The sequence below is a fragment of the Collinsella sp. MSK.8.10 genome, from assembly GCF_019041915.1.
Classification (GTDB): domain Bacteria; phylum Actinomycetota; class Coriobacteriia; order Coriobacteriales; family Coriobacteriaceae; genus Collinsella.
Map to the genome: position 1 here is coordinate 57,672 of NZ_JAHPYF010000002.1, position 230,686 is coordinate 288,357.

Consider the following 230,686-nt stretch of genomic DNA (forward strand, 5'->3'; position numbering starts at 1 on the left):
TTAGGGCGGGCGCTACGACGTCCGCCTTTTTCGGAGCCGGACTGCTTCGGCTCCGCCCATTGCACTCCCCCGATAAACAGGAACGGGCCCGCCGGCAGTCAGTTGCCGGCGGGCCCGTTCCCGAAGTACACCGTTGAATCGCACAGAGGGGAGGAATGCGAATCAAACTCAACAGGGCAGGCTTTTTCATCGCCTATTGCCTGCTCCGTTGCTGAAACCAATATAGTTCACCGTGGTTTACTTTGCAGGATCAATATCCGCCGCCATAGCTTCTCCATAAGTTAGCCCCGGTAAACCTGAAACAGAAAACCACCACAAAGGGGACAGGCACCTTTGTGGTGGTTCTGGCCACGGCAGAGCTGTTAGAGTCCGGCAGGCCAACGACAGACGGCCAGGTCGACGTGCATGTCGTCCTTAAACGCCACACCCTCCCCTAGCAAAAGCTCACGTTGAGCATCGGGACCGCCAAAAGCAAAACCCTCGCATATGCGCCCGTCGGCAAACACCACGCGGTGACAGGGAATCTCGCCGGGGCGCGGATTGCTATGCAGGGCATACCCCACATACCGCGCACTTCGTGGTCGACCGGCAAGCAGCGCCACCTGACCATACGTGGCGACCATCCCCTCGGGGATCTGCTCGACCACCTCGTACACCCGTTCAAAAAAGCCCTCAGACGCCATTGCTCGCTCCCTTCTACCCTGAAAAGCATAAACCACCGCAAAGGGGACAGGCACCTTTGTGGTGGTTTATGGCAGGTCGGTTAGTTGGCGGGCTGGAAGAAGGCTACGGCTACGGCGCCAGGGCCTACGTGGGTACCGATGGTGGCGCCGATGGTGTGAACGGGCAACTCGCCCTCGGTGTGGCCAGCCCAAAGTGCCGCGCTGTCCTCGATATACTTCTTGAGCACCGCATCCGAAAGACCCGTATAGCCGAGCGCCAGCGGCATGGAAAAGTCGATGCCGCCCGCCTTTTCGACCTTTTGGTTCAGCAGGTTGCGGCCGTTCTTGGAACCGCGCGCCTTGCCCAGCTGCACGATCAGACCGTCCTCGACAGCCACCACAGGCTTTACGTTGAGCAGCGTGCCCACGGCGCCGGCCGCAGCAGACAGACGACCGCCGCGCACCAGGTACTCCAGCGTCTCGAGCAGGCCGATGACGACCACGCGGTCACGGACGGCCTCGACGGCCGCCGCGATCTGGGCCGCACTACGGCCCTCGTTCACCAGGCGCAGGGCATACTCGACCAGGACACGCTCGCCCAGAGTGACGTTATTGCTATCCACCACGTACACGTCGCCGCCCGGCGCCTCGGCAAGTGCGGTACGGGCACTCTGATTTGTACCCGAAAGCTTAGCGCCCACGGTAATAATCACGGCCTCGTCGCCGGCCTCACGCGCCTCGGCGATGGCCTGCGAAAACGCGTACGGGTTGACCTGGCCGGTCTTGGGCAGCTCATCGCGCTCCACGAGCATCTCGTAAAAGCGCTGGTGATCGATGTCGATGCCATCCATGTACACATCGGTGCCAAAGGTGACGGACAGCGGCAAAACGGCCAGTGCTGGGTGCTCGGCCGGCGACATATCGCTTGCGGAATCGGTAATAATGCGGACGGACATAGCGAATCCTTTCTTGCGCAGGTCCCGCGCAGGGAATTTTGACAGCAAGGCCCCGGCACGGTATACGCGCTCAAACGGGACTATGCAGTTGTTAATGGGAAGCAAATACCTTGGCGGCCTTAGATCTCGCGCAAGGTATTGAGAATCGTGCGCAGCGACGCGTACATCTGCTCGCGCTGCTCCACGCCCATGGCCTTACCGGTGGTGTCGAGCACTTCGCGAATGATGCGATCGGCCTCGCTCATGCTCTCGCCGCCCAGGGCAGTCAGGCGCACCGGGGCACGGTACTTGACGGCCGCATCACCCGAGTCATCGACCTCGACGTAGCCGCCCTCCTCCAGATGTGCCAGTGTGCGCGAAACGGCGGCTCGGGTAACGCCGGCCATGCGGGCGAGGTCGGCGCCAGTCAGGCCGTCCTTGCTGCGCTCAAGATAGTACAGGCACATGACGTCGGAGCCCTTGAGGCCCAGCCTTGCACCTTCGGACGTCTTGATGCGCTGAATCTCCTTGTAGAGCCCGCTGATCAGTCCGACAAAGTCCTCGAAACGTGTCTCGTCGTTCTGCTGCATGGGAGACGACCGCCTTTCGCTTGCATAATGCTTACGGGTAAACATCTTAGTCGCATAAGGCGACACCCGTACCCAAATACCCCATTTGTTAACCCATCAACATAAAAACCACCACAAAGGGGACAGGCACCTTTGTGGTGGTTTGCGTAGTGGTTTGGACCGAGTTACAGTTCTACGCGCGGGTTATCGCGAGTCACAAGCGTCTTAACAAGAACGTTGGCGCCCAAATAGTGCTCAAGAAGCTCGGCCAAGCGATCGATGGCGGCCTGACAGTCCTCCATGCGCTCGGGCTCAACACATTCAATCGCCAAAAACGCGTCGGCCGAATCGTCGGACAGAGCCGTTCGAACGCCGTCGCGCCAGTTCCAGCAGCGGCACACGGCGCCCGCATCGTCGATGTAGGCCAGCTCGCCGGGCAGCGTCGGGTCATCCGCTTCCTCGCCAAGCGGCAAGAACGCATCGCCACCATCGGTCACCTTCAAGCGAAGATCTCCCTCAATCGCATGCAGGTCCTCGCCGCCAACGGGCAGCGCATAAGTCAACGAAATCGTGTTGTAGATATCCACCGCCGGTGTGATGTGGCCGACCGGCTTGCCTTTGAGCACGCGCTTGAGCAGGTTCTCAACTGAGCAACGCGCGCCCTTCTTGGTCTTGAACAGGCGATACGCCTCGCGCCATGCCTTAACCGGCGCGTTCTCGCTGATAGTGTCGCTGGTCAGATGACGCTCCGCATCGATATTGGCGCGGTCGAGCAACGCCGCAATCGCATCCACGTCCTCTTGAGGAATCTGAGCCGTGGGCTTCATGCCCTCCACGACCACAACACCGACCGCTGCCTGCGGAAACAGCTCCCAGAATGAATCCTCGGCAATAAAGCTCTTCATACGCTCTCCCTTCATTATGCGCGCCCGAGTGAGGGCGCCTAAACAAAAAGCGCCCTCACGACGGCCACCTTCAAAGTCCTACGGTGCCGTCACAAGAACGCTTGCGCTGTCCCCATCCGGAGAAGGGGACGATATGTCAGGCGTATTGTAACCCGAGTCATCCACGCGAGCAAAACCACCACAAAGGCGCCTGTCCCCTTTGTGGTGGATATGGACTCACGGCGAAGCTAGTGGCGAAGTCCCAGCAGGCCGCGGCCGCGATGACGGGCCTCAGCGGGCACCTGGGCGTGCGGGCCGGCGGCCTTGACGGACTCGGGCAGGTGCGAGTACTTCTTCTCGAAGTTCTCCTCGAACATCACGGCCAGGTTGTGCGCTGCCTCGTCGTAGCGAGCGGTGCTCTGCCAGTACTGGCGCGGCACCAGAATGCCGTCGGGCACACCGTGGCACGTGGTGGGAATGTCGACGTTAAAGATATCGTCATGCACGAACTCGCTGTCCTCGATGGTACCGTCGAGGGCACGGGCCACCAGGGCGCGCGTGTAGGCAAGCTCGATGCGATGGCCCACGCCATAACCGCCGCCGATCCAGCCGGTGTTGACCAGATAGACGCGGGTGCGACCGTCGGCGATGCGCTCGCCGAGCATCTTAGCGTAGACCATGGGGTCGAGCGGCATAAACGGCTCGCCAAACAGCGAAGAGAACGTGGGTGTGGGCTCGGTGACGCCGACCTCGGTGCCGGGAATCTTGGCCGTAAAGCCCGTCACAAAGTGATACATGGCGGCGTCGGCCGTCAGGCGCGAGATGGGCGGCAGCACGCCAAAGGCGTCGCAGGTCAAAAACAGCACGACGCTCGGGGTGGTGCCCATGCCCTTGGTCCACGCGTTGGGGATATGCTCGACGGGGTAGGCCACGCGCGTATTGTGCGTGATCGAGACGTCGTCGTAGTTAGGCTTGCGATTCTCATCGAGTACCACGTTTTCACAGATGGCGCCAAAGCGAACGGCGTTGAAGATCTCGGGCTCGTGGAACGCGTCCAGGCCCTCGCACTTGGCGTAGCAGCCGCCCTCGATGTTGAAGATGCCCATGTCGGACCAACCGTGTTCGTCGTCGCCGATCAGCAGGCGCGTGGGGTTGGCCGAAAGCGTAGTCTTGCCGGTGCCGGACAGGCCAAAGAACACGGCGGTCTCATGCGTGACGGGGTCCATACTGGCCGAGCAATGCATGGGCAGCACGTCGTCCTCGACGGGCAGCAGATAGTTCATGACGCTGAAGATGGACTTTTTGATCTCGCCGGAGTAGCCGGTGCCAGCGACCAGAATCACGCGCTCCTGAAAGTTGATGACCACGGCGGCGCTGGAGTTGAGGCCCTTGATGGCGGGATCGCACTGGTAGCCCGGCGCGGCGAGCACGCAGAAGTCCGGCTCACCGGTGCGTGCGATTTCGCGGGCAAGCGGGCGGGCGAGCATCTGCTTAATAAAAAGCGCCTGGCTGGCACGCTCGCAGGCGACAAGCAGGCGACGCGTATGATTGCGGTCGGCACCGGCCATACCGCGGGTGACGAACACATCGCGCTCGTTGAGATAGTCGACGATGCCGGCCTTGATGGCCTCGTAGCTCTCGACAGGCAGCGGGCGGTTGACGGCGCCCCAGGCGATCTTGTCGTGCACGTCGGGCGTGTCGGCGATAAAGCGGTCGTTGGGCGAACGTCCGGTACGCTCCCCCGTCTCGATCACCAGTGCGCCGTTGGAGGCCATGCGGCCTTCGTTGCGGCGGATGGCGTGCTCGACGAGCTCGGCTGCCGGCAGGTCAACCAGCAGGCGGGGCTGGTTCTCGGCAGGGTCTTCGACCAGCGTAATGCCAAAGTTGGATAGAACTTCTGCAGGGGTAACTCCTGGCATGGGGCCTCCTTTAAAAGCGCGACACGTGGACGCGGCGCGCACTTTACTCACGTAAAGCCCGTTGTACCCGATATGCAAAAACGTTTTTGCGGCAACAGCGAAGCGCCCGCTCAACGGTCAAAAATCGCACGCAAGCGGCCTAGTCATTGGGAACGTTCTTAAACGACTAGTCATTGGGGACGCTCTTGAACAGGCAACAGCCAAGGAGTGTTCCATGATGCCTGTACTTAGGGGCGTTCCTAAAGTGCCGACCACTGAATGGCGCCGCCGAAATTATTGAACAACCTGTTCAAAAACACGAGCAAACGCCGTCGAGTCTATACTAGAGCACAGTAATAGAAAGGAATCGTCTTGAGCATCACGCCCCTCGATAGCATCCGCCGCACCATCGCCCGCCGCAACGGCGTCACCGACCCCACCGTATCGGGCGGGGCGCACGGGCAAGGTGGACGCATCGAGAACGGTCTGTTCCCTGCATCGCACACCGCCGAGGAGCTCGCACGAATCCAAGAGCTAAGCCAGCGTAACGCTGGCGGTCCCGACAGCAGCCAGGCCACACGCCGTCGCCGCGAGCGCGATCGCCAGCCCGGCCCCATCCACCGCATGGTCAATGCCTGGTGGAACCGCCTGCTCGGAGCCGTCTACGGCGGCGGCTTCTCCATGCAAGAAGCCGAGTACGAAGATCACGCCACCCGTCGCGACTACCTTTGGAATACTCTGGGCACCGCTGTATGGGGCATGGCGTTTCCGCTGCTCACCATTGTGTCGACACAGCTCGTGGGCGCCGAGGAAGCCGGCAAGTTTTCCATCGCCTTTGTCACCGGCACGCTCATCATGATCGCGTGCAACTACGGCGTGCGCAACTTTCAGGTCTCGGACATCGACGAAAAAACCTCCTTCGCCTCCTACCAGCTCAACCGCTGGCTTTGCGGAGCGCTCGCGCTAGCATGCGGACTGGTATACAGCAGCGCCCGCGGCTATGACGCGCAGATGGCCACGATCGGCCTGGGCGTCTACCTGTATAAGGTGATCGACGGCATCGCCGACGTATACGAGGGCCGCCTGCAGCAGGCCGACAAGCTCTACCTGGCCGGCATGAGCCAAACGCTGCGCTCCGCCGGCGTCATCGCGGTCTTTAGCGTGGCACTGTTCCTCACGCGCAGCATGCCTATCGCGGCCATGGCCATGGGTGTCACCGCCATCGCCTCGCTCGTGCTGGTCACCGCGCCGCTCGCCCTGCTCGAAACCGAAAAATCACGCCGCGTGAGTCTGCGCGAGGCTGGCCACCTGTTTGTCCAGTGCGCCCCGCTCTTTGGTGCGCTGTTCCTGTTCAACCTTATCGAGAGCATGCCCAAGTTCGTGATGGAGGGCACGCTGGCCTACAAGTATCAGCTGTACTTTAATGCCCTGTTCTTTCCGGCGCAGGCCATTTTGTTGAGCATCGGATTTATCTACAAACCGCAGCTCCTGCGTCTGTCGAGCATTTGGGCGAATCCGCGCAAGCGTCGCCGCTTTGACCTAATTATTGTTGCCGTTATGGCACTGATCGTGGTCATTACCGGAGCATGCGCCGCATTTATGGCAGGCCCCGGCATCCCCATCATGAGCTTTATGTACGGCCTTAACTTTGAGCGCTACCGCACGCTGGCGCTGCTAATGGTTGTCGCCGGCGGCGTCACCGCGGCAATCGACTTTATCTACGCCATCATCACGGTGTTGCGCCACGCCGGCGACGTCACCAGGATCTACCTAATCTGCTTCGCCGTAAGCGTGGTGCTGCCGGTGATTCTGATTAAGCTGCTGGGTCTGATGGGCGCTGTGGTGAGCTACCTAGCCATCATGGCCCTACTCCTGGTGCTACTGATTATCGAGTACGCCCACATCCGCCAACGCATCGAACGCGACCGCAACCCATACGGCGCCTAATTCGAATCAATTTGAAGAAAAGAAACGTCGATGTTTTGGCACCGACAGCGAGCAGTCTCGAAGTGCCCCAGGTTGGCGCGAAAGAGGAGCGACGCGTACTTCTGTACGCGAGCGACGGTTTGAGCGACAAGATGGGGTGCTTCGGGGCTGCGCAGCGTCAACGTGACCGCCGTTCGGTAGAACGGCGGAACAAGGTTATTCGCCCGGGTTGATGTTCGCATAGAACTCCGCACCGTCATCCAGACGCAGGATCCCAACGCGGCCGAACTCGGAGCCGGTGGCGGCGGCGCAGTCGATGTCGATGCGATCGGGCACGCCGGCGGTATCCTCGCCGCCCAGGCGCACAATCTGCCCACGGCCGGACTCCTCATCGAGCCCCGCCAGGCCGCCGACCTCGCAATAACGCCCAAGCGACACCGTGGGCGTGTGGCCGCTCACCACGACCGGGCCCTTGCCCTCGGCAGAAAGCAGCCCCGTCGGCGCATCCCAATAACCATGGCGAATCCACAGCAGGTCATCGGACGACTGCACCGCAAGCATCTGCTGCAGTAGCTCGCGATCGGCATCCACCGCTCCCGCACCATCGGCACAATCAACCCCGTGTTCAAGCAAAAACGCCCGCGCCGCCTCGGTTTGGATGCCGGCATGTACCAACAGGTACGGACGCTCGTCAGTCTCGGCCACCGCGTAGAGCGGCAGCGTCGCCATCCAACGCACAAGCTCCTCGTACGCCTCGAATTCCATATCGTTGAGCTGCTGACGGGTGGTCCAACCGCCGTTGATATCCCAGGTCTCGGCATCGAGCGGATCCTGGCCAATGATGGCGTCGAGCATGATCTGCTCGTGATTGCCCTTGAGCACGCGAGCGTTGGGTAGCGAGCGCACGAGCTTAATAACGCCGACCGGATCGGGCCCGCGATCGATCATGTCGCCCAGCAAATACAGCGTATCGTCGGACGCCAGCGAAATCTTGGACAGGGCCTCGTCAAGCGCACGCACGTGCCCGTGAGCATCGGATGTCACATAGATCGCCATGAAACGCCTCTCTTTACATTGGTGCCGAAGCCCGGAGCCGCAACTAAAACTTCAAGTTGAACTTAAACGTTACCCATTGTACTCCGTAGCAATAAAGCTGGAAAGGGTTGCATACCGTCAACGGTCGCCGGCGCACGCCTGCCAACCCGCACCGCTCACGCCACGCCGTCTGACACAGCGCCCCGACCAGCGTCGCACACACCGCAGCCTCGTGTCGAAAATGCGCATGCCAGCAATCCAAGCCCATAAACCCACCATCTTTGGGTACAAATAACCGCAGACAACTGACCGTGCCACGCCAACCACCCAGGAGCGGACACTATCCATGAACCAGATCCTTCTCTTTATCGGCCTCGTCATCATTCTGTGCCTGACCATCAAACCTGTCGGAAAAAAGCTCCCCTTCCCCACCCTGCTCATCTTTATCGTGCTCGGCATGCTGCTGGGCGTCAACGGCCCGGCGCGCATCGACTTTAGCGACTACGCGCTCACCGAAACCGTCTGCGGCACGGCGCTGCTGTTCATCATGTTCTATGGCGGCTTTAACACCAACATCGACCGCGCCAGACCCGTCTCCGTGCCCGCGGTGCTGCTGAGCACACTCGGTGTCGTCATCACCGCTGGCATCACCGGCGTGTTCGCGCACTTTGTACTGGGCTTCGACTGGATCGGCGGCCTGCTGCTGGGATCGGTCGTGGCATCCACCGACGCGGCCAGCGTCTTTAGCGTGCTGCGCGAGCACAACCTTTCGCTGAGAGGCGGCACCGACTCGCTGCTCGAGGTCGAATCGGGCTCCAACGACCCCGTCGCTTACATGCTCACCGCCGTGCTCGCGACCCTCGCGGCGGGCGGCGACGTTAACATCCCCGTGCTGCTGGCCAAGCAAATCATCCTAGGCGTGGGGCTGGGTCTTGCCATTGGCTGGACATCCAGCCGCTTGATCGAACGCGCGCAGGCAACAGCCGAGGGTGCGCAGACCATCTTCTTGTTCGCCGTGGCAATCGTCGCCTACGCGCTGCCGAGCTACCTGGGCGGCAACGGCTTTTTAGCCGTGTACCTTGCCGGCATTGTGCTAGGCGCGAGCGACATCACCGGCAAGGTCGAACTGGCGCACTTCTTCGACACCCTCACCGAGATGGCCGAGATGACCATCTTCTTCTTGCTCGGCCTGCTCGTGACGCCCGCACGCCTGCCGCAAATGCTGCTGCCGGGCCTGGCGCTCATGGCGTTTATGCTCTTTGTGAGCCGCCCCATTGCCGTTGGCATGCTACTGCCGCCCTTTAAGACGACCCCTCGCCAGGTCGCGCTCGTAAGCTGGGCGGGCCTGCGTGGCGCGGCTTCGGTCGTCTTTAGCCTCTTTGCCGTGGTGTCCGGCGTTCCCGGTGGCCACGACCTATTTGACCTGGTGTTTGTGATCGCCGTGTCGAGCATTGTGGTGCAGGGCTCGCTGCTGCCGGCAGTGGCGAAGAAACTCGACATGATCGACGCGGAAGGCGACGTGCGCCGCACCTTTAACGACTACCGCGACGAGGACGGCATGTCGTTTGTCAAGCTCAAGGTGGGTGCGGGCCATCCGTTTGCCGGTCGCTCGCTCGCGGATATTGGCAGCGCGACGGACATGCTGGTGGTCCTGGTGCTGCGCGACGGTGCGCACCCGGTGCTGCCCAACGGCGATACCGTAATTGAAGAAGGCGACCTTCTGGTTATGGCCGCGCCGACGTTTGAAGAGCGTGCCGAGGTTACGCTGCGCGAGGTCACCGTGACACCCCACGGCCGCCTGGCCGGCCAGCGCCTGCGCGATGTGCCGCAGGGCAAGCGCCCCTTTATCGTCGTGATGCTCAAGCGCGAAGGTCAAACGATCATCCCCGACGGCAACACCCTCATATACGCCGGCGACGAAGCCGTCATTGCCACCCTGGCGTCGTAGCCATCCCCACCCATAAGTTGCGGTGAAATAGGGACTGAATAGGCCTTCTAACAGCCTAAACAGCCCCTATTTCACCGCAAGTTATTTAGGGGATGGAGTTGAAGTTCAATCGCGGCTACCAGTCCTCGTCTGCGCCGTAGTCATCGTCCGCGTCATCGTCGACGGCAAAGTCGCGGAGGTCGAGGCCTTCGCGTTCGGCTCGGGCTAGGAGCTCTTGGGGCGACTCGTCCTCGATATCCACTACGTCGAGCATAGCGGCCGAAAAGCCCACGCCCGCCGCACTCCCCGCGCGGTCGCGTAGGCTCTCGCGCAGCTGATCGACATCGACTTCGATTTTCATGGTGAAACCTCCCGCCAAACCAGGCCCTTACTCGTCAGTGCCGAGCGCATCCACGGCAGCGACAAAAGCCTCAACCTGCTTGTCGTCCATCTGCGTGGCCAAACGGCCCACGGGTTCATCGTAGGCGAACTGCACCTTATCGATAAAGCAATCCCAAGCACGCACGTCCACACGCACGGCTGCCTCGCAATACTGGCTGAGCTTTTTGAGTCCATACCAAAACGCATTCACATGGCGCGCAGGGTCCTCATCCAGCACACCATCGTAGCGACGCTCATTGAACTCGCGCATGCGTGCCACGGCAACCTCGAGCGAGTCGCCGCCATCAGTCGAAGCCTCATCCACAAGCTCGGGAATCGCGACCTCACGCCGAACATCATGCCTGGTAGCGCCGTCGTACTCGCCCACCAGCACGTCTTCGTCAAGCCGTGAATCGTAGTCTAAATAGCTCGAGCCCCGGCAAATCCCATGCGGTGAGCCAGAGCCAAACGCACAGAACAACCCGCCGTCGGCAACAACACGACGGTAGGTCTCAAACGACTTCTTAACCTGAGCGAGCAACTCGGAAAGCTCCCCGGCATCGCACGCCGTCTCACACGCAACGCACACAGACTCGGGCAACGATACCGGCTCCACCGTGCTCCCCGTAACGCGGGCGGCACGCTCGGCCCGATACGCCTGAGCCGCCAAGCGCGCTCGCTGCGCAGCGCCGCGCACGTTGGTAAGTTCACGCCCCAACGCCACGTCACTAGCAACATCGCCAGCCAAATCGCCCGTAAACCCGCCAGCGCCCTGCGACCCTGTCGCACTCAGCTCGGACTCAAACGTCGCTGTGATCATACCCGCAAGGTCCGTCGCATCGGCGGCACAACGCAACTGCTCCAGCTGCGTGCACAGCAGATCGGCATCCAGGGGCACGGCATCCACAACGCGCACGTCACTCAGGCGTGCCGCATCCCGCAACACCAAGGCCCCCGCAGCCTCGTACGCCGCACGAACCCTGTCAGCCGTATTCGCACGCAGCTTAACCTCGATAAACGCAAGCGTCTGTTCCAGGCGCGCCAGCAGCTCAGCCTTGTCTTCCATGCGCAAAAAGGCAGCATAGCGCCGCTCCATCTGCAGCGGACCCACAACGCCTGTCTGCTTGCGAGCGCGCGCAAGGGCCGCACCCTCAACACGGCGCACGTACGTATCAACAGCCCGCACGGCAGAGTCGCGCGCAGCGTGCTCGGCAGCCTCGACGCCCCTAAGCACGCCCAGCAGCTCGCGAGAGCGCGCCTTGCGCACCAACTCTCCGCGATCGTACTGCTCAAGCGCCGTCTGACGCCTGGCCACCGACTCAAAGCCAAACAGCTCGTCGAGCAACTCGCCAACGCAACGCTCGTCCGCCATGGCAAGGCCTCCTTACCCGAACACGCCAACACGCTCGCGGGCCCACGCGTACGCAAGCCCGCACGCCCGCACTCCTACAGATCCAGCGCCTTCTTCGCGGCGTCGACGGGATCGCCATCCATGTAGAACACCGGGCTCAAGCCCGAGATAATCTCGGACGAAACACTCTGCAGGCCCGCGATGGCGCTCAGCGGCAAAATCACGCGCTTGGCGCCGGCGTTTTTGGCCACGCGCATAATGTCCTCGAGCCCGCGGATCTCGTCCATAGAGCCCGACATGCGCAAGATTCCTGGAATCGCCAGCGCGGGCATCACCGGGCGGTTGCACGCCGCGGAGCACAGGCCCACAAACTCGGCGAGCGAAACTTCTTCGGACAGGCCCTTGCTCTGCAGGTCGTTGTAGAACAGCAGGTAATCCTTGGAGCCAATGTGCATGCCCGGCGCCACGCGGTTCGCCAGGTTCACAAAGTTGTCGAACGCGGCTTCCAGCGTATCGCGCACCGGCTTGTTAAAGGCAACGCCCTCGTGCTTAAACTTGCACTCGCCGGCAACGGCCTTGTTCTCCAGCTTGTACACGGCAACCTCGCCGCCCTGCGACCTGCCCACGCCAAACACGTGGCCGGACAGCAGCGGCCCGTCGGGAATCAGGGTGTCCTCGCTCTGCTCGGGCACGCGCACCACGTGCACGTCCTGCGGGTTGTCGGCATCCATATAGCCCAGGTTGACGTCGATAAACTCGACGCCCGCCATAATCTTGAGCTGCTCCTTTACGCGGCGACGGCCCTCGATGGCGTAGTCCAGCAGCCAGCGCACGTCGTCCTTATCCATGGCCTCGTCGGGAAACAGCAGCTTGGCCAGGCCGCTAAAGGTCTTGCGCACGGCAATCTCGTCACGCTTGTTAAAGTCGCTGTTAAAGCGGAAGTAACGGTCGATATGGTGCGTAAAGTCCTTGCGGCGCATCTCCTTGCAAAACTCCGACAGGCAGTCGGTGATCAGGCCATAATGCCCGGTCAGCAGGCTCGAGCGCATCTTGGGAATCTCCCAACCCGGCAGGTAATAGTGGATACGGTCGAAGAAAGCCGAATCGTTGTTAAACTCCGGCGGGAACGGATCAAACAGGTGCGTGGTCTTAAGGACATTTTGCACGGTGTCGTTGATGTTGCCCTCAAAGACCATGGAGGCATCGGCGTTAATCTGGTCGCGGCCGCGCGCGTAGCTGCCACTCGCCATGTAGTCCTTCATGATCTGCACGGCGTTGGTGTCCTTAAAGCGCATGCCGGCGACCTCGTCGAACGTCACGCAGTCCCAGTGGCCCACCAAGCCCACGCGATCGGCGCGCATGGAGTTCATGCGGCCGAACAGATTGGCCGTGGTGGTCTGGCCGCCCGAAAGCAAGATGGCGTAGGGCGAGACCTCTTTGTAGATGTGACTCTTACCGGTGCCGCGGGGACCCAGCTCGCACAGGTTGTAGTTGCGCTCGATCAGCGGCACCATGCGCTCGATAAAGTGCAGACGCTCTTTCTCGGAAAGCTCGCTGGGCTCATAGCCAGCCGAACGCAGCAGCATATTGAGCCACTCGTCGCGCGTAAAGTACTGGCGCTCGTCGACCATGGCATCCAGGTCCAGATTGGGCATCTGGATGGGCGTGAGCGACGCCACGCTAAAGGGAGAGTCCTCGGGTCCGCGCTTTTTGCGCTTGGCCTTGGAGCGGCGTGGCGCATCATCGCCAAAGACCTCCATACCAAACTCGTCTTCCTCATCCAGGGGGTGACGATACTCGATGCTCATAATGCACCAAATGCCACCTTGCAGAATTTTGGAATAGTCGCGCACGTACTCAGCCGGCATTACAAACGGCTCGATGGTCAGATTGGCAAACGATGCCACGTAAATGTCTTTATACTCGTCGAGCTTGGCCGTCACCTTGTCGATGATGGTAAAGCGGCCCAGTTCGCGAATCTTGGACTTAATGCGCTCGGACTCGTCGGGGCGCACGTAATTATCGGTGAGGATCCTGCGAATACGGTCCAGGCCCTCTGCCACGGCATCCTCGTCGTCGGTTGAGCAGTACATGCCCAGCAGATACTCCAGCACAAAGGTCGGCACGTTGGCGCCACGCTTCATAAGGGCCGTCAGGTCCTTGCGCACGATCTTGCCGGCAAAGTGCTCGAGCAGCTTGCCGTCCAACCCATCCATGTCGTAGCCGTCGTCCTCGGGAGTCTCGGCCACAGCCTGGTCATAGCCATCGGTCGAGGACTCGTCCTCGGCGGGCGCGGCGGCCTCAACGGACGCGGCGGCCGCCGCCGGCTCCGGGGCAGGCGCAGCAGCCTCAGCCGCCGGCGCCTCCGCAGGCGCCGCAGCCGCCGCAGGCACATCCACATCAATCGAGGGGACTTCCCACAGACCGTCGTCATGGCTATCAAACATAGGGCACACTCCTAAAAACCAAAGTCAGCAACAGGGGCAAACGAAACGGCGATGGTATACGTCTCGCGCCAAACGATCTTGCCCGTCTGCGCATCGCGACAAACCAGCAAATGGGACGAGCCGGACCCAAACGACACGCCCGCCTTAAGCGTAAAGCGAGCCTCGACCACGCGGTCCTGCGGGTTGGGCGAGGTCATGTCCGCATGCACGCGGGCAACGTCGCTCACCTCGTTGCCAGTCTCGTCGGTAAACACCAGCTCGTACTCGCACGGCAACACCTTGCCCGTAGCGGCCTCCTCCTGCAACAACTTAATGCCAAACAGCGAGTTGGTAACGCGACGGCTCTCGCTCAGCACGCGCAGCTGAGCCATTTGCGTGTCGACAAATTCCTTTGAGGAAGCGCTCAGACGACGATACCCGACCACCGGCACCACGAGCTCCTGCAAGCTCACGCCGCCATGCACGTAGCGCTTGGTTCCGCCGGGTCGCTTATAGTGCACGATCCCGCGCGGGGCCAAGCCGACATAGCCGCCGCCCGGCACCACATGGTCCATGTTCATGGCCAAATACGGGCTACCGTCCGCACCGTTGGCGATATCGGCCAAGGCGTCGCCCTGAGCGACCACCGCATGGCGCTTGCCAAACAGCACCGGATCGTCGGGCAGGTCATTCTTGCCCAGGAACAGGCATTCCGGCAGCTCGTTGGCCGTGAACAAAAAGCCATGGTCGGACGTAATCGTCACGCGGGCGCCCGGCGCATCGGTGCACACGCGCTTGGCGATCGAGACCAGCTCGTCCACGCTCTCGGCGCACGCATCGAACACGTCGCTTTCGGTGGCGAGTTTCTCCCCCGTCGCGTCGATCTTGTTGTGATACAGGTACACGATCTCACTGGACTTGAGCAGCTCCTTGCGTTCGGCGGCAGACATGTCCAGATACGCCGCGGCACTCAGGGCACGACCCACAGGCGCGGCCTTCTGCAGCACCGCTTGACGCTCGACCGTAGAGCCCGTGGGCATGCCATCGAGCTGCACGGCGCCCGTTTCCATGTTAAGCGTCATGCCCTGATGCGGCAACAACGCCGGCATGCCCATCTCGGTAATAGAGGGGAACATCGCCTGCATGCTACCCATGCGCACCTCGCCGCCGCGCTCGCGCTCCAAAGCGGCAGCCACATCCTGCGCCACCTCGTAGCGCAGCGCATCGCTAATCAGGACCACCTTGGCCTTGGCACTGCCAGCATACGTGGGCAGCGTCTCCCAATAGAACAGGTCTTGGCGAGCGACGCCCTCAACATAGCCGGCATCGCGCCACTGCGCCTGAGCGGCATTGGCCCAGCATGCGTTGCTCTCGGTCAGATACCAGTTAACGTAGTTGTTCTCGGCCCACTCGACCGCGCGGCGCTCGGGTTCCTCCAGCAGGTCGACACCACGCAGCTTGCAGCGTTCGTCTGCCTGACGCAGTGCGCGATATGCCGCATCCATGCGCCACCAATCTGTGGTATAGGCCTCCCACACCTCGGCCGCCTGGGCAATGTGGAATCCGCCCGCATGGTCGCGCTTAAAGGCTGCCATATCGGCCAGTGCCAAAAGCACCTGGTAGTAGCAGGCGACATCGTCGTACCAGCACAGATCGCGACGGGCCGCGGCAACACGACGGGCCTCGTCAACGCGGTCGGCCCCCTGTGCCAGTGAGGCGAGCAGGTCGCTCAAAATGGCCTCGTCAACGCACGGGAACACATCGAGGCGCAGCAGATCGTCGGTAGACAGAGCGCCAAACACATGGCGCAGGCCGCACGCGTCCTGGACCAGCTCGCAAATCTCGCGCAGGTCATCAGACGCCGCAGCATCGCCCGCCCATTCGCGGACAACCGCGATGCAATACGGCGCGTAGGCAGGCGCAATATGGTTGGAGAGCTTTTGCAGCGCAGAGGCCGGCACCAACGAGGCCGCAGCCGTCAGCAGCACATGGGCGGCAAAATCCTGGAGCGAATCGCGCTCGAACAGCGCGCCCTCAAAGCCGGTGCGCTGACGCACAAAGGCAGCAAGACTGTCGGCGGCCTCAAACTTTTGCGCCAGCTCCGACAGCGCCTCCGGACCATCGTGCAGCAACATGGTCAGGCACGCGCGCACAATAAACGGCATGGTGGCAGCGCTGGGATCGGAGCCACCAAACATGGCAGCCAGCAGGCCCAGCTCAACATCGGCCGCACACGCAGGCGCGGGCATGCACTTGGAAAACTTGGCGACGCGACCCTTGGCGTCAAAGAACGACTTGTGCGCCTGCAGAGCCTTGCGAATATCCCTCGCGTTGGAGGCGCCCAGCTGATCGGCCAGCAGTGACAGATAGTCCGCCGAGAACTGATCGGCGTACAGCTCAACATCGGCCAGCCAATCGCCCTCAAGGCTACCGCGCCCATGTTGGCGATACACCAGCATGTCGCTCGTGGTGTCCTCGCGGGCGATAAGGCGCTTGACCTCAAACATATGCCCGTCGCAAGCCTCCACAAAGCGCACCGGACGCGGCAGGCGCTGCTCTACCGCTTCGCCAAAGCCGCCCTCGGCAAGCTCGGCAAACGTAGCGGCAAACTCGCCCTCCGCGTCGTGCCACACCACCACGCGGCGCTCACGGCAATCGGGCAACGGCTGTTCAAAGCGCGCCGCCAGCTCTTCAATTACATCGAACTTTGCCATCTAACAATCCCACTGTCATACCGGTCAAAACAATTCGCGTAACGCGTAATCACGTGTGCATTATTTTATCTTTGCCAGCACATCCTGGAACTTGGCATAGTTGACCTTAACACCGTCGTCCAGGTCGATCTTGATCATCTGGTCGGCCAGGTGATGCAGCTTTTCCTCGTAGGCAACGGTCTCGGTCAGCTGGTCCTTGAGCTTTTTGATGCGCTTGGTCAGCGCGACCTTCTCGCCGCGCTCGGCCGTGGCCAGCGCATCCTCGGCATCGGCGATCTGCGAGCGATAGCGCTCCTGCTGCTCGTGCACGTAGTCGGTACGAATGCGCGCCAGCAGATCGGGAGTATAGCGGTGCATGTAGACCAGAGCCATAAAGCCGTTCTTTTTGCCCGAGTCGAACAACCAGTAGATGGGGCGTTTCTTGTAGGTCTGGCAGTGGTCCTTAAAGAAGTCCTTCAAAAAGTAGGTGCGGATGACCTCGCGCGAGGTACCCTTGCCGCCGAGCGCCTCGGCAATAAAGGCCAGGTTCTGCTCGAGCGTCTCCTCGCCATACACAGTGCGCACAAAGTCGATAAAGTAGCGCACGATGTCGTCGTCAAAGTACTCGTCGTCGGTGATGGGCAGCACGTTGTCGCCATCGGGCATAAAGGTCACGTGATCGGGATCGGGCATCTTGGCCAGATAGTCAGAGACCGTGGCGCCCTGGTCGGCCAAGACCAGACCGTCCACGTCCAGCGAATAGCGACCAAACATGCAGCCCACGGCATAGCTTATGAGCGAGGTGATCTCGTCGCGCTTGGTGCGCACGTACTTGTTGCCCTTATAGCTCTCGGGGATCTCGTCGGCGGTGTCGAAGATGCGCGCAACCGATACATACTTGTCCTCGACCTCGATGGGCACCTCGCCCTCCATGTTGTAGATCTTGGCAAAGATTCGGTTGAGCTCCTCCTCGTTAGCGCGAAGCTTCTCAAAGCGAGCATTGACCTCGGCCTTGCGAGCCTCGTATTTATCGGCGAGCAACGTTGCCATATCTCTATCCCATCCAATCAGGACCGATTAAAAGCCCAATAAAACTAGCTAAGTCAACATAGACAAGTCTACCCGACAGCAAAGCTAATAGCGCCCCGTGCAGAGCATTCGCAGGCACCATTTTGAGAGTACTTCCACTACAGGCCGACCCCGCTTTGCAGCCAATATGTATTAACTTACTCCACCAGCTCCACCATTTGTTGAGCAACAAGTGCGAGCGGTAGCCATAACGCCACGACCGCAGCAACCGGTTCAAAGCAACACGAACGAGCGCGCCCCCACCATCTCATGCCAAAAGTCTGTCGTTATCCTAAAATCGCAGGCAGATTGACGAACATGTGTTTGGTCATTATAATTTCTACTTGAATAGACTCCTCGTCTCGTGGTATAAAAAGGTTACGTTCCTTTATGGAGGGCAGTCAAGGGCCGGGGGATCCCCCCGGCATTTTTGTTTTTAGGGAGACTGCATCATGAGGGAGCTTTCCGTCTTCGTCGACGAATCCGGCAACTACGGAGGGCAAAGTGCTAAGTACTATCTCGTCACGCTTGTATTTCATGACCAGTCAGCATCAATTGCTGAAATTATCGAGCGTTATAAACACACGCTTAGAACGCGTGGACTTCCCGATATTCCCCTACACATGAACCCCCTGATGCACGGCAACGAATCCTACGGAGCCATGGACACTCGCTTGCGCAATCGGCTTCTGGCGAGCTTTGCAACATTTGCAAACAAATGCCCCGTTACATACATGACGCTCAGTTACCAAAGAAACAAATTTAAAAGCGATGCGGCAATGTTCGCAAGGATGCGTCGCGATTTGATCCTCTTTTTGTTCGACAGGCTTCAGTCTTTTCAAGACTATAGCGTCATCAAGATTTATTACGACGACGGACAAGACGAAGTAACAGCTGTCCTCCATGCGGCATTCGAATACGTCCTTGGGAAACAGGCTGTGGTTTACAAAGAATGTGATCCGAAGCACTTCAGGCTTCAGCAAATTGCTGACTATATTTGCGAAATCGAGCTGGCGGAGATTAAATACGGTAATTCCGAGCAATCAAATACCGAGCAAATCTTTTTTGGAAACTACCGTGATTTCAGAAAGAATCACCTTAGAAAGATTCGGGCGAAACGTCTCGCGTAGACCCGGCGCGCAGCTTCTGGTATAAAGATATCGGTACCCTCGAATAGAGGGACCTCCAAGAGCCGGGGGCTTCCCTCCGGCAAGAGCCGGGGGATGTCCCCCGGCATTTTTTATGCCTGGATCCAATGCAAGCTCGACATAAAAACGGGGGGCATCCCTAGAGATGCCCCCTGCAAAATACAGCCGACTCCTAAACAAGAATCAATCGTCCAATAAATCCATGAACCTTTTGTCGGTAAACACATAGGCAGGGAGGTTGTAAAGCGGGGCGACCCGTTTTACTGAATGGGTCTTGTCGTAGTATTTCTGAACAATAATCGAAGCCGTTGAAACCGAGTCTATTCCGTCGACCGCATCAACCATATCTCGCAGACCAAATTCTTCGCCAACTTCGACTGTTTGTGCAAACTGTTTTGCAAAACGCCGTTTTTTCTGCTGGTATTCAGCCCGCTCTTTGCGATCACGCGCCTGTTTTATGCGCCAATCGGCATCCCAGCAAAACCTATCCATTTTTGGATTATCTGGCACGCTGGCGCAGAACGCTTCAAGCTCAGCCTTGCCTTCTTTCCATGTAGCCTCTTTCTGCTCAAAGTTCGCCTCGGCCTCCTTAAGCGCCAGTTGAGCATCGCCCTCTTGCTGCTGCAACTTATCGACCTCAACTTTGGCAAGCTCACTCGATCCTTCAAAGAGATCGATCCCAATAGACTTGAGGCTGGAATCGACCTTTTCTATGCGCCCGGCAAGATTCGAAAGCTTTTTCTTTACTTGGCGCTTATTGCTAATGTCAAACAGTCCAAACGACTGAAGCTCTTTCTCGCAGCTCGAAACCTCATTATCAAGGTTGTTCCTCTGCTCTGTCAGCTGCTCTCGCTTGCGCTCCAGGTCCCGGAAGTGATCGTATGTCGAGGTTGCCTCGGCCAGAGCCTTAGTAATCGAGTCAAGCTTTCGTTGAAGTTGCGCCTTTTCCGCTTCGGCTTGATCTAATTCGTCCTGGTCAGCGAGGCATCGATCAGCAAGCGCGTAGACCCTATCCCTCGTCTCGTCCTCTGCCCAAGACTTTGGTTGAAACGGTTGAGGCTTCTCGTCCGCGCCCCTGCTCTTTTTGCCGGGAGCATCGCCATCGTTCTCTAGCGCGACGGATGCCGATACCAATTCCGATCCATTACAAGCATCCAGCCGAATCTTCGGGGCAGAGTAGACCATCGTCGTTCCCGGCTTTTCCTGCACACCCACAACGTCCGTCACGTCGTCTACGACCAGCATAGATAGATCGACGTTCTTCGCCGCAACAAACGTCACCTTAAACGAAACGTCTTGCTGGCTACGCAGCCCTTGGCGCATATCCCAAAGCATGCGTGTGACCAAGTTGAAGAACTGGGGGATACCGCGAGCGATTCGCGTGTCATACATTACGCAATACGCATCGGGGGCCGGATTGTCGATTACGAGCGCCTTGTTACAGCCGCAGAAATCAGCCAAGACAAGGCCCGTCAAATCCCCTTCTCGAAGCATAGGGTAAAGCGCCTCGTGGATTGCGCTCCTGGGAACAATAAGGTCCTCATCGGCCTCAACCAGGTTATTCAGAAAGCCATCTACAAAGCAGTTGAGATAATCATTCAGATCATCAAAGCCGCCCCGCGTGGCAAACTCGGTGAGCTCGGGAACCTTTTCGTTATCGACATGCAGACCGGTCGCAGCGTGATGACGACCATCCCAGGTGATCATTCCATCGTCAAAGCAAACGCAATAATCGGACAGAAGGTGGAAAAAAGAAGTCACCAAATCCATCTCAATCAACCTTTCGCTTTAGCTCCAGAAGCTACTTGGCTTCCTTCGGGGCGCTTTCGATGAGTGCTTCGATTCCCTCTATCCCCTCGCCTTGACCGAACACTGCTATCAACTTAGCCCATCAACCTCGCCATTTGTTGAGCAACAAGTGCGAGCGGTAGGTATTGGCTATGACCGTTGGGGATTGAATGCAGCAGGCAGAATAAAGTAACCCGATTGCCTAAAGGGCTGAAACTGTCCATTTTCCGGTACTTCCATCCTGGAACAGAGAGAAACCGTCGACAAATTCCCCGGTTTTTGTAGTCAGCAAATACTCCAATGAGTCGCCATGCGACAATCCGACAGACCTAGCATAATCTTTATACATAAAGCGCTTAGGATGAGCAGCTTTCGGGACCAAAAGAGATTCTTTCGCCCCGGGAGCAATTGTCCAATTAACAGGAACGTTGCAAACAGAAAGAACAATAAACGGATAGGCACCCTTGTTTTCAATTTGCAGAACACTTGCACCATTGGCCGACTCAACAGAAGCCTCAAATCGCGGAAAACACTCCGCCCTAGTTTCCCAGTCCAGCTTTCTCCTTGCTTCTCCAAGTACCTTTCCGCCAATAAAAAGGCCCGCAATAGTTCCCCAAAACTGCAGTACAGAATCTGCGGAAATCCTTGGCTCGACCAGGGGAATCGTATATACAACCTGTAAGACAATCGGAGTGAATAGCATAAACGCTAATACGACAAGTATGTTAGTGAATGTTCCCCTCGCCATCTTTTTCCTATTACTCATGCACCCTGCCCGCCAAACCGCGCCTTTCCGACGCACGCTGCTATCAACTTCTCTTTAAAACGGTCAATTTGCAACAGCTGGACCAAATAGTCAGAAGCAATAGAATCCGCTTGTTTCTCAAGCGGGAGTCTCCTATAAGAAATGGCGTTCTCTTCAGCAAGAACCGTGTATCCACGCTCGCCAATACCATTGTCGGCCTTACTTTGAAATAATTGAGCGGCCCGAGCTTTCGCGTCTTCTCTCGCTCTTGCTTGCCTATTGCGATCCGATTCGCTCATCGTGGACAAATCAGTCGCATGGCCAAACTCATGAAGGCACGAGAATAGTAGGAACAGCATATCATCCGAAATAGAGCGTCTTTGGCGATTGTCACGTATAGACCTTCGAGCGACTTTCAGAATCTGCTCATAATGGCACTTTTTCTGAATCCTATTACCTGGGCCATCTTTCGAAAGCCCATTCTTTTCAGCATCGAGTATCCATGCCAAATTGGCATCGGTGCAATGCACGGTTACTGGATCATCGGTCACAACGAAGTGGTCCCCATCATCTACTTCAGAATCGATTGGAAAAGTCAGCTCGAGCAATTCAGCTAAGCCCCTAGCCAGCTGCAAGCCCGTACATTCATGCAAGAACTGATTACACACAATGACTCCTACAGTAAGGGGTGACGTTTGAAGTCCCAGGAGGTTTCAAGCGAATCCCAATCGGCCTTAGAGGCATCAAGCGAACGCTGAGATAGATCCGAAATGCGTTGTTTATCTACCGCTGCAGGCGCAAGATATGGAACCCTGGCGACATCACCAACTTGGCAGTGCATCGTAGAATTGAATAGCTGCAAGACAAATGAAAATAGGGACGAGTTTGAATACGCAAGAAGCTCTAGCTGATTATCCGAACTAGGGAAATAACAATGCCCCGAAATATCATAAAAGGTATCTTGCGGAGCGAACCTGAAGCTATTTGCACCCGAGGTTAAATCCGTCCACGTGTTCTTTCTTTTCTCGAGAAATGATTCACTCAAGACTCGAGCATGAGGCTGTTGCAGAATCCAGGTGGGATCATTTTTATACAAAAGAAGCCATTCAAGATTTCCGTACCACTTACGATAGTCGCCGCCTTTAAGATACTTAATCCACTTCTTATCACTCCTAGAAGGACGAAAGTCCGATTCGTGCCACAAGCGTAAGTACTTCTCATTTTTAGACGTCTGCATTCCAACTTTGGGATGAGCCACTGAATCGAAGCTGCAGCCATTTTTAAACGCCGCCAACAATCCACTCCCAAGCCAGTAGGCGATGGGGGTGCCGGGGATCTGCTTGAAGGTCTCGGCGTCGCGGCGGTAGAACCATCCGCAGCCGGGGTTGCCGATCGCCTCGAGGACCTTCTGGCGCTTGGCCTCGCTGCCGTTGATGTCGACGAGGCGCACGTAGGCGCCTTCGCATACCGCGCGGCCGTTGTAGACGACGTCGGCCGTGACGTTGACGACCTCGCCGCCGATGGCGTCGAACGCGCGGGGGCCCAGGTGCAGCATGGACAGGATCGACTTGGACCCGATGAGCGCGGAGCGCATCTTCTCGAAGCTGCCCAGGAACATCCAGCTCTGCATGGTGATCATTGCCGCGTAGCCGCGGTCCTTCGCCAGGTTGAACCCGCGCTCGATGAAGCACGCGCACAGGTCGCTCTTGACGTCGGGATAGTTCTTCTTGACCCACTTGGACATGAAGGGGCCGAAACTGGAGCTGCCCATGTAGGGCGGGTTGGCCACCACGCAGTCGTGGCGGCGGGAAAGTACCTCGCAGGTATCGAGGGCGCGCTGGAGCCTCTCCTTGAAGCTGCTGCCGAACAGGCCATCGGCGCCGGTGAGCGCCATCGCCTCGCGGATCGCGGCGAGGTCGCCCTCGCCCGGAGCGAGCAGGGAGCCCACCTCGTCCAGGTGCGCCAGGGCGTCGACGAGGTCTTTCCTCTTGGCAAGGGCGCTCCCCTGCGGGACGTCGCCCTCCCCCAGCGCCACCGGGGCGAGCACGGCGATGTCGGCCTGCACGCCGCGGCCGAAGAAGCGGCGGTCGAGCTCACGGGCGCACATGGCCAGCGCCAGGCGCGCGATCTGGGCGGCGCGGGGGTCAATCTCCATGCCGTGCAGGTTCTTTGACAAGACGAGCTCGGGAATCTCGCGCTCGCGATAGCCGCGCTCCAGGTACATCTTTGACAGCAGCTCGAAGGCGTAGACCAGGATGTGGCCCGAGCCGCAGGCCGGGTCGCACAGGGAGATGTCCTCGGGGCCGTTGATCTTGATAAAGTCCTCATGCTCCGCATCGGGCTCGATGTAGTACTCCATCTCGGCGCGAAGCGGGCTTGCGGGGTTGTTGAGCATCCACAGGCGCCCCAGCGAGTTCTGCACCATGTAGCGCACGATCCAGTCGGGCGTGAACAGCTGGGTGGCCGGGCCTATGGTATCGGGAGTCTCCTTTGCCTTGGAGGCAAAAAAAGCGTCCTTGACCTCAGAGTTGTAGTACTGGTACATCCAGCCCAGGACCTGGACGTTCTTTTCCCAGTCCTCCTCGGGGATGTCGCCCACCATGCGGCCGATGACGCCGTCGGGGTCCATGAGGTTGGCCGGCAGGAGGAGCGCCATGCAGGCGTCCACGGGCTGGAACACGCCGGGCAGGCACCCGGAGAGCTCGGCGCACTGGGCAAGGAACAGATAGCGGAACAGCGGCCCGTCCTCGCCGGCCTGCTTGAGTTCGGCGATGCGCACCGGGTCTGCGCCCTCGATCACCACGTCGAGCGCCTCGTCCACGGCCTGGCTGCCCAGCTCCCAGGAGCCGTCCGCCGCGGGGCGGGTGAACATGCGCACGCGGCTGGGCAGGAAGTCGTGGACCTCCATGTAGCGCACGGCGGCGATGCGGTTGAACCAGGTGTAGGCGGCGCGGTCGCGCAGGTGCTCCAGGCCCTCCTCGGCGCCGGCGCGCAGTAGGGCGTCGCGCCACTCGGTCTCCTCCGGGGACAGGGCGCGCCCGCCCACCGCCGCGGAGCCGACGGGCTCGGCGCCCTCGGCAACGTCATAGAGCCTCATGCGGGCCTCGACGCCGGCGATGAGTTCGTTGCGGGCCCAGATGCAGTAGTTCTTGATGGCGGTATCGTTCATGGCGGTCTCCCCTTCCCCGGTGGTTCTTGGCTAGCTCAGACGAATGGCGTCGTTGCCCTGCAACTCGGCAAGCAGGCGTGCGCGAAGCTGACCAAGGTAGGCGTCGATGTCGCTTTCACTCTCTAGCTTTTTGCGCTCGCCCAGTTCGGCCAGGCGCAGCTTTTTAATCCTGGGCGCGGGCGCAAGCTCGGGCTTCGCGGTCGCCGGGGCATCCTTGTCGTTGTCCTTGATCGTGGTAACAATCTCGCCGGTGGACGTGACCTCCTTGCGGCGGCTCTCGCGCTGCTGGCGGGCCTTCTCCTCCTCGATGGCTGTATCGATCTTTTCGCATGCGCGGTCGCAATACTCAATCAGCTGCTGCTTGAGCGCGGCAAGCTCACTGGCCTTGGTGGCGCCGTGCGCACGGCCTTCGAACGTCTTTGCCATGCGGCCGGCGTCCTCGATGGTGTGCTCGGCCAGTTTGGCATAGCCGTCCTGGCTCTGGGCATACTCGTGCACCTGGGCCATCTGTGCGGTAATGTCGTCCAGCATCTCCTTGCGCTTGGCATCGACCATCTGCTTATGGGCAGCCATGACCGGTTTCATCAGTTCATGGAGCTCGCGGACCTCGCGGTACGGACGCGGGTTCTTAAGAATCTGCTCAATGCGCTTGTTGGCCTCCACCGCCTGGGCGTTAGAGTCCATGTAGAAGCCCTCGTCCTTCATAAGGCCCATAAAGTCAACAGCCTTATCAAAGACGGGCTTTTGGCTCTCAAAGAAGAACGTGACCTGGTCGTAGTCCTCTTTCCAGTCATCCAGATCGTCTTGCGCTTTTACAAAGGCGTTGAACAGCGTCTGGGCGTCGTTCCGGTTATCCAGCAGGCGCGTGGTCAGCTTAATGCCGTCCTCCAGCACCTTTAGGCCCGGATACGGATAGGCCGGGGCCAGGCCCGTAAAGTTGTTGTTCGTGAGCTCCACGCACTCGTTCTTGTAGCCCGTAAGCGTATCGACCACCGTGGCGGTAAGCTCGTCCTCGTTGGAAATGTCACGCTTGGCATCGAAGGTCTCGCGCAGCACTCTGTTGACCTTCTTGATGAGCTCATCGCTCATCTTAATGCGCTCGCGCACCTGGGCCTTGTCGGCATCCTTGCGCAGAAGGGTTACCATACGCAGGTCAGCAGGAGCAACATTGGCGCCGGCAGCCGTAATGGTCGCGCGCTGCGAAACCACCAGCTGAGCCACCACGTTGGCAATGTCGATTTCGCGCCAGCCATAGGGAGCGTTCTGGAACTTGCGCTGCAGGTCGCCCATGGTCGTGTTAAGCGACATACGCGTCTGAAGATGCAAAAAGTCCGCGACCTCCTTCTCGGCGCGGGCGTTCTGGGAGCTCTGGCCGTCGAGCGCCACCTGGTTGGCACCGCGCAGCGTGGCGCGAATGTCCTCATCGGTCTTGGCGGGGTCGGCAATGCAGTCGGCCTTGGTAAAGATGGCATCCGTCAGTTTGGACAAGGCCTGCTCGAACACGTCAGCAGGCTTGGTAGCGCGAATATTGACCATGGAGCCGTTTACGGCCACGCGGGCGTGCAACACGGCCTCTTTCAGCAGCTCCGTCGCCTCGCGCTCGGCGTACGAGGCCTCTTTCATCTTTGCCTGGACAATCTGCTGGGTCGAAGGCTGCAGCTCCTCGGTATTGATGGTCTTGCGGTACTTGCGAATCTTAGCCGCATTCTGCAGGTCATCGAAGTAGTCCACGTCGTCGGCAAGCACCACCAGCGCAATGTTGGCAGACTTAACGGCAAGCTCGGCATCATCGGCACGTGAGAGGTCGTTTGCCACTGTGACCACGTTAAGCTTCATACCGCCTTGAACCACGCCATAGGCCGAATCGTCCACATAGCGATCAAAGGGGAAATCATTTGCTCCCACGCGCAGTTTTTTATCTTTATAGACGCCTTCGAAGATTGTCTTTTTAATACCTTCGATAATCAGGGCCGCATCCACCGACGTATCGTTAATGATGCGCGAGATGCGCTGCTCCTCATCGGTAAGGAAATTGTAGGTATCACCCTGACGTGCCACATAGTTTTCGCGGACCAGGCGGTCGAGCGAATCTTTAACGCAGCTCTTAAGAGCGACCTTGTCCACGTCCATACGATCGACCATAAGGATGGAAATATTCTCGATATTAGACTTGATGTAATCGATATAGCGGATCAAGTACAACAGCTTAAGAATCTTGACGTCTTCGGTCTGAAGGCCAAGACCGTCTTCCGCTGCACGCTCGGCACGCGTCACCGTCTGAATCACACCATGTTCCAAATCCTTGGCGATAGTATCAAAGAAGCGCCAGAAGGGCACCAGCGCGCCTACCTCCTGGGCCTGGATAGCCTGGGCCGATTCCTGGAAGGCCGAGAGCATGGAGCGCTCGCCCGTGGACATGTGCTTAGCCTTGACGCCGTGCTTGCGCACCTCGGTCATAACGTCGGGCATCACCTTAAACTGATAGTTCACAAAGGGATAGCTGTCCGTAAAGTCTTTGCGACTGGAGTAGCCGATCAGGTCGCTACGCGAGCCGTCGAAGGCAAATATATTTTTGAGTACGGCGCTCTGGGCATCGTAGCCCTGCTGGAGCTTTGCCGAGGCGGCATCGTTCTTTTGCAGCACGCGGCGCTGGATAACCTCGTCCACGCTGGAACTGGAGAGCGAAAGACGCGTGTTAAAACGACCTTGAATCGTGGAAAAGTCGCTGCCAACGAACATCGCGTTTCCATCAATGGCTTCCTGGCTGGTCACCATGACCCACACGCGACCGCCGCAGCGATTGCCCAAGCCCTCCACAAGTGTCTGCAGTGACAGCATGAGGTCCTTGCTGACACCAGCATCGGAGCCAATAAACTGACCCACTTCGTCAACCATAAACAATAGACGGAACTCGCCACCGTATTCCGCAGCGCGCTTGTCAACATATTGCTTAACCATGTTAACAAAGGCATCAGAAGCGATAACGTCATCCTCGGAACCATCGAACCAGTGACGTGCGGTCTGTTCGCTCATGCCCAAGACCTCTTGCAGGACTTCGACGATGGCGTCCTCAAAGTAGCTATAGCTCTCGCGGTCCTCGAGCCAGTTACCACGGCCGATGCGCTCGTAGGCAGCGCGGAACTCCTGTGTCTTGCCCTTGCTGTCGATATGTCGCTCTAGACGCGCAAGCTTAAGATCCTCGCCAAAAAAGCCCAGATGCTCAAAGAACACACGCTCAAAGGTGCGCAGCAGAGCCGTGCGTAAGGTATCGCCCTCTTTCCAATGGCCGCCCTTGCTGTCAATGTTAAACAGAATTGCCTCGGTAGGAACGTTGCAGCAGCGGCGCATCTTAGAGGCCACCATGGGATCCGAAATCTTGTCCTCGAAGTAATCGATGGCGGGCTTACCGGCGACCTCATCGTTTTGCAGCAAATACGAGAGCATCTTAAGGAAATGCGATTTACCTGAGCCAAAGAAGCCACTAATCCAAACGCCGATCTTATCGGTGGGCTCGTCAATTGCACGCTCGTAAGAGTCAAAGAAGCGAGAGAAATGGCCCCGCAGTTCGCGCGTCACCACGTACTCGTCGAGCTCTTGGCGAACCGAGTCGTCGCTGGCATCTTGCACCTTAACGACGCCGTTGATGGAACGGTTGATGTCCTTGGAAAACAGGTCTTGGATGATCATCTGTCGCTCCTAAGAAATATCGAACGCGCGGTAATAGTTACTGGCGCTCTCTCTGTTAAACAACTTGAGCTGGTAGCCATCAAAGCTGCCGGGGTACATGACGACGACGGGCACGGTTTCGAAATCGGCAAACATGTCGTTGAGCAGGTTATGCACGCGCAGCAGCGGAAAGACCTCGCCCACGCCCGTGAGCAAGATCACGTCGCCGGGCTGATGTGGCTGGGTATGCTCCAGGAGGTACTGGGCAAAGCTCTTGGAGCTGCAGGGCTTCTGAAGCTCTTTGATCTGGGCCTCCGAGCCGACCTTTGCCTCACGCCGGGGAATCGCACGAAGGATGCGGCGCTGCTCGCAGATGTCGAGCATCACGTCGTACAGGTTAAAGATCTCCAGATTGCACGGCAGCTTGCCAGCCTGGGCGTCTGCCATGAGCTCGTCCACATAGGCGCGGCACTCAAACTCCAGCGAAGGGTCGTAGCAAAACGTGTAGAAGCCGATCTCGTTGCCAATGCCCTTGTTGGCCAAGAAGTCCTGATCTTGCAGACGCTCGCGCAGCACCTCGCGGCGATGGTCAAAGTCCTCATGTATGCGCTCGGCGCGGTTGCGCGGGCGAATGTGCGGCTGGTTTATTGCCATGTCTACATCACCTGCCCGGCGAGAGCGGCCAGAGCGTCCATGTCTCCCAGGTCGCGGATGGCCTGTTCCACGTCGGGGTCGAGCAGCAGGGGCTGGAGCGCGTCGGTGCGCTGCGATGCCTTAAAACCGGCGCTGCGCAGAATCTGACGCAGGGTGCTTTTTATACGGCCCAGCGTGGCATCGGACCATTTGACGGCCTCGGCATGCTCAACCTGAAAACGGGTGAGAAACGCGTTAAGGTCAACGTCGGTAAAGGTGTAGTCGAAGTTGGCCATACGCTCGCCAATCTCCACTTGGATGAACTCGCGGACCATGACGTAGCGGCACATCATGGCAAATAGGTTTGCCTGGGCTGCCTGGTCGGGCATGCCGTTGGCGATGAGGTCCATGATGCGCGTGGCCGCTTGGTCGGCGGTGTCCTTGTCGATGCTGCGGGCAGCGCACTGCGCCTCGTCGAGCGCTACGGCATCGAAGCGGCGCAGGCACACGCGGGCGCGATCGGCCAGCATGCGCTCGGTGGGATACTGAAACAGGTTGTCGTGCTTAACGCGCGCGATGATCTCGTCGTCGCTCACGCCCTCCAGGCGCAATGCTGCGACGATGCGCATCTCGGGCAGTAAAAACTGCTCGCGCGTGAGCACGCCTCCCAGCGATATTTTGTCGGTGTTATCCACAGGACACACTCCAAGGGTTCGGGCCTTTTTATTTGCATCGGGGCGATGCAAACATGCCTTCCAATCATACCGTTTAAGTACCGGGCCGTGGGGGTTGTTGCTGCCTTACTGCCCCAGCTCCTTAAGTGCTTGTATGGACGCGTGGCTGGTCTTGGCGTAGGCAAGGCGCGCGTCGCGGAGCTGGTCGTCGAGCCAATCCACCTGCGCGCTCAATTCCTTAATCTGATTGGAACCGCTCTGATTGGAAAGATCTGGATACTCGCGGCGCAGCACCAGCAGCCGGTTGAGCAGCTTGCCTCGTACTTTGTCCAGCAACTCCATCTTGTCGCGCGCTGCCTTTACCTCCCTTGCGATGCGCTGCTTTTCCTGCTCTTTTGCAGAGGGCTCGGGGACAGGTTCCGATGCAGGCCCTGGCTCAAGCTCGGACTCGGGCTCAATGTCAGGCTCGAGCTCTGGTGCCGTCTCGGACACCTGCTCAGGCGACACCTCGGGGCTAGGTTCAGGCGTCGCTTCGAGCGCGGGCTCGGGCTCCCGTTCAACACCGAGCGCATCCTCGGGTTCGGGCTCCGCGGAAACCGCATCATCCATCTCCAAAAACGCGCATATGCCAGGCTCCGTTGCCGGCCTTGCCTCAAACACCGTGGCAACCGATCCGTCACTCAACATAGTGCTCTGAGAGCAAAGCGACTCGACAAAGCTCGCCATAAACAGGCCGAACCCGGAAATCTGCTGAGCCAGACGTTCGTCGTAGGTAACGCGAATCTCGCCCTCATTGCCTTGACGTACCGAAAGCCAGTCGCCCACACACATGAGCTGCACCAGCGTAATCGGCGTCAAGTCGCCCTCAAACAGCAACTGCAGACGGGGCGAAACAACGTCGCGGGGAACAACCGGCTCGGCATGCTTCTCGAGCTCTTCTAGCGTGGTACCGACGTATTGGCACAGATCGATGTTGCTCGGAACATCATTAAAATGCTCACGCGTATGGCTCAGGAGCCATAAGCTTTTGTCCGCGTTGATACGAACACGCTTAAGAGCGTGCGACGACCCGTCCCAGGTAACATCCGAATGCTCCAAAAACAGCCAGCCATCGCAAAACAGCTCCATGGCAAAGATGGGAAAGGCTTTCTGCATCGTTTACATCTCCTTGCGTTCTTGCGTATCGTCCGCGGCGTCCTGGTCGTTGACCTCGCTCCGCTGCTCTTCGTCATCAAACAGGCCCTTAAACACGAGCTCCAGATCTCGCTCGTCGGTATAGCCGGGTTCCAACGTGCCGCGGTCGATCGAGTCGAGCATGACCTGTTCCTTGTGCTGCAATCGCTCGTAGATATTGCGGTCGAGCGACCAGGGCCCACCGCGGCGTTCGTACACAGCGCGCAGGTAGTGATACTGCGTGTATTGCTCTTGCGGCAGGCCCAAGCGGTGAATGCGATCTTTGGACTGCAGCAGGTGCACCAGGTTGTAGCTGCACTCAAAGTAGACGGCGTCGTGGCACACGCTGTGGAGCGAGACCGACTCTGCCAGCGTATGTGGGTTGGTAACCAACACGCTCGTCTCCCCCGCCTTAAACGAATCGATGACGCGGGCGCGCGCGGGCATGTCGGTGCCACCGCTAATGGCGCGGGCCGTAATGCCACGCTCGTGCAGCTCATGCACCACCTTGCGAATACTGCGCTTAAAGATGCACCACACGATGACCGACTTGCCCTGGGCTACCAGGGACTCGACCAGGTCCAGGCAGGCTACCATCTTGGCTGTGGGCCGGTCATCCACCTGCAGCCCTTCCAGTGCCTTGCCCGCACCCGCCAGCACCTCGCCATCGAACAGGTCGGCATAGTCGCCGGCACTCAGGTCCTCGGCCAGCATACGCGGGTCGGACGAAAGCTGCAGCAGGCGAATAATCATCTCGAACGGCTCGCCCGAAAGCGTACGTAGCACCTTTTGGAACAGCTGCTGCTCCCAACGGTCCACCGGCACATCGACCAAATGGTCCTCGTTGGCCTGAGGAACGCCCAGCTGGTACTTGTTGGTGCGACAAAAGAACGGCGCGATGGACTCGTTGATATGCTCAACGTCGTCCTCGCTCGTCGACCTGAGCGAATTGGCGCTCAAACCAAAGTACCAGCTGTAATCGCGCGGCCATAGACAGTGGAGCAGGTTATATAGGTCCTCAAACGAGTTGGGGATCGGCGTACCGGTGAGCGCGATAAAGTACGGCGCCGCCGCGGCAATCTGCACGGCACTCGCCGCGCGCTTACCGCCCACGCGCTTCACCTTATGCACCTCGTCAAACACCACCAGGGCGCGATCGGCCGCAATGCGAGCGGCCGCCTCCCCCAGCGCGACCGACTCGTAATTGAGCAAAATCATGTCGTAGCGCTTGTAGTCGAACAGCAGGGTGCTGCACTTATCGCGCGTGGAACGACCGCGAAACTCGGGGTCGTGGAAGCACAGCGAGCGCAACGGGCGGTCGGCTCCAAAGCAAGCCGCCCATTCATCACGCCACGAGCCAAAGGCATTCTTAGGCGAAAGTACGATGATGCGGTCGACCAGGTCGCGCTCGCGCAGGTACGCATACGTGCCCAGGACCGAAGCCGTCTTGCCCGAACCGGGAACGGAGAAATTGGCGCTGCGGCCCATGGCGCTCATAAAGAACGCGTCCCACAGCTGGCGATCCTTGAGCGGGCGCTGCATCAGGATATCCTCGGCGCGACAGAACTCATCAAAGCGATCGGCCACCGACGCGTCGTGCGCCTTGATCAGCAGGCCCACGCGCGCCTTCTCACGCAGATAGTCCTCGCGCGCCGTAAGGCCTCGCAACAAGTCGGGGTCAATTTCGCAGTCCACGCCAAAGTTTGCCGCCTGTTGCAGCAGCTCAACAACGCGCCTGGCGCCTGGATCGTCAATCCCCAGAGAAAAGAGCACGTCCGCCTCTCGATAGCTCGGCGCATAGCGGCGCAGCGCCGAAAGCCGAATCTTCCAGACTGGCTCGCGGCGCAGCTGCTCAACCGTCATGTCGAGCGGCACGACGGAAATGCCGTCGCTATACGAGAGGCGGAGTTTCATTTAGGCTTCCTCGCCGCCCATCTTGTACGCAATCTTGTCTTTGATCATATGCACCCTGGCCTCGAGCTTGGCAACCTCGGCAGCGATATTGGCGATCTCATCCGCAGGCAGCAGGCCAAAGGTGGACTCCTCCACCTGATCGAGGTCCTTGATGGCGCGGATAATCGAAAGCGAAGGCGACTTGAGGGCCTTGTTCATCTTGGTGGTGTTCTCGGCCGACTCCATAACCTCACGGAAGGTCGTCGCCAGCTGAACATCGTCGCGAATCTCGGCGATGTCGGTCGAGGTCACGACCTCTTTGTTCTTCAGGCGCTCGGCAACCTCAAAGGCCAGCTCGTTTTCGCGCTCGATAAAGCGGTCCGCATCGGGGCCTTCCAGAATCGGCTTCATCTTGCGGACAAAGCGCACGATGTCGCCCTGCGGTTCGGCAATCATGTTGGCAAAGACGATGTTCTTAACGTCCTCTTCCTGATCGTCGCTCTTGCACTTTTTTAGGACGCCCTGCAGGTCGTTGATAACGCCGGCAACCTTGAGCTCGCGCGCCAGGTGGAACTGGTCCTTGGCGTTGGCAAACTCCAGGAATTCGTTCATATAGCGGGCTTTTACAATCTCCTTCTCGAGCTCCTTGGGCTCAACGCCAATGCACTGGGCGTATTCCTCCTTCGAGAGCAAGTTGGAGCTGATGATGTCGTTGTAGATGCCCACCAGGCGGTCGACCGGGTCGTAGCCAACCTTCTCTTCCTCGCCATGCTGGATCGAAAGCTCCAGCATCTTGATCTTCTTGGAATCGTTACCCAGGCTCTCGGGAAGAATAACAGCCTCAAACCAGCCAAAGCTTGGGTTTTCGGCGGCAAGACGACGCAGGCAGGTAAAGCGACGGTTGCCGTCGACGATCAGGCCGTCGGCCAGCACCACGCCGGGACGCTCTTGCGAACGCAGGGCAATGCTACGCTGCGTCTTTTCGATGGCATCCTTGTTGCTGTCGACGATAAAGCCCTCGATGATGTCATTGCAGGCGGCAACATCCAGCTCGTTAAATGCACTCTCGCCATGCTCGGCCTTGTAGCGGCTAATCCAGGAGGCAATACGGTCGTTCTGCACGTTGTAGCGCAGGAACTCGAGCTTAATGCTGTAAACGGGATACATCTCGGGCTTGCCGTCGATCACAATCTTGTGGTTGGCGCCGGTCGGTTTAATGTTGACGCCGTCGCCGATCATCTCGAGCAGGTTCATGTCTGTTTCCTCCTATTGGTTGTTTTTGATATACAGTTCGCGCAGGTAAGCTGCATTCGCTTCCTTGTTGGGCATAACCATGTCAAGGTCCTCGTTGTAGAACAGGTCTTTGTCCTTGACCGCCCTGTTGATGTCGTAAGCGGTAACGACCACACCGTAATCGTCCTGAAACGCATCGATAAGGTCGTCTACACCAATGGGGCCCCTTTGCTTGGCGACATATTCGACCGCGTCGGCAATGGAGAAACTCCCTTCCTTTCGGCAGAACATGTAGGTGCCGCCAAAGCGGGTGCGCCTAATCTGTTCTTGCGGCAGCCCGTACACAACAATCGAGTCGAAAAACGCATCGTCAAAGCCACACTCCTCTGCCACAGTATCGAGTTTGTGCTCAAAGCCCTGTTTGCGCAGGCTTGCCACTGTAAATGGCACGCCCGGCTCCGTACGACCAAAAACGGCATATGCATATGAGCTTAGGTCTGTACGTCGAATTCCCACCGACTCCTCTAGGTGCTTGAGCGAAATAAATGAACCGTGATTACACTCGATAAAGGTGAAGTTGCGTAGCAGCTGAGCTATTGCCAGCCTAAAGTCCTGGTGGTTAATGACTTCATCGCCAAACCCCGGCGCTCCATAGGCAAAGCTATCGCGCGACATAAGCAGATTTTCAAACGATTTCCGCAGGTCAACGCCCTTTTTAACGATCAGGTCCCTCGAGACCTCCAAGCCCAGGGGCGCGAGCGTCTGATCGTTAATGAGACGACCGGACGTGGAGCCAAACTTAGCAATAAAGCTCGCCCTGACGTACGGCAGCGATACATAGTCTTCGGTCACCATGTCCTTGATGAATTGTTGCTGCTCGGCAGAAAGGTCGACATCGACATACGAGTAGCGATCGTTTCGCAGATATGCGTTCATGTCGCGCAGGTAGTTACTGCGAACCGTCTTCGTGTCTATGCAGTACTTGTCCGCGTAGCGCTGGGCAAACTCCTCGCGCGACAGCTCGGTGCCCGCGTCGCGCAGCACATCGAGCATCTGACGCTTGCGATCCGTCTCGCCCAAGCGTATCACGGGGGGCATAACCGTCCGCAAACCGTGCACCGTATCCGGGCGCACGTACGTGCGGATAATCTCGTAGAGCTCCTCGTCATCACGCACGTCGTATAGGTCGCACAACTCCTTGTTCTCGCGCAGGATAAGACCCGCGCCGCACTCGATATTGCGCCCGGCGGCGAGCGTTAAGACCCGACGCAACTCGGACGTAAGGCGGTTGTCAATCTTGTAGGAGCGTATCTTGTTGCCATGCGCCACCAAAAAACTTCCGGTGCCGCGTAATTCGTTAAGGCACTTGGTGTCTTCGGAAGGCATCACCAACATCTGTTTAAAGCCGCACTTGTTATCATTCAAAAACCGCTGGTACTTGATGCGGATGTCTTTGAGCGTGTGATATTCCTCAACAGCTCCGGTCTCGGCAAAGGCACGCAGCGCGGCGCAGCGAGTGGAGAAGCTGCCCAGCTTTTTACGCGCAATCTGCTCGAGCCGAGAGGCGTTGTCCTTTTCGATGTTTACAGGCGCTCGAGGCGTATCCGCGGCAGGACGGCGGTGCAGCTGCGCTATCCTATCACGCCACTCCTGCGGCAATGTCGGATCATTGGCGGCGCGGCGAAGACTAAACCTGTTCGAGACTTTAATGGCCTTCAGATAGCCAAAGGCCATCGGAGACGCCTGTGTTATCTCGCAAAACGTCTCCACGGTAAGGTCGTAACACGTGTAAAACGAACTAAATTGATCCTCGTCCAATTGCGGACGGCTGCTGATCAGGTCATCACGACGTCGACGCAGAGAACCGAGTCCGGCCGGCTTGCGAGGGTAATCCATAAGGGGCTTGTCGCTAAAGACCCAGCGCAGCAGGTCGGCATCGTCGGCGGGAAGCACCGCCAGCCACGCCTCGATAGACATAGGGCCTTTGCCGGTGAGGTCTTCGATTTTGCTGGTAAAGGGCTTTGCCGGCTGTTGTGGGGCCGGGGCGGAAGTTGGCTCCGGAGCGGCAGGGTCAGGCATCTGGTCTGGCTCGGGCTCGGTCGCAGGCTCGGGCTCGGGTGCGACGGCCGTCTCAGCCTCGGCCTCGGGCTCGGGCGTCGGCGCGATAGCCTGCTCCGCAGGCGCGGTCCCCTCCCCAGCCGGCTCGTCAGCGTTTTCGGCTTCCATGCTCGCAAAGTACGCGCGAACCACATCGCAAACAGACGGCGCAAGGTCCTTATCGACCCTTGCATATTTAAGCGGGATGGTGCCCTGTCCGTATATGCGCTTCATATAAAGGAATGCAGGCTGCGCGGTTTGCGTAAGGCCGTAAAACTCCTCGGCGGTCAGCTTATACACATGGAAGAGCGGACCAAATGTATCGACGTCAAACGTTGGACGACCTTCCATGAGCGCATCGTAACGCACCCCAATATAGCTGGAAGGCCTTCCGATGCTGCCGGCCCATTTAGCCGGATTGTTCTCGATGAGCATATAGCCCATCAGGGTGCGGTCCTGGTATGCAAGGTCAGCGAACCACCTGTTGAACTTTGCAGCATCCGGGTCGATGGCCAGCTTGAGCGCCTGCCCAACCGTAAGGTTCTGAACCTGCGGCCGCTTGAGCTCACCAGAGGATGCCGTCGTGCGAGATTGGGCCTGGGCATCGGGCTGATTGCTCGGTTGGGTCACGCTGGACGGTGCAATAACGGTATCCACAGGATTAGCGTCTGTGCAGACAGAGTCAGTATCGGCCGCATCAATATCTTCCCGATCATGAGGAGCCTCAAAGTTCAGACGCTTGAACGTTATTACGGCCGCATTAAAGGCGGGGTATTCGTTTTTGAACTCATTGAGTGTCAATTTGACAGAATACTTTTCGCTGTAACCCTCCGCAAGCTTACCCGCCAATCTGGTGCAGAAAAGTAGGCGGAAAGAGGGCTCGTTTACGGACAGGCGCTCTTTTCGCAACTCAAGCACTGTTTCGTCGGCAAGGCGGTTTATAGCTATAGCACGTTCAACGGGCGTATTGACCGACGGATACCAACCTCCTATCGCCGCTTGACGGGCAAGCTCCATCTCATACTTGATTCTTGCCAGTTGCAAACTCCCCGCTGGCCAATCTTTCAAAGCAGCGACAATCGAGCGCACTTCGGCGGGAGCGAGGCCCCCCGAGCGCAGCCTAGAAGCGCTATAAGTGAGTAGCTCGGGCAAGTCGTAGATATTAAGGTTCCATTTTAATTTGCGCTGAATTGCCGGAGTAATCGAAAGGTTCCACAGCGAAAGCGGCGCGCCGTCGCGCGTATACACCGTGCTGAGCGTTTCGGTAATCGGTCCTTTGACGTTGGCGAAGGCACGACAATCGCGCTCAATGCTGCGCAAATTACCAAAGACGTCAAACACCAGCCTCGCATTGCCCGATAGTCTGCCGAGCTCCGGCACCTGCGCGCGATACTGCGGAGAAAGCGGCAAAGCATAGGCGGTAAGATGCTTTTCGAAAGCAGTGCGTAAGGCCTCGTCCTCAGTCTTGCCCAACTTGCGCACGAGGTCAAATACATCGTGAATCTCTTGCTTGTTGAGGAAGGCAACCTGGGTCTCGGTATCAAACACACAACGCGGGTCATCCCAACCGCTCAGGTACTTGGGACGCTCGAGCTTTTTAACGGCATCCTCGGAAGGCTCTAGCGCGGATGTGGGCATGGCCTCAAGCTCGGGCTCAGGCTCTTCAACGGACGCGAGTTCGTTTGAAGGCTCGGGTTCACACTCGAGCGCAAGCGCGGGCTGCTCAGGCTCGGCGGCGGGTGCGGGCTCGGCGACCGGTGCAGGCTCGGCGACCGGTTCGGACTCAGCAACGGCCTTCGCGGTCTCAATACTTTCGGAGAAGGAAATGGACAGCTGGTGCGGCTCGGAAGACAGCGTGGGTTCGGGACGTCCGGGCTGGATGGACTCCCCTTGCTCTGCCTGCACTGGCTCTTGCTGCTCAGCCGACTGCTCGGCGGTCGCCACAGGCTCCGTCGGCGGCTCGTATCCCATTAGGGACAGGCCGTCGGCCGGCTTCTTGTCATACGAAACGCCCACGGCAACGGGGATAGGCCAGCTGCGCCCATTAACCTTCAACTGCACAAGGGTCGAATCTGCGCGCAACGAAATGGGGCCGCAAGCCATAGGTGCAGGGGGCTCAGGGGCAGGAGGCTCCGCGAACTCGGGCTGAGCGTCCATCGGCTCCGGCACATCCACATCGACGGATTCAATTTCTGCGACTTCATCCGCTTCGGGCTGAACGTGTTCGGAATCCTCTAGCTCGCCTGTATCCTCGACAACCTCAAGCGCATCGCCTTCGGCAGCCTCAAGCACAGCTTCTTCGGACTCGGTGTCCTCGTCATCAACGAAGGCATTGTCAATTGCTTCAGACTCAGCGGCCTCGCCATCAACAGTAGCATCGTCAACATCTCCGGTATCAACGACTTCAAGCTCGACAGCGTTGGACTCGACGAAATCCGAAGGCACCGGCCCCGCTGCCTCCACGGCCGCATCAGGCGCCATGCTGTACTCGCCGTTGGCATACAAAAGTTCGCCATGTATATAGTTGGGCCAGCGCGCGCTCGTATGAGTCATTAATGGTGCGATACACGCTCGAGCGTACCAACGCTTCGTGAAGCGGAGCATCGGCCTGCGCGACCGCATCTAAAATAAGTGACTCGTAGTACGCGACTACGTCCATCGAATCATTTGCAGCGCTCGTAGCATTTTTATTCATACAGAAACGACCCCCAAGATTCCCCAAACAACCTACTGGCCGTATTGGAAATAAGGAAGAACTATGCCAATGATTACTTGATACGCCACTTGCGCGTGTTTTTGTTTAGCAACATTTTGTTGTGCAACAAATCAACTGTGCATATGCAGATGAGCGGTAGTTTTAATCGGTGAACGGCAGTCACGCACGCTTGAAGGCCCTTTCATTTTCCTTGGCACCAAGGCAATTAAAATGGACCTGTCGCGCGGTCACGCCGCGCGTCATACACGTCTTTCTGCCATCAGATAGGACAAGCAAGGCTGATCGCTCATGTTCTCATTTGGCTTTGCGCTATAATCATCATAAAACTGTACATATGATTCTATGTAAGGAGTTTCATATGCCTGTCGTAAAGCCTATTTCCGATCTGCAACGCAACTTTGGTTCCATAGCAGATAGCTGCCACCAAACCAAAGAGCCCGTCTACCTAACCAAAAACGGGTCGGCATCGCTTGTCGTCATGGATGCCGAGGCCTATGACGAGCAGACGCGCGCACTAACCGCCATTCAGGAGCGCGAAGAACGCATCCAGCGAGCCATCATGCGTGGCTACGACGACTTAGTGAACGGTCGTGTGCGGCCCTGGAAACAGGCCAAGGCAGATGCGGATCGCATCAGGGCAGCTCGCCATGAAATTGGATAACGCAGACGTCGAGTTCTACTCGGAGCTCGACGAACTTGATAAGCCTTTTGATGTTGTCATGACTGACGAGGCACTCTATGCATATGCCGAAATTCCTTCGGAGCGAGTCTACGCCAGAATCGGCAACCTCATCGACTTTCTAGCCGAGCATCCTTATTTTGGCGAAGAATACGACCCCTACTATCAGGCGGCCTTTCCGCCCATTGACTGCAGGGTCTTCTTTTGCGCGCACTACGGCGTGTACTACCACGTGGATGTTGAGCAGCGAAACATCAGCATCCTGGCAATCGAGGACCATCGAAAGAACCCTTTGAGTAGATTCAAACTACTCAAGTAGCCTCCCCCCCCCATGTAACCATCCTATAAATCATAGCGGCACACTCGGGTTTTACCGTGATGCGGTCGCGCCTGGCGCTCCACTGTGCTAAAGTATCCCGAACGTTCAAACGACTACGAGGGAGATTAGAAGATGGCACGTGTGCACAACTTCTCAGCTGGCCCGGCTGCACTGCCCACAAGCGTGCTCGCCGAGATCGCCGACGAGATGATGGACTACCGCGGTTGCGGCATGTCCGTGCTCGAGATGAGCCATCGATCTAGCATGTACCAGCAGATTATCGACGACGCCGAGGCAACCCTGCGCCGCCTGCTGAGCATCCCCGACAACTACCGCGTCCTGTTTTTGCAGGGCGGCGCCACGCTGCAGTTTGCGGGCATCCCCATGAACCTCATGCGCCGCGGCCGCGCCGGCTACGTCGTGACCGGCAACTTTGCCAACAAAGCGTACAAGGAGGCCGCCAAGTACGGCGAGGCCGTGCTGCTCGCGAGCTCCGAGGACACCAACTTCGACCGCATTCCCAACATGGCCGACATCAACGCGCGCATTGCCGCCGAGGCCGCGGGCAACGGGCTCGACTACGTCTACATCTGCCAGAACAACACCATCTTTGGCACCATGTTCCACGAGCTGCCCGAGTGCGGCAACGTGCCACTGGTCGCCGATGTCTCGAGCTGCTTCCTGTCGCAGCCACTCGACGTCGAGCGCTACGGACTCATCTACGCCGGCGCGCAGAAAAACGCCGGCGCTGCGGGCGTGACCGTGGCCATCGTGCGCGACGACCTGATCGCCGACGGCCCGGCCTTTGCGCAGACGCCGCAGTACATGGACCTTAAGACCCAGGCCGCCAAGGGCTCCATGCTCAACACGCCCAACACCTTTGGCATCTACGTGTGCGGCAAGGTGTTCCGTTGGGTTGAGCAGACCGGCGGACTTGCCGCCATGGCCGAGCGCAACTGGGCCAAGGCCAACCTGCTCTACGACCTGCTCGAGCGCAGCGAGCTATTCCATGGCACTGCGCAGGCCGACAGCCGCTCCATCGCCAACGTCACCTTCCGCACCGGCGACGCCGAGTTCGATACGGCCTTTGTCGCAGGCGCGACCGAGCACCAGATTCAAAACGTCAAGGGCCATCGCCTGGTGGGCGGCATGCGCGCCAGCGTCTACAACGCCGTAACCATGGAAGACGTGCAGGCACTGGCCTCGTACATGAAGGACTTCGAAGCACAGCATAGTTTGAGTCCGCGATCTAACTAGTCCGCAACACGCGGGCCGACCAGCCACCTCAGACCACCCTGCTTAGATCAAAACCTGCTAAGGAGTTTTTCCATGCGTAAGATTAAGACCATCGACGACATCACTAAAGACGGCAAAGTCGAGTTTGGCGAGGGCTACGAGTTTGTAAGCACCGCCGAGGAGGCCGACGCCATCCTGATGCGCTCGACCGACCTGCACGGCTACGAGCTGCCCGAGGGCATCCGCGCCATCGCCCGCTGCGGCGCCGGCGTCAACAACATCCCCATCGAGGAGTACGCCAAGAAAGGCGTCGTCGTCTTTAACTCCCCCGGCGCCAACAGCAACGCCGTCAAGGAGCTTGTCCTGGGCATGCTGGTGCTTTCGAGCCGCGGCGTAGTGCAATCGATGAACTGGGTGCGCGACAACGCCGACGATCCCGAAATCCAGGTCGATGCCGAGAAAGCCAAGAAGGCCTTTGTGGGCCGCGAGCTCAAGGGCAAGCGCATCGGCGTCATCGGTCTGGGCAACGTGGGCTCCAAGGTCGCCAACGCCTGCGTCGATCTGGGCATGGATGTCTACGGCTACGATCCGTTCATTTCCGTCGAACACGCGTGGGTGCTGAGCCGCGAAGTGCAGCGTGTGGGCACGCTCGAGGACCTCTGCCGCGGCTGCGACTACCTCACCGTGCACGTGCCCAGCAAGGCCGACACCATCGGCATGATCAGCACCGAGCAGATTAACCTGCTGGCACCCAACGCCGTCCTCATCAACTACGCGCGCGAAACCATCATTGACGAGGACGCCGTCGACGCTGCCCTGCGCGAGGGCAAGCTCAGCTGGTTTAGCTGCGACTTTGCCACGCCCAAGACCGTCAAGATGCCCAATACGTTTATCACCACGCACTCGGGCGCCGGCACCGGCGAGGCCGAGGCCAACTGCGCCGACATGGCCATCAGCGAGCTCAAGGATTACCTGGAGAACGGCAACATCGCGCACAGCGTCAACTACCCCGCCTGCAGCATGGGCAAGGCGCGCGCCGCGAGCCGCATCGCCTGCCTGCACGCCAACGTGCCCAACATGATCGGCCAGATTACGGCAATCCTGGCCAAGGACAACGCCAACGTGCAGCGTATGACCAACGAGTCTGCCGGCGAGAACGCCTACACCATGTTCGACACCGACGAGCACCTGGACAGCAGCACCATCGAGGCGCTCAAGCAGATTCCGTCGATGTATCGCGTGCGCGTGATCAAATAGCGCCGGCGCCAAGCCTGCGAGGCAGTCCATGAAGCCCATTCGGCCCCCGTTTTAACGAAACGGGGGCCGATTTCGTTGCTCCGGCTAGTTTTGAAAATGCTATCCAAAATAAGTTTTTTCGGATAATCGACAGTCCCACCCAAATCACTGAGCACACCTGCCTTGATTAATAGCTTTATCAGGGGCTTTAGTAGGTAAAAATCGATCTCTATATATCACATTCAAGTTGACTGTCGATTTTCCGAAACAACTTGTTTTGGATAGTATTTTTAAAGCCCTTCCAAGGCGAAACTGAAGCCTTTTTCGCGCCCAAAACTCTAGTTCACGCGACCGTTTTCCACCCGCGCGACTACATTTCCGCCCAATTGATAAAAATCTCCTCACGAAGCCGCCGTTCGAGCTCCTGCTGCCGCGGTGTCTTGTCTTTCAGCGGCACATCGAGATAGGACATGATGAGCTCCATCACCACGCGGAAGGCATCGGAGTCGGCCAGCTGACCATAGGTCATCAAAACGACGGGATATCCCATCGCTTGCAGCGCCGTCGTTCGGTCGGAGTCCGAAATCTTGGATTCTATGGATCCATGAATGGCTTTACCTTGGCATTCAACCAGACACTCTCGACTACCGTCCTTATTTGCCAGCAAAATATCGGCATAGCGCCTATCAAGCCCCGAAATCAGGCGGGCGCTGCGCGTCATACGAATTTCAACGTTATTGGTAAGGCGCAGCCCTTCGCCGCCGCGCAGCCTCGAAAGGCCAAACAGCATCGATGCCTGGACCTCGAGCGGCGATGCCACCACCCCCGTAATGCATTTCGCGGCTCGTATGAACGATTTAGCGCCGCGGAGCCCCCGGATCTTATCGACGTACTCTGCAAGCTCAGAGAGCTCGATCAAGGGCGGTCGTTTCCACAAGTCCGTTGGACTCCCCGAGACATCCTTTACGTTTTCCCAGCCCAACCGTGCGCCACCCCACCGGCCCCCATATGCCTGCACAAGTGCCGACTTTACCTGAGGCGCAATCTTGCACACGGCAAAGGTGCCGCACATCTCATACATGCACATAATCAGACGCTCGTTTGAGACCGAGGAAGCCAGGGACAGCAGGGTAAAGAGTGGGGACGCGACATCGAGGCCAAACTCTGTCTGCCGCACGGAATCAAACGGCCTCTCCCCGTTCCAAACATGCCTGACAATGCGATCGCCCTTACGCCCGCAGCCGCCCTGCGCCAACACGTGTAACGGGGTGCCCAGGAAATGCTTGACGAGCGGGTGCTCACAAAGATGCTCCCTGCGCGGATCGTCTACAGAATCGGGCAGGTCCGGCATTATCGCCAAGACCTGTGGAGGTATCCGGTGATACCGAAAGGCAGATATGTCGCACAACATGTCATCCATAAAGGCTACGTACCCACCGCGCCGTTTGTGAACCCGCTCGGACGGCAAACGCGCTGGCTCGGCCTGCGAACGGTAAATACTGCTGCGCGCATGTCACGAATCTCTCGGGAGGCTTACAATCGGTTTGGAAAGCAGACTGATTGTGAGGTTGCATATGGTTGATGAGGACTTTGCCTGGCGGCTTGCGCAGGAGCTTGTGCGGATTGACAGCTCAGACCCGGGCGCGTATGAGGATGAAATTGAGCGGTATATCAAAGCGCTGGTTGAGGAACGGCTGGCACGGTTGAACCACCCGACACTCGATGCCATACGGGTTGAGGAGCTCGAGGTGCTCCCCGGACGCCGCAACCTCATGGTCACCGTGCCCGGTTTGAGCGACGAGCCACGGCTCGTCTACATCTGCCACATGGATACCGTCACCTTGGGCGACGGCTGGGACGCGGACATCGCACCGCTTGGGGCAGTTGTGCGCAACGACAAGCTCTATGGCCGGGGCGCCTGCGACATGAAGGGTGGCCTGGCCTGCGCCATTGCCGCACTGGTCCATACGCTCGAGCGCGTGGCGGCGGATGGCGCGCTGCCCCGCCGCGGCTTTTCGCTCATCTGCTCGGTCGACGAAGAGGACTTTATGCGCGGCTCCGAGGCCGCCATCGATGCCGGATGGGTATGCTCGCGCGAATGGGTGCTGGATACCGAGCCCACCGACAGACAGATTCAGGTAGCGCACAAGGGGCGCACGTGGTTCGAGATTGAAATGGCTGGCGTGACGGCGCATGCGAGCCAGCCCTGGAAGGGCGCGGATGCCGTCGCCGCCATGGCCGAGGTCGTCTGCGCGTTACGCCGCGCGTTCATGGCGCTGCCCGTACACGATGAGCTGGGGCCATCGACCATCACGTTTGGACAGATCGAGGGTGGCTACCGTCCCTATGTCGTGCCCGATCACGCCAAGGTCTGGGTCGATATGCGCCTGACCCCGCCGACCGATACGGCCACCGTGACGCGCATGGTAGAGCAGGCCATCGCCGTCGCCGAGGCCGCGGTCCCCGGCTGCCATGGCAGCTATACCGTGACAGGCGACCGCCCCGCCATCGAGCGCGACCCGAACTCTCCCCTTCTGGCTGCACTCAAGCATGCCGCCGACAGCGTTACGGGCATGGACACGGCCGTCGGCTTCTTTACCGGCTACACCGACACTGCCGTCATTGCCGGCAAGACGGGTAACCGCAACTGCATGAGCTATGGCCCAGGCTCGCTCGCGCTCGCGCACAAGCCCAACGAATATGTGCCCCATGCCGATATCGTTCGCTGCCAAAACGTGCTCATCGCGCTCGCCGACAACACGCTCTGGGGCGCAGATGGCCAAGTTGGGGCATAATAGGCCGCGAACAAACCGACTCGCGCGTTAGGACCGCCCATGAAAGCACTTCCGTTTCCCTGCATCCGCCCGGCTCAGGACCGCGTGCTCGAAGCGCTGCCGCAGATGGGCGGTATCCTGAGCGGCAACGACGCCCTGCGCGGCGCCATTGCTGACGGCCTAATGCTCAAGGATCCAGGCGCGGCGTATTACGTGTACGAATGCTCGGGTGAGCCGGGTCGTGTGACGGGCGTCGTGGCGATTTGCCCGACGAGTGTATTTGCGGGCGGCAAGGGCGATGCCAGCGCTGACGTGGCCGCCGCTGCGCACGCGATCGCCGAACTCAAAGTTCAGCCTCGTCCCGTGTCGCTCGCTTACGAGGCCTCGCCCGTCATGGATATCATCCTGGGTGGCGCCAAAGAGGGTGCGTCGCTCTACGCCGTCACCGACCCCACCGGCATTACGCATCGCGTATGGGAAGTCAAGCGCGAGGACGCTGTTGCCGCCATCCGAGCCATGCTCGACCAGGCACCGGAGCCGACGCCGGCAGACGACCCCGCCTACGCCACCGCTCTGACCGGGGCATCGCAGCTGCTGGCCGATGAGGCCCGCGCCGCCGGAACGTACACCGGCAAAGAGCCGTTCAACTTTACCGTTGCCGCACTGTTCCCCGCCGCGCAGGTCGCCGGCGCCGCGCCGCAGGTTCCGACGGGTTTGCTCACCCACCAGATCGCACGGTTCTAACAGAGTCTAAACGCCCAGCACAAAGACTCGATAGCTCAACAAACAAGGGGCGGGGATGCATACGCATGCATCCCCGCCCCTTTCACATCGAGCAATGGTGTTGGCGATCCACATCGCCATGCCCGCACTACCCGCGCTGCGGGCCTGCTGCCGCCACGAGCGGCTCAAGCCCCAGCTCGCGCGCGTAGTCTTCCTGCGTAAAGATCTCAACCAGTTCAAACGTATCCGTCGCATCATCAAACGCAAAATGCAGTACCGAGCAGTTGCCCGGCACACGGTCGCGCTCGTCTGCCGCCGCGCCCTTCACGTGATCCATAAACTCCTTGATAGCCGAGCCATGGCTTACAGCGAGCACGCACGTATGGTCCGGACGCTGCATAAGCTCGGTCAACGTCGCCACCATGCGCTCGCGCACCTGCATCTGACCCTCGCCGCCAAACTGGCGATAGAAGTCGCGCCACGGGCGCTCGGGCATGAGTATCACGCGCTCGGCCTCAAAGTCGCCAAAGAACCACTCGCGCAGGCCGTCCAGGCGCTCGTACGCCAAGCCCGGCCACAAGTTGGCGATAGTCTGCTCGGTGCGATGAAGTGTCGAGGTATAGGCATGATCGGGCTCAATGCCGCGCGCACGCAAGAACATGCCGGCACGCGCCGCCTGGTCGCATCCCAGCTGCGTAAGTGGCGAGTCACTCCAGCCCTGAATAATGCGCTTGAGGTTAAATATCGTCTGTCCGTGACGGACCAGATACAGGTCCTTATTCATAGGGGGTCCTTTCGTTTGTTACCAACCCAAGAGCGAAAACGCCCCGTCGCAATAGCCAAAATGAAGCACGGCACCGTTGTCGGGTTGCTCTCCCCCGCCAGTCACGCATCTAAGAAACTCCTGACAGGCTGAGCCGTGGGAGACGGCCAGCACGCAGTCGTGCCGGGGCCGAGCCATGATGCGGGACAGTGCCGCGACCATACGTGCGCGAAGCTCACTTTCCGACTCGCCGCCAAAGGCAACCGGATAATCGCCCCAGGGCTGCGCAGGCATCTCGCGATTTGATGTGCCCTCCAACGAACCCAAATGCCACTCGCGCAGTTCATCGACCAGCTCTATGGAACGACCCTCGCCAACGATAAGCTCGGCCGTACACCGCGCCCGCCCCAACGGAGACGAATACACATGGTCAAAGGTCACGCCGCGGTCCCCGAACGTCGCACGCGTCGCCAGCGCTTGCTCGCGCCCGCGCGCCGTAAGTCGCGAATCGTGCCAGCCCTGCAAAATGTTCTTCACATTGAGCTCGGTCTGTCCATGCCGCACCAAATACAAATCGGCCACACACCCTCCCCTCGCACCACCACAAAGGTGACAGGCGCCTTTGTGGTGGTTTTGCCGCCACATCGCGCCGCAACGACGCGCAACTACAGCAGCACGTCGGCAAGCGGACGCTTGGGCACGTGATGCACCTGCGCCTCATCGCGCCAGTAATTGATAGAGCCATCCGGGTTGGAGTCGATCGCGTCGACCACCTGTGTCTCGGATGGCACGCCAAAAGCCATGATCAGCTTGAGCTCGTATCTGTCGTTATCGAGCCCCATGGCATCGATTGCGCGGGGCGTAAAGGCCTTGAACATGCATGCCGCCACCTCGGGCGTGGCGCTGCGAGCGGCAAGCATCATCGTCTGGGCGGCAATGCCGGTGTCGACCTCGGTGATGGGCGCGGCGGGCTTACCCGGAACAGCGCGCTCGGCAAGAATCGCGATGTAGCCGGACGGGCGCTCGCCCTCATCGGGACCAGGCCAATCCTTAAGCGCACCGGCCCACGCGAGCTCATCAAATACGCGCGCGCAGTCCTCTGCACCGCTCACTACATGAAAACGCAGACGCTGAGCATTGGCGCCGCAGGGAGCCAGGTGCGCCAGTTCCGCCAGCTCGAGCAAAAACTCGCGCGGTACGCGCATGGACTCGTCAAATCGGCGGCACGTGCGGGCGCGGCGGACCAGCGCGTCAAACGTGTCCAGGCCAAGCTTTTCGCAACCCTGCCTTGCCATCGACTCGGCGCTCAACGGCACCACGGGAACTGCTTCGTTCATAGGAACCCCCAAATAAAAGGCAATTGTTCTTAGGAGAATCTAACCTAAAACGTAGGCAATTACACTCAACGGCATAATGTTCTACACCTGTTGAATATCCCACATCCAAACGGGAACAAAGGTAACAATTCGGGAAGATGAGGCTCCCATTCGCCCTTCCCGCCCCACACGACGGCGCCCTTGGGCGATACTGGTTGCAAGAGCTACTGCTTACGCTGCACGGAAAGGAGACATCATGGGCATCTTTAAGAACGATGACAAGCAATCGAGCGCGTTTGGATTTGACGAGAAAAGCATGGCAGGCAAGGCCGTCAAGGCCGTGCGCTGGATTTACGCCATCACGGGCGTCTTGGCGCTCGTCGCCGGCATCGCACTGCTGTTTGCGCCCGCCAAGTCCCTCGTCTTCCTGACGACCGTCTTGGGCATCTACTTTGTGATCACGGCCGCGATCAGGCTGTTTACCGCTGTTTTCGAGCCGCTGCTGCCCACCGGCTGGCGCGTTACGAGCATCATCTCCAACCTGCTCATCATTCTGGGCGGCGTCATAATCCTGCGCAACCAGGCCTTCTCGACCGCGACGCTCACCACACTTGTAGTGGTCGTCGCCGGCTTTGGCTGGATCGTCGAGGGCGTCATGTCGATTCTGGAATCCGAGCTTTCCGCCAACCGCGCCCTCGCCATCCTGAGCGGCGCACTCTCCATCATCGCGGGCATGTTCGTGTTTATCTATCCGCTGTGGTCGGCCAAGATGCTCGTCATCTTTAGCGGCGCCGCGCTGCTGGTGTTTGGCGTGACGCTGATTGTTCGCGCTATTCAATTTGGCAAACTGGTGCGCTAGATGCCAAAGACGCTTTTTATTGATGCCGACGCTTGCCCGGTCACGCGCGAGTCGATCGACTGCGCGCGGAGGGCGGGCGTCGCCGTCGTTATCGCCGGCAACAGCACGCAGAACCTGGAACGCCACATTCGCCGCGACGATCCACGCGACGCCGAGCACGCTCGTCGGGGCTTTTGGGTCACGACGCTCGATGTGAGTGTGGGAGCCGATAGCGCCGACTTTGCTATTGTCGAGCGCCTGCAGGCTGGCGACGTGGTCGTGACGCAGGACATAGGCCTGGCGAGCATGGTGCTCGGACGCGATGCCGCCGCCATCGGCGTGCGCGGGCGCGTCTACGATAAGGCGACCATCGACATGCAACTGTTTATTCGCCACGAGGAAAAGAAGGTGCGCCGCGCCGGGGGACGCACCCGCGGTCCGGCAGCCTTCACCAGCGAGGACCGCGCCCGCTTTAAGCGCAACCTCACCGAGCTGTTACGCTAAACAAGGTAGATTTTTGGGCTTAGAGCCCAAAGGCGGAGAGAACGAGGCCCCAGCCGGCACCGATGACGTACATCATGATCAGGAACAGGACGTTTTCGCGGGCGCTGCGGTTGGTGCGGAACAGCACCAGGTAGCCCACGCCGGCGGAAATGAGCGTGCCGGCGAGCATCGGCGCCAGCTGCAGCGCACCTTCGAGGTACAACTGCGTAATAACGACGCTGGCCGAGCAGTTGGGGATCAGACCGACAAGCGCCGAGCCCAGGACGGCGAGTGTCTCATTGCCGCGCAGGAACTGCTCGATTGCGGACTCGCCAAAGGTCTCAAGGACGGCGACCAGAATTAGCGTCACCAGGAAAATGAATACCGACACCTGCACGGTGTGCGAGATTGCGCTGCGGATAATCGACACGACGGGCGCGCCTTCGTGTAAGTGGGAGTGATCGTGGCCGTGGTGGTGTTCATGCTCGCCCCCATGACCGTGATCGTGGCCGTGTCCGTGGTCGGGTTCGCCCTCGTCTTCATCGCAGCCGCAATGGTCGCGCTCACACAGCTCGTGGATGTGATCGGCGCTCACGCCCGCCTCGGCCACCTCGTCAATGATGTCGCCACCGCTGTGGTCATCGTGCGCGCAGTTCACGTGGGCCGGATTGACCGCGGTCCCCAGCACGGTACGGCGGATCGCCGCATGCGCGCGGGCATTACGACGAAGGCCGCGGATAGCCGCATCCACGATAAAGCCCGTGACCAGCGCGATCAGCGCCTTCGAAGCCAAAAGCATCGCCATGGTCTGCACGGGGACTTGCTCGGCGAGCAACAGCGGCAACATCTCGTCGGAGGTCGAGAGGAACACGGCGACCAGCGTGCCCAGCGTCACGACACGGCCGGCGTACAGCGTTGCTGCCATGGCCGAAAAGCCGCACTGCGGCACCATGCCCAGCAGCGAGCCAACCACGGGACCCGCGGCGCCGGCGCGCTTGATAGCGCCGTTGACGCGATCGCCCGCAACGTGCTCAAGGGTTTCAAGAGCCAAATACGTCACCAACAAAAACGGCACCAGCGACAGCGTGTCCTTACCGGCGTCGAGCAGAATATCAATCAGTAAATCCATGACGGATGGAACCTTTCGTGTCTTTCGGCAGCATTGTAAAAGTCCTAGCGGTCAACTAGGGTATTGTAGTTGTCCCGGGCGCGGTGCCAATAGTTGCCCATGGTAAACTATCATCTCGCCACAACTCAGTAACCCCGAGCCGCGCGACGCGGCCCGTCCAAGGAGCAGCATATGAACGTATCGCAAGCACTCGAATACGAGCGCCAGCCGTTTATCCCCATGTTTATCTACGGCGATCACGGCGCCATGGAGTCCGAGCGCCAGAAGGGCGAGGAGGCCCTCAAGGTGCTCGAGACCGAGTACTTTACTGCCGAGGGCGACCCCGGCTTCGACTTTGCCACCGTGCGCGACCTGGCCGACCGCAACCGCGACCTGTGCGACCAGATTGGCGAGGCGCGCCTGCGCAACGTGACGCCCGCGACGCTCTCGCGCGGTCTGTCCGACGCCGACACCTGCGCCGCCATCGGCAAGATGCAAAAGCGCACCGCCGCGTCCGTTATGCGCGAGATCCGCGGTGACCGCGACGCACTCGGCGTGGCCTATGCCCGCAAGCCCATCCAGGGCACGGTGCTCGGCATCGACATCGAGACCACCGGTCGCGCGCCCGAGCGCGGCTACATCATCAACGTGGGCTGGGAGATTATGGATCTCACCAGCGACGCCGTGCCGCATGACGCCGAGGCGCACTACTGCGGCCTGCCCGACATCTACCGCGGCGAGGATGTGCCGCTATCGAACATCCATCACATCACCTGGGACGACATCGACGGCAAAAAGCCGTTCCGCGAGAACAAGGAGCTGCAGAAGCAGCTGCTCAAGCTCATGAAGAAGTACCCGTACATGGCACACAATGCCGCCTTCGAGGACAGCTGGTTCAAAATTCATCTGGACGGTTACGCCGAGGCACGCCGCGCAGGCAAGATCATCGTCATCGACTCGCGCCAGATCTGCCGCAGCCTGGACGCCGACGTGCGCTCGCTCCCCCGCGAGTCCGCGCCCGCTGCGCTCGAGAACTGGGCGCGCCGCCGTGGCACCCTCGCCGCCGACGCCAACGAGCAGCACCTGGGCCTCGACGACACCGACCTCATGCTCCGTACCGTCCAGGCCGAGTTCAACCTCAAGAACCTGTTTGCGAAATAACCGATCCACCTGCGGGAGCGCCCGCCAGGCACAGCACAATCCGTCTGGGCGCACCGGCACGCAGTAAACTAGGGCGCAGCCTTATGACTGCACCCTAGTTTTCATCAAAACGAGCAAATACGCGTGCTTCACACAGTCGACTGGTTGGCCCACCTACATTTTTCGAGTTGTTCGGCCAGCTGAACCACTAGTCAAGGCCCCTCGAACCGCAATCGAGCGCTGTAGTCGCCTTAATTTCGCAACCAAGCCCCATTAATCTACCTGAATCAATTCGAATAAGACGTTGCGATCGCACCATTCATTTAGGATAAGGCCGAATAACTCAAATTATGTTGGTGAGGCATCTGGACGGTCGGCAAAAACGCTTAGAGGCTACGAATTCGCAACTAAAGTTCACCAAAAAAAGCGCAGCTGGCAGAAACCTCCCCAGCCGAAGCTGCTCCCTCGATACGACAGCTCAAAAGTCCACCGTTTGCAGAAGATAAGCTGCGCCCCAATACCGTTGCCCGAAGTTTCGAGCGTATGTGGCGTCTGCTATGCCATCATGCGCGTATGGGAATCGTTCTGTCACATACCACGGCACGCGCTGTATACCAAACAGCCAACTCACTCGCAAGCTACGCGATCGATCCCTTACCTATGGAAAAGATCAGGGTGTCTGCGCCGACCACGTCCGACCTGGAAGCGGCGCGAGCATGGCTCAACAGAAAGAATGTCGATTCTGAAAGCATCCATGTGCTGACGTTTTCCAATAATGCCAAAAGGCACCGTAAGGGCTGCATCTGCCACTGCACGCGCTATACGTTTAATGCAGAAAGCTACCTAGAACTCGAGCCGAACGTCTACATCGTCGATATCAAGCTGTGCGCGTTAGAAGCAACAGCCGACCTCAACCTTACTGAGCTCGTTGAGTATTACTTTGAAATCTGCGGCTTCTACGCGCTTGAAACGTCCGACGAAACTCAATATCGCGAGCGCCCAGCCCTAACCAGCGTTGAAGAGCTCAGAGCCTTCTTTTCAAAGGCATCGGGGTATCGTGGATCCAATAAAGCCCTTAAGGCACTTTCTTATGTACGCGGAGGCTGTCGCTCTCCACTCGAAACGGCGTTTGTCATGATGCTGACAATGCCCAAGTCAATGGGTGGCTTAGCCATACGTGCCATCAAAACGGATTATCCGATCCCAGTCCCCAAAAGATACGCCGCACTAACGCGACGGACGGTTTTCTACCTCGACGCGCTGCTCGAAAATTCGATGACCGATATCGAATACAACGGCTTTTACCACGACGAGCCCGAGCAGCAATCAATTGACGAGGAACGCCGAAACACGCTGCGAAACATGGGATATGCCGTTATCACAGTTAGTCGTCATTCGTTTTTCAAGCAGTCCACTTTTAGACGAGTCATGGAAGCGATTCGCATTCGCGAGAAGATCTGGCCCGGTCGGCTACCGGATAACTTCGCCATCCTGCAAGAAACTCTTCGTCAATTTGTCTTGCGGCGCTACTTCGAATACGGTCGCCGCGTCCTGGAGGCACTCAAAGAAGAAGAGACCACCAAGCGCGAAATTGCAAGCCAATATCCGCAAGCTGATGACCCGAGCATCAACGATGTGCCCGAACCCGATGACATGCAACACGTTGGGGCCCTTGCTGAGGAAATCAATGGGCCTTGGGAATGCGACATGTCCGTAAAAATCGATGAGAACCGCACGGAAGACGACACGATTATTGATCTAATTGAGAATTCGCTCTTCTAAAGGCGGTCTCTGCGGATGTCCACCTACATTTTTCGACTTATTCGGCCATCGATGTGCCTGATTGGCCGCAGCAATGCTCAATATAACTTTAGATAAAACTGATTCTGCAGGAACTCCCGTAGAGAAAGAACTGATTCTCACGGTATTTAACAAGATAAAGTACAAATATGAACAGCTCTAATGCTTCTCGAGGCGGTTTTCTTAGCATGCTGGCCGAACATCTCGAAATATGTTGGCGAGCATTGCGTCGATGCATCTTAACCCACAGAAAATCGCAGAGGCGGCAAACAGTCATCGAAATTATCGCAAATTGTATTGACATGTGAACATGCGCTCATATAATCGGAAGTGAGTTATATGAGCGCATGTTCATATGAAAGGATATTGCAGTGAGCATCCGCGATGATGAAACGAAACCCGACATCGAGGCCACCGAACCCGTGATCTCCACCACCTGCTCGCCCGAGGACCTTCCCGACGAGGAACTTCTCTACGACCTCGCCGACCTGTTCAAGGTCTTCAGCGACACCACGCGCATCAAGATTCTCTATGCCCTCATGGGGCGCGAGCTCTGCGTGGCCGACATCGCCGAGGCGACCGCAACCTCGCAGTCGGCAGTATCGCACCAGCTGCGCACGCTTAAGCAGTCGCACCTGGTCAAGTTCCGCCGCGACGGCCGCAACATCCTCTACTCGCTTGCCGACGATCACGTCTACACCATGCTCAACCAGGGCATGAGCCATATCTGCGAATAGCAACCAACCACGGTACCAGCGCGGCCTGCACCCAAGCCGCAAAAACAAGGAAAGGAACCCGCCATGAAAAAGCAGTTCAAACTCGACGAGATCGACTGCGCCAACTGTGCGCGCGAGCTTCAGGACGAGCTGGCCAAGCTCGAGGGCGTCAAATCCGTGTCCGTCAACTTTATGACCCAGAAGCTGACGCTCGAGGCCGATGACGCCGAGTTCGACGAGGTGCTCAACCGCGTCGTGGAATTCACCGCCGACGCCGAGCCGGACTGCGAGATCATTCTCTAGCCCAGGTTTACGCCAGCCTGCAAGGCCGCGCTTGCCGCGGCCTTTGCTCGCGAAATTATATGAGCGAGTGTTCATACATTCAATTGGGAGGATACGAGTCATGGCCACTGCCGACCCCAAAAAGAAAAAGAAGAAGCGCAAGAAAAAAGAGTCACTCGAGCATAAGCGCAACCGCATCCTGGTAGCGCTGGGTATTTTTGCCGTGGTGTACGCCCTCGATGAGCTCGGCCCACTCGCCGCCGCATTCGGCACCCCGGACGACATCTACGCCAGCTTTGTGCTGTTCCTCGTGCCGTTTTTGATTGCCGGCTACGACGTGCTGCAAAAGGCATTCAATAACATCCGCCGCGGCAAGGCCTTCGACGAGAGTTTCCTTATGGCAGTCGCAACCATCGGCGCGTTTGCCATGGTGCTCTTCCCCGATACCGACCCGCACATGGCCGAAGGCGCCGCCGTCATGCTGTTCTACCAGGTCGGCGAGCTGTTCCAGGCATATGCCGTGGGCAAGAGCCGCAAGTCGATCAGTGCCATGATGGACATCGCGCCCGACTACGCCAACGTCGAGCAAGCCGACGGCACGCTCGAACAGGTCTTTCCCGATGACATCGCCGTCGGCACCTTGATCGTGGTCAAGCCCGGCGAGCGCGTGCCTATCGACGGCGTCATCGTCGAGGGCGAAACCCAGCTCGACACCGCCGCGCTCACGGGCGAGTCAGTCCCCCGCCCCGCCAAGTCCGGCGACGATATCATCAGCGGCTGCATCAACATGACGGGCCTCATCCACGTGCGCACCACCAAGCCCTTTGGCGAGTCCACCGTCGCACGCGTCCTAGAGCTCGTGGAAAATGCCAGCGAAAAGAAGGCGCGCACTGAGAACTTCATCACGCGCTTTGCTCGCGTCTACACCCCCGCTGTCACCGGCGCGGCCGCGGTGCTCGCGCTCGGCGGCGGCCTGGTCACCGGCGCCTGGTCCGATTGGATCCTGCGCGGCCTGACCTTCCTCGTCGTCAGCTGCCCGTGCGCGCTCGTGATCAGTGTACCGTTGAGCTTCTTTGGCGGTATCGGCGGCGCGTCCAAGCTGGGCGTTCTCATCAAGGGTTCTAACTACCTCGAGACGCTCGCTGACGTGGACACTGTCGTCTTTGACAAGACGGGCACCCTCACCAACGGCACGTTCTCGGTCGTGGCGGTACACCCCGAGGCAGGCTATACCGAGCAGTCGTTGCTCGAGGTCGCAGCCCTTGCGGAGTCGTTCTCCGATCACCCCATCGCGCAGTCCGTGCGCGTCGCCTACCAGGGCGAGGTCGACCCCAAGCGCGTGAGCGACTCCGCCAACGACGCGGGCCACGGCGTGACGGCAACCATCGACGGCAAGCATGTCGTCGTCGGCAACGCCAAGATGCTCGCCGCGGCCGGCGCTGAAGCACCCGATTGCGAGGTCGTCGGAACGATTCTGCATGTGCTTGTTGACGGCGTGTACGCCGGCCACATCGTGATTGCAGACACCGTTAAGGCCGATGCCGAGCAGACGATCCGCGATCTGCACGCCGCCGGCGTCAAGCGCACCGTTATGCTCACGGGCGACCGCGAGGAAGCGGCTGCTGCGGTGGCCAAGCAGCTCGGCCTCGACGAGTTCCACGCGCAGCTGCTGCCGGACGACAAGGTCGAGCGCGTTGAAGCGCTGCTCGCGGCCGAAAGCGGCAAGGGCAAGCTCGCCTTTGTCGGCGACGGCATCAACGATGCGCCCGTGCTCACCCGTGCCGATGTGGGCATTGCCATGGGCGCCATGGGCTCCGACGCCGCGATCGAGGCGGCCGACGTCGTGCTGATGGATGACAAGCCGTCCAACATCTCCCGCGCGATCCGCGTGGCGCGCAAGACCATGTCGATTGTTTGGCAGAACATCATCTTTGCGCTGGGCATTAAGTTGCTGATTCTGGTGCTTGCGGCGCTCGGCATCGCCAATATGTGGCTTGCCGTCTTTGGCGACGTGGGTGTGGCGATCATCGCCATCCTGAACGCCATGCGCGCGATGGGTGTCAAGAACCTGTAGCGCCTGTGGTCCCTCCGGCCGGGGCCGGGCTTGGTTTTGAAAACGTCCTCGACCAATGAAGTGCCCCCGTTCTGCTCCTTCGGAGCTACGAACGGGGGCACTTCTGGTCTGCGGAATGTTTTCAAAACCAAGCCCGGCCCCGGCCTGCGGTGACGTTGCTGACGGTTCTTGGGCATCGCTTGCTGGCGGGGTTCCTTGGCTGAGTTAGACTTGGTTGGTAGGGCCTCCTGTCCCGGTCGCTGGTTCGCGCTTTGCGCGAACGGCGCGCTACTGGGGGAACGTTAGTCGGTCATTGTTGGGGCCGATGTGCCGTCCCGGCCCAGCATTGCCCTTAGCTTCTCGAAGCTCTCCTCACTTAGGCAGTGCTCCATGTGGCAGCCCTCTTGCGACGCAACCTCAGCCGAAACGCCTGCATCCTCCAGCAACCCCACGAAAAAGCAGTGGCGCTCCCACATTTGGCGAGCGACCTCCAGACCACGCTCCGTCAGATGCACATCGCGTTTACCCATTGCGACATAGCCGCTGTTCTCCAGCGTCGCCATGGCTTTAGAGACGCTTGCCTTGGTTACGCCCAGGTATTCGGCGACGTCGATTGAGCGCACCGTGCCTTGGCGCTGCGACAGCACGTAGATCGATTCGAGATAGTCTTCTCCGGATTCACGCAGGGCCATGGGCCGCCTTTCGCGATGGCTTCTAGTTAGCCTTTGGATACTTTTGCTTGATTTACTTTACCGCAAAAGTTGCCCATGTCTTACTACATTGTTTGAAAAGTTAACCGTGCTTCACAAAATGCGCGGGGTAAACAAGGCGACACGGCACGAACCGCGCAAGGTGTGTCCCCGACTGCCGGCAGAAAAGGAACGTCCCCAAGTGCCGAATCTGCAGCTACACCAGCCCAAAGTGCTTGGCGGCGTTGTAGATGCCATCGTCGTCTACGGCGGTTGTAACGTAGGTCGCTGCGGCCTTCACGGTCTCCTGCGCGTTGCCCATGGCCACACTTGTACCCACGGCCGAGAACATCGACAGGTCGTTCTCACCGTCGCCAAAGGCAATCGCCTCGCTCGCGTCGATGCCCAGGCGCTCCAGCGTCGCCGCCACGCCCAGGTCCTTGCCGCCGTTGGCCGGAATAATGTCGCAGAACAGATCGCACCAGCGCGTGGTGAGCGAATGCGACACGGCGTCGGTCACGATATGCTCGTCGGCCGGATCCACAAAGGCGCAGAACTGGTAAACCGGCGCATCGAAGGCATGCTCAAACGGCTCCTCGTGGTAGACGATTCCCGCGTTGCTGCCGGCCGTCACCACACGCTCGGACAGGCGGTTCACAAACGAGTTTTCGCCTTGCATGCACAGCGAGTCATAGCGCCCCTGCGCCACCTGGTCCACAATCACCGCGACGTCGTCCGGATCAATCGGACAGCTGCGGTAAACCCCCTCGGCATCAAAGCAGTGCTGGCCCGAGAGCGTAATGTACGCATCCCAGCCCAAGTCGAACAGCCAGTCCGGCATCTGGTAGGTCGGACGGCCCGTGGCGATCACGCACGCAATCCCCCGCTCGTGAAAGCTGCCGAGCACCTGCTGCGCCGAAGCCGGAATCCGATGGGTCTTAAAGCTCAGCAGCGTGCCGTCGATATCGAAAAACGCGGCTTTGATCATCCTCGTCTACTCCTCGCCCTCGAGCTTTTCGCTCGCCTCGAGCCATGCCATCTCCAGCTCGTCCATGGCGGCGTGGGCCTCGTCGATCTTTGCCTGCTGCTCGCCCAGCGCCGTGTAGTTGGTGGGATCGACCTGAGCCATCGCGGCCTCGGCCTCCTCCACGCGAGCGCGCTGCGTCTCCATCTTGCGCTCGAGCGAGCTCACCTCGCGGCGGAGCTTCTGGCGCTCGGCGTTGGAAAGACCGTTGGGCTGCCCACTCGTCTTGGGCTTTTCATCCGCAACCGCTGCGGCGCCGGTGTCGAACGTGCCGGTCTTGGCGCTCGGCACGCCCACGGGCTCGCCCTCGGCCGTAGCGTTGCACAGGCGCAGGTACTGGTCAACGCCGCCGGGCATATGCGTCAGATGACCGTCAAGCAGCGCCCACTGCTGGTCGGTCACGCGCTCCATGAGGAAACGGTCGTGCGTCACCAGAATCAGCGTGCCGGGCCAGCCGTCGAGCAGGTCCTCGACAATCGCCAGCATATCGGTATCCAGGTCGTTGCCCGGCTCGTCCAGGATAAGCACGTTGGGCTCGTCCAGGATCGTCAGCAGCAGCGACAGGCGACGGCGCTGGCCGCCCGAAAGATCGCCGATGCGGCTCCAGAGCTGCTGCGTCGTAAAGCCCAGGCGCTCGCAGAGCTTCTCGGGCGAGGTCTCCTTGCCGTCGATGACGTAGTACTTCTTGTAGTTGCTGAGCACCTCGCGAATCGTGTCGCCCATGTAGGGCTCGAGCTCCTCGAGCTGCTGCGACAGCACGCCAAAGCGCACCGTCTGGCCAATCTTCACGCGGCCGCGTAGGGGCGCGATCTTGCCCTGAATCACGTCGAGTAGCGTCGACTTGCCGGCGCCGTTCTCGCCCAAAAGACCATAGCGGTCGCCCGCACCAATGAGCCAGGTCACATCGGTGAGCACCTGCTTGGGTGCACCATCGGTATCCGCATAGCCGGCATCCACGTCGATGACATCGATAACCTGCTTGCCCAGGCGGCTCACCGCCAGGCGCTTGAGCTCCAGCTCGTCACGCACGGGCGGCACGTCGGCGATGAGCTCGCGGGCGGCCTCCACGCGAAACTTGGGCTTGGTGGAACGGGCTTGGGCGCCACGGCTCAGCCACGCGAGCTCCTTGCGCGCCATGTTGCGACGACGCTCCTCGGTGACGGCGGCCATGCGGTCGCGCTCTACGCGCTGCAGGATGTATGCCGAGTAACCGCCCTCGAAGGGATCGACCTGGCCGTCGTGGACCTCCCACATGCTGGTGCAGACCTCGTCCAAGAACCAGCGGTCGTGCGTGACCACGAGCATGGCGCCCTGGCCGCGCTGCCAGCGGGCCTTTAAGTGACGCGCGAGCCAGTTGATGGTGCGCATGTCCAGGTGGTTGGTGGGCTCGTCGAGCATGAGCACGTCGTAGTCGCCGATCAGCAGGCGCGCGAGGTCCACGCGGCGGCGCTGACCGCCCGAAAGCTCGCCCACCGTGCCCTCCCAGGGCACATCGCTAATGAGGCCGGCAAGGATCTGGCGCGTGCGGGGGCTCGACGCCCACTCGTACTCGGGCGTGTCGCCCACAACGGCATGATGCACGGTATCGGTGTCGACAAGCTGGTCCTTTTGGCCGAGCAATCCGATCGTCGTGCCGCGGCGGTGCGTCACGCGTCCGTCGTCGGGTTCCAGCGTGCCGGCGAGTACACTCAGCAGCGTCGACTTGCCGTCGCCGTTTTTACCGACAATACCAATACGGTCGCCCTCGCCCACGCCGAGCGTTACGCTATCGAAAATATGCTTGGTGGGAAACTCTAGGCTGACGGAATCGCATCCCAAAAGAATCGCCATATGCCCTGCTCCTTCGTAGAAATTCAACGTTGTCCATGATAGCAGCGAGCCCCACCCCAAACCACCACGAAGGAGCCTGTCCCCTTTGTGGTGGTCGTTTCGGTCGCAGAGCAAAAAGGCGGGCCATCTCCCGCAAGAGATGACCCGCCCCTCCAATCAGTCCCGCGGCAACCATGGCCGCCGCGGGCCTCAAGCATGTCCCGGACTAGGAGAACATGCCGGTGAGGTAATCATTCAGCCGCTTATCCTTGGGCCGTTGGAAAATCTCGTCAGTCTCGTCGTACTCGACCATATCGCCCATGTAGAAGAACGCCGTGCGGTTGGACACGCGCGACGCCTGTTCCATGTTGTGCGTCACGATGACGATGGCACGGTCGGCAACGATCGATGACATAAGGTCCTCAATCGCCAGCGTCGAGATGGGGTCGAGCGCCGAGCAGGGCTCGTCAAACAGGATTACGTCGGGGTTGAGCGCCAGCGTGCGCGCGATGCACAGGCGCTGCTGCTGGCCGCCCGAAAGCGCATAGGCGCTCTTGTCGAGCTTGTCCTTGACCTCGTCCCACAGCGCCGCGCCGCGCAGACTTTCCTCGACCATGCGGTCGAGCTCGTCACGGTCGGTGATGCCGTGGCGCTTAGGCGCAAACGTAATGTTGTCGCGAATGGACTTGCGGAACGGGTTGGGCTGTTGGAACACCATGCCAATGGAGCGACGCAGCTCATAGGTGTTCTCGGCCTTGGTGTTCACGTTGCGCCCGCGGTAGTTGATCTCGCCCTCCACGCGGCAGCCGCGAATCTCTCGATTCATGAGGTTGAGACTGCGCAAGAAGGTCGACTTACCGCAGCCCGAAGGCCCAATGAGCGCCGTGATCTCGCCCTTGTGAAAGTCGAGCGACGTATCGTGCAGCGCATGGTGGTCGCCATAGTACACGTTGACGTCCTTGGTGGAGAGCACGACCTCGTCGCTCACGGCCTTGCCGCTCACGTGCACGCGCTTTTCGCTCTCCCCCACACTCGACAAAAAGTCCTGGGTCTCGGACGTGGCCGCTTCGGTTGCGGGCATTGCTTTCATCTCGCTCATTCGGCCGTCATCTTCCTTGCCAGTTGCTTGCCCACGATGCGGGCGACTACGTTAAACAGCAGCACGCAGATCATCAGCAGTGCGGCGGTGCCCCAGACGATCTGCTGTGCCTCGGGGCTGCCCTCGCCGTAAATCTTGTAGATGTGCACGGCGAGCGACTCACCGGGACGGAACACGTTCCAGGCGCAGGTAGGGCTCGACAGGTTAAAGCTCAAGAAGTTCAGACGCACCGGCGAGCTCATGCCCGAGGTAAAGAGCAGCGCCGCGGCCTCGCCAAACACACGGCCGGCCGAAAGCACGATGCCGGTCACGATGGCAGGCATGGCCTCGGGGATCAGGATGTGCAGCGTGGCCTCCCAGCGAGTAAGGCCCATGGCCAGGCACGCATCGCGCTGGGCCTGCGGCACGTCCTCGAGCGCCTGCTGAATCACGCGCACTAGGATGGGGATGTTGAACATAGTGAGCGCGACGGCGCCGGAGATGATGGAGTACTTCCAGCCCAGCTGCACCGAGAACACCAGGAAGCCGAACATGCCGACGACGATGGAGGGCAGCGAAGACAGTGTCTCGATGGCGGTGGAGGCAATGTCGCGGATGGGGCCGTCGGGTGCGTACTCAACCAGGAAGACCGCTCCGCCCAGGCTGATGGGCACCGAGATGACCAGAGTGATCAGCAGCAGATAGAACGAGTCGAACAGTTGGTAGAGCACGCCGCCCTGTGTTCCGTTGGCGCGTGCGGGCTGCGTGAGAAAGCCCGGCTGGAACAGCGTCGAGATGTCCTCGAACAGAATATAGGCCACCATGGAGACGACGATGAGCATGACGATGGCGACGATTGACGTCAACACGCCCGTGGCGATGCGGTCCTGCCTTTGGACGCGCCCGAGTCTCGCCTCGTCGATATGGATGCGCGTGCTAGCCACGAGTCTTCGCCCCCTTGCGGCCGATAAGGTGGATGATCAGGATGAAGATGAGGCTCATGCCCAACAGCAGCAGACCGAGCGCCCACAGGACGTCGTCCTGGGCCGAGCCCTCGGCATAGACCGCCATGGACGTGGTGAGCGTGGTGGTGATGGTCGAGGCAGGCGACAGCAGCGACGTCGGCATGGCCTCGATGCCGCCGATAACCATGCGCACGGCGAGCGTTTCGCCAAAGGCGCGGGTCATGCCCAGGATGATTGCGGTCATGAGTGACGGCATAGCGCTCTTGAGTACCACGTGCCAGATGGTCTGCCAGCGGGTGTAGCCCAGCGCGAGCGAACCCTGGCGGTAGCTATCGGGCACGGCGCGCAGACCATCGACCGAAAGCGTGGTCATGGTCGGCAGGATCATGACGGCCAGCACGATGGCGCCGGGCAAGATGCCCAGACCCGTGCTCACGTGGAAAACGCTCTTCATAAAACCGACGACTACGTGAAAGCCAATCAGGCCAAAAACGACCGAGGGAATGCCGGTCAAAAGCTCAATGAGCGGCTGAAAGACCTTGGAGCCAAACTTAGGCTGGATCTCGACCGCAAAGATGGCAGAGCCGATGGCGATGGGCAGCGCGATGAGCGTGGAGAGCACCATGACCGCAAACGAGGTGACAATCAGGGGCAGGGCGCCGGTGTAGGGCAGGCCGTTTTCGGCTGTGTTGGCCAGGTCCCACTTGGTGCCGGTGAAAAACTCGACGACCGAAACGTCGTCCTTAATAAATGCCGAGAGGCCCTTTTGGGCGACCATAAAGATGAGCGCGGCAACGACAAGCGTCACGAGCGCTACGCACGCACCCGTGACGCCCAGGCCCACGTTCTCAAGGTCGCGCTTCGGCAGCTGTTTTGCCATTGCAAACCTTTCCGGGGGCGATTGCTTATTTAGCAGAGACCTTGCCGCTGGCGTCCTTGACGACCTTCATGGCAGAGACGGGGATAAAGCCCTGCTCCTCGACGAGCTTGCCCTGGACGTCGTCAGAAAGCATGAATTCCAGGAAGGCCTTGGTGGCCTCGTCGGCGTCCTTCGCGCAGTACATGTGCTCGGTAGCCCAGATCTTGAAGGAGTCGTCGGCAACATTTGTGCTCTTGGGCTCCACGCCCTCGACCTTGATGGCGTTGAACTTGGAGTCATCGAAGTGCGAGAAGTCGAGGTAGGAGATGGCGTTGTCGGTGCTGCCCATCTGAGTCTGGACGTCGCCGGACTTGTCGAGCTCGGCGTCGCCCTTAAAGTCGACGGCCTCGTCGCCAAAGACGGCGGCCTCGAAGGTGGCGCGGGTGCCGGAGCCGGCCTTGCGGTTGAGGACGACGATCTTGGCGTCGCCGCCGCCGACCTCCTTCCAGTTGGTGATCTGGCCGGAGAAGATGCCCTTGAGCTGCTCGAGGGACAGGTCGTCGACCGTGACGTTCTTGGAAACGACGGGGCCCATGCCCACGACGGCGACCTCGTGGTCGACAAGGTTCTTGACTTGGTCGGCCTCGAGCTTGGTCTCGGCAAAGACGTCGGAGTTACCGATGGTGACGGTGCCGGCGGCAACGGCGGTCAGGCCCTTGCCCGAACCGTTACCCGAGCCGGAGACGGAGACGTCCGGGTTGGCATCCATGAACTTCTCGGCAGCGGCCTCGACGAGAGCCTGGAACGAAGAGGCGCCGTCGTAGGTCACCTCGCCCGAGACGGACTCGGCAGCAGCAGCGCTGCCCTCAGCAGCGGTGTTGGCGACGTTGGAGCCACCGCAGCCAACGAGGCCGAGGCCGACGATGCTGGCAAGACCACCAGCGAGGCCGAGGAACTGACGACGAGAATAAGCCTGATCGAGCATGATCTTCCTTTCATACATGCAACTCGCGGGCACCCTGCCCGCTTTGCTGTTTGGAAAGATACGACCCCGATCGGGCGACGCCCGCCTTATCTGCGGTTTCTTACGGTCATTTGATAGACCCTTACCGCAAGCGCGGCCCAGCCTTTACAAACGAATAACAATCCCCACCCAAGCATGGCACGCTTTTTACACCAATAAAAACAGAGTTGCGGTGAAATAGTTCCTGCTTGGCCATCAAATGGCCCATTCTAGGAACTATTCCACCGCAACTTAGATTGGGAAAGCGCGTAACCTTAAAGTTCTAATTCATTCAAACGGAGGATTGCCACGATGTAGATCTTGAGCGCTTGCTTGAGTTGCTCTTCGTTGGCGCACTCGTTGGGGCCGTGCATCTGGCCGCCCCATGCGGGCAGCTCCAGGCCGGTCTCCTCGGGGCCAAACGAGACGGCGCGGGCGAAGTTGCGCGCGTACGTGCCGCCGCCCATGGCAAAAGGCTCGGCATGCTTGCCCGTAAACTCGTTATAGGTATCGATAAGCGCCTTCACGGCCGGATCGTCGGCAGACACCGAGAACGGCACCTTTGCACGACCCACACGACACGACACGCCAAAGCGGCCCACGAGCGGCTCGAGCTGCTCGCGGATGGTATCGGCACTGGTGCTATCGGGGAAACGCACGTCGATGACCTGCTCAATGTGGCCATCCACCACGCGGATGACGCCGGGGTTGCACGTGAGCGGGCCAAACGCGGGGCTCGTCGCGTCGATACCCAGGCCGCGGCCATAGGCGTCCGCATGCACAAAGGCCAGAAACTTGACAAACTCGTGCTCGGCAGGCGTCAGCAGGCGCTCGTCGCGCGCACCAAACGCGTCCTCGGCCTCGCGCAGGTACGTCACGATCAGGCCGACGGCGTTGATCGTCCCCTCGGGCATCGAGGCATGGCCACCGATACCGTGCGCAAAAATCTGGGCATGGCCGTTCTCGAGCGCCGTAATCTCCAGGCGGTCGGCGTTCTCAACGGGCGCCGGCAGCTCATCGGCGGCAATCGCAAGCTCACAGATAGACTGCGACGGAATAGCGTTGCTCGCCTCGGCACCGCTCCACGACACAATGCGCCCGCCGTCAATCTTGGAGCTCACGAACGTCGCCCCAAACTGGCCCTTCTCGGCATTGCAGACCGGGAACTCGGCATCGGGCGTAAACAGGAAATCGGGGTCTGCATAGTTCTCCAGATAATGGTGAACGTCGGACATGCCCACTTCCTCATCGCAGCCCAGCAGCGCGCGGAAGGTATAGCGCGGGGTGATGCCGTGCTTGAGCAGATAGGCGCCGGCGTAGAGCGACAGCACAGCCGGACCCTTGTCGTCGATCACGCCGCGACCGAGCAGCCAGCCCTCGCGGCGCTCCATCGCAAACGGATTGGTATTCCAGCCCGGGCCGGCGGGCACCACGTCCACATGGCAGATGGTCGCGAGTTGCTTGTCGCCGCGGCCAGGGATATCGGCAATGCCCACATAGCCCTCGTCGTCGCTCGTCTGGTAGCCGAGCTTTTGCGCAATGCCGAGCGCGCAATCGAGCGCATCACGGACCGGGCGGCCAAACGGCGCGCCGGGCTCCGCATCGGCAGAAACTGCCACGGACGGATAGCTCACCAGCTGCTCGATATCGGCGACGACATCTTCCCAGACCTCGTCGACATACTCAGCGACGCTCTGCTCCACCTGATTCATGGACGACCTCCTTACCAATGAGCGGCGAGCGTGCCCGCCCCTCACATTACGTCATTAGATAGCGAAAAGTTTAGCAAGCTCGGCCACCGAGCGCACCACCGCATCGGCACCCGCGGCCTCGTGCTCCCCCGGCGCCGCCGCGCCCGAATAGATGCCGATGCACGGCACGCCCATCGCGTGCGCGCCCTCCACATCGTTAAAGCGGTCGCCGACCATCACGGCCTCGTCGGCCGTCGCGCCCAGAGCCGCCAGCGCATCGCGGACCGAATCGGCCTTGGTCTCGCGTCCCAGCGGCGGATTCATGCCAACCACGGCTTCGAACTGGCAAAGCCCCAGCTCACGCACCATGTCGATGCACTTCGCCTCCATGCGCGACGTCGCCACGGTCATACGCTTGCCCTGGGCGGCCAACCCATCCAGCAGCTCGGGGATCCCATCGAACACGGGGTACTCTTCCGGCCCCAGCTCATCAAAAAAGGCGCGGTACTCATCGGCCACCACAAGCGACTCCTCGCGGGAAAAGCCATAAAAGTCGTGAAAGCTCTTCCACAGCGGAGGCCCGATCATACGGCGCAAGTCACCCATCTGCGCCTCCGAAAACCCGCGCGCAGCAAGCGTCTTGTGCGTCGAGGTCATCACCGCCCGACCCGTATCGGCCACCGTGCCGTCAAAATCGAACAGCACAATCGGCCGCTCGCATAGCTGTAATGCCGCCATCGATATCCCTCTTCCCCAGTTGGCGATTTCCACACCGACACTTCAAACTGTTGACTATTCAACAATTGAACCTAGTAATGTGGAGCGACTCAACTATACTTGTCGCACTTTGCTCTCAGAAGGCGGCACGCAAGCGCCCCAACGAAAGGTGCAATTATGTCTTTTGCCATCATAACCGACTCCACGTCGGACATCTCCCCCGCCCGTGCTCAAGAGCTCGGCATTTACGTGATTCCGCTGCATGTGATTATCGAGGGCGAGGACCTGCTCGACCAGGTGCAGATTACCGCCGAGGAATACGTCGCGCGCATGGCCGACTCCGAGCAGCTGCCGCACACCTCGCAGCCGAGCGCCGGCGAGTTCAAGGCACTCTTTGACCGCGTACGCGCCGACGGCCACGACAGCGCCATCTTTATCTCACTGTGCAGCGAGTGGTCCGCTTGCTATTCCAATGCATGCCTGGTAGCCGATACCCACGAGCTCGACGTGCGCTGCATCGATTCGCGCACCGGCTCGGGCGCCGAGGGCCTGCTGGTGGAGTACGCGCTCGCCATGCGCGAGGACGGCCGCAGCCTGGACGAGACCGAGGCTCAGATCCGCGCGACGCTGCCCGACGCCCATCTGCTGCTGATTCCGCGCACGCTCGAGAACCTGGTCAAGAACGGCCGCGCGCCCAAGCTCGCCGGCCAGCTGACGCAGATGCTCAACATTCGCCTGGCCGTTTCGCCGGAGTGGCAGTCGGGCGAGATCAAGGCCATCAAGAAGGGCCGCGGCGCCAAGCGCATCGTCGCCAACACCATGGCCGACTGCCTCGCGTTTTTGGCTGAACACCCGGGTTCGAGCGTGCGCGTGCTCACGACCGGTGCCGCCGAAGAGCAGGAGCTCGTCAACCAAGCACTCGCAGGCCAGAACTACGTAGACGCCGGCACCGGCCCCATCGGCTGTACCATCGCCACCCACGTAGGCGTCGACGCCATAGCCATCAGCTACTGCCCCCGCTACCAGCCCATCCACTAGGGGCACCTTTACCACTTGCGGTGGAATAGGGACTGTTTTTGGCTTATCAGCCGCAAATCAATCCCTATTCCACCGCAACTTAGAAGCAGTTCATTTGAGACTGGGCTAAAAAGACTGGTATCAAACGTTTCAGACCAGTCTTTTTAGCCCCGTCCCATGTTAGCTACCCTACATCAGCCCGCTCAGGGCAATGTCGACGGCCTCGTTGAGGTCGTCGGTAATATGCACCAGATCAGGATCGAGCGGGCTGATCATACCGGCGTCCATCACCGGACCGTTGAGCCAGTCGAACAGGCCCTGCCAGTACTCGCTGCCTACCAGCACGAGCGGCATGCGCTTAACCTTGTGCGTTTGCACCAGCGTGAGCACCTCGAACATCTCGTCGAGTGTGCCAAACCCACCGGGAAAAACAATAGCGCCCGAGCTGTATTTGACGAACATGGTCTTGCGCACAAAGAAGTAACGGAAGTCCATACCAAGGTTCACGTATTTGTTGAGCCCCTGCTCGTGCGGCAGCTCAATGCCCAAACCAACTGACTTGCCATTGACGCTCGCCGCCCCCTTATTAGCCGCTTCCATGACACCAGGACCACCGCCGGTGATAACCGCCACGCCGCGCTGGGCAATCTTACGGCCGACTGTGCGCGCCGCCTTGTAGAGCGGATCGGTCTTGGGCGTGCGGGCGCTGCCGAAGATGGTTACTGCGGGTCCGAGCTCGGCAAGCGCGCCGAAGCCATCGACAAACTCGGCCTGAATGCGCAGCACGCGCCACGGATCGGCATGCAACCAGTCGGTCGAATCCTCGGGCGCCAGCAGGTTGGCGTAGGTGTTGTCCTTAGGAATCATGGGGCCGCGCATGACCACGGGACCGCGGCGATATGTCTCGTCGTAGGCAGGCTCGCCCTCGACATTCTCGTTCTTAATCATGGGTACTCCTATCGAGAAAAAACGGGCGGGGTCGACGCCATGCGCCAAACACCCGCCCGAACATCAACTATTCGGTATGGTACCCACGAAGCATAAAGCGCTTGCAAGGCATCGGTCAGCGGTCGCGCACACGGCGTTATCGAACGTGATGACCGGCCGGCGCTCGCCCCTTGCCGTTGCCCGCGCTCTGCAAGCGCCCGTGCCGCTCTTAGTAATCCACCGCCGCAGGGCTGTTCATCCAGTCGCTCACAAACGCGCCGTAGCGGCCCTCGATAATGGCCTGACGGGCACGCTGCATAAGGTTGAGCAGGTAGTAGATGTTGTGCATCGACAGCAGAATACCGCCGAGCATCTCCTTCTGCGTGACCATGTGACGGATGAGCGCGCGGCTGTAGCCGCCCGTGCACACCGGGCAGGTGCAGGTGGGGTCGATGGGGCCGTCGTCGTGCGCAAAGCGCGCGTTGCGGAAGTTAAGGCGACCCTCGCTGGAGAACGCCGTACCCATGCGGCCGGTGCGCGTCGGCAGCACGCAGTCGAACATGTCGATGCCCACGCCAACGCCGCGCACGAGCGTCGTCGGGTTGCCGACGCCCATCAGGTAGCGCGGCTTGTGCTTGGGCATGTACTCGGAAACCAGCGGCGCCAGCGTCTCGAACATGGTCTCGTGGTCCTCGCCCACCGAGTAGCCGCCGATGCCGTAACCGGGGAAGTCGCCGCACTCCTCCAGATGGCGCAGCGAGCGCAGGCGCAGGTCCAGATGCATGCCGCCCTGGACGATGCCAAAGAGTGCCTGGTCATCACGGGTATGAGCCTTGTAGCAGCGCTCGGCCCACATACTCGACAGCTCCACGGCGCGCTCGACATAGGCACGCGTGGCAGGATAGCCGGGGCATTGGTCGAGCTGCATGCAGATGTCGGAGCCGAGCTTCATGGCGATTTCCATGTTGTCCTCGGGCGTCCAGAACACGTGGCGGCCGTCGTAGTCATTGACGATAAAGCGCACGCCCTCGTCGGTGAGCTTGACGGCGTCGTTGTGGCTGAAGACCTGGAAACCGCCCGAGTCGGTGAGGATGGGGCCGTGCCAGTTCATAAACTTGTGCAGTCCGCCCAGCTCGGCGATGGTGTCCTCACCGGGACGCATGGACAGATGATAGGTATTGGCAAGCACGATCTGCGCACCGAGCTGCTTGACGGTCTCGGTGGGGATGCCCTTGACGTTTGCCTTGGTGCCCACGGGCATAAAAATCGGTGTCTCGATGTCACCGTGCGGGGTGTGCAGCACGCCGGCGCGCGCGTGCGTCGTCGGATCCTCGGCGATCAGGTCGAATTTAAAGAGGCTCTGGTCCATAAACTGGAACTCCTTGGTTGCGGTTCATACGCAGACCATTATACGAGCAACCATCGAACCGCACCGACTCGACAGAAACTGGCGCAAAGGGCGGCGTGGCAGGGACACGGCCAATGAGCGTGGATTTTTGGACGCTCGACGCATGAGCGTGGATAATCTCCCACTTTTGCCCAAAACACAGGCCAAAAATGGGAGATTATCCACGCTCATTCGGCAGAGCATCTGTGCGAACTCTTAGACAACCAAGGCAACGCCGATGCTTTGGCAACGACAGCGAAAACCCGCCAGAGCGAGCAAGGTGCCTTGAAACGAGGCGGCATTGACCTTCTGGTCATGCCGCCGAAGTTGAAAGGCAGATTGCCGCTCTGGCGGGTTTGCAGCGTCAACTGGTTACGCGGTTTGGTAAAACCGCGTAACCCCTACGGCCGCTGGCCCATGCCGCCCTCGAGGGTGACAGTCTCGCCGTTCATATACTTAAAGTCGGGGCCGCAGAGCTGAACGACCACGCGGCCGATCTCCTTCTCGACGTCGCCGTAGTGGCCCGCCGGCGGCATGTGGACGTTGGCCTTGAACGCCTCGGGATAGGCATCCTGGAAGTTCTCGAGCGCAGCAGTCCAGGCAAGCGGGCAAACGATGTTGACGTTGATGCCGTCCTTGCCCCACTCGTTGGCGGCGACGCGAGTCAGGCCGCGGATGCCCTCCTTGGCGGCAGCATAGCTGCACTGGCCATAGTTGCCAAACAGGCCGGCGCCCGAAGCAAAGTTGACCACGGAACCCTTGGTCTCCTTCAGGTGCGGATAGGCCTTCTGCATGTACAGGTAGGTGGCATACAAGCCAGAGTAAATGGCCAGGTTGAACTGGTCCATAGTGTGGTCGGCGATGGTCACACCCGAGGCGCTGGCCTGAGCGTTGTTAACGACGGCGTCGATGCGACCGAACTCCTCAATCGCCTTGTCGATAACGTTCTGTACGACGGCCTCGTTGTCCTGGCCGGCGGAGACATCGGCCTGAACAGGAAGAACCTTGACGCCGTACTCAGCCTCGAGAGACTCCTTGGCGGCCTCGAGCTTGGCGACGTTGCGGCCGGTGATGACGAGGTTCGCGCCCTCCTTGGCAAAGGCGATATCGATGCCGTAGCCGATGGAGCCAGCGGAGCCGTCCTTGAGCGTGGCCTTGCCGCCGCCGGTGACGATCACGGTCTTACCAGTGAAAAGTCCCATACAAAGTCCTTTCAAATCGCGACGGGCCCGCCCGTCGACTGCGCGCATCCAACTTCACGCGCCAAAAGCTGAAATGCAACTTTAGCGGGTTCAAGTGAATAGAAAAGGCCTCGGTAGGCGAACGGCATAACGTCTTTCGGCGAAGGGATTGTCAAGTACAAACTGGATAAAGTGGCCGAATTTTTGCTATCGACACGAGCCATCGAACACGTTTTGGAACTTTGCTGCGGCGCGCGGGATGTCGGCGCGAGACTTTATCATAGGGTGACGAACAACGATGAGGAGCACATGCCTATGACAGACGAGCTGGACCCCCAGACTCAACAGCATATTGATGATTCAGCAGACGTCGCCGCAGATACTGACGCTGCGACCTGCAATGATACCGACGTCGACGACGCCACTCTGGATAACGGCGCTGCGACGGAAATCCCTGCGGCCGAAGATGCCGACGAGCAAAACGACGATTCGGCCGCTCAGGACGACGTCCCCGAAAAGGACGCCGCTCCGCAAGCAGCAGGCCCCATCGAGGTGTCTTCGGAAGAAGAGCTCGACGCCGTCATGGACTCCATGATGGATGCCGTCAAAGCGATGAAGGACGCTGTCGCCGATGCCGATGTCGACGCCGAGGAAGAGGAAGCTGCCGAGGCCGCCTCGACGTTTGTGCCCGGCGAGACCCCGGTTGCCGACCAGGGCAGCACCATGCCCTCGTTCCTGCAACTCGAGCACCCCACGATCGGCACCGACGCGGTCGACCCGCACGCAGCGGGCTTTTCCGTGATCGAAGGCGGCACCGGCAATATCGCCGCGCCGCAGACTGCCGATACGAATGCCGCCGAGGCCGCGCACCCGACCACCTCGCATGCCCCCGCCACGAGCCGCGACCTGGGGAGCGCCGTCTCAAACACCGCTAACGCCGTGGGCACTTTTATCGCCCAGGGCGCGTCGGCCATGCGCGAGATGAACGCCGCAAAGAAGGCACTCGCCGATGCCCGCGCCCACCTGTCCGAGCTTGAGCAGCGCATCGCCGACCAGGCAGAGGAGCTCGAGACGCGCCAGGACATCGCAGGCCGCTACGATCAGATCATCGCCGACCAGCGCCAGGCAATCGCCACGGCACAAAAGACCGCTGCGGCAGCTGAAATTAACCGTGATGCCCATGCCGCCAAAGCGACGGAGCTCAAGGGCCAGCTCGAGCAAATGAAAGCAGAGGACGATGCGACCGAACTCCGCCTGAAGGCTGCACTCGACGCCGCGGAAGCCCGCGAGGCGAGTTCACGCGAGACCGGCAACCGCCTGGTTCGTCGACTCGAAGATTCCAAGCGCATCCGCGACAAAGTGAAGGCTGAGCGCGATACCGGTGTCGCCGCCGCACGACAAACTGCCGATGCTACGCGCGCACAGCTCGAGACCTTGCGTCGCGAGTATGCCGAGCTACAGCGCAACCCTTCGGCAAATCCCGCCAATTACACCGTGCGCACCAGCGAGCTGTCTATGCAAATCTCCGACGCTGCCGACGCCCTCCGCAAGGCCGAGGAAGACATTCCGCGCGTGACCGCCGATCTTGAGCATTCACTTGCCGCCGCCGAGCAGGCCGTCGAGCAGGCACAGGCTCCCATCGCCGACGCTAAACGCGCGCACCAGGCCGTAACGGCCGAGGCAGATGCCGCGCGCGACGAGCTGCAGTCCGCAAAAACTGCCGCCGCGACGCGTCAGCGCGAGCTGCGCGAAAAGATCACCGCGCAGGACAAGGCACGCCGCGAGCAAGAGCAGGCCATCGCAAACGCCCGGGCAGATGCCGCGCATGCGCAGTCGATTATCGAGCAGGCGACCGAGGTGCATGACCATCCCGAAATCACCGAATCGCTCGCCGGGTCCTTGGCACGCGACAAGGCCGAGCATACCGAGACCGAGCGCGAAGTTGCCCAACTCGAGGCCGCCGAAGACGACGTGCGCAAGCGTACCCGCGACTCACGCGTCAAATTCACCGGAGCCATCGTCTGCATCATCGCCGCAATCCTGGTGATCATCGCAATCTGGCTGTTTGCGAGCAAGTAAACCAGTTGGCAAAAAACGCCCCAACGCAGTTGCGGTGAGATAGTTCCTGTTTAACCCTCAAAAAGGCCAATTCAAGAACTATCTCACCGCAACTTTTTAACTGGTGCAAAGGGGTCAGGCTACTTTGCACCAACTTGGTGCATATAAACCAGTCCCCATTGCGCCAACAACGTTTGCCCAGATAAAACCTGCCAAAATAAACCTGTCCCTTTTTGGCAGGTTGAACCACGGCAACGCCAATGTTTTGGCGAAGTCAGCGAAAACGCCCCTAAGCGAGCAAGGTGACGTGAAAGAGGAGGGCATTGACCTTCTGGTCATGCCCGACGATTGAACGTCAGATTGCCGCTTAGGGGCGTTTGCAGCGTCGACCGGTTACGGCGTTTGGAAAACGCCGTAACCTACTGAATGAGCATGGCGTCGCCAAAGCTGAAGAAGCGGTAGCGCTCCTCGATGGCGGCGGCGTAGGCATCCATGATCTGGTCGCGGGTGGCCAGCGCGCTCACGAGCATCATGAGCGTAGAGCGCGGCACGTGGAAGTTCGTGATCAGCGCGTCGACCACGTGATAGGTCGAGCCAGGCATGAGGTAGAGCTGCGTCGTCGCGTTCTCGCGCACCACGATGTCGCCGCGGCCGAGCGTGTCGGCGCCGTCCTCGCGGCCTTCAAAATAGCGCGCCGTCACGGCCGGATCGGACACCGGCGCCCCAGCGTCAAACGCGCTCTCGAGCGAGCGTACTGCGGTGGTACCAACGGCGATCACGCGGTGCCCCTCGGCCTTAGCCTTATGCACGGCGTCGACCACCTCCTGCGACACGTGGTAGCGCTCGGTGTGCATGACGTGCTGCGTGGGGTCGTCCTCCTCCACCAGACGGAAGGTATCGATACCCACCTCGAGCTCAACGGCGGCAAACTTCGCGCCCTTGGCCTCGATAGCGGCCATGAGCTCGGGCGTAAAGTGGAGGCCCGCCGTAGGAGCGGCAGCCGAGTGCTCCTCCTTCATGGCGTAGACGGTCTGATACTTCTCGGGATCGCCCTCGTAATCGGTAATGTAGGGCGGCAGCGGCACGTGACCGGCAGCATGGATGGCCTCGTCGAGCGTGCGCGGGTCGCCGTCGGCATTGCAACCGGCCGGCTCAAAACGCACCAGTCGACCGCCGCGGCTATCGGTGACAAAGTCGACGACCTCGGCCGTCAGTACCACGGGAGCCCCCTCGGGCGCATGGGCGCCACCGGCGCGATACTCAATCTGGGCACCGGGCTTCAGACGCTTGCCCGGCTTGACCAGGCACTCCCAAACATGGCCCAGCGGATCAACATCCTCGCGGCGCTTAAGCAGCAGCGTCTCGACCACGCCACCCGAGCCCGTCTTGCGACCGATTAGACGGGCCGGCATCACGCGCGTCTTGTTGATGACGAGCACATCGCCCGGCTCGATATAGTCGATGATGTCGCGGAAGATGCGGTGCTCGACGGTGCCGCCATGCTCCAGCGGCGTTCCTGCCTGGGAGCCCTTGCGATCCACCACCAGCAGGCGGCAGGAGTCACGCGGCTCGGCAGGCGCCTGGGCGATGAGCTCTTCAGGCAGGTTATAGTCAAAATCATCGGTACGCATAGACACGTCGGATACTCCTTATATAGATAAAGTCCGCTCTACATCCTAGCAGGCTGACGTCCCAAAAGAACTACTTTTTGGCAGCTTTGCGCTCGTCGCGGATACGGGCGCGGTCCATGGCCGCCTCGACAGCCGAGAAGCGGCAACCACAGTAGTTCTGCCGATACATGCCAAGCTCGCGCGAACGGCGTGTCGCCTCGGGGTAATACGGGCGAAAATCGCGAATCACCGGGGTGAGCCCATGTGCCGCCGCCAAGCGCTCAAGCACGTCATTGCAGGTATTGAACAGCTGATACGGCGAGACGGCGAGCGTCGTGCCCACAAACTCAAACCCGCGCTCCTGGGCCACGCGGCACGCCTCGGCCAAGCGCAAGGCGTAGCACGCGCGACAGCGACGGGGTCGATCGGCGCCCAGCGGTGCCACACCGGTCTCCCAGCGCTCGCGGTCCTCGCCCGCCTCAATGAGCTCGATGCCGCCGTCGGCACACCACCGGCGCAGCTCGTCCAGGCGGCGCTGCCATTCATCGCGCGGCTGAATATTGGGGTTGGTCCAGCAAATTGTGGGTTCAAACCCCTCCTCGCGCAGCAGGCGGACCGGCTCAAGCGAGCACGGCGCACAGCAGGCGTGCAGCAGCAACGGCTTCATCAGCATCTCCTCCCCTGCAATGATTTTTTAATCCCCGTCCCAGAAAAATCATCCAAAAAGACTACCTTGCGAAAAAGCGCACGCCAAAGGATGTGTCCTCACAGGCGACAATGCGGCGGTCGCGCAGGATGGTCCGCACGTAATACCAGTCGCCCACACAGCCCGACAGGTGCAGACCAGCTGCCAAGTAGCACAGCAGCGGATAACCCGAGCATGCAAACCCCAAGGCAAACGCCGCCGTCAAAACAACCGTCGGCGCCAGGCAAATGAGCATGTACCGCCGGCGCGAATACACAACGCCCTCGGCGCAGGCATAAATCATGCAGGTTTCGAGATTTGCCCCAAAGGTCACATGCGCACCGGCGGGCGCAAACAACTTAAAGAACACACCGTGAACCAGCTCGTGCACGACAAACGACGCCGCAGAGACGACCGCCAAGCCGACTATCCAGCCCAAGACCGCCATCCAGCCGCCCGCGTCGGCCGCATCCAGGTCCGCGGGCCCGCCCAACAGCATAAACACCGGCACCAGGCACACAGCAAATGCGCCAAGCACGACCATCCCCCACACGAAGCAAGCGTGCAGAAAATCCTCGTCCTCAAACGCATGTATGTTGGAAATCTCATTCATAGCATCTTAGGATAGCGCCCCCGTCACGCACCCGCCCGCATGTGCGATAATGTCGAACGATATGCACGAATTGACCACCGCGTCGCCAGGCCTTGCGCCCGGACGCGCTCTCACCATATGCGAAGGAGTCCCATGGCATCCAAATACTCCATGAACGACCGTCCCAGCTGGCCTCGCCGCGCCATCGTTACCGCCGGCGAGCCCTACGGCAACAAGGGCCTTCACTTTGGCCACGTTGGCGGCGTCTTTGTCCCGGCCGACTTCTTCGCCCGCTTCCTGCGCGACCGTCTGGGCCGCGAGAACGTCATCTTCACCTCGGGCACTGACTGCTACGGCTCGCCCATCATGGAGAGCTACCGCAAGCTCAAGGAGAACGAGGACTACGACAAGTCCATTAGCGAGTACGTCGAGTCCAACCACTCCCGCCAGGCCGCGACCCTCAACAACTACAACATCAGCTGCGATATCTACGGCGGCTCAGGCCTTGAACCGGCTGCGCAGATCCACAACGAGGTGACCGCCGAAATTATCGAGCGCCTGCACGAACAGGGCACCATCTCCAAGCGCTCTACCCTGCAGTTCTACGACGCCAAGGCCGGCACGTTCCTCAACGGTCGCCAGGTGATCGGCCGCTGCCCCATCCAGGGCTGCAAGTCCGAGAAGGCGTACGCCGACGAGTGCGACCTAGGTCACCAGTTTGAGCCCGAGGAGCTCATCGCGCCCAAGAGCCAGCTCACCGGCGAGGTGCCCGAGCTGCGCCCGGTCGACAACCTCTACTTCGACCTGCCCGCCTACCTCGACTTTATGAAGACCTACACCGCCAAGCTCGCCCAGAACCCGCAGGTTCGCTCCGTGGTCTCCAAGACTATGGAGGAGTGGCTGCTGCCGGCTCAGCTCTACATCCAGAACAAGTTCCGCGAGGCCTTCGATGCCGTCGAGGACCAGCTGCCCGAGCACACCGTGCTGGAGCCCGAGGGCAACAAGAGCAGCTTTACCGTTACCTTCCCCAGCTGGAAGGAGCGCGACGACGCCCACGCGGTACTCGCCAACGGCGGCGTGCGCTTCCGCAGCGGCAAGGCGCTCGTGCCCTTCCGCATCACCGGCAACATCGACTGGGGCGTTCCGGTGCCCGAGGTCGACGGCGTGAACGACGTCACCTGCTGGTGCTGGCCTGAGAGCCTGTGGGCGCCCATCAGCTACACCCGCACCGTGCTCGCACGCGATGCCAAGGCCGCCGGCGTGACCGAGGGCGTCGCCGCCCAGGATGCCGCCCTCATGGGCGAGCCCGCCGCCGATTCCACGCAGGTCCCCGCGCCCACCTACCAGCACAGCTCGCTCGACTGGCGCGACTGGTGGTGCTCGGATGACGCACAGATCTACCAGTTCATCGGCCAAGACAACATCTACTTCTACTGCATCGCGCAGACCGCCATGTGGGAAGCCCTGGGTTGGGACCTTACGCAGAGCACCGTCAGCGCCTGCTATCACCTGCTCTACATGGGCAAAAAGGCGAGCTCGTCCTCGCAGACGCCTCCCCCGCCGGCAGACGACCTGCTCAACCACTACACCTGCGAGCAGATGCGTGCGCACTGGCTGTCGCTCGGCCTGTCCGAGAAGCCGGTGAGCTTTAGCCCCAAGGCATACGACACCCGCGTGACCGGCAAGGACAAGGACGGCAACGAGGTGCGTGCCTGCGACGACAAGCGCGTCATCGATCCGGCCCTTAAGGAGAGCGCCCTTTTGACCGGCGTGTTCAACCGCCTGGCCCGCAGCTGCTTCTACGGCGTCGCCGTCAAGGAGGGCGACGAGAGCCCCCATCGCAACGGTTGCATTCCGGCCGGCGCCGCCTCCGCCACTGTGGTCGAAGCCGCCGAGCAGGCAGCTCTCGCCTTTGAGCAGGCCATGTACAAGTTCGAGACGCACCGCGCGCTCGCCGTGTGCGACGACTACCTGCGCGCCGCCAACAAGCGCTGGAGCGATGCCTCCAAGGCCGCCAACAAGCTCGAGGGCAAGCCGGCCAATGCAGCGATGACGCAGGCCCTCGTCGACGCCTTTACCGAGCTGCGTGTGGCGACCGTGCTCATGCACGGCATCGTCCCGGCCGGCTGCGAGCTCATCTGCGAGTACTTCGACGTCGACCCGGTCGCCTTCTTTAGCTGGGACAACATCTTCGCCTCCACGGACGAGTTTGTTGAGAGCCTGGGCGAGAAGCCTGGCGAGCACCGCGTAAAGCCGCTGCCCCCGCGCTTCGACTTCTTCAGCAAACACGAGAGCCAGTACTAAAGCACGCCAGTAGCGGCGTGCCCGGAAAGTAATCAATTTGGGACGGGAAGGAAAGACGGATGTCCAAGCCGCGTCGTCGTAAGCAGAAAAAGCAGGTTAAGCCCGAGCTCAAGCTTAGGCAGTTTGCCGCCACCGAGCTTTCCGACCAGCTTGCCGCCCAACACTCCGCCGCCGACCTGCCGCGCTTTATGGTCGACACGGTCGCCGGTGCCTATGCCCCCACCGATGCTCAGCTCATGACCGAGGGCTTTGGCGCCGCGGCGACACGCCCAGTCACACTGCGCGCCAACACCCTCAAGGCGACCGCCGAAGACATCGCCGCCGCACTCGACGAGGCCGGTATCGCGCACCGCGCCGTCGCATGGTACCAGGATGCCTTCATCCTGCCCGAGGCCCAGGTTTCCGATCTATGGGACCTCGACATCTACCGCGACGGCAAGATCTATCTGCAGAGCCTGTCATCCATGATGCCGCCGTTGGTCCTGGACGCCCAGGCAGGCGAGGACATCCTGGACATGTGCGCGGCCCCCGGTGGCAAGACGACGCAGATCGCCGCCCTCACCCAGGGCCAGGCACACCTCACGGCCTGCGAGATGAGCATTCCCCGCGCCGAAAAGCTCGAAGCCAACCTCCACCGCCAAGGCGCAAAAAACGTGCCCGTCATGTGCATCGACGCACGCGAGCTCGACGAGTTCTTCCGCTTTGACCGTATCCTGCTCGACGCCCCCTGCACCGGCACGGGCACCGTCATCAGCGGCAACGAGAAGAGTCTGCGCGGCCTAACCGAGCAGTTGCTCGGCAAGTGCGCCCGCTCGCAGCGAGCACTTCTGGACCGCGCCATGGGGGCCCTCAAACCGGGCGGCACGCTCGTCTATTCGACTTGTTCGATTATGCCGCAGGAAAACGAGGACGCCCTGCAAGAGGCCCTCGACAAGCACATGGACTGCGAGCTTATCCCCCTCGACGGCACGCCGAGCGAAAGTGAAACGCGCCGTGCTCAGGAAGCTTGCGAAGAGCCGCGCGTCGAGAGCAACGCCCTCACCGAGGCCATCGCCGCCGGCCATGTCTCGTCCGTCGCCAACGGAATGCCCGGCACGCTGACCATTCCGCCCAGCCGCGACTTTGAGGGCTTCTACATCGCCCTGATCCGAAAACGCAGCTAGCGCACGGATTCAAAACTCAACAAACTATCTCCGCGCGCGCTTGTCCTGCTGGTCACGGTGCTGCTTAAGTGCCTCGCGCTCCTTGCGCTCGGCTCTTTTGCCCTTAATGGCCGTGACCACCAAGTAGATGACCGCGGCGGCTACGATTGCGCCCACACACAGGCCAATCGAGCCCAACATTGCTGTTAATTCCATTCCGCGTCACCTCTCTTTTAAACGGGACATTCAAGATAGCACCTCAATACCCGCCACCACAGCTCCTTCACGTTCGCCGGCCCTTCGGTCTAACGGATGGCGCGGCGGGGAAAAATCAACTCGTCAAACGATTTAGCAAGCACAACGCTGCCGGCACCCTGCCGACCACCATCGCATAGAATCGAGGATCCATGGATACCCTCAACGACCTAAACGAGCGCGTCGACGCCTTTGTCGGCACCAGCTCCTTCGACACGCCTGCCGCGACAAACGACCAAGCTCCCATCGATGTACCCGCCGAGGTTCACGAGGACATCGTCGCCTCGGTCGATTTCTCCGAGGTTGAGCTCGCAGACGAGTTCACCGAGCCCCAGGTAGCCGTGACCCCCAACGGACTGCTCCCCATGGAGCCGCTGCCCATCGACGGGCGTTTGCGAAAGGCGGCCCTCCGCATGCCCGACGAGATCGAGGAGGCCAGCGGCTTTACGCTCTTCGGTCGTCGTATCAAGTCGCTTATCTACACCACCGACGTCGCGGTCATCCGCAACTCCAACGCCGATGCCGTCTTTGCCGTTTACCCCTTCACGCCTCAGCCGGCCATTACGCAGGCGCTGTTGACCGTCGCCGAGTGCCCGGTCTTTGTAGGCGTGGGCGGCGGGACTACGACCGGTAAGCGCTCCGTACAGATGGCAGCCGTCTCCGAGATGCAGGGCGCGGCGGGCTGCGTGGTCAACTCCCCCGCCACTGCCGAGATGGTCGAGCACATCACCAACATCGCCGACATCCCCGTCATCGCCACGGTCGTACGTTGCGACGATGATGCGCATGCCAAAGTGCGCGCCGGAGCCAAGATTCTCAACATCGCGGCCGGCAAGAACACGCCACAGGTCCTGCGTGAACTGCGTGAACACTATCCCAACCTGCCGCTCATCGCACCGGGCGGCAAAACACCCGAGAGCATCCGTGAAACCATCGCCGCCGGCGCCAACGCCATCATCTGGACACCGCCTTCGGCCCAGCAGCTGCAGACCGACATGATGCAGCGCTACCGCAAGATGAAAGAAGACGCCACGCCCGTCATCTCGCGCGACGATGTGCCCATTATCGACCAGGTCGCCGCCGCCGAGGTCAGTCAGGTCGAGAACATGAATCCCGACGTGCCGATTCCCGACGAAGTCATCGAGCGCGTCGCTTCGATCCACGAGCGCGTCGAGGAGCATCGCGCCAGCCGTGGACTCAAGCCGTCACTGCATGGCTTCTTCTTCCGCGGCAAGAAACACTAACCCCCAACAGCAAGGCCCGCCCCACAAACGTGAGGCGGGCCGTTTTCGTTTGAGCAATCATGCGGCGACGTGATGGGGCAAATTAATCCACGCGCTTGTCGCCCATAAAGAAGAGCGCCACCGTACCAGGTCCGGTGTGCGAACCGATCAGAGCACCGATATTGTTGATCTCAATCTTGCCTTTGAGCTGCGGAACTTGTTCCTCAATCAGCGCCGCAACGGCCTCGGCATCCTCACGGCACGCCGAATGGGACAAGACGCACTTACCCGAATAATCCGCACCGTCCTGCACGTGTGCCATCATGGTCTTAGCCATCTCGGAAATCGCGCGCTTCTTAGTGCGAATCTTCTCACGTGGCGACAGCCCACCTTCGTAATCGACCGTCATAAGTGGGCAAATCTTAAGCGCCGTGCCGATAATCGCGCTCGCGGCCGAAATGCGACCGCCGCGCAGGTAGCTCGACAGATCGGTCGAGAAGAACCAGTGGTGCAGGTTGAGTTTATGCTCCTCAATCCAAGCGGCCGTCTCGTCGAGCGAAGCGCCGCTATCGCGCACGTCGGCAGCATATTCCAGCAATAGGCCAAAGCCCGAAGACGCCCCCAGCGAATCGATGACGCGCACCTTGCCGCCCTGGGGATAGCGATCCGCGAGCATCTGCGCCGCAACGCAGGCCGATCCATACGTGCCCGAAATACCCGACGACAACGTAAGGTGCAGCACGTCTTTACCCTCGGCAACAAACGGCTCCCAAAACTCCTCGTACTCACCCACGCTCACCTGAGACGTCTTGGGCATGGCACCCGCGGCAATCTGGGCAAAAAACTCGTCCGGTGAAATCGACTGGTACAGATCGTCCGCATGGACAACACCATCAATCTCGTAATGGAAACACACGACAGGGATATTGCGCGACGCAAAGAACTCACGGGTTCGATCGGCGGCGGATTCACAGGTCAGGACAAAATCACTCATATGAGGCTCCTTAAGTATTGCTACGCAAATTATTGCACAGCAAGCCTAAATACGATACAAATGTCCACTATTTACCAATTCGAACCATTGGCATTGAATATCTTTATCATCAACATCCCCATCCCCGCCATGGGCCAGCATGGGCAAAATCACCTCCTTTCGTCTCCACTTAACCGACACATCAACCTCAACTAAATCGATTTAGCAAACCGTTCAGCTGACAATTCAGCCGCCGGCGCAAAATCGAAACAAAGCCGGCGCATACTGGTAAACGTTTGACGCTGTTTTATCAGTTTTACCAACCATATCGGAAGGTGTTTCATGGTCGCATTCGATCGCAATCCGCAAGACTTTAAGTATCTGCGTCTGCTGTCGAGACAATTTCCCACCGAGCAATCCGCGTTTACCGAAATCATCAATCTCTCGGCCATTCTCAACCTGCCCAAAGGCACCGAGCATTTTATGAGCGACGTGCACGGCGAGTACGAAGCCTTTATGCACATCCTCAACAACTGCTCGGGCGTCGTGCGCGAACATGTCGACGAGATCTTTGGCGACACGCTCACCTTTGACGAAAAGGGCGAGCTGTGCACGCTCATCTACTACCCGCGCGAGAAGATTGAGCTGGTCCGCAGCCAGCGCGAGGACTCCCCCACCTGGTACAAGACAATGCTCGACCAACTCATTGTGGTTGCCCGCTCGCTTTCGAGCCGCTATACGCGCTCCAAGGTGCGCAAGGCCATCCCGCGCGATTACGCCTACATCATCGACGAGCTGCTGCACACGCATCCGGACGAGAACAACTATCGTGTGCGCTATCACGAGCGCATCGTGGAGTCCATCCTAGAGACCGCAAGCGCCGACGACTTTATCGAGTCGCTCGCCTCGCTCATCAAGCGCCTGGCCGTCGACCACCTGCACCTGGTGGGCGATATCTTCGACCGCGGTGGCGGCGCTGCCAAGATTATGGACCGCCTGCTCACCTATCATTCGCTCGACATCCAGTGGGGCAACCACGACCTGCTGTGGATGGGCGCTGCGGCCGGTGAGCCCGCCTGCATCGCCACGGTGCTGCGCAACAACCTGCGCTACGACAATTACGAGATCCTCGAGAACGACTACGGCATCTCGCTGCGCGAGCTCGTCGCCTTTGCCGATGCCACCTACACCGCCGGTGAGTCCATCACCCCGCTGATCAAGGCCATCAATGTGCTGCTCTTTAAGCTCGAGGGCCAGATTATCCAGCGCCACCCCGAGTTCGACATGACCGACCGCCTGTTACTCGACAAGATCGAACACGACACCGGCACGGTCACGCTCGCCGACGGCAGCGTGTGGCCGCTCACGACCAACGACTTCCCCACCGTCGACCCGGCAGACCCCTACACGCTCACGTCTCAGGAGCAGCACATCATCGACAAGCTCGTGTCCGAGTTTGTCACCGCCGATCACCTGCATCGCCATATCGATTTCCTCTATTCCCACGGCTCGATATACAAGGTCGCCAACGGCAATCTGCTCTTCCATGGCTGCGTGCCGCTCAACGAAGACGGCACCTTTAGCAGCATGAACTGCCTGGGCACCTGGCACGCTGGCCGCGATTATCTCGATTTTTGCGACCACATCGCCCGCCGCGCCTGGCGCGTGGGCGACCGCGACGCCCTCGACTGGATGTGGTACCTGTGGATTGGCTTTAACTCACCCGCCAGCGGACGCCTGGTGCGTACCTTTGAGCGCGCCTATATCGCCGATACGAGCACCTGGGTCGAGCCGATGGACCCGTACTTTACGCTTACCAAGTCGCCCTCGGTCTGCGACGACATCATGCGCGAGTTTGGCGTCACGCCCATGGCATGTTCACCGACCGGCCACATCATCAACGGCCATGCGCCCGTTAAAACCACCAAGGGCGAGCAGCCCATCCGCGCCGAGGGCAAGCTGCTGGTCATCGATGGCGGCTTCTGCCGCGCTTACCATCCCAAGACGGGTATCGCCGGCTATACGCTCATCTCGAGCTCGCGCGGCTGCCGCCTCAAGTCGCACCGGGCCTTTACGACGGTTGCCGAGGCACTCACGCGCAACGTGGACATCGAAAGCGAGACCAACCGTTTTGACCAAGCAGACCGTCGCCGCATGGTGAGCGACACCGATACTGGCGCCAAGATCCGCAGCCAAATCCAGGACCTGCGTCAGCTGCTCGATGCATATAGAAACGGTGCTATCGAGGAGCGCGCCTAGCACCACCCGCGGGGATTGGCTAAACTTGCTGAGTTTGTCATCCCCGCGGCGCTTCGGCGCCAGCTTAAGGCAGGTACCATGCAAAAGCTCCTTGCGCAGATCATGAAATTTGGCGTCGTCGGTGTCATTGCCACGGTTATCGACTTTGGCATTATGAATCTGCTCCACTACGGTCTGGGCCTCAACATCCTAATCGCCAACACCAGCGGCTTTATCGTCTCGCTCATCTTTAATTACGTCGCCAGCATGAAGTACGTGTTTGCGCACAAGGAAGGCATGAGCCGCCGCCGCGAGTTCATTATCTTTGTCGTGCTGTCCGTGATCGGTTTGGTGCTCAACGACGGCATCGTGCTGGCGCTCAACGCCGGTCTGGGGCTCGAGGCCAATATCGCCAAGATCTGCGCCACCGCGCTTGTCATGGTCTACAACTTTGTGACCCGAAAGATCTTCCTGGAGGGCGACGAGACCAAGTAACTCGCAACCTTACGGCCTTACGATGCCCACGGACAATGCGCGCTCAGCACAGTATCGCCCGTGGGCATCGTTCGTTTACGGGCAAATTTTCAACGTTTGCGGATTAGCTCTTGAAAATTTGGCGAGTTCGTATAGTTCTTTCCAAAGACCTTACGTTTCCCATTCAAAAGCTCTAAAGTAACTCGTTGCTCGATTCGTCAACGCATTGGATGTGATTACGTGCGCAAGGCACTGGCACAACCTCATACCAAGCAGTTCCTCAAGTTCGCTGTCGTGGGTCTTATCTCCTTTGGCATCGACTGGGGCATGCTTATTGCGCTCGTCGAGCTGTTCCACCTCGACTTTTTGATGAGCACGACGGTCTCGTTTACCACGTCCGTCGTGGTTAACTATTGGCTCAGCATGAAGTACGTGTTCGACCATCGCGAGGGCATGAGCCGCAAGCGCGAGTTCACGATCTTCACCATCCTGTCGGTGATTGGTCTGGGTCTCAACGACCTGTACATGTTTGTGGGCGTCACGTTTTTGAGCATCGGCTACCAGGCCATGAAGGCCATCGCAACGTTCCTCGTCACCTGGTACAACTACTTTAGCCGCCGCTTCTTCCTCGAGGGCGCACGGTCGTAGTCGATTCACTATTTGCTTGAATGTATAACCGGTTGGAATTCCCGTTCCAATCGGTTTTTTGTTTACCGAGATCTCAGGCGACCCCGTCCAATTCGCATGAAAAAAGGGCGGCCCGGATGTTTGTCCGAACCGCCCGTCTGGCGCGCTATGTCGAGGTCTCTAGCCTGTAACGTAATACCAGACTACGTTGTCACCATTGGAGAGAACGTAGTTACTGCAGGCGGTCATGGGTTGTGAGCCATTGACGGAATAACACCAGCCACTAGTGCCGCCGTGTTCATACTCGGCAAGCCCACCAATTGCCTTCACGTATACGCCGTGATAAAGAGGCGAGTTTTCGGCATTAACAGAAAGGCCCAGCGCGCACAGGGCATCGTAGACGGTAGCGCCTTCGTTAAAGGTAAAGGTGCCGCCAGAGGACACAGGATTGCCCACGGCGCTCGATGTGACCGAAACCGTCACCGTTACGTAGTTGGACTCCTGCGAGCCGCCCTGGCCGCCCGAGGGAGCGCTTCCGCCATTAGAGCTGGAGGCTCCATCGGACGACTGACCGCCGCCCGAAGAAGCACCACCAGACACATTGGAAGTATCGCCGGCTCCCGTATTCTGGGCAGCGGATTTATCTCCAGACTTCTTGCCGTTCTGACCATCGGACTTCTTGCTATCCGATTTTTTGTCCGATTCCTTGTCCGAAGACTCGGAATCGTCCTTGCCGTCATTCGAACCCTTAGACTCGTCTTTTGCACCATTCGATGACTTGGAGCCCTCGGAACTGGCCTCGCCCGAAGTCGTAGTCGAGCCAGACCCCTTGGTGTCCTTGGTGATGACGCTCTCCCCCGTCACGGTCTGAATGATCCAGTCAATGGACCAGGCGCCACTCTCGGAGGGATGGACAAAGCCCAGCGAGACGACGATCAGAATGGTGCACGCGGCAGTCAGGACGCCAAGGAGCGCCTTCCGTCGAGGGGCGGACGCCGCCGAAGCGGCGCCCTGTTGCTTTGCATCGTCGAACTGAATGAACGAGGAATCCGGTTGCTTGGGGTCAGCGTCCTTGGATTTATTGGACACAGCCCTCACCTACCGATGTTTGGTGAACACGAACACGCCGACGATGGCGAGACCGATGACGCCGACGGCAACGCCAACAATGGCGAGCGGGTTGGTGCCAGTCTCCTGCTCGGAAGCACTAGAGGACTTCTTAGCAGTGGTCGTGGAAGCAGCACCCGTATCGGACTTGGAATCGGACTTCTTGTCGGACTTGCTGTCCTTCTTGTCAGACTTCTTCTCGTCCTTCTTATCGGAGTCCTTCTTGTCGGACTTCTTGTCGGCCTTAGTCTCGGTCTTGGTCGACACCGTCGTCTTGGTCACCGGCTTCTGGCCCGGGGCAATAGCGCCGCCCTTCGAGCCGGAGCCAGAACCCGCGCCAGCGCCAGTGCCGGAACCAGTACCGGTACCAGAACCGCCGCCATTCGAACCAGCGCCGCCATTACCGCCAGGGTTAACGGCTTTCTTGGTCCACTTGGCATACAGCGTCAGATCGGCCGTCACCGGCGTACTGAAGTCATACGCCTGCATGCAAGCCTCATCGGTATACCAACCGCCGAAAGTGTAGCCATCGCGCGTCGGATCTGCCGGCTTGACCAGCTTGCCATCGGCCATAGCAACAAACTTAGTGTCGCAAGCAGACCCGCCATTGGAATTAAAGGCAACCGTCCAAGACTCAACAGCCCCCAGCTTGAACAAAGTACCCGAATCATTGATGTAGTACAGGTTGCCAGATGCATCGGCAATGACCGGAGAGTCACAGTACTGGTAATGGCCAGCCGCATCATAAATCTGCGTCGCCTCTGCATCGCCGAGCGTATAGCGATACACGCCACCACCAGCAGAGTAGTTGACGTAATCCTTGCTATCCGCGCTGTTAACGGTGAAGTACACATAGGTCTTGCTGCCCTGAACGCTCACCAGCGGAGTAGCAGCAATACCGTTAAATCCGGCCGGTAGTTCTTTACCGTCAGCAGCGGTGACCATCGTGGTCTTACCAGTCTTCAGATTATAGAGAACCAGAGCAGATCCAGTAGCCGTCTGCCCACCGACAATCAAGTTCTCGCCAGACACCGCCGGGGCGCTCATGTTATTCGTAAGACCCAGGTCGACCGTCTTCTGCTCGCTCAGCACGCCCTTCGCCGAAAGCGAAATCACATGGAGCTTTCCGTCGTGCGTCATCTGATAGAAGGTCGAGCCATTGGACGGATCGGCGACGCAGTCAGCGTTCGCAAGGACGCCGAGCTTCATGGTCGAAACGACATCACCCGTTGCCTTATCAATGCACTTAAGCGTACCCGCGCTCGTGGGGACGATGGCGTACTTATCCGTCAGGGCAGCGCCAGTCCAATAATAGCCCTCAGCTGCGTCGATGTTCTGCCAAGAGACTTCGCCTGTGGCGATCTTGATGCGCGTAAAGGAACCGTTGACGTATTTCTTCCCATCAGCTGTGCCTACATAGACGTACTCGCCGTCCGAAACGACGGTGCAGGAGCTCTGCGTCAAGTCCGTCAAACCAGGCGTCAGCCACTTGCAGATCAGCTTGTCTGCAGTAATCGCCTGGACCGCACCGCCGTTGAGCGGAACAATGATAAGGCCATTGGTATAGATCGGACGAGAGGTATAGCTCACCTTGGAGGCAAGCGGCGCAGAGGCAACCTTTTTGCCCGTGGACGAATCGATCTTAATGAGCTCGTTCTCGGTCGCGATGTACACAAAACCGTTAGCGATGACAGGTTCGCTGCAGTTGGCATACTGCTGACCAGACTCGGCCTTCCAATCGAAGGCCCACTTAAGACCGGCGGCCTGCGCAGGCGTCTTGGCATCCGTTACGGTCGAACCGTTGCCACTGTTGCCGTAGCCGGCCCACTCGGCATCCCAATTAGGAGTCGTCGCACTCGGGTCCACGACAACCTTGTCGGGATCGGGCATGGCCGAATCGTCGGTGGTATAGGCAAGCGTAACCTTATCGCCGCTCTTGAGCGTAATCTGATTGGCGCAGAGTAAGGAGGGCTCTCCGTTGATATACAGGTGCCAATATTTATTGGTCGCAGCATCCAAGGCATACGGCTTGTGATCGAACGGCGAGTTGATGGAATTGAGGAACCAGTACTCACCACTCTGGGAGCCGTTGTACGTAACGCCCTTGGCCTTCAGGACCGTCTCAATAAGGTTCTGGGCAGTAGAGCCTTCGGGCAGAGAAACGTTGCTTGCCGAACCCCAGCGAGTATTGTTGCCGTTGACATCGGGACCGATAACATCGACAGACCCAAGCACCTGACCGGGGAGGGCATCGGCTTCAGCACCATACATAAAGGTGACGGCATCGCCCTCTTGAAGCTCGTAGGCACCGGCGCCAACGTCGGCGAACTTGCCATTTACGTAGAAGCGCCAATAGCTATTGGTCGCAGCATCCCAGCCATAGGACTTACCATCGAACGGCGAAGTAATGCCGTTGAGGAACCAGCCCCAAGACGATTCGCCAGCATCGAGAGTAAGGCCGGTCTGCTCAAGGAGATCCTTAGCAGTGGAGCCTGCCTTGAGGCTCGTCTGGCCCGTCGAAGCCCAAACCTGTTGCTTGCCGTCCTTGTCCTTACCAAGTACCTGAACGGAAGCATGGACAGAATCGGACGGCAACTGGTCGCCCCAGCCACCGTAGAACCACGTAACGGTATCACCAGCATGAATGGTGACATTGTCTGCCGTGTAGTCGCTCGACTTGCCGTTGATGAACAGCTGCCAATAGGTCGAATAATCGAGCGGCGTACCCAGTTCAACGCCGTTGTACTTAAGGCTCAGAATGAAGGAGCCCGCAGCAACGGCGTCGATGCCATTCGCCTCGAGCGCGACCTTCGTAAGGTCAAGTGCGTTCGAGCCGGACGTCACCACATACTGCGCGTTATCGACCCAAGTCTGAGTCTTGCCCTGGGCATCGCGACCAATGACGGTCACATTTGCGGCAACCTGGTCCTTAACAACGGGGGTAGTGCTACCAGCCGTATAGGCAAACTCAATCTTCTGCCCCTGGGCGAGTTTAACGCTGCTCGCGCCGACCGAGGAAGACGCGCCGTCGACGAACAGCTGCCAGAAGGCATAAGTCGTCGGATCGTAGGCAAGCGTGCGGCCATCGTTCGGGGATGTGATGCTTTTGAGGTAGAAACCGTATGCCGTGTTCGGTTCGTACTTCGCCTTGAAGCCCGTCTTCTCCTGCAGCTTAATGAAGGCATCCGCAGCCGTTGCGCCCTCGTCGAGCTTGAGCTGCGTAGGCGCCACCCAGGTCTGAGCCTTGCCGTCGGCATCGGTGCCGATAATCGAGAACGAGACCTCGACTTGCTTCTTGGCGACATCGCCAGTTTCTGTCGAGTTCTCTGTCTGGACGGCAGCCGCGGCGGCAGATCCTGCTTGGCCAGCGGATGCCGCCGAAGACTGCTCGCTCGCGGCAGGGCTCTCCCCCGTCGCCGAGCCTTCGTCGCCAGTTGCTGCCTCTGTTGTGGCGGCACTGGCTGCAGGCGCGCTCCCGGAATCCGAAACCTCGGCACCGCTCTGCTCAGCGGCACCGCCCGCAAGCGCTGCGTCCTCGCCCGGCGTCGTAGCCTGAGCCACAGCCTCGGCAATGCCCTCGGCGCCCTCGGCCCACAGCTGAGCCGGCGTGGTGCTGAAGGCCATCGCGAAGGCCAGGAATGCCACCAGGCCGCGCTTGGCTACGCCGCGTGCAATCGCGCCACGGCGATGCAGCGAGGCGCGCCCGCGCTCGTCCTCAAACATATCCATTTGTCCCCCATTGTCTGTACTTGGAGCATTGCCCAGCGGCTGCCCCACGTCATCGCGCATGTTGCGCTCGAGTCCCCCCATCGGGGTCCCCCTTCCCTCCAGAGCCCTATGCACACCGGCGGCATACGCCGCAGCCGCATGCAAGATGGGAGGCGATCCGACTTAACCTTAACGGCTCAGGCGCGTCGTCCGATCTGCGACACGAACATCCCGAGCCAAGAGGAATTACGGTTACTGGTACAGCCGGGGACTTGCACCCCGATTCTCCCAAACGCGCAGGAAAACCGCGCATTCGTGCGTCTCCGCACCACCATCTAGGCCATCGATTATTACCGTCAAAATGGTATCACGCAAAAGGGCCCCGCACACAGGCGAAGCCCAAGGTAAAAGCTATTGTTTGCGATAGGAAATTGCGGTGACGGTCGCAGCCTCTAGTGTTTGCCGCCGTGGCTGTTGAGCCAGATATTGCGGCCCAGCATAAGCGCCAGCACCAGCGCGCTCACGTAGCCCATAAAGCCAATGACCGGGATACCAAACACAACCGGCTCGATGCGTGCGTAGTACACCACCGACGAACCGATAAACAGGCCGGCGATAACGATAGCCATCGACATGCGGTCGATAATTCCGCCCAGCTGTCGCAGTGCCTTATCGCTGCTCATGATCTGCGTGTTCACCTTAAGCTGGCCGCGCGTAAGCATGCGCGAAGCCAGCCCCAGGTACTCAGCCGCCTCGAGTGAGCCCTTCGCCGCGCGATAGCTGCTCGCGGCAAGATCGCGCCCCATGTCGCGCACGCGCGCATAGGTGCTTTTCTCGTTTTTAATGTGGGTTTGGATGATCTGGATCATGTTGACGTTGGGCATGTACTCGGTCAGCAAACCCTCGAGCGTCACCATGCCGCGCGCGAACATCGTCACCACGCTCGGCAGCTCAACATCGTTTTTGCGCGCCAGGTTTAGCAGCGAGGTCAAAAACTCGCCGATATCCAGGTCTTTAAGGTCGAGGCCCGCAAAGTCAGCCACGATAAAGTCAAGATCGGACAAAAAGGCCGAATGATCGAGCTCAGCCGAGTCACCACGCGTCACGGCGAAGCGCATGAGCGAATCCTTGAGCTTGGGCACGTCACCCTCGGCCACGGCGAAAATCATGTCCTTTACGATACCGCGATCGTGACTCGACATGCGTCCGACCATGCCCAAGTCGATAAAGTAAACGATACCGTCTTTGAGGATGATGTTTCCCGCATGCGGGTCGGCATGGAAAAAGCCGTCGTCGAGCACCTGCGTCGAGTAGTCCTCGACAATCGCGGCACCGATCTTTTCCAAGTCATAGCCCTCGGCCACCAAGCGTTCAGGATCGGCGATCGAAATGCCGTCGACGTAGTCCATAACCACCACGTGCTCGGTGCACAGGTCCAGATAGGATTTAGGGCACGTCACGCCATGAAAGCTCTTATGGAACTCGTAGAAGTCGTTGAGGTTTTTGGCCTCGGCCAAAAAGTTGGTCTCCTCGCGAAACGAGGTCCACAACTCCTCGACTACGCCGTGCAGGTCAACGAATTGATCGGTGTTGACGAACTTGGAAACGATACGCACCACCGAGCGGATGATATCGATGTCCTGTGCCATAACCTGCTGCGCACCGGGGCGCTGCACCTTGACGGCCACGTCCTCGCCCGTCACCAGACGAGCGCGGTGCACCTGCGCGAGCGACGCGCTACCGAGCGGGTTGGGGTCGATCGCATCGAACATCTCCCCCAGGCGCAGGCCGTATTCTTCTTCCAGACAGCTGAGTACGACCTCGTACGGCACCGGCTCCACGTCGGAGCGCAGACGACGCAGCTCGTCGCAAAAGCGCTGCGGCAGAATCTCGGACCGGTTGGCCAAAATCTGCCCCATCTTGACGAACATGGGGCCGAGTTCCTCGAGCAGGCGGCGCAAACGAACCGGCGTGAGGTTATCCCACACGCGGTACTTTTTGACCAGGCGTACAATCTGCCCAATGCGTTCGCGACGACCCGCCGGCGTGAGCTGGTATTCCTCGTCCGGCGCCATCGCGTCGGGCTCCTCGGGCACCATATCGACGGCGCGCGGCTTCTTGCGAGCGCCCGAGACGGCGGCGTCGACCTCATCGACAACCGCCGCCTCGTCACCCAAGGGATCTAGATTGTTGTAATCGGTGGTGGAATCTGCCATCTGCGCTGCTACTCGGCCTCTTCGGTATCCTTCGCATCGTCGGGCTCAACGGACTCGACGGGCACCGAGGTCACGTTGTCCTCGACCGAATCGACGATGTCGCGCACATGGGCCAGGAAGGCCGTGCGCTCGGGGGCGGTCATAACGCGGACGCGGGCAAGGATGAGCTCGTCGAGCACGCGCTGGGCCGCGGTCTCGCCCTGCATGCCCAAGCGCTCGGTCAGATCGGAGATGGTACCGCCGGCCTGCTCGAACATGTCGGACACACTGCGGGCGATATCGGGGGTGGCGGTGTCCTTGCGGACCTGCTCGCCCTTGGTGTTAAGGTCGTCGAGGACCTTCTTGCCGCCTTCGACAGCAACGGCGGCAGCGCCAAAGCCCACGTTAATGGCGCCGTTAACAAGCTGATCGAGTTTCATAACCATGGTTGTCTCCAATCACAAACAACTGCATTGGCGTTCTTGTACCCAAGATTGAGCGAAAGCGACAAAGCGTTTTAGCGCTATTCGATCGACGGGAAATCCCTACCTCACGTTGTCGTTCATCGCGAAAGAGTTCTTCATGGCGCAGCTCGTGGTGTAGAGCACCTTGCCCAGTAGAGCATCGGTCTCTACGCGAACACGCTCGGCAAAGGCCTCATTGGCGCGTGCAAGCTCGGCAGGCACTTCGGCCTCGGGCAGAACGGCTACGGCAGCGTCGATGTCATGGATCTGCTTGTGGCCCATGCCACCGACCTTCTCCTGATAATCCTCGACCGCGCGACCGCACTCATGGAAGCGGACGTCAGCCAGCGCGCCGATCAGGCGGTTGGCCCAGTAGAAGTTTTCGGACGTCACGCGAGCCTGCGTGTCGGCATAGTACTCGGGCATGATCTCGACGTTGGCGTACAGCGGAACCAGCGCGTTAAACGAGTTGGAGCCAAACGCCATCCACTGCACGGCGCGATAGGCCGGCTGCGCATAGGGACGCAGCTGCAACACGGCGAGCTGGCTGTTGCGGTTGATGCCGATGGGGCGATAGGCGCCACGCGTAGCGGGCGTGCCCTTGCTACCGTAGCAATCGTACTCCGTGCCCTGGTAGTGGCTCGAGAGTACGTACTTGATGTCCTCGATGGTCACCTTGCGCTCGGGCACGCGGCTCCAGGGGATATCGTCGCTCTCGGGCGTGTAGTCGGCGTCGGGGCCATCCCACACGTCGCTGGGGTTGAGACAGCGCTGCATGTACCACGCGCGCGGCGTGTTGTAGACGTGGTCGCTGTCGCTGTGCGAGCCAAAGGCCTCGCGCGGGTTAAAGACCGCAGCCGGGCCGTCGCCCTCGACGCCCAGCGTCAGGTCCAGATGCCACTCGGCCATCCAGGCGCGCAAGTCGGCGGAGCACATGTGGTCGGCCTGGGCGCCCTCGGCGTCATCCAGGTCAAAGCTGTCGATACCCAGCTGGTTGGGCATGGTCACATAGGCGTCGTCAGGCACGCGCTTGGCAATCCAGTGGTGACCACCGATGGTCTCGAGCCACCAGATCTCGTCCACATCACTAAAGGCGATGCCGTTGTTCTCGTAGGTGCCGTAGCGCTCGAGCAGGTCGCCCAGGATGCGCACGCCGTCGCGGGCGGACTTGGCATACGGCAAGACCAGGGTCACCATGTCCTCCTCGCCCAGGCCACCAGGCTGCGCCGGCACATAGCCGTCCTCGCCCTCGTTGCCCTTGGCGGGCACGTAGTCCACGAGCGGATCGGCGCCGCGAACGCGCTCATTGGTGGTGAGCGTCTCGGTTGCAGACATGCCCACATTGAGCTCGTTGAAACCGGCCTCGGCCCAGATGCCGTGGCCCGGGACAACATCGGGGACACTCGTGTAGCGCATGGGGTTATCGGGCAGCTCAACGGTCAGGTGACTCAGGACGCTCGTGTAGACGCGCGGCTGCTCGTCGGGATGCACCACGCGCATACGCTTGGGCTCAAACACCCCGTTGGACGAGTCCTCGTTACGCGCGACAAGCGTCGACCCGTCGTAGCTCGCGTTCTTACCGACCAGAATCGTTGTGCACGGCATGCGCATCCTCCTTGAGCGAAGAAATCAAACGGCAACAGTGTATCGCTTCGGCGCAAAAAGGGCGAAACCACGGCACCTCGGAACCCCCTCGGAACCCCTGTGGTCAAAAAATGCCAAATATGAGTACTGTCACCAATTTAGTAGCAGCAAATTTCCTTGTAATGAGTGCTGAAGATCCCTATTTGTCCAAAAGCGAGACAGCGTTATTCCCCATAGGTTCAATAAAATGGGTTTCCTAACGAGAATGAATATCGTTAGGAAACCCAAAAGACGTAAAACATATGTGACTATCATGGCAACAGTACTCATATTTGGCGCTTTTTGACCACGTGGTATATGGCTAACCCCTCAAACAGCCCAAAACGCCTATTTCGATGCGCGCTCCGCCGCCTCAATCACGTGTTTGGCGAGAATTGCGGTGGTCACAGCCCCCACGCCGCCCGGCACGGGTGTGATGGCGCCAACGATCGGTTCCGCAGCATCAAAATCCACGTCGCCGACCAGTTTTCCGGCAGCCTCGTCCCAATTAATGCCAACATCGATGATCGTCTGGCCCTCGCGAACCGCATCCGCGCCAATCGTGCGCGCGCGTCCAACCGCGGCAACAACAATGTCGGCAGAACAGCACTCGGCAGCTAGGTCACGCGTATGCGTATGGCACGTCGTCACCGTGGCATTGCGAGCCGTAAGCATGGCGGCAACGGGACGGCCAATTACCAGCGAGCGACCAACAACGGCAACTTTAGCTCCATCCAGTTCAACGCCGTAATGGTCCAGCAACGCCAACACGGCTTCTGCCGTGCAGGGAGCAAAGCCCTCGCCTCGCCCCGAAAGCGTGGTGAGCAGCGAGGCCGGCGTCATGGAGTCGACGTCCTTGGCGGGATCGAGTGCCGCGGCAACTGTATCCTCATCAAGCCCAGCGGGCAACGGACGAAACATCAGGCATCCGTGAACAGCGGGGTCGGCATTGATGTCCTCAATAGCCGCCAGCAGCTCATCCTGCGAAACATCGGCAGGAAGCAAAACGCGGCGAGCCTCGATGCCAACCTTCTCGCAGCGCTTGAGGGCGCCACGCTCGTAGGATAGATCGTCCTCGCGCTCGCCCACGCGAACGATGGCCAGCGTCGGCACAACGCCGCGCTCGCGCAAAGCCACGCAGCGGGCAGCGAGCTCCTCGGTCAAAGCACGGGCAACGGGAGCACCCTTCAGCAGCTCTGCCATGGCTATCCCCTCTTCCTTGCGGCGTCAGCGGCGCGGCGTGCCAGAGCATCGGCGCGCGGCAGCCATGTATCCAGCAGTTCATCGCACGCCGCCTCGAGCTCCCCGGCGCGCGCCCGGTCTTTCATAGACGTGGTGTTGGCAAAGAGCGTCAGGCTCGCGCCCTGCATGGCGGCGCGGCAGAACACGGCACCGCACGCCACGTCGGACAGCAACTGGCGCGAACCCTTGTCGGCCATGTCCTCGAGCAGCGCCAGCGCGCGCCCGCAGGCATCCATGATCCGATACGGTGGCATGGCCGCCACATGCAACGCGTCCTGGATTGCCGCAGGTCGAGCCGGATCCTCGTGCGGAATACCATACGCCGCGGACACCTGTCCGTAGGCACGAACGTCCTCGGCGACCAGGCCCACAAGTTCCTGTGCCAACTCGTCTGCCTGAGCAAATGCGCGTGTCAGATCGTCTGCGCGATCGGCAAGCGCGGGATTAGTCGCCCCATAACGAGCAACCATCCCACAAAGCGAGGCACCCAGCGCGCCCACAAAGGCGCTCGCGCTGCCGCCGCCGGGAACCGGCTCGCGCGCGGCCAGCGCCTCGGCAAACCCGCGGCAGGTCTTGTCCATCATCTCTTGGCTCATACGCATGCACCTTCAAGTCATATACATCGGTCGGGCGGAATCGCCGACCAACCGCATCGATCACGTAATGGTGCTAAGTCTAGCCCATAAGTACATGAGCGTCAGCGCACCTGGCCATCGCAGATTTCTATGACGAACGATAGGCGCCGGCAACGCAAACATGGGACACATGGCCCACCTTTCGAGACTCCCGGGCAGCACAAGCTGGGGCATATCTATAAGTAAGGAACCCGTTGGGGCACGGCCGCTCAACGGCCACAAGCGATGAACGGAGGCATAAGCCGCACAGTACACAGAGACATCCGCCGCCAGCGCAATCAGTACCCCAACAGCATACGGCGCCGTGATGTCACCGACAGACAAGGAGGACGCCACCATGATGAAAAAGACCCTATCGATCCTTTCCCTGTGCATCGCCCTCTTTGCCGCGTTTGCCCTTGTCGGCTGCGGCGGGATCGCATCGGGCGGAGGCGGCAGCACCTCAAAGAGCGAAGGCAAGGAAAAGGCCCCCGTCGCCGAAAAGACTGACTTTATCTGGTTTAAGGTCGAGATGCCCGAGGGCGTTGGCGTAAGCGACTCCGCCGGCAAGAACGCCGACAGGGTCCAGCTCACCTTCCCCGAGAACGAGAACGGCTCGGCCGATCGCTTTATCCCCGTTTGGAAAAAGGCGCTGACAGCTGAGGAGTCCCACGCCGACCAGGCAGAAAAGAAAGGCGATACGTTCCAGTGGAAGGATGGCGGGTCCGTCGAGTATAACGGCAGGACGTGGCTCATCGGAACGTACGAGGACAACAGTGGCGTCTCAACACTCCTCTTTACCGACGTTGAGCCGGGAAGTGTCTACGTCCTCATCTCGAACTTCGATCTGCATAAGAAAGAAGCCGAGGCGCTCCTCAACTCCATCGAGTTCCCCGACGACATGACGGAAGCGGTTTCCGAGGCACGCGAAGTCGAGATTTCGAGCATCGAGATCAAGTAGCCGAATCCCGCACACGCCCGCGTACACGCGCCCCAATAAAACAACGGGCACCCAACCCCGGGGAGGGCCGACAGCATCGGCCCTCCCCTCTTTTGGACCCGCGTATATTGCCACTTGTCGGCGCAATTCCAGCCCCCAGAATGGGACACATGGCCCACCAGAACGAGCCGCTCGCGCGTACAGTAAAGGCAGGTAATCCATGGGCGGTTACAGATCGAGGAGGACACGACCATGAAAAAGAAGGCCTTTGCGATTCTCACCCTCTGCATAAGCCTCTTAGCCGCAGTCTCCCTAGTGGGCTGCGGTGGCAGCGGCGGCGCTACCGGAAGCGGCGGTGGCGGCGGAGCAGAAAAGCCAGCCGTGGATATGAGGACCGATTTCATTTGGTTTAAGGTCGAGGTCCCCGAGGGCGTCGAGATCACCGACGTCGCAGGCGACACGGCCGATAGGGCCCAGTTTAAGTTCACCGAGAGCGAGCACGCCAGCGACCGCTTCATCCCCGTCTTCGATCCTGACAAGAACGCCGACGAGCTGTTCGACTACGAGGCAAAGTGGAAGGCCAACTCCGGATGGACCGAGAGCGATCCCGTTAAGTACAACGGCAAGACCTGGCGCAGTGCCTACTTTACGCACTCGGGCGGCGTAACGACCGAATACTTCACCGACGTTGACGGCGGCAGTGTGTATGTGCGTATCGACAACGTCGAGGAGCACAAGGACGCCGTCGAGACCATGATGAAGTCTCTGGAATTTGCCGACGACATCGCCGAGGCCAAGACCGAGGCCATGGACGTCAAGCTCGACGATATCGAGATCAAGCGCTAAGCGACTGGCGAGCGCAACGGGAAACACGGTCGCAGTGCAAACAAGCGACGGTACCCCAGCGCTTCGTACCCAGGGAGGGCCGGTAAACCGACCCTCCCTTTCTTATGCCTGTAGCCGACGAACGCGAGGATGCCGGACGCCGGAACCGCCCCAAATGTGGCAACAGTACGAAAACGACAAACACCCCAACACGTCCGCCCACCGATTTATTGCGCCGCGCAGACAATTAAACCAGCATCTTTAAACATCTGGGCAGTATAGTGACCAAAACTATCGCATAACCGCACTCTGCGAATGGAGAAGTTATGACCGAACACCATGCCATCAGCCGCCGAGCGTTTACGCTGGGCCTAGGGCTTGCGGCGTTGTCACCACTTGCAAGCCTGCCCGAAACCGCAGCGCCGGGCATTCCCCTGCGAGCGGCATTTGCAGACAACACACCCGCACCGTCGGACAGCCTCCACAATTTCGTCATTCGCCTTCGCCCCGCGGGCTATTTTCGCACCGCGAGCGTCAACCAAGACGGCAACGTTCGCGGCAACGTCTGCCACCTGTTTAACGACGGCACGTCCAGCAAGCTCATCCTTGAGAACGTAACGACCAAGAATGACGATACAAACTGGTATGCTATCCGCACCTTGCTCAATTTCGAAGAGCATAAAAAGACGGGCTACAGCATTTGGTCGGTCGACGACGACTCTGACAAAGATGGAAAGGTCATCCACGTATGGGGCGGCGAGTATGACAACAAGCCCAGCCGCGCTTTTGCGTTCGAGCGTCAATCAAACGGAACCTATATCATCCGAGACCGCACGGTCGAGAAAGAAACCGAGAAAAAAGACATTAAGTACCTGGCAATAGAATCGAACGGCAAAGACCAGGACAACAATAAGATCTGCCATAAGAGTGAGAGCATTCCGTGGGAGCTCGAACTTATCGGTTACGACATGAAAAAGAACGATGCCACGGTTAGCAGCATCGACTGGATCACGTATAGCAGCTACGTCGATGGGCCATGTTGGATGAGCCACGTCGACGACGACAAGTACCTCGACGAACTGAGCATCCCGGGTACGCACGATTCGGGCACCTGCAGCGTGGACAACGACACTGAGCCCCAATCCTCGCAAGTAAAATGCCAGCAGGATTACATTCCCACGCAGTTGCTCGAGGGAATCCGCTATTTTGATATCCGGCTCGGAAAGGGCGATGACCCCGGCATCGACCACGGGATTTTCTACCTACTCAAAAAAGACGGGAACTATCTGCATCTCTCCGATGTCATCGGGTACTTCAAAACGTTTTTGAACGAAAACCCGTCAGAAGCGCTCATCATGCTCGCATCGCGCGGCAACGATGAGGCTACCGACGAAAGCATAACGACGGCCTTCGCCAAGGTTATGGCCGATAACCCCAACCTGTTCTACACGTCGAGCCACGTCCCCACGCTGGGCGAGGTGCGCGGAAAGATCGTCCTGCTGCGTCGATTTGGGCTCGCCGGCAACAGCGTAAGCGGCCACACGTGGGGCCTCGACCTCACCCAATGGGATGACAAGATCAAGGCGCATTCCGGGCAGTCGATGTGTCTCGTCCAAGACGCGCGGGGATTTGAAGCCATAGGGGAAACGGGCAATGAAGAGCCCTATTGCACCAAGGTATATGCCCAGGACAAGTACAAACTCACGGGAACCGACAAGCTCAGCTGGGTCGATAATGCGCTGAAGGAAACGACCGGGCGCACGTGCAACAAGGTGGACGTCGTGGACGATGCCGGGGCCGAGGTGCAAGTCCAGGAGCGTTGCTGGTCTATCAACTACACCAGCTGCACGGGCTTGTCGCACGGAGGCAATCCTTTTACCTCGGCACGAGTAGTCAACGAGCATCTGTACAAGAGCCCGTACATCAATCCCAGCGGCACCGAGGATACAAAGTCAGATTACCTCAAGCACATTGGCATCATCGCATCCGACTTTGTTGATGCGGCGCTGGCCCGGAGCATCTACCAGCGCAATTACAATTACGATACGAAGCACACGCAGTCGGCTTCGTGCTGCCTCCCGACCCGCATGCGTATGACGTACGGCGACTCGCTGAGCGATGCCTCGCTCCAGGATGGCAAGACCGTTGGCGAGGGCCATTTCCGCCTTGTCGACAGCAGCAACGTACTCAACGTGGCGGCTTCGGGCCATGCGTTTACCATCGAATACGTGGATGTCGACGCCTTGGGCAACGAGACCGTTACGGGGCTGCAGGGATCCGTGCCCATCGATATCGATCCGCGCGCACTGACACCCCACTTTGAGGGGCTCGAAGGCCTTAAGGCCGGCGAGGATGTGCGCACAAAGGTCGCGGCGCTGCTCGAGGGCAAACTCGAAAACGATGCCTGCACGGCTCAGCTCGAGTTTGTGCACGACGCGGACGGCGCTCCGGGCACGGCAATGGTCGAGGGCGAGGCATTTACCGCGGGAACGTACTGGGTGCGCGCGAACGGTCTTTTGGGCGACGCGGCGCAAAACTACAAGCTTGCTAATGACGGAGCCGCGAGCTTTACCGTAGCGGCCTCGAGCAGTGCAGGCGGCACCGGCACCGACGGTGGCACGGGTTCCAACGCAGGCAGCGCTGATAAGAACGGTAAGGGCAACAAGGGCAAGAACTCGGGCGGAAAACTCGCCGACACGGGCGACGGCTCTGGCATCGCCGCCGGGCTCGCTGCCGCCGCCGTAGCGACAACGGTCGCCGGCGCGGCAATGCTTGCCAACGACCGCGAAAACGCTGGGGACGGTAGCGAATAGGCAAGCCGGCCTTTTAGACACATCGACTCAATGGGGGGCGCAGGACACCGTTCTGTGCCCCCGATTTTTACCTTGGCCCGAACGCCGCCATAGGCTACATCACCATGTTCAGCGCGTTAACAAACTCCTGGGCCTTCGCACGGCTGCTCAGACTAAAGACGCAAGCGGTTAACAGTCGATTGCGCAGAAAAACATTGCGGCCTTTGATTCTATTGACGCCCGTGATGACCTTAAGGTAGACAATCTCGGTGTGCTTGCCACCAAAAGTGCCCTTCTTGAGCACCTCAATACGGTTGGGGTAGATCTTGACGTCTTTATACCTACCCGAACCTTTGTCCTGGAATAGCAGCGTGTTGTTGTCCATACGCGTCACTCCCGTGGGGTTCGCTAAAACTGCCTCTATGGTCACATTTTAACCACCGCAAGGCTCCCATGCGAAGGTGCCAAACAGCACAGTAATGCGAGTCCGCGCGAGGCTTTAAACTAAATGCGATAAAGATGCATTCCACAAGAGGAAAGTGGGGCGACAGTGATGGGTGAACTGGTAAACCGTGGAGAATCGGCAATCGTGCCCGAAGGTTTTTACAAGCAGGTCTCCTCGATTCTCAACGCCGCTCGCGACAAGGCCTATACCGCCGTTAACTTTGCGATGGTTGGGGCATATTGGGAGATCGGCAAGAGTATTGTTGATGAACAGGGCGGAGAGGAGCGCGCCAAGTATGGCGATGCACTGATCGACGAACTTGCCGTTAGATTGACTAAGGATTTTGGCAGAGGCTTCAACGCCAGAAGCTTAAGATACATGCGTCAGTTTTATCTTGCGTTCCCAATCCGGAACGCGCTGCGTTCCGAATTGAATTGGACACATTACCGCAGGTTATCGCGTATAACCGACCCTGATGCTCGCACCTGGTACATGAACGAATGCGCCGATTCTCGCTGGAGCACGCGTCAGCTCGAACGCCAGATCAACACCATGTTCCGCGAGCGCCTACTTGCCAGCAAGGACAAAGAGGCCGTCACCCAGGAAATCCAAGAGAGCGCCCCGGCTCGTCGCCCCGAGGATATCATCCGCGACCCATATGTACTGGAGTTTTTAGGTTTCTCGGACGATGCTACGTTTCGCGAGAGCGATCTAGAGCAGGCGCTCATCACGCATCTTCAGAAGTTCCTGCTGGAGCTTGGCCGTGGCTTCGCTTTCGAGGCGCGCCAAAAGCGCATCACCTTTGATGGACGCCATTTCTATATTGACCTTGTTTTTTACAACTATCTGATGCGCTGCTTCGTGCTCATCGACCTTAAGACCGATGACCTTACGCATCAGGACCTGGGCCAGATGCAAATGTATGTGAACTACTACACGCGCGAGCTCATGAACGAAGGCGACAATCCGCCCATAGGCATCGTGCTCTGCGCGGACAAAAGCGATTCGATCGTCGAGTACACGCTGCCCGAAGACAACGACCAAGTGTTTGCCGCCAAATACCTGCCGTATCTTCCAAGCAAGGAAGAGCTGGCGCGCGAGCTGAGTGCCGAGTACCGCGCCATCAACGAAGCGACTAATGGCGAAGTGCAAGGATAGCGGCACGTTGCGACCGAAACCACCGCACGCGTGCGAGCCGTCCCGTGCTGCGCTTCCCTACTTCCCAAAGATCGCAGCGAGCAAGCCCTTGCGTTTGGGCTTTTCTTCTCGGTAGGAACCCTCGGCGACCGCTGCAACCTGGCGCGGTTGCTCGCCGTCTCCACGGCGCACGATCTGGTATAGGAACGGCGATTTAACGTATTTGACCTCGATGGGCGTGGCGTGCACGGTACTTTCGCCGGACAGATGCAGGCTCGGGTTGAGCGGCGCCACCACATGCGTCTCGCGCTTGTCACTAAACACCACCGCAGCTGCACGACCCGTCTGGCCGTTCACAGCGATACGCACCTGCTCGCCATCGCGGCCATCCGTCGCCGGGCGATCGACAAAGTAGACCGGCACCATCACCAGGCCGTCCTTATGCTTTCGAGCCTTGCGTGCCCAGGTTCGGATGCTCTTTTTATTGAGCCCCAGTACCGCCTCGGCATCGTTGCCGGCAATGTCGAGCGCCAGCTTATCAATGACCACCTGGTCCTTGGTAGACGCATCGACCGAGACGACACGGAAATCGCCTTCCTGCATGGCGGGATCGAACGGACCGACCTTGGCAAAGTCCCACGGCTCCAAAATGCCCATGAGGCGAACATCCAGGTAGTTTGCCCTGGGGTATGCCCAGTCGAGCACCTCGTAGTACACCAGGGTTTCCTTGCTCAGGCCCTTGCCCGGGAAGGACGCCATCATGCGCAGGTCCGCGAGCGCCATGGGGAAGTAGAAGAGCATCATGTCGTTTTGGATTGCGTCTTCCACGTCGTGCCCGGCAAAGGCTTCCGCATACTGGCGCACCAGCTGCAGCGCGTTGGCACGTGCCTGCTGCGGCGAAATCTCGCAGGGAATGCCCTGCTCCGGCACATATTCCGCACCCACGCCCATGGTCAGACGCTTGCTAAACGTCCCCGGCTTGAGCAGGTCGGCAATGCCGATCTTGTTGCCGCAGGACGGGCACTCGAACACACGCTGGGTCGACTCGCCCTCAAAGGACGCTCCGCAGAAGGGGCAAGGAATGCTCACATGCGTGGCCTCTTGGAACTCCTGCGCCGTGCCGCGATCCTCCCACAGCAGATGTTCCAGAACCGACTGATTGCGCCAGTGCGCATTGAAGAAATACCAGTCCGGGTCCTCCGGGCGCTCGAGTTGCGACACATGCGTGAGCTTGAGCAGTCCATCCACCACCGTCAACGGCGTATGGCGAATGCCCAGGGCGCTCTTGGGCTCCCCCGCATCAGCCTGCCACGGAACGACCGTGCCGCAATAGGCGCACTCAAAGCTGCGCTTAGCCTGGTGCGAGTACATAGGGCCGCCGCAGTTTTGACATTTAATGGCAAACATCTCGTCCATGGAAACGTCCTCCTTTGCACAGGGGCTGTCGACATTAAGTATCTCGAGCAAGCAGGCACATGCCCATACCCATGTGGCCCAAAATGGACCACCCAGGCAGACGAGAAGGCTCGCTCGTTAGCACCGGCAGACTATTGCTGCATTTTCTGAGCATCGGTGCACGGCGCCCCCGCGCGAGCTACACTATCCCCTTAAACATGATTGTGAGGACGACCGCTATGCTATTTGTAAATCGGCTGGTACATACGCTTGTTCCCGGCAGCGAGAGCGAGCCGGTCGATACATCTTGCCGCACCAACGTGGGCTTTTCCGCAAGCCTCGTCTGCATTGGCCTCAACATCACCCTGTGCCTGGCCAAGGGCATCGCGGGCCTGCTCGCCGGCTCCGTCTCCCTCATCGCCGACGCTTTCAACAACCTCTCCGATGCCTCGAGCAACATCGTGAGTCTGCTCGGGTTCCGCCTTGCCAGCCGCCCGGCAGACGAAGGCCACCCCTATGGCCACGGTCGCTATGAGTACCTAGCCGGCCTGTTCGTCGCCGTCCTGGTTTGCGCCGTCGGCATCAACCTGGTGCTCGAGTCCGTTACCAAGATCATCAAGCCCTCGCCCACCGCTTACACGCTCGTTTCCCTTGCGGCACTGGCTACGTCCATGCTCGTTAAGCTCTGGATGGCCGCGTTCAACCGCACGCTGGGGAATCGCATCGACTCCGAGACGCTCATCGCCACAGCGCAGGACTCCAAGAATGACGTCATCACCTCGGGCTCGGTCTTGGTGGCGGCGCTTATTTCGCAGACGACTGGCTTTGACCTCGATGGCTGGGCAGGCCTGGGTGTGGGCATCTTCATCTGCATCAGCGGCATGGCCCTGGTGCGCGACGCCATCAGCCCGTTGCTGGGGCAAGCGCCCGACCCCAAGCTCGTCCAGGAAATCCGCGACAGGATCATGTCGTACCCCCAGGTCCTGGGCACGCACGACCTCATGGTGCACGACTACGGCCCGGGCCGCCAGTTTGCCAGCGCACACGTCGAAATGCCCGGCGAGGGCGATGCCTTTGAGCACCACGAGATCCTGGACACCATCGAACACGATATCAAACGCCAGATGGGCATTGGCATTACGCTGCACTGCGACCCCATCGCAACAACCGGTGACGACCTGCGCGGCTGGGTCAAGCGCGGCGTAGCGCAGATCGACCCTGCGCTCTCCATCCACGACTTGCATGAGCACGACGACTTTGTTTCGTTTGACCTGGTGCGTCCCGACGGCTTTGACATATCCGACGAAGAGCTGCTGGAGCTCGTCACGCGCATCGTGCACGAGCGCCGGCCCGATGCATCATGCGTCGTTACGTTTGACTCGGGCTTTAGCTCGCCCGAGCGTCCGGCAGAACAGCTGTAGCCCGCTTAACAGCTAGTTACCCTGTGCGCCCGAAATGCCGTTTTGCAGAGCGTCCCAGGCGTTCGTTGCCATATCGCCCAGATTCTGAGCCGTATCGCCGAGGTTTTGCGCCGTATCGCCCAGCTCTTGCGCCTTGTCTCCCAACTCCTGCGCCTTGTTGCTCAGGTCCTCCAGTGTGTTGGAGCTCGAGCTGTCCGTGGCGCTTTGGCCGCCGGACGAGTTGCCATAGCTGTTCTTGTGCGTGAGCTGAATCTCCAGGTTGCCGTTGTCGTTATAGTAGGCATTCGTAACAACCCAGTTGGAATCGATGACGGGCGTTGAGCCATCGTCGGTCAGGATCACGGCGTTCGAAAGGTCGGCTCCGCGCGACTTGAGGAGCTTCTTGGCGTTGGACCAGTACTGTCCCGGGATATCGCTCAGGTCGACGGCAGCAGACTGGGTGGTCTCGGCCTGCTCGGTCGTGGCATCGGTCGTGGCGCCCCGCTTGTTGAGCATGCCCGACACGATGGCGAACACGACCGACAAGGCAAAGAAGATCGCCAGCACAATCAGGATTTTCTTGATCACGCTCGACGGACGCGACGGTGCCTTCTCCTCGTCCTCACCATACTGCGGAATCGATTTGGGATACTCGCGATACGGCTGGCGCGCATGCGGATCGCGCGACTCATAACGAGACTGAACCTGCGCCGTGCGCGGCATATACGTCGTCTGCTGAGGCTGCGGAATGGGATTATGCGGCAGGTTGTTATAAGCATCTGTCGCCGCATTGCCATACGGGTCCGGCGCCGCATTGTCATACGGGTCCTGCGGTGCATAATCAAACGGATCCCGTGGTGTATCGCCGTAGCCAATAACCCGTGTGGGTTCGGCAGACGCCTGCGTCGCATCGGGAGCAGCATTGCCGGGATTCGGCACGATACGGGCCACATCGGCGCTGCCGCCAGCCTGTGCGGAGCCATATCCGCCCATCACGGTCGTCTTATCCTGGTCCATGCAACGTTTCCTTTCCGTCGCCTGCAAGCATCAAGTTATCCATGCATTCTACCCGCGCAAAAGCCTATGATGGGCAAAGCCCGCCGGTATCTACAAGACATGCGCGTGCCTAAGGATCAAAAAGCCCCGCCGGGCCTTGGTAGGCGCGGCGGGGCGGGCAAGCGGCTATGAGCAGCAGGCTTAGAACAGGCCGGTGATGTTGCCGTCGTTGTCAACGTCGATATTCTCGGCCGCGGGAACCTTGGGCAGACCCGGCATAGTCAGGACGCTGCCAGTCAGCGCGACCACAAAGTGGGCACCGGCGGAAACCTTGAGCTCGCGCACGGTGATGCGGAAGCCCTCGGGGGCGCCCAGCGCCTTGGCGTTGTCGCTAAAGCTGTACTGGGTCTTGGCGACGCACACCGGCAGGTTGCCAAAGCCGTTCTCGCGCAGCTCGGCGAGCTGACGCTTGGCAGCCGGCGTAAAGTCGACGCCGTCGGCGCGGTAGACCTTGGTGGCGACGGCCTCGAGGGCATCGGCGACATCGGCGCCGTCCTCGTAGGCAAACTTGAGCTCGCTCGGCTGCTCAATCAGGCGCATGACCTCATCGGCCAGGTCGAGCGCACCCTCGCCGCCCTTGGCCCAGACCTCAGAAAGCTTGACGTTAACGCCGAGCTTCTGGCACTCGGACTCGATGAGCTCGAGCTCGGCCTCGGTGTCCGTCGGGAAGCGGTTGATGGCGACCACACAGGGAAGACCATAGACGTTCTGGATATTGTCAACGTGGCGCAGCAGGTTGGGCATGCCGGCCTTGAGGGCCTCGAGGTTCTCGTCGTTAAGGTTGGCCTTGGCAACGCCGCCGTTGTACTTAAGCGCGCGGGCGGTGGCGACAATCACGACGGCGCTGGGGCGAACGCCCGTCATGCGGCACTTGATGTCGAGGAACTTCTCGGCACCCAGATCGGCGCCAAAGCCTGCCTCGGTAATGGCGACATCGCCAAAACGCATAGCCATACGCGTGGCCATGATGGAGTTACAGCCGTGGGCGATGTTGGCGAAGGGACCGCCGTGGACAAATGCGGGCGTACCCTCGAGCGTCTGCACCAGGTTGGGCTTGAGTGCATCCTTAAGCAGCGCGGCCATGGCGCCCTGGGCCTTAAGGTCGCGTGCGCGGACGGGCTCGCCGGCATAGCTGTAGCCGACGACGATCTCGCCCAAGCGCTCCTTGAGGTCGTTGATGCTCGTGGACAGGCACAGGATTGCCATGACCTCGGAGGCAACGGTGATATCGAAGCCGTCCTCGCGCGGCACGCCCTGGGCCTTGCCGCCAATGCCGTCGATAACATGGCGCAGCTGGCGGTCATTCATGTCGACGACGCGCTTCCAGGTGATGCGCTTGACGTCAATACCGAGCTGGTTGCCTTGCTGAATATGGTTGTCGAGCATGGCGGCCAGCAGGTTATTGGCGGCACCGATAGCGTGGAAGTCGCCGGTAAAGTGCAGGTTGATGTCCTCCATGGGGATGACCTGGGCCCAACCGCCGCCGGCGGCACCGCCCTTTACGCCAAAGACGGGACCGAGCGAAGGCTCGCGCAGGGCCACGGCGCTCTTGACACCGCGACGGCGTAGACCATCGGCCAGACCGATGGTCGTGGTGGTCTTGCCCTCGCCGGCGGGCGTGGGGTTGATGGCGGTCACGAGGACGAGCTTGGCCTGGTGATTGGTCGGCTCGTTGAGCAGTGAATAGTCGACCTTAGCCTTGTCGAAGCCGTACGGAATCAGGTGCTTTACGTCGACACCGGCGTTCTTAGCCACCTCGGTAATGGGCAGCGGCGTGACGGAACGTGCGATTTCGATGTCAGTAGGCATGGACGGTCCTTTCGTTACCGGATGAGAAAAAGACCAATTCAGCATAGCACGGGCGCGCAATAGTAAAACACCCGTAACCGATGAATGGCGATATGTTTATCCAATGCTCAGCGATAGCCTACAGACCAGCCAAAACAAACCCGCCTCTAAACGGCTGGCTCGATGCCCAAGTGCTCAAAGGTGCGCAAGGTTGCCTGGCGGCCCTGGGGCGTGCGAATCATCAAGCCGCACTGCAGCAGATAGGGCTCATAGACATCCTCGAGCGTACCCGGGTCCTCGCCTACCGCGCTGGCAAGGGTCGTCAGACCCACGGCACGGCCGGAGAACGTCTTGGCAAGCGTCTCCAAAATTCGAATGTCCATCCAGTCCAGACCAAGCTCGTCGATCTCGAAAAACTCGAGCGCCTGACGGCAAATATCAAGCTCAATAGGACCGTTGCCGCGCACCTGCGCATAGTCGCGCACGCGCTTGAGCAGACGGTTGGCCAAGCGCGGCGTGCCACGCGAGCGCGAGCCGATCTCGAGCGCGCTCGGATGGTCTATCGTCACGCCCAAGATGGTCGCCGAGCGCGTCACGATCTGAGCAAGCTCCTCGACCGTGTAGTAGTCCAGGCGATACGAAATGCCAAAGCGGTCGCGCAACGGGCCGGTCAGCATACCCGAACGGGTCGTTGCCGCCACCAGCGTAAACTTGGGAATATCTAGGCGAATCGAGCGAGCGGCCGGGCCTTTACCGATCACGATGTCGAGCGCAAAGTCCTCCATAGCGGGATACAGGACTTCCTCGACCGAACGGTTAAGACGGTGGATCTCGTCGATAAACAGCACGTCACCCGGCTGCAGGTTAGTCAGAATGGCTGCCAGGTCACCGGTACGCGCGATAGCCGGACCACTCGTCGTCTTGATCTGAGCGCCCAGCTCGTTGGCGATAACGGTAGCCAGCGTGGTCTTGCCCAGGCCCGGAGGACCCGAGAAGATCACGTGATCGAGCGTCTCGCCACGGCTCTGCGCCGCCTCGATCAGCACGCGCAGGCTCTGTTTGATATGCTCCTGACCGCAGTAGTCGTCTAGGCGCTGGGGACGCAGGGTACGGTCGACATCGAGGTCTTCGGGTGTCAGTTCCGAGCCCACCATGCGCTCACCGTGCGCCATGGATGCCGCCGGCGAGTTGCCGGGCGTCGCCCACAGGTCCTGAGAGTCATCGGCTTCCCACATCACGCATCCATTCCGAGTCGCTTAAGCGCCGCGCCGAGCAGGTCCTCGACACGCATATCCTGCCCATCATACCCGCTCAGGGCAACCTCGGTCTCCTGCGGGCTAAAGCCCATGGAAAGGAGCGCCGCGCGGGCATCATCGATCGCCGAGGGAGTGGCGGCGGGGACCGGCATCGCAACCTGACCGGGGATTACGTCGACCGGAACAAAGCCCTTGTCCTTGGCAAAGGTACTCTTGAGCTCTAAGATGAGGCGCTGGGCGGTCTTTTTGCCTACACCGGGCACCTTGGCCATGCCCTTGTCGTCCTCGGCCATCACCAGGGAATACAGCTGTCCCACGGTATAAGTGGAAAGCACGGCAAGTGCCAGACGCGGACCGACGCCCGAGACGGAAACGAGCCGATCGAACATCGTGCGCTCGTCCTTGGAGGCAAAGCCAAAGAGCGTCACGGCGTCCTCGCGCACCTGCATACGGGTATAGAGGCGAACCTCGCCGCCGGGCGTAGGCAGCGTGGCGGCAGTGCTGCCCGAAATACCGAGCTCAAAGCCCACGCCCGATACATCGACGACGGCCGAGCTCATCGTGGCCTCGACAAGCGTTCCATGGAGCTGGGAGATCATCAGTATCCGGTTCCTCTCTGTTGATAGAACTCGCCGCCGGTAAGCGCCCGGGTACGGCTTAGGTTAACGTGACAGATGGCGCAAGCCAGGGCATCGGCGGCATGGTCTGGGTGCGGGTCGTGATCGAGCTGTGTGAGCGTACGAACCATATACGCGACCTGCCGTTTGTCCGCGGCGCCGGTGCCCACAACAGCCTGCTTAATCTGCATGGGCGTATACTCGCCAATCTCGAGCGCGCACTCCGAAAGCGCCACGAGCGCGGCACCGCGGGCATGCGCCGTGGGGATGGCCGAGCGAACGTTAGCGCCAAAGTAGATGCTCTCGATAGCCGCGGTATCGGGACGGTAGCGTTCGACGACGCCCTTGAGGTCGCGGGCGATATGCGACAGGCGCACTGCGAGCGGGCTGCCCGCGCTGGTCTCGATACAACCGTAGGCACGGCAGCGAACCTCGCCACGCCGCTCCTCGATAATCCCCCAACCCGTATGGGCCAAACCAGGGTCGATACCCAAGATAACCAAGCCGACCTCCCCTCGCCACAAGCGCAGCGCAAGACAAGGCCCCGCGCATCATTCACGAACGTCTGTTCTAGAATAACACAACGGGGTCAAGATGCTTAGATGAAGTATCGGGGCTGAGAGCGAATCCCATCCCCAGTTTAGTTCTGCGAGAAAAAGGGGAACTGCCTCGGATCCACCGGCGGATGCGGCATCGGGCCACCCTGGGGACTACCTTGCGAGCCGCCCTGACCGCCCATCATCTTATCGATGGCGTCCTGAACCTCGCCCTCGAACTTTTTCATTCCCTCGTGCAAACGACGCTGACCGTCCTCAGAGCGCAGCTCCTCCATCTGCTCGGGCGAAATACCCAGTAGCTCGCCCAGCACGCCCATCATCTCGTTTCGCACGCGCTCGCTCGTATCCTCGTCGGCAAAACGGCGCACCTCGGCGCGCGCCAGCGAATCGACCGTCATACGCTCCTTGCCGTTAAGCCCCAGGTCGGACCACGCGAGCATGTACGGCCAGGAGCGCTCGGCAAACGAACGGGCCGAGACGATCGGCGCCGTCGGCAACATGCGGCGGGCAGCTTCACCCTGTCGAGCGAGCATCAGGAGCAGCGAGCAGGCCTCAGGCTTGCCAGCGACCATCGGGATATCGTCGAAAGATCGATTGCGGTCCACGTGCGCCTCGAGCGCGCCATCGACCTCACCCGGCTCAAGCCCGCCGAGCAGCTGTGCCGCGCGGTCGAGCATATCGACCGGACCGTCGAGCGTCGAGAGCGCCTGCGCCAGCACACGCTCCATGCAATCCTCCACCGCGTTGAGCGTCACGAGCTCTTGGGGCACCACAGAAGACGTGCGGTTGCGCACACGCGCCACAAACTCAAGCGTCGACAGGTACACATCGCCAAAAGGCGCGTAATCGCCCTGATAGCCGCCGCAAAGCGCCGGCGCCGCCAGCGCGTACTCGGTTTTGGACAGCGGGCTCAGCGCCATCGCACCCAGCTCGAGCGCCGTGTCCTCCAGCATGAGGCCCAACGTGCGCGAGCGCAGACGCTCGGCATCGCCCGCCGACACGTCGCGATCGAGCACACGCGCCGCATCCGGTGCATCGCGCTCGACGGTGCGAATGTGCAAACGCTCGGCGATGGCGCGGACGGCGGCACAGCGGGCAGCCTCGGCCTCTTCCTGCGCCGGCGTAAAGATACGGTTGCGCCCCAGCACCAGGCCAATCACATTACGCGGGCCCAGAGCGTCGACGGCCAGCGCCGCCAGCAAAGACGACGGCAAGTCACCCTCGAGTGCCATCACAGCACGCGACGCACCGTGGGCTCGGGCGTTGTCGCGCACGGCGAGCACCAGCGCCTGCCACAGCCACTCCTCGGAACGGAACTCGGGCAGTTCGTGATCTTCCAGGGCATCGAGCATCACGCCACGCTGAATCTCCTGAACCAGCAGGCTCTCCTCAAAACACGGCGCCTGGGCCACCACGCGACCGCAGTCGTCGAGCACAAACGAACCGCCGGTATACACCGACTCGTCATAGGCACCGACCGGCGCCATGCAGGCAAACCACACGCTGCGCTTGGATGCGATCTTGCGGTAGGCGCCGCTGCGAACGGCGGCAATGGCGGCAGTCTCGCGGTCGGTCATGTCAAACGCGTTGAATTGGAAATACGCGATGAGGTCGACGCCGGTCGGCAACATCTCGAGCTCGCGGTCCAAGTCAAAAATCACGGCGATGCGCACGCCGTCCACGTCGAACACCGGCGGCGCCCAACGCGTGTCGTTGTTCTCGCCACGCTGCAAAGCAATGCTCGAACGCGCCGGCACCACATGACCGTCCTTGAGCATCATGTAGTCGAGCAGCGGCTGGCCCTCAAACGAAACCGCCGCGGGCACGATGCAGATCATGTCAAGCTCCTGGATACGCTCGGCGACACCAGTCAAGCCGGCAAGCATGTCGTGCTCAAAGTCGGCAGCGCCCACCAGGCCACCGGGCATGGCGCCCATAAAGAGCGGAGCCGGAACGCACAGCACGCGCGCTCCGCGCTCGTGGGCCAGACGAGCCTGGTCCTCGATGCGGCCGCAAATGCCCTCAATATCACCCAGGCGCATATCGATCTGTGCAAGCGCGAGCTTCATGGCTCAGCCCTTTCCGTCGTAAACCATCGAAATCGTAGTAAAAGCGCCGGCCGCATAATGCAGTCGGCGCTTGCATGTGCATATGCTAGCTATGATACCCCGAGCGGGGGCGCGCTCCTAGAATGTCGCGGACCACAGCCCGTGCAGGTTGCAGTAGGCGTAGACGGTACCGGTCTTGGAGCCGCCCGCGAAAAACGTCGCGGGTTTCATGCCGGGCTCAAGGTAATGGACCTCTAAGCGGCCCTCGGCCTCAAGGGCGATCCACTCAATGTAGTGCTCGGGCAGGCTGGGGTGCTCGACCGAGCCAACGCGGGCGCGAATCACATGACCGTCGCGCTCGGTCTCGACAACAGGCACGTGCTTCTCGTGCGCCGCGTCCTCAGTGTTTGCGGTCAGTTCCGTGCAACCGGCAGGGGTTGCAACGTCGTTGCCAAGAGCGGCGATGAGCTTACCGTCGGGGTCCTTAAAGAATTTCGCCATGATGTTCTCCTTTGCTGATGTGCCGATGTTCTTGATGGTTCTTATGCCCAAAGGCAGACGAACCATCCACGGCATTGCAAATGAACACATAACGGATCAGGCAAGCGGTCAGGCTAAAATGCGTCGACCGTCCTGCCCACTCCAGCAGTCCCACCCCGCGCGCGGCTAGCGCCCGTCGCCGCCGAGCAGCGCCAGAACATCCTCACGGGTAAACAGCGCCGAGGAGATGCCGTCGCCGCCGAGCACGCTGTTGACCAGGTCGCGTTTGGACTCCTGCATCTGCATGATGCGCTCCTCAATCGTGTCCTTAGCGATGAGCTTGTACACGGTCACGGTATGTTGCTGGCCAATACGGTGCGCTCGGTCGGTCGCCTGGTCCTGCGCGGCCACGTTCCACCACGGGTCGTAGTGGATGACCACGTCGGCCGCCGTCAGGTTGAGGCCCACGCCGCCCGCCTTGAGCGAGATCAGAAACACCGGCACCGCGCCCGCCTGGAACTGCACGACCATCTTGGCGCGGCTCTCCTTAGACGAAGCGCCCGTGAGCTTAAGGAAGGCGATATCCTCCTTGGCCAAACGCTTGCCGATGATATCGAGCATACCCGTAAACTGGCTGAACAACAGGATGCGATGCCCGCCGTCGAGCGCACCGTGCACGAGTTCCATACAAGCGTCGAGCTTGGCGCTCCCCGCCTTGTAGTCCTCGTAGTGTAGATGCGGGTCGCAGCAGATCTGGCGCAGCTTGGTGAGCTCGGCGAGCACCTTGAGCTTGTCTTTCTTAAACTCGGATGCCTCGCGGTGCTGCACCTGCTGGGCGATGCGGTCTTGGTTGGCCAGGTAGAGCTTGCGCTGCTCGCCGGTGAGCTGCGCCATGACGGTGTCCTCGATCTTCTCGGGCAGGTCGGCCACCACGTCTTCCTTAACACGGCGCAGCACAAACGGCGACACGAGCGCCCGCAGGCGAGCGGCGCTATCGCCCTCGGCATGCTCGACGGGGCTTTCGAAGCGCTTTGCAAACGATTCACGCGTGCCCAGCAGGCCCGGCATCAAAAAGTCGAAGATGCTCCAGAGCTCGGATAGGCGGTTTTCGATGGGCGTGCCCGTCAGGGCAAAGCGCACGCCGGCCGGCAGGCGCTTGGTGGCACGTGCCACCTGGGTGAGCGGGTTTTTAATGTACTGGGCCTCGTCGAGCACCACGCGGGCAAAATCCTGCCCGGCGTACTCATCGATATCGCGGCGCATAAGGTCATACGACGTCACGACCACGTTATGCTCAGCCACGCCGGCAATCTGCACGCGACGCTGCGCCTTGGCGCCCACGATTGCGCAAACATCGAGCGAGGGCGCAAAGCGCTCCAGCTCGGCAGTCCAGTTGTACACGAGTGAGGCCGGGCATACCACGAGCGTGGGCTTGGTGTCCCCCGCCTCCACGCGCGCCAGGATATGCGCGATCATCTGGAGCGTTTTGCCCAGGCCCATGTCGTCGGCCAAGATGCCGCCAAGGCCCAGGTGTTCGAGCGAGCCGAGCCACTGGTATCCGTCGACCTGGTAGCCGCGCAGTGTGGCCTTGAGCGAGACCGGCACCGTAAAGTCCATCTTGCCGAGCGTGTCCAGGCGCTCGACGGTACGGCGGAACGCAGCGTCGCGATCGGCCTCGAGCGCGGGCGTGCGCGCAAGCATGCTGTCGACGAACAGGGTACTCGACGCGGGAAGCGACACACCGTCGAGCAGGTCGACAGCATCGACCCCCAGATCCTCGGCAAGGCCAAACGCGGCGCGCGCCCCCTCGTCCAGGCGAATGATATCGCCCGACGTGAGACGCGCAAACGTCTGGTGACGCTTATAGGAGTCGAGGTAGACGGCAAGGTCCGCAGCCGAAAGCCCGCTCGCGCCCAGCTCGACATCGAGCAGGTTACTCTTGACGGTCGCACGAACCGAGAGCTTGGGCGCAGGGCGGACCGAAATCTGGCGCAGACGGTCGCTGAGCATGACCTCACCCAGCTCGGACAGGGCAGACAGACCCTCGGTCAGCAGGCAGAACAAGCGGGCGTCATCGCGCTCCTCGAACGCCAGACCGCCCTCGTAGAAATCGAAGTACAGGGCCGCCGTGTCCATAACGCGAAACTCCGCCACCTCGTCGCGGGGTGGCACGCCAGGGCGTTGCTCTTCGAAGAGACTGCCCGGAGCGCCCAGGCTAAAGAGATCCGCCGACCAATCGCCGTAGGTAACCGTAATTTTGCAGGTCACGAGCCCATCATCGACGCCGATCGCCATAGCAAAGCTCGGCTCGGGTGCCACGGTATCGAGCGCGGCGGGCGCGGTGAGGTCGGTGTAGTCGCGCAAAATGGGCAGCGCCATACGACAGAACTCCCCCACCTGGTCGGCAGCGATATGGACCGGCGTGCGACAGGGCAGCAAACGCGATAGAAACGGCGCCGCATGCTGGGCAAACGCCACATCGGCGCGGCGCGCACGGCGGGTGTCGACCAGATAGGCAACGTCGCCCGAAGCAAAGCAGTATGCATCGGCCGGCAGGCGCAGATCGTAGCTGCCACCAGCCGCCGGCGCGATCTTGGCGGCAAGGAGCGGCGGTTGTTTTGCCGAGGCCTCGTCCTCCCCCACCGGCGACAACTCAACCGCAACCTCGTAGGAACGATGCGTCGTCGTTCCCCGCGACCAGGCGGGCTCAAAGGAAATGGTCCGGCCACGCAGCAAGTCCAGCATGTATACGATGTCATGCTCGGACAGCGGCAGCTGGCGCTCGGCGACAAAGCCGCTGCGTGCAAAATCGTACGACGCCGAACGCGAACTCGTGATGTCGCTCAGATACACAACCGTTGCCACAACAAGGTCGAGCAGACGCACCGAAACCTCGTCGAAGGCCTCGGGCGCATGGAGGAACGTGAGCTTCTTGCCGTACGAGAACGTGCCGCCGCGCACATAGGCGGCGGCCATGCCGTCGATGTCCCTGACCACGTAGGACACCGAGCCGCAGCGGATACGAAGCCCGAGCGCCCAGCTAAAGCGGTCGGCGAACAGTGGATTGTAGTACGGCACCAACGAGGGCTCCAACACCGCCTTGGGGGCATCGGGGTCGACAGTGCCGGCGAGCTTGCGGCGCATGCCCGCCAACTCATCCATGCGCGCGTCCGAAAGATCGGAGAGCGCCTTCATGAGGCTCGGGCTCGTGGGAACTGGCGCCGGGAAGGGAAAGTTAGGGTTGACCGCCGGTGCGGCGGACGCGGGACGCGCGGCTTGCTTGGGCGCCGCCGTAAACGTGCGGACCGGCGTGCGTAAACCTTCGACGGGCTCGGTGCCGCTTGCGTCCAGATACGCCAGCGCCGTGGCGATGGCGTGCTTGCACATGCCGGGGTAGCGATAGGCAGCAGGGCAATCGCAGTCGTAGTCGATCACCTCGCGCTCGTCCATGTCGAGCGCCACGTGCGTCTTGTACAGGTCGCCACGCGAGCCGCGCACTGCACCCTCAAGCGTCACGTTTTTGGAGAAGCGCGAGCCGTTGTCCTCGATCGACAGCACGGCACCGTTGAGCATGAGCGAACGCCCTTTCATAAAGGTGCCGCTCAGCGCCGCCTCTTTCCGGAGCGCCTGCACAAACGTCCCCTGCGCCATCACTTCCTCCAATCCACCCACCGGATGATTTTTCTGGGACGGGGATTAAAAAATCATTTTAGATCACCGTCACTCTGCCTTGGTTGCCCACGATGGCCTTTGCCTCGGCTAGCAGCGGAATCGAGCGTGCGTTGACCTTGGCCGGCACCTCGGCACGCAGTACGCGCCCGTCCACCTGCTCGATAAAGATCTCCACGCGGTCGCCGCCCGGGTTGGCGGTAAGCACCGTGGCAAGACGCGCCATATTGCCCTGGCTAAAGCGGTTGTTGGGCACCATGACCTCAAACACCTTGGGCTTGTTGCTCTCCTCGTTAAGCTCCAGCGGCACGATCTCCTGCGCGATGATCTGGTCGCCGCGGTCCGAGCGCTCGAGCTTGCCCTTAATGCGCACAAACGCATCGGACAGCTGAGCACCGGTCTCGGGATCGACCTCGCCGTACAGGTATCCCTCGGCCTCTTTGTAGGTCTTGGGGAACACCACGACCGTGGCCTCGCCTTCCATGTCCTCGAGCTGCACGATGCCCATGGGGTCGCCGTTTTTGGTCACGCGCTTGGACACGCTCGAGACCATGCCGGCCCACCACAGCGCCTTGCCCTCGGGAATCTCCTGGTTGATGGTACCGCCCGTGGGGTTTTGCACCTCGTAGCCGGTATCGATCTGCGAGAACGAGAAGTCGCGTGCCTTGGCTAGCGCATACTCAAACGGGCGCAGCGGGTGGTCCGAGACATAGATGCCCAGAACCTCCTTCTCCTGGCTCAACTTAAGGTGGCGGTCCCACTCCTGGCCATCCGGATCGGGCACGCTCACCTCAAAGCCCGAGCCCTCAACGTCGCCAAACATATCGAAGAACGACGTCTGGCCGCTCGCACGATCCTTCTGGCGCTTCACGGCGGCATCGATGATGTTCTCGGGGTTGTTCTTGTCCACAAAGTGCATCATCTGGCGACGCGGATACCCCGTGGAGTCAAAGGCGCCTGCCTTGATGAGCGATTCGATCACGCGACGGTTAGCCTGGCTCGAGTCCACGCGCTCGACAAAGTCGTGCAGCGTCTTAAACGGGCCGCCCGCCTCGCGCTCGGCGATAATCGCCTGCGCCACGCCGGTGCCCACGCCGCGGATGCCAGCCAAACCAAAGCGCACGCCTTCCTTGGTAGCCGTGAACTCGGTACCGGACTCGTTGACATCTGGCGACAGCACGGGGATGCCGTCGTGACGGCACGCCGAGACGTAGTGAACGATCTTGTCGGTCTTGCCCGTATAGGACGTCAGAACGGCCGCCATGTACTCGTGCGGATAGTGCGCCTTGAGCCACGCCGTCTGCATAACCAGGATGGCGTAGCCGGCGGAGTGCGACTTGTTAAAGGCGTAAGATGCGAACTCGAGAACATCGTCCCAAATCTTCTGGGCGACCTCGCGCGTGTAGTTGTTCTTGATAGCGCCGTTCATCCAGTGGTCGTAGGTAGTCTCGTCCGAGCCATCCTCCCAGTGGAGCACCGTCGACGTGAGCAGCTTGATCTTTTTCTTAGCCACGGGCTTACGGATACGCGAGTCCGATTCGCCCTTGGAGAAGCCGCACATCTCAACGGAGATGAGCATAACCTGCTCCTGGTAGACCATGGTGCCGTAGGTTTCGCCCAGGATGTCGTCCAGGCGGTCGTCGTAGGAGACGGCCGGCTCCTTGCCGTTCATACGGTTGATGTAGGACGAAACCATGCCGGCGCCCAGCGGGCCCGGGCGGTATAGAGCGATCAATGCCACGACGTGCTTGTACTCGGTGGGCTTCATGTTCTTGATCGTGGCCGTCATGCCGGCGGACTCGACCTGGAAGACGCCGGCGGTGTGACCGGAGCCCATGAGCTTAAAGATCTCGGGGTCGTCAAAGGGAATCTCTTCCTCTTTGATGTCGATGCCGAAGTTCTTTTTGATGTTTGCCTTGGCCTTGGAGATAACCGTCAGCGTGCGCAGGCCCAAGAAGTCCATCTTGAGCAGGCCCATGTCGGCAACGGTATGACCCTCGTACTGGGTAATCTCGACGCCGCCCTTGGTATCGAGCTTGGTGGGCACATGCTCGTTGACGGGATCGCGGCAGATCAGGACGGCGCACGCGTGCACACCCTCGCCACGGGTGAGGCCCTCGATCGAGAGCGCCGTGTCGATGATACGGCGGGCGTCGTCGTCCTTTTTATAGGCCTCGGCAAAGTCGGGGTTAAACAGATCCTCTTTGCCGGGTTGCTTTTCGAGCACCTGCTTGAGCTTGACCTTGGGGTCGCTCGAGACCATCTTGGACAGGCGCTGGCCCATGTAGACCGGATAGTCCAGCACGCGCGCGGCGTCGTTGATGGCCTGCTTGGCCTTAATGGTCGAGTAGGTGATGACGTGGGTGACCTTCTCGGGACCGTAGAGCTGGCGAACGTGCTCCACGACCTCGAGGCGCCGCTCATCGTCGAAGTCCATATCGATATCGGGCATCTCGGTACGCTGCGGGGACAGGAACCTCTCGAACATCAGGCCGTTCTCGAGCGGGTCGAACGCGGTGATGTTCATGGCGTAGGCGACGATAGCGCCGGCGGCCGAGCCACGGCCGGGACCGACGCCGATGCCGTTGTCCTTGGCCCATTGCACGTACTCGGCGACGATCAAAAAGTAGGCGGCAAAGCCCTTGTCGCAGATGACCTTGTATTCGTACTCAAAGCGCTCTTTGATGTTGACGCCACAGATTTCGCGCGTGGCCCAGTCGTCACCGTAGTGTTGGCGCAGGCCCTTCTCGCACTCGCGGCGGAACTGGCTCTCGTGCGTCTCGCCGGGATCGAGCAACGGGAAGCGCGGCAGGATGATGGAGTCCCAGTCCAGCTCCACGTAGCACTTGTCGGCGATCTCGAGTGTGTTGTCGCAGGCCTCGGGGCAATACGGGAACATCGCCCGCATCTCTTCCTCGGTCTTCATATAAAACTCCGAGCCGGTCATGCGCATGCGGTTGGGGTCATCGACCTTGGCGTTCATGCCAATGCACATGATGACGTCCTGCACGGGCGCATCCTCGCGGCGCAGGTAGTGAAAGTCGTTGGTAGCGATGACCTTGACGCCCACCTGTTTGGCGATATCGATGAGCGTGCGGTCCATCTGCTCGTCGGTCAGGCCGTTATCGGTGGTAATGCCGTGTTCCTGAATCTCGATGTAAAAGTCGCCGGGGTCAAAGGTGTCACGGAAAGTCTCGGCCCACTTGATGGCGCCTTCCATGTCGCCGCGGTCGATGTATTTGGGGATGATGCCCGCGATGCAGGCGCTCGTGCAGATCATGCCCTTGGCGTGGCGGCGCAGGTTGTCGAGCGTCACGCGCGGCTTGTAGTAAAAGCCCTGCACGGCGGCCTCGGAAACCGTCTGCATCAGGTTGACGTAGCCCTCCTGGTCCTTGGCCAGAAGGATCATGTGGTAGAGCTCGGGCTTATGGTCGCGGGCGAGCGTCTCGTCCGGCGTAAAGTAGACCTCGCAGCCAAAGATGGGCTTGATGACCAGGGGCGGCTTGAGCTCGTCGATGTTGCCCTTCTCGTCCCACATGGCCATGTCCTTCACATACTGGGCATGCTCGCGCGGGTTTGCCTCGGGGTCGGGCTCCACCAGCTCGTCGCGGCGATCCTTTTCCAAGAAGGCCTTGTCGTGGCTCCATGTCTTGTACTCGGGCGTGTTGTGGTTGACGGCGTCGCAGGCCAGCGCCAGGTCGGGCACGCCGTACATGTAGCCGTGGTCGGTAATGGCCACGGCGGGCATGCCAAGCTCAACGGCACGATTGACCATATCCTGGATACGGGTTGCGCCGTCGAGCATGGAGAAGACAGTGTGGTTGTGCAGATGGACGAATGCCATATGATGAGCTCCGATGCGGGTTCGTGTTCTGACTGAACGATTTTACCGCACGGCGCGGACGGCACCCGAACCTAGCCAAACCCACACGGCTCCTCTTGAGTTGTGGTGAAATGCGGACTGTTTGGCGGCTTTTTTGGCCAAAACAGTCCGTATTCCACCGCAAGTTATCTGAGGATTAGAAGTTATAGGTGACCACTTGAGGTTCGGCGGGTTCGACGAAGATGGTTGGATTCGCCTGCTCCACGCGAACGAACTTGACGGTCACGGCCTCAAAGCCCGCCTTATGCAGAACATCAGCGTAGACGCGCGCCTGCAGGGCGTGCTTCTCCTGCAGCTGCTCCGGCGTCTCGTCCGGCGTGCCGCCCGTCTTGTAGTCGATGACCAGTGCGCGCGACGGATCGGCCGGGTCGGTGGCCAGTGCATCGATGGCGCCCTCGGCATATGCACCGTAGCGGGCAATGTCCTCGTCCTCGCAACCCAGCGAGAAGAACGGTACCTCGGCACGAACGCACGGCCAGGCAAGCAGCTCGGCACGGACCGCCGACTTGAGCCAGCGATTCAGGGCGGCATCGAAGCGCCCGCGCTGCTCCGGCGTCAGGCGCCACAGACGCGCCAGCGCATCGGCGCGCGCAGCGGGCAGCGCATCGGCACCCATCTCGATGAGCCACTGGCAGGCAGCGTGGAAGGCCGAGCCCAGCGCCATGGGGTTGCCAACGGGCTCGACGGCGGCCACGTCTGCATCCGTCATCTCGGAACCATCCGACTCCGCATCATCGCCGGACTCGTCCATGGGAACACGAGCCTCGGCGGCACGGTCTTCCGCCTCGGCATGGAGCGCCGCGGCGATTGACGAGTAGCTATACGAATCACGCATCTGATACGGACAGACACCCATGCGCACGCCCGCTGCCTGGGGATACACGAGCTCAAACGCATCGGGCTCGGGGTCGGCAGGACCGGGGACGATTGTACTGGCCGAATCGTCGGCAGTATCTGTATCGACATCGCCACGAACAAGCCTGCCCTCGACATCCAGCGAAGCGTTGGCCTCAAACGCCTGCTCGCCAAACGTAAAGTCCGTCAGCGAAATGAGCTCGTAGTCGCCCGGTTGGGAGTTGTCGAACACCAGGCGGTCGCTATCGAGCTGCGGCATGTCCAGACTGTCGGTCGGCAGGATGCGGCGCAGGACGTCGTAGGTCAGGTCCGTCTCGACATCGAAGGTCGGCGCCGTCACCTTGCCACGGCTCACGCCGGCGTCCATCGCCAAGATCACCAGCTCGCCCGCACGCGTCATGGCAACGTAGAGCAAGCGGGCCCGTTCCTCGAGCGAAAGCTGCAGGTCGTCGTTGCGCAGGCGGGCAAATGCCTCGGCGGGAGAGCCCGTCGCGCATACGTCCTCCATAAGCTCTGGCGGCAGCCACAGCGACGTGCCCTTGCCCTTAAACGCGTGTTCAAACTGCTTTTTGACGTCATCGCCCTTCACGAAGGTTCCGTCGGCAAGCTTAACGCCATCGAAGCGCGCCGGCAGCGCCACGACTTGCGCTCCGCCCTCGACGCGACCCATCTGTGCCGCACCGGACGATTTGCGCACGCCAAAACACTCGGCAACCGCCACGACCGGATATTCCAAGCCCTTGGACGCATGCACGGTCATGATGCGTACCGCGCCGTCACCCTCCTCGTTGAGGGCGCCCGGGGCCTCCTTGCCCGCCAAGAAGCGGTCGAAGGCGAGCGCGATGGAGCGCGGAGAATTGCCATGCTCGGCCTCTGCCTCGGCCACGGCATCGAGCGCCTTGAGCACGTTGGCGGCAATGGCCTTGCCCTCGGGGCCGCGCTGCGCCAGACGCACGAACCAGCCGGAGGCATTGACCACGTCGCGCGCGATGGCAGCGAACGAATCACGCCCCACGCGACGAAGCGCGTAGCGCAGCACCTCACGGGCGCGCGTTACGAGCGGCAAGCCCTGCAAGCCCGGCACATCGGAATCGCTCATGATACCCGCATCGATGTTGCGGCGCGACGTCTCGTCCGTCTGCTCGTCGAGCTTGGTCGCCAGCGCCAGGAACTCCTGGGCGCCGAGTGCAAACATCGGCGAGGCCAACAGCGGCATAAGACCCTGCGCCGTATCGGCCGGATTGGCGAGCGCGCAGACCAGGGCGCGCACCGTCTGCACCTCGGCAGCTTGGGCAAAGACTGAGCCGCCCGCGATGACGCAGTCGAGCCCCTGGTCGCGGAAGGCCTGTGCGTAGACGTCGGCATTGGTCATGCGACCCAGCAGCAACACCATATCGCCCTGGGGCTGCCCCGCTTTGACGAGCGCTTGGAACCGCTCGGCAATCGCACGAGCTTTCGCCTGCGTTCGCTCCTGCGTGCTGCCACCGGCAACGAACAGCGCCTGGCGGCGCGAAGCCTTTGCCTTGAGCTTGTCCTTGCGTTTGTCGCTCGGTTCAAGATCCAAGAACCCCTGCATCAAACCACCGGTGTCGCCGTCAAAGACGCGCGCCACGTAGCGCAGCACCTCGTCGTGGCTGCGGAAGTTGCGCACGAGTTTGACGAGTTCGCCGGCAGGGGCGTCGACCACGGCAGTCGCCTCGGGCGCGGCAGACGAGCCCACCTTGCGCTCCTGACGACGGAACACCTCGACCTCGGCGCCACGGAAGCGATAGATGGACTGCTGCGCATCGCCCACGGTGCACAGCGCGCGCTCCCCCGCACCCGTCAGGTAACGGATCAGATCGACCTGCATCTGGTCGGTATCCTGAAACTCATCGATCATGACCATCTTAAAGCGGCCCTCGTACGCAGCACGGATGGCAGGGTAATCGCGCAGGGCCTCGTAAGCCATACGCAGCAGGTCGTTATTATCGAGGGCGGACTGGGCAGCCTTCAGCGCGCGATACTCGGCCTCCACGGAACGGGCCAGGCCCACCAACGCATCGAGCGCCGGGCCACCACAGGCAAGCACGATATTGATAAACGCATCGGCGGCCTCGGCCTTGAGCAGCTCGACCTGCTCCTTGGGGAACGCCTTGCTCGCGCGCGGCATGGTGCACGACATCATGAGTCGCGCCGCATCGACCATGGTCTTGTCGCTCGCCTCGAACGCGTCGATGGCATCGAGCGCCGCCTGCGCCTTCTCGGTCGAGGACTTGCTTGCGCCCAGCGCCGCGCGATAGGCATCGGCGAGCGCCGAGGTATCGGCCTGGCCGCGCGCCACGCGCACGTCGTCCATACCGCCCGGCAACTGGCTCGACAGCTCCAGCAGGTCGCGCACCAGGCCCTTGATGGTCGTGCCGGTGCCAAAGGAACCGCCCTCGCCCGCCATGGGATACCAGGCATAGAGGGCCTTGAGCGATGCCGCGAGCTCGGGGGCGGCATCGGGTGCCGTCGCGCGGGCCAGCACGTGCTCAACAGCCTGGTCCATAAGCTCGTCGGTATCGGTGAGCACCGTGAACTCGGGGTCGATGCCCAGCTCCAGCGCATGCGCGCGCAGGATACGCGAGCACATGCCGTGAATGGTCGAGATCCACGCGTCGTCGACGGTCAGTGCTTCCTCGTCCATGCCCTCGTCGATAAGCGCACGGCGCACGCGGTCGCGAATCTCGGCCGCGGCATCTTTGGTAAAGGTAATGGCGAGCACCTGGTCCAGATGCTCAACGAACGGACCGGATTCGGGCGAGAGCGCATAGACGATGCGGCGCGTGAGGGTAAAGGTCTTACCCGAACCGGCGCCCGCCGAGACAAACAGCGGGCGGTCGAGCGTTTTGACAATCTGCAGCTGTTGCGGCATCAAAGTCGAAAGATCCATGGTCTACACGTCCCTCCTTACAAACGTTCCTTCGTGGTTATACGAGCAGCGCGCATGCGCGGCCTGAGCCGACGCCGGGTCGACGGCGGCAACGTTGCCCGCCTCGAGCTCGCGCAGGCGCTCGGCGATGCCGGCCTCCACGCGATCGAGCAGGGCATCGAAGTCCATGCTGCCGCCCTCGCCCGGGAAGCCCTTCTTGAGGCCCGGGATGCGACCGTCACCGCGCTCTTCCTCGAGCAACTCGGCGCTCGCCGCACCGCGCAGCGCGGGCTTGCCGCCCTTGGTCGAAAAATAGAGCGCTGCACGGGTATCCAAGCCCAGTGCCCGACGCATGGCCTGCGCGTAGATGAGCGTTTGGGTATGGGGCGGCAGCCAGCGCGGGTCGTCGATGGGAGCCTCGCCCGTCTCCTCGTCACGCACCGTGGGGTCGGCAAGCTTAAACTCCTCAACGCCCGAACGATGCTTGTAGTCGATTACCACGGCGCGGTTCTCGGCGTCCACATCCACGCGGTCGATGCGCCCGCCGAGCGGCCAACCGGCATACTCGACCTTAAGCTCATTAAAGGCGAACTCAAGGTAGCGTGGCGCAAAGGGGGCAAGTGCCTCGGACTCGTAGGCGAGCACGCCTTCCAGCTGCGGCAGAATCTCGGCCACCTGACGTTCCTCTACCGGAGAGAGCGGCACGAGCGGACCCTCGGCACCGCGCTTGCCGGCGTGCTCGGCCAAGGTCTCGTCAAAGACCTCGCGCAGCAGCTCCTGTGCGCGCGGCAGGTTCTCGGGCGTCACGCGCTCCATGCCCTCTTGGGGCAGACGGGCATGCAGATGCTCCAGCACGTCGTGGACAAAGTTGCCCTTCTCCATGTTGCCAAAGCCCGCGTCGATAGACTGGGGCTTGACGCGATACGAAACGAACCAGCACAGTGGGCAGGTAGAATAGGCCTCGATCTGCGAGGCGGACGTCAGACGCGGCACGAGCGGCGCGTCCTCGCCCTCGCCATCGCGACGGCGCAGGACCAGATACGGAATGGCTTCATCGCTCAGATGCTGAGGAGCTTCGCAGGTCACGCGCTCGCGCCTAAAACCTTCGCCTGCAGCGGGATCAAAGTCGGCGATGATATCGCCCTCGCCCACGCGCGTGGGCTTGGCAGCGCCAGCGGCCTCGGCATGTGCCCGCAGCTCGGTCCATACGGCTGCCGGGTAGCACTCGCGCGCCTGGCGATCGTGCGTCACGCGGGCGAGCGCGACCGGACCGCTCGCCGCCTGCATCGCACGGCCAAAGCGCACGCGCAACAGGGCGGCGGGCTCCAAAGACACGCCGTCGCGGCGCAGCTCGGCCGTCAATGTGGCAAGCGGGCCCTCTTCGTGCGAAAGCGGATAGCTGTCCAGGTCGACATCGGCAAACAGCACGGCATCGTAGCCGCCAGGACGCAAAACCGACGCATCGGCAAGCGACACGAAGCGCACTTGTGCCCGTGGCGTGCGATCGACCTCGTAGGTCGCGTAATCGTAAGCGGTACTGCGCTTGTCCACCTTGGTTCGAACGCCGTCGAGAACCGGCACGGTCGCGGCCTGCGACACGTCGAGCGCGCGAGCATCATTCATAAGGATGTCGATGGCATGGCGCAGCAAAGCCGTCTCCGCCTGGCGACGGGCCTGGCCGTCAAGACCGCCTAGAGCGCGATCGGGCAGCGCCTCTGCAACGGCGAGCATGGCCTTGAGCGCCGTCACGGGTTTGTCGCGCCACAGCGCCTGAAACACGTCCGAGACCACGCATGGCACGTTCTTAAACCAGTTTTCTTCGCTGGCGGCCTTGCGGGCGCCCCTCACCTGGCCCTGCACGCTCTGCAGCAGGCTCTTGACGCCCGCAGTGGTCTTGCTGCGCGACAGGCGCATGTTCTTGTCGAAGCCGCGGGCGCTCGCGGCGTCAGTACCCGAAAGCGGGCTATAAATCCAGTCGGTAAGCTCTGGAGCGGGCCACCACTCGGTCTTGGAAGCGGTGCCCTCGTCGGCGGCTTTCATACGCTCGATCAGGTTGGCGAGCGCCGTAAACTGCCTGCCCGCGATGGACTGGGAAAACGCCGTGAACTCGGTCGTCTCGGACGCAATGTGACGCGCCGCCAGACGAGAGGCGAGCTCACCGAACAGCTGGGATGCCCGAGCAGAAACAACGAGCACGCGCACAGGGTCGGCGGGCGTTGCAGTAGCTTTATCGGCCTTGGACTCCTTGTGCGCTTTCACCAACTTATCGATGGCGTCCGCATAGACATGAGCACGGGCATGGGGGCCGGCGACCTCAATAAAGGCAGGCTGAGCGGCGGCCCCGCAAGCGACATCAGACGCGACGGCGTCCTCCCCCAGCGGCGCAATCTCAAACAGCACACCGCGGGCATCAAATGCCGTGGCAAGCTCCTCGCGCATCGCCGCCTGCTCGCGGTCAAGTAGCACGACGACCTCTCCCCCATTGTTCGCCACGGCAGACAGCAGCTCGAGCAGACCGTGCGTAAACGACGTGATACCGCGCACGCATACGGCGCGGGCGCACGCCGGCAGGCTATCGGCCAGGGCACCGGCCATAATGTCGGCTGCCTCGCAGGGCTCGACCATATCTCGACGGTCCAAACCGCCCGCGTAGGCACGCAAAAGCTCGAATACGCGAGCCTCGGCGTCGCTCTTGGGATCGGGACGGCAAACGTCGCCGCAGCAGCGCTCGGCACCCGTCCCCGCTACGCCCGGCAGCACATCGCGGGCCATGCGCGCGAGCATGCGCACCGTGCCCTGGCTGCGCGAAAGCGGCTGCAGGTCGGCATCATCGAGGCGCGTGACCATGTCCGAAAACAGCATCTGGCGCTGCAGGTTGTCGACGAAACCGCGCCCGTCGCCCAAAAGCTCCCAAAGCGAGCGAAGCCACGATGTGGGCGTCTTGTAGTCGATACCCAGCGAAACGCCGGCTTCCGCCGCATCATGACGGCACAGGTCGAGCTCGGCAAACGTTGGTGCCAGCAACACGGCACGCCCGTGACGGGCAATAAGGTCGGCAAGCAGCGCCGACTCGGCATCGCTCAAATCCGTGCCGGCATTGGTGGTATAGATTCGAACAGGCATGGTCCTCCGCTCAAACTGTTCGCAATAATCAATGCATCCATCCTACCCGCCCACGCGGACAGATTTGCCCCACGCCAACAGATTTGATCCCTTGGGGACGGAGGAAAATGGATCACAGTGGGGGTCAGTCTAACCCGGTGATCCGTTTTCCTCCGTCCCCAAGGGATCAAAAAACCGCCCCCGGAGGGACGGTTCTTCGTAATTCAATGTTGTCGCTGGCCTACTCGCCATCCTCCAACTTAATGAGGATCTTGCGGTAGCCACCGTACTCGCCGTTCAGCGCCTTTGAAACGCGGCTCACCGTGGTGGACGAAGCGCCGGTACGGGCCTGAACCTCAACATAAGGCTCGCCCTCGTCCAAATAGCGCGCAACCTGCAAACGCTGAGAAAGGTCGCAAATCTCGCGCGGCGTGCAGATATCGGTCAAAAACGCTTGGATATCCTTCTCGTCGTCCAAAAGGCTAAATGCGTGGACCAGCTGCTTGACATCAGGCTTGTCAAACATGTTCTCGATATTCATCGATCACCGCCAAACCCGCCAAAAGGCATCGAAGTTGATACTGACATCGGGCATCGTTCACCCGTTCTATGCAATAGGGCAACGCCTGTGGCTTTTGCCCGTAGCAGTGTAGCACACCACCAAACTAAAGCGACAAGACTCTCTTCCAGCGGCGCGTTTTTCAGGACGAACGCCGTTTAGAAACCATATGCGCACGTAAGCTCCACGAATATTTGAGACAATGGGCGCCCAAACACCGCGGCGCGCCCGCGCAACCATCCAGGTCGCCGCCGTAAGCCGCTTCACGCGACGCCAGCAATCCCGGCGCAAGAAAGGATTCACGCCATGCGCTTTATGCTTAACTGGCTCTTCACCTCGATCGCCATCGCGATCGCCACGTTCCTCGTCCCCGGTATCCAACCCTTCGGCTTTGCCGAGACCTGGGTCTGCTTTGCCTTTGTGGGACTGTTCCTGAACATTGTCGATTCGTTCGTCAAACCGTTCCTGACCGTCATCTCACTGCCGCTCACTATTATTACGCTTGGTGTTTTTCAGCTCGTAGTCAACAGCTTTATGCTCGAGCTGGCCAGCTACCTGTCGGTCAATCTGCTGGGCGCGGGCATCTCCATCGCCAGCTTTGGATCGGCCTTTATGGGCAGTATCCTGGTATCCATCACGCGCAGCATCCTCGACAGCATCGCCGAGGACTAAAACGGCCATTCCGGCCGTGCCCGTCTCAACAGCCCAAAACGAAGGCCGCCCATCGCAAAAATGGGCGGCCTTCTTATTTGTCAAGTCTCAAAGGGCGAGAGAATCTACCATTTCTACCCCGTCCCCAAATGGCAGGTGTGGGTTAGATGACGTAGTCGTAGCCATGGTTGGGAGCGACAAGTTGATCGAGTGTCACACCGTCGAGGTAGTCGTTGATGAGCTTGTCCAGGTTCTTCCACACGTCGAGCGTGGGGCACTCATCCGAGCGTGAGCAGCCCTTGCAGTCGCCATCCAGGCATGCAACCGGTGCCAGACTGCCCTCGGTCAGGCGCAGGATCTCGCCCACCGTGTACTGCTCGGGCGGGCGCGTGAGCACGTAGCCGCCGCCCTTGCCGCGCATGCCCGAAAGCATGTTGGCGCGCACGAGCGTAGCCAAGATGTTCTCGAGATATTTCTCGGAAATCCCCTGTCGCGCCGCGATCTCTTTGAGCGGGATGCGACCGGCCGCCTGGTGCTCGGCCAGATCGACCATAACGCGCAGGGCATATCTGCCCTTTGTAGAAACCAACATGTATAGTGCTGCCTTTCGGTCATTTAGTCCGTAGAAATTCTAGCCGAAAAATTGGTTTTGAAAATACCCGTTCCGGTCAAGATGGTTAATCAGCTCGTAATAATCTTCTATTTCCTATTGCATTACTAGGCTTTAGTGTCTAGTATGCTTCCCAACAGCTAAACGAACAACCTATAAGGTTTATGGGTTTAGCTGCTACACGCACCGTGAAACCACACGGCAACCAGCAACTTGAACACTTTGGAGGTTCACCATGAGCAAGGTTTACACGTCCATCGATCAGCTTATCGGCCACACCCCGCTCCTGGAGCTCACTCATTTTGAGGCCGACGAGGACCTCAAGGCTCGTGTGCTCGTCAAACTCGAATACTTCAACCCCGCCGGGTCAGTTAAAGACCGCGTCGCCAAGAACATGATTGACGAGGCCGAGAAGGCAGGCAAGCTCGTGCGCGGCGGCGACTACACCATCATCGAGCCCACGAGCGGCAACACCGGCGTCGGCATCGCCTCGGTGGCGGCCGCCCGCGGCTACAAGGTGATCATCACCATGCCCGAGACTATGTCCGTCGAGCGCCGCAAGCTTATGCAGGCATACGGCGCACAGCTCGTGCTCACCGACGGCTCCAAGGGCATGAAGGGCGCCATCGCCAAGGCTGAGGAGCTGCAGAAGGAGACCCCCAACAGCATTATCGCCGGCCAGTTTGTGAACCCCGCCAACCCCGCCATCCACAAAGCCACGACCGGCCCCGAGATCTGGGATGACACCGACGGCAAGGTCGACATCTTCGTCGCCGGCGTCGGCACCGGCGGTACCGTGACCGGCGTGGGCGAGTTCCTCAAGGAGCAGAACCCCGAGATTCAGGTCGTCGCCGTCGAGCCCGCCACCTCCCCGGTGCTCTCCAAGGGCCAGGCCGGCCCGCACAAGATCCAGGGCATCGGCGCCGGCTTTGTGCCCGACGTCCTCGACACCCGAGTCTACGACGAGATCATCCCCGTCGAGAACGAGGACGCCTTTGCCACCGGCCGCGCCGTGGGCCACAAGGAGGGCGTGCTCGTGGGCATTTCGTCCGGCGCCGCCGTGTGGGCCGCGCTACAGCTGGCCAAGCGCCCCGAGAACGAGGGCAAGACCATCGTGGCGCTGCTCGCCGATACCGGTGAGCGCTACCTGTCCACGGCACTCTTCCAGGGCTAGGGCCCGTCGCCCATAGGTTGAGCCCAGGGCGAACCGGTCTCCCCTCTCCCGGTAGCCTGAGCCCATCCCATCAGGGTGTCCCACGAGACGTCCGAACTTGCTACAATGTCTGCGGCGCGGAACCAGCCTCCCGCGCCGCTTTTCTTTTTTGGCCACATGCCACCAAGGAGAACCTCCCCATGCACAACAAGCGCGTGCTCGTCGCCATGAGCGGCGGCGTCGATTCCAGCGTGACTGCGTACCTGCTCAAAAGCCAGGGCTACGAATGCGTCGGCGCCACCATGCGCCTCACCTGTCCCGCGCCCGATCCCGTCACGGGCATGAGTAAGGTCGATCGCGACATCGCCGATGCAAAGGCCGTCGCCGAGCGCCTGGGGATACCCCACCATGTGCTCGACCTACAGCAGACCTTCGACCGCAATGTTATCGAGCGCTTCGTGACCGCCTACCAGGAGGGGCTGACGCCCAACCCGTGCATCATCTGCAACCGCCATATTAAGTTTGGCGCGCTGCTCGATGCGGCACTCGATATGGGCTGCGACTACATCGCCACAGGCCACTATGCCAAAACGAGCCAGGCGCCCGACGGCACCTGGCAGCTGCATCGCGGCGAGGACCCCAAAAAGGACCAGAGTTACTTTTTGTATTCGCTCACGCAGGAGCGGCTGTCGCGCACGATCTTTCCGCTGGCCGGGCTGGACAAAGAGCGCGACGTGCGCCGCATTGCCGCCGAGCAGTGCTTCATCAACGCCAAGAAGGCCGAGAGCGAGGACATCTGCTTTATCGCGGACGGCGACTACGCAGGCTATATCGAGCGCCGCTGCGGACATCCCGCTGCACCGGGCGACATTGTGTGGCGCGACGGCAGCGTGGTCGGACGCCATAACGGCGCGCTGCGCTATACCATAGGCCAGCGCAAGGGCCTGGGCGTCGCGATGGCGCACCCCGTGTACGTAACGGGCGTCGACGCCGTCAACAACACCGTGCATCTGGGCGAGGCAGAGGACCTGACCGCCGCGGCGCTCACGGCCAATGACTGGATCTGGAGCACCCCTGCCGATCGCATGGAGGCAGAGCTCACGTCCGGTGGCATTCGCGTAGGTGCCAAGTACCGCTACCGTCAGAAAGACCAGGCAGCGACCCTTACGCGCGGCGAAGACGGGCAAATGCTGCTGACTTTTGACGAGCCGCAGCGAGCCATCGCCCCCGGCCAAGCAGTCGTTATCTACCGCGGCGACATCGTCCTGGGCGGCGGCACCGTTACGGCAGCTATCAAGTAGTCCCATCCCCTTCATAAGTTGCGGTGAAATAGGGACTGTTTAAGCGTTTAAAACCGCCAAACAGTCCCTATTTCACCGCAACGCACAAGAGCGCCCCTGCCGGCAACGTTATACCGGCTAGGACGCTCTTAACTTGCCACGCGCTATAAATGCGTCTAGCGCTGAACGTAGGCGCGAACCAGCTCGTAGGTGTTGCGCACACCGTCGATGTGGCTGCGCTCGTAGTTGTGGCTCGCGTACACGCCGGGACCGATCAGACCGTGACGGATGTCGTAGCCGGCAGAAAGCGTGGCCTCAACGTCCGAGCCGTAATGCGGGTACACGTCGATGGCGTAATCAAGCTCGAGCTCGCGCGCGATATTGGATAGCGTGGTCACCAGGTCGTAATTGTACGGACCGCCCGAATCCTTGGCGCAGATCGAAACCATGCGCTCGGTGCAGCCTAGGTCGTCGCCCACGCAACCCATGTCCACGCTGATCATCTCGCGCGTGTCGGCCGGCACAAAGGCACCACCGTGGCCGACCTCCTCGTACACGGTAAAGAGCAGCGACACCTTGCGCGAAAGCGTCACCTCGCCAGCGGCGACGGCACGCGCCAAGCCCAGCAGAATCGACGCCGACAGCTTGTCGTCCAAGAAGCGACTCTTAATGTAGCCGCTCTCCGTCACCGTGGTACGCGGATCCATGGCGATGATGTCACCAGTCTGAATGCCCAGCTCAAGCACGTCGTCCTTGCTGTCGACATTCTCGTCGAGCAGGATTTCCATGTTCTCTTCGATGGTCTTGACCGGCTCATCGGCCACATGCGCCGAAGGCTCGGTGTTAAGAACCACGCCCGTGTAGACATTGCCGTCGCGCGTGTAGACGGTGCAGTTCTCTCCATCGGCCGTAGACCACTGGTGCCCGCCGAGCGTCGTGGGGCGCAGGCGACCATTGTCCTTAATGGAACGCACCATGGCGCCCAGGGTATCGACATGGCTCGCCAGTACGAGCGGCTCACCCTCGCCACCAAGCTCAACGAGCACGTTACCCTTATTGGAACGCTCGGGGCCAAATCCCATATCGCGCAGGGTCTCCATTAGATAATCAGTCGCCGCACGGGTATAGCCGGTAGGCGAAGCAATAGAAGTCAGCGTCTTAAGCTGTCCTGCGATATAGGAGAGCGTCTCCCCTAGAGAAGCATCAATATTAGAAGTCATATGCATCCTTCCAAGTAAAACTAAGACCGAGTCCCGATTTTAACCGTTCTGCACGTGCAATGCCCCAGGAGCCGAGCCGCCTCCAGACGTCCCCGCACCGGTTTTGTGCACGTGCACGGTTTACAATCCCAATCTTGCATAAATCCTATCGGTATTTGCATAGAAATGAGACATCTTTTTGCTTCGTCTCAGGGTGCCCCACCTTGGACCGTGCAAAAAACGGAGTATTCAGCACCGTGGGCCCCAACGGCCCCATCACGAACGACAAAATGAAGCGGTTACAACAGTGTTGCAGGTTGTCGCAAAGCAGAAACTCAGTAACAACCCCCTCCACTCATCGATAGCCCGCCCACAATGGCTGTCGATGGGCGCCTGCGGGCCACTCGGCCCATTCACAATGTTATGCATTTTTAAGAGCTTGCTGAATACTCCCAAAAATGCACGCTGGAAAGTGCACCACCTATCCGTAGCGGGCAGTACGCCTTGGTTTTGCCCGTCTCAGGACATTGACGCAGCACAAAAAGCCCCGCCGTGCGTAGCACGGCGGGGCCAGCGGCAAGTCAAAAGACCATACGCCTACGGGCGAAGGACCACCAAACTGGGTTAGGCAGCCGGGCAGATCTTCTTGAAGAGCTCGATGACGTCGTCGAGCGTTGCCTCGCGCGGGTTGCCCGGGAAGCAGGCGTCGGCCATGGCGTCCTTGGCCAAGACCTCGATCTCGTCGGCCTTCATGGCCTCGCAGACGTGCGGGATGTTCACGTCGGCGGAGAGCTGCTTGACGGCAGCGATGGCAGCGTCGGCGGCCTCGTCGGTGCTCATGCCCGTGGTGTCAACACCCATGGCGACGGCAACCTTGGCCAGGCGCTCGGCGCAAACCGGCTTGTTGAACTCCATGGCGATCGGCAGCAGCATGGCGCAAGCGACGCCGTGCGGGGTGTCGTAGTGAGCAGACAGGGTGTGAGCCATGGCGTGGTCGATGCCCAGGCCAACGTTGGAGAAGCCCATGCCGGCGACATACTGGCCAAGGGCCATGCCCTCGCGGCCGGAGCCGGGCTGACCGGACTTGGCCTCGGCGACGGAGTCACGCAGGTTCTCGCTGATCAGCTTAATAGCCTCAAAGTGGAACATGTCAGAGAGCTCCCAAGCACCCTTGGTGGTGTAGCCCTCGATGGCGTGGGTCAGAGCGTCCATGCCGGTGGAGGCGGTCAGGCCGGCGGGCATGGAAGCCATCATGTCGGGGTCGACGACGGCGACCTCGGGGGCGTCGTTGGTGTCGACGCACACGAACTTGCGGACCTTCTCGGGGTCGGTGATGACGTAGTTGATGGTCACCTCGGCAGCGGTACCGGCGGTCGTCGGCACAGCGATGGTGAACACGGCGTGGTTCTTAGTGGGAGCAACGCCCTCGAGGCTGCGGACATCGGCGAACTCAGGGTTGTTGATGATGATGCCGATGGCCTTGGCGGTGTCCATGGAGGAGCCGCCACCGATGGTCACGATAGCGTCAGCCTCGGCGGCCTTGAAGGCCTCGACGCCGTCCTTGACGTTCTGGATGGTGGGGTTGGGCTTAATCTCGGAGTAGAGGCTCCAAGCGATGCCGGCGGCGTCGAGCTCGTCGGTCACCTTAGCGGTAACGCCGAACTTGACCAGGTCGGGGTCGGAGCAGACGAAGATCTTCTTGTAGCCGCGACGCTGGAGCTCACCGGGAATCTCCTTGATGGCGCCGGAACCATGATAAGAGATGGTATTGAGAACGAAACGATTAGCCATTGATAGCCTCCCATCGTGTGCGGGGCACCCATTACGCCCCGCGCTATAAGTCCCATCCTAACGCTTTTGAAACGAAAAGCACGTGAGAACGTCAAATTTGTTAAAGCGTTTCAACAGATGATGAAAAATATTGCGGCAAAGGGACAGCCCCTTTGCCGCATTCGGTTACTTTCGACAGCCCTCTTTCCAAGCCTCGGCCGCAACCTTCCAGCGTAAGCGCAAGTCGCGCTCGCGGTCGATGAACATGATGGCAAACGCGACAAACAGCAGCAAGCTCGCCACGACGATGGCGTGCAGGCCCATGCGCTCAATACACCAGTTGCCCAACACGGCGCCAAACACAAAGGTAAAGATCACGCCAAAGTACAGCAGGCCGTTTTCCAAAAAGCCGCGCCTGTGGGTGATGATGTAATCGTCCACGTTTTGCAGCGCGTTGCGCAAGTTGCCGATGCACATGGTCGTAGCGATGCCGTGACCGTGGATCTTGCGGAAGCTCTCGACCTGCATGCCGCAGGCAAACGAGGTGAGGCAGTTGGCGAGCAGGTTGTAACCGCCACCGGGGATAAAGCTCACACCCAGCAAGATGACGGCTTCAAAGAACACCGTCACTTGGCGCCAGTGAATCACGCTGCCAAACCGTTCGTGTACCAGGTCGGCAAGCATAATGCCCACGGCAAACGACACCACAGGGAAGAAGTAGCGCCCCGCAAGTGCCCAATTGCCCTCCGAGATGCTCACGCCCACAAGCAGGATGTTGCCCGTCTGCGCGTTTGCGAAAACATGGTCGCGCCCAATGTACGAATACACATCCATAAAGCCGCCGGCGAGCGCCAGGATAATGCCCAGTTCGATGGACTCCGATATCTGTTTGGCACGCTGCATCGTCGTGCATCCTCCTTGTTGACGACCCTCTCGTGCGTTGGCGGAAACATAGCCGCCGTTCATACTGTAACCCATTGACAACATGGCGTGCGCGCGAGACGGCTCCTTCGACACGGGGATACACAGTCTGGAAACAAACGGCACCCGCATCGACACGCCGATCCGCCAGCCCATGTACTCCACCAGTCTTTTTAGCCCCGTCCCAAAAAGACTGGTTACAATTACGTGCAGCATACAAACACCGGGAGGGATCGTGGCAAAAAAGCCTCAGCACGCTCAGAATAACCAGCGCAGTCAGCAGGGCAAACAGGGCCAGCAGCAAAAGCGCGGCGGCAAAGCCCAGGGCGGCCACGCCGCTCATACCCCGACAGCGCCCGCCCGTCCCTGGCGCCCGGGCCGCGATAAGTTCCTCCCCGTCAGCCGCGCCGACATGGATGCGCGCGGCTGGGACCAGTGCGACTTCGTCTATATCTGCGGTGATGCCTACGTGGACCATCCGAGCTTTGGCATGGCTATCATCAGCCGCGTACTCGACGCGCACGGCTACAAAGTGGGCATCATCTGCCAGCCCGACTGGACCGACCCCGCCAGCATCACTGTGCTCGGCGAGCCGCGCCTGGGGTTTCTCGTCAGCGCCGGCAACATGGACTCCATGGTCAACCACTATTCGGTAACCAAGCACCGCCGCCACACCGACGCCTATACCCCCGGCGGCGAGGAAGGTCACCGCCCCAACCGTGCCGTCACGGTCTACGGCAATCTCATCCGTCAGACGTTTAAGGACGCTCCCATCATTATCGGCGGCATCGAGGCAAGCCTGCGCCGCCTGGCCCACTACGACTACTGGCAGGACAAGCTCAAGCGCTCGGTGCTGCTCGACTCGGGCGCCGACATCCTCATCTACGGCATGGGCGAGCACGCAATCGTCGAGATAGCCGACGCGCTCGACGCGGGGCTGCCCGTCGATCAGATCACCTATATCAACGGCACCGTCTACCGCACCAGCTCGCTCGACGAGGTCTACGACTACGACTTGCTGCCCAGCTGGGACGACCTTGTCGCCGACAAGCTCAATTACGCGCGCAGCTTTAACGTACAGCAGCAGAACATGGACCCCATCACCGGGCATCGTCTGGTAGAGCCCTACCCCAACAGCGTCTATGTGGTGCAGAACCCGCCGTCGGCGACGCTCACCACCGACGAGATGGACGAGGTGGCCGAACTCCCCTACGCACGCGATTGGCATCCCGACTACGACGCAGTGGGCGGCGTGCCGGCCTTTGCCGAGATCAAGTTTTCCATTAGCTCCAACCGCGGCTGTTTTGGCGAGTGCTCGTTTTGCGCGCTCACCTTCCACCAGGGCCGCGTGTTGCAGATGCGTAGCCACGACTCGATCATGCGCGAGGCCGAGCTGCTCACGCGCGATCCCGAGTTTAAGGGCTACATCAACGACGTGGGTGGACCGACGGCCAACTTTAGCCGACCGGCCTGCGACAAGCAGCTCAAACACGGCGTGTGCAAGAACAAGCGCTGCCTATGGCCGAGCGTGTGCAAGAACATGGTGGTCGACGAGAGCGGCTACACGCAGCTGCTGCGCGACCTGCGCCAGCTGCCGGGCGTCAAGAAGGTCTTCGTCCGCAGCGGCATCCGTTTTGACTACACCATGGCCGATGCCTCGGACGAGTTTTTGCGCGAGTTGCTGGAGCATCATGTCTCGGGCCAGCTGCGCGTAGCGCCCGAGCATGTGAGCGACGCGGTGCTGTCCGTGATGGGCAAACCGAGCCGAGCCGTCTACGATGCGTTCTGCCGTAAATTTGAGCGCTTGAACCGCGAATACGGACTCAAGCAGTACGTAGTGCCGTATCTGATCTCGAGCCACCCCGGCTCGACGATGAAGGAAGCCGTGGACCTTGCCGAGGCCGTGCGCGACATGGGCTACATGCCCGAGCAGGTGCAGGACTTCTACCCCACCCCGTCCACCATGTCGACCTGCATGTACTACACCGGCGTGGACCCGCGCACCATGGAGCCGATCTATGTGGCGCGCGACCCGCACGAAAAGGCCATGCAGCGCGCGCTGATTCAGTATCGCAAACCCGAGAACTACAAGCTCGTGCGCGAGGCGCTGGAGAAGGCCGGGCGTCGTGACCTGATTGGCTACACCAAGCATTGCCTGATCCGTCCCGTGCCGCCGCGCCCGGGCGAGACGTCTGCCGGCGGCGGACACGGCACCGGCAAGAAGGGCGGCAAGGCCCACGGTGGCGCCGCCGGCAAGGGGCCCAAGGGCAGCAAGGGCCACGGCGGCATGTCGCGTGCGCAGAACACCGCAGGGCGCAATCGCGCGGCCCAGGGACGGCAGGGCGCCAACGGAGGCGGACGTCGCAACTAGGGCAGTGGTGCGCTCGCTGCGTCCATCCCACACGCGTGGCGCAGCGAGCGCATTGCCTCAACGAGGATGACGCCGGCGATAGCGACCGTAATTGCCACGTCGAACGGCGTGTTCACAAACCACAGCAGCCCCATGAGATACGACCCGGCATTAAAGGCAAAGTGCAACAGGATCGTGTAGCGGAGCTTTCCGGTCGTCACGAGCACCCAGCCAAAAATGAGGCCGGCAGCGCCCGCATAGCAGCCCTGCACCCAGTTCATGTGCATAAAGCCGAAGACCGCCGCCTGCAGTACGATTGCCGCGGCAACGCCCCAGGCACTCGGGGCCGCCCAGGGCACTATGGCGCCGTCTTGCGCGTTCACGCGGCGCCGACGTTTCCAGAGCGGATGGCACTGTGGATTAAACGCACGCAGTGAGAACTCAAAGATGATGCCGCGCACCAGGAGCTCTTCGCAAAATGGCGCGCCAATCACCGTGGTCAGAACGGCCAGATAGCTCGTGTCGCCCATGCCTGTTTCCTCGACGAGCTCGCTATAGTCTGCCGCGACCTCGGGCAGCAGCGACAGCACGCCGTCGCATAGGTAGCTAATGACCACCTGCATGGACAGGCCGATCACGACAACGCAGACGATGCGCTTCCATGCCGCGCCTGCTCCCCCACCGAGCGGGCGCTCGCCTTGCCGGCGCGCCATAAACGAGCGCGGCCACAGATAACGCCACCACAGCAGCGCCATCAAAAACGACGCCGTCTGAGCGGCAGCCTGGAACCATTGGATATCGAGATTGTCGATCGGATAGCCCGTCAACGCCGACACGGCACTGAGAACAGAAAGCAGAACCACGCTCAGGGCTATATCGGCAGCGACAACGCCAAAACAGGCAAGCGCCCACGCTATCGCATTGAGCATGCCAACCTCCTCAAAACCATTCCCTAGTTCTACCACAACTCGGCAGAGAGCTGATCCCATGGGGACGGAGGAAAACGGATCACTTATTGATGAGAATCGGGCGAAGTGCCAAAGGCCCCGCTGGGCGAGATGTCGAACGGGAAGGTGCCGCAGCGATTGAACGCGGCGATAAACATGCGGATGGCGTTGGACGGCGTGGTGCCCACGAGCTGGGTTGCCGCCGCGAAGGCTGCCTTCTCCTCAGGCAAGACCTTCGCGACTACGGGGGTCATGTGTTCTGCCATGGCGCTTCCTTTTTGAAACGACGGTAGTGCGGATAGATGCGGGCCACGCGGCTGGGCGACGGGCTGTGAAGGCAACCCGATTGGCCCGCATCCGGAGTTTGTTTCTGCGGCGTTGGTATGACTTGGTAATCCTAAGTATTACCCCGCAGATAGAATACCACACCCGACCCCATTGGGACGGAGGAAAACGAATCATTTTGTTGCTGAGTAAGTATTTAGAGCGTGATGATGTCCGAGATATCGAGGGCCTGAGCGTCGGCGACATCGTGCGTGGCAAGCAACAGCATGCGGCCATCGAGCAGGTCGAGCACGACCTCGGCGCATGCGTCGCGCGCAGCGGTATCTAGACCGGTAAAGGGCTCGTCCAGAATCACCGCGTCTCCTGGGCACAGCAGGGCTCGGGCAATCTCGACGCGACGGCGCTGCCCGCCCGAGAGCTCGGCCACGCGGGCATACACATCGATCCCCGGTACCAGCAGGCGCAACAGGGCTGCGACACTCGAGGCGTCCACGCGCGCGTCGGCGCACACCAGCACGTTATCCAAAGCAGAGGCGTCCTCAACCAGACGCGCGTCCTGAAACACCATCGAGCACGGCACGCACTCCCCCGCTGTCAACGAAAGCAGCGTCGACTTGCCCACGCCTGAAGCGCCCATCACGCAGATACGCCCGCCCGCGGGCACGTTGAGCACCAGACCATCCAGCGCCGGAGCCCAGGGTGCCCGGTCGCCCACGGCGAGCGCAAGCTCCGCCGCAGCCCCGCCACCAGCAGAGCCGCCCGCACGCCCGCGCAGTCCATGCCCATGTGCCCGCACGGCCGCGCGCCACGCCACGGGTCCCGAAACCCGCAGCAGCCACACCAGCACGCGCTCACACGCCCACGAGGCGGCAACGACCAGCACGGTCCACGCCAGCAGATCAGCCGTCTCAATCAAAAGCTTTGCCTGATAGATGCGCTCACCCACGGTGCCCACCGCCATGCCGATCAGCTCCGCCGCCACGCCGGCCTTCCAGCTCATGCCAATCACGGCGCGGGCGCACGAAAGCACAAACGGCAGGACTTCGCGCCAGGTGTGGGCGCAAAACAGTCGCCAGCCCCGCACGCCATGCAGGCGGAACATCTGCTTCAGCGGTTTATCCGCTTGCGTCAAACCCTCGACCAACGAAAAATACACGCCCGGCAGCGCCATCAAAAAGACCGCCACAATGCTCACGCGCGCCGACCCCAACCAAATGAGCAGCAAGACCACCACGCAGGCAACCGGCGTCGCCTTAACAAACGAAAGCGCCGGGGCCACCAAGCGGGCAAACGTCAGCGACCGCACCGAGGCTCCCGCCATCACGCCGCCACACGCCGCGGCAAGCGCCAGCCCACCCAAGATTCGCGCGCCTGAGCCCACCAGAATCGCCCACGTGCCGGCATCGCATACTAGCCGCAGCAACGCCACCGCAACAGTACCTGGCCCCGGCAAAATCAACGGCTGCGCCACCAGTGCCGCTGCAAAGACCCACACGGCAAGCCAAAAGGCGGCAACGGCACCTGCTGCCGCCGCCGCCTTCATACGCTCTGCCATTTGTCGAGCAAACGCACGCACGGGCTACTCCATGTAGTAGAAATCATCGGCCGGGAGCTTACCGCCCACGGCACTCGCGTCCGCATCAGCCAGCACCTGCAGGTACCCGCCGAGCGCCGCCTTCATATCCTTGCCCGTCTGGCAGACAAGCATGCACCCGGGAATCGCCTTCTCGGCGATCTTGGCGTTATCCACGATGCCCGCATCGACCACGGCCTGATCCCAGTCCGCCGGCGCCGCGTTCACGGCCTCAACGCTCGCAGCATGGCAGCTCAGGAATTCCGCCACGGCCTCGGGATGCTCCTCGGCAAAGGCACGGCGCACCACGGTCACACCCGTCAGCAAGCGCGAGTCCGTGTCTCCTGCCAGCTCGTCCCACACATCGGTCAGGCTCACCGGTGCCGACAGCTTGCCCTCGCTCTTGGCGATGGCCGCCGTCTTGAACGGCTCGGGTAGCACGCCCACGGCAGTCGGGTCGGCAAGCAGAGCCGAGAGCACCTCGGTGGGCTCGCTCTTAAACTCGAGCGTCACCTGGCCGGTCAGGCCCGCGCGCTCCAGCAGGAAGTTCATGACGTACTCTGGCGTGGTGCCCTTGCCCGTCATGTAGACGGTGCGACCCGCCAGATCGCCAAACGAGGCCACATTCGCGTCGCCCGTCACAACGTTCAGCACACCCAGCGTGTTGATGTCGATGACCTGCACCGCGCCCTCGGTCTTGTTGTAGAGTACGCTCGCCACGTTGGCGGGTACCAGGGCAATGTCGATATCGCCCTGAATGACCTTGGGCACAATCTCATCGGCGGCAGTATTCATCGCAAAGTCGAACTCATTGTCCGTCTCGCCATCGGCCGCCCGGTCCATAAACTGCACCAGACCAATCGAGGTCGGCCCCTTGAGCGAGGCGACGTGCACCTCGACCGGCTCTGCAGCAGCACCGGCGCCGTCCGTGGCAGCCGAGCCCGCGGCGGACCCGGCACCGGCAGCCCCGCCGCCACAGCCCGCGAGCGCAAGCGACAGGGCGCCCGCGGCGAGCGCCGAGGCAAACCCCCGGCGCGACATCTCAAAATCAAACGTACGCATCGCTAGCACGTCCCCTCGTTGGGCATCGTCCATGCGTGATGGTCGGTATGCAGCAGCTCCTCGGCCAGCGGCGAGAGCGGCTCGCCCAGGAACTCGCGGTAGCACGCCTGGACATCGGGATTCTCGTGCGAGAAACGAATGTCCGCAGCGGCATCCAGACCCCACAGCACCTGACCGCGCTCGGCTGCCAGCTCGCAGCCGTCGTGGATGGGCTGACCGCCGCCACCGACGCAGCCGCCCGGGCATGCCATGACCTCGACGAAGTCATAGCTCACGCGGCCGTCGCGAATCGCGTCGAGCAGACGGGCGGCGTTGCCCAGCCCGTGTGCCACGGCGACGCGCACCTTGGTGCCATCGATATCGGCCACGGCTTCCTTCCAGCCGTCCAGGCCGCGCACATCGGTAAAGAAGTCGGCGTCGGGGTTCTTGCCCGTCACCAGGTAATATGCCGAGCGCACGGCGGCCTCCATCACGCCGCCCGTGGCGCCAAAGATCACGCCCGCGCCTGTGCCAAAGCCCAGCGGCGTATCGAGCGGCTCCTCAACCAGCGTGTCCACGCTCACGTGGCTCGCGCGGATCATGCGCACCATCTCGCGCACCGTCAGCGCAACGTCCACATCGGGTGCGCCGCTCTCGCCCACCATGCTCGGCAGCGCGCACTCAGCCTTCTTGGCCGTGCACGGCATAACGGACACCACGAACAGGCGCTCGGGCTCCACGCCCAGCACCTTGGCGTAGTAGGTCTTGGCGATGGCGCCGAACATCTGCTGCGGCGACTTGGACGTGGACAGGCTGTCGACAAACTCCGGATAGCGCGCCTTCACAAAGCGCACCCAGCCCGGGCAGCAGCTCGTGAACATGGGCCAGCCGCGGCTATCGTCCTCACCCTTAGCGGCGGCACCCAGGCGCTCGAGCAGCTCGGAGCCCTCCTCCATGATGGTGAGGTCGGCCGAGAAATCGGTGTCGAACACGTACTCAAAGCCAACACGACGCAGCGCACAAGCCAGACGCTCGACGGTGGCTTCCTCGCGCGAAATGCCGAGCTCCTCGCCCCAGGCGCTGCGCACGGCAGGCGCGATCTGCACCAGCACGATCTTGTCGGGATCGGCGAGAGCATCGAACACGGTCTCAGTATCGTCACGCTCGCGCAGGGCGCCCGTCGGACAATGCGTAATGCACTGGCCGCACGCGACGCAATCGGTCTTGCCGATCGGCGTGCGCCCGCGGGCACCCACGGCGGTATGCGTGGCGCGGTTGGTCAGGTCCCAAATCCCTAGGCCCTGCACGCTCTCGCATACCTTGATGCAGCGCATGCATTTGATGCACTTGTCGTTTTCGCGGATGATGGGGAAATCGAAATCCCAGCCCTCGCCCGCCAAATGCCTTTGATACGGCAGATAGAAAATGCCCAGGTCGTTGGCGATGGTCTGTAGGTTGCAGTTGCCGCTGCGCACGCAGCTCGTGCACTGCGAATCGTGCTGGGACAGCAGCAGTTGCACGTTGGTGCGACGGGCCTCGCGGGCCTTGGGGCTGTTGGTGTGAACCACCATGTCATCGAGCACGTAGTTGTTGCAGGCGGCAACCAGCTGGTCGCAGCCCTCAACCTCGACCACGCACACGCGGCAGCCGCCGATCTCGTTCAGATCGCGCAGGTAGCACAGGGTGGGAATCTGGATACCGACGGACTTGGCCGCGTCCAGGATCGTGGTGTGCTCGGGTACCACGACCTCGCAATTATCGATAGTGAGCTTGACCATATTGAGTGCTCCGCTTTCGGTGTTGTCGCTGACAGTGGGGTTGTTGAGCTCTACCATTCCAGGTTCCTCCCTCCGCGGAACGCGCCAAAGCCAAAGTGGTCGCAACGCAGGCAGCGGCTTGCCTCCTGGCGCGCCTCCTCCTCGGTAAGGCCCTGCTCGACCAGATTCCAATCGTGAATACGCTCGCCGGCCTCGCGCTCGCCCAGCTCGCAGCGGCCGCACTCGTGCTTGCCCTTAAACTGGACGGTCGGCAGCTCCACGTCGAGCTTGATCTTGTGGTCGAAGCCCAGATAGCGGTCGATGTTTGCCGAAGCCACGCGGCCGGCATTGATGGCTCGGATGACGGTGGCGGGGCCGGTCTGGCAGTCGCCGCCGCTAAAGAGGCCATCGAAACTGGGCACGGCGCCGTCCGAATCGGTGACGACGCGACCCCACTTGCAGGCGATGCCCATGTCCTCAAATGGCTTGGAGTCGATGTCCTGTCCAATGGCAACGAACACGCGCTCGCAGGGAATGACCTGCTCGGGCGTGGCGGCGGCACGCGGGGCCGGGCGCCCGCGGCGGGGCTCGCCGATAATCTGCGGCTGTACGCGCAGGCCGTTCACGCGTCCGTCCTCGCCCGTCTCAATACCGAGCGGGGCTGTGAGCTCCAGAACCTCGCAGCCCTCGGCCTGGGCACCGGCAATCTCGGCGTCCTGGGCCGTCATATCGCAGATGCGGCGGCGATAGACAATACTCACCTTTTCGGCACCGCAGCGCACGGCAGAGCGAGCCACGTCCATGGCCACGTTGCCGCCGCCGATGACGCACACGCGCTGGCCGCTCAGGTCGGGCAGCGCGTCGTCACCGATGGCGCGCAGCATCTTGACGGCCGACTCCACGCCGGGCGCCTCTTCGCCCGGAAGGCCGAGCTTCTTATCGCTGTGGGCACCGATGGCCAGGTAGACGGCATCGAACTCGTCGCGCAGGCGAGCGAGCTCGATGCCGTTCACGGAGTGGTCGAGTTCCACATCGATGCCGGCGCTCAAGATCCAGTCAATCTCGGCCTGCAAGCGCTCGCGCGGCAGACGATAGCTGGGGATGCCGTAGCGCAGCATGCCGCCCAAGTGGTGACGCTGCTCAAAGATGGTCACCTTATGGCCCATCACGGCCAGGTAGTAGGCGCAGGAAAGGCCGGCCGGGCCGCCGCCAATCACGGCGACGCGCTTACCGGTGTTGTCCACTACATGCGGCTTGTGGTCGTTGAGGTCACTGTGCTCAACGGCAAAACGCTTGAGGGCGAGGATGTTCATGGGGTCGTCGACCATGCCACGGCGACAGTGCATCTCGCAGGGATGCTCGCACACCAGGCCGCAGACGAGCGGCAGCGGGTTATTCTTGCGGATGACCTTGACGGCATCGGCATAGCGGCCGGCCTCGACGAGCGAAATGTAACCGGGAATGTCGACGTGCGCCGGACAGCCCGAGACACACGGAACGCGGGCCTCGCGATCAAAGCCGCAGGAGTGCTCGCGAATGTGATGCTCAAAATCGTCGTGGAAGCCGCGAATGGCCGTGAGTGCCATAGCGCCAGCTTCGTAGCCGATGGCGCAGTCGCTCGAAAGGTAGATGGTGCGGGCCGTGCGCTCAATCAGGTTGAGCGTGGACTCATCGGCGCGCCCTTCGAGCACATCAGCGAGCAGGTCGCTCAGCGCGCTCAGGCCCACGCGACAGGGCGTGCACTTGCCGCAGCTCTGGGTGGAGCACAGGTCGACGAGCGCTGCCGTAAACTCCACGGGACACGGGGCGAGCGAACTCACCGCCAAACGGCGTCCGAGCGCATCGTGCAGGTCGTCCATGACGGCCTGAGCGTGGCTGCGTTCCATTACATGCAGTCGAGCCATAAGATCCCCTCTCACATGGCAGCCCGGAGGCGAGGCCGGGCGAAATTGCTACACGCACAACACTGACCTAAAAAGTTGTTAGGTCTCCACGCAGTTCGGCAGGCGGCATGAAATGTCACCCTCAGCGGTGAAATAGAACATTACCGCAGATAAATGCCATATTTGATAAAACGCGTTACCAAATGACAATGCCCCGCCCACGCAATCACGTGGACGGGGCATTGCTCCAGGTATGCGGTCAGCAACCCTGTTGCTTTTACTTAAGCTCGGGCCAGTAACCCTTGTTGGCCTCGATCATGTCGTCGAGAACTTCCTTGGCGACCTTCATCGAAGGCACGGTCTTGTTCAGCGTAAAGGCCTTGAGTGCCTTCTCGTACGAACCCTCGATCGTAGCCTCGACCACGAGCTTCTCGGAGTTCAGCTGCTGCATCATAAGACCCTGCTGGAACAGCGGAATGTTGTCGCGGCTGATGACCTCGGGGCCGTTCTTGCCAATGTAGGCAGGCAGCTCGACCATAGCGTCGTAGGGCATGTTGGGGATAGCGCCCTTGTTCTCGCAAATGACCAGGAAGCGCTGCTTGGTATCGTTCTTCAGAGCGATGGCCAGGTCGGCAATCCAGTCGCCGTGGCTGCCCGCATAGAACGTGCTCTCGTCGATCTCGCCCGTCTTCTCGTAGTGGTCGATGCCATCAAAGAGGTTCTTCTCGCGCGTCTCCTCAACCTCGTTTGCGCGGGTGCGCTCGGGGTTGGAATGCTCGACAAACTCCTTCTGCTGCAGGTAGTAGTTCAGATACGTGTTGGGCAGGTACTCCGGGAAGCACTCCATGATCTCATACTCGCCCTTCCAGACGTAGTACCAGCTGCCCTTGGTGTGGCGGTTCTGCTCGGGGTGCTCGTCAGTGGCCTCCTCGGGCTTCTTTGCCATGAGCGAGCCCATGCCCTTGAGGTAGGAGTCGGGCAGCAGGATCTGGTGCTCCTTGATGTACTCGCGCAGCTGCGGGAGCACCTCCTCGCCCTTGTGGCGGATCGAGGTGAACCAGCCAAAGTGGTTGAGGCCAAAGTAATCGTACTCGACATCCTTCTTGTCGATATCGAGCGCGGCGCAAACCACGTCGATGATCGCGATCGGCATGTCGCAGATGTTGATGATGCGAGCGTTGGGACGCAGCACACGGCAGCCCTCGGAGACGATGGCGGCAGGGTTGGAGTAGTTGAGAATCCAGTAGTCCTTCTTGGCGTACTTCTCAACGTCATCGATCAGCTCGACCATGGGGAAGATGGTGCGCATGCCGTAGGCAAGGCCGCCGCAACCGCAGGTCTCCTGACCAACGCAGCCGTGACGCAGCGGAATCTTCTCGTCCTGCTCGCGCATGGCGTAGCCGCCCACGCGCATCTGGGCAAACACGAAGCTGGCATCCGTAAAGGCAGTCTCTTTGTCGGTGGTCACCGTGAGCTTGATGTCCAAGCCGAGGTCCTCGTGCAAAATCCAGTCCACGAGCACGCCGATCTTGCGCTGGCGCTCCTCGTTGATGTCGTACAGACGAATCTCGTCAACATCGAGCTCGTCCTTGCGCAGGGCGATGGACTTGACGATGCCGGGGGTAAAGGTGGATCCGCCACCACACAGAGTAATGATCATTGTTTACTGCTCCTTCTCAATTGCGTTTTCGACCTTGTCGCGCATCTCGGCAACCTTCATGCCAAAGATGATCTGGATATTATTGCCGTTGCGGTTGATGCCGCTGTTGGGCACGTGGTTGATGAGGTTCTCATCGATGAGGTCCGGGTTCTTAACGTTCACACGAAGACGCGTAAAGCAGTTCTCGAGCTCCTCGATGTTGTCCTTGCCACCAAGACCCGCGACCAGGTCGGCAATACCTGCATCGACGCCCTCTGCGGGAGCTGCGGCAACAGCGCCTTGCTTCACCGCGACAGACGCGGCAGCCTCGCCCTCGGCAACGGACTCGGCGAGCTCGGATTCCTCCTCGCGACCAGGCGTGTGGAGGTTGAGCTTCTTGATGAGAAAGGTGAAGAGGAAGAAGTACAGCGCGGCGTTGACGACTCCGAGCACCAGCATAACCGGCCAGTTGGTCTTGTCGACACCGAGGACCAGGTTGGAGACCACGATGTTGATGATGCCGCCTGCAGTCGAAGCGGGCACGGAGAGGACCTTGAGCAGGACCAGGAAGATGCCGGAAAGAACCGAGTGAACGACAAAGAGCACAGGAGCGGCAAAGACAAAGAGGAAGTCCATGGGCTCGGTCACGCAGGAGAGCACGGCGGTGATGATCAGCGGGATGATAACAGCCTTGGTCTTATCCTTGTTCCCCTTGTAAGCGGTGAAGATAAAGGCGAGACCGATGCCGATGTAGGGCCACAGGTTGTTGAAGGTGTAGCTGTTGAAGTAGGTGCTATCGGAGAAGGGCTGGCCCGTCATTGCCATCTCGGCGACACGGATGGGGTAGGCGCCGGCGATAACCTGATCGCCCAGCGTCAGGGTGCCACCCACATCGGAGAACTGGAACGGGGTGTAGATGAGGTGGTGCAGACCGGTGGGAACGAGCAGCTTGTTGAGCATGCCGTAGATAAACAGACCGATGTTGCCCGATTCCTTAATGATGCCGGCAACGGAGGAGATAGCACCCTGAACCGGAGGCCAAACGATGCAGAAGCCAGCGCCCATGATCCAGGAAATGATGATCATGATCAGGAACGGAAAGCGAACGCCCGAGAACATCGAAAGGGCAATGGGGAACTGCTTGTTCGAGTACTTGTTGAACACGGCACCGGTGATGCAACCAAGAATGATGCCGCCAAACACGCCGGTATCGAGCACCTGGATGCCCATAACGGTGCTCTGGCCGGTTCCGGTAAGACCGAGCATGCCGTTCGCTTCGGCAAGAGAGCCGGTGGCGTTGAGCACGATGTTGTTAGCCTGCAGGAACAGGAAGAACGACATCAGGGCGATCAGCGAAGCATGGCCCTTGTTCTTCTTTGCCATAGCGCCGGCGATGCCCACGCAGAACAGAATCGAGAGGTTGTTGATGATAAACATCAGCGACTGATAGACAACGGCGCCCACAAGCTGGAACGGACCGGAGCCCAGTACGGGAACCAAAGCGCAGATGGTCTTGTTGGTCAGAATGATGCCCACGATGAGCAGGATGCCGGCAACCGAGAGATACATCATCGGCTGGACGATCGACTTCGCGAACACCTCCAACGGCGCTTTGAAATTGAACTTCTTTTTTGCGGTCATAGCGGTACTCCCCTTCCTTTTCCGCAAATTAAGACAGATGTGCCCTAGACAAGACTGTGAGCCTTGCCTTATATCAATCGATGTGTGGGCACGTTATGCCTAGAGACCAGGTTCTCCAAGCAGGTTAACAATGTGATATGCGAGATAACTCTTCTCGGCATCGGTAACGACAACGTTATAGGTAGACGACAAGTGAGCGGCTATGGCATCCGCGCACGAGAATGCGCACGGATACGCCGTTTCGTCGATTCGGAACAGCGCGTCGCCACTGATTTGCCCGGCCGTAGGATCGAGTGCTCGCTGAGCGAAAAACTGCAGGTGACGAACGAAGCGTTCGTAAGGCAGCGAGGTGTCATCGAGGGTCGTGGCATAGCGCTCGGAAACAATCGCGAGCACGTCGCGAACAAGCTGGACCGAGATGATTAGACGGTCGGAGCGTTGCGGCATGGTGGCGTTGACGATATGCAGCGTAATAAAACCCTGCTCTTCTTCGCTCATCTGGATGCCCAAATAGTCCTTGATAATCTGAAGGGCACGGCCCGCAAGCGCGTGCTCCTTGCGATAGAACTGCTGGATCTCGAGCAGCAGCGGATTCTCGCAGGAAACGCCTTTGCGCTCGCGATCGAGGGCGAGGCTGATATGGTCTGCGAGAGCGATAAGAATCTTGTCATTGATATCGACATTGAGCTCTCGACGAAGCATCTGAACGATGTCCTCGGAAATCACGAGGTTGACGGTGGGGATGGACTCCAAAAGATGTGCCAAGCGGTCAATCGTACGCGAATCCTGAGAAGTTCCCTCCTGCAACGCGTAGGTCTTTTCGACCGACGCCTCGTCGATGGCATCGCCGGCATGGCGACCAAAGCAGAGACCTCGACCGATGACGATGAGCTCGGAGCCATCGTCCGAAGTGACCATTGCGACGTTGTTGTTAAAAACTCGCTTGATAACCACGGTACCCACCACAAGAATTTACTCGGAAAGCCAGATGACAGGCTCTTTAACAGCAACAGGGCCGGAAGCATGCTCACGAAGAGTCGAGTTCTCCGAGCGCTCGCACACGATAACGAAGACCGTGGGATCGAAACCGGCGGCGCGAACCACGTCGAAATCGACCTCGACGAGAGGCTGACCTGCGTCGACATGGTCACCCTGGGCAACAAGCGCATGGAAGCCCTTGCCCTCAAGTTTAACAGTGTCGATTCCGATGTGCAGCATCACCTGAGCAGAGCTGTCGTCGGACATAATGCCCAGCGCGTGCTCAGTCGGAAACAGCGCCGCGACGGTACCGGAAACAGGAGCGCACACCGTTCCCTCTTGGGGAACCACGGCAACGCCATCGCCCACTGCACGGCTGCTAAAAGCAGGGTCATTGGTATTTTCTAGATGAACAAGCTCGCCGGAAACGGGAGCGAGGATTTCGAACTCGGAAGCTGCAGTCGTCTGCTTATCCGAGCCCCCCATAAGGCGAGAAAAGAAACCCATGGTGGCATGTCCCTTCATAAATATAGCCCAACCAAAATCAAGCGAATGCATCCATAGAGACACACCCGTTCAAAGACTTTGGTTAGGCCCACGTCCGAGGGACTCGGTAACCTTCCGCATTTCTTTTTACGGGAGCTATTGTAGACAAGCCCAAAGCCAGAATAGTCATTATGACCGGTGAGCGGTATTTTTTCTTCGATAAACGGTATTTAGGCGGCACTTGGGGACGTTCCTTTCCCGCCGGCACTCGGGGACACTCCTCACTCTGGTGCATTGGGGACAAGTTTGTTTGCACCAGGTTGGTGCAGATTAACCTGGCCCCATTGCGCCAATTTCGTATGCGCTAGATAAAAAGCTCGCATTCCTTCCGCACGACGCAAACCTTGCTCAGCATCTGGGAAACAGCGGATAGCTTGTTGGGATCAAGCTTGCGAGCGCCTCGCGGACATACGGCGATGCAGCGCATGCAGGAGATGCACGCCTCGCCAGCTGCTCGCTTGGGGTCGCCCTTGTCGATAGCACAAACGGGGCACGCCGCGGCGCATGCACCGCAGGAGACGCAATCCTCTGTTGCCTCGGGTGCCATGCGATGACCTCCAGCTTGTTTATAAGGACGATTGCCAGGAATAGAGGGCTCGGATGCATCCTCAGCCAACAGCTTTTGCTGAATTTGCTGCGCAAACTCTGCGAGCTGCGCCGCATCCCGCGCATCCGGTCGCCCAGCAGCAAACTGACGAGCAACGGAATGTTCAGCAATAGCAGAAACAGCTGCAACCACCCTAAATCCGGCGCGCTTCGCAACGTCCTCCAGCTCTACGAGCGTGTCCTCAAACGCGCGGTTTCCGTATACACAAACCAAAACAGTCCGAGCCCCGTTGCCGCACACCATACCCAACCGGTCAGTCACCACAGCCGGGATTCTACCGGCATACGCCGGCGCAGAGATTACGGCCACGTCGTCCTCAGTCATCGAGACAGCGCTGAAATCTGGCCCGCTATCGGTCAGATCGACGGTAACGGTATTCTTGTCCAGCGCCCCGGTCACAAGGCCAGACACCTTCCGCGTTCCACCCGTCGGACTAAACACAATTTCGAATACGCTCATCGAGGCACCCTCCCCTACGCCTGGCAACGCGTCAAGCCGTTTTCACATTCAGACAGAGTATACGGCGCATGGGATCCCCGTTTTGGTGCACCAAGCACCCCAATGCACCCACCCTACGCTGTCTGCCTCTTCGTTTTGTATAAATTACGGTACAGATTGCATATACTTACTGGATACCGCCGCGTTCTCCTGAGGTACCCCATCCCGGCACGTGCAAAAAACGGAGTATTCTGCAACGTGACCGCGCCAGCACCGCCGCGGGAGGGCAAAACTGTAGGGCGCCGTATCATTCTAAGTCCCGACATGGCGAGAATGACGCGCCCCTGCTCCGGAAAACGGCGAAATCTGACTCGGAACGCTCGCTAGGGATATCCGAAGGCCACCGTTGGCGACGTCGAATCATATGCAGACAACTCGAACTGCAGAATACTCCAAAAAATGCACGGCGCACCCCATAGGACCCATTGCTGCATGGCGGAAAATAGGTCCTCAGCATCCCCCAGATGCATTCCCGAGAACATCACGTTTGAATTAGCGATGGACACGGCAAACAAAAGGGCCCGAGCGTTATTTGCTCGGGCCCTTAGCTTGTCTCACGCTAGCGCGCGATGCTCATCTTACTTGCGCTTGCCGCCGCCGTCGCCGGGGCGACGGGAGCTGCCACCGCGCTTGCCGCCACGGCTGTTGCCGTAGCTGCCACGGTTATCGCGACCGCCGGCACGGCCGCCACGGGAGCCGGCCTGGTTGCCGCCACGCCCGCCACGATAGCCACCACGACGCTCATCGCGGGTATCGTCGTAGTTGCGCCAGTCATCGCGACGATCGCGGCTAGCACGCGGGTCACGACGATCACGCGACTCGTTAGAACGACCAGCGCCGCCGCGGCCGCCATTGCCGCGAGCACCCTCGCGACGCTCGCCGCCGCGGCTACCGCGCTCTTCAAAGCGCTTGCCGCCACGGGACTCACCGCCACGGGCAGTACGCTCACCGCGACCCTCGCCGCCGCGACGCTCATCACGGCCGCCGCGCTCGTCATCACGACCGGAACGCCGGCGGTCGCCCGCACCGCGCTTGCCACCGCGCGAACCGCGGCCCTCGTCCTCGCGCTCGACACGACGACGACCGCCGCGGTCCTCGTCCTCACGACGACGGCGGTGTGCCTCGCCCTGGAACTGCTTGGCACGACGCTCGGCACGGTTGCCGCGCGCAGGCTGCTCAGCGGCACCAGCACCGCCGCGCTCCTCGGCAGCTACCTCGCGAGCCACGCTCTCAACAGCCTCGTCCACGCGAGCCTGAACGCCCTCGCGCACGCGGGTCTTGCCGCCGCGCTTGGGACGGCTCGGACGCTCGCCGTCGCCGCGGCGCTCGTCGCGACCGCGGTTGGAACGACCGGCAACATCGCCGTAATCGTCGCCGTTGCGCTTGCCGTCGCGACGCGCCTGCTCAAGCTTCTTCTTGCTCTTGGACTTGCCGCGCTTGGTCTTCTTCTTCACCTTAAAGGCCGCAGGGTCGCGCTCGGGATCAACCGCGGGCGGGTTGGGACCCACGTGCAGGTCGCCGGCCTCGTAGATGTCGGCGGTCTTGTCCATGAGCTTCTCGATCTCGTAGAACTCGTCGACGTCCTGCTCGGTCACAAACGTAATGGCCCAGCCCAGCTCGCCGGCGCGGCCCGTACGGCCAATGCGGTGGATATAGTCGGTCGGCTCGGCCGGCACGTCAAAGTTCACGACGTAGCGCACGTCGCTGATGTCGATGCCGCGGGCGAGAACATCGGTTGCCACCAGCACGTCGACGGTGCCGTCGCGGAAGGCAGAAAGCGCACGCTCGCGCTGGGCCTGGCTACGGTTGCCGTGAATCGCGGCGGCCTTGATGCCCTTACGCTCCAGACGACGGCAGCAGCTGTCGGCGCGATGCTTGGTGCGCATAAAGACGATGGTGCGCTCCGGGCCCTCCTTCTTGAGGAACTCGGGCAACAGGTTATTCTTGGCCTCGATGGACACCGGGAACACAAACTGGTCGACGGTGTCGGCGGTCGACGTGGCGGGCGCGATCTCCACGCGAGCCGGATCGCTCACCAGGTCGGTGATCTCGCCCACGGCCTCCTCGTCGAGCGTCGCCGAGAACAGCAGCGTCTGGCGCTCGGCCGGCGTCTCGCGCACAATGCGGCGGACGGCGGGCAAAAAGCCCATGTCGAGCATGCGGTCGGCCTCGTCGAGTACCAGCACCTTGACCTCGTTCAGGTGGCAGGCGCCCTGCTCGATCAGGTCGACCAGACGGCCCGGCGTGGCGACCAGGATATCGCAGCCGTACTTGAGTGCCGCGGTCTGCGGCTTGTAGCTCACGCCACCCACGACGGTCACGGCGACATGGCCGGTGACGTCGGCGATCTTGCTCGCGACCTCGTCGATCTGCTGGGCGAGCTCGCGCGTGGGGGTGATGACGAGCATCACGGGGCCGCGGCCGTTGCCCTCGGGCTTCTTGGCACCGCGACGGCGGTTGCGGCCGCCGCGCTCGCGCACGGGTTTGGGCGGAGCAATGTGCTCCAGATTGTTCATGGTCGGCAGCAAGAAGGCGGCCGTCTTGCCGGTGCCGGTTTGAGCGGCGGCAAGCAGGTCGCGACCCTCGAGCACCACGGGGATCGAGCCGGCCTGCACGGGCGTCGGCGCCGTGTAGCCCAGGTTCTCGATAGCACGGAGTATCTCGTCCGAAAGCCCCAGCTCGTTAAAGGCGGGCAGGCTCTCGGTAGCGGACTCGACGGCCTGGGCAGCATTTGCCTCGTCGGCGGCATCGAAGGCGGCCTGGGTCATGGCCTCGCGGGTCTCGTCCAGAATCTCGGCGTCGGTGACGTCGGATACAGAATTACGCATATGTTGTTGTTCCTTATCTGCACGCGCTATGGGCACGGCATGCGGCCGCGCTGGCGTGCGTGGTAGTGCGCTAATACATACAAAAACGGGTGCGCACAGAGAGGACGTTGCTCAGCACGCTGGCGATCGCTTTGGCAGCCCTATCACGCGCCGTCCAGACGCAGCAGCTCTAAGCGATGGAGCAGATTCGCCGCCGGTTAGTATACCCGTGCTTCGCATGCCCCCACGTAAACCACAGATGACGAGGTGGACGAGGTGGGCCTGGCCGATCGTCTCAATCTGTAACAGATGCAGGGCAAAACCGGGTCCAAATGTTACAGATCAAGACAGAGGGGGATTTCCGTTCAGTCCAAACCAAATCTCTCGGTCTTCCTGCAATTTCGAACATGTGGCCTATAATGTTGCTTTGGTTACGCTATATATTGCGCAGCCATTTAATACGTCGCCCACCGGGGCCATTAATTCCTATCGCCATATTGGCTAGGAAGCAATCAAAGGAGGTATCCGTGGCAGCAGAGACGCCTTGCTCGGTCCTCTATAACGATATTCGCTCGTTCGGCGGTCTTAAACATCTCGAGATCGCCCGAATGCTCATCAATGGAAACTCTTATCTCGGCAGTACCCTGCTCGAGAAATGCTCTTCCAACCGCTCGTATCTCACCCGTTACATCGTCCATCGCAAGCCTGACCAGTGCGCGCCCGCCATCTACAGCGACTTTACCGTCACCACGCTCAACCTTTCCGCGGCAATCTGCAGCAAGCTCGGCGGCGGCGAGTCCGCCTATCGGGCAATCGCCGAGCACTATCGCGGTCCGGCCGCCGACGAAATGATGTCGGCTCTCGCCAGCTACAAGCTGGACAGCCGCCTATATGCAAATGCCCTCAATCGCATCGACAACTTTGACGGCAATGCCGTGCGCGAAAAAAGCACGCTCTTCTTGATGCTCTTTGTGGCAACGGGGGCGCTCGCCGATCCCGTTCAGGGCGTGGCCACCGTCGAGCGCTTTTGCGACAGCAAGACGGGCGAGCACTTTGGCACCACCGAAACTACCGTCGGACGTGGCTTTATGAGCAGCCTGGAGCAGCCGCGCACCGTCGCCCCCAACCTCGGTCTGCTCAGAACCCATGCCGACAACTGCGCCGGCATGCAAATCCATCCCCTCACACGCGATCCGCGCGGCACCGTGATTGGTTCTTTGCCCAAAACCTCGCTCAGCATCACCGATGTGGGCGCCGACGCATCGCGCGAGCATCTTCGCATTTGGCTTGAGGGTGAGCACTGGTACGCCCAGGGCCTTGGATCGACCAACGGCACAGTGCTCGAATCGGGCGCGGGCGACGGCGATATTGTGATTGAGCCGCCGCGCGACCAACGCGAGCCCGGCAAAGTCTATCCCCCCGTGGAAATCGCCAACAGCGACAGGCTCCATCTGGGTCTCTACACGACATTCCTTGTCATTGTGGACTAGCACGGACAGCGATCGGAAGACGGTCGCCGTCCGTCTTGCGTCTTCTGCCTTCTGCGTCGTAAACGACAATGCTCAGCGGTATACGTGGGCAGTGCGACTATCATGGTACTTTACCGATATCCGCACTGCTCGCGTATACGTGCGGCAACCCATGCCAGACAAAGGAACGCCATGGATACTACCGATAGCGCCTATGGCGACAAACTCGTCCGTCTCGATACGTTCGATACCGCCGTGGCGGTCGACCCCAGCGCCGAGGACGACGCCAAACGCCGGTTTATGACACTTATTCTCCAGACGGCCCACCGCAACAACGGCAACATCGGGCACGTGCTGCGCGCGACCAACACGAGCGGCGAGGTCTTTGCCGTCAAGCTGCTCAAGGACAACGTCATTCTCTCTGGCCAAGCCCCCGACCGCTCCGCCGAGCAATCGGCCGCGCACCTGGCCAACACCGCTGCGCTGTTTGAGGAGTACCGTCATCTGTGTACCGTCTCGCACCTGCGCGGATTTCCGCGCGTCTATGGCTACGGATCGTGCGAGGATGACCCGCTCATCCTCATGGAGTGGGTCGAGGGCACCTCACTCAAGCAGGCGCTGCCCCTGCTTCCTCACGACGCCTCGGGCGGGCTGACCACCCAGATGGTCGCCGCCGTCGGAAACGCCGTGCTTCGTGCGCTCTTGATGACCCAAGGCCTCGTGAATCCGGTCGTCCATCGCGACCTTTCGCCTGCCAATATCATGTTCCGCACCACCAGCCGAACGCTCGAGCAGCAGATTGCCGATTGCTCCTTTGACCCCTGCCTCATCGACATGGGCTCCGCGACCATGGCTCTCGGCGACGACACGATCACCCGGTGCGCCGACATCTGGCGCTTTGCCACGCCCGCATACGCCGCGCCCGAGATGCTCACGCAGGATATCGAAGGCATCGCGGCCCTTCGCCGTTCGCCGGCAATCGACGTCTATGCGCTTTCGAGCATTCTGTACCAGCTCTACAGCGGTCGCAAACCGTTTGACTTTGAGTCGACGGACGCCGCTGCAACCGGCTCGTTCTATCTCGTAAAGACCAAGACCAAGCCGGCACCGCTCGAGCCGCGCTGCGAGGGCGATGAAGCGCTCGTCCAAATCATCATGAAGGGTCTCTCAGTCGAGCAGTGCGATCGTCCCACCGAGCAGCAGATGCTCGAGGTGCTCTCGGCATACCTCACCGATGCCGAATCCGAGGGCCGCGAAGGCACAGGAGACGAGGCCGCGATTGATATCGATTCTGGCACGCACCTTAAGGTCGACGTCGCCGGCGAGCGCGCACGAGAGATCCTGAATCAGGCCCGTCACGATGCCATGACCCGCCGCCGCTTTATTATCGGCGGCGCTATCGCAGCCGTTGCGGGGCTCAGCGTTATCGGGGCGGCAACCCATGGCTTTGGCATCCCCGACTACCTTGACGGCATCCGCGGTTCACTTGACGACTACACCTGGGATCAGCTGCAGGAGATTTCGCTCAAGATTAAGGCCGCCGAGGCCCGTAGCGAGGCACGCGAGATTGCCAAGCGCTATCATCTGCTCGATGCCGATGGGCATATCCCCTATCCGTGTACCAAGCGTGTCACGCTCACCAACGGGCTGCAGGTTGGCGCGCAGCTTGTGGGCATCCGCCACGATGAGCTTCTGGACGGGACGGGCAAGGCCGGACTAACGTTTATGTTCGATGCGGGTATTGCCGAGCGCAACGCTGCGGCTGAACCGCCGAGCGCCGGCTGGGCAGATTGCGAGCTGCGGGAATGGCTCAACGGCGACGGCCTTAAGCTGCTGCCCAACGAGTTGCGCGCACTCATTAAAGGGGTCAAGAAGGTCTCGAACAATGTGGGCACCGCCAACAGCGCATCGTGCCTGAGCGAGTTGCCCGCAACCCTTTGGCTGCCCGCCATGGTCGAGCTGTGCGGTACGCAACCGCCCGATTCGTTTACCGAGGACTATCACTACCTGGCAGACATCTACAACGGCGAGGGCAAGGAGTATCAGCTCTTCCGCGAGCTCAAGGTAAGCCCGTATTCCACGAACGAGACGATGGTCCGCCAGTGGAAGGGCAAGGACACCTGTTGGTGGGAGCGCACGGTAAGCCCCGACACATCGGAGAGCGAAGGCACGCTCTATATGAACCGCGTGGGGCACGACGGCGACGTCTTTACGTACGCAACGCCTGCGGAAAAGCCAAACAAGCTAACCTGTGTGATTCCCGGGTTCTGTATCTAGGCGGCGGGCGTCTTGCCGTGACGAGACCCCACCCCGGCAATTGTCTTGATCTGTAACAGTTAGAGGTCATTTTCCCTGCTAGATATTACAGATTGAGATGATTGGTTGGGACGGTCCATCGGCCAACCATCCATCCTCATCTGTAACGAAATCTCATATATTATTTCTGTACTGGACACCCCCAGGGGGTATGGGTGTATAGTATCGGTAGGTTAACATTTCCAACACTACACCATAGAAAGGAGAAGCCATGGCTCAAGATAAGTTTGACGTGGGCGGCATGACGTGCGCCGCTTGCCAGGCGCACGTGGACCGCGCCGTCAGCAAGCTTGACGGCGTCCAAAGCGTCGCGGTCAACCTGCTCGCCGGTTCCATGATGGTCGACTATGACCCCGCGCAGGTCTCCCCCGACGATATCTGCACCGCCGTTGACCGCGCGGGCTACTCGGCCTCGCCCGTCAGTACGGGCACCGAAGCCGCCCCAAACGGCAGCGCGCAAGCCAGGTCAGGCGCCGCTCATATGGAGTCGCCTACCAAAAAGTTGGAGGCCACCGCCTCCGCCATGCGCACCCGTCTCATCATCTCAATCATCTTTCTCATCCCACTGTTCTACATAGGCATGGGGCACATGCTCGGTTGGCCACTGCCCGGCGTCTTCACCGACCACACCCACAGCATGACGCTCGCGCTCACCGAGCTCGTCCTGCTCATTCCCATCGTCTACGTCAACGACGCATACTTTATCAACGGGTTTAAATCGCTTACGCACGGCGCGCCTACCATGGACGCCCTTATTGCCGTGGGCGCCACTGCTTCCATCGCCTGGTCGCTCTACGCCATGTTCATCATGGCCGACCAGCTAGCCGCGGGTCAGGTCCACGAGGCCATGATGACGAGCATGGACAATCTGTATTTTGAGAGCGCAGGCACGATCCTGTCGCTCGTCACCGTGGGCAAATACCTCGAGACGCGCAGCAAGTCCAAGACCGGCGGCGCAATCGAGGCGCTGATCGACCTAGCGCCCAAGACCGCGACCGTCGTGGCAGAGGACGGCAGCGAGGCCACTGTGGACGTCGACGCCATCCTACCCGGTCAGGTGCTGCGCGTGCGCCCCGGCGAGTCCATCCCCGTCGATGGAGTGGTGCTCGAGGGCTCGTCGGCCGTGGACGAGAGCGCGCTCACCGGCGAGTCCATCCCCGTGGAGAAGACCGCCGGCGACACTGTCAATGCGGCCACGGTCAACCGCACGGGCTCGTTTACCTTCCGTGCCACACGCGTGGGCGCTGACACGTCACTCGCCAAGATTATCCAGCTCGTCGAGGACGCCAACGCCACCAAGGCGCCCATCGCCCGCATGGCCGACAAAGTCGCCGGCGTGTTCGTGCCCGTGGTGTTCGTGATCTCGGCTGTGACCTTTGCGGTGTGGATGGCACTGACCGGCAGCATAAACGAGGCGCTCACCTCCGCCGTCGCTGTGCTGGTGATCAGCTGCCCGTGCGCGCTGGGCCTGGCCACGCCCGTCGCCATTATGGTCGGCACCGGCAAGGGCGCCGAGATGGGCATTCTGTTTAAGAGCGCCGAGGCGCTGGAGAACCTGCGCAGCGTGGGCACCGTGGTGCTCGATAAGACGGGCACGGTCACCCGCGGCAAGCCTGCCGTGACCGATATCGTGGTAGCCACGCGCGCTGACGGCTCGCCCGCTATGAGCGAAAAGGCGCTGCTCAAGTTGGCCGCCGCGTTGGAGCGCTCGAGCGAGCACCCGCTGGCCGAGGCGATTATGGCCGAGTGCGAGACGCGAGGGATTGTCGCGCGCGCCGTCGAGGACTTTGCCGCCGTGCCCGGGCGAGGCGTTACGGCGCGCGAGGGGCAAAACGCCATTGCCGCCGGCAATATGCGCCTGATGAACGAGCTGGGCGCGAAGGTGCCCGCGGGTCTTGCCGAACAGTTCGCCGCCGAGGGCAAGACGCCGCTGTTCTTTGCCAAGAACGGCGAGCTCGCCGGCACCATTGCCGTGGCTGACGAGGTCAAGGAAACGAGTGCCGGAGCCATCGCCGCACTGCGCTCGCTTGGCGTCGACGTGCGCATGCTCACCGGCGACAACCGAGTCACCGCCGAAGCAATCGCCCGCCGCGTGGGGCTGAGCAGCGAACAGGTCATCGCCGACGTCCTCCCCGCCGACAAGGAGCACCACGTACGCGAGCTGCAGGATGCGGGCAGCAAGGTCGCCATGGTGGGCGACGGTATCAATGACTCCCCCGCCCTGGCGCGCGCCGACGTGGGCCTTGCTATCGGCACCGGCGCAGACATCGCCAAGGAGGGCGCCGACGTGGTACTCATGCGCAGCGACCTCATGGACGTCGCCCGTGCCATCGAGCTGTCGCGCGCCACAATTCGCAACATCAAGCAGGACCTGTTCTGGGCGCTGTTCTACAACGGCATCGGCATTCCGCTGGCGGCGGGCGTGTTCTTCCCCCTCATCGGTTGGCAGCTCTCGCCGATGTTTGGCGCCGCGGCCATGAGCCTGTCGAGTGTCTGCGTCGTAAGCAATGCGCTGCGCTTAAAATCCTTTAAGCCAAAAGTGGCAAAATAGGCTCACCATTAAGTCCATCTAGAACGGGTTTTCCAGACGCCCGAGATTGACCCGAAAGAGGAGCGACGCGCACTTTGGTACGCGAGCGACGGCTTGAAGGTCAAGGTCGGGTGCCTGGGAAAGCCGACACAACAGGGAGGAATACCCATGCGTTACACAATCAAGACTTCCGGCCTCATGTGCGGCCATTGCGACGCCACCGTCGAGACGGCGTTGCTCAACGTGGCCGGCGTGACCGACGCCGACGCCGATCACGAGACCCAGACTGTCCAGGTGGAGTGCGCCGACACCGTGACCGCCGAGCAGCTCGCCGCCGCCGTCGAGGGCGCCGGCGAGAAATTCCATGCCCTGTCCGTAACCGCCGCGTAGCAGGCGCCACCTACTCCATCCTCAGAAGTTGCGGTGAAATACGGACTGTTGTGCCGCCCTAGGCCTTTAAACGGTCCGTATTTCACCGCAACTGACGGGGACATCCGGAAAATCGACCAGAAACGAGGACCCGCCATGATGGCAGACCATAAATCGGTGACCCGCATGCTCAAGACGGCACGCGGCCAGATCGACGGCATCCTACGGATGGTCGAGGAGGACCGTTACTGCGTCGACATCTCCACGCAGCTCATGGCAACACAGGCGCTCCTCGCGCGCATCAACGCCGACGTGCTCAAGGCGCATATCGAGGGCTGCGTGACTTCGGCAATCGAATCGGGCGACGAGGACCTCAAAGCCGCCAAGCTCGCCGAGATCGAACGCGTCGTCGACAAGCTCTCCAAGTAATTGGGGCATTGGGGACAGACTTCTTTGCACCGTCTTGGTATTCCGAGGACAGGTATGTTTGCACCACATTGGTGCAAACATACCTGTCCCCCTTGCTCTAAATCGGGTATAAAGGCGTGCAGCATATCGAACGAAAGGCAATTTGCATGAATGACTTTATGAAGGGCCGCAATGGCGCCGATGAACTCACCATCGTGATGGGTTTTGCCGGCATCGTCATCGCGATGATCGGATCGATAGCCCGCATCCAGTGGCTCAGCTGGATTGCCATCGCCGTCATCGTGATTGGCGTGCTGCGCGGCCTGTCCAAAAATATCGATGCACGTCGCAAGGAGAACGAGGCCTTTGTAGCCGCGACCGCCAATGTTCCCGGCTTGGGCAAGTTCGTCGCCAGCTTGGGCGGCGGCGCTGCAGCGGCCAGCACCTCACGCGCAGCCGGCACCAGCAAGGAAGACTTTGAGCGTGCCAAGCGCACGGCCAAGAAGATGTGGAAGGGTCGCAAGACCACGGCATACCTCAAGTGCCCCAACTGCGGCCAGATGCTCTCCGTCCCCAAGGGCAAGGGCAAGATCCGCGTCACCTGCCCCAAGTGCCACGCCAAGATGGAAACCCGCTCCTAGCGCCCGCACGCGGGACAAATAAATCAGGTTTGTTTGTCCCAAATCTTAAGTATTTGTTCGATAAAAAAGCCGAGGCCTCGTGTTGAGACCTCGGCTTTTTGTATGCGGCAACGGAGCTGTCCCTTTGTCTCGTCTACGCCACGCCGTCGCGGGCGAGCTCCTCGGCCAGTGCCTCGGCCGGCATTGCCATAATCGTGTCGAGTTCGGCGTCCACCTCGGGAATACGCTTCACCTTGAGTTTGCGTACCAGATCGCCACGACACATCACGTGTATCGGCTCACGCAGAGCGCACAGGTCATCCAGAGGGCTCTCGCGCGTCACCAAAATGTCGGCCGCCTTGCCGCACTCGATTGTGCCAGTCTCGCCGTCCAGCCCCAGCAGCTCGGCGTTGACTTGCGTAGCCGTATGCAGTGCGAAGGCGTTGCTCACGCCGACATGCTTGGCAAAATAGGCCACCTCACGCCACATGTCGTACTGCGTCACGAACGGGCAGCTCGAGTCCGTGCCCAGGCCCACCTTAACGCCAGCTTCCAGTGCGGCACGAGCACTCTCGATAATGCCCGAGCACACGATGTCACCGTTCTTCTTTTGCGTGTCGGTCGAATGGGTCTTTTCCGGATCGAGCAACACAAACGGCAGCGCCGGGCTGATAGTGCAGGTCACACTCGGCGCACGTCCCTCGAGCTGCGTACCCGCGGCGCCGCGGTACAGTTCCAGGATCTCGGGCGTCAACGGAGCGCCGTGCTCAATCGTGTCAACTCCGGCCTGAAGCGCGGCCTTCACACCTTCGGTGCTCTCGACATGCGCCATGACAGGAAGGCCAACCTCGTGCGCCGCCTTGCACGCCGCCGCGGCAACCTCCACCGGCATACGCAGCACGCCCGGCTCGCCCACCTCGGTCGCGTCGAACACACCGCCCGTTACGAACAGCTTAATGACGTCGGCACCGCGCGCATACAGGTCACGCACCTGTTCGGCTGCCTCGGCGGGACTGTTGGCCACCTGGGCGAACAAGCCTGCACCATGGCCGCCCGGCACCGTGACGCCCGTTCCCGGCGCCACCAGGCGAGGACCTTGATACTTGCCGGCATCGATAGCATCGCGCACGGCAAGATCGGCAAACAGCGGGTCGCCCGCGCCGCGCACCGTGGTCACGCCACTTGCCAGCTGTTGTTGGGCGCTGCCCTTAAGAATGTGGCGCACGATGGCGCGCCCCACGGGATTATCGAGCTTTTTCATCAGCGCACCCGCATCGCCCGCCGAAACCGGCTTGCCCGAACCGCACAGATGCACATGCATATTGATGAGGCCTGGCATGAGATACGCCCCTGCCAGATCGATGACCTCGGCACCTGCAGGCGCCTGCGCCACAGCACTCGGCCCCATCCACGTGATGACACCGCGCTCAACGGCCACGGCCATGTCGGGCTGCGGCTCCATATGTTCCGAACCATCCAGGACGGTCGCATTGATAAACAACGTGGAACGATCGGCAGACGCCATATCGAGCTCCTCCCCCTCAGAAAACTTGAACATCTGTCCATTATTATCCAGTGTAGCCCGATTGCCACAGACATATCGGTTAACGGAGGGAAGAGGGGATGTGGGGGACGGAATACGTTGCAGTCCCACCCCAGCAACATCAGGGGAATGTCTCGATCTGTAACAGATACAGGGTTATTGGGCCCCTTGATGTTACAGATCGAGACATTCGGTCGACGTTTCACCGGTTTGTCTCGATCTGTAACAATTACGAACTCAAACAACTTCTAAACGTTACAGATCGAGACAAAACCTCTCAGCGCCCATACCACTGACGTCTCCACTCCTCAGCCAAATCGGGCCGTCGCGGAATACCCGCCAACCTCATCTTCTCAACCAGCTTCCCCGGATTCTTGAGCTCATCAAACGTAAACCGAAGCACCTTGTGCCCGAGCATTGTCAGATGAGACTCCCGTTGACGTTCTGCCACGAATGGGTCGACCGACTCCCGGCCCTCGCCGTTCTGCAAGGTGTACTTCACCTTTCCGTCGAGCTCGCCGATGACACACGTCCCGTCCTCGAGCCGCCAAAAATAATCGATCCGAAACACCTGGCTCGAATCGAGCGGATCGCGAAACTCCACCTGCAACTCCGGAACCGGAAAGCCGTATGCAATAAAGAACGCTCGAAACCGAGACTCGCCACCGTTTTCGGACATCCCGTCCGCATACGACGCAATCACCTGTGCCCTGCGATACCCTCGCCTGCCCTCGCAATCGGCGCGGAGGCGCTCGCACAAATCCCCACGTGAAACGCCTTTCGCCCGCAGTGCAGAATCGGCAATCGCCAACCCGTAGGAGAACGGCGCACGAAGCAAGCAATCCTCCACCGTGCGCCAAAATGACGTCACCTGCACGCCATCAACACGCTCGAGCGCGCCCGCCATCTGCAGACGCAACAACCTGCACCCGCTGTTCAACGTCATCGAACAGCCCGTCTTAACAAGAAAACGCGGCCCGAGCAGATCATTCGGCACCTCCAAACCCCACAAAAGCGCCGCGTCATAGCCCCAAAACGCCCAATCGGGATGAAATTCCGCAAGCCCTTTGATAGTCCTCAGCGCTCGCTCCGCCGGCGTCAATGCATCCCAATCATGCTGAAAACAGAACAGGTACGGCTCGGGCTCCGCGATATCGTCGGTTCCAACATGGCGTCGCAGCCACATGAGCTCGGTATTGTCATGCGTTGCGAGCAGCGCACCCTGCTTGGCCGTCTCCGTGAGACGCGCGAGCATCCTGTTCCGCGCCAGCGTGTTGCGAGTCGTATGCTTGTGTTTGAGAACGGTATTAGACACTTTCATCACCACCACGTCAGACAAATGGACCATCGTCACCGTTGCCTCCGCTGACAAATGTCTTGATCTGTAACAGGAAGACAGTCTTTGAGCCTCTAGTTGTTACAGAACAAGATCTTTCGGCACCGCGTCCAGCCTTTGTCTCGATCTGTAACAGGTAGAACGATTTTTGGTCCTTTCCCGTTACAGAACAAGATCTTTCGGCAGCCGCCAACCTTCCGTCTCAATCTGTAACAGTTACGGGCCCAAACAGCCGCCAAACGTTACAGATTGAGACAAAGTCAGGGCTGTAGGGCGGCACCAATCACATCCCCTACTCCCATTCTTGTTCGTAGATGTTGAGGGACTTTACGTAGCGCCCCTGGGCACCCATGATGTCGCGGACCAGGCGCAAAAAGAAGCTGATGCACGAGGTATCAAAGCCGTCCCGCAGGTCCTCCGGATGCACCGCGCCCGGCCCATCGATCGCCGTATCGCTCAGGCGCGCTATGTCGTAGAGGTAGAGCTGCCCCGCCGTCAGCCAGATATCGTCGACGCAGGCGAGGCGCACCGCAATCGCACCGTCGCTCCAATGCTCCTTTTGCACGATATGCGGGTCGTAGGCATCAAAGCGACGGTCGGTGCGCGTATCCTTCAGCGCAACCATGCCGTTCGCAGGATCCTTGTCCAAAATGCCAAAGCGCGAGAAATACTGTGTGTCGCGCACCTGCTCGAGCCGCTTGAGCGAGGCAGGCGAAAGCGATGCCGGCGGCTCATCAACATACAGCTCGAGCAGCGTCTTGCCATGGCGATAGGGGCGCTCGAAGAGCAGCCAATCGGTAAATGCCATGTTGTAGGCCATGATTTCGTTTTGGGAAGGCTCGGTGCAATAGCCGAGCCACGGGTCGACAATGATCTCGAACTGCTCGCGCGCCGGCTCCAAAAACTGAAACTTCCGCAGCATCCAAAAATGGGCCATGTCGGCAATATCGTTGCCGACGGCTTCAGCCAGATGTGCTCGGTCTAAAACGTGATCAGTCACGGCATCCTCCTCAAACTGATGAACCTCAATTTGAGCTTACGAGGAGGGTGGGCAGCCACTGTTGGCACGGACAAAATAGGCCTCCGGCTGCAAACCAACTGCTGACCAAACACTTGACGGGATGCTTGACCGAAAATGCGCACCGCAAAGAAACGGCAGGTAGATATAGACAGCTGACCCGCCATTTTGAGCCAGATGCCCGCTGCCACCACAGAAACAGCAGAGCACCACAGTCGCAAACGTCGACGAATGAATACTTGTACGTCGACAAATGACAAAGTCGCCCGCAAACCCGCAAGGAGTGTCCCCGAATGCCGGCACATAAGGAACGTCCCTAGCTGCCGGCACTTGGGGACGTTCCTTTTGGGCCGGCCGTTGGGGACAGCCCTTGACGATTCAGCTGTGGACAGCCGCCTTACAGCTCCAGCGCCTCGGCGACTTCGGCAGCGCAGGCCAGGGCGTCGGCCATGGCGCTCACCACGAGCGAGCTGCCGTTGCGGGCATCACCCGCCACATACACCGGCGCGGCATCCGCGGCGACACCCTCTGTGCGAGCCGCGAGGTGCGAGCCCTCGGCGGCCATCACAGGCAGCGGACGACCAGCGGTGGCAACAGGCACGCTCACCGCATCGAACACACTGTGCTCCGGGCCCGTGAAGCCGCAGGCGATGAGCACCAGCTGCGCCGGTACCTCGTGCTCGGAGCCCGCGATGCGCTCGGGCTTTCCCGCCGACCAGTCCAGATCGACCACGCGCAGACCCGCAGCCGCACCCTTCTTGTCCAGCAGCACCTCGAGCGTATCCACGCCCCAGGCACGCATCTCGCCACCCATCGCAGCGATAGCCTCCTGCTGGCCGTAGTCGGTCTTCTTAACGTTGGGCCACTGCGGCCAGGGGTTGCTCGCCGCGCGCACATCAGGCGCCGCCGGCAAGAACTCAAACTGGCGCACGCTGCGCGCACCCTGACGTACCGCGGTGCCCACGCAGTCGTTACCGGTATCGCCGCCGCCAATGACCACGACGTCCAGGCCGCGTGCATCGATGACAGGCTCGCCGCCATCGAGCACCGAGACGGTCGAGGCCGTCAGGTAGTCCACGGCATACACCACGCCGGGCGCGTCAATATTCTCAGCAGCCAGTCCACGCGGGGCGCGAGCACCGGCAGCCACCACGACAGCGTCAAAGCCATTGAGCTTGGCCGCCACCGCAGGGTTCGTAACGTCAGCACCCAGCTCAAACACAATGCCCAGCTCGCGCATGAGTGCCACGCGACGCTCGACCACAGACTTCTCGAGCTTCATGTTGGGAATGCCGTACATGAGCAGGCCGCCCGGGCGGTCGTCACGCTCAAATACCGTCACACGGGCACCGCGACGTGCAAGCTCCCATGCAGCCACCAGGCCAGCCGGGCCAGAGCCAATCACAGCGACCGTGGGTGCATCCTCCCCTGCCGGCTCAAAGCGGCGCGGACCGCCATTTGCCCACTCATGGTCGCTGATCGCGCGCTCGTTGTCATGAATCGTCGTGGGCTGGCCATCGACCGAGCCCAGGTTGCATGCGGCCTCGCACAGCGCCGGGCACACGCGGCTCGTGAACTCGGGCATGGGCGAGGTGAGTGACAGGCGCTCGGCAGCCTCATCCCAGCGGCCGCGGTACACCAGCTCGTTCCACTCGGGAATCAAATTGTGCAGCGGGCAGCCGCTCGGACGCGCCTTGCCAAAGCTCGCGCCCATCTGGCAAAACGCCACGCCGCACATCATGCAGCGGCTCGCCTGGGCACGACGCGCGTCGTCGTCGAGCTCCACGTACAGCGGATCGAAATCGCGGCTACGCTCCTCCACGGGGCGCAGCTCATGGGTCACGCGATCGATATCAAGAAAAGCACCGGGCTTACCCATGGCACTTACGCCTCCTTCTTGGTCGAAGCAACAGAGCTGGCAGCCACAGACGCAGCGTCAGCAGCACCGCCCGCCACATCAAAGCGATCGACATCCGCGGCGCTCGCGCGACCGGTCACAATGTCAAACGCCAGCTCCTCGGCCTGCGCATGCGTCTTGCCGACGGCCTCGGCGGCGGCGACAATCGCCAGCACGCGCTCGTACTCGGTCGGAATGACCTTCACAAAGTGCTTGCTCATCGTCTCAAAGCTGTAGAGCAGCTTAATGCCGCGCGGGCTCTGCGTCGCGTCCACGTGCTCCTGGATGAGCTCGCGAATCTGCGCCAGCTCGCCGGCCGTCGGGGCTTTAAGCTCAACGCTCTCGTGGTTCACACGGGCATCGAGCGTGCCGTACTGGTCAAAGACATAGGCCACGCCGCCCGTCATACCGGCGGCGAAGTTCTGCCCGACCTCGCCCAGGATGAGCGCCAGACCACCCGTCATGTACTCGCAGCCATGGTTGCCGCAGCCCTCGACCACCACGGTGGCACCGGAGTTGCGTACGCCAAAGCGCTGGCCTGCCAGGCCGTTAATGAAGCCGCGGCCGCTCGTGGCGCCAAAGAACGCAACGTTGCCCACGATGATGTTCTCATCGAACTTGTAGGTCGCATGCGGGTTGGGGCGCACCGACACCTCGCCGCCCGAAAGGCCCTTGCCAAAGTAGTCGTTGGCGTCGCCGCACACGTTGAGCGTAATGCCGCGCGGCAGGAAGGCGCCAAAGCTCTGGCCGGCCGAACCATCGCAATCGATGGTGATGGAGCCGGCGGGCAGGCCCTCGGGATGCGCCTTGGTCACCGCGTTGCCCAAGATGGTGCCCACGCAGCGGTTGACGTTGGCGATATCGGCGCGGAAGCGAATCGGACGCAGGTGCGCACGGGCATCGGCCGTATAGGGCACAAACAACGTGGAGTCGAGCGTCTTGTCGAGCTCGCTGTCCGCAGCCATCTGGGGCAGGAAGTGACGGCCGTCGGCACCCGGGATGTGGGCACCAAACTCACAGGTCGCGCTTGCCAGCACGGGCGACAGATCCAGCAGGTTAGCCTTGCGGTTGCCCGGGACCTCAATCTGGCGCAAGCACTCGGGATGGCCGACCATCTCGTCGACGGTGCGGAAGCCCAGGCTCGCCATGACCTCGCGCAGTTGCTCGGCAACAAAGAGCATAAAGTGCTCAACGTGCTCGGGCTTGCCGCGGAAGCCGCGACGCAGGCGGCAGTTTTGCGTAGCGATGCCGGCGGGGCAGGTATCCTGCTGGCAGTCGCGCTGCATGAGGCAGCCCATCGAGATGAGCGGCATGGTCGCAAAGCCAAACTCCTCGGCACCCAGCAGGCAGGCGACGGCAACATCGGTGCCGTCCATGAGCTTGCCGTCGGCCTCGAGCACCACGCGCGAGCGCAGGCCGTTTTGCAGCAGCGTCTGCTGGGCCTCGGCAAGACCGAGCTCCAGCGGCAGACCGGCGTGCCAGATAGAGTCGCGCGCAGCGGCACCCGAGCCGCCGTTGTGGCCGCTGATCAAGATCTTGTCGGCAGCACCCTTGGCCACACCGGTGGCGATGGTACCGACGCCGGCCTCGCTGACCAGCTTGACCGACACGCGTGCGCCGGGGTTGGCGTTCTTAAGGTCGAAGATGAGCTCGGCCAGGTCTTCGATAGAGTAGATGTCGTGGTGCGGCGGAGGCGAGATCAGGCCGATGCCGGGCGTGGACTGACGGACCTCGGCGATCCAGGGGTAGACCTTCTTACCGGGCAGGTGTCCACCCTCGCCGGGCTTGGCGCCCTGGGCCATCTTGATCTGAATCTCGAAGGCGCTGCACAGGTAGCGGCTCGTCACGCCAAAGCGCGCACTTGCCACCTGCTTGATGGCGGAGTTCTTGGAGTCACCGTTAGCCAGCGGGGTCTCGCGACGCGGGTCCTCGCCGCCCTCGCCCGAGTTGGAGCGCCCATGCAGGCGATTCATGGCGATGGCCATGCACTCGTGTGCTTCCTTGCTGATGGAGCCGTACGACATGGCGCCGGTGTTAAAGCGGCGGACGATGTTGAGCGCGGGCTCGACCTCGTCGAGCGAAACCGGCGTGCGGCCGCTGGCATTAAAGTCGAGCAAGTCGCGCAGGCGCACGGCACGGCCGGTGCGGTGCAGGCGGGCGCTGTACTCCTTAAAGGTGTCGTAACTGTCCTCACGGCAGGCGGTCTGCAGCAGGTAGACAGTCTGAGGGTCGATCAGGTGATCCTCGCCACCGAGCGGGCGCCACTTGGTCAGACCCAGCGTGGGCAGCTGATCGGGAGCCGGGCTCTCAAGGATAGCGAGCGCGGCGTCGTAGCGCTCGTTTTGCTCGCGCTCAACGTCCTCGACACCCATACCGCCCACACGGCTCACCGTGCCGGCGAAGTACGCGTTGACGAACTCCGGCGTAAAGCCCACAGCCTCGAAGATCTGCGCCGAATGGTAGCTCTGCACCGTGGAGATGCCCATCTTGGACATGATGGAGACGATGCCGGCGGTCGCAGCCTTGTTGTAGTTGGCGATGCCCTGCTCGGCCGTCACGTCCAGGTCGCCGTGTGCCGCCAGATCGCAGATGCAGGCATGTGCGTTGTACGGATAGATGCCGCTCGCGGAGTAGCCCACCAGTGCCGCAAAGTCGTGCGGAGACACGGCATCGCCGCACTCCACCACGATATCGGCAAAGGTGCGCACGCCGGCACGGATCAGGTGGTTGTGCACGCAGCCCACGGCGAGCAGCGACGGCACGGGCACCTCGCCCGCAGCGGCACGGTCGCTCAGCACCACGATGTTCACGCCATCGCGAACCGCAGCCTCGACGTCTTCGGCAAGCTGCTTGAGCGCAGCCTGCAGCGCGCCCTCACCCGCGTCGCGGCGGTACACGGCACGGAACCGGCGGGTCTTAAAGCCCACGCGGTCGATGGCACAGATATGTTCGAACTCTTCCTCGTTGAGCAACGGGCGCTCCAAGCGCACCAGCTGACAGGCCGTGCGGGAATCCTCGAGCAGGTTGCCGTGGTTGCCCAGGTAGAGCGTGGTCGAAGTGACCATATGCTCGCGCAGGGCGTCGATCGGCGGGTTCGTGACCTGGGCGAACAGCTGATAGAAGTAGTCAAAGAACGAACGCGTCTTCTTGGACAGGCAGGCCAGCGGCGCATCGATACCCATCGAGGCGAGCGGGGCCTTGCCCTGCTGGGCCATGGGACGCACGACCTCGTCGACGTCATCCCAGTGGTAGCCGAGCTTGGCCATACGCACGGCGGCGGGCACCTCGGCGTCCTCGGCGGACGTTGCCGAAACGGGCTCATCGAGCGCGTCGACGGTCAGTGTCTCCTCGGCAATCCAATCACGGTAGGGCTTTTCCTTGGCGTAACGGGCGCGCAGCTCGTCATTGTAGATCACGCGGCCGCGGGCAAAATCAACCTCGAGCATCTGACCCGGTCCCAGGCAACCGCTCGTCAGAATGTTCTCGGGGCTCACCTCGATGGTGCCCACCTCGCTCGCCAGCATAAAGCGACCGTCGCGCGTCACATAATAGCGGGCGGGACGCAGGCCGTTACGGTCGAGGGCGGCGCCCAGGGTACGGCCATCGGTAAAGGCGATGGCCGCCGGACCGTCCCACGGCTCCATGAGCATGGACTGGTAGGCGTCGTAGGCGCGGCGCTCCTCGCTCAGACTATCGTTGTGGTCCCACGGCTCAGGCAGCAGCATGGACGCAGCGCGCGTAAGCGGACGGCCGTTCATGACCAAAAACTCGAGCACGTTGTCCAAAATCGCCGAGTCGGAACCCTCGCGGTTGATGATGGGCATCACGCGCTCAAGATCGTGCTGTAACACGGGGCTGTACAGGTTGGGTTCGCGGGCGCGAATCCAGTTGACGTTGCCCTTGAGGGTGTTGATCTCGCCGTTGTGGATGATAAAGCGGTTGGGATGCGCGCGCTCCCAACTGGGCGTGGTGTTGGTGGAGTAGCGCGAGTGGACGAGCGCCACCGCCGTCTTGACGGCGGCGTCGTTGAGGTCTATGAAGAAGCGGCGCATCTGTGTGGCGACCAGCATGCCCTTGTACACGATGGTGCGCGAGCTCATGGAGCACACGTAGAAGATCTTGTCTCGCAGGGCAAACTCGGCGTCGGCCTTCTTCTCGATGGTGCGGCGGCACACGTACAGGCGACGCTCGAAGGCGTCACCCGCCGGCGTGTCGTCCGGACGGCCCAGGAAGGCCTGCAGGATAGTGGGCATGCAGGCACGCGCCGTCTCACCCAGGTCGTGCGGATTGACCGGCACCTCACGCCAAAAGAGCAGCGGCACGCCGGCCTCGGCGCAACCCTCCTCAAACACGCGGCGGGCATCCTCTACGCCCTTGTCGTCCTGCGGGAAGAACAGCATGGCCACGCCATAGTCGCCCTCTGCCGGCAGAATCTGGCCGCACTTTTGGGCCTCTTTTCGAAAAAAGTGATGCGGAACCTGGAACAGGATGCCGGCGCCGTCGCCGGTGTTCTTCTCGAGTCCCGTGCCGCCGCGGTGCTCCAAGTTGACCAGAATGGACAGCGCATCGTCCAGAATCTGGTGATGGCGCTCACCGTTGATATCGGCAAGCGCGCCGATGCCACATGCATCGTGGTCGAATTCGGGGCGATAAAGGCCCTGCTGCTGAGCGGAATCTGCCTGCATCGCGATCCTCCCCTAGATATTTAGACAGTCAGTTGAATAGGCATAGTAGGAGCATCGGGGCATCGTTGTGTTTCCCGCCCGTTTCGAAACAATCGCGTAACGCACACCCTACGAGTGGACACCGCCGACCTCAAGGACGGCAACAAGGGCCCCAAGTTCGACCTGTAAGCTCACCGCTTCAAACATCTCAATCTGTAACAGTAAGACCCAATTTCCATCCCTAGTTGTTACAGATCAAGACATTTCGGCAATCCCCTTTCACCAGCCTATCCAAATACAATAATTTTGTTAGTCTTGGTTAACTGTTTGGCCTAAAACGGGTATCCTTTGCGGAGTCAAACAAACGGCACGCAGGAGCGCACCATGATCAACCATCTCAAACAACACTTTGGCTCCCCGCGCACCGGTGGCCACGGAGGACTCGACATCGCACGGCATATCGGCCCCGGACTGCTCGTGACCGTCGGCTTTATCGACCCGGGCAATTGGGCCTCCAATATGGCCGCGGGCTCGCAGTTTGGCTACGCGCTGCTGTGGATCGTCACGCTGTCCACGATCATGCTCATCGTGCTGCAGCACAACGCGGCGCACTTGGGCATCGCCACGGGTATGTGTCTTGCCGAGGCCACGACGCGCCACCTACCCCGCCTCGTCGGGCGTGCGATACTCGGCAGCGCATATCTAGCCACGATCGCCACCGCCATGGCCGAAGTCCTGGGCGGTGCGATCGCGCTTCAAATGCTCTTTGGGCTGCCCGTGCGCGCGGGCTGCGTCATCGTGGCGACAGTATCGATGGCGATGCTCATGACGAACTCCTACAAGCATGCCGAACGCTGGATCATCGCCTTCGTAGGCGTGGTAGGACTCTCGTTTTTGGCCGAGCTTGCACTAGTCAAGGTCGACTGGCCGCAAGCCGCCGCAAGCTGGATCACGCCTAGTATGCCCACTGGCTCTGCTGCGATTATCGTGAGTGTCCTGGGTGCGGTCGTTATGCCCCACAACCTCTTTCTACACTCCGAGGTCATCCAATCCATGCACTTCGAAGGCCAAGGCGACCAGGTTATCGAAGAGCGTCTGCGCTACGAGCTCTTCGACACGCTCTTTTCGATGGGCGTGGGCTGGGCAATCAACTCAGCCATGGTCATCCTGGCCGCAACGACCTTCTTTGCGCATGGCATGGTCGTAGACGACCTCGCCGTCGCAGCGGCCACGCTCTCCCCCATCTTGGGCCCGGCGAGCTCGACCATCTTTGCGGTAGCGCTGCTGTTCGCGGGACTATCGAGCAGCGTGACAGCGGGCATGGCGGCGGGAACCGTCACTGCGGGCATGTTCGACGAGGAATACGATATCCACGACCGACATTCCTCGATCGGGGTGGCAGCCTGTTTCGTCGGCGCAGTGACGGCGTGCCTGGTCGTCCCAAATCCTTTTGAAGGTCTCATCTGGAGTCAGGCACTGCTGTCGCTTCAGCTACCGATTACGGTCTTTGTGCTCATACGGCTCACCAGTTCACCCCGCGTCATGGGCAAATACGCCAACTCGCGCCCACTCAACGCGCTGCTTGTAGGGATTGGCGCCATCGTGACGATTCTCGATGTCGTGTTGTTGACAGGGATGTAATGGGACGGGGCACCTACCCAGACAAACGTCTCGATCTGTAACAGGAAGACCCGTTTTGAGCCGTTAAACGTTACAGATTGAGACAAAAGGTCGGCCGGACTCACAACAGACAAGATCGGCCAACAGCAACAGTGATCCCTTGGGGGCGGAGGAAAAGGGCCCCGGCCGAGAATTCGACCGGGGCCCTTGGACAGAGCTATGTGTTGCTACAAGCCGTGTGCCGACGAGCTACTCCTCGACGAGCTCAAACTGATCGGGACCGACGCCGCACACCGGGCACACGTAGTCCTCGGGCAGCTCGGGCGTATCGACCTCAACCTCGTAGCCACAAACGATGCACACGAACTTATACGTCTTCTTCTCCTCAGCCATGATGTTCTCCTCTCGAACGCGACTGGTGATGTACTTCATCTATTAGTATAGATTCTCAATAATATAATGCAAGTATTTTTAAAACATTTCTAGCCTTGATACGAGGACGCCTTCGGAGGCGTCTTGCCCTTCAGGACCTTATGGTAGTAATCGTAGGTGAGCGGCGTGTCGTCGCTCAGGCGCTCGGCATCCTCGACCTCGCCGATAAACAGTAGATGCGTGCCCACATCCACGGTATCAATCAAACGGCAGCTAAACAGGGCCGCCGCGTGCTCGGGCACATAGGGCATGCCCAGAGCCGTCTCGCGGGTCTCGTACTTGGCAAACTTGTCGTAATCGCTGCTGGTGCGGAACCCAAAGTTACCGATGTAGAGCATGTCGGCGGTCTGATCGATCACGGTCAGCGCGAACGCTTTGGCCGATGCGATAACGCCCGAGGTGACGTTTTCCTTGTTCACGGCAACCGAAATGCGCGGCGGCATGGACGTCACCTGCACCGCCGTGTTGATGACGCAGCCGGCGCGCAGCCCGTCTGCCGCGGCGCTCACCACGTACAGGCCGCTCGGCATGGTAAAGAACGCAGTTTTGTCCATAACGATCACTCCCCTAGCTCGGGTTGGAACCTCATGGATGTATGTACCCACAAAATGACAGCGCCCATAACGGACGCCGCCTTTGAAACATATGTGTCAGAACAGTAAGAAAGATGAGACACCCGCAGTTGCGGTGAAATAGGGACTGAATAGCCCCTCAAACAGGCAAAACAGTCCGTATTCCACCGCAACTATGAAGGACGGTCAGCGGTTGCGTTCCTTGAGGGCGCGGTCGATCTCGCGTTGGACATCACGCTTGGCCATGTCCTCGCGCTTGTCGTAGAGCTTCTTGCCGCGACCCAGGCCCAGCAGCAGTTTTACGCGACCGTCGGTATTAAAGTAGAGCTCCAACGGAACCAGCGCATAACCACGGTTGCGAAGTTTGCCGTCAAGAAAGTCGATCTCCTTGCGGTGCAGTAGCAGACGGCGCCGACGGTCGGGATCGCGATTCCACACGCCACCATGGCTATAAGGGTGGATATGCAGGCCGACGAGCCAGCACTCCCCGCCACGAATCAGTGCAAAGGTATCGGTAATCTGGCACGCGCGCTCGCGAATCGACTTGACCTCGGTACCGCTCAGCTCAATACCGCACTCAAACGTCTCATCGATAAAGTACTCGTGATGTGCCGAGCGATTCTTGGAAATGAGCTTGCGCTCGCGCTTACTGGGCATCGCCGGCCTCCTTGGCGCCATCGGCGTTTGAGCCCGCAGCCTCGCGCTTTGCCCTGCGCTCGGCATTAAGCTCGGCATCGCTCTCGCGCACCAGCTTGATAATCGCCGCGCATGCCTCCTCGCCCACCAGGTCGCGGGCACGGACCGTCAGACGCGTAGCCTCCTGCTTGTCGCCGTCGCTTGCAGCATCGGTCGCGCACATGATCAGGCAGATGGCGATCTCGGCCGAAGGCGAGGTCGGCACGCCCTGCAGGGCGAGCTCACCCATCACATGGTCGTCACTCTCGTCCGCGGCATCCGGATAGGTGGTATGGATCTTGTTGAGCAGGCGCGTCGTATGCGCATCATTGGGCGCCAGGCGCAGCGCCAGACGCGCGCAGCCCACAGCAGCCGAAATGTTCTCGGTCTCGGGCTCCAAGAAGTACTGACCCAAGTTGGTGTAGGCGCGTGCGGCGCACTTACCGTCGCTCGCGCGCTCCAGCACCGAGAACGAGAGCGATGCCCACTCCTGCTTGTCCTCGAGCGCGCGGAACAGCTCGGCCAAGTCCAAGCGATAGTTGCAGTTCATGGGATCCCAACGCACGGCCTGCATCAGGGCATTCCGAGCACTCACATAATCCTGCTGGCGAATGTAGGCAAACGCCATGTCGGAGTACAGGCGGTCAAAGGGAACCTCGACCTGCACCAGCTCGCGCGGATCCTTCTCCACGCGGCGATAGGCCAGGCGCTCAAACTTGCTGTCGAAGCTAAAGTACTGGCGCTTCTCCTCCGTCTTGCACTCAGCGTCGATATACTCCTCGGCGAGCTCCACCAGACGCTCAAGCAGCGGCGTCGCCGTAGCCAGGTCGCCCTGCGCCAGATAGTTCTCGGCATACGTGATGTCTTCCAAGCTGATAGGCAGGTCCATGACAACTCCTCGGTCCGGGCGGCAGACTCAACGCGCGCCTTAAATATCGGTCAATACACAAAACCCGGGTCTCTTACGAGGCCCGGGCGTTCAATTTTGGTAGCCCGTACCAGATTCGAACTGGTGATCTCCGCCTTGAGAGGGCGGCGTCCTAAACCGCTAGACGAACGGGCCATATGTAGCAAATGCAATGGCTGGGATGGAGGGAGTCGAACCCCCATTGACGGAACCAGAATCCGCTGTCCTGCCATTAGACGACATCCCAATGACTGCATCGCTGCGCTCGGCTGTGCCTTTGCGCAAGAAAGAAATATACGGGAAGTCCGGCCGTGACGCAAGCCCCAATTTTGACTTTTTTGAAATTCAGTCAAATACGGCCAACACGTGAAGGACCTGTGAAGTCGACCGCTGCACACGAAGGGCAAAACGCCGCGAGCGGTAGCCGTCAACCGTTGGCAGATTCTACCGCGAAAACGATAGCACCAGGCAACACAATCGAAGTATCAATGATCACGTAGATATCGAGGCACCATGGACGAAGAGCTTGATTACCTATGGGAGACCCTGGGCCTCGAGATCACTGCTGACCTTTGGCCCGAACGGGACAAAATCCATCCCACACTGCGCCCCGCCATCACGGTGATGCAGGCAAAATACCGCCGTGCATCCTTTTTGATCATGCGGATGTCATGGCACGCGGGACTCCCCGACCTTAAGCGAATCCAGGCAAGCCTCGTCGAGTTGTCCGGTATGCCGACCGTCATATCCGAGGCGCACCTGGAGCAGCGCCAGCGCGAGCGACTGCAACAGCAGCGGATTCCCTTTATCTGCCCCGGCGTTCAGGCATATCTGCCCTTTATGGACGAGGAGTACTGGAGCGGCAAGCCCAACAAGCACGTAAAGGTCTACGATCCGCACGAATGGGCACAGCTCGAGGATTGAGCCGAGCGAGCCCGCCGATGGAAAACACATCCCACCCCGATCACTCAAAACGGGTCGCACTTTCCGGAGCCGCTACAGCAACGCCTCGGCCCAAGCCGCTTCCCTAAAGCCAGGAATCGCAAAGTCGTCGCCCACCAGCAGCGGACGCTTGACCAGCATGCCGTCGGTCGCCAGCAGCTCGTAGCACTCCCGATCCGTCATGCCCGCATCCAGACGCGCCTTCAGGCCCAGCTCTCGATATTTCATGCCCGACGAATTAAAGAAGCGCCGCACCGGCAGCCCCGAACGAGCAATCCAGGTCGCAAGCTCATCAGCCGCGGGATTGTCCAAAACGATATCGCGGTCGATATACTCTACCCCATGCTCGTCCAGCCATGCCTTGGCCTTCTTACAGGTCGAGCACTTGGGATATTCAACAAACAGTACGGTCATGGGAATCCTCCGAATATAGATCGGCCAACGCAGACACACGCCACACGAGGCGCCTTCGCATGATGGGCCAATTGTAGCCCACGGGTCACACGCTAAACGAACCGTACCCCGAATCCGCGTTTGATGAACGGCAGCAGCTCCATTGCCTCGGGCGTGATATGGCCCGCAACGTTCATGCGCTCGTCACCGGGAAGATCGACCCGCGCAATCTCAAGCTCGCCTTCGTAGCGCCCATATCCGCTATTACTCACAGCGATCGACCCCGCCTTTCGAAACAGGCCGGCACCGGCATCCATCGGCACGGAATCCGGCTTAAGCGTCGTACGCGACTCCTGAGACCTAAAGATGAGGGTGCTCGAATCGGGTCGGTCGTGATGAATCTGCCCACGCACATAGGCATAACCGGGCTCAAGCTCGCATTGCAGATCCACGTATCCGGCGGAAACTTGAGCAAACTGCGTCCAGCCCGCATCGGAAAGATCGGGGTCACCGACCAACACAATGTCGCAATCGGCGCCATGTGCAAGCTCAAGCATATTGAGGGCAACCTTTGACGCGCGACCGCGCTGCGCCTCGACCGTCGGCAGTCCCTCGAATACCGGCCCGCGAACGTTAGCATCACCCGGCACAAAAGCCATGATTTCGAATCCAAGCGCCGCAAGACGAAGATTCACCCGAGCAATGTCCTCCAGAGCTAAACCGGTATAAGGCTTGGGGTAAAAATTGTGGCAGGCGGCAAAACGAGTCACATCGGCACCGGCCTCACGCCACGATGCGATTCCATCAGAACTCACCGTCGATGCATTGACCACAATGCGAAATACACCGGACAGCTCCGCGACCCGCTGGGCGCTAAAGCCATAGTCCAAACGAAGGTATTCCAACCCCAGATCGCGCAGGTCCTCGATGCGCTCAAGCCCGAGCAAATCGCACGTGCGCGGCCCCACATCGGCGATGAGCGCAATGCCGCGGGCGGAAAGCAGCGACAGCACATGACGGACCTTATCGGCATACGCCGCTCCCCCATCCTCGGGAATATGCAGTGAGGTAAACGCATAGCGCGCACCCGTCGCGGCACCGTGCTCAATCGTCCGCTCAATATCCTGCAGAGGGCTGGAAAGATAAATCGAAATACCCGTTTTCACGTTTCAACGCTCCTTTAAAAAAGGCCGGCGGAGCAGTTAGCCCCGCCGGCACAACCATAGCATCAAGAAATCTGTCGCGCGCCGCGAGCCCTGAGCAACACGGCTCGCGATATCAAACTATTCGCCAAAGAACTCGTTGATCTTCTGCTCGTCGACGCCAAAGAACCACGTCAGGACAAAGCCGGCGGCATAGGCAAGCAGCATAGCGGCAACGTAGCCGAGCTGCTGGCCAGGAACGACGATCAGCAGGCCAAACAGACCGGAAACGCCCTGAGAAACCGTGCCGATGTGAAGCAGCGCCGCGAGCGCGCCGCCAAATCCGGCACCCAGGCAGGCCGTCACAAACGGACGAACGAGCGGCAGCGTAACAGCATACATCAGAGGCTCGCCCACACCCAGGATTCCAACGGGAATGGACTCTGCGACGTACTTCTTGAGCTTGGCGTTCTTGGTCTTAAAGTACAGCGCCAAACCGGCACCGACCTGGCCGCCGCCAGCCATCATAAGGATGGGAAGCAGGTAATTGATACCCTTGGTAGCGCCGTCGGGATCGTTGAGCATAGCGTGGATCGGCGTGAGCGCCTGATGCAGGCCGACGGAAACCAGCGGCAAGAAGCCTGCCGACAGGATATAGCCGCCCAGGACGCCCAGCTTCTCGAAGATAAAGGTCAAAACGCTAAAGATGGCAGTCGTCAGCCATGCGCCAACCGGCTGGATGACGAGCATCAGAGCAAAGGCGCCGATGATGAGCACCAGCAGCGGGGACAAGAACGTGTCGAGTGCGTTGGGCATAACCTTGCGAATCTGACGCTCCATCCAGGCAAAAAATGCGCCAGCGATAAGAGCCGCGATCATGCCGCCCGCTGCAGGGTTGTACTGCGCACTGGTGAGCGGCAGCAGAATGGCAGTGGCAGGATCGGCCGCGCCAGGCGCAAGCAGGGGCATGGCGCTGTTGGCGATACACATCATGCCGGCGATGCCGCCCAGCGCAGCGGAGCCACCAAACTCACGTGCCGCGTTATAGCCCACCAAGATGGGCAGATAGGCAAACAGGGCCCAGCCCATGGAACGAATGCCCTGGTACCACCACTCGCCTGCAAGCGCGCCTGCCGTCGAGACGTTAATGACGTTGCAGATACCGTTGATGAGGCCAGCCGCAATGATGCCGGGAAGCAGGGCGACGAAGACATTGGAAATCTTCTTGAGGAAGGCCTGAACCGGCTTGGACTCGTACTTGGCCTTCTGCGCGGCCTTGTTTGTGGCCGCAGCGTCAACCACGCTCTCGTCAGCAACGCCTTTCGCAAGGCCGGTGAGCTTGGAGAACTCCTCGAGCACCTTATTCACCTTGCCCGGACCCAGCACGATCTGCATCGTGTCGTCCGCGACCAGGCCCATCACGCCGTCGAGTGCCTTAATGCCCTCCGTGTCGACGTTGCCCGCGTCTTTGACGGTCACGCGCAGGCGCGTCATGCACGCCGCGTTTGCGAGCACGTTGTCTTTACCGCCCAAAAGGTCCAGCAGCTTTTGAGCCAGCTCTTTGTTCGTCATAACTCCTCCTTGTATTGGGTATCTCGTCTGGATGTCATATCAGCTCACGCCGCACACCTATTGGGCATCGGCATTGCTCTTCTCATGGCCACTCACCGCAGCACGGACATGGCCTCGCGCTCGATCAAGAGCTACCGCAGCCTGCTCGGCATCGCAGTCCAGCAGTACCGAGACAATAGCGGTTTTTACGTGGCCGCCGGCATCTGCAAGCGCCTGAATAGCGCGCTCGCGCGTGCAGCCGGTCGCCTCCATCACGATGTTCTGGCCGCGCACCACCAACTTCTCGTTCGTCTGCTGCACATCGACCATCAGGTTTTGGTATACCTTGCCGATCTTGACCATGGCACCGGTCGAAATCATGTTGAGAATGAGCTTTTGAACCGTTCCCGCCTTGAGCCTCGTTGAGCCGGTCAGCACCTCGGGACCGGGCACGGGTTCAATGGCAAGATCTGCGCTCTCCCCGATCTTCGACCCTTGGTTGCAGGCAATTGCAATGGTCTTGCACCCAGTTGCCTTGGCGTACATAAGGCCGCCCACCACATAGGGTGTACGACCGCTTGCCGCCAGGCCAACGACAAGATCCTTGTCCGAGAGTCCACGCTCCCGCAGGTCGCTCGCGCCAAGCTCCTCGCTGTCTTCGGCACCTTCGACAGCCTTGATAAACGCCGTCTCGCCTCCGGCAATGAGCCCGACAATCAGATCGGGTGACACGCCAAACGTGGGCGGACACTCCGAAGCGTCGAGTACGCCCAGACGACCGCTGGTGCCTGCGCCCATGTAAAAGACGCGCCCGCCGCGCTCGAGTGCCTCAGCAGCCCAGTCGATTGCTGTGGCAACCTGGGGCAGCACTTTTGTGACCGACTGGACGGCACGAAGATCCTCATCGTTCATCGTCGTGACGATCTGCAGCGATGTCATCGTATCGAGGTCCATTGACCTTTGATTACGCTGTTCGGTCGTGAATTTTGTTAAATCGAGCATTTCTTTCACCTCATCTTTCCTGTTTCTCGATGTAGTTTTGCTTAATGACATGCGTCGCCCGTTCGTAGTCGCTGGCAACGTAAGCAGCGTACAGGGCATCGACAACCATAAGCTGGGCCATACGCGAAGCCATGGCACCGCTGCGGACCAAGGGTTCACTCGCAGCGACGCCGAGCACGGCATCGGCCATGGTGGCAAGCTTGGATGATCCATCTACTTTGGTCACGGCCACAACGGGACAGTTGTGACGTTGAGCCTCGGCGGTGCAGTCCAGCACCTCTTGCGTCAAGCCCGAGTAGCTAAAGGCGATTGCCATATCGCCCTCATGCATGTTCTTGGCACACAAGAGCTGATCATGCCAGTCGTCGTACAGATGGCACTCTTTGTCGACACGCATGAGCTTTTGCGCCAGATCGTGCGCGACCAAACGAGAGGCACCGATACCGAACAGATTGACCGCGCGTGCCCGCTTAAGATGGGCCGCGCATCGCTCCAAGACGGTGTAATCGAGCGTTCGCGCCGTCGCTTCGATCGTGCGCACGTTGCTTTTCATCACCTTCCCCACAATGCGTTCGACGCTGTCATCCATGGAGATGTCCTCGAGGGCAACGTCTTTCTTGTCACCCAAGATCGCCAGCTCGGCAATCAGTTCGCGCTGGAACTCCTTGTAGCCCGCAAAACCCAAGCGCTTGCAAAAGCGCAAAATGCTCGAGGGCGAGGAGAATGTGGCATCGGCAAGACCGCGGACGGACAGCCCAACCACCTCGTGCGGATGAGCGCTTACATATGCGATGACATTGCGTTCCGCCGGGCTCGCGCTGAGCTCACGCTCGCGAAGCCGTAAAAGCAATCCGTTTGCCATCTCAAACACCTCCGTTGAAAAGAATTAAAGACCAACGAACGATTCGTACCGGATACAAACAGCTTTTACGGTACATTGTGCCGAATCGTGGCGCACAAAGGGCGAACGTTCTACCGCTCGCCCCTCAAATCCGACCGCTCGGAAATACACGCGACACAAAATAATTCAACAAGGTCGCATTATCGGAAACGGTTTTGTTACCGGCTAGCGCCTCGCATGGGCGCCGATCGGCCGAGTCGCATGGCGCACCAACGTCGCTGCCAGCAATACCAACAGCATGGCGGTGATATAGCCCGCAGCATCGAATCCTAAATCGATAACGTCGAAATGCCTGCCGGGAACAAAGATCTTATGTACCTGATCGCCAACGGAGCAGGCGGCGCAAAAGAGCAATACGGGCACGCAACGGGAGCATACGCTCCACGGACGCCTGGAAAAGCAAACCACGACCACCGAGGCGAACAATCCGACGAAGAAAAACTCTACGGTATGGGCAACGCGACGGACGTTCGCGCCCACCCACATGCGAATGGAAGCAAGTCGGCCAGACCGGACATTCGAGGCAGCCGAATCGGTGCCCCCGGTCATTCCGTTCTCCGTCTGGGCTTCACCCGTGGCATCGGCAGCCTGAACGCCCGTAGCCTGACCCTCCACCACACGCGCGGTGGACTCGCTCAGCAACGACGTCTCCACCGCATTTTGCTCCGTCAGCACCCAGATGCCCGCCAGCGTTACAGCGAACAGAACGATCGCGGTCCATCCGATTATTTGTTTTACGCGCGCCAAGGGCCAACCTCCTTTTTTTGAATATCAGCGAGTGTAGCCCCAAATGACATCGTCACCGTATCAAAATTTGAATCGCAACAGGAAGCGACAAAGCGACTCAAACCCCTACCCCGCCTCGCGCATCCAGCGATCGAACGTCCCCACGCACACGCCCAGGCACTTTGCTGCCTGGCTGCGGGTAATATCGCCTGCCTCATAGCTATCGCGCACCAACTCAAACTGAGGAGGGCACGGCTTGCGAGGTCGACCGAAACGGACCCCTCGCGCCCGCGCCGCCGCAATTCCCTCCGCCTGGCGCCGATGGATATTCTCGCGCTCCACCTGCGCCACGTAGCTCAGCAGTTGCAGCACAATATCGGCAATCAGGGTGTTGGTCACATCCGGCGCGCCGCTGGCCCTGACGCGCGTGTCAAGCAATGGCATGTCCAACACCACAATGGCAACCCCGAGCTCCTTGGTAATGCGCCGCCATTCTTCAAGAATCTCGGAGTAATTACGACCAAGTCGGTCGATAGAAAGAACCACCAGCACGTCCCCGTCTCCCAGGACGTGCAGCAGCTCGCGATAACGCGGTCGATCGAAGTCCTTGCCGCTCGCATGGTCGGCATAAATATTCGCCGAGCCCACGCCATAGGCGCCCAGCGCATCCAGCTGCCGATTAAGGTTCTGATCGCGCGAACTCACCCGCGCATAACCGTACACCGTCGCCATCTCATCCCCGCTTTCTTGTATACCTGCCAAAAAGGGACAGGTTTATTTTGGTAGGTTTTACCTCTCAAATAGCAGGTAAGCGGGCGGCCGAGCAGACGGCAAGGTAGCCACGATTCAAATGCGGAGGGCGGTCCCGAAAGACCGCCCTCCGCTCTCCCGCCACGAGTCGGGATTTGGCTAATGGATAAGCTTAAAGTCCAAGTGCCCACGCGTGGTATTGACGCGCGAGACCTCGATAATCACGCGCTGGCCCAGTTCATAGTGAGTCCCCGTGTCGGCGCCCGTCAGCGTAAGCGCGTCCTCGTCGAACTCGAACCACTCGTTGCCCAGGCTCTTGATCGAAACCAAGCCTTCGACCTGCGTTAAATCCAAGCGCACAAAGAGGCCCATGCTGCTAACCCAAGAGACGGTTCCGGCATAGCGCTCGCCCAGACGGTCCTCATAGTACTGGGCAATCTTGATCTTTTGCGTCGCATGGCTGGCGGCATCTGCCGCGCGCTCGGCATCGCTGCATGCGCGGCAGATCTGCGGCAGAATGCGCGGCAGCGACTCGCGCCCCTTGCCGATCAGCCGCGGCGTACGGACCAAGGCGTCCTTGCCGCCGAGCTGCTCATAGGCCAACTGCAGTTTGAGCACGCGGTGCACCACCAGATCGGGATAGCGACGGATGGGACTCGTAAAGTGACAGTAGCACGGCGCGGCGAGCGCAAAGTGGCCCTCGTTGCGCGGCTTGTACAGCGCACGCTGCATGCTGCGCAGAAGCAGTGTATTGACGAGCGGTGCGTTTGCCGTACCGGCAGCAGCATCAACTGCAGCCTGCAGCTCATCGGGACTTCCCAGGGCAATACCGGCCGCGCGGCGATCATCGATGATGCCCAGCTGCGCCAACGCCACGGCGGCACCGTGCAGGCTATCGGGACTGGGATCATCGTGCACGCGATAGCAAGCCTCAATGTCGCGGTCGGCCAGCCACTCGGCCACGCACTCGTTGGCGAGCAGCATGGCCTCCTCGATTAGCGACGTGGCGCACGAGCGCTCGCGGGCCACGATCTGCACGGGCACACCGTCCTCGTCCAAGAGCGCGCGGATCTCGGCCGTATCAAAGTCGACCGAACCGCGCGCGCGACGAATGCGGCGGCGGAGCTCCGCAAGCTCGTTGGCGGCAACCAAAAAATCACCCAGGTCGACGTTATAGCCGCGGGCTGCTTCTTCGCATGCAAGCCCACGCTCAAGCGCCTCCTCGCGCGAGGCCTCGGCAGCCGCAACATCCTCGGCGGCACCCTCCAGCACCCCATACTCCACCGCGCCGGCACGCACCAGCAGCGCCTCGGCGCCGTCATAGTCCATACGCACACGCGAGCGAATCACGCTGGGGTACGGATCGTAATGCCGCACGCGACCCTGCGCATCGAGCTCGATATCGACGGTAAACGCAAGACGGTTCTCGTCAGGGCGAAGCGAGCACAGGTCACAGGACAGGCGTTCGGGCAGCATGGGAAGCACGCGATCGGCCAGATACACCGATGTCGTACGATGGCGAGCCTCAAGATCGATATGCCCGTCCCAAGCCACATAGTGTGAAACGTCGGCGATATGCACGCCCAGCTTGTAGCCACCCTCGGGCGTGCGCTCCAGCGAAATGGCATCGTCAAAGTCGCGCGCGTCGACCGGGTCGATCGTGATGACAAAGCGGTCACGCAGATCGCGGCGGAGCGGGTCCTTAAGCGCCGCAGACACATCGAGCGAAAGCCCCTCGGCCTCGTCCAGCGCGGCCTCGGGATAGCTATCGGTATAGCCGTAACGCGCCATCACATATTGAACGCCCAAATCGGGCGCGTCATCTCCGCCAATGCGGCGTTCGATCGTCACGGTGCCCGATTCCAGGCGCGTCGGGTAGGTCAAAATGCGCGCGACAACGGCATCACCCGGGTGGACGCCTAGACGATCCGCCGAGGTATCCTCGGGCAGAATGAAGAAGTCGGCCTTCAGGCGCGAATCGAGCGGCTCGATCACACCGAGCGGACCAGCGGTCTGGTACGTACCCACCACGCTTATGGCTGCGCGCTCAACCACACCTTCGATCACGGCGCGCCGCTCACCGTGCGGGCTGTTCTTTATGCTCACGGCAACGGTATCGCCATCCATGATCTCGCGCTTACCGCGGCCCATGACCTTGTAGTCGCCGTTTTCGGTTACAACGTAGGCGCTATGCTCATGGAGCTGCACGCGCCCGGTCAGGCTCGGACGGCGTTCGCTGCGCACCGGCCCGCGCTTATTGCGAGCTCCACGCTTATGCTTGTTATTGCGCCCCATGGCGCCTCCTTGCTATCAATTGCCGTTTACATCCCAAGAGTCTACCCAAATGATTCGCTTTCCTGCCGTCCCCTAGGGATCAAAAAACGGGCCGCCCCATAAGAGACGACCCGTTGGAAGGGGTGAATTCCAGGCATGCCTACACGCGCAGGTAGCGACGCATGGCGATGGCAGAACCAAAGAGACCGATAACCACACCGACCAGGATCAGCGCAGCATAGGTCACCAGGTAGTACTGCATCGGCAGGGCAAACGACATCCAGCCGATGCTCTCCTGCAGACGCGGAATCATCAGATTGCGCAGCAGCTCCAGAACGCCGATGGAAAGCAGCGAGCCCAAAATGGCCTGCAGTACGCCCTCGGTGATAAACGGGCCGCGAATGAAGCCGTTGCTGGCGCCGACCAGACGCATAATCGCAATCTCACGACGACGCGCCGTGATGGATAGGCGAATCGTGTTGTTGATGAAGATGAATGCGATAAAGGTCAGAAGGCCAACGAGCACCACGGCGGCGATGCGGATGTAGTTGGTCACCTGGAACAGGCGGCTCACTTCCTCTTGGCCGTACAGCACGCTCGCGTTGACGTCGCCGTCATCCGCGATCTTCTGGAAGTCGGCGTTCTTCTTGAGCTTCTCTGCCGTGCTTTCGACCTTGGACGGATCGTCCATCTCAATTGCAAACGAAGCCGGCAGCGGGTTCTGGCCATCGAGCGCGCTCATGGTGGCGTCGGCGTTGCCCGACATCTTGCTCGTATACTCGGCCAGCGCGTCGTCCTTGTCCTTATAGGTCACGGACTTGACGTTATTCCACGTCTTAAGCTCGGCCTCAAAAGCCTGAACATCGGCCTGATCGGCGTCATCGCTAATGAACGCGTTGATGACAACCTGATCCTCGACGGTGCCGATCACGGAGTTCAGCATCGCGGAGCCCATGATGAACAGGCCGATGATAAACAGCGAAAGGAAGATCGTGATGACGGCGCCGAGCGAGGTAGTCCAGTTACGGAAGAAGTGGCTGATTGCCTCTTTGAAGGAGTAGCCCACGTTAGTTGGTGCCATAGTTGCCGTAACCTCCCCTCTCCTGGTCGCGGATAACGTGGCCGCCCTCGAGGGCGATCACGCGACGGTGCATGCTATCGACCATCTCGCGGTCGTGCGTGGCGACGATCACGGTGGTGCCGGTGCGGTTAATGCGCTCGAGCAGCTTCATGATGCCCAGCGAGATCGCCGGGTCGAGGTTACCCGTGGGCTCGTCGCAGATCAGCAGCGGCGGACGGTTGACCATAGCGCGGGCGACAGCAACGCGCTGCTGCTCGCCACCGGAAAGCTGGTCGGGCAGCGAGTCCATCTGATCGGCTAGACCGACCAGACGCAGTACCTCGGGCACCTGGCTGCGAATGACGCCCTTGGGCTTGCCGATGCACTGCAGAGCAAACGCCACGTTTTCGTAGGCGGTTTTTTGCGGCAGGAGCTTAAAGTCCTGGAACACGGCGCCAATCTGGCGGCGCAGGAACGGAACCTTGCGGTTCTTGATCTTCATGAGGTCCTGACCGGCAACCAGGATGCGGCCGCTCGTCGGCTTGACGTCACGGTTGAGCGTCGACAGCAGCGTGGTCTTACCCGAGCCGGAGTGACCGACCAGAAAGACGAACTCGCCCGGATAGATCTCGATGTTGATGTCGTCGAGTGCAGGCTTGTTGGGCTGTGCCGGATAGATCTTGGTGACATGCTCCATAAGGATGACGGGCTCGACACCGGCCTGCTTGGCCATCTTCTTGCGGCTGGCCTGCGGATCGATGGGCGCAAACACCGACGTAAAATCGGGGTTGTTGAGCGCGTTATCGAGGCTTGCGACCTCGGCTGCCTGATCGCTCTCGACCACCGGGGCAGCAGGCTGCGTGGGATCGGGAATAGCGGCAAAGAGGCCAGACTGCGCAGGCTGAGGAACCGGCGTCGCAGGGGCCATGGGGTCGGGAATGCCGGCCATGGTAGGCTGCGGCGTGGCGGCGCCAGCCTGAGGCTGCTCCACGCGAGCGGTCACGGCCTGAACGGGCTCAAAACCCGCCGTGCCGGAAAGCGCGACATCGCTGGTGGGATTGTAGGCAAAGGGATCGGATGCCGGCTGTGCCTGATCTGCCGGCTGAGCGGGAGCCTGAGCAACAGGCTGGCCCTCTGAATCCGGAGTGGCGAAACGACTGCCCTGGACGCCCGTCTGCGTCTTGGGGGCATCATCGCCCGCACCGGAGGTACGGAAGTGGTTACCCACTGGTGCTCCTTATCGTCGTGCGTTTAAACTACATGAGCGCTTTGTATTTTAGCAGCATTAGCTTTACTGCACATAAGAAGCATGGCGGGGTTTGGGTCTCACCGGCCGGGCACAGGGTTACTCTCCAAATCGTCCTCGGACATGTCGGAGCCCCCGCTGCGCGCTTCGCGCGGCAGGGGCTCCTCCGTCCTGCGGAAAGATTTGGAGAGTAACCCTGTGCCCGGCCTGCGGTAACTAAGGGGTCGCCGCATTTCTATTAGGTGCAGCAAATGCATACTTGGGAGGGTCTGAATTGCACTTTGTTGGGATGGGCCCTTATCCCAATAGAAATCCTGCTTGATACGGCCTCTTTAGAAGTTGCGGTGAAATAGGGACTGTTTTAGCAGTTAAAAGCCCTAATCAGTCCTTATTTCACCGCAACTGAAACAGGGGCGCTCTCCAAGAGAGCGCCCCTGCCGGGTTTCCATAGTACTGGCGAAGCAGTTTTATAGTTCTGGCGAAGCAGTCCTTGAGATCCGTCTTGCCTTATGCCAAGAACTCCTTGGTGGTCGCCACGATGTTGGCGGCGTCCAGGCCGTACTTGTGCAGGAGCTCGGCACCCGGGCCAGACTCACCGAAGGTGTCGTTGACGCCGATCTTCTTGAGCGGCGTCGGGCACTGCTCGCACAGGACGTCGGCAACGGCGCTGCCCAGGCCACCGATCACAGAGTGCTCCTCGACGGTCACGACGTGGCCGGTCTTGGTGGCGCTCTTGACGATCAGGTCGGCATCGATGGGCTTGATGGTGTGCATGTTGATGACCTCGGCGTCGATGCCCTCGGCAGCGAGCTGCTCGGCGGCCTCGAGAGCCTCGCCGACCATCAGGCCGCAGGCGATGATGGTCACATCGGAGCCCTCGCGCATGACAATGCCCTTACCCAACTCGAACTTGTAGGTCTCGGGGTCGTTGATAACCGGCGAGGCCAAACGGGCGAAGCGCATGTACACGGGGCCGTCGCACTCGTAGGCGGCGCGCGTCACGGCACGGGCCTCGATGTCGTCGGCGGGAACGATCACGGTCATGCCGGGGATGACACGCATCAGGGCGATATCCTCGCAGCACTGGTGCGTGGCGCCATCCTCGCCCACCGAGATACCGGCGTGCGTGGCACCGATCTTAACGTTAAGGTGCGGATAGCCGATGGAGTTGCGGACCTGCTCAAAGGCGCGGCCGGCGGCAAACATGGCAAAGCTGCTCGCGAAGGCGACACGGCCGGTGGTTGCGATACCGGCGGCAACACCCATCAGGTTGCTCTCGGCGATGCCCACATCGAAGAAGCGGTCGGGGCAGGCGGCCTTGAACTTGCCGGTCTGCGTGGCGGCGGCCAGGTCGGCGTCGAGGACCACAAAGTCATCGTGCTCGTTGGCGAGCTCGACGAGGGCCTCGCCGTAGCTTACGCGCGTGGCGATTTTTTTGACGTCTGCCATCCTAGAGCTCCTCTCCGGCGGCCGTGAGCTCTGCCATGGCCTGCTCAAACTGTTCATCGTTGGGGGCCTTGCCGTGCCAACCAACCTGGTTCTCCATAAAGGACACGCCCTTGCCCTTCAGGGTCTCGGCGATAATGGCGGTCGGCTGCCCCTTGGTGGCGCGAGCCTCGGCAAAGGCGGCGCGGATCTGGTCGAAGTCGTTGCCGTCGGCGAGCTCCACCACGTGGAACTTGAACGCGCGGAACTTGTCGGCGAGCGGCATGGGGTCGTTGACCTCCTCGACGGGGCCGTCGATCTGCAGGCCGTTGTGGTCGACGATCACGCAGAGGTTATCGAGCTGCTGGTTGCCGGCAAACATGGCGGCCTCCCAGACCTGGCCCTCCTCGCTCTCGCCATCGCCCAGCAGGGCGTACGTGCGGTAAGTATCGCCCCAGTGCTTGGCGGCAACGGCCATACCCACGGCGGCGGAGATACCCTGGCCGAGCGAGCCGGTGGACATGTCGACGCCCGGGGTGTCGTTCATGTTGGGATGACCCTGCAGGTGGCTGCCGATATGGCGCAGCGTCTCGAGGTCCTCCTTGGGGAAGAACCCGCGCTCGGCGAGCACGGCGTACAGACCCGGAGCACAGTGGCCCTTGGAGAGCACAAAGCGATCGCGGTCGGCCTTGCGGGGATCGGCCGGGTCGACGTTCATTTCCTCAAAGTACAGATAGGTCATGATGTCGGCAGCGCCGAGCGAACCGCCCGGATGGCCGGACTTGGCAGCGTGCACTCCGGTGACGATGCCCTTCCTTACCTCGTTGGCAACCTTTTTGAGCTCTTCGTCGCTCATTGTGCCTTCCTTTCATCCTCTTTAGACAAGATGCGCACGGCACAGAAGGTCGTCCCAACCCAGCCGCGATGCACGTACGTCATTCATTATGCTGGAAACTGGAAGCTTTACCAGAGTATTTATCATTATTTGAACAATTGAGCAGGCAGAACCGCTGATGAAACGGTTTATCAATGTGAACGTCTTTTGGATGGAACGCAGTCGGCCCTACGCGTTAATGTCCTTGAAGCCCTCACCGAAAGTTTCCGTAACGTCGGCCACGGTCACGATGGCGCGCGGGTCGCGCTCGCGCACGATCGTCTTGAGGGTATTGAGCTCTCGACGGCTCACGATGACCATAACCACTGGCTTCTCGGCACCCGAATACATGCCAGTCGCCTTAAACTTGGTACAACCACGACCCAGGCCATACATGATATCGGCAGCGATATCAGGGAACTTGTCCGAGATGATGAGTACCATACGGCGTTTGTTGCCACCATCGACCACGGCATCGATCACGTAGCCGCTAATGACCATCGAAAGGCCTGCATACAGTGCGTTTTCGATTGAAAAGACCGGAGCCGATAGCGCGCATACGGCAACATCGATCGCCATGACGGTCGAGCCCACCGGCAGCGAGGTGTTACGCGAGATGATTTGGCCAATCGTGTCCGAGCCGCCGGTGTTGGCGCCGGCGCGCAACACCATGCCGTAACCGATGCCCGTAATAATGCCGCCCCACATGGCAGGGAGCATCAGGTCCGCATCCGCCAGAGGTGCTACAAACGGGGCGAACAGATCGGTAAAGAAGCCCAGCAGCACAAAGCCCGTCGCGGTCTGCACCACGTAGAACATGCCGCCCTCGCGCATAACGACCAACAACAGCAAGGCGTTCATCACGATCGTCTGAATACCAACGGGAAGCGATAGGCCGCGCGCCGCGCCGACCGCCTGGATAATGGTGGCAAGGCCCGTAACGCCACCGGCGGCAAGACCGTTGGGAATCAAAAACAAGTCGGTCGCGATGGCGGCCAAGGCACACCCCAACATGATCTGGGGCAGGTCGTGAAAGAAGTTCATCGAAAGAATGCGCTTGATGTCCAGACGATATGCCATGCTGCCTCCCTCAAAAAAGCGCACCCAAACGGATGCGCTTTGAACTTCTTCTTGTATTCGATTCTACCGATTCGCCGGACAAAAACCACCCCTGCGCAGGGTTTATTCTGGATACAAACCCGTCCAACCGTTGGGCTTAGCATCGGTTTGAAGCCGCCCGATGTTTTAGACCTCCGAGCCTTCTGCATCGGCGTTGCCGGTGGCCCAGCGATGGTAGCCAATAACAAACGGGTCCAGGTCGCCATCGTCAAGAACGGCCTCGACATTGCTGGTCTCCACGCCCGTGCGTAGGTCCTTGACCATCTGGTACGGGTAGAGCACGTAGCTGCGGATCTGGTTGCCAAAACCAATCGTGGTCTTGGGTCCGCGAATCTCATCGAGCGCCTCGGCACGCTTCTCGAGCTCAATCTCGTACAGGCGAGCCTTGAGGATCTGCATGCACGCGGCCTTGTTCTGGATCTGGCTGCGCTCGTTTTGGCAGGTGACCACAATGCCGCTGGGGAAATGCGTCACGCGCACGGCGGAGTCGGTGGTGTTGACGCCCTGACCGCCCGGGCCGCTCGCGTGGTACACGTCCACGCGGATGTCATCGGGACTGATCTCGATGTCGATATCATCGGGTAGCACGGGGATGACCTCGACGCCGGCAAACGTGGTCTGGCGGCGCTTCTTGTCGTCGGTGGGGCTAATGCGAACCAAGCGGTGGACGCCGGCCTCGGCGCGCAGCATGCCAAATGCGTCCTTGCCCTCGACGGTAAAGGTCGCGCGGTCGATGCCGATGACCTCGGCTGCGGGACAGTCGTTGATGGTGACCTTCCAGCCGCGACGCTGGCAGTACTTCATGTACATCTTAAAGAGCATGAAGGTCCAGTCCTGGGCCTCCAGACCACCCTGTCCGGGCTTGATGGTCACAATGGCATCGCCGTGATCGAACTCACCGGTAAACCAGCTCGAAAGCTCAAGCTCATCGATGGCCCGGGCCAGGCGCTCAGCCGTGGCTGCAGCCTCCTCGCGAAGGGCGGCGGCGTCGGGGTCATCCCCCATCTCCTCGGCAAGCTCCAGCGCGGCGCGGGCATCGGAAAGCTCGCCGCGCGCGGTGTCCACGGCAGCGATATCTTCCTTGGTGCGCGCGATCTCCTCCATGGTGGCACGGGCGGCGTCGGCGTCATCCCAAAAGCCAGGGGCAACACTTTTGGCCTCGAGCTCGAACACGCGGGTACGCTTCTCGTCCAGGTGGAGATACGACTCGACCTCACCGAGCCGGTCCGCAAACGCGTCCAGCTCGGCGGGCGTTACCTCTAAAGCCTCAGCCATTAACGATTCCTGCCGTGGCAGTACTTAAACTTCTTGCCGCTACCGCAGGGGCACGGGTCGTTGCGGCCCACGTTGACGTACGGATCGTCGCTCTCGGACTTGCGATAGGTGGTCACCTTGCCACCGTTGTTGACGGCAGCCGGACCACCCTGGACAGCTGTGCGGGCCTGCACCTGCGCCTGCTTGCGCAGCACCGAGCCGCCGTTGTCACCATCGACCTCGGCAGGACCGGAGAAGTGCGCACCCTCGAGCGCGGGCTCCTCCTTGTGCTCCACGGCACGCGGGGCAGCCTTGATCTCGATGCGCAGAACCGTACGCAGGTAATCCTCGTACATGGTATCGACGAGTATCTGGAACGCGCCGTAGGCCTCGGTCTTGTACTCAACCAGCGGGTCGCGCTGGCCAAAGCCGCGCAGGCCGATGCCGGTCTTGAGGTAGTCCATCTCCTGCAGGTAGTTCATCCAGCGGGTATCGATGACGCGCAGCATGACCTGGGTGTTGAGCTCGCGCATCAGGTCCTCGCCCAAGCGCTCGGCCTTCATGTTGTAGCACTTCTCTACGTAAGCCAGGACATCGGCAGCCAGGGCCTCATAATCCTCGTCGGGGAACTTCGGCGTATCGATGTGGCCGGTGAGCTCCACAACCCACTTGCGCAGGCCCTCCAGGTCGCGCTCGCCATCGTGACTGTCCTTGGTGCAGAACTCCTGCACGCAGCGGTACACGGTGTCGTGCATGACCTCGGTGATGTGGTCGGTCAGGTCCTTGCCGTCCAGAATCTTATTGCGCTCGGCGTAGATGACCTGGCGCTGCTTGTTCATGACGTCGTCGTACTCAAGGACGCTCTTGCGCATGGAGAAGTTGATGCTCTCGACCTTGTGCTGGGCGCTCTCGACGGCCTTGGAGATGATCTTGTGCTGGATGGGCATGTCGTCGCCCATGTCGGCCGTGACCATCATCTTGGAGACGCGGTCCATCTTGTCGCCGCCAAACAGGCGCATGAGGTCGTCCTCGAGCGACAGGTAGAACTGGGTCTCGCCCGGATCGCCCTGACGGCCGGAGCGGCCGCGCAGCTGGTTGTCGATACGACGGGACTCGTGGCGCTCGGTGCCGATGACGGTCAGGCCGCCGGCGGCAAGCACGCGCTCGCGCTCGGCCTTGCAAGTCTCCTTGGCCTCGGCGTTAAACTGCTCGAGCTGTTCGGGCGTCACGTCCTCCATGGTCAGGCCCTCGTACTCCAGGCGCTCGCGCACCAGCTCGTCGGGATTGCCGCCCAGCAGGATGTCGGTACCACGACCGGCCATGTTGGTGGCGATGGTCACGGCGCCGTAGCGTCCGGCCTGTGCCACGATGTGGGCCTCGCGCTCATGGTGCTTGGCGTTGAGGACCTCGTGAGCGATGCCGCGCTTGGTAAGGGCGGCGGACAGCTTCTCGGAGCTCTCGATGGAGACGGTGCCCACCAGGACCGGCTGGCCCTTGGCATGACGCTGCTCGACATCGTCGGCGACGGCGTTGTACTTGGCCTGAATGGTGCGGTACACCAGGTCCTCGTGGTCCACGCGCTGCACGGGCTTGTTGGAGGGGATGACCTCGACGGGCAGCTTGTAGATCTCGCGGAACTCGGCATCCTCGGTAAGTGCCGTGCCGGTCATGCCGGAAAGCTTGTCATACAGACGGAAGTAGTTCTGCAGGGTGATGGTGGCCAGCGTCTGGTTCTCCTCGCGCACGAGCACGCCCTCTTTGGCCTCGATGGCCTGGTGCAGGCCCTCGGAGTAACGGCGGCCTTCCATAATGCGGCCGGTGAACTCGTCGACGATCTTGACCTCGCCGTTGGTGACCACGTACTGCTTGTCGCGGTGGAACATGTACTGGGCCTTCAGCGCCTGCTGCAGGTGGTTGACCAGCTGACCGGAGAGATCGGCATAGATATCATCGATACCCAGGCGGCGCTCGATCTTCTTAAGGCCGCGCTCGGTGGCGGCAATGGTGTGCTTGGCCTCGTCCATGACGAAGTCGCCCGTGGGCTCAACGTCCTCGGTGGCGGTGAGCATGTCGTGCGACACGTCCTCGCCGCGCTCAAGGCCACGCACGGCACGCGCGAAGTCCTTGTAGGTGCTGGCGGACTTGGTGCCAGCGCCCGAGATGATCAGCGGGGTGCGAGCCTCATCGATCAGGATGGAGTCAACCTCGTCGACGATGGCGTAGTTGTGGCCACGTTGCACGCGCTGCTCGGGACGGGTAACCATGTTGTCGCGCAGGTAATCAAAGCCGAACTCGGAGTTGGTGCCGTAGGTGACGTCGGCCTGGTAGGCCGGGCGCTTGAGCTCGAGCGGCATGTTGTTCTGGAGCAGACCGACGGTCATGCCCAGGTACTTATAGATGCGGCCCATCCACTCGGAGTCGCGCTTGGCAAGGTAATCATTGACAGTAACGACGTGCACGCCCTTGCCGGCAATAGCGTTGAGATAGCCGGCCAACGTGGAGACGAGGGTCTTACCTTCGCCGGTCTTCATCTCGGCGATGTGGCCCTCGTGCAGTGCCATGGCGCCAATAAGCTGCACGTCAAAGTGGCGCATACCCATGGTGCGCTTGGAAGCCTCACGCACGGTGGCAAAGGCCTCGGGGAGCATGTCGTCGAGCGACTCGCCGTTGGCGTAACGCTCGCGGAACTTATCGGTCTGGCCGCGGAGTTCCTCCTCGGTCATCTTCTCAAACTGGGGCTCAAGACCGTTGATCTGGTCGACGATCTTGTAGTAGCGCTTAAGGTCCTTATCGGATCCAAAGGACAGCAGCTTTGACATGAATCCCATGTGGTTTTCCTTTTTGGCCATCGCCCACGCCGTGCAGCTGCGGGCGAGTTAAACACAGATGATTGTACTTTAGCCAAACAAGGCGCGGCCTATACGGTCGACCTCGACCGCCACGTAATAACTATGACCAACCTGCCAAAAAAGGACAGGTTTATTTTGACAGGTTTTATCTGGGCAAACGCCGCCTCTCTGTCATTTGGTGCCATGGGGACAGGTTAGTTTGCACTAATTAAAAAGAAAAGGGCCGCGCACCCAAATGGATACGCGGCCCTTTAGCCACGAATGCGAGCGATTCCTCGGCGAGCTATTTACTCAGCAGCCTCGGTGGTCTCGGCCTCGGCAGCGGCCTCCTCGACGGGAGCCTCTGCGGGAGCCTCGGCGGCCTGCTTGGCAGCCTCCTCGGCAAACTTAGCAGCACGCTTGGCCTTCTCGGCAGCCTTAGCCTCAGCGGCGGCCTTGCGAGCGGCCTCGGCCTCAGCAGCCTTGGCAGCCTTGGCAGCCTTGGCCTCCTCGGCCTTCTTGAGCTGGGCGGCAGCGGCGCCACCGAACTTGTCGGCGAAGCGCTGGACGCGTCCACCGGTGTCGACGAACTTCTGCTGGCCGGTGTAGAACGGGTGGCACTCGTTGCAAAGCTCAACCTTCATCTCGGACACGGTAGCGTGCGTCTTGAAGGTGTTGCCGCAGGAGCACGTCACCGTGCACTCGACATACTGGGGATGGATACCCTGCTTCATGGTAGGACTCCTTATTGGTCAGGCGCTGGTTACCGATCAGCGCATAAGGCGTCTTGGTTTCCGACCAAGACAACAAACTCGGCTATGGTACCACAGCGCCGCGCGTCCCACAAAAGGTTCACGGTCTTTGTGCAACACGGCGTGGCCAACCGCAGCGGACACGCACCCTGTTGCCCCTTCTCCCATGTTGCAGACGTGTAACGCCGCAGTAAGCACACCCCTTTTGGCGCCAGACAGGTACAATGATGAACACTGTACCGTAGCGGAGCGCCCGCGCGCGCCGCAACCACGCGAAAGGGTTTCCCATGGCCGAGATCTCGTCCTCCCGTATCGTCATCACCGTCCTTGGCAAGAACCGCCCCGGCATCGTCGCCGGCGTCACCCGTGTCCTGGGCGAGGCCAACGTCGACATCCGCGACATCACGCAGTCCATTATCGAGGACATCTTCACCATGACCATGCTGGCCGATACCGCCGAGTCCAAGCTCGACTTCGCTGAGCTGCAGAAGGCCCTGGCCGAGGCCGGCGAGCTTTCGGGCGTCAACGTGTCCATCCAGCGCGAGGACGTCTTTAACTTTATGTACCGCCTGTAGCGAACAAGCCGCTGGGGATAGCCTGACGCGCGCATGCCAATGCAAGCCACCCCGATGCGGCCCGGAGAGGAGCGCGCATGGCCTACGACGCCAAGAAAATCTATTACCGCTTCGATGACCACTTGAGCCGACTGGTTCTGGATTACGAAGCAAGCCGCCAGATTTCGTCTGAGAGCGAAAGCCTCTACCACGGCCTGCCGACCGACCCTTATGACGAGGACCTGTTTGTCGAGCACAATGTCAAGCGCGGCCTGCGCAATGCCGACGGCTCGGGCGTGGTCGCGGGCCTCACTCGTATCTCGGATGTGCACGGCTACAACAAGGTCGACGGAAAGGTCGTGCCCGATCAGGGCAAGCTCACGCTTCGCGGCTACAGCATCGAGGATCTGGTCAACAATGCCCAGGCGGAGAATCGCTACGGCTACGAAGAAGTCGCCTATCTGCTTATCACGGGTTCGCTGCCCAACAAGGAAGAGCTCGACGGCTTCTGCGAGCGCCTAGGTGCCTTTAGACATCTGAGCGACGAATACGTCCGCGAGTTCCCCATGACCACGGTGTCGTCGAGCATCATGAATGTGCTTCAGCGCGCCGTGCTGCTGCTCTACGCCTTCGACGCCGAGCCCGACGCCATTACACCCGAGCACGAAATCGACGTCGCCATCTCCATGCTCGCCCGTCTCCCCCGCATCGCCGCCTTCGCGCATATGGCCTCGGTCGCCAAGCGCCGCGGCTCCGAGGTTCATGTACCGCACCCCACACCCGGCCTCTCCACCGCCGAGACCATCCTGCAGGTGTTGCGCGGCGGCATGGCATTCACCCGCGACGAAGCCATGCTGCTCGACGTGATGCTCATGCTGCATGCCGAGCACGGCGGCGGCAACAACTCCACGTTCGCCTGCCGCGTGCTGTCCTCATCGGCCACCGACCCGTATTCCGCCTACGCCGCGGCTATCGGCTCGCTCAAGGGCCCGCGCCACGGCGGCGCCAATGCCAAGGTCGTGTCTATGCACGAGGACATCCGCGCGCATGTCTCCAATTGGGAGGACGAGGACGAGGTCGCGGCCTACCTGGGCAAGATCCTCGACAGGCAGGCCTTCGACGGCACGGGTCTCATCTACGGTATGGGCCACGCCGTCTACACGCTGAGCGACCCGCGTGCCGAGGTGTGCCGTCGTTACGCGCGCACGCTTGCCGCCAAGAAGGACCTGGGCGAGGAGTTCGCGCTCATCGAGCGCATCGAGCGCCTGGCACCGCAGGTGATGCGCGACCACGGCATGACCAAGCCCATCTGCGCCAACATCGACCTGTACACGGGCTTTATCTACAAGATGCTCGGCGTGCCCGAGACGCTCTTTACGCCGCTATTCGCCGTCGCCCGCATGGCCGGCTGGTCGGCGCACCGCATGGAAGAGCTCTTCTGCGCGCACCGTATCATCCGCCCCGCCTATCGTCCGGTGATCGAGCCGCTGGAGTACAAGCCGCTCGCCGACCGCTAGGACGCGGACCGTTATAGAACTCGAGCGTGGTCAGGGCATCACCGCCCTCGGCCACGCTTTTTATGCCAGTAGAAAGGGCTGCATCGAATGATTGTGTTTTCCGATATGGATGGAACGCTGCTGACGAGTGATAAGCAGATGAGCGACGCCACCTGGGCGATGCTCGACGAGCTTGCGCGCCGCGGTGTTGAGTTTGTGCCCTGCACGGGGCGCCCGCTGTCAGGCATCTTTGAGCCCATCCTCGCCCACCCCGCCGTACACTACGCGGTCTGCGCCAACGGTGCCAGCGTCTGGCAGCTCGACGCCGGTACGCCCATCGACGCCTCGCGCGCCACGTGCATCTTGAGCCGTCCGCTCGACCGTGGCATTGCCCACCGCATCCATCGCATTGCCGCCGGCCACGATGTGACCTTCGATATCTTCGCGGATGGGCAGTGCTTCCTCCCCCGCTCGCTATACGGGCGTCTGGATGAGTTCTGTGGCGGCGACCCCCACATCGCGGCTTCGCTCAAGCGCACACGAACACCGATCGACATGGATATCGACAGCAAGATCGACGAGGTCGAGACGCTCGAACGCATCGCCATGTACTGGCACGACCCGGCCGATCGCGACGCCATCGCGGCGGCGCTCGACACGCTCGAAGGCATTGAGGTCACGCGTTCGTACGCCATGAATATCGAGGTCATGGGCGAGGGCGCCACCAAGGGGACGGCCCTCACGTGGCTATGCGAGCACTTGGGCGAGCGTCTCGCCGACGCCTGGGCGTTCGGCGACAACATCAACGACATCCCCATGCTGCAGGCAGCGGGCCACGGCATGGCCATGATCAACGCCGAGCCCGAAGATCGCGAGGCCGCCGACGCCATCACCGAATACGACAACGACCACGACGGCGTCGCCCGCACCATCATGGCCGCCCTCGCCTAGTCATTGATCAATCATTGGGGACATTCTTAAACGACTAGTCACTGGGGACACTCTTCGCAAAAAGCTGCAAGGACTGTCCCCCACTGTCGGCAGAAAAGGAACGTCCCCATCTGCCGGATTAGGAGAGACTCTCCAGCACGCGACGGAGCTCATGCTGAACGGCGTGGTCGCGGTTGCAGCCTACGACGCGATCGGCCACCGCCTTGAGCGCGGGGCGCGCGTTTTCCATCGCGCAGCCCGTGCCGACAAAGCGAATAATCTCGTAGTCGTTCATCGAGTCACCAAACGCCATGACCTCGTCGCGTCCAATGCCGTAATGCTCCGCGAGCTGCGCGATACCCGAGGCCTTCGACACACCAGGCTGCATGGCATCGATCCACGCGTTGCCCGAAGGCGCAAAAGTAAAGAGCTGACCAAGTTCGCGCTGTAGCACGTACGCACTGTCCATAACCGCACTGTCGTCGCAAAAGATACTCGCTTTGATGATATTTACGTTGGGATCGGGCAGCTCCCAAATGCGCTCGGCATTGGGAAGGTCCTTATCGACCTCACGCACGAACTTGCACTCGTCATCGAGCAGGAAGGACTTGGTTCGGTCAAAGAGCGCAAGATGCAGATTGGGAAACGTCCTGACGGCCTGGGCGAGCCTTCGAATCGCCAGGTGGGAATACACCTCACGGTCTACCATCTTACCGTCGGCGTAGACCTGGGCGCCGTTAGCGGCGACAAAGTCCATCTTGTCGCGAACGGGCGCAAAGAACTCGCACAGGCGATCGTAGCGACGACCTGACGATGCGGCGAAATGCACGCCATGCTCGTGTAGCGCCAGAATCAGTTCGTAGGTCTCAGGAGGCACCTGGCCGTTTTCGTCAAGCAGTGTGCCGTCCATATCGGATGCAATCAGTTTAAACATAGAAAAGCTCCCTTCGGGCTTGTTGGAATCAAACGCGTATCCGATTCCAACGTACCCAAAGGGAGCTCAAATAAGACTCCGCGGGCGTAAACGTTACAAGGACCTGGCAAATAGCTCACACATGCCAGAGGTCCTACGGTCGCGGCGTCAGGCAGCCCGCCAAAGAGTGTCCCCGATGACTAGTCGTTTAAGAACGTCCCCGATGACTAGTCGGCGTAGGTGAAGGTTGTGACGTCGAACATGCCCTCGGGGCGGATGCGGAGCGTCGGGATGACCGGCAGGGGCAGGAAGATGATGCCCATGATGGGGTCGAGCGGCGGCTCAATACCCATGGCGCGCGCCTTGACCATAAAGTCGTCGTGCTGCGCAGCAACGTCCTCGGCCGTGCCTTCGCTCATAAGGCCACCGAGCGCCAGCGGAATACGCGCCACGACCTTGCCGTTGCGCACCAGCACGTGGCCGCCCTGGCCCACGGCCTCGACGGCAGCCATCATATCAGCCGCGCTGTCGCCCACCACGCACACGTTGTGCGAGTCGTGGCCGATCGTCGAGGCGATGGCACCGCCCGTGATGGTAAAGCCGCGCACCCAGCCGCGACCGATATGCTTGCCGACCAGGCCCAGGCCAGCGGGGCCGTCGCCATCGGCGCCCTCGGCCTGCAGCGACACGCCGCGGCCGTGGCGCTCGATCAGCATAATGCGGCGCAGGCCCTCGGCACTCTCGGGGCGAGCCATACCCGTGATGGCCTTACCCGGCACCACGTCGATCACGGCCTCGCCCGGCTTAAAGGAATAGTCGAACACGTCGAGCGATAGCTTCGGCAGTTTAACGGAAGCGCGCAGCTCATCGGCAAGGGCCGCAACCTCGGCCATCTCGGGTGCAATCTCGCCCACAAAGGTGCCGTCCTGCGCCACCAGAGCACCGGCGGCATAGACACGATGCGGAGCCTTGGCAAACGTCAGGTCATCGAGCAACAGCAGGTCGGCGCGTTTGCCCGGGGCGATCGCGCCACGGAGCTCATGCGGGTCGCGACAGCCGTGGTCCAGGCCAAATGCCTCAGCCGTGGAAAGGGACGCCATAGAGATGGCGACCACCGGGTCGATGCCGGCCTCGATAGCCACGCGGCAGGCGTTGTCGATCATGCCGGTCGCAAGCGCATCGGAAGGAGCGCGGTCGTCGGTCGCAAAGCAGCAGCGGCGGGCACGGGCAGGATTCTCCAGCAGCATCGGAGACAGGTTGGCCAGGTCATGGCTGCACGTACCTTCGCGCAGCATCACGTACATGCCGCGAGACAGCTTGTCGAGCGCCTCCTCGGGAATCGTCGACTCGTGGTCGGCGATAATGCCCGCTGCGGCATAGGCGTTGAGGTCCTTACCGGCAACGAGCGGCGCATGGCCGTCAACCTGCCTGGACGGCGTCTGGTTGGCAGCATCAATGCGAGCACAGGTCTCGGGGTCGGCCATAAAGACGCCCGGCAGGTTCATCATCTCGCCCAGACCAAAGACATCGCCCGGATGCTCGGCAAAAAACGCCTGCATATCGGCAGCCGAAATAACGGCACCGGCCTGCTCATCGGGCAGCGCGGGCACGCACGAAGGCATCATGTACTTGATGGAGATGGGTGCGCGGCGGCCATCCTCAATCATAAAGCGCAAGCCGTCGAGACCGGCAACATTGGCAATCTCGTGGCTGTCGGCAATGGCGGTGGTGGTACCGCGCGTCGCGGCCATGCGCGCATACTCGGCGGGACGGATGTTCGAAGACTCGATATGCAGATGCCCGTCAATAAAACCGGGAGCGAGATAGCGACCCTGGCAGTCGATGACCTCAGTTGCCTCGTAGGTGCCAGCGGCATCGTCGCGACCATCGTAGAGCACGCCGACGATCACACCGTCCTTGACGGCAACGCTACCGGGCGCCACGCGCTGGCCATACACGTCGATGATCTGCGCATTGGTAAACAGCGTGTCGACGGGCACGCGGCCCTCGGCAGCGTCGATCACAGTCCTCATGACCTCAACGGACATACATACTCCTTTAACCGTAGAAAAAGCTGCGGAGCGGACAAACCTTCACCGCAGCAAGCCAATAGCCATTGTATGCCCAAACGATGGGTCAACAATGCGCCTCTCCGCTTAACGGCACACGCCGCTTGACGCAATGGGGACAGGTTGCTTTGCATTAATGGCAAGGATTGTCCCAAAGTGCCGGCACAGAAGGAACGTCCCAAAGTGCCAACAACGGAAGCGCCGATGTTTTGGCAACGACAGCGAGCGGGCCGCATTTGAGACAAGGTGACGTGAAACGAAAGGGCGCTGACCTTCTGGTCGCGCCCTTGAAGTTGAACGTCAGATTGTCCAAATGCGGCCCGCGCAGCGTCGGCCGGTCCGCCGTTCGTTAGAACGGCGGAACTAAATCAACTTGAAGCCCTTGCGCTTGCCCACGGAGAGGGTGTCGCCCAGCTTGAGGGCGCTGGGATCGATGTTGTAGCTCTTGGGAGCCACGGCCTTGCCGTTGATCTTGACGCCGCCGCCGTCGATGTCGCGACGGGCCTGGCCGGCGCTCGCCGAAAGACCCAAATCCTTGAGCAGGCCGGCGAGGTAGATCTGGCCCTCGTCGTTGACGGTCAGCTCAACGTGCTTCTCGGGGAAGTCGGCGAGCTGGCCCTCCTTGAATACGCGGTCGAACTCGGCCTGAGCCTCGTCGCCGGCGCCGGCGCCGTGGTAGGTGTCGCACAGGTCGCGACCCAGAGCGCGCTTGAGCTCGTAGGGGTCGGCAGAACCATCGGCCAGGGCGGCGTCGATCTTGTCGACCTCGGCCGGGGTGAGCGAGCTGGCCAGACGATAGTACTTGCCGATCATCTCGTCGGGGATGGACATGGTCTTGCCAAACATATCCTTGGGAGCGTCGGTCAGGCCGATGTAGTTACCATAGGACTTGGACATCTTGCGCACACCGTCGGTGCCCTCAAGCAGTGGCATGGTGAGCGCAATCTGCGGCTCCATACCCATCTTCTCCATGAGCTCGCGGCCGGCGAGCAGGTTGAAGAGCTGATCGGTGCCGCCCATCTCCACGTCGGCCTTGATCTGCACGGAGTCGAAAGCCTGCATCACGGGATACAGGAACTCATGCAGGGCGATCGGCGTCTGAGACTGGTAGCGCTTGGTAAAGTCATCGCGCTCAAGAATGCGGGCGACGGTGAACTTGGAGCACACCTGCAGCAGACCGGCCAGATCCATCGACAAGATCCAGTCACCGTTGTGCACGATGGTGGTCTTCTCGGGATCCAGGATCTTCATGGCCTGGCTCACATAGGTCTCGGCATTGGCCTCAATCTGCTCCTGCGAAAGCTGCGGACGGGTGGAATTCTTGCCCGAGGGGTCGCCGATCAGCGCGGTGCCGTTGCCGATGATAAGGGTAACGTTGTGGCCCAGGTCCTGGAACTGGCGCATCTTGCGCAGCGGCACGGCGTGGCCCAGGTGCAGGTCGGGGCTGGTGGGGTCGACGCCGAGCTTGATGTTGAGGGGCTCGCCCTTCTCAAGCTTCTTGCGAAGGTCGGCCTCGGGAACGATTTGGGCAGCGCCCGAGGTGATGATACGCATTTGCTCGTCAACAGACAGCATTGGGTATCCTCCTTTTGCTATAGCACCCTCACCGGATACGGCGGTGCTGGAAGTCCATAAACTCTCATATGATAACAAACTGACGCGACGCGGCACCTACGACAGGAAAATCCTCGTCCTGCCGCACGCGTCAACGGCGACCGGCAGACGCGTACCGTCACGTTCAACTAAATAGCGCGTTTGCTGACGGCGCGAGCAGTCGCGGCAACGAACCTGTCCCGTCGCATCGGTAGCGCAGACGCCCTCGGCGGTCAGCAGGCAGTGCTCGCACACCATAAGCTCGGGACGGTCGGCGTCGACAGGGCCCAGAACACCTGGTTCGGCCGTCAGTTCGGCAATACGCCCCGCATCATTGCCGAGCAACTCGGCCGGCAAGTACACCCGCCCCGCACCGAGTCCGCGCAGCCAGGCAAGCGTGGCCCGATTCGCGCAGAACACCGGCGCCGCCACGTCAAACGTCACGCCTAGCTCGCGAGCGATCACCACCTGTCCCAGGTTGCGGCAGACGACGCGCCCGGCACGCTGCATCAGTGAGCGGGTCTGGCCAGCGTCACCCGTGCGGCACACCTCGTCAAGCACCACAACGGCGTCGGACAAATCGAGTTCTCCGCGCGGGTCGGCATCCATCAGCTGCCAAGCAAAAATCATGCGAGTGGGAACCGCGCACTCCACCAACTCCGTCGACGCACCGCCATCCACCGCAACGTCCTCAAAGGGCAGTACCTCAACGGCACGCGCAACGGGCGCAATCGCATCCGCCTCGGCCCGCATGCGCTCCAACACCGCCGCCGTCTGATCCAACACGCCGGCGCTGCGAATCAGGTACACCTCGCAGCCCGTGTCAACCTTACGCTTGCAATGCACGACGACGCGCTCCCCCGCCGCGGCATCCACCGGACAGGGCACCTGCGGCCAGCGCTTGGGCACATCGGGACGCGCGTCGGCACCCGGATAGAACCGAATCTCGAGCGTGTCACCCGCCGCCACGGCGGCATCGAGCTCAACGGTCACCTCTTCGTGGCCAACGGCCACCAGGCGTCCCACGCGCACACCTTGGTTGATCGCACGCTCAAAGCTCATAAGCTCGGCACCCGAACGTCCTCGCAGGTACGCATCGGTAAACCCACGGTTAAACGACCTTCCCAGCTCGCGCTCGAGCTCTTCCACGGCACCGGGGTCCCACGCGCCGTCGCACAGCATATCGAGTGCCCGGCGCCACACCCGCACCACGTTGAATACGTAATCAGGGTTCTTCATGCGCCCCTCGATCTTGAGCGACGCCACGCCGGCATCTACAAGCTCGGGCAGATGCGCAATACCCAGATAGTCACGCGGGCACAGCAGGCGATCTCCCTCGACGGCGACAACGCTCTGTCCAGCCTCGTCCACCAGGTCGTACGCCAAACGGCACGGCTGCGTGCAGTCGCCGCGCATCGCCGAGCGCCCACGCCGCAGGGCCGAGAACTCGCACGCCCCCGAATAGCCGATGCAAATCGCACCGTGGCAGAATACCTCGATGGGCACGCCCGTGGCACATAGCGCCGCAATCTCGTCGACCGTCAGCTCGCGTGCCGTCGTCACGCGCTCGACCCCAAGCTCATCGGCGGCAAGCCGCACGGCGCTCTCGCTATGAGCGCCCGCCTGCGTGGACAGGTGAATCTCGACCCCGGGAATCGCCGCGCGCAGCGCGCAGGCCAACCCGGCATCGGCGACAATCAGAGCATCGGCGCCCAACTCCAGTGCATGAGCTCCCAACGCCACCGCGTCGGACAACTCATCGTCAAACACGAACACGTTGAGCGTTACGTACACACGCACGCCATGGGCATGCGCCACGGCGCAGCCGCGCGCAAACTCGTCATCCGTAAAGCCATGGGCGCTCACACGGGCGTTAAAGCCGCCCAACCCCGCATAGATGGCATCGGCACCCGCGGCGATGGCCGCAAGCATCTGGTCGAGTCCGCCCGCCGGCGCCAGCAGCTCGGGCAGCGCCGCACCGGCAGCATCCAATCCAGTCTCGTATTGTCCGCTCGGCCCCATCGTCCGAATCGCCATCGACATACTCCTTACCAAGGTATGCATTCACTCTGAAAAATGCCGTCTTCCAGCATACACGAGGCCTCGCGCGCCCCGTTTGGTTTATCGTGTAATAACTTATGTCCATCCTGCCCCGACGGCACATCCACCGTCCGGCACGACATACCTGGAGGTCAATATATGGGTCCTCGCCAACGACAGGGACGCAGCCGTTCAAAGACGCATGCTCTGCCCATAATCCTGCTCTCGTTTTTGGGCTTTTTGCTTATCGCGGGCGTGGCGTTTGGCATCGGCATGGTCGGCAACGTCAACCGCTGGCTGTCCGATCTGCCCGACTACACCGACGCCAACGCGTATCTGGTGAGCGAGCCCACCGAGATCGTCGACTGCAACGGCAACAAGATTGCGAGCTTCTACACGCAAAACCGCAAGTCCATCACCAAGGACGAGGTCTCCCCCTACGTGCTGCAGGGCACCGTTGACGTCGAGGACGAGCGCTTCTACGAGCACGGCGGTATCGACCTGTGGGGTATCGCGCGTGCTGCGGTGGCAACCCTCGGCGGCGGGCACGAAGGCGCCTCGACTATCACCCAGCAGCTGGTGCGCAACACCATCCTGCAGGAGGAGCAGTTCGACTCGACCATCGAGCGTAAGGTGCGCGAGGCCTACATCGCCGTCAAGATGGAGGACATGTACTCCAAAGACGAGATCCTCATGATGTACCTCAACACCATCTACTACGGTCACGGCGCCTACGGCATCGAGGCCGCAGCCGAAACCTATCTGTCCAAGAGCGCCGCCGACCTCACCCTGAGCGAGGCCGCACTGCTCATCGGCCTTCCCAACTCGCCCTCGCAGTACGACCCCACGGTCAACCCCGACCTGGCGCTGTCCCGTCGCAACAAGGTCCTTGACAACATGTTGCGCCTGGGCCACATCACGCAGGAGGAGCATGATGCCGCACAGGCCGAGCCCATCACCCTCAACGTGACCGAGATTTCGGGCAGCGGCGTCGACGTATACTCACAGCCCTACTTTGTCGCCTATGTTAAGCAGCTGCTGGAGCAGGAGTTCTCGACCGACGTGCTCTTTAAGGGCGGCCTGACCGTCAAGACCACCATCGACCCCACGATGCAGCAGGTGGCAGAGAATGCCGTCCGAGAGCAGCTCGACACGCTCTCGCTCGACGGCCTGGACATGGGCATGGTCGTCGTCGACCCCAAGACCGGCTACATCAAGTGCATGGTGGGCGGCTACGACTACAACGCCGACGAGAACCACGTAAACCATGCCACGGCCAAGCGTCCCGTCGGCTCCACCTTTAAGGCCTTTACGCTGGCAACTGCCATCCAAAACGGCATGAACCCCAACGTCACCCTCAACTGCAACTCGCCGCTCAAGGCCAAGGGCACCACGACCGAGGTCCAAAACTACGCCAACCATAGCTATGGCAACATCACGCTTAAGCAGGCGACGGCATACTCCTCCAACACCGGCTACATCCAGGTGGCGGAAGCCGTCGGCAACAGCAAGATCATCTCGCTCGTCAAAAAGCTCGGCATCGATCCCGCCAAGGACAACATCGAGGACGTTCCCGTCATGACCCTCGGCACCGGCTCGATCTCGCCGCTCGAGATGGCCGCCGCCTACGCGACGTTTGCCAACGGCGGCTACTATCGCCAGCCGATCGCCATCACCGAGATTGACTCTCGTACCGGTTCGGTGCTGTACCAGCACACCGACAATCCCTCACAGGTGCTTACCGAGGGCGAGGCCGCCGCGGTCACCGATGTTCTGTCCGGCGTCATGCAGGGCGGCGGTACGGGTGCTGCCGGTGCCCTGAGCGTCAACCAGCCCTATGCCGGCAAAACGGGCACCACCGACAACACCACCAACCTGTGGTTCTGCGGCTATACCCCGCAGCTGGCGTGCGCCCTGTGGACCGGCTATTCCGCGGGCGAGATCCCCATCCAAAAATACGGCACAGACCTGCTGGGCGACAGCACCAACCTGCCTGTCTTTAAGCGGTTTATGAACACCGTTCTGACCGGTACCGAGCGCGAGGAGTTTGCGACCGGAACGGCGCCCACCTATAAGAACAACAGCGTCTGGAAGTTCTACGGCACCAACAACACCAAGAAGACGGAGAACGACGACAAGGACAAGGACAAGGACGAGAACGAGGACGAAGAGGAAACCACCACTACAACGACTACCACGACGACCACGACCACCGAGACCACGGGCGGCGACACCACCGGCGGCACCGGTACGACCGGTGGCTCGACGGGCGGCTCCACCGGTGGTTCGACCGGCGGCGATGGCGGCACGCCTACGCCCACGCCCACGCCCACTCCCGACCCCTCGCCCACGCCTGACGATACGGTCGGCTAGAAATCATCCGGCCATAAGCAACAAGGCCCCCGAACAGCTTATTCAACTGCTCGGGGGCCTTTTAGTTTAAAGCGACCTGGCAGGCGGTCTTTATACCGGCAAACAAAAAGGGGGTACCGACCCTCGTCGATACCCCCTTACAGGCAACTATGTCAGCGCGCGCAGGGCCGAGCGCACGACCCGCACGCCTACTTGCGAGAATTGCTCAGCTTATTGATCAGCGCCTCGAGACGCTCGCCGTCCTCGGCCGTCTGGGCAATAACCAAAATCGTATCGTTGCCGGCAAGCGAGCCAAGCACATCGGGCAGCTCTGCCGCATCAACAGCGGCGGCGATGCCGGAAGCCGTGCCAGGCTGAGCCTTAATCATAACCAGATTATCGGTGCGCAGAACGCCCGTTACGAGCTCGGAAACCATACGCTGCAGGTGCAGGTCCTCTGCCAGAACATAGATGCCCTCAGGGAGCTTACGCAGCCCCATATCGGCAATATCGCGAGAGACAGTCGCCTGCGTGCAATCAAAGCCCATAGCGCGGAGCTCATCGACCAGCACGCGCTGCGTGCGGACGTCCTTATTGCGCACAATATCTCTAATGGCATCCTGGCGCCCATTGCGTTTTTTAGCCATACAAACCCTCTCTCCAAAAGATGGCGGAGACAATCAATCAGTGATTGAATAGTTTAACGCTATTTGAAGGCTTTTGTGTATAAGAACGCATTTCGAAACAATTCTATGCAAATTTGTTTCGAAATGAGCCGTTTAGGAGGTTTTTGCGCCCGTCCGGTTAAGAAAAGCTGCCAGATGCGTACACATCACGCAGCGCGCGGGCTTGGCGCTGGCGATCGGCCCAAACAACAGACCAAGTCCCCGATGGTTATCCTTGAGCGCGGCGACCATCTGACGGGTTCGAGGCGCCTCGAGCATATCACGCATGCGGGCGGAACGCTCGATTGACGACACTCCATGCGGGCTCAGACACAAGTTCTCGATGCAGGCGACCAGTCCGGCAAAGTAGAACTTTTGGCTTGCCAGCTTGAGCCGACCACCGCTATCTGCTTCCGAGAGTGAGTCCGCAAGCTCGTCGAGCGCTCGAGTGTCATCGGATATTCTGGCATACATGGTGGGATCAAAGGCATCTGTAAGCTTAGGTGCCACCGCGTGGAAACAAGCGTCGCCGCAGCCGGACACGAATCGTGCCTGCGAGAGCGCATAAGCCATAAACTCAACCGTACGGTACGCCTTGCCACGCGACAGGCATGCTTCAAACAGCGGACGGCTATACATCACGCCAGAGGTCTGAGCGACTAGGCCGCCCAAAATCAACTGAGGCAGCCCGGCCACCATCGAAGATTTGCCATCAATGGAAATATGAGTAGCATCCAAGACGCGCGAATGACGCTCGCGATGCGCATCGTATCGATCGAGCGACACCGAGGGGAGCACAATGTCTGCCGCAGTATCGCACGCGATATCGACCATCTTGGAAAGGGCCTGCGGAGCAAACCACTCATCGGCGTTCATGGCGATGATGTGAGAGCCGCGCGAGGCATCAAAACCGGCACGAAGACAAGCGCCGCGCTTCGCGTCCTCGACATCAATCAAATCAATATGGATGTCCCTGTCGGCAGCAACTTGAAGCGAATGGCGCACACCGGGCGCAGCATCGCGGCAGACAACGACAATCTGCAAATCATAGAGGTCTTGGTTCTGGATACTCTCGAGCGCACGCATCGCATAGCTGGGCGAACCTTCTACTACAAGGATCACCGAAAGTCGCGGATGCGAGCCACGTCGAACCAAGTTATCCGTCCTCTCGACAGCAATGAATCAAACTGTCGTTCATGGTACACCCCGGCAATAAAAGCAATGAGACACCGGTTGCACTGCACGCCAAGAACAGATGTTGCACACGCGCAGCCCACAGATGACAGGTGCCGACGAACGGCGCGTCGAGCCCTCCCCTAGTCGAGCACGACAAGCTCGGCGGGATCGTAATCCACGCCCATAAACGTAAGGCCGCAGGCAGGAGCCGTGGGGCCCGCAGCGGTACGATCGCAAGCATCGATGACCTCGCGCATCCACTCGGGTTCACGGCGATGCATGCCAATCTCGACAAGCGTGCCCACGATCGTGCGGACCATCGAATGCAGAAACGCATTGCCCTCGATGGTAAACGTCAGGATGTCCTCGCCAAACGCAACCTCATGGCCAAACTCGGCACGCATCACGCAGCGGTGCGTGGGCTTGCCCACGGCAGACGCCACCTTGCAAAAGCTCTTGAAGTCCTGCTCGCCCAGCAGCGCGGGACAGGCCGCAGACATCGCCTCAACATCCAATGGGTAGCGATGCCACCACACCGCACCGCGCGAAAGCACAGGGCGCGCGTCGCGATCGGCAATACGGTACGTATACGTACGGGAACGCGCGTCAAAACGTGCAGAAAAGCCTTTACGGGCCCTGTAAACCTCGTTTATGGCGATATCTTTGGGCAGCAGGGCATCCATGGCCCTCAGCCACCTACGGCGCGTACACGCGAGCTCAGCGTCCGTTACGGGCACACTAATGTACTGCGCCACCGCATGCACGCCGGCATCGGTGCGCCCTGCGCACGTCAGGTCGATCGGACGGCGCAGGAGCGTCTCGATAGCGCGGCGCAGCTCGCCCGCAACCGTCGTCTGGCCAGGCTGCTCGGCAAAGCCGCTATAGGACGAGCCATCGTAGGCCACGCGGAAAACGAGCGTGGCATCGAGCTCAGGAATCGAATTGAAATCAGACGGCGCGGTCATGGGCGCTCCCTACAAACAAGCAACGGTATTGCGACAAAAAAAGAGGGGTACGCGAACGTACCCCTCGAATATAGCCTATGCAGACGGAATGTCTACTCAGCGGTCTCCTCAGCAGGAGCCTCCTCCACGGCCTCGACCTTCTTGGGAGCAGCGGCCTTCTTGGGGGCCGGAGCAGCCTTCTTGACCTTAGGCGTGCAAGGCTCGGTGACGAGCTCCATGATAACGATGGGAGCGTTGTCGCCCTTACGGTTACCGAGCTTCATGATGCGGGTGTAACCGCCGTTGCGGTCCTGCCACATACCCTGAGCAGCCTTGTCGAAGATCTCGGCAACGAGCTGCTTATCGCCGAGCTTGGCGATAGCCAGACGACGAGAGTGCAGGTCGCCCTTCTTGGCCCAGGTGATGATCGGATCGACGACCGAACGCAGCGCCTTAGCGCGAGTCTCGGTGGTCTTGATGCGGTCGTTCTCGAAGAGGGCCTTAGCAAGGCTCTTCTTCATGGCCTTGGTGTGGCTCGCATCGGTGCCGAGCTTCAGGCCCTTCTTAACGTTGTGACGCATGGTCTAGTTTCTCCTCAAATATGCGAAGCATTAAGCCTTCAGGCTCAGGCCCATGGACTCAAGCTTGTCCTTCACTTCCTCGATCGACTTAACACCGAAGTTACGGATGTTGAGCAGATCGTTCTCCGAGAACTCAACGAGCTGACGGACCGAGTGAATGCTGGCGCGCTTAAGGCAGTTGTAGGAACGGACGGAAAGGTCCAGATCCTCGATCTGCTTGTCCAGCTCGGCGTTGTCGTTGGTGACCTCGGGAGCGAAGATCGAAGCCTCCTCCTCGACCTCGGGGGTCTCGGCAAGGTTCATAAAGGCGGCCATATGCTGGTTGATGATATTGGCAGCCTGGACCACGGCGTCGCGCGGGGCGATGGAGCCGTTGGTCTCGATCTCGAGGACAAGGCGGTCGTAGTCGGTGTGCTGACCGACACGGCAAGCCTCAACGAGCTTGGCGCAACGGGAAACCGGCGAGTACAGCGAGTCGACGTGGATCACACCGATGGGATCGTTGTCGCGCTTGTTTGCCTCGCCAGAAACATAGCCGCGGCCATAGCCGATGCGCATGCTCATGGTGAGATGGCCACCCTCGGTGAGCGTAGCAATGTGCTGCTCGGGGTTGACCAGCTCAAACTCGGACGGAATAAAGAAGTCCGCACCGGTGACCTCGCAGGGGCCGTCAACCGAGATGGTGGCGGTCGCCTCGTCGGTCGTGCCGAGAGCCCTGAAGACAAGACCCTTGACATTCAGGACGATGTCGGTGACATCCTCGACCATGTTAGGGATGGTCATGAACTCGTGCTGCGCACCATCGATCTGAATAGCCTCGACGGCGGCACCCTCGAGCGAGGACAGAAGAACGCGACGAAGGGAGTTACCCAGCGTATCGCCGTAACCACGCTCGAGCGGCTCGACGGAGACACGAGCAGACGTCTCGTTGATCTCTTCGACCTGAACCTGAGGCCTAATGAATTCTGACATGTATTACCTCCAGCCTCAGCAGCCCGGATGGACTACTTAGAGTAGAGCTCGACGATGAGCTGCTCGTTGATATCACCGCTGATCTGCTCACGCGTCGGCAGAGCGAGCACGTTACCAGACAGCTTCTCGATATCGACCTCGAGCCAGCCAGGGACCTCAAAGCGCTCGGAGGAAATCAGGGCCTCCTTGATGGGGAGGAGGTCACGGAACTTCTCGCCGACAGCGACGACGTCGCCGGCCTTGACGCGGTAGGACGGGATGTCCACGCGCTTGCCGTTCACGGTGAAGTGACCGTGACGGACGGACTGACGAGCCTCTTTGCGGGTGCGGGCGAAGCCAAGACGGAAGACGACGTTGTCGAGGCGAGACTCAAGGATGATCATGAGGTTCTCACCGGTGACGCCGTTCATCTTGCGGGCCTTGTTGAAGTAGCCGTGGAACTGCTTCTCCAGAACGCCATAGATGAACTTGACCTTCTGCTTCTCGCGCAGCTGCATGCCGTACTCAGATTCCTTGCGACGGCGCTTGGGCTGACGGATAGATTCCTTCTTGCTGCTGTAACCGAGCTCAGCGGGATCGATCCCGAGCTGACGGCAGCGCTTAAGAACAGGAGTCCTGTCGATTGCCATATTGATACGATCCTTTCAGTTACACGCGGCGACGCTTCTTGGGGCGGCAGCCGTTGTGCGGAATGGGGGTCTTGTCCTGGATGCTCGAGACCTCGAGGCCAGCAGCCTGGAGGGAGCGGATGGCGGTCTCACGACCGGAGCCGGGGCCCTTGACGAAGACGGAAACCTTCTTCATACCGTGCTCCATGGCCTGCTTGGCAGCAGCCTCGGCAGCCATCTGGGCAGCGAACGGCGTGGACTTACGGGAGCCCTTGAAGCCCACCTGGCCAGCCGACTTCCAGGAAATGACGTTGCCCTGGGGATCGGTGATCGAAACGATCGTGTTGTTGAACGTAGAACGAATGTGAGCCTGGCCCACGGAAATGTTCTTACGGTCCGCGCGCTTCAGACGGGCAGCGCGAACGTTCTTCTTAGCAGTAGCCATCTATCTAGCGCTCCTTATTTCTTCTTCTTAGCACCGATCTGACGCTTCGGGCCCTTGCGGGTACGAGCGTTAGTGTGGGTGCGCTGGCCGCGGACCGGGAGGCCCTTGCGGTGACGAAGGCCGCGGTTGCAGCCGATGTCCATAAGGCGCTTGACGTTCTGGTTGCGCTCACGGCGGAGGTCGCCCTCAACCATGATCTGGTTCTTATCGATATAATCGCGGATGGCGTTAACCTCATCCTCGGTGAGGTCCTTAACGCGCGTATCCACGTTAACGTTGCACTCGACGCAGATCTTCGTCGCAGTGGTGCGGCCGATGCCGTAAATGTAGGTCAGACCGATCTCAACGCGCTTCTCACGCGGGAGGTCGACACCATTAATACGGGCCAACGTAGTCTCCTCTCTTAACCCTGACGCTGCTTATGACGGGGGTTCTCGCAAATGACGAGGACCTTGCCATGGCGCCTAATGATTTTGCACTTATCGCACATCTTCTTGACCGAAGGACGTACCTTCATCGTTCTTCCTTTCGGTAGCGCTCAAACTACTTCCCTACTATCTACTCGCCCAGCCGCAGGCGTTTAAAACTATGGCTGGTCTTCACACACAATCCGACCGTAGGTTGAGCTAAGCCTGCAGCCGGAAATGGAGTGCGTGTATGCGTGCCGCTATTTATAGCGATAGGTGATGCGGCCGCGGGTCAGGTCGTACGGGGAAAGCTCCACGACAACCCTGTCACCGGGGAGAATGCGGATGTAATTCATTCGGATCTTGCCAGAAATGTTGCACAGAACCGAATGACCGTTCTCGAGCTCGACCTTAAACATGGCATTAGGCAGCGGTTCCTTTACCGTACCCTCGAGCTCAATTGCGTCTTCCTTCTTCACAAGCAATCATCTTTCTCTAGAAAACGACAGCGATTGAGTATTCTACAACACGTATGCACGCATCGTAATAACTTCGTAATGGCTCCACAACTAAGTGGAACTTGTTACATTTCTCCGCCCCGCAAGGAACACCAGGCACCTTGCGCATCCGTGGTGAGAATCACCGGACCGTCATTGGTAATGGCGACGGTGTTCTCGTAGTGCGCGGCGGGCAGGTGGTCGTTGGTCGTAACAATCCAACCGTCGGAGCCCGTGCTCACATGGTTGGAACCCATCGTAACCATCGGCTCAATGGCAATGACCATGCCGGCCTGGAGGCGAACGCCCCTCCCCTTCTTTCCATAGTTAGGAACGTTGGGGTCCTCGTGCATCACGCGACCAATGCCATGGCCCACATAATCACGAAGTACGCCGTAACCGTGAGACTCGGCGAGGGACTGAACGGCATAACCGACGTCCCCGATATGGTTACCGGGAACAGCCTGCTCGATGGCAGCCTTAAGGCAATCGCGCGTGACCTCGCACAAAGCCTTGGCTTCGGGCGTGGGGGTGCCGACGAAAAACGTCCAAGCGTTATCGCCGACCCAACCGTCGACAACGGCTCCCGTATCGATGGAGATGATATCGCCATCGCGCAGGATCATGTCGGGGTTGGGAATACCGTGGACCACGGCATCGTTGATCGATGCACAAATGGTCCCCGGGAACCCGCCGTAACCCTTAAAGGCCGGGGTGCCGCCATGCATGCGGATAATCTGCTCCGCGAGCTGATCGAGCTCAAAAGTCGAAACGCCGGGGCGCACCATGGCTCCAACGTGGCGGAGCGCCATCTTAGATAGCGCTCCTGCCTTCTTCATCTGCTCGATTTGCGTTGCAGACTTAATCTTGATCATAGACCGAGAGCCTCTTTGACATCCCCGTACACGGTCTCGCGAGCCTGGTCACCGTTGACCGACTTGAGCAGACCCTGGCCACGATAGTAGTCGACGAGCGGACTCGTGGACTTCTCGTAGACGTCGAGACGGTTCTTGATGGTCTCGGGCTTGTCGTCGTCGCGCTGATACATCTCGCCTGCGCACTTGGGGCAGGTAGCATCGGCAGCGGTGCCGGTGTAACCGCAGGCGAGGCAGGTGCGACGCGAAGACAGACGATCGATAATGACCTCGGGGGCCACATCGACCAGAAGGGCACAGTCGATCTCGCGACCCATGGCGGAAAGCTCGGAATCGAGCGTCACAGCCTGGGCGGTGTTGCGCGGGAAGCCGTCGAGGATGAAGCCCTGTTGGGCGTCATCGGCGGCAAGGCGCTCCTTGACAAGGTCGATCACGAGCTGGTCGGGAACGAGCTCGCCAGCGTCCATGTACTTCTTAGCCTGAATACCAAGCTCGGTGCCACCCTTGACGGCAGCACGCAGCAGGTCGCCCGTGGAAATATGGGCGACGCCAAACTCGGCGACGAGCTCCTGTGCGACGGTGCCCTTACCGGCACCCGGAGCTCCGAGCAATACGAGGTTCATGAGCAATCCTCCTCTAGCCTATTTAAAGAATCCATCGTAATCATACATCTTGATCTGGCCTTCGAGCTTATCGACCGTGTCGAGCACGACGCCGACCATGATGAGGATGGACGTGCCGCCAAATGCCTGGATCAGATGGTTACCCGTGAAGGAGAAGATGATCGAAGGCACGATGGCGATGAGCGCCAAAAAGACAGCGCTGGGAAGCGTAATCTTGTTGAGCGCGTTCTTGATGTAGGCCGCGGTAGCCCTACCCGGACGCACGCCCGGAATAAAGCCGCCCTGCTTCTTAAGGTTGTCGGCCGTGTCATCGGGGTTAAACACCATGGAGGTGTAGAAGTACGCGAAGAACACGATGAGCACAACATTAAGCACCCAGTTGAGCCAACCGGTCGAAAGCGCAGAGGCAACTGCCTGGATCCAGCCGATGCCGGGGAAGAACACGGCAATCTGAGCCGGGAAGTACAGCAGCGCCGAAGCGAAGATAATCGGCACGACACCCGCGGTGTTGACCTTGATGGGCAGGTAGGTGGTCTGGCCACCCATCATGCGACGGCCCACGACGCGTTTGGCGTAGGAGACCGGGATGCGGCGCTGGCCGCGCTCAAGGAAAACAATCAGCGGGATAACCAGCAGGATGATGGCGCAGATGATCACCATGGTGATGATGCCACCGGCATTGCCCTCGGTGCTGGAGAAGATAGCCTGCGGCAGACCGGCCATGATGTTCGCAAAGATGATCAGCGACATGCCATTGCCGATACCGCGCTGGGTGATGAGCTCACCAATCCACATGATCAGCATGGCGCCCGCAGTGAGCGTACCGACGATCATGAGGTCGAAGATGATCTCGGGAGCGCCGGCGCCATTAAAGCTGATGCCGAAGCTCTTAAAGAGGAAGAGGTAACCCACGGAGTTGAGGATTGCCAGAGCCAAGGTGAGGTAACGCGAATACTGCGTAATCTTGGTCTGACCGACCTCGCCCTCGCGGGCAAGCTCATGCAGGGAAGGCACGACGGCCTGGAGCATCTGGAGGATGATCGAGCTGGTGATGTAAGGCATGATGCCCAGCGAAAACACCGACACATAGCTCAAAGCGCCGCCAGAGAAAAGATTCAGGAGGGCCATAGCACCTGCGGCGACCGAATTGTTATCGGTCGAGAAAAGGCCCAGCATCCCCTGGAAGGGAATGCCGGGCACAGGAACGTGCGCACCAATGCGGTACACGACGAGCATAGCTATGGTAAAAAGAATCTTTTCGCGCAATTCTTTGATGCGGAAAGCATTCTTAAGACCATTTAGCACGGCAGCTCGACCTTTCCGCCGGCGGCCTCGATCTTGGCCTGCGCAGAAGCACTGACCTTGTCGACCTTGACCGTGAACTTCTTGGTGAGCTCACCATTGCCGAGCACCTTGACGGGCTCGAACTCGCTCTTGGTGATGCGAGCGGCCTTAAGAGCGGCACCGTCGATCACAGCGCCGTCCTCGAACTTGCGCTCGAGACGCTCAACGTTAACAGCGGTGTACTCGATACGACGGGGGTTGCGGAAGCCCGGAAGCTTGGGCAGGCGCATAGCCAGCGGAGTCTGGCCACCCTCGAAGCCGGCACCCTTGGTGCCACCAGAGCGAGAGCCCTGGCCCTTCTGACCGCGGCCAGAAGTGGTGCCGTGACCCGAAGAATTGCCACGGCCGACGCGCTTGCGGTTCTTGGTGGAACCGGGCGCGGGAGTAAGATCGTGAAGCTGCATTTGCTACTCCTCTACAATCTCGACAAGGTGCTTGACCTTGAAGATCATGCCGCGGACGGACTCGTTGTCAGCAATCTCGCGAACCTCGCGGATCCTGTGGAGACCGAGGGCACGGACAGTACGGACCTGGTCCTGCTTGCAACCGTTGGTGCTGCGGACCTGCTTGATCTTGATGGTGTCAGCCATGCTTAGTTCTCCTTACCGACGAACATCTCGGAGACCGTCAGGCCACGGCGAGCCGCGACGTCCTCAGGGCTGGAGAGCTCCTTGAGGCCCTCGACGGCAGCCTTGATGATGTTGAGGCCGTTGTCGGTACCGAGGGACTTGGACAGGACGTTCTTGATGCCAGCAAGCTCGAAGAGGGGACGCACAGCGCCGCCGGCGATAACGCCGGTACCCTCGACAGCGGGCTTGATGATGATGCGGCCGGCACCAAAGTGACCGAGAACCTCGTGCGGAATGGTACCCTGATCGGTCACCGGCACGTGGAACATGTTCTTCTTGGCATCGAGAGACGCCTTGGAGATGGCCATGGGCACCTCAGCGGACTTGCCCATGCCAACGCCGACGTTGCCCTTGCCGTCGCCAACGACGACGAGAGCGACGAGGCTCATGCGACGACCACCCTTGACGGTCTTCGACACGCGGTTGATGTAAACGACGCGCTCCTCGAACTCGGAGGCCTCGCGCTGCTGCTTCTGATTACGAGCCATGTGCTACATACCTCCTAGAACTCGAGACCGGCGGCACGAGCACCGTCGGCGAGGGCCTTGACGCGGCCATGGTAGATACGGCCACCGCGATCGAAGGCGACCTTGGTGATGCCGGCCTCGATGGCGCGCTTGCCAACGAGCTGACCGACCTTCTCCGCAGCCTCCTTGTTCGAGGTGTGGGTGCCCTTGAACTCGGCCTCGAGGGTCGAGGCAGAGACGAGCGTCAGGCTGGAGCCCTTGCTGTCGTCGATGATCTGGGCATAGATGTTGGCGTTAGTACGGGTCACGCGAAGACGCGGACGCTCGGAAGTACCCGAGACCTTGCCGCGAACACGACGCTGACGACGCTTGAGGCCTTCCAGCTTCGCCTTATGCTTGTTCATACGTAAACTCCTAAAAAGGTTGATCTTGCCAGCACCTGACGGGGTGCTGGTCTTATGCGAGTGAGTCGGTTACGACTACTTGGCGGCCTTACCCAGCTTGCGGCGGATGTGCTCGCCAACGTAGTGGATACCCTTGCCCTTGTAAGGCTCGGGAGGACGATGGCCGCGGATCTCAGCGGCGATCTGACCGACCTGCTGCTTGTTGATACCCTTGACGTTCACGTGGGTGTTGTCGGGAACCTCGAAGGTGATGCCCTCGGGAGCCTCGACGATCACGGGGTGCGAGAAGCCCAGGGAGAACTCGAGGTTCTTGCCCTTCTGCTGCACGCGGTAACCGACGCCGGCGAGCTCGAGCTTCTTCTCGAAGCCCTCGGAAACGCCAACAACCATGTTGTGGATGAGAGCGCGGGTGAGGCCGTGGCGGGCACGGGTCTCACGCTCGTCGTCGGGACGGGAAACGGTGAGGACGTTGTCCTCGACGTTGATAGCGAGCTTCTCAAAGACATCGAGCTCGAGCTGGCCCTTGGGGCCCTTGACGACAACGTTGTTGCCGTTGACTGCCACTTCGACTCCGGCGGGAATCTGGACAGGCTTATTACCGATACGAGACACGGTGATCTCCTTTCCTTCTACCTACCGAGCGAATTACCAGACGTAAGCGATGATCTCGCCGCCGACGTTGTGCTTGCGAGCATCGCGGTCGGTCATGACGCCATGGCTGGTGGAAATAATGGCGGTACCAAGGCCACCGCGGACGCGGGGCATGTCGGCAACGCCGGTGTACTTACGCAGGCCCGGCTTGGAAATGCGGCGGATGCCGTTGATGACCTTAGCCTTCTTGGGACCATACTTAAGCGTGATGTGCAGAGTCTTCTGGGGAACGGTGTCCTCGACATCGTAGCCCTCGATGTAGCCCTCCTCGTGCAGAACACGAGCGATCTCGACGAGCTTCTTGCTGCTCGGCATGGAGACCGTGGCCTTGTTCACAGAGTTAGCGTTACGGATGCGCGTAAGCATATCTGCGATCGGGTCTGTAAGGTTCATACAGATTCTCCTTCGTTCTTGATGAACACGTGCTCTTGGTTCTTCGCCGCCCTTAACGGCAAAGCCTAACTAGCGCGTTTTCCCTGTTCCAAACGGATGCTTGAAACGCTGGTAGTGACTTACCAGCTGGCCTTCTTAACGCCGGGAAGCTCGCCCTTGAGTGCAAGCTCACGGAAGCAGACACGGCACAGGCCGAACTTGCGGTACACAGAGTGCGGACGGCCGCAGCGCTGGCAGCGCGTGTACTCACGAGTAGAGAACTTCTGCTTGCGATTGCACTTGACGATCATCGATGTCTTAGCCACTTATATCCTCCTCACATAGAGTATTGTTCGCCCCAAGCGCCGCTCCCTTGTGGAAACGGCGCTTTTAGGGCAGGTGAACCTATTTCTTGAACGGGAAACCGAAGGCGTCCAGAAGGGCCTTGGCCTCCTCATCGGTGTTGGCGGTGGTCACGAAAGTGATGTCCATACCACGCTGGTGATCGACGGAATCGAAGTCGATCTCGGGGAAGATGAGCTGCTCGGTGACGCCCATGGAGAAGTTACCACGGCCGTCGAAGCTCTTGGCGGAGATGCCGCGGAAGTCGCGGATACGGGGGATCGCGACGGAGGTCAGACGATCGAAGAACTCCCACATACGGTCGCCACGCAGGGTAACCTTGCAGCCGATCGGCATACCAGCGCGCAGGCGGAAGGTAGCGATGGACTTACGGGCACGGGTGATCATCGGCTGCTGGCCGGTGATGGCGCGCAGGTCGCGCACGGCACCGTCGATGGCCTTGGAATCGGTAGCGGCCTCGCCGACACCCATGTTCACGACGATCTTCTCAAACTTGGGGATCATCATGACGTTCTCGTACTGGAACTTGTCCTGAAGCTGCTGCTTGACCTCGTTGTTGTACTTGGTCTTCAGACGCGGCACATACTTCTCTTCTGCCATTGTTCACTCCTTCTTGGGGTTTTAAGCACGGGGCGTGGCCACGGTGGGTTGTCCTCGTGCCTCCTGACTGCATCCGCACCGCTCATGGCATTTTGCGGTTTGGACTCGACGCAGCAGGAGCCGACAAAACAATCGGTACTATACGCGTATTGGGTGCGTATTTCCAGAAAAACCTCGTCTGCCTGCACAACTCCACAACTCCCCCGCACAAATGGATCCCAAAAAGCAGTTGCGGTGAAATAGGGACTGTTTGGCGGCCTAAACGGCTTAAACAGTCCGTATTTCACCGCAACTTATTGGTGGGGATGCGATTAGCGCTTGCGGGGGACGAGTTTGGTGCGGCGCAGGTGGATCATCTCGGCGGCGATGGAGATGGCGATCTCATCGGGGTCCTCGGCCTCGATGGCAACGCCGATCGGAAGGTGCAGCTCGTCGATCTGGTCCTGCGTAAAGCCTTCCTGCTCCAGGCGGGCACGCACAAAGGCCGTCTTGCGGCGCGAGCCCAGACAGCCCAGGTAGGCAGGCTTGGCGCGCATGGCCTGAATCACCACGTCGATATCGGACTTGTGACCCGCCGTGGCGACGACCACCAGGTCGCGCGAGCCGATGGGGCACAGCTCGCTCAGGTTCTTGTAATCGACCAAGCGACGATCGTAGACACCGGGCACCCAATCGGGGGTCAGCGTGCCGGGGCGGTCGTCGCACGCCACGACGGCAAAGCCCGCCGCCGTGAGCACCCGCGCCGTCGCGGCGCCCACGTGGCCGCAGCCAAAGATATAGGTCAGGCCCTCGGGGCAGAGCGTCTCGATGTGCGCGGGAGGAATCTCGGAGGCGGCGTTTGTATAGGTAACCTTACTCCCCTCCTCCACCAGCGAAAGCCCGGGGCAACCCGCAATGGTGCGGCGCGATTCCTCGCCATGGTATTCAGTAGCGTCGCTTTCGAGCGCGCTTGCGATAAACGGCTCAAAGTCGATGACGAAGTCGCCGATACGTCGATACGTCAAGACGTCGGCAATTTCCTGGAACAACTGTGCCTGGATCGCATCCAGATGCAGATAGCACAGGCAGATGGCTCCGCCGCAGATCATACCGGTATCGGAGTTCTCGCCGCCCATGGTGTAGCGGACCAGACGCGATTGCCCCGCGGCCAGCAGCTCTCGCGCCTCGTCCAGCGCAAAAAGCTCGATCTTGCCGCCGCCGATGGTGCCCGCCTGGCTACCGTCGGCAAAGACGGCCATCCAGGCGCCCACGCCGCGCGGCGACGACCCCGCCGTGCCGGCCACGACCACGAGCTCGCACGTCTCGCCAGCACGCAGGGCGACAAGCGCCGCATTCACAACATCGAGCTTTTCCATTGCCGCCTTCTATCCTCTAAAGATATCGGTGAGCATAGCGAGTGCCTCGAGCACGCCGCCGCCGACCGACGTCGCCTTGTCCGAAATGTAGTTGATATAGCTGGCATCGCCGCGCGGATCGACATCGGCGCATTTAAAGCCCTCGGTCACCTGCACGCCGTTCGCCAAAAGCCCGCGCAGACAGCCATCGATCTGCGTGCACATGGGCGAATCGCCCGCGTAGCCAATCACGTCTCCGGCGCTCACGATGTCGCCGATCGCGCGGTCGGACCGAAACACGCCGGCGGCGGGGCTGTGGATAACGCGCTCTCTGCCATAGCCAGCGATAATGCCCGGCACGCCCGTGTTGGGTTGGGGCGAACCCTGGGTAATGACACGGCCCAGGAAATGCCCGCGCATGGTTTCGACCACGGCGTCGCAGTCAACCGGCGCGGTAAAGCCCGGCCCCACGGCGATGACGGCAGGCGCCATGTCGCGCGTGGTACCCAGGTTGCGCTTAGCCAGAATCGCGTCGACCACGGCAGCGGGTTTCAGCTCGCCGAGCATCTTGGCCTGAGGGTCCACCACGACGGCAACATCCCCCGCTTGGGTAATCTCGAGCGCCTCTGCCGGCGTCTGCGCCAAGCGAGCGCGAATGCCCTCGACCTGGACCTCGCCCAGGCGAATAGCCTCGCAAAAACTGATTGTGCGGCGGATGCACGTGGGAACCGCGATATCGGCCATAACGACCGACACGCCGGCGCGCACCAAGCGAGCGGCGACACCCGTGGCGATATCGCCGGCGCCGCGAACATAAACGAGCATTCCCGGGGCACCTCCCTGTGCTACGGTTTGAGCAGAGCAAAAGCGGTTCGACCGCTACTCTGATGATTATTTATTATCACAGTATTATACGGCGGTGAACAGATGGAAACGGTTAGCGGCAATCTTGCCTCGGCGCTCAGGATCGAGCCGGGCATTACCGCGATTATCGGCAGCGGTGGCAAGTCGACCTTGCTGAAGGCGCTGGGTCTCGAGCTCATGCGCGCTGGCGGCAGGGTGCTCCTCTGCACCACCACGCGCATGTTCCCCGTCGCCGGCGTGCCATGGGACGGGTCGAGCCGTCGCCTGGACGCCGCGCCTTGGAAGCCAGGTGCCCCACACGCCCCAGGCTGCACCTGCGAGGCCTGCGCGGGGCTTGTGCGGGGAAGCATCTGCCAGGCAGGCGTCTTGGACCCCCAGACGGGCAAGCTCTCCTCCCCTGCCGAGCCGCTCGACCAGCTGGCGCAGCGCTTTGACTACGTCCTGGCCGAGGCGGACGGCAGCAAGCGGCTCCCGCTCAAGGCGCACGCCCCGTGGGAGCCGGTCGTTCCCGCCGGCACGGCCAACGTCATCTGGCTCGTCGGAGCCTCGGGACTCAGCAAGCCCATCAACGAAGCCGTCCACCGCCCTGAGCTCTTTTGCGAGCGTTGCGGCTGCGAGCTCACCGACATCGCCACGCCCGAGCGCGTCGCCCAGGTGCTCAATTCCGAGATGCAGGCGCTTAAACTCAGCACCGCACGCGTCATGCTCAACCAAGTCGACACGCTCAGCGACCCCACGATGGCCGACCGCTTCGAGGCAGCCCTCGGCCGCCCCCTCATCGCCACCAGCCTCAAGTAGCCGGCCCCATCTCGTCAGTTGCGGTGAAATACGGACTGTTTGGCCGTATGACGGCCGCAAACAGTCCGTATTTCACCGCAACTGCGGAGGGGACATGGCATCTTTGCTGCTAGCGAGGCACGTAGCGACCGGGCTGGGCTCCGGTGGGCTCGCCATCGCGCGCCACCAGCACGCCGTTCACAAACACGGCCTTGGCGCGGCCATGTGCCTCAAAGCCCTCGAGCGGCGTGTAGTCCACGGCCTGATGCTGTGTCGCGGCGCTGATCGTCCAACGCGCGCACGGATCCCACACGCACACGTCGGCATCGGAGCCCTCGGCAAGACAGCCCTTGCGCGGATACATGCCAAACACGCGCGCCGGGTTCTCGCTCATCAAACGGCACAGATCCTCGGGACCCAGCTGTCCCTCAAAGCTCGTAGCGATCGCGACGGGGCGATGCTCCACACCGGGCCCGCCGTTGGGAATCGCGCGGAAGTCGTCGCGCCCGCGGTCCTTTTGCCCGTGCAGGTTAAAGCTGCAATGATCGGTCGCAATAGTATCGATCTCGCCGTCCACAAGCGCCTCGCGCAGGGCTGCACGGTCGCCGGCATGGCGCAGCGGCGGGCTCATCACGTACTTGGCACCCGCAAAGCCGTCCTCGCCCTGCTCCAAGTAGCAAGTATCGTCGAGCATCAGATACTGAGGGCAGGTCTCGACATAGATGTTCTTCTGCCCGCGCGCTTTGGCAGCGCGAATGGCCTCGAGCCCCAGCCTGGTCGAAAGGTGCACCACGTTGACCGGAGCGTCCCCGGCCAAGTGCGCCAGATACAGCAGACGGCTCACGGCCTCGGCCTCGCACACATCCGGACGGCTGAGCGCATGGCCCTCGGGCCCGTGGATGCCCTGCTCAAACACGCGCTTCTGCAGCTCATTCACCAGCGTACCGTTCTCGCAATGCACGCACAGTATGCCGCCAATACGCTTGAGCTCCTCGAGCACCTCGAGCGTCTCGGCATCGTCCAGGCGCAGATGATCGTAGGCAAAGTAGGTCTTGAACGACGATACGCCCGCCTCGCGCATGGCCGAAAGATCGGCGCGGTTGCGCTCGTTCCACTCGGCGAGGGCCATATGAAAAGCGTAGTTTGCCGTGCAGGTGCCGTCGGCGCGGTGGTGCCACTCGGCAAGGGCATCGGGCATGGTCACGCCGCGGTCGGCCGTGGCGTAGTCCACGATGGTCGTGGTGCCACCGCAGGCAGCCGCGCGCGTGCCGGTCTCAAAGCTATCGGCTGTCCAATCCATGCCGGTCCAGCACTGCATGTGCGTGTGGCCGTCGATAAAGCCCGGGAACACCCAACAGTCTGTGGCGTCCTGGACGGTATCGTCCTCGCCCGGCTCAATCGCCGCGGCAATCCGCACAATCTTGTCGCCCTCCATGGCAAGATCGGCGCGGCGAAGCCCCCGAGGCGTCACGAGCGCGCCGTTTTTGATGATGATCATAATTGCTCCTTATTGATTGATGCAGTTGGCCACGCGATCAAAATACGAGCAGGCGGCGATATGCTCCGTTATGCGTTGCTGTCCCTTGGCGGTATCGACGTCCCACAGCTCGTAGGCACGCGCCTCGACCAGCACCACGTCGGTACGGTCCTTGAGGATCGAACCGCCGCCGTCCTTGCCCTCAAGACACATGAGTGCATCGAACAGTTCCGCCGGAAAGAGCACCGGGCTCGAAGGCTCACCGTTGCACGCAAGACGCACCGGATGCTTGCGGCCACACTCGTCAAATGCACGAACCATAGCCTCAAAAGAATCCGAACTCACGAGCGGCTGGTCGCCCGGCAAAAAGAGGCAACCTTTCCAGTTGCGTTCGACTCCCCACGAAAGGCCCGCACGGACGCTTTCGCTGCGCAGCTCGCCATCGTGCAGCACGCACGGGCAATGCTTGTCCTCGCAAATCTGGGCGACCTCGGGCCAACGCGTCGAAACCACGACGTCAAAGCCCCGGGGAACCGAATCGATGGTCCGGGCAATCAGCGGCTCGCCATAGATATCGGCAAGCATCTTGTTAGAGCCAAACCGCTTGCCCTCGCCCGAAGCCATAATGACGCATCCAAGTTTCATGGTGATACCTCCCCTGAAACCATCGTACCCATAACTCGCGCCGCGGGCATCCACATCGAAAGCGCTTATCCCGCACGCCCACGATGCAAAAAGGGGGCACCCCGCCGGTTGGCAGAGCGCCCCCTTTACATGGCTTACCTCAGCCCGGCTTTAGGCCTGGAGCCAACGGGCGGTGTTACGCTCGTCGAGGGCCTTGAGGGTAGCGGCGGGATCGGCAACCTTCTGCAGGAACATCATGGCAGCGATGGCGTACGGCTTGTAGCTGGCCTCCTTGTACATGCCCACGCGGTGCATGTCGAAGACGTCGGCGTTAACCTCGCCGTGCTCGCAGGAGACACCGGAGATGTCGGCGGGCAGCGGGTGCATAAAGATGGTGTCCTGGCCGTTGGCGGTCTTCTCCATGAGCTCGGTCGTGGAGCACCAATCCTGATGCGTAGCGTTCTGGGCGAGCAGTTCCTTCTCGAGCGCTGCGATGCCGGCGTCGTCGCCCTCGGCGTACAGGTTGGTGCGCTTCTCCATGGCGGCAAACGGAGCCCAGCTCTTGGGGATCACGATGTCGGCGCCCTCGAAGGCCTCGGCCATGGTGTTGACCTGCTTAAAGGTGGTGCCGGACTCGGCGGCGTAGCCCTTGGCGCGCTCGACGACCTCGGGCATGAGGTCGTAGCCCTCGGGGTGGGCCAGGGTGACGTCCATGCCAAAGCGGGGCAGCAGGCTGATCAGCGACTGCGGGCAGGACAGCGGCTTGCCGTAAGAGGGCGAATAGGCCCAGGTGACGGCAACCTTCTTGCCCTTGAGGTTCTCGAGGCCGCCAAACTCGTTGATGAGGTAGAGCATGTCGGCAGAGGACTGCGTGGGGTGGTCGGAATCGGACTGCAGGGAGATGAGCGTGGGACGGTGATCCAGAACGCCGTCCTCGTAGGCCTGCTGCACGGACTCGGAGACCTCGGCCATGTAGGCGTCGCCCTTGCCGATGTACATGTCGTCGCGGATGCCGATGACGTCGGCCATGAAGGAGATCATGGTAGCGGTCTCGCGGACGGTCTCGCCGTGGGCGATCTGGGACTTCTTCTCGTCCAGGTCCTGCAGCTCAAGGCCGAGCAGGTTGGCGGCCTTAGAGAAGGAGAAGCGCGTACGGGTGGAGTTGTCGCGGAACAGGGAGACGGCCAGGCCCGAGTCGAAAATCTTGGACGAAACGTTGTTCTCGCGCAGCTCGCGCAGGGCGTCGGCGACGATGTAGAGAGCCTTGAGCTCATCGGTGGTCTTGTCCCAGGTGTGCAGGAAATCGCTGCCGTACATACCCTTAAAATCGAGGCCGTTCAGTTGCTCGACGAGCTCGGTAAACTTAGCGTCCATGGAAATGTCCTTTCTAAAGATGAAACGATCGCAATGAGTAGATGTGTTCCGGCATGCGCGTGTGGCTAGAACATGCAGAGCACCATGACGAGGACCCGCCACCGTTGAGGAAGCATGGGAGATAACGACCGCGGGCCCCAAGTCAACAGGGGGTGCCGGGGACACGAGCGGCCCCCGGCTCAACAAAATCGAGGAATGGGACTAATCGATCTTGTTGTTGGTCAGACCGGCGCGGAACACGGTGGCATCGCCATCGGCCTGGCTCGGATCGTAGAGGTTCAGGGCAGCCACGTACATGGCGGCAGCGGTGACCAGGTCGTCCTTGTAGGTGACCTCGTTGGGAGCGTGAGCCTGAGACTCGGCACCCGGGCCAAAGCCCACGCAGGGGATGCCGTAGCGGCCCTGGATGGAAACGCAGTTCGTGGAGAAGGTCCACTTGTCGCACAGCGGGCGACCGGTGCGCTTGTCCATGCTGGGCTCGCAGCCGATGCGCTCGTCACCAAACATGGCCTTGTGGGCGTCGACGAGGGCCTTGACGTGCGGAGCGGTCTCCTTGTTGATCCACGTGGGGAAGTAAGCCTCGGTCTCGTAGACCTCGCCGGTCCAGGACGGACGGTCGTACATGTACATGGAGACCTTCACGTCGTCGCCGTACTTCTTGGCGGCCGGCAGGTTGCGGATCTCGTCCAGGCAGGACTCCCAGGTCTCACCGGCGGTCATGCGACGGTCGATGGAGATGGCGCAGGAGTCAGCGACAGCGCAGCGACTGGGACTGGTGTAGAAGATCTGGCTGACGGTGCAGGTGCCGCGGCCCAGGAAGCGGGCATCCTCGAAGTGCTCGGGGTTGTACTTGGGGTCGAGCATCTTGACGAGACCCTTGATGTCGGTCGACTCGTCGCAGCCGTTGTTGTTGAGAGCGCGGACGTCGGCGATGATGTCGGCCATCTTGTAGATGGCGTTGTCGCCGCGGTCGGGAGCGGAGCCGTGGCAGGAGGTGCCGTGAACGTCGACGCGGATCTCCATGCGGCCGCGGTGACCGCGATAGATGCCGCCGTCGGTGGGCTCGGTGGAAATGACGAACTCGGGCTTAATGCCGTCCTTGTTGTAGATGTACTGCCAGCACATGCCGTCGCAGTCCTCTTCCTGGACGGTGCCGACGACCATGATCTTGTAACCCTCGGGGATGAGGCCCATGTCCTTCATCATCTTGGCAGCGTAGGTAGCGGAAGCCATGCCGCCCTCCTGGTCAGAGCCGCCGCGGCCGTAGATGATCTCGTCGGTCTCGTAGCCCTCATAGGGATCGGCGTCCCAGTTCTCAATGTTGCCGATGCCGACGGTGTCGATGTGGGAGTCGATGGCGATGATCTTGTCGCCCTCGCCCATAAAGCCCATGACGTTGCCCAGGCCGTCGACCTTGACCTCGTCATAGCCAAGGCTCTCCATCTCGGCCTTGATGCAGGCAACAACCTCACCCTCCTCGCAGGACTCAGAGGGATGGCTAATCATTGCGCGAAGAAAACGCGTCATATCAGCACGGTGGGACTCAGCAGCAGCCTTGATAGCGTCGAAATCGAGTTCTTTAGCCATTGTTCATAACCTTTCAAACGAAGGAATCTACCTGTGAGGTGGCGGAGCGATACCTATTTACTCCGCCCCAACGATTAGCAAGTGGGATATTCGCCTTCCCAAACAATGCGGCGATACTGGTCGGGATCGGTGTCGCCCTCGGTGGAGAAGCAGAGCACGGAGCTCGTCTTGTCCAGGCCGATGAGCTCCTTGAGCTCGGCGTACTCGGGATCGAGCATGAGGGTCTCGACCAGGCCGGTGGTCACAGCGCCGGACTCGCCGGAGATGACGCGCGGGTCGCCCTTCTCGGGAGCGCCCAGGGTGCGCATGCCGCGAGCGGTGACCCAGTCGGGGCAGGACACGAAGGCGGTGGTGTGGTTGCGCAGGATATCCCAGCCCAGGATGTTGGGTTCGCCGCAGCACAGGCCGGCCATGATGGAGGGCATGTCGCCGTCCACGATGCGCGGATCGCCGTCGCCGGCGGCAGCGCCCTTGTACAGGCAGGCGGCAGGCGCGCACTCAACCACGACGAAGGTGGGCGGGTTATCGGGATACAGGTTGGTGAAGTAGCCCACCACGGCGCCGGCGAGCGAACCCACGCCAGCCTGGACAAACACGTGCGTCGGGCGGTTGATGGCCATCTCGCGCAGCTGCTCGGCAGCCTCGGAAGCCATGGTGCCGTAACCCTCCATGATCCAGGACGGGATCTTCTCGTAGCCCTCCCAGGCGGTGTCCTGAACGATGACGCCGCGCTCGCAGGCGTCGGCCTCGGCGGCGGCCATGCGCACGCACTCGTCGTAGTTGACCTCTTCAATGGTCACCGTGGCGCCCTCGGCGGCAATGTTATCGAAGCGGGGTTTGGTGGAACCCTTGGGCATGTGCACGACAGCCTTCTGGCCCAGCTTGTTGGCAGCCCATGCCACGCCGCGGCCATGGTTGCCGTCGGTGGCGGTAAAGAAGGTAGCCTGGCCAAAGTCCTCGGCCAGCTGATCGGAGGTCAGGTAATCGAAGGTGCAGTCGGCAACGTCCTTGCCGGTCTCGTCGGCAATGTAGTTGGCCATGGCAAACGAGCCGCCCAGGACCTTAAAGGCGTTGAGGCCAAAGCGATAGCTCTCGTCCTTAACGCACAGGTTGGACAGGCCCAGGCGCGCGGCCTGGCCGTCCAGGCGGGCAAGCGGAGTGACGGTGTACTGAGGGAACGACTGGTGGAAGGCACGGGCCTTCTTCACGTGGTCGAGACTCATGATTCCCAAGTGCTTGTCATCGCTCTTGGGCATCGTGTTGCCCGCCCACTGGATCTTATCGGCCATACGGTGAACTCCTTAAGTCCTCTCTTGCCGGCCCCCGCATACGCGTTTCAGCCCGATCCCATTCACACGGCTGAACTTTTATGTGGATGCCAAACAAAAAGTTTGTTAGTAATGTTCTATCACACTTTTTGATTGGTATACCTAACGAATTGTTTGTTGCCGCAATCGGTACTTTTTCGCCGCCGAACGGTCATGAATTGCCTTGTTGATGGATTTGTTTGCGGTCATGTGTGGTTTATGGCACAGTGAGCCCAAACTAATTTTTAGGAAGGCACCTATGACCCCCGCACAGATTGAGTTTTATAAGCGCCTTGCACACGGCCTGGCGCTCCAATTTGGCCCCAACTGCGAAATCGTCGTCCACGATCTGGAGACCGATGACGTGGACCACTCCATCGTAGTGATTGAAAACGGCCACGTCAGCGGGCGCAAACTGGGTGACGGCCCCAGCCATATCGTGTTTGAGTCCATGCACGAGGGCGCCACCGATGTACACGACCGCGAGCCGTACCTCACTAAAACCACCGACGGTAAGCTGCTCAAATCGTCGACGATCTTTATCCGCAACGACGAGGGCAAGCCCGTCGGCATTTTGGGCATCAACTTTGACATTACGCTTATGAAGGCTTTTGAGCGTTCGCTCGACGCCTTTACCGGCACCGGCGGCACGGGCTATACCGAGCCCGAGCCCATTACCAAGAACAT

185 protein-coding genes and 2 tRNA genes (1 of these 187 running past the window's edge) are annotated in these 230,686 nt (G+C 60.7%); 47 read left to right on the forward strand and 140 right to left on the reverse strand.

Annotation, left to right across the window (positions count from 1 at the left end; genetic code table 11):
• Nucleotides 1–362 precede the first annotated feature (362 nt).
• The 5 genes from KTF55_RS03390 to pckA all read right to left on the reverse strand — a co-directional run bounded on the left by KTF55_RS03390 (nucleotide 363) and on the right by pckA (nucleotide 4,969).
• The gene (locus KTF55_RS03390) at nucleotides 363–683 is read right to left on the reverse strand and encodes an MGMT family protein (RefSeq protein ID WP_217107928.1); all 321 of its coding nucleotides are present in this window, start codon (nucleotides 681–683) and stop codon (nucleotides 363–365) included.
• An 80-nt stretch (nucleotides 684–763) separates the two neighbouring features.
• Nucleotides 764–1,618, reverse strand: coding sequence for a DegV family protein (locus KTF55_RS03395; protein ID WP_217107929.1), 855 nt, complete (start codon nucleotides 1,616–1,618; stop codon nucleotides 764–766).
• 119 nt (nucleotides 1,619–1,737) lie between these two features.
• Nucleotides 1,738–2,187, reverse strand: coding sequence for a MarR family winged helix-turn-helix transcriptional regulator (locus tag KTF55_RS03400; RefSeq protein ID WP_022093866.1), 450 nt, complete (start codon nucleotides 2,185–2,187; stop codon nucleotides 1,738–1,740).
• 164 nt (nucleotides 2,188–2,351) lie between these two features.
• Nucleotides 2,352–3,071, reverse strand: coding sequence for a B3/4 domain-containing protein (locus KTF55_RS03405; RefSeq protein WP_217107930.1), 720 nt, complete (start codon nucleotides 3,069–3,071; stop codon nucleotides 2,352–2,354).
• A 227-nt stretch (nucleotides 3,072–3,298) separates the two neighbouring features.
• Nucleotides 3,299–4,969: a phosphoenolpyruvate carboxykinase (ATP) gene (gene pckA, locus KTF55_RS03410; RefSeq protein WP_217107931.1), complete on the reverse strand. Its 1,671-nt coding sequence runs from the start codon at nucleotides 4,967–4,969 to the stop codon at nucleotides 3,299–3,301.
• A gap of 351 nt (nucleotides 4,970–5,320) precedes the next feature.
• Between pckA and KTF55_RS03415 the strand changes: the two genes are divergently transcribed.
• Nucleotides 5,321–6,895 carry a lipopolysaccharide biosynthesis protein gene (locus KTF55_RS03415; protein WP_306794028.1) on the forward strand — a complete coding sequence of 525 codons (1,575 nt, stop codon included), beginning with the start codon at nucleotides 5,321–5,323 and terminating at the stop codon, nucleotides 6,893–6,895.
• 195 nt (nucleotides 6,896–7,090) lie between these two features.
• Here the strand turns inward: KTF55_RS03415 and KTF55_RS03420 are convergent, their stop codons facing one another.
• On the reverse strand, nucleotides 7,091–7,930 hold the full coding sequence (locus KTF55_RS03420; protein WP_217107932.1) for a metallophosphoesterase family protein: 840 nt from the start codon (nucleotides 7,928–7,930) through the stop codon (nucleotides 7,091–7,093).
• Nucleotides 7,931–8,255: 325 nt separating this feature from the next.
• On the opposite strand from KTF55_RS03420, the gene KTF55_RS03425 reads away from it, so the two are divergent.
• Entirely contained in the window at nucleotides 8,256–9,857 is a 1,602-nt protein-coding gene (locus KTF55_RS03425; protein ID WP_217108526.1) for a potassium/proton antiporter, read from the forward strand.
• Between the two features lie 115 nt (nucleotides 9,858–9,972).
• On the opposite strand, the gene KTF55_RS03430 is transcribed toward KTF55_RS03425, so the two are convergent.
• From KTF55_RS03430 to KTF55_RS03450, 5 genes are all read right to left on the reverse strand, one after another.
• Nucleotides 9,973–10,197 (reverse strand): hypothetical protein, encoded by a 225-nt coding sequence (locus tag KTF55_RS03430; protein ID WP_217107934.1) that lies wholly within the window; start codon nucleotides 10,195–10,197, stop codon nucleotides 9,973–9,975.
• 27 nt (nucleotides 10,198–10,224) lie between these two features.
• Nucleotides 10,225–11,589, reverse strand: a complete 1,365-nt coding sequence (locus tag KTF55_RS03435; protein WP_217107935.1) for a hypothetical protein — start codon at nucleotides 11,587–11,589, stop codon at nucleotides 10,225–10,227.
• 74 nt (nucleotides 11,590–11,663) lie between these two features.
• Nucleotides 11,664–14,015: a protease Lon-related BREX system protein BrxL gene (gene brxL, locus KTF55_RS03440; RefSeq protein WP_217107936.1), complete on the reverse strand. Its 2,352-nt coding sequence runs from the start codon at nucleotides 14,013–14,015 to the stop codon at nucleotides 11,664–11,666.
• A gap of 11 nt (nucleotides 14,016–14,026) precedes the next feature.
• Complete coding sequence (gene pglZ / locus KTF55_RS03445; RefSeq protein ID WP_217107937.1) at nucleotides 14,027–16,708, reverse strand: BREX-1 system phosphatase PglZ type A; 2,682 nt, start codon at nucleotides 16,706–16,708, stop codon at nucleotides 14,027–14,029.
• A 60-nt stretch (nucleotides 16,709–16,768) separates the two neighbouring features.
• Entirely contained in the window at nucleotides 16,769–17,737 is a 969-nt protein-coding gene (locus KTF55_RS03450; RefSeq protein WP_217107938.1) for a hypothetical protein, read from the reverse strand.
• Between the two features lie 470 nt (nucleotides 17,738–18,207).
• Here KTF55_RS03450 and KTF55_RS03455 point away from each other — a divergent pair, with 470 nt between their 5' ends.
• Nucleotides 18,208–18,885: a DUF3800 domain-containing protein gene (locus tag KTF55_RS03455; protein ID WP_217107939.1), complete on the forward strand. Its 678-nt coding sequence runs from the start codon at nucleotides 18,208–18,210 to the stop codon at nucleotides 18,883–18,885.
• A gap of 201 nt (nucleotides 18,886–19,086) precedes the next feature.
• Here KTF55_RS03455 and KTF55_RS03460 read toward each other — a convergent pair whose 3' ends face one another.
• The 11 genes from KTF55_RS03460 to KTF55_RS03510 all read right to left on the reverse strand — a co-directional run bounded on the left by KTF55_RS03460 (nucleotide 19,087) and on the right by KTF55_RS03510 (nucleotide 38,455).
• Nucleotides 19,087–20,682 (reverse strand): hypothetical protein, encoded by a 1,596-nt coding sequence (locus KTF55_RS03460; RefSeq protein WP_217108527.1) that lies wholly within the window; start codon nucleotides 20,680–20,682, stop codon nucleotides 19,087–19,089.
• 211 nt (nucleotides 20,683–20,893) lie between these two features.
• Nucleotides 20,894–21,457, reverse strand: a complete 564-nt coding sequence (locus KTF55_RS03465) for a hypothetical protein (protein ID WP_217108528.1) — start codon at nucleotides 21,455–21,457, stop codon at nucleotides 20,894–20,896.
• Nucleotides 21,454–22,104: a hypothetical protein gene (locus KTF55_RS03470; RefSeq protein WP_217107942.1), complete on the reverse strand. Its 651-nt coding sequence runs from the start codon at nucleotides 22,102–22,104 to the stop codon at nucleotides 21,454–21,456. Before KTF55_RS03470 ends, KTF55_RS03465 begins: the two co-directional genes overlap by 4 nt.
• Nucleotides 22,105–22,112: 8 nt before the next feature.
• Nucleotides 22,113–24,605, reverse strand: coding sequence for a BREX-1 system adenine-specific DNA-methyltransferase PglX (gene pglX / locus KTF55_RS03475; RefSeq protein WP_217107943.1), 2,493 nt, complete (start codon nucleotides 24,603–24,605; stop codon nucleotides 22,113–22,115).
• 30 nt (nucleotides 24,606–24,635) lie between these two features.
• Entirely contained in the window at nucleotides 24,636–28,292 is a 3,657-nt protein-coding gene (gene brxC / locus KTF55_RS03480) for a BREX system P-loop protein BrxC (RefSeq protein WP_217107944.1), read from the reverse strand.
• A gap of 9 nt (nucleotides 28,293–28,301) precedes the next feature.
• Nucleotides 28,302–28,925 carry a DUF1788 domain-containing protein gene (locus tag KTF55_RS03485; RefSeq protein WP_217107945.1) on the reverse strand — a complete coding sequence of 208 codons (624 nt, stop codon included), beginning with the start codon at nucleotides 28,923–28,925 and terminating at the stop codon, nucleotides 28,302–28,304.
• Nucleotides 28,926–28,927: 2 nt separating this feature from the next.
• Nucleotides 28,928–29,599: a DUF1819 family protein gene (locus KTF55_RS03490; RefSeq protein WP_217107946.1), complete on the reverse strand. Its 672-nt coding sequence runs from the start codon at nucleotides 29,597–29,599 to the stop codon at nucleotides 28,928–28,930.
• A gap of 105 nt (nucleotides 29,600–29,704) precedes the next feature.
• Entirely contained in the window at nucleotides 29,705–30,733 is a 1,029-nt protein-coding gene (locus KTF55_RS03495) for a procyclic acidic repetitive family protein (RefSeq protein ID WP_217107947.1), read from the reverse strand.
• 3 nt (nucleotides 30,734–30,736) lie between these two features.
• Complete coding sequence (locus KTF55_RS03500; protein ID WP_217107948.1) at nucleotides 30,737–32,665, reverse strand: SNF2-related protein; 1,929 nt, start codon at nucleotides 32,663–32,665, stop codon at nucleotides 30,737–30,739.
• Entirely contained in the window at nucleotides 32,666–33,898 is a 1,233-nt protein-coding gene (locus tag KTF55_RS03505; protein ID WP_217107949.1) for a hypothetical protein, read from the reverse strand.
• A 12-nt stretch (nucleotides 33,899–33,910) separates the two neighbouring features.
• Nucleotides 33,911–38,455 carry a hypothetical protein gene (locus KTF55_RS03510; RefSeq protein ID WP_217107950.1) on the reverse strand — a complete coding sequence of 1,515 codons (4,545 nt, stop codon included), beginning with the start codon at nucleotides 38,453–38,455 and terminating at the stop codon, nucleotides 33,911–33,913.
• 593 nt (nucleotides 38,456–39,048) lie between these two features.
• On the opposite strand from KTF55_RS03510, the gene KTF55_RS03515 reads away from it, so the two are divergent.
• From KTF55_RS03515 to KTF55_RS03530, 4 genes are all read left to right on the forward strand, one after another.
• Nucleotides 39,049–39,351 carry a type II toxin-antitoxin system Phd/YefM family antitoxin gene (locus KTF55_RS03515; RefSeq protein WP_217107951.1) on the forward strand — a complete coding sequence of 101 codons (303 nt, stop codon included), beginning with the start codon at nucleotides 39,049–39,051 and terminating at the stop codon, nucleotides 39,349–39,351.
• Nucleotides 39,338–39,688, forward strand: a complete 351-nt coding sequence (locus KTF55_RS03520; RefSeq protein ID WP_217107952.1) for a type II toxin-antitoxin system RelE/ParE family toxin — start codon at nucleotides 39,338–39,340, stop codon at nucleotides 39,686–39,688. Before KTF55_RS03515 ends, KTF55_RS03520 begins: the two co-directional genes overlap by 14 nt.
• A 132-nt stretch (nucleotides 39,689–39,820) precedes the next feature.
• On the forward strand, nucleotides 39,821–40,945 hold the full coding sequence (gene serC, locus KTF55_RS03525; protein WP_217107953.1) for a 3-phosphoserine/phosphohydroxythreonine transaminase: 1,125 nt from the start codon (nucleotides 39,821–39,823) through the stop codon (nucleotides 40,943–40,945).
• Between the two features lie 72 nt (nucleotides 40,946–41,017).
• Nucleotides 41,018–42,181 (forward strand): phosphoglycerate dehydrogenase, encoded by a 1,164-nt coding sequence (locus KTF55_RS03530; RefSeq protein ID WP_217107954.1) that lies wholly within the window; start codon nucleotides 41,018–41,020, stop codon nucleotides 42,179–42,181.
• Nucleotides 42,182–42,530: 349 nt separating this feature from the next.
• Here KTF55_RS03530 and KTF55_RS03535 read toward each other — a convergent pair whose 3' ends face one another.
• Nucleotides 42,531–43,511 (reverse strand): hypothetical protein, encoded by a 981-nt coding sequence (locus tag KTF55_RS03535; RefSeq protein WP_217107955.1) that lies wholly within the window; start codon nucleotides 43,509–43,511, stop codon nucleotides 42,531–42,533.
• Between the two features lie 223 nt (nucleotides 43,512–43,734).
• Here KTF55_RS03535 and KTF55_RS03540 point away from each other — a divergent pair, with 223 nt between their 5' ends.
• Entirely contained in the window at nucleotides 43,735–44,955 is a 1,221-nt protein-coding gene (locus KTF55_RS03540; protein ID WP_217107956.1) for a M20 family metallopeptidase, read from the forward strand.
• 39 nt (nucleotides 44,956–44,994) lie between these two features.
• On the forward strand, nucleotides 44,995–45,678 hold the full coding sequence (locus KTF55_RS03545; RefSeq protein ID WP_217107957.1) for a DUF1015 family protein: 684 nt from the start codon (nucleotides 44,995–44,997) through the stop codon (nucleotides 45,676–45,678).
• 127 nt (nucleotides 45,679–45,805) lie between these two features.
• On the opposite strand, the gene KTF55_RS03550 is transcribed toward KTF55_RS03545, so the two are convergent.
• From KTF55_RS03550 to KTF55_RS03560, 3 genes are all read right to left on the reverse strand, one after another.
• Complete coding sequence (locus KTF55_RS03550) at nucleotides 45,806–46,441, reverse strand: histidine phosphatase family protein (protein WP_217107958.1); 636 nt, start codon at nucleotides 46,439–46,441, stop codon at nucleotides 45,806–45,808.
• A gap of 18 nt (nucleotides 46,442–46,459) precedes the next feature.
• On the reverse strand, nucleotides 46,460–47,002 hold the full coding sequence (locus KTF55_RS03555) for a histidine phosphatase family protein (RefSeq protein WP_226790533.1): 543 nt from the start codon (nucleotides 47,000–47,002) through the stop codon (nucleotides 46,460–46,462).
• Nucleotides 47,003–47,085: 83 nt separating this feature from the next.
• Nucleotides 47,086–47,757, reverse strand: a complete 672-nt coding sequence (locus KTF55_RS03560) for a nitroreductase family protein (protein ID WP_217107960.1) — start codon at nucleotides 47,755–47,757, stop codon at nucleotides 47,086–47,088.
• Nucleotides 47,758–47,992: 235 nt separating this feature from the next.
• On the opposite strand from KTF55_RS03560, the gene KTF55_RS03565 reads away from it, so the two are divergent.
• Nucleotides 47,993–48,595, forward strand: coding sequence for an HdeD family acid-resistance protein (locus KTF55_RS03565; protein ID WP_117583774.1), 603 nt, complete (start codon nucleotides 47,993–47,995; stop codon nucleotides 48,593–48,595).
• The gene (locus KTF55_RS03570; protein WP_217107961.1) at nucleotides 48,596–49,078 is read left to right on the forward strand and encodes a DUF188 domain-containing protein; all 483 of its coding nucleotides are present in this window, start codon (nucleotides 48,596–48,598) and stop codon (nucleotides 49,076–49,078) included. It begins immediately after the preceding gene.
• Between the two features lie 19 nt (nucleotides 49,079–49,097).
• On the opposite strand, the gene KTF55_RS03575 is transcribed toward KTF55_RS03570, so the two are convergent.
• Nucleotides 49,098–50,186, reverse strand: a complete 1,089-nt coding sequence (locus KTF55_RS03575; RefSeq protein WP_217107962.1) for a putative manganese transporter — start codon at nucleotides 50,184–50,186, stop codon at nucleotides 49,098–49,100.
• A 171-nt stretch (nucleotides 50,187–50,357) separates the two neighbouring features.
• On the opposite strand from KTF55_RS03575, the gene KTF55_RS03580 reads away from it, so the two are divergent.
• The 5 genes from KTF55_RS03580 (at nucleotide 50,358) to KTF55_RS03600 (ending at nucleotide 56,177) form a co-directional block, all read left to right on the forward strand.
• On the forward strand, nucleotides 50,358–51,326 hold the full coding sequence (locus tag KTF55_RS03580) for a 3'-5' exonuclease (protein WP_152073679.1): 969 nt from the start codon (nucleotides 50,358–50,360) through the stop codon (nucleotides 51,324–51,326).
• 639 nt (nucleotides 51,327–51,965) lie between these two features.
• Nucleotides 51,966–53,087 carry a hypothetical protein gene (locus tag KTF55_RS03585; RefSeq protein ID WP_217107963.1) on the forward strand — a complete coding sequence of 374 codons (1,122 nt, stop codon included), beginning with the start codon at nucleotides 51,966–51,968 and terminating at the stop codon, nucleotides 53,085–53,087.
• A 422-nt stretch (nucleotides 53,088–53,509) separates the two neighbouring features.
• On the forward strand, nucleotides 53,510–53,842 hold the full coding sequence (locus KTF55_RS03590) for an ArsR/SmtB family transcription factor (RefSeq protein ID WP_367303219.1): 333 nt from the start codon (nucleotides 53,510–53,512) through the stop codon (nucleotides 53,840–53,842).
• A gap of 63 nt (nucleotides 53,843–53,905) precedes the next feature.
• Nucleotides 53,906–54,124, forward strand: a complete 219-nt coding sequence (locus KTF55_RS03595; RefSeq protein WP_035137286.1) for a cation transporter — start codon at nucleotides 53,906–53,908, stop codon at nucleotides 54,122–54,124.
• A gap of 100 nt (nucleotides 54,125–54,224) precedes the next feature.
• Nucleotides 54,225–56,177: a heavy metal translocating P-type ATPase gene (locus KTF55_RS03600; protein WP_217107964.1), complete on the forward strand. Its 1,953-nt coding sequence runs from the start codon at nucleotides 54,225–54,227 to the stop codon at nucleotides 56,175–56,177.
• A gap of 281 nt (nucleotides 56,178–56,458) precedes the next feature.
• On the opposite strand, the gene KTF55_RS03605 is transcribed toward KTF55_RS03600, so the two are convergent.
• The 9 genes from KTF55_RS03605 to KTF55_RS03645 form a co-directional block, all read right to left on the reverse strand.
• Nucleotides 56,459–56,848: a metal-dependent transcriptional regulator gene (locus tag KTF55_RS03605; RefSeq protein WP_217107965.1), complete on the reverse strand. Its 390-nt coding sequence runs from the start codon at nucleotides 56,846–56,848 to the stop codon at nucleotides 56,459–56,461.
• A 214-nt stretch (nucleotides 56,849–57,062) separates the two neighbouring features.
• Nucleotides 57,063–57,833: a Cof-type HAD-IIB family hydrolase gene (locus KTF55_RS03610; protein ID WP_217107966.1), complete on the reverse strand. Its 771-nt coding sequence runs from the start codon at nucleotides 57,831–57,833 to the stop codon at nucleotides 57,063–57,065.
• Between the two features lie 6 nt (nucleotides 57,834–57,839).
• Nucleotides 57,840–59,699 carry an ABC-F family ATP-binding cassette domain-containing protein gene (locus KTF55_RS03615; RefSeq protein ID WP_217107967.1) on the reverse strand — a complete coding sequence of 620 codons (1,860 nt, stop codon included), beginning with the start codon at nucleotides 59,697–59,699 and terminating at the stop codon, nucleotides 57,840–57,842.
• A gap of 205 nt (nucleotides 59,700–59,904) precedes the next feature.
• Nucleotides 59,905–60,777, reverse strand: a complete 873-nt coding sequence (pstB, locus tag KTF55_RS03620) for a phosphate ABC transporter ATP-binding protein PstB (RefSeq protein ID WP_217107968.1) — start codon at nucleotides 60,775–60,777, stop codon at nucleotides 59,905–59,907.
• A complete protein-coding gene (gene pstA, locus KTF55_RS03625) occupies nucleotides 60,774–61,700 on the reverse strand; it encodes a phosphate ABC transporter permease PstA (RefSeq protein WP_217107969.1) in 927 nt (308 codons plus the stop codon). Before pstA ends, pstB begins: the two co-directional genes overlap by 4 nt.
• Nucleotides 61,693–62,601 (reverse strand): phosphate ABC transporter permease subunit PstC, encoded by a 909-nt coding sequence (gene pstC / locus KTF55_RS03630; protein ID WP_217107970.1) that lies wholly within the window; start codon nucleotides 62,599–62,601, stop codon nucleotides 61,693–61,695. Before pstC ends, pstA begins: the two co-directional genes overlap by 8 nt.
• A 25-nt stretch (nucleotides 62,602–62,626) precedes the next feature.
• Nucleotides 62,627–63,565, reverse strand: a complete 939-nt coding sequence (locus tag KTF55_RS03635) for a phosphate ABC transporter substrate-binding protein (RefSeq protein ID WP_217107971.1) — start codon at nucleotides 63,563–63,565, stop codon at nucleotides 62,627–62,629.
• Between the two features lie 293 nt (nucleotides 63,566–63,858).
• Entirely contained in the window at nucleotides 63,859–65,295 is a 1,437-nt protein-coding gene (locus tag KTF55_RS03640) for a M20 family metallopeptidase (protein ID WP_217107972.1), read from the reverse strand.
• A gap of 54 nt (nucleotides 65,296–65,349) precedes the next feature.
• Nucleotides 65,350–66,012 carry an HAD hydrolase-like protein gene (locus KTF55_RS03645; RefSeq protein ID WP_217107973.1) on the reverse strand — a complete coding sequence of 221 codons (663 nt, stop codon included), beginning with the start codon at nucleotides 66,010–66,012 and terminating at the stop codon, nucleotides 65,350–65,352.
• Nucleotides 66,013–66,168: 156 nt separating this feature from the next.
• On the opposite strand from KTF55_RS03645, the gene KTF55_RS03650 reads away from it, so the two are divergent.
• Nucleotides 66,169–67,029 (forward strand): DegV family protein, encoded by an 861-nt coding sequence (locus KTF55_RS03650; RefSeq protein ID WP_217107974.1) that lies wholly within the window; start codon nucleotides 66,169–66,171, stop codon nucleotides 67,027–67,029.
• A 168-nt stretch (nucleotides 67,030–67,197) separates the two neighbouring features.
• Here KTF55_RS03650 and KTF55_RS03655 read toward each other — a convergent pair whose 3' ends face one another.
• The 3 genes from KTF55_RS03655 to KTF55_RS03665 all read right to left on the reverse strand — a co-directional run bounded on the left by KTF55_RS03655 (nucleotide 67,198) and on the right by KTF55_RS03665 (nucleotide 70,524).
• Nucleotides 67,198–67,956 carry a TIGR00730 family Rossman fold protein gene (locus KTF55_RS03655; RefSeq protein WP_217107975.1) on the reverse strand — a complete coding sequence of 253 codons (759 nt, stop codon included), beginning with the start codon at nucleotides 67,954–67,956 and terminating at the stop codon, nucleotides 67,198–67,200.
• A 208-nt stretch (nucleotides 67,957–68,164) separates the two neighbouring features.
• Nucleotides 68,165–69,304: a tRNA guanosine(34) transglycosylase Tgt gene (gene tgt, locus KTF55_RS03660; RefSeq protein WP_055285790.1), complete on the reverse strand. Its 1,140-nt coding sequence runs from the start codon at nucleotides 69,302–69,304 to the stop codon at nucleotides 68,165–68,167.
• Nucleotides 69,305–69,723: 419 nt separating this feature from the next.
• A complete protein-coding gene (locus KTF55_RS03665) occupies nucleotides 69,724–70,524 on the reverse strand; it encodes an SDR family NAD(P)-dependent oxidoreductase (protein WP_006235414.1) in 801 nt (266 codons plus the stop codon).
• Nucleotides 70,525–70,818: 294 nt separating this feature from the next.
• Between KTF55_RS03665 and KTF55_RS03670 the strand changes: the two genes are divergently transcribed.
• Nucleotides 70,819–72,582, forward strand: coding sequence for a hypothetical protein (locus KTF55_RS03670; protein WP_217107976.1), 1,764 nt, complete (start codon nucleotides 70,819–70,821; stop codon nucleotides 72,580–72,582).
• Between the two features lie 398 nt (nucleotides 72,583–72,980).
• On the opposite strand, the gene queA is transcribed toward KTF55_RS03670, so the two are convergent.
• The 3 genes from queA to KTF55_RS03685 form a co-directional block, all read right to left on the reverse strand.
• The gene (queA, locus tag KTF55_RS03675) at nucleotides 72,981–74,192 is read right to left on the reverse strand and encodes a tRNA preQ1(34) S-adenosylmethionine ribosyltransferase-isomerase QueA (protein ID WP_217108059.1); all 1,212 of its coding nucleotides are present in this window, start codon (nucleotides 74,190–74,192) and stop codon (nucleotides 72,981–72,983) included.
• 70 nt (nucleotides 74,193–74,262) lie between these two features.
• A complete protein-coding gene (locus KTF55_RS03680) occupies nucleotides 74,263–74,838 on the reverse strand; it encodes an epoxyqueuosine reductase QueH (RefSeq protein WP_217107977.1) in 576 nt (191 codons plus the stop codon).
• Between the two features lie 61 nt (nucleotides 74,839–74,899).
• Nucleotides 74,900–75,469, reverse strand: coding sequence for a DUF3267 domain-containing protein (locus KTF55_RS03685; RefSeq protein WP_217107978.1), 570 nt, complete (start codon nucleotides 75,467–75,469; stop codon nucleotides 74,900–74,902).
• Between the two features lie 132 nt (nucleotides 75,470–75,601).
• Between KTF55_RS03685 and KTF55_RS03690 the strand changes: the two genes are divergently transcribed.
• Nucleotides 75,602–77,752 (forward strand): class I tRNA ligase family protein, encoded by a 2,151-nt coding sequence (locus KTF55_RS03690; RefSeq protein ID WP_217107979.1) that lies wholly within the window; start codon nucleotides 75,602–75,604, stop codon nucleotides 77,750–77,752.
• 59 nt (nucleotides 77,753–77,811) lie between these two features.
• Nucleotides 77,812–78,915, forward strand: coding sequence for an RsmB/NOP family class I SAM-dependent RNA methyltransferase (locus KTF55_RS03695; protein ID WP_217107980.1), 1,104 nt, complete (start codon nucleotides 77,812–77,814; stop codon nucleotides 78,913–78,915).
• A 24-nt stretch (nucleotides 78,916–78,939) separates the two neighbouring features.
• Here KTF55_RS03695 and KTF55_RS03700 read toward each other — a convergent pair whose 3' ends face one another.
• The gene (locus KTF55_RS03700) at nucleotides 78,940–79,110 is read right to left on the reverse strand and encodes a hypothetical protein (RefSeq protein WP_217107981.1); all 171 of its coding nucleotides are present in this window, start codon (nucleotides 79,108–79,110) and stop codon (nucleotides 78,940–78,942) included.
• A gap of 191 nt (nucleotides 79,111–79,301) precedes the next feature.
• On the opposite strand from KTF55_RS03700, the gene KTF55_RS03705 reads away from it, so the two are divergent.
• The gene (locus tag KTF55_RS03705; protein WP_217107982.1) at nucleotides 79,302–80,393 is read left to right on the forward strand and encodes a hypothetical protein; all 1,092 of its coding nucleotides are present in this window, start codon (nucleotides 79,302–79,304) and stop codon (nucleotides 80,391–80,393) included.
• Nucleotides 80,394–80,475: 82 nt separating this feature from the next.
• Here KTF55_RS03705 and KTF55_RS03710 read toward each other — a convergent pair whose 3' ends face one another.
• Complete coding sequence (locus tag KTF55_RS03710) at nucleotides 80,476–81,366, reverse strand: DegV family protein (protein ID WP_217107983.1); 891 nt, start codon at nucleotides 81,364–81,366, stop codon at nucleotides 80,476–80,478.
• A gap of 321 nt (nucleotides 81,367–81,687) precedes the next feature.
• Here KTF55_RS03710 and KTF55_RS03715 point away from each other — a divergent pair, with 321 nt between their 5' ends.
• The 3 genes from KTF55_RS03715 to KTF55_RS03725 all read left to right on the forward strand — a co-directional run bounded on the left by KTF55_RS03715 (nucleotide 81,688) and on the right by KTF55_RS03725 (nucleotide 84,705).
• Nucleotides 81,688–83,604 carry a fructose-1,6-bisphosphatase gene (locus KTF55_RS03715; protein ID WP_217107984.1) on the forward strand — a complete coding sequence of 639 codons (1,917 nt, stop codon included), beginning with the start codon at nucleotides 81,688–81,690 and terminating at the stop codon, nucleotides 83,602–83,604.
• Nucleotides 83,605–83,682: 78 nt separating this feature from the next.
• Complete coding sequence (locus KTF55_RS03720) at nucleotides 83,683–84,078, forward strand: GtrA family protein (RefSeq protein ID WP_117806353.1); 396 nt, start codon at nucleotides 83,683–83,685, stop codon at nucleotides 84,076–84,078.
• Between the two features lie 219 nt (nucleotides 84,079–84,297).
• Nucleotides 84,298–84,705, forward strand: coding sequence for a GtrA family protein (locus tag KTF55_RS03725; RefSeq protein WP_055250894.1), 408 nt, complete (start codon nucleotides 84,298–84,300; stop codon nucleotides 84,703–84,705).
• 159 nt (nucleotides 84,706–84,864) lie between these two features.
• On the opposite strand, the gene KTF55_RS03730 is transcribed toward KTF55_RS03725, so the two are convergent.
• The 7 genes from KTF55_RS03730 to KTF55_RS03760 all read right to left on the reverse strand — a co-directional run bounded on the left by KTF55_RS03730 (nucleotide 84,865) and on the right by KTF55_RS03760 (nucleotide 95,619).
• Nucleotides 84,865–85,773 (reverse strand): DUF4430 domain-containing protein, encoded by a 909-nt coding sequence (locus tag KTF55_RS03730; RefSeq protein ID WP_226790535.1) that lies wholly within the window; start codon nucleotides 85,771–85,773, stop codon nucleotides 84,865–84,867.
• A 9-nt stretch (nucleotides 85,774–85,782) separates the two neighbouring features.
• Nucleotides 85,783–89,601 carry a DUF4430 domain-containing protein gene (locus tag KTF55_RS03735; RefSeq protein ID WP_217108529.1) on the reverse strand — a complete coding sequence of 1,273 codons (3,819 nt, stop codon included), beginning with the start codon at nucleotides 89,599–89,601 and terminating at the stop codon, nucleotides 85,783–85,785.
• 350 nt (nucleotides 89,602–89,951) lie between these two features.
• Complete coding sequence (locus tag KTF55_RS03740) at nucleotides 89,952–91,715, reverse strand: AarF/ABC1/UbiB kinase family protein (RefSeq protein WP_217107986.1); 1,764 nt, start codon at nucleotides 91,713–91,715, stop codon at nucleotides 89,952–89,954.
• An 8-nt stretch (nucleotides 91,716–91,723) separates the two neighbouring features.
• Complete coding sequence (locus KTF55_RS03745) at nucleotides 91,724–92,140, reverse strand: hypothetical protein (protein WP_117583986.1); 417 nt, start codon at nucleotides 92,138–92,140, stop codon at nucleotides 91,724–91,726.
• 99 nt (nucleotides 92,141–92,239) lie between these two features.
• A complete protein-coding gene (locus KTF55_RS03750) occupies nucleotides 92,240–93,763 on the reverse strand; it encodes a C69 family dipeptidase (protein WP_217107987.1) in 1,524 nt (507 codons plus the stop codon).
• Between the two features lie 366 nt (nucleotides 93,764–94,129).
• The gene (locus KTF55_RS03755; RefSeq protein WP_217107988.1) at nucleotides 94,130–94,984 is read right to left on the reverse strand and encodes a bifunctional 5,10-methylenetetrahydrofolate dehydrogenase/5,10-methenyltetrahydrofolate cyclohydrolase; all 855 of its coding nucleotides are present in this window, start codon (nucleotides 94,982–94,984) and stop codon (nucleotides 94,130–94,132) included.
• Nucleotides 94,985–94,986: 2 nt separating this feature from the next.
• Nucleotides 94,987–95,619, reverse strand: a complete 633-nt coding sequence (locus KTF55_RS03760; RefSeq protein ID WP_217107989.1) for a cyclodeaminase/cyclohydrolase family protein — start codon at nucleotides 95,617–95,619, stop codon at nucleotides 94,987–94,989.
• Nucleotides 95,620–95,995: 376 nt separating this feature from the next.
• Between KTF55_RS03760 and KTF55_RS03765 the strand changes: the two genes are divergently transcribed.
• The 3 genes from KTF55_RS03765 (at nucleotide 95,996) to KTF55_RS03775 (ending at nucleotide 100,215) form a co-directional block, all read left to right on the forward strand.
• Entirely contained in the window at nucleotides 95,996–96,598 is a 603-nt protein-coding gene (locus tag KTF55_RS03765) for a hypothetical protein (protein ID WP_217107990.1), read from the forward strand.
• A gap of 231 nt (nucleotides 96,599–96,829) precedes the next feature.
• Nucleotides 96,830–97,423 (forward strand): hypothetical protein, encoded by a 594-nt coding sequence (locus KTF55_RS03770; RefSeq protein ID WP_217107991.1) that lies wholly within the window; start codon nucleotides 96,830–96,832, stop codon nucleotides 97,421–97,423.
• A 305-nt stretch (nucleotides 97,424–97,728) separates the two neighbouring features.
• Entirely contained in the window at nucleotides 97,729–100,215 is a 2,487-nt protein-coding gene (locus KTF55_RS03775; protein WP_217107992.1) for a phosphatidylinositol-specific phospholipase C, read from the forward strand.
• 94 nt (nucleotides 100,216–100,309) lie between these two features.
• On the opposite strand, the gene KTF55_RS03780 is transcribed toward KTF55_RS03775, so the two are convergent.
• Nucleotides 100,310–100,579 (reverse strand): hypothetical protein, encoded by a 270-nt coding sequence (locus KTF55_RS03780; RefSeq protein WP_217107993.1) that lies wholly within the window; start codon nucleotides 100,577–100,579, stop codon nucleotides 100,310–100,312.
• 168 nt (nucleotides 100,580–100,747) lie between these two features.
• On the opposite strand from KTF55_RS03780, the gene KTF55_RS03785 reads away from it, so the two are divergent.
• Nucleotides 100,748–101,797: a YhcG family protein gene (locus KTF55_RS03785; RefSeq protein WP_217108061.1), complete on the forward strand. Its 1,050-nt coding sequence runs from the start codon at nucleotides 100,748–100,750 to the stop codon at nucleotides 101,795–101,797.
• Nucleotides 101,798–101,854: 57 nt separating this feature from the next.
• Here the strand turns inward: KTF55_RS03785 and KTF55_RS03790 are convergent, their stop codons facing one another.
• On the reverse strand, nucleotides 101,855–103,192 hold the full coding sequence (locus tag KTF55_RS03790; RefSeq protein ID WP_217107994.1) for a hypothetical protein: 1,338 nt from the start codon (nucleotides 103,190–103,192) through the stop codon (nucleotides 101,855–101,857).
• 218 nt (nucleotides 103,193–103,410) lie between these two features.
• Here KTF55_RS03790 and KTF55_RS03795 point away from each other — a divergent pair, with 218 nt between their 5' ends.
• Nucleotides 103,411–104,592, forward strand: coding sequence for a cation diffusion facilitator family transporter (locus tag KTF55_RS03795; protein ID WP_217107995.1), 1,182 nt, complete (start codon nucleotides 103,411–103,413; stop codon nucleotides 104,590–104,592).
• Nucleotides 104,593–104,604: 12 nt separating this feature from the next.
• Here the strand turns inward: KTF55_RS03795 and KTF55_RS03800 are convergent, their stop codons facing one another.
• The 12 genes from KTF55_RS03800 to KTF55_RS03855 form a co-directional block, all read right to left on the reverse strand.
• Nucleotides 104,605–105,588 (reverse strand): hypothetical protein, encoded by a 984-nt coding sequence (locus tag KTF55_RS03800; RefSeq protein WP_217107996.1) that lies wholly within the window; start codon nucleotides 105,586–105,588, stop codon nucleotides 104,605–104,607.
• A 180-nt stretch (nucleotides 105,589–105,768) separates the two neighbouring features.
• Entirely contained in the window at nucleotides 105,769–107,436 is a 1,668-nt protein-coding gene (locus tag KTF55_RS03805) for a formate--tetrahydrofolate ligase (protein WP_217107997.1), read from the reverse strand.
• A gap of 146 nt (nucleotides 107,437–107,582) precedes the next feature.
• Nucleotides 107,583–108,650 carry a Holliday junction branch migration DNA helicase RuvB gene (gene ruvB, locus KTF55_RS03810; protein ID WP_118079537.1) on the reverse strand — a complete coding sequence of 356 codons (1,068 nt, stop codon included), beginning with the start codon at nucleotides 108,648–108,650 and terminating at the stop codon, nucleotides 107,583–107,585.
• A complete protein-coding gene (ruvA, locus tag KTF55_RS03815; protein WP_217107998.1) occupies nucleotides 108,650–109,270 on the reverse strand; it encodes a Holliday junction branch migration protein RuvA in 621 nt (206 codons plus the stop codon). Before ruvA ends, ruvB begins: the two co-directional genes overlap by 1 nt.
• Complete coding sequence (gene ruvC / locus KTF55_RS03820; RefSeq protein ID WP_035137351.1) at nucleotides 109,270–109,791, reverse strand: crossover junction endodeoxyribonuclease RuvC; 522 nt, start codon at nucleotides 109,789–109,791, stop codon at nucleotides 109,270–109,272. Before ruvC ends, ruvA begins: the two co-directional genes overlap by 1 nt.
• Nucleotides 109,792–109,928: 137 nt before the next feature.
• Entirely contained in the window at nucleotides 109,929–111,914 is a 1,986-nt protein-coding gene (locus KTF55_RS03825) for a hypothetical protein (RefSeq protein ID WP_217107999.1), read from the reverse strand.
• Nucleotides 111,915–112,031: 117 nt separating this feature from the next.
• Nucleotides 112,032–112,394, reverse strand: a complete 363-nt coding sequence (locus KTF55_RS03830) for a desulfoferrodoxin family protein (protein ID WP_089572163.1) — start codon at nucleotides 112,392–112,394, stop codon at nucleotides 112,032–112,034.
• Nucleotides 112,395–112,559: 165 nt separating this feature from the next.
• Entirely contained in the window at nucleotides 112,560–116,024 is a 3,465-nt protein-coding gene (locus KTF55_RS03835) for a DEAD/DEAH box helicase (RefSeq protein WP_217108000.1), read from the reverse strand.
• A 58-nt stretch (nucleotides 116,025–116,082) separates the two neighbouring features.
• Nucleotides 116,083–119,886, reverse strand: a complete 3,804-nt coding sequence (gene dnaE / locus KTF55_RS03840; RefSeq protein ID WP_217108001.1) for a DNA polymerase III subunit alpha — start codon at nucleotides 119,884–119,886, stop codon at nucleotides 116,083–116,085.
• 175 nt (nucleotides 119,887–120,061) lie between these two features.
• A complete protein-coding gene (locus KTF55_RS03845) occupies nucleotides 120,062–123,694 on the reverse strand; it encodes a UvrD-helicase domain-containing protein (RefSeq protein WP_217108002.1) in 3,633 nt (1,210 codons plus the stop codon).
• A 3-nt stretch (nucleotides 123,695–123,697) separates the two neighbouring features.
• Nucleotides 123,698–126,796 (reverse strand): PD-(D/E)XK nuclease family protein, encoded by a 3,099-nt coding sequence (locus tag KTF55_RS03850; protein ID WP_217108003.1) that lies wholly within the window; start codon nucleotides 126,794–126,796, stop codon nucleotides 123,698–123,700.
• A 220-nt stretch (nucleotides 126,797–127,016) separates the two neighbouring features.
• Nucleotides 127,017–127,316 (reverse strand): YerC/YecD family TrpR-related protein, encoded by a 300-nt coding sequence (locus tag KTF55_RS03855; protein WP_022094855.1) that lies wholly within the window; start codon nucleotides 127,314–127,316, stop codon nucleotides 127,017–127,019.
• A 324-nt stretch (nucleotides 127,317–127,640) separates the two neighbouring features.
• Here KTF55_RS03855 and KTF55_RS03860 point away from each other — a divergent pair, with 324 nt between their 5' ends.
• Nucleotides 127,641–128,006, forward strand: a complete 366-nt coding sequence (locus KTF55_RS03860; RefSeq protein ID WP_196032327.1) for a phage holin family protein — start codon at nucleotides 127,641–127,643, stop codon at nucleotides 128,004–128,006.
• 142 nt (nucleotides 128,007–128,148) lie between these two features.
• On the opposite strand, the gene KTF55_RS03865 is transcribed toward KTF55_RS03860, so the two are convergent.
• Nucleotides 128,149–128,577, reverse strand: coding sequence for an Rrf2 family transcriptional regulator (locus tag KTF55_RS03865; protein ID WP_022094857.1), 429 nt, complete (start codon nucleotides 128,575–128,577; stop codon nucleotides 128,149–128,151).
• 253 nt (nucleotides 128,578–128,830) lie between these two features.
• Here KTF55_RS03865 and cysK point away from each other — a divergent pair, with 253 nt between their 5' ends.
• Complete coding sequence (cysK, locus tag KTF55_RS03870) at nucleotides 128,831–129,769, forward strand: cysteine synthase A (protein ID WP_217108004.1); 939 nt, start codon at nucleotides 128,831–128,833, stop codon at nucleotides 129,767–129,769.
• 17 nt (nucleotides 129,770–129,786) lie between these two features.
• Nucleotides 129,787–131,049: a tRNA 2-thiouridine(34) synthase MnmA gene (mnmA, locus tag KTF55_RS03875; protein ID WP_226790536.1), complete on the forward strand. Its 1,263-nt coding sequence runs from the start codon at nucleotides 129,787–129,789 to the stop codon at nucleotides 131,047–131,049.
• A 155-nt stretch (nucleotides 131,050–131,204) separates the two neighbouring features.
• Here the strand turns inward: mnmA and KTF55_RS03880 are convergent, their stop codons facing one another.
• The 3 genes from KTF55_RS03880 to KTF55_RS03890 all read right to left on the reverse strand — a co-directional run bounded on the left by KTF55_RS03880 (nucleotide 131,205) and on the right by KTF55_RS03890 (nucleotide 134,900).
• On the reverse strand, nucleotides 131,205–132,248 hold the full coding sequence (locus KTF55_RS03880; RefSeq protein WP_217108006.1) for a M42 family metallopeptidase: 1,044 nt from the start codon (nucleotides 132,246–132,248) through the stop codon (nucleotides 131,205–131,207).
• A 603-nt stretch (nucleotides 132,249–132,851) separates the two neighbouring features.
• Nucleotides 132,852–134,018: a lactaldehyde reductase gene (fucO, locus tag KTF55_RS03885; RefSeq protein WP_022094861.1), complete on the reverse strand. Its 1,167-nt coding sequence runs from the start codon at nucleotides 134,016–134,018 to the stop codon at nucleotides 132,852–132,854.
• 165 nt (nucleotides 134,019–134,183) lie between these two features.
• Nucleotides 134,184–134,900: a YoaK family protein gene (locus tag KTF55_RS03890; protein WP_118377270.1), complete on the reverse strand. Its 717-nt coding sequence runs from the start codon at nucleotides 134,898–134,900 to the stop codon at nucleotides 134,184–134,186.
• A gap of 253 nt (nucleotides 134,901–135,153) precedes the next feature.
• Between KTF55_RS03890 and KTF55_RS03895 the strand changes: the two genes are divergently transcribed.
• Nucleotides 135,154–137,289: a YgiQ family radical SAM protein gene (locus KTF55_RS03895; protein ID WP_226790539.1), complete on the forward strand. Its 2,136-nt coding sequence runs from the start codon at nucleotides 135,154–135,156 to the stop codon at nucleotides 137,287–137,289.
• Here KTF55_RS03895 and KTF55_RS03900 read toward each other — a convergent pair.
• The 12 genes from KTF55_RS03900 to KTF55_RS03955 form a co-directional block, all read right to left on the reverse strand.
• Complete coding sequence (locus KTF55_RS03900; protein ID WP_217108008.1) at nucleotides 137,286–138,197, reverse strand: CPBP family intramembrane glutamic endopeptidase; 912 nt, start codon at nucleotides 138,195–138,197, stop codon at nucleotides 137,286–137,288. The two genes, KTF55_RS03895 and KTF55_RS03900, sit on opposite strands and share 4 nt — an antisense overlap.
• A gap of 83 nt (nucleotides 138,198–138,280) precedes the next feature.
• Nucleotides 138,281–138,481 carry a type II toxin-antitoxin system RelB/DinJ family antitoxin gene (locus KTF55_RS03905; protein ID WP_217108009.1) on the reverse strand — a complete coding sequence of 67 codons (201 nt, stop codon included), beginning with the start codon at nucleotides 138,479–138,481 and terminating at the stop codon, nucleotides 138,281–138,283.
• Between the two features lie 215 nt (nucleotides 138,482–138,696).
• Nucleotides 138,697–140,076, reverse strand: coding sequence for an ATP-binding cassette domain-containing protein (locus KTF55_RS03910; protein ID WP_217108010.1), 1,380 nt, complete (start codon nucleotides 140,074–140,076; stop codon nucleotides 138,697–138,699).
• 3 nt (nucleotides 140,077–140,079) lie between these two features.
• Nucleotides 140,080–141,135 (reverse strand): ABC transporter substrate-binding protein, encoded by a 1,056-nt coding sequence (locus KTF55_RS03915; protein WP_217108011.1) that lies wholly within the window; start codon nucleotides 141,133–141,135, stop codon nucleotides 140,080–140,082.
• Between the two features lie 2 nt (nucleotides 141,136–141,137).
• Nucleotides 141,138–142,892 carry a [FeFe] hydrogenase, group A gene (locus KTF55_RS03920; protein WP_217108062.1) on the reverse strand — a complete coding sequence of 585 codons (1,755 nt, stop codon included), beginning with the start codon at nucleotides 142,890–142,892 and terminating at the stop codon, nucleotides 141,138–141,140.
• A gap of 50 nt (nucleotides 142,893–142,942) precedes the next feature.
• Complete coding sequence (locus KTF55_RS03925) at nucleotides 142,943–144,775, reverse strand: NAD(P)-binding protein (RefSeq protein ID WP_217108012.1); 1,833 nt, start codon at nucleotides 144,773–144,775, stop codon at nucleotides 142,943–142,945.
• A 256-nt stretch (nucleotides 144,776–145,031) separates the two neighbouring features.
• A complete protein-coding gene (locus KTF55_RS03930; RefSeq protein ID WP_055252559.1) occupies nucleotides 145,032–146,414 on the reverse strand; it encodes a 6-phospho-alpha-glucosidase in 1,383 nt (460 codons plus the stop codon).
• A gap of 3 nt (nucleotides 146,415–146,417) precedes the next feature.
• Nucleotides 146,418–148,034, reverse strand: a complete 1,617-nt coding sequence (locus tag KTF55_RS03935; RefSeq protein WP_217108013.1) for a PTS transporter subunit EIIC — start codon at nucleotides 148,032–148,034, stop codon at nucleotides 146,418–146,420.
• Nucleotides 148,035–148,133: 99 nt separating this feature from the next.
• Nucleotides 148,134–148,988, reverse strand: coding sequence for a PRD domain-containing protein (locus tag KTF55_RS10130; RefSeq protein ID WP_226790543.1), 855 nt, complete (start codon nucleotides 148,986–148,988; stop codon nucleotides 148,134–148,136).
• An 18-nt stretch (nucleotides 148,989–149,006) separates the two neighbouring features.
• Nucleotides 149,007–149,519 carry a PTS glucose transporter subunit IIA gene (locus KTF55_RS03945; RefSeq protein ID WP_217108014.1) on the reverse strand — a complete coding sequence of 171 codons (513 nt, stop codon included), beginning with the start codon at nucleotides 149,517–149,519 and terminating at the stop codon, nucleotides 149,007–149,009.
• 343 nt (nucleotides 149,520–149,862) lie between these two features.
• Nucleotides 149,863–150,624, reverse strand: coding sequence for a 4Fe-4S dicluster domain-containing protein (locus KTF55_RS03950; RefSeq protein WP_217108015.1), 762 nt, complete (start codon nucleotides 150,622–150,624; stop codon nucleotides 149,863–149,865).
• Nucleotides 150,625–151,241: 617 nt separating this feature from the next.
• Nucleotides 151,242–153,491 (reverse strand): DEAD/DEAH box helicase, encoded by a 2,250-nt coding sequence (locus tag KTF55_RS03955; protein WP_217108016.1) that lies wholly within the window; start codon nucleotides 153,489–153,491, stop codon nucleotides 151,242–151,244.
• 506 nt (nucleotides 153,492–153,997) lie between these two features.
• Here KTF55_RS03955 and KTF55_RS10135 point away from each other — a divergent pair.
• From KTF55_RS10135 to KTF55_RS03985, 6 genes are all read left to right on the forward strand, one after another.
• Nucleotides 153,998–154,960, forward strand: a complete 963-nt coding sequence (locus tag KTF55_RS10135) for an FHA domain-containing protein (protein WP_217108017.1) — start codon at nucleotides 153,998–154,000, stop codon at nucleotides 154,958–154,960.
• A 171-nt stretch (nucleotides 154,961–155,131) separates the two neighbouring features.
• Nucleotides 155,132–157,216: a DUF6273 domain-containing protein gene (locus KTF55_RS03965; protein WP_217108018.1), complete on the forward strand. Its 2,085-nt coding sequence runs from the start codon at nucleotides 155,132–155,134 to the stop codon at nucleotides 157,214–157,216.
• 250 nt (nucleotides 157,217–157,466) lie between these two features.
• The gene (locus tag KTF55_RS03970; protein ID WP_217108019.1) at nucleotides 157,467–159,806 is read left to right on the forward strand and encodes a cation-translocating P-type ATPase; all 2,340 of its coding nucleotides are present in this window, start codon (nucleotides 157,467–157,469) and stop codon (nucleotides 159,804–159,806) included.
• Between the two features lie 147 nt (nucleotides 159,807–159,953).
• A complete protein-coding gene (locus KTF55_RS03975; RefSeq protein ID WP_006235338.1) occupies nucleotides 159,954–160,175 on the forward strand; it encodes a heavy-metal-associated domain-containing protein in 222 nt (73 codons plus the stop codon).
• Between the two features lie 135 nt (nucleotides 160,176–160,310).
• On the forward strand, nucleotides 160,311–160,583 hold the full coding sequence (locus KTF55_RS03980) for a metal-sensing transcriptional repressor (RefSeq protein WP_022094020.1): 273 nt from the start codon (nucleotides 160,311–160,313) through the stop codon (nucleotides 160,581–160,583).
• Between the two features lie 146 nt (nucleotides 160,584–160,729).
• Nucleotides 160,730–161,203 carry a hypothetical protein gene (locus tag KTF55_RS03985; RefSeq protein ID WP_161194483.1) on the forward strand — a complete coding sequence of 158 codons (474 nt, stop codon included), beginning with the start codon at nucleotides 160,730–160,732 and terminating at the stop codon, nucleotides 161,201–161,203.
• A 133-nt stretch (nucleotides 161,204–161,336) separates the two neighbouring features.
• Here KTF55_RS03985 and KTF55_RS03990 read toward each other — a convergent pair whose 3' ends face one another.
• The 5 genes from KTF55_RS03990 to gltB all read right to left on the reverse strand — a co-directional run bounded on the left by KTF55_RS03990 (nucleotide 161,337) and on the right by gltB (nucleotide 171,661).
• On the reverse strand, nucleotides 161,337–162,740 hold the full coding sequence (locus tag KTF55_RS03990) for an amidohydrolase family protein (RefSeq protein ID WP_226790547.1): 1,404 nt from the start codon (nucleotides 162,738–162,740) through the stop codon (nucleotides 161,337–161,339).
• Nucleotides 162,741–163,002: 262 nt separating this feature from the next.
• Nucleotides 163,003–164,079: a hypothetical protein gene (locus KTF55_RS03995; protein ID WP_217108020.1), complete on the reverse strand. Its 1,077-nt coding sequence runs from the start codon at nucleotides 164,077–164,079 to the stop codon at nucleotides 163,003–163,005.
• A gap of 274 nt (nucleotides 164,080–164,353) precedes the next feature.
• Nucleotides 164,354–165,061, reverse strand: a complete 708-nt coding sequence (locus KTF55_RS04000) for a hypothetical protein (protein ID WP_217108021.1) — start codon at nucleotides 165,059–165,061, stop codon at nucleotides 164,354–164,356.
• Between the two features lie 415 nt (nucleotides 165,062–165,476).
• On the reverse strand, nucleotides 165,477–166,958 hold the full coding sequence (locus KTF55_RS04005; protein ID WP_217108022.1) for a glutamate synthase subunit beta: 1,482 nt from the start codon (nucleotides 166,956–166,958) through the stop codon (nucleotides 165,477–165,479).
• Between the two features lie 5 nt (nucleotides 166,959–166,963).
• Nucleotides 166,964–171,661: a glutamate synthase large subunit gene (gene gltB, locus KTF55_RS04010; protein WP_217108023.1), complete on the reverse strand. Its 4,698-nt coding sequence runs from the start codon at nucleotides 171,659–171,661 to the stop codon at nucleotides 166,964–166,966.
• Nucleotides 171,662–172,024: 363 nt separating this feature from the next.
• Here gltB and KTF55_RS04015 point away from each other — a divergent pair, with 363 nt between their 5' ends.
• On the forward strand, nucleotides 172,025–173,281 hold the full coding sequence (locus KTF55_RS04015; RefSeq protein ID WP_217108024.1) for an Nramp family divalent metal transporter: 1,257 nt from the start codon (nucleotides 172,025–172,027) through the stop codon (nucleotides 173,279–173,281).
• 228 nt (nucleotides 173,282–173,509) lie between these two features.
• On the opposite strand, the gene KTF55_RS04020 is transcribed toward KTF55_RS04015, so the two are convergent.
• From KTF55_RS04020 to KTF55_RS04045, 6 genes are all read right to left on the reverse strand, one after another.
• Complete coding sequence (locus KTF55_RS04020) at nucleotides 173,510–173,653, reverse strand: rubredoxin-like domain-containing protein (protein WP_117638060.1); 144 nt, start codon at nucleotides 173,651–173,653, stop codon at nucleotides 173,510–173,512.
• An 89-nt stretch (nucleotides 173,654–173,742) separates the two neighbouring features.
• A complete protein-coding gene (locus tag KTF55_RS04025) occupies nucleotides 173,743–174,246 on the reverse strand; it encodes a flavin reductase family protein (RefSeq protein WP_217108025.1) in 504 nt (167 codons plus the stop codon).
• Between the two features lie 204 nt (nucleotides 174,247–174,450).
• Complete coding sequence (gene smpB, locus KTF55_RS04030) at nucleotides 174,451–174,921, reverse strand: SsrA-binding protein SmpB (RefSeq protein WP_006235325.1); 471 nt, start codon at nucleotides 174,919–174,921, stop codon at nucleotides 174,451–174,453.
• Nucleotides 174,911–175,828, reverse strand: coding sequence for a hypothetical protein (locus KTF55_RS04035; protein ID WP_117564212.1), 918 nt, complete (start codon nucleotides 175,826–175,828; stop codon nucleotides 174,911–174,913). Before KTF55_RS04035 ends, smpB begins: the two co-directional genes overlap by 11 nt.
• A gap of 97 nt (nucleotides 175,829–175,925) precedes the next feature.
• Nucleotides 175,926–176,002, reverse strand: a tRNA-Glu gene (locus KTF55_RS04040).
• Between the two features lie 17 nt (nucleotides 176,003–176,019).
• A tRNA-Gln gene (locus KTF55_RS04045) sits at nucleotides 176,020–176,093 on the reverse strand.
• Between the two features lie 266 nt (nucleotides 176,094–176,359).
• On the opposite strand from KTF55_RS04045, the gene KTF55_RS04050 reads away from it, so the two are divergent.
• A complete protein-coding gene (locus KTF55_RS04050; protein ID WP_117564211.1) occupies nucleotides 176,360–176,770 on the forward strand; it encodes a hypothetical protein in 411 nt (136 codons plus the stop codon).
• Between the two features lie 72 nt (nucleotides 176,771–176,842).
• Here KTF55_RS04050 and KTF55_RS04055 read toward each other — a convergent pair whose 3' ends face one another.
• From KTF55_RS04055 to rpmE, 16 genes are all read right to left on the reverse strand, one after another.
• A complete protein-coding gene (locus KTF55_RS04055; protein WP_195191958.1) occupies nucleotides 176,843–177,202 on the reverse strand; it encodes an arsenate reductase family protein in 360 nt (119 codons plus the stop codon).
• Between the two features lie 92 nt (nucleotides 177,203–177,294).
• The gene (locus tag KTF55_RS10140) at nucleotides 177,295–178,347 is read right to left on the reverse strand and encodes a MupG family TIM beta-alpha barrel fold protein (RefSeq protein ID WP_217108026.1); all 1,053 of its coding nucleotides are present in this window, start codon (nucleotides 178,345–178,347) and stop codon (nucleotides 177,295–177,297) included.
• 117 nt (nucleotides 178,348–178,464) lie between these two features.
• A complete protein-coding gene (locus tag KTF55_RS04065; RefSeq protein WP_217108027.1) occupies nucleotides 178,465–179,895 on the reverse strand; it encodes a PTS transporter subunit EIIC in 1,431 nt (476 codons plus the stop codon).
• Nucleotides 179,896–179,952: 57 nt separating this feature from the next.
• On the reverse strand, nucleotides 179,953–180,876 hold the full coding sequence (gene murQ, locus KTF55_RS04070) for an N-acetylmuramic acid 6-phosphate etherase (RefSeq protein WP_217108028.1): 924 nt from the start codon (nucleotides 180,874–180,876) through the stop codon (nucleotides 179,953–179,955).
• 10 nt (nucleotides 180,877–180,886) lie between these two features.
• Nucleotides 180,887–181,738 carry a MurR/RpiR family transcriptional regulator gene (locus KTF55_RS04075; protein ID WP_217108029.1) on the reverse strand — a complete coding sequence of 284 codons (852 nt, stop codon included), beginning with the start codon at nucleotides 181,736–181,738 and terminating at the stop codon, nucleotides 180,887–180,889.
• A gap of 204 nt (nucleotides 181,739–181,942) precedes the next feature.
• Nucleotides 181,943–182,524: a VanZ family protein gene (locus tag KTF55_RS04080; protein ID WP_217108030.1), complete on the reverse strand. Its 582-nt coding sequence runs from the start codon at nucleotides 182,522–182,524 to the stop codon at nucleotides 181,943–181,945.
• Between the two features lie 105 nt (nucleotides 182,525–182,629).
• Nucleotides 182,630–183,235, reverse strand: a complete 606-nt coding sequence (locus KTF55_RS04085; RefSeq protein WP_035137411.1) for a recombinase family protein — start codon at nucleotides 183,233–183,235, stop codon at nucleotides 182,630–182,632.
• A 177-nt stretch (nucleotides 183,236–183,412) separates the two neighbouring features.
• Nucleotides 183,413–185,548: a ribonuclease R family protein gene (locus KTF55_RS04090; protein ID WP_217108031.1), complete on the reverse strand. Its 2,136-nt coding sequence runs from the start codon at nucleotides 185,546–185,548 to the stop codon at nucleotides 183,413–183,415.
• A gap of 139 nt (nucleotides 185,549–185,687) precedes the next feature.
• The gene (gene ftsX / locus KTF55_RS04095) at nucleotides 185,688–186,608 is read right to left on the reverse strand and encodes a permease-like cell division protein FtsX (RefSeq protein ID WP_217108032.1); all 921 of its coding nucleotides are present in this window, start codon (nucleotides 186,606–186,608) and stop codon (nucleotides 185,688–185,690) included.
• Nucleotides 186,595–187,815, reverse strand: coding sequence for a cell division ATP-binding protein FtsE (gene ftsE / locus KTF55_RS04100; protein WP_117583023.1), 1,221 nt, complete (start codon nucleotides 187,813–187,815; stop codon nucleotides 186,595–186,597). The genes ftsX and ftsE overlap by 14 nt, the downstream gene beginning before the upstream one ends.
• Nucleotides 187,816–188,340: 525 nt before the next feature.
• Complete coding sequence (locus KTF55_RS04105; RefSeq protein WP_217108033.1) at nucleotides 188,341–189,282, reverse strand: transketolase family protein; 942 nt, start codon at nucleotides 189,280–189,282, stop codon at nucleotides 188,341–188,343.
• A 1-nt stretch (nucleotide 189,283) separates the two neighbouring features.
• The gene (locus KTF55_RS04110) at nucleotides 189,284–190,114 is read right to left on the reverse strand and encodes a transketolase (protein WP_035137416.1); all 831 of its coding nucleotides are present in this window, start codon (nucleotides 190,112–190,114) and stop codon (nucleotides 189,284–189,286) included.
• Between the two features lie 207 nt (nucleotides 190,115–190,321).
• Nucleotides 190,322–191,212 carry a YitT family protein gene (locus KTF55_RS04115; RefSeq protein WP_217108034.1) on the reverse strand — a complete coding sequence of 297 codons (891 nt, stop codon included), beginning with the start codon at nucleotides 191,210–191,212 and terminating at the stop codon, nucleotides 190,322–190,324.
• Nucleotides 191,213–191,377: 165 nt separating this feature from the next.
• Nucleotides 191,378–192,526 (reverse strand): peptide chain release factor 2, encoded by a 1,149-nt coding sequence (prfB, locus tag KTF55_RS04120; RefSeq protein ID WP_195521201.1) that lies wholly within the window; start codon nucleotides 192,524–192,526, stop codon nucleotides 191,378–191,380.
• The gene (gene secA, locus KTF55_RS04125; RefSeq protein WP_217108035.1) at nucleotides 192,526–195,333 is read right to left on the reverse strand and encodes a preprotein translocase subunit SecA; all 2,808 of its coding nucleotides are present in this window, start codon (nucleotides 195,331–195,333) and stop codon (nucleotides 192,526–192,528) included. Before secA ends, prfB begins: the two co-directional genes overlap by 1 nt.
• Before the next feature lie 308 nt (nucleotides 195,334–195,641).
• Nucleotides 195,642–196,067: a 50S ribosomal protein L31 gene (rpmE, locus tag KTF55_RS04130; protein ID WP_006235303.1), complete on the reverse strand. Its 426-nt coding sequence runs from the start codon at nucleotides 196,065–196,067 to the stop codon at nucleotides 195,642–195,644.
• A gap of 305 nt (nucleotides 196,068–196,372) precedes the next feature.
• Here rpmE and KTF55_RS04135 point away from each other — a divergent pair, with 305 nt between their 5' ends.
• The 3 genes from KTF55_RS04135 to KTF55_RS04145 all read left to right on the forward strand — a co-directional run bounded on the left by KTF55_RS04135 (nucleotide 196,373) and on the right by KTF55_RS04145 (nucleotide 199,086).
• On the forward strand, nucleotides 196,373–196,660 hold the full coding sequence (locus tag KTF55_RS04135) for an ACT domain-containing protein (protein ID WP_006235289.1): 288 nt from the start codon (nucleotides 196,373–196,375) through the stop codon (nucleotides 196,658–196,660).
• 77 nt (nucleotides 196,661–196,737) lie between these two features.
• On the forward strand, nucleotides 196,738–198,156 hold the full coding sequence (locus tag KTF55_RS04140) for a citrate synthase (protein WP_217108036.1): 1,419 nt from the start codon (nucleotides 196,738–196,740) through the stop codon (nucleotides 198,154–198,156).
• A gap of 87 nt (nucleotides 198,157–198,243) precedes the next feature.
• Nucleotides 198,244–199,086: a Cof-type HAD-IIB family hydrolase gene (locus tag KTF55_RS04145; RefSeq protein ID WP_217108037.1), complete on the forward strand. Its 843-nt coding sequence runs from the start codon at nucleotides 198,244–198,246 to the stop codon at nucleotides 199,084–199,086.
• 118 nt (nucleotides 199,087–199,204) lie between these two features.
• Here KTF55_RS04145 and KTF55_RS04150 read toward each other — a convergent pair whose 3' ends face one another.
• The 4 genes from KTF55_RS04150 to KTF55_RS04165 all read right to left on the reverse strand — a co-directional run bounded on the left by KTF55_RS04150 (nucleotide 199,205) and on the right by KTF55_RS04165 (nucleotide 205,677).
• The gene (locus KTF55_RS04150; RefSeq protein ID WP_217108038.1) at nucleotides 199,205–199,999 is read right to left on the reverse strand and encodes a Cof-type HAD-IIB family hydrolase; all 795 of its coding nucleotides are present in this window, start codon (nucleotides 199,997–199,999) and stop codon (nucleotides 199,205–199,207) included.
• 206 nt (nucleotides 200,000–200,205) lie between these two features.
• Nucleotides 200,206–202,026, reverse strand: coding sequence for an adenine deaminase (locus KTF55_RS04155; RefSeq protein ID WP_217108039.1), 1,821 nt, complete (start codon nucleotides 202,024–202,026; stop codon nucleotides 200,206–200,208).
• Between the two features lie 384 nt (nucleotides 202,027–202,410).
• Entirely contained in the window at nucleotides 202,411–203,622 is a 1,212-nt protein-coding gene (gene tyrS, locus KTF55_RS04160; protein WP_006235283.1) for a tyrosine--tRNA ligase, read from the reverse strand.
• Nucleotides 203,623–203,718: 96 nt separating this feature from the next.
• Nucleotides 203,719–205,677, reverse strand: a complete 1,959-nt coding sequence (locus KTF55_RS04165; RefSeq protein ID WP_217108040.1) for a U32 family peptidase — start codon at nucleotides 205,675–205,677, stop codon at nucleotides 203,719–203,721.
• 162 nt (nucleotides 205,678–205,839) lie between these two features.
• Here KTF55_RS04165 and KTF55_RS04170 point away from each other — a divergent pair, with 162 nt between their 5' ends.
• Nucleotides 205,840–208,053: a transglycosylase domain-containing protein gene (locus KTF55_RS04170; RefSeq protein ID WP_217108041.1), complete on the forward strand. Its 2,214-nt coding sequence runs from the start codon at nucleotides 205,840–205,842 to the stop codon at nucleotides 208,051–208,053.
• A gap of 188 nt (nucleotides 208,054–208,241) precedes the next feature.
• On the opposite strand, the gene KTF55_RS04175 is transcribed toward KTF55_RS04170, so the two are convergent.
• From KTF55_RS04175 to yqeB, 23 genes are all read right to left on the reverse strand, one after another.
• Nucleotides 208,242–208,679 (reverse strand): arginine repressor, encoded by a 438-nt coding sequence (locus KTF55_RS04175; protein WP_006235280.1) that lies wholly within the window; start codon nucleotides 208,677–208,679, stop codon nucleotides 208,242–208,244.
• Nucleotides 208,680–208,811: 132 nt separating this feature from the next.
• On the reverse strand, nucleotides 208,812–209,852 hold the full coding sequence (locus KTF55_RS04180) for a glycosyltransferase (protein WP_217108042.1): 1,041 nt from the start codon (nucleotides 209,850–209,852) through the stop codon (nucleotides 208,812–208,814).
• Nucleotides 209,853–210,013: 161 nt separating this feature from the next.
• Complete coding sequence (truA, locus tag KTF55_RS04185) at nucleotides 210,014–210,838, reverse strand: tRNA pseudouridine(38-40) synthase TruA (RefSeq protein ID WP_217108043.1); 825 nt, start codon at nucleotides 210,836–210,838, stop codon at nucleotides 210,014–210,016.
• Nucleotides 210,839–210,930: 92 nt separating this feature from the next.
• Nucleotides 210,931–211,398 carry a 50S ribosomal protein L17 gene (rplQ, locus tag KTF55_RS04190; protein WP_217108044.1) on the reverse strand — a complete coding sequence of 156 codons (468 nt, stop codon included), beginning with the start codon at nucleotides 211,396–211,398 and terminating at the stop codon, nucleotides 210,931–210,933.
• A 30-nt stretch (nucleotides 211,399–211,428) separates the two neighbouring features.
• Entirely contained in the window at nucleotides 211,429–212,370 is a 942-nt protein-coding gene (locus KTF55_RS04195) for a DNA-directed RNA polymerase subunit alpha (protein ID WP_006235276.1), read from the reverse strand.
• Between the two features lie 32 nt (nucleotides 212,371–212,402).
• On the reverse strand, nucleotides 212,403–212,999 hold the full coding sequence (gene rpsD / locus KTF55_RS04200; protein WP_006235275.1) for a 30S ribosomal protein S4: 597 nt from the start codon (nucleotides 212,997–212,999) through the stop codon (nucleotides 212,403–212,405).
• Between the two features lie 19 nt (nucleotides 213,000–213,018).
• Nucleotides 213,019–213,423 carry a 30S ribosomal protein S11 gene (rpsK, locus tag KTF55_RS04205; RefSeq protein WP_006235274.1) on the reverse strand — a complete coding sequence of 135 codons (405 nt, stop codon included), beginning with the start codon at nucleotides 213,421–213,423 and terminating at the stop codon, nucleotides 213,019–213,021.
• 14 nt (nucleotides 213,424–213,437) lie between these two features.
• The gene (gene rpsM / locus KTF55_RS04210; protein WP_022094275.1) at nucleotides 213,438–213,812 is read right to left on the reverse strand and encodes a 30S ribosomal protein S13; all 375 of its coding nucleotides are present in this window, start codon (nucleotides 213,810–213,812) and stop codon (nucleotides 213,438–213,440) included.
• Nucleotides 213,813–213,826: 14 nt separating this feature from the next.
• On the reverse strand, nucleotides 213,827–213,940 hold the full coding sequence (gene rpmJ / locus KTF55_RS04215; RefSeq protein WP_006363204.1) for a 50S ribosomal protein L36: 114 nt from the start codon (nucleotides 213,938–213,940) through the stop codon (nucleotides 213,827–213,829).
• 150 nt (nucleotides 213,941–214,090) lie between these two features.
• Entirely contained in the window at nucleotides 214,091–214,309 is a 219-nt protein-coding gene (gene infA, locus KTF55_RS04220; RefSeq protein ID WP_035137443.1) for a translation initiation factor IF-1, read from the reverse strand.
• A gap of 104 nt (nucleotides 214,310–214,413) precedes the next feature.
• Nucleotides 214,414–215,202, reverse strand: coding sequence for a type I methionyl aminopeptidase (map, locus tag KTF55_RS04225; protein ID WP_217108045.1), 789 nt, complete (start codon nucleotides 215,200–215,202; stop codon nucleotides 214,414–214,416).
• Complete coding sequence (locus KTF55_RS04230; RefSeq protein ID WP_217108046.1) at nucleotides 215,199–215,825, reverse strand: adenylate kinase; 627 nt, start codon at nucleotides 215,823–215,825, stop codon at nucleotides 215,199–215,201. Before KTF55_RS04230 ends, map begins: the two co-directional genes overlap by 4 nt.
• A gap of 18 nt (nucleotides 215,826–215,843) precedes the next feature.
• Entirely contained in the window at nucleotides 215,844–217,130 is a 1,287-nt protein-coding gene (gene secY, locus KTF55_RS04235) for a preprotein translocase subunit SecY (protein ID WP_035137447.1), read from the reverse strand.
• Entirely contained in the window at nucleotides 217,124–217,573 is a 450-nt protein-coding gene (gene rplO / locus KTF55_RS04240) for a 50S ribosomal protein L15 (RefSeq protein WP_006235267.1), read from the reverse strand. Before rplO ends, secY begins: the two co-directional genes overlap by 7 nt.
• A 3-nt stretch (nucleotides 217,574–217,576) precedes the next feature.
• A complete protein-coding gene (gene rpmD, locus KTF55_RS04245; RefSeq protein ID WP_006235266.1) occupies nucleotides 217,577–217,759 on the reverse strand; it encodes a 50S ribosomal protein L30 in 183 nt (60 codons plus the stop codon).
• A 2-nt stretch (nucleotides 217,760–217,761) separates the two neighbouring features.
• Nucleotides 217,762–218,286 (reverse strand): 30S ribosomal protein S5, encoded by a 525-nt coding sequence (rpsE, locus tag KTF55_RS04250; RefSeq protein ID WP_022094279.1) that lies wholly within the window; start codon nucleotides 218,284–218,286, stop codon nucleotides 217,762–217,764.
• 14 nt (nucleotides 218,287–218,300) lie between these two features.
• Nucleotides 218,301–218,669 carry a 50S ribosomal protein L18 gene (gene rplR, locus KTF55_RS04255; protein ID WP_006235264.1) on the reverse strand — a complete coding sequence of 123 codons (369 nt, stop codon included), beginning with the start codon at nucleotides 218,667–218,669 and terminating at the stop codon, nucleotides 218,301–218,303.
• 75 nt (nucleotides 218,670–218,744) lie between these two features.
• A complete protein-coding gene (gene rplF / locus KTF55_RS04260; protein ID WP_006235263.1) occupies nucleotides 218,745–219,281 on the reverse strand; it encodes a 50S ribosomal protein L6 in 537 nt (178 codons plus the stop codon).
• A gap of 33 nt (nucleotides 219,282–219,314) precedes the next feature.
• Entirely contained in the window at nucleotides 219,315–219,713 is a 399-nt protein-coding gene (gene rpsH, locus KTF55_RS04265) for a 30S ribosomal protein S8 (RefSeq protein WP_006235262.1), read from the reverse strand.
• Nucleotides 219,714–219,832: 119 nt separating this feature from the next.
• On the reverse strand, nucleotides 219,833–220,018 hold the full coding sequence (locus tag KTF55_RS04270; protein ID WP_022094280.1) for a type Z 30S ribosomal protein S14: 186 nt from the start codon (nucleotides 220,016–220,018) through the stop codon (nucleotides 219,833–219,835).
• Nucleotides 220,019–220,097: 79 nt separating this feature from the next.
• Nucleotides 220,098–220,655 carry a 50S ribosomal protein L5 gene (rplE, locus tag KTF55_RS04275; protein ID WP_006235260.1) on the reverse strand — a complete coding sequence of 186 codons (558 nt, stop codon included), beginning with the start codon at nucleotides 220,653–220,655 and terminating at the stop codon, nucleotides 220,098–220,100.
• A 311-nt stretch (nucleotides 220,656–220,966) separates the two neighbouring features.
• Complete coding sequence (locus KTF55_RS04280; protein WP_217108047.1) at nucleotides 220,967–222,010, reverse strand: XdhC family protein; 1,044 nt, start codon at nucleotides 222,008–222,010, stop codon at nucleotides 220,967–220,969.
• A gap of 9 nt (nucleotides 222,011–222,019) precedes the next feature.
• Nucleotides 222,020–222,814 (reverse strand): selenium-dependent molybdenum cofactor biosynthesis protein YqeB, encoded by a 795-nt coding sequence (yqeB, locus tag KTF55_RS04285; protein ID WP_217108048.1) that lies wholly within the window; start codon nucleotides 222,812–222,814, stop codon nucleotides 222,020–222,022.
• 102 nt (nucleotides 222,815–222,916) lie between these two features.
• On the opposite strand from yqeB, the gene yqeC reads away from it, so the two are divergent.
• Nucleotides 222,917–223,651 carry a selenium cofactor biosynthesis protein YqeC gene (yqeC, locus tag KTF55_RS04290; RefSeq protein ID WP_217108049.1) on the forward strand — a complete coding sequence of 245 codons (735 nt, stop codon included), beginning with the start codon at nucleotides 222,917–222,919 and terminating at the stop codon, nucleotides 223,649–223,651.
• Nucleotides 223,652–223,760: 109 nt separating this feature from the next.
• Here yqeC and hydA read toward each other — a convergent pair whose 3' ends face one another.
• From hydA to dpaL, 5 genes are all read right to left on the reverse strand, one after another.
• Entirely contained in the window at nucleotides 223,761–225,128 is a 1,368-nt protein-coding gene (hydA, locus tag KTF55_RS04295; protein ID WP_217108050.1) for a dihydropyrimidinase, read from the reverse strand.
• A 9-nt stretch (nucleotides 225,129–225,137) separates the two neighbouring features.
• On the reverse strand, nucleotides 225,138–225,752 hold the full coding sequence (locus tag KTF55_RS04300; RefSeq protein WP_217108051.1) for a nucleotidyltransferase family protein: 615 nt from the start codon (nucleotides 225,750–225,752) through the stop codon (nucleotides 225,138–225,140).
• Between the two features lie 150 nt (nucleotides 225,753–225,902).
• Nucleotides 225,903–227,105: a knotted carbamoyltransferase YgeW gene (gene ygeW, locus KTF55_RS04305; protein WP_055287465.1), complete on the reverse strand. Its 1,203-nt coding sequence runs from the start codon at nucleotides 227,103–227,105 to the stop codon at nucleotides 225,903–225,905.
• Between the two features lie 201 nt (nucleotides 227,106–227,306).
• Nucleotides 227,307–228,692 carry a YgeY family selenium metabolism-linked hydrolase gene (locus KTF55_RS04310; RefSeq protein WP_055252228.1) on the reverse strand — a complete coding sequence of 462 codons (1,386 nt, stop codon included), beginning with the start codon at nucleotides 228,690–228,692 and terminating at the stop codon, nucleotides 227,307–227,309.
• 74 nt (nucleotides 228,693–228,766) lie between these two features.
• On the reverse strand, nucleotides 228,767–229,981 hold the full coding sequence (gene dpaL, locus KTF55_RS04315; RefSeq protein WP_117583046.1) for a diaminopropionate ammonia-lyase: 1,215 nt from the start codon (nucleotides 229,979–229,981) through the stop codon (nucleotides 228,767–228,769).
• A gap of 277 nt (nucleotides 229,982–230,258) precedes the next feature.
• Between dpaL and KTF55_RS04320 the strand changes: the two genes are divergently transcribed.
• Nucleotides 230,259–230,686, forward strand: partial view of a transcriptional regulator gene (locus tag KTF55_RS04320; RefSeq protein WP_040359230.1) — the 5' portion only. The gene runs 226 nt beyond the window's last position; the window shows 428 of its 654 coding nt (coding positions 1–428); its start codon is at nucleotides 230,259–230,261; its stop codon lies off the right edge, out of view.

What these genes read in the sequence shown, in the direction of transcription:
- KTF55_RS03390 (WP_217107928.1), bottom strand. Translation starts at nt 683, where the DNA reads ATGGCGTCTGAGGGCTTTTTTGAACGGGTGTACGAGGTGGTCGAGCAG.
- KTF55_RS03395 (WP_217107929.1), bottom strand. Translation starts at nt 1,618, where the DNA reads ATGTCCGTCCGCATTATTACCGATTCCGCAAGCGATATGTCGCCGGCC.
- KTF55_RS03400 (WP_022093866.1), bottom strand. Translation starts at nt 2,187, where the DNA reads ATGCAGCAGAACGACGAGACACGTTTCGAGGACTTTGTCGGACTGATC.
- KTF55_RS03405 (WP_217107930.1), bottom strand. Translation starts at nt 3,071, where the DNA reads ATGAAGAGCTTTATTGCCGAGGATTCATTCTGGGAGCTGTTTCCGCAG.
- pckA (WP_217107931.1), bottom strand. Translation starts at nt 4,969, where the DNA reads ATGCCAGGAGTTACCCCTGCAGAAGTTCTATCCAACTTTGGCATTACG.
- KTF55_RS03420 (WP_217107932.1), bottom strand. Translation starts at nt 7,930, where the DNA reads ATGGCGATCTATGTGACATCCGATGCTCACGGGCACGTGCGTGCGCTT.
- KTF55_RS03425 (WP_217108526.1), top strand. Translation starts at nt 8,256, where the DNA reads ATGAACCAGATCCTTCTCTTTATCGGCCTCGTCATCATTCTGTGCCTG.
- KTF55_RS03430 (WP_217107934.1), bottom strand. Translation starts at nt 10,197, where the DNA reads ATGAAAATCGAAGTCGATGTCGATCAGCTGCGCGAGAGCCTACGCGAC.
- KTF55_RS03435 (WP_217107935.1), bottom strand. Translation starts at nt 11,589, where the DNA reads ATGGCGGACGAGCGTTGCGTTGGCGAGTTGCTCGACGAGCTGTTTGGC.
- brxL (WP_217107936.1), bottom strand. Translation starts at nt 14,015, where the DNA reads ATGTTTGATAGCCATGACGACGGTCTGTGGGAAGTCCCCTCGATTGAT.
- pglZ (WP_217107937.1), bottom strand. Translation starts at nt 16,708, where the DNA reads ATGGCAAAGTTCGATGTAATTGAAGAGCTGGCGGCGCGCTTTGAACAG.
- KTF55_RS03450 (WP_217107938.1), bottom strand. Translation starts at nt 17,737, where the DNA reads ATGGCAACGTTGCTCGCCGATAAATACGAGGCTCGCAAGGCCGAGGTC.
- KTF55_RS03455 (WP_217107939.1), top strand. Translation starts at nt 18,208, where the DNA reads ATGAGGGAGCTTTCCGTCTTCGTCGACGAATCCGGCAACTACGGAGGG.
- KTF55_RS03465 (WP_217108528.1), bottom strand. Translation starts at nt 21,457, where the DNA reads ATGAGTAATAGGAAAAAGATGGCGAGGGGAACATTCACTAACATACTT.
- pglX (WP_217107943.1), bottom strand. Translation starts at nt 24,605, where the DNA reads ATGAACGATACCGCCATCAAGAACTACTGCATCTGGGCCCGCAACGAA.
- brxC (WP_217107944.1), bottom strand. Translation starts at nt 28,292, where the DNA reads ATGATCATCCAAGACCTGTTTTCCAAGGACATCAACCGTTCCATCAAC.
- KTF55_RS03485 (WP_217107945.1), bottom strand. Translation starts at nt 28,925, where the DNA reads ATGGCAATAAACCAGCCGCACATTCGCCCGCGCAACCGCGCCGAGCGC.
- KTF55_RS03495 (WP_217107947.1), bottom strand. Translation starts at nt 30,733, where the DNA reads ATGCAGAAAGCCTTTCCCATCTTTGCCATGGAGCTGTTTTGCGATGGC.
- KTF55_RS03500 (WP_217107948.1), bottom strand. Translation starts at nt 32,665, where the DNA reads ATGAAACTCCGCCTCTCGTATAGCGACGGCATTTCCGTCGTGCCGCTC.
- KTF55_RS03505 (WP_217107949.1), bottom strand. Translation starts at nt 33,898, where the DNA reads ATGAACCTGCTCGAGATGATCGGCGACGGCGTCAACATTAAACCGACC.
- KTF55_RS03510 (WP_217107950.1), bottom strand. Translation starts at nt 38,455, where the DNA reads ATGGCGCCTGATGCGGCCGTGGAGGCAGCGGGGCCGGTGCCTTCGGAT.
- KTF55_RS03515 (WP_217107951.1), top strand. Translation starts at nt 39,049, where the DNA reads ATGCCTGTCGTAAAGCCTATTTCCGATCTGCAACGCAACTTTGGTTCC.
- KTF55_RS03520 (WP_217107952.1), top strand. Translation starts at nt 39,338, where the DNA reads ATGAAATTGGATAACGCAGACGTCGAGTTCTACTCGGAGCTCGACGAA.
- serC (WP_217107953.1), top strand. Translation starts at nt 39,821, where the DNA reads ATGGCACGTGTGCACAACTTCTCAGCTGGCCCGGCTGCACTGCCCACA.
- KTF55_RS03530 (WP_217107954.1), top strand. Translation starts at nt 41,018, where the DNA reads ATGCGTAAGATTAAGACCATCGACGACATCACTAAAGACGGCAAAGTC.
- KTF55_RS03535 (WP_217107955.1), bottom strand. Translation starts at nt 43,511, where the DNA reads ATGCCGGACCTGCCCGATTCTGTAGACGATCCGCGCAGGGAGCATCTT.
- KTF55_RS03540 (WP_217107956.1), top strand. Translation starts at nt 43,735, where the DNA reads ATGGTTGATGAGGACTTTGCCTGGCGGCTTGCGCAGGAGCTTGTGCGG.
- KTF55_RS03545 (WP_217107957.1), top strand. Translation starts at nt 44,995, where the DNA reads ATGAAAGCACTTCCGTTTCCCTGCATCCGCCCGGCTCAGGACCGCGTG.
- KTF55_RS03550 (WP_217107958.1), bottom strand. Translation starts at nt 46,441, where the DNA reads ATGAATAAGGACCTGTATCTGGTCCGTCACGGACAGACGATATTTAAC.
- KTF55_RS03560 (WP_217107960.1), bottom strand. Translation starts at nt 47,757, where the DNA reads ATGAACGAAGCAGTTCCCGTGGTGCCGTTGAGCGCCGAGTCGATGGCA.
- KTF55_RS03565 (WP_117583774.1), top strand. Translation starts at nt 47,993, where the DNA reads ATGGGCATCTTTAAGAACGATGACAAGCAATCGAGCGCGTTTGGATTT.
- KTF55_RS03570 (WP_217107961.1), top strand. Translation starts at nt 48,596, where the DNA reads ATGCCAAAGACGCTTTTTATTGATGCCGACGCTTGCCCGGTCACGCGC.
- KTF55_RS03575 (WP_217107962.1), bottom strand. Translation starts at nt 50,186, where the DNA reads ATGGATTTACTGATTGATATTCTGCTCGACGCCGGTAAGGACACGCTG.
- KTF55_RS03580 (WP_152073679.1), top strand. Translation starts at nt 50,358, where the DNA reads ATGAACGTATCGCAAGCACTCGAATACGAGCGCCAGCCGTTTATCCCC.
- KTF55_RS03585 (WP_217107963.1), top strand. Translation starts at nt 51,966, where the DNA reads ATGGAAAAGATCAGGGTGTCTGCGCCGACCACGTCCGACCTGGAAGCG.
- KTF55_RS03595 (WP_035137286.1), top strand. Translation starts at nt 53,906, where the DNA reads ATGAAAAAGCAGTTCAAACTCGACGAGATCGACTGCGCCAACTGTGCG.
- KTF55_RS03600 (WP_217107964.1), top strand. Translation starts at nt 54,225, where the DNA reads ATGGCCACTGCCGACCCCAAAAAGAAAAAGAAGAAGCGCAAGAAAAAA.
- KTF55_RS03605 (WP_217107965.1), bottom strand. Translation starts at nt 56,848, where the DNA reads ATGGCCCTGCGTGAATCCGGAGAAGACTATCTCGAATCGATCTACGTG.
- KTF55_RS03610 (WP_217107966.1), bottom strand. Translation starts at nt 57,833, where the DNA reads ATGATCAAAGCCGCGTTTTTCGATATCGACGGCACGCTGCTGAGCTTT.
- KTF55_RS03615 (WP_217107967.1), bottom strand. Translation starts at nt 59,699, where the DNA reads ATGGCGATTCTTTTGGGATGCGATTCCGTCAGCCTAGAGTTTCCCACC.
- pstB (WP_217107968.1), bottom strand. Translation starts at nt 60,777, where the DNA reads ATGAGCGAGATGAAAGCAATGCCCGCAACCGAAGCGGCCACGTCCGAG.
- pstC (WP_217107970.1), bottom strand. Translation starts at nt 62,601, where the DNA reads ATGGCAAAACAGCTGCCGAAGCGCGACCTTGAGAACGTGGGCCTGGGC.
- KTF55_RS03635 (WP_217107971.1), bottom strand. Translation starts at nt 63,565, where the DNA reads ATGCTCGATCAGGCTTATTCTCGTCGTCAGTTCCTCGGCCTCGCTGGT.
- KTF55_RS03640 (WP_217107972.1), bottom strand. Translation starts at nt 65,295, where the DNA reads ATGAATCAGGTGGAGCAGAGCGTCGCTGAGTATGTCGACGAGGTCTGG.
- KTF55_RS03645 (WP_217107973.1), bottom strand. Translation starts at nt 66,012, where the DNA reads ATGGCGGCATTACAGCTATGCGAGCGGCCGATTGTGCTGTTCGATTTT.
- KTF55_RS03650 (WP_217107974.1), top strand. Translation starts at nt 66,169, where the DNA reads ATGTCTTTTGCCATCATAACCGACTCCACGTCGGACATCTCCCCCGCC.
- KTF55_RS03655 (WP_217107975.1), bottom strand. Translation starts at nt 67,956, where the DNA reads ATGATTAAGAACGAGAATGTCGAGGGCGAGCCTGCCTACGACGAGACA.
- tgt (WP_055285790.1), bottom strand. Translation starts at nt 69,304, where the DNA reads ATGGACCAGAGCCTCTTTAAATTCGACCTGATCGCCGAGGATCCGACG.
- KTF55_RS03665 (WP_006235414.1), bottom strand. Translation starts at nt 70,524, where the DNA reads ATGGGACTTTTCACTGGTAAGACCGTGATCGTCACCGGCGGCGGCAAG.
- KTF55_RS03670 (WP_217107976.1), top strand. Translation starts at nt 70,819, where the DNA reads ATGACAGACGAGCTGGACCCCCAGACTCAACAGCATATTGATGATTCA.
- queA (WP_217108059.1), bottom strand. Translation starts at nt 74,192, where the DNA reads ATGCGTACCGATGATTTTGACTATAACCTGCCTGAAGAGCTCATCGCC.
- KTF55_RS03680 (WP_217107977.1), bottom strand. Translation starts at nt 74,838, where the DNA reads ATGAAGCCGTTGCTGCTGCACGCCTGCTGTGCGCCGTGCTCGCTTGAG.
- KTF55_RS03685 (WP_217107978.1), bottom strand. Translation starts at nt 75,469, where the DNA reads ATGAATGAGATTTCCAACATACATGCGTTTGAGGACGAGGATTTTCTG.
- KTF55_RS03690 (WP_217107979.1), top strand. Translation starts at nt 75,602, where the DNA reads ATGGCATCCAAATACTCCATGAACGACCGTCCCAGCTGGCCTCGCCGC.
- KTF55_RS03695 (WP_217107980.1), top strand. Translation starts at nt 77,812, where the DNA reads ATGTCCAAGCCGCGTCGTCGTAAGCAGAAAAAGCAGGTTAAGCCCGAG.
- KTF55_RS03700 (WP_217107981.1), bottom strand. Translation starts at nt 79,110, where the DNA reads ATGGAATTAACAGCAATGTTGGGCTCGATTGGCCTGTGTGTGGGCGCA.
- KTF55_RS03705 (WP_217107982.1), top strand. Translation starts at nt 79,302, where the DNA reads ATGGATACCCTCAACGACCTAAACGAGCGCGTCGACGCCTTTGTCGGC.
- KTF55_RS03710 (WP_217107983.1), bottom strand. Translation starts at nt 81,366, where the DNA reads ATGAGTGATTTTGTCCTGACCTGTGAATCCGCCGCCGATCGAACCCGT.
- KTF55_RS03715 (WP_217107984.1), top strand. Translation starts at nt 81,688, where the DNA reads ATGGTCGCATTCGATCGCAATCCGCAAGACTTTAAGTATCTGCGTCTG.
- KTF55_RS03720 (WP_117806353.1), top strand. Translation starts at nt 83,683, where the DNA reads ATGCAAAAGCTCCTTGCGCAGATCATGAAATTTGGCGTCGTCGGTGTC.
- KTF55_RS03735 (WP_217108529.1), bottom strand. Translation starts at nt 89,601, where the DNA reads ATGGGGGGACTCGAGCGCAACATGCGCGATGACGTGGGGCAGCCGCTG.
- KTF55_RS03740 (WP_217107986.1), bottom strand. Translation starts at nt 91,715, where the DNA reads ATGGCAGATTCCACCACCGATTACAACAATCTAGATCCCTTGGGTGAC.
- KTF55_RS03745 (WP_117583986.1), bottom strand. Translation starts at nt 92,140, where the DNA reads ATGGTTATGAAACTCGATCAGCTTGTTAACGGCGCCATTAACGTGGGC.
- KTF55_RS03750 (WP_217107987.1), bottom strand. Translation starts at nt 93,763, where the DNA reads ATGCCGTGCACAACGATTCTGGTCGGTAAGAACGCGAGCTACGACGGG.
- KTF55_RS03755 (WP_217107988.1), bottom strand. Translation starts at nt 94,984, where the DNA reads ATGGCAGAGCTGCTGAAGGGTGCTCCCGTTGCCCGTGCTTTGACCGAG.
- KTF55_RS03760 (WP_217107989.1), bottom strand. Translation starts at nt 95,619, where the DNA reads ATGAGCCAAGAGATGATGGACAAGACCTGCCGCGGGTTTGCCGAGGCG.
- KTF55_RS03765 (WP_217107990.1), top strand. Translation starts at nt 95,996, where the DNA reads ATGATGAAAAAGACCCTATCGATCCTTTCCCTGTGCATCGCCCTCTTT.
- KTF55_RS03770 (WP_217107991.1), top strand. Translation starts at nt 96,830, where the DNA reads ATGAAAAAGAAGGCCTTTGCGATTCTCACCCTCTGCATAAGCCTCTTA.
- KTF55_RS03775 (WP_217107992.1), top strand. Translation starts at nt 97,729, where the DNA reads ATGACCGAACACCATGCCATCAGCCGCCGAGCGTTTACGCTGGGCCTA.
- KTF55_RS03780 (WP_217107993.1), bottom strand. Translation starts at nt 100,579, where the DNA reads ATGGACAACAACACGCTGCTATTCCAGGACAAAGGTTCGGGTAGGTAT.
- KTF55_RS03785 (WP_217108061.1), top strand. Translation starts at nt 100,748, where the DNA reads ATGGGTGAACTGGTAAACCGTGGAGAATCGGCAATCGTGCCCGAAGGT.
- KTF55_RS03790 (WP_217107994.1), bottom strand. Translation starts at nt 103,192, where the DNA reads ATGGACGAGATGTTTGCCATTAAATGTCAAAACTGCGGCGGCCCTATG.
- KTF55_RS03795 (WP_217107995.1), top strand. Translation starts at nt 103,411, where the DNA reads ATGCTATTTGTAAATCGGCTGGTACATACGCTTGTTCCCGGCAGCGAG.
- KTF55_RS03800 (WP_217107996.1), bottom strand. Translation starts at nt 105,588, where the DNA reads ATGGACCAGGATAAGACGACCGTGATGGGCGGATATGGCTCCGCACAG.
- KTF55_RS03805 (WP_217107997.1), bottom strand. Translation starts at nt 107,436, where the DNA reads ATGCCTACTGACATCGAAATCGCACGTTCCGTCACGCCGCTGCCCATT.
- ruvB (WP_118079537.1), bottom strand. Translation starts at nt 108,650, where the DNA reads ATGTGGGAAGCCGATGACTCTCAGGACCTGTGGGCGACGCCCGGCAAC.
- ruvA (WP_217107998.1), bottom strand. Translation starts at nt 109,270, where the DNA reads ATGATCTCCCAGCTCCATGGAACGCTTGTCGAGGCCACGATGAGCTCG.
- KTF55_RS03825 (WP_217107999.1), bottom strand. Translation starts at nt 111,914, where the DNA reads ATGAAGCTCGCGCTTGCACAGATCGATATGCGCCTGGGTGATATTGAG.
- KTF55_RS03830 (WP_089572163.1), bottom strand. Translation starts at nt 112,394, where the DNA reads ATGGCGAAATTCTTTAAGGACCCCGACGGTAAGCTCATCGCCGCTCTT.
- KTF55_RS03835 (WP_217108000.1), bottom strand. Translation starts at nt 116,024, where the DNA reads ATGGCGCAGGGGACGTTTGTGCAGGCGCTCCGGAAAGAGGCGGCGCTG.
- dnaE (WP_217108001.1), bottom strand. Translation starts at nt 119,886, where the DNA reads ATGGCATTCGTCCATCTGCACAACCACACTGTCTTCTCCATGCTCGAC.
- KTF55_RS03845 (WP_217108002.1), bottom strand. Translation starts at nt 123,694, where the DNA reads ATGGATCTTTCGACTTTGATGCCGCAACAGCTGCAGATTGTCAAAACG.
- KTF55_RS03850 (WP_217108003.1), bottom strand. Translation starts at nt 126,796, where the DNA reads ATGCCTGTTCGAATCTATACCACCAATGCCGGCACGGATTTGAGCGAT.
- KTF55_RS03855 (WP_022094855.1), bottom strand. Translation starts at nt 127,316, where the DNA reads ATGAATATCGAGAACATGTTTGACAAGCCTGATGTCAAGCAGCTGGTC.
- KTF55_RS03860 (WP_196032327.1), top strand. Translation starts at nt 127,641, where the DNA reads ATGCGCTTTATGCTTAACTGGCTCTTCACCTCGATCGCCATCGCGATC.
- KTF55_RS03865 (WP_022094857.1), bottom strand. Translation starts at nt 128,577, where the DNA reads ATGTTGGTTTCTACAAAGGGCAGATATGCCCTGCGCGTTATGGTCGAT.
- cysK (WP_217108004.1), top strand. Translation starts at nt 128,831, where the DNA reads ATGAGCAAGGTTTACACGTCCATCGATCAGCTTATCGGCCACACCCCG.
- KTF55_RS03880 (WP_217108006.1), bottom strand. Translation starts at nt 132,248, where the DNA reads ATGACTTCTAATATTGATGCTTCTCTAGGGGAGACGCTCTCCTATATC.
- fucO (WP_022094861.1), bottom strand. Translation starts at nt 134,018, where the DNA reads ATGGCTAATCGTTTCGTTCTCAATACCATCTCTTATCATGGTTCCGGC.
- KTF55_RS03890 (WP_118377270.1), bottom strand. Translation starts at nt 134,900, where the DNA reads ATGCAGCGTGCCAAACAGATATCGGAGTCCATCGAACTGGGCATTATC.
- KTF55_RS03900 (WP_217108008.1), bottom strand. Translation starts at nt 138,197, where the DNA reads ATGCTCAATGCGATAGCGTGGGCGCTTGCCTGTTTTGGCGTTGTCGCT.
- KTF55_RS03905 (WP_217108009.1), bottom strand. Translation starts at nt 138,481, where the DNA reads ATGGCAGAACACATGACCCCCGTAGTCGCGAAGGTCTTGCCTGAGGAG.
- KTF55_RS03915 (WP_217108011.1), bottom strand. Translation starts at nt 141,135, where the DNA reads ATGCGTACGTTTGATTTTGAGATGTCGCGCCGGGGGTTTGCCTCGGCG.
- KTF55_RS03920 (WP_217108062.1), bottom strand. Translation starts at nt 142,892, where the DNA reads ATGGTCAAGCTCACTATCGATAATTGCGAGGTCGTGGTACCCGAGCAC.
- KTF55_RS03925 (WP_217108012.1), bottom strand. Translation starts at nt 144,775, where the DNA reads ATGGCTCGACTGCATGTAATGGAACGCAGCCACGCTCAGGCCGTCATG.
- KTF55_RS03930 (WP_055252559.1), bottom strand. Translation starts at nt 146,414, where the DNA reads ATGATCATTACTCTGTGTGGTGGCGGATCCACCTTTACCCCCGGCATC.
- KTF55_RS03935 (WP_217108013.1), bottom strand. Translation starts at nt 148,034, where the DNA reads ATGACCGCAAAAAAGAAGTTCAATTTCAAAGCGCCGTTGGAGGTGTTC.
- KTF55_RS03945 (WP_217108014.1), bottom strand. Translation starts at nt 149,519, where the DNA reads ATGGGTTTCTTTTCTCGCCTTATGGGGGGCTCGGATAAGCAGACGACT.
- KTF55_RS03950 (WP_217108015.1), bottom strand. Translation starts at nt 150,624, where the DNA reads ATGAGCGTATTCGAAATTGTGTTTAGTCCGACGGGTGGAACGCGGAAG.
- KTF55_RS03955 (WP_217108016.1), bottom strand. Translation starts at nt 153,491, where the DNA reads ATGCGTAATTCTGTATCCGACGTCACCGACGCCGAGATTCTGGACGAG.
- KTF55_RS03965 (WP_217108018.1), top strand. Translation starts at nt 155,132, where the DNA reads ATGGATACTACCGATAGCGCCTATGGCGACAAACTCGTCCGTCTCGAT.
- KTF55_RS03970 (WP_217108019.1), top strand. Translation starts at nt 157,467, where the DNA reads ATGGCTCAAGATAAGTTTGACGTGGGCGGCATGACGTGCGCCGCTTGC.
- KTF55_RS03975 (WP_006235338.1), top strand. Translation starts at nt 159,954, where the DNA reads ATGCGTTACACAATCAAGACTTCCGGCCTCATGTGCGGCCATTGCGAC.
- KTF55_RS03980 (WP_022094020.1), top strand. Translation starts at nt 160,311, where the DNA reads ATGATGGCAGACCATAAATCGGTGACCCGCATGCTCAAGACGGCACGC.
- KTF55_RS03985 (WP_161194483.1), top strand. Translation starts at nt 160,730, where the DNA reads ATGAATGACTTTATGAAGGGCCGCAATGGCGCCGATGAACTCACCATC.
- KTF55_RS03990 (WP_226790547.1), bottom strand. Translation starts at nt 162,740, where the DNA reads ATGTTCAAGTTTTCTGAGGGGGAGGAGCTCGATATGGCGTCTGCCGAT.
- KTF55_RS04005 (WP_217108022.1), bottom strand. Translation starts at nt 166,958, where the DNA reads ATGGGTAAGCCCGGTGCTTTTCTTGATATCGATCGCGTGACCCATGAG.
- gltB (WP_217108023.1), bottom strand. Translation starts at nt 171,661, where the DNA reads ATGCAGGCAGATTCCGCTCAGCAGCAGGGCCTTTATCGCCCCGAATTC.
- KTF55_RS04015 (WP_217108024.1), top strand. Translation starts at nt 172,025, where the DNA reads ATGATCAACCATCTCAAACAACACTTTGGCTCCCCGCGCACCGGTGGC.
- KTF55_RS04020 (WP_117638060.1), bottom strand. Translation starts at nt 173,653, where the DNA reads ATGGCTGAGGAGAAGAAGACGTATAAGTTCGTGTGCATCGTTTGTGGC.
- KTF55_RS04025 (WP_217108025.1), bottom strand. Translation starts at nt 174,246, where the DNA reads ATGGACAAAACTGCGTTCTTTACCATGCCGAGCGGCCTGTACGTGGTG.
- smpB (WP_006235325.1), bottom strand. Translation starts at nt 174,921, where the DNA reads ATGCCCAGTAAGCGCGAGCGCAAGCTCATTTCCAAGAATCGCTCGGCA.
- KTF55_RS04035 (WP_117564212.1), bottom strand. Translation starts at nt 175,828, where the DNA reads ATGGACCTGCCTATCAGCTTGGAAGACATCACGTATGCCGAGAACTAT.
- KTF55_RS04050 (WP_117564211.1), top strand. Translation starts at nt 176,360, where the DNA reads ATGGACGAAGAGCTTGATTACCTATGGGAGACCCTGGGCCTCGAGATC.
- KTF55_RS04055 (WP_195191958.1), bottom strand. Translation starts at nt 177,202, where the DNA reads ATGACCGTACTGTTTGTTGAATATCCCAAGTGCTCGACCTGTAAGAAG.
- KTF55_RS04065 (WP_217108027.1), bottom strand. Translation starts at nt 179,895, where the DNA reads ATGACGAACAAAGAGCTGGCTCAAAAGCTGCTGGACCTTTTGGGCGGT.
- murQ (WP_217108028.1), bottom strand. Translation starts at nt 180,876, where the DNA reads ATGCTCGATTTAACAAAATTCACGACCGAACAGCGTAATCAAAGGTCA.
- KTF55_RS04075 (WP_217108029.1), bottom strand. Translation starts at nt 181,738, where the DNA reads ATGGCAAACGGATTGCTTTTACGGCTTCGCGAGCGTGAGCTCAGCGCG.
- KTF55_RS04085 (WP_035137411.1), bottom strand. Translation starts at nt 183,235, where the DNA reads ATGGCGACGGTGTACGGTTATGCGCGGGTGAGTTCGCGCGATCAGAAC.
- KTF55_RS04090 (WP_217108031.1), bottom strand. Translation starts at nt 185,548, where the DNA reads ATGGGGCGCAATAACAAGCATAAGCGTGGAGCTCGCAATAAGCGCGGG.
- ftsX (WP_217108032.1), bottom strand. Translation starts at nt 186,608, where the DNA reads ATGGCACCAACTAACGTGGGCTACTCCTTCAAAGAGGCAATCAGCCAC.
- KTF55_RS04105 (WP_217108033.1), bottom strand. Translation starts at nt 189,282, where the DNA reads ATGGCAGACGTCAAAAAAATCGCCACGCGCGTAAGCTACGGCGAGGCC.
- KTF55_RS04110 (WP_035137416.1), bottom strand. Translation starts at nt 190,114, where the DNA reads ATGAGCGACGAAGAGCTCAAAAAGGTTGCCAACGAGGTAAGGAAGGGC.
- KTF55_RS04115 (WP_217108034.1), bottom strand. Translation starts at nt 191,212, where the DNA reads ATGGCATATCGTCTGGACATCAAGCGCATTCTTTCGATGAACTTCTTT.
- prfB (WP_195521201.1), bottom strand. Translation starts at nt 192,526, where the DNA reads ATGGCTGAGGCTTTAGAGGTAACGCCCGCCGAGCTGGACGCGTTTGCG.
- secA (WP_217108035.1), bottom strand. Translation starts at nt 195,333, where the DNA reads ATGGGATTCATGTCAAAGCTGCTGTCCTTTGGATCCGATAAGGACCTT.
- rpmE (WP_006235303.1), bottom strand. Translation starts at nt 196,067, where the DNA reads ATGAAGCAGGGTATCCATCCCCAGTATGTCGAGTGCACGGTGACGTGC.
- KTF55_RS04135 (WP_006235289.1), top strand. Translation starts at nt 196,373, where the DNA reads ATGGCCGAGATCTCGTCCTCCCGTATCGTCATCACCGTCCTTGGCAAG.
- KTF55_RS04140 (WP_217108036.1), top strand. Translation starts at nt 196,738, where the DNA reads ATGGCCTACGACGCCAAGAAAATCTATTACCGCTTCGATGACCACTTG.
- KTF55_RS04145 (WP_217108037.1), top strand. Translation starts at nt 198,244, where the DNA reads ATGATTGTGTTTTCCGATATGGATGGAACGCTGCTGACGAGTGATAAG.
- KTF55_RS04150 (WP_217108038.1), bottom strand. Translation starts at nt 199,999, where the DNA reads ATGTTTAAACTGATTGCATCCGATATGGACGGCACACTGCTTGACGAA.
- KTF55_RS04155 (WP_217108039.1), bottom strand. Translation starts at nt 202,026, where the DNA reads ATGTCCGTTGAGGTCATGAGGACTGTGATCGACGCTGCCGAGGGCCGC.
- tyrS (WP_006235283.1), bottom strand. Translation starts at nt 203,622, where the DNA reads ATGCTGTCTGTTGACGAGCAAATGCGTATCATCACCTCGGGCGCTGCC.
- KTF55_RS04165 (WP_217108040.1), bottom strand. Translation starts at nt 205,677, where the DNA reads ATGGCGATTCGGACGATGGGGCCGAGCGGACAATACGAGACTGGATTG.
- KTF55_RS04170 (WP_217108041.1), top strand. Translation starts at nt 205,840, where the DNA reads ATGGGTCCTCGCCAACGACAGGGACGCAGCCGTTCAAAGACGCATGCT.
- KTF55_RS04175 (WP_006235280.1), bottom strand. Translation starts at nt 208,679, where the DNA reads ATGGCTAAAAAACGCAATGGGCGCCAGGATGCCATTAGAGATATTGTG.
- truA (WP_217108043.1), bottom strand. Translation starts at nt 210,838, where the DNA reads ATGACCGCGCCGTCTGATTTCAATTCGATTCCTGAGCTCGATGCCACG.
- rplQ (WP_217108044.1), bottom strand. Translation starts at nt 211,398, where the DNA reads ATGCGTCACAACGTTAAGAAGGGCCTGAAGCTCGGCACCGATGCGAGC.
- KTF55_RS04195 (WP_006235276.1), bottom strand. Translation starts at nt 212,370, where the DNA reads ATGTCAGAATTCATTAGGCCTCAGGTTCAGGTCGAAGAGATCAACGAG.
- rpsD (WP_006235275.1), bottom strand. Translation starts at nt 212,999, where the DNA reads ATGGCAATCGACAGGACTCCTGTTCTTAAGCGCTGCCGTCAGCTCGGG.
- rpsK (WP_006235274.1), bottom strand. Translation starts at nt 213,423, where the DNA reads ATGGCTACTGCTAAGAAGAACGTTCGCGCTGCCCGTCTGAAGCGCGCG.
- rpmJ (WP_006363204.1), bottom strand. Translation starts at nt 213,940, where the DNA reads ATGAAGGTACGTCCTTCGGTCAAGAAGATGTGCGATAAGTGCAAAATC.
- map (WP_217108045.1), bottom strand. Translation starts at nt 215,202, where the DNA reads ATGATCAAGATTAAGTCTGCAACGCAAATCGAGCAGATGAAGAAGGCA.
- KTF55_RS04230 (WP_217108046.1), bottom strand. Translation starts at nt 215,825, where the DNA reads ATGAACCTCGTATTGCTCGGAGCTCCGGGTGCCGGTAAGGGCACCGTC.
- rplO (WP_006235267.1), bottom strand. Translation starts at nt 217,573, where the DNA reads ATGCAGCTTCACGATCTTACTCCCGCGCCCGGTTCCACCAAGAACCGC.
- rpmD (WP_006235266.1), bottom strand. Translation starts at nt 217,759, where the DNA reads ATGGCTGACACCATCAAGATCAAGCAGGTCCGCAGCACCAACGGTTGC.
- rpsE (WP_022094279.1), bottom strand. Translation starts at nt 218,286, where the DNA reads ATGGCTCGTAATCAGAAGCAGCAGCGCGAGGCCTCCGAGTTCGAGGAG.
- rplR (WP_006235264.1), bottom strand. Translation starts at nt 218,669, where the DNA reads ATGAACAAGCATAAGGCGAAGCTGGAAGGCCTCAAGCGTCGTCAGCGT.
- rpsH (WP_006235262.1), bottom strand. Translation starts at nt 219,713, where the DNA reads ATGAACCTTACAGACCCGATCGCAGATATGCTTACGCGCATCCGTAAC.
- rplE (WP_006235260.1), bottom strand. Translation starts at nt 220,655, where the DNA reads ATGGCAGAAGAGAAGTATGTGCCGCGTCTGAAGACCAAGTACAACAAC.
- KTF55_RS04280 (WP_217108047.1), bottom strand. Translation starts at nt 222,010, where the DNA reads ATGGAAAAGCTCGATGTTGTGAATGCGGCGCTTGTCGCCCTGCGTGCT.
- yqeB (WP_217108048.1), bottom strand. Translation starts at nt 222,814, where the DNA reads ATGCTCGTTTATGTTCGCGGCGCCGGCGATATCGCCACGGGTGTCGCC.
- yqeC (WP_217108049.1), top strand. Translation starts at nt 222,917, where the DNA reads ATGGAAACGGTTAGCGGCAATCTTGCCTCGGCGCTCAGGATCGAGCCG.
- hydA (WP_217108050.1), bottom strand. Translation starts at nt 225,128, where the DNA reads ATGATCATCATCAAAAACGGCGCGCTCGTGACGCCTCGGGGGCTTCGC.
- KTF55_RS04300 (WP_217108051.1), bottom strand. Translation starts at nt 225,752, where the DNA reads ATGAAACTTGGATGCGTCATTATGGCTTCGGGCGAGGGCAAGCGGTTT.
- ygeW (WP_055287465.1), bottom strand. Translation starts at nt 227,105, where the DNA reads ATGGACGCTAAGTTTACCGAGCTCGTCGAGCAACTGAACGGCCTCGAT.
- KTF55_RS04310 (WP_055252228.1), bottom strand. Translation starts at nt 228,692, where the DNA reads ATGGCTAAAGAACTCGATTTCGACGCTATCAAGGCTGCTGCTGAGTCC.
- dpaL (WP_117583046.1), bottom strand. Translation starts at nt 229,981, where the DNA reads ATGGCCGATAAGATCCAGTGGGCGGGCAACACGATGCCCAAGAGCGAT.